The following is a 230686-nucleotide window of genomic DNA, read 5'->3' as shown; positions in this document are numbered from 1 at the left end:
CGGAACGGTATGGAGGTCAAGCAGGATCTTCAGCCCATAACGGTTAGCCCAGGCAAAAGCTTTATCCACATAGCTGGTACACCCGATATAGGGAGGGCAGCCGCCGAAAAGGAAAAAGGGCACGGGAAGCCTCACTGTGTCTATACCTTCTGCAGCGAGACAGGCAAAATCTTCTTCCGTAATATACGTATCCCTGTGAGCCTCCAGCCGGCGCGCAAGTTCATCATACGCAAGGTTCCGGGAAAGGGAATACTCATCTTCTGCCCCGCCTGCATCAGCAAAGACAGAAGGGGACATCCATTTTTCAAGGACAAGCCAGTTGCCCAGATTGACGCCGCTGATACCTGCCGCAATCCTGTGTTTCCTGTTATCCATACTAACAGGGTATGCGCAGGCACCGATCATAATAAAAACGGATCCTGATGCCTGGGATACCACACGGTATCATCACAGCTGCCGCCCAATGCCGCGCCTTCCTGCAACCTTTCCCCAGGCTCAGGCTTCAATGCACCGGGGCCCAAAAATCGATTTAAGCTCACCAAAAAGCGATGTGTCGCGTGTAACGCGGTACTTGTCCCCAAAGCGGATAATCTCGGTCTTCCTATCCGGCTGCATAACCGCCAGACTGACTTCACAGTATCCCGGGTGATGCGCCAGCACTGCCGACAGCCGCTGGAGCCTCCCCTGCTCAAGCGCCCTCGCAGGAAGGCTGATCTGCACCGGCTGTACATCAACAGAATCTACATTGGGGATCTCGACTTCACGGCCGTAAATGCTGACGCCGTCATCGCGCACAGATACACTGCCCTTGACCTGGACAATACTGTCGATGATGAGCTTATCCTGGTTCTCTGTATACGACTTGCTGAAGAACAGGCACTGGATGCTGCTTTCCAGATCCTCTATGGTCACCAGCGCCCACGGCTTGCCGGCTTTAGACACGCGGCGGTCAACACCGGTTACCAGCCCTGCGATGGTTATCTGGGAACGCTCCGGCATATCAGAAGCACGGTTCAGCAGCTGCGGGATGGACATGTCGCTCAGGCTGGACAGTACTGCGGCAAGGCCGCTCAGGGGATGGTCGGATACATACAGCCCAAGCATCTCACGCTCAAAATTGAGTTTGGTCTTTTTATCCCATTCGTCAATAGGAGGAACGCTGATATTGGCATCGCCCAGGGCCGCAGAAGCTGCTGATCCCGAGCCGCCAGCATCGGCGAACAGGTCGAACTGCCCCTCAGCCTCCTTGCGCTTCAAAGGTATCACCTGGTCGATCGCCGATTCATGGACAGTGAACAAAGCCCGCCGGTTAGGGTCAATACTGTCGAACGCACCGCTTTTTATAAGGGATTCCACAGTACGCTTATTAAGCGTGGATACAGGCATCCGGTCCACCCAGTCAAGGAAGCCGGAAAATTTCCCTTTCCCGTCTGCGCGTTCACGTTCTTCGACTATTGATTCAACGATTTTTGTGCCGACGTTGCGGACTGCCCCCAGGCCAAAACGGATATCATCCCCCACAGCGGAATAATGGTCAACTGATTCATTGACATCCGGCGGCAGGACCCTGATATTCATACGCCTGCATTCGCCCAGGTACAGTGCCGTTTTATCCTTATTTGAATGCTCGCCCTGCAGCAGCGCAGCCATAAACTCCACCGGATAGTGGGCCTTCAGGTACGCTGTCCAGTACGATATCAGCCCGTACGCCGCGGAGTGGGCTTTATTGAAAGCATATCCCGCAAAAGGCACCAGGACATCCCATACAGCCTGCGCTGCCTCCTGGGAATACCCGTGTTCCTCCATGCCCTCGAAGAAAGGCACTTTCTCCTTTGCCAGCACCTCAGGCTTCTTTTTGCCCATAGCGCGCCGCAGGACATCTGCGCGCCCCAGGGAATAGCCTGCAAGGATACGCGCAGCAGACTGGACCTGCTCCTGATATACGATCAGGCCGTATGTCTCGTCAAGCACCGACGCAAGAGGCTTCTCCAGTTCAGGGTGGATCGGCTTGATCTCTTGCAGGCCGTTCTTGCGCTTCGCGTAATTATTATGTGAATCCACATCCATGGGGCCGGGCCGGTACAGTGCGATAAGGGCTGAAATATCGTTGAAATTATCGGGCCGCAGCTGTTTGAGCAGGCTTTGCATACCGTCGGAATCCAGCTGGAAGACGCCCAGGGTATGCCCCGAAGACAGGAGTTCATATGTAGCCTTATCATCAATGGGGATCTGGGCAATATCAACATGGCCTTTGCCGTTTGCCTCAATATTGTTGAGGGCCTCCTTGATCACTGTCAGGTTGGCCAGCCCCAGGAAATCCATTTTTACAAGCCCGAGGGTCTCGCATGTATGGTATTCGAAAGTCGTTGTGATAGTACCGTCAGTACGCCTGAGCAGCGGCGAGGTATTTGTGATAGGCTGCGATGCCATAATGGTAGCGCATGCGTGCACGCCTGTCTGGCGGATCAGCCCTTCAATACCTTTTGCTTTCTCTGTAATTTTCTGCACGTCAGGATTCCCGTTGTACAGGTCGCGGAATTCCTGGGCTTCTGCATAGCGTTTGGCTTTAGGGTCGAAAATATCATGAAGGCCGATATCCTTGCCGCCCACAGCCCCGGGCAGCGCTTTTGTAATCGTTTCACCCATCTGGAATTCATAATCAAGGATGCGGGCGGAATCTTTAAGCGCCTGCTTGGTTTTGATAGTCCCGTATGTTACGCACTGGGCAACTTTATCAGCGCCGTATTTCCGGGTGACATACTGCAGGACTTCATCGCGGCCTGCAGGGTCGAAATCCACATCGATATCAGGGAGGGATACACGCTCCGGGTTCAGGAAGCGCTCAAAAATAAGGCCATGCTCAAGCGGGTCCAGCTCTGTGATGCCCATCGCATAGGAGACCATGCTCCCTGCAGCAGAGCCTCTCCCCGGCCCTACCATAACACCGTGGGTTTTAGCCCAGTTGATATAATCGGCCACAACAAGGAAGTAGCCGCAGAACTGCATCTGGCAGATCACGCCGCATTCATAATCAGCCTGTTTCGCCACTTCTTCAGGGACGCCGTCAGGATAGCGCTTCTCCAGGCCCTTCTCAACATCACGCAAAAACAGCGATGTAGCGTCCCATCCTTCAGGACAGTCAAATTCGGGCATATAAGCGCCGTCTTCATGGTCGTCGAACATGACGTTGCACCGCTCTGCGATCTCGATAGTGTTATCGCATGCACCGGGAAAATCCTTGAAAAGCCTGCGCATCTCTTCAGCAGGTTTAATGTAGTACCCGCTGCCGTCAAAATGGAACCTGTTGGGGTCATTCAGCCGTGACCCCGAGTTGATGCACAAAAGGGCATCCTGCGCCTGGGCATCTTCTTCCAGGCCATAATGCGAGTCATTCGTCGCCACCAGCGGGGCGCCGATCTCATCCGCGATCCTCAGCAGGTCCTCAGCCACACGCTTCTCAATAGGCAGCCCATGGTCCATAACTTCAACATAGAAATTGTCCCTGCCAAAAATATCCTGGAGCTCACCCGCTTCCCGCAGCGCCTCCCTGTACTGCCCCAAACGGAGCCTTGTCTGCACAGCACCTGACGGGCAGCCCGTAGTAGCAATGACCCCGGAGTGGTATGTGCTCAGGATATCCCTGTCCATACGGGGATTCTTGCCCATGAGGCCTTCAAGGTTCGCCAGGGAAGACGCCTTGAGCAGGTTGACCAGGCCTTCATCATTCTCAGCCCACATGGTCATATGCGTATAGGAGCCGTTGGCTGAAACATCGTCAGAATGCTGGTCCTGCGTCCCCCAGTGCACCCGGGTCTTATCCGACCGGGCCGTCCCCGGGGTCACATACGCTTCGATCCCGATAATCGGCTTGATCCCTTCATCAACTGCAGTACGCCACATTTCATACGCACCATGCATATTGCCATGGTCAGTGATGCCCACGGCTTTCTGGCCCAGGGATTTGACTACGCTGACCAGCTTCTTTACCGGTACCGCCCCGTCAAGGGTAGAGTAATCCGTGTGGTTATGGAGATGCACGAAATCCGCGGTAGTCGAAGAAGCCATATACACCAATCTAGCGTAATGTATAGTCCAGTTTACCGGCAGCTAAACGGCCTGCCTCTGCTTCCGGCTGCGGGCATGGAGCGTTTCCAGGGAACGCGACAGGTCCCCGGGAAGTTCAGATTCTACATGGACCACAAGCCGGGTATGGGGATGCTTGAATTCAAGCTTCATCGAGTGCAGCCACTGGCGGCCGATGCCGAGCCCCCTGGCCAAAACGGGGTTAGCCCCGTACATAGTATCGCCTACAAGGGGATGGCCTATAGATGACATATGCACGCGGATCTGATGTGTGCGCCCGGTCTCCAGATTGACCGAGATATATGTCGCCTCGCCGAAACGTTCCATAACATCCCAGTGGGTAATGGCAGGGCGCCCGTCAGGCATTATGGTAAACCTGAAATCGGCAACAGGGTCACGGCCGATCGGAGCGTCAACAGTAGCTTTATCCTGCTTAAGGCTGCCCTGGGCTACCGCATAATAGATCTTGGTTACTTCATGCTCGGAAAACTGCCGGCGCATTTCCTTATACGCCAGCTCGGACTTGCATACCAGCATCAGCCCGCTGGTGCCTGCATCCAATCGTGATACTATGCCCTGCCTTCCCTGCGGGCCGTATTCCGTGATATGCACGCCGCGCGCTTTCAGCGTCCCCAGGACGGTAGGGCCGGTCCATCCTACGGATGGGTGCGCAGCCATACCAACCGGCTTATCCACTATAACAAGGTCATCATCTTCATAAACAATACGCATACCGTAATCAACCGGTTCAGGCTTATCCCTGTCTTCCGCAATCGCAACTTCAATCGAATCGCCCTGTGCCAGTTTTTCTGATTTCTGTGCTGACCTCTGAGACCCGCGGCCGGCAATCGATACTTCCCCTCTGTCAATATAAGCCGCTGCCTGTGAACGCGAAACCCCCAGCATCCTTGATACCGCAATATCAAAACGCATACCTATCAGCGCTTCGGGGACAGGCATGACGCGGTCCATCACACTGCCCCCCGGGGAGGATCCTGTGCATTGCCTCCGGGGCCTTTTGCCGCTGCTTCCCTGCTTCGCAGCGGTACCCCCTTAAATATAAGGATAATAAACCCTGCAGCGGCAAAAGTAAGGAACACATCGGCCAGGTTCCCTACCGACCAGCCATAGTTGATAAAATCAACGACTTTGCCGTCCATGAAACCGCCGGCATAAACGATCCTGTCGATCGCATTGCCTCCTGCACCGGCAAGTGCCAGCCCCAGTACACAGGACCATGCAGCCGAATCAGACCGGATGCCCGCAATGATAAGCGCAGCACAGGCGCACAAAGCAGCAGCGGAAATCACTGCAGTCACCGAAGACCCGAATCCCAGGGACGCGCCGGCATTCCTGTAAAGCTCCAGGCTTATCACATTCGGGATAACGGTTATGGATCTGCCCCCGCTAAGCACCCGCAGTGCACAGGCCTTTGCCGCCTGGTCTGCGCACAGGCCGAAAACCGCCACAACTATAAAGACGGCTATACAGCGGATACTGCCGTACAGCCGTCCCGATACCTGCTTGCCCACAAGATAAGCCCTGGCTTTACTTGGCCTGGGAGCTGCCGGCATCCTGCTGGGCTCCCCCTGAATAATTATCGGTATTATTGATCTGGTCAGAAAGCTGGGAAAGGAAACTCGTCAAACGTCCGCGGTAATCCGACTCAAACTGTTTCAGGCTGTCAATATTGCCTTCGATAACCTTGGAATCTGCATACAGCTTATCCTTGACCTGGCGTGAATACATATCAGCATCGCCGCGGGTCTTGGTGTTATAAGCATCAGCATTCTGACGTACCTGTGCGGCATATGCTTCGCTGTCGGAACGCTGCTGTTTGCTGTATTCATCAGCTTCACTGCGTGTTACTGCAGAGTAGTTGTCTGCATCGTTACGGGTCTTTGTGGAGTAGGCATCAGCTGTTGCGCGGGTCTCCTTGGCATACTGGTCAGCCTCAGAAATGATCTGGTCATGCTGGGAATGCCCCTCGTTAACAAGCTGGTTTGCCTCATCCTTGCCACGGTTGACATACTTGTCATGCAGCTCCATAGCCATAGCGAGCATCTGGGCTGCCTTCTCCGATGTGCTCTTGCGCTCATCTGAAGCAGCCGCAGCGATCTTCTCCAGGCTGCCGGTCTCGGTGCTCGGCTCCGAGGCAGAAACCTGCTGCCGCAGCGTTTCCTCGCGCTGAGCGGATTCATTGAGCTCGTTCTGCATCGTTGCCAGCTGTGCCTGCATAGCCTCAACCTGTCTGCTGGCCTCCTCTGCCCGCTGGGCAGCTTCCTGGAGGCGATGCTCGGCGTCCTCAGCCTTACGGTTTGCTTCCTGTACGGCAAGCTGCGAATTCTGCAGCTCCTGAGTAAGCGTTTCCCCACGCTTCATATATTCGTCTCTCTCATTACGGAGCCCGGTAAGCTGCTGCTGCAAAGCCTCGGAAGCAGAGCTGCCCTGTGCAGCCTGGTCTGTCAGCTGGTTGATCTGGTCGTTCAGCTGATCGACCTGTGTTTTAAGCTGCTCATTCTGCTGGTTTAGAGTGTCCATCTGGACTTTTGCCTGGTCAACCTGGCCAGTTAGGGTCTCGACCCGGTCGTTGGCTGAATCAAGTTCACTCCGCAGTGACGACTCCGCCTCCGATGAAGAAGCTGAACTCTGCTGGAGCTTTTCCTGCGCAGCACTCAGCTCGCTGCGGAGCCTTGTATTCTCCCCCGTCAGCTGTGATACCTGAGTATTCAAAGCCGCAACATCAGGGCCCAGGGACTGGGTCTGCGTCGCATACTGTTTTCCAAGCTCATCAACCGTCTGGGCGCACTCCTCGAGGAAATCGTCAACTTCATCCAGGTTGTAGCCCTGCTGAAAACGACCCGCAAGAGGAATCTTCTTATTACGGATATCTCCTGGTGTTAAAAGTGCCATATCTGCTCCGGTATGCAATTGTCCAATATACTACCATTAATTATGGTATCACGATTGTTGTAAAACAGTATCCTGACCGTCCTGTTAGCTTTGGGTTAGCCTTATCTGGACAGCCCCTCAGTCTCCCTGCCCGCAAGGCTGAACAGCGGGACAGCACGGAAGGCTGCAGGCGCTGGCTTCAGGCCTACGGCAGGAAATATGTGACCATAGTTATGCCGAAATACAGGATCATAAACCCTACATCAAGGGCGACCGGCCCTATCCTGAGCGGAGGGATGATGCGCCGCATCAGGCGCAGGGGAGGCTCAGTCACTGTATAAACAGCATTCACAACGGGGTACGCGATCCGTCCCGGCTGCCATCTGCTGAGAAGGGCAACCCAGTCCAGGACAACCCGCACGGTAAGCACGAACAGGTACGCGCTGAGCAGGATGCGGATAATGCGCAGTACGAAGAATAAAGACATAAGGAACATTATATTCGCCTTGCGGTATGGTACCTGTGAATCTGCTGACCGCTAAGAAGAAAAGCAGTACAGGGTCAGCAAAACCGCTCAGAGGTGCAGAGGGCAGAACAGGGGCAGGAGCTCTCAGTCAAAAAGCCCGGCAGCAGTACTGTCCTGGGCCGCCTGCTCAACCTTGATGTTGACCTGGGCAGGGCTCAGGAGGAAAACACGCGGGGTGACACGTTCGATGGACCCGCGGACCCCGAAAACTACGCCTGCAGAAAAATCAACAATACGGTAGGCAACCGCCTCAGGGACACCGGTCAGATTAAGCACGACAGGGACGCCGTCGCGGATAGCCCTGCCCACCAGCTGTGCCTCTTCATATGTTTTAGGATGGATCGTTGTGATGCGGTTCATGCGCGACCTCGGGGTTGGGGTATGTGTGACGGAAGATGGCGGAGCGGACTCAGTCGCGTAAGAAGGGCGGGGGGCAACATCCTCGTCATCATCGAAAGTCGGATTCGACGGTTCGGCCGAGTATTCCTCTATATCCCGGTCTTCATCTTCGGTACTTGCCAGCCCGAAGAATGACATAGCGCCTTTAAAAGGGTTCGCCATCATACCTCCTTAAGGTAATTCCCTGCTTCAGCGCAGGAAGTCAGGGATAATAAGGCCATCGTCAGGTTCGGCTTCAGGTATTTCAGGGGTATCATCCTGTTTTGGCCGGGCCGGCTGCGCGGGCTGTGCCGGCTGCGTATCCTGGCTGTGCTGTTCCTGCGGATGCGGCTGGGAAGCCTCAGATACTGCAGGGCGTTCACCTGTATCATCAGCAGTACCGGCGGGCTCAGCATGCGGCGCAGCTTCCCTGTATGCAGAAGCATCAGCAGCGGTATCGCCGGCACCGGCCCTGCCAATAACAGGCTCTTCAGAAGTTTCATCTGCTATCAGCTGGCTTGGAATGCTGCGGCCAGGAGCACGGCTTTCATCCCGGGCGACCCCTTCAAAACCTGTTGCAATAACAGAGACGACTACCTCATCACCATAAGCATCATCATTGACCAGGCCGATAATAATATTTGCCCCTTTAGCAGCATACTTATTAACAAGCTCAGATGCCTGGGTGAACTCTTCAAAGCCCATATCAGTCGGACCCGCAATATTTACCAGGAGGCTGGTAGCACCATCAATAGGGGTATCAAGGAGCGGCGAGTTGACAGCGATCTCAGCCGCCTGGACAGCCCTGTCTTCACCGCGGGCATGCCCGATACCGAACATCGCCGTCCCTGCATTCTGCAGGACAGAACTGACATCCTGGAAGTCAACGTTGATCGTGGGGTTAGTACTGGAGATCAGGTCTGTGATGCAGCGCACTCCCGACATAAGGGAGGTATCAGCCATCTGGAATACTTCGCGGATATTCATGCCCTTGATATCCATATCCTGGAGGCGGTCATTCGGGATGACGATAAGGGCATCCACTTCCTTGCGGAGCTTCTCGATCCCGTCTTCAGCCGACGCCGCGCGGCGCCCGCCTTCAAAACTGAAAGGTTTCGTTACCACACCAATAGTCACGGCACCCTGCTGGCGTGCAGCCCGCGCTACAATCGGGCTGGCGCCGGTACCGGTGCCGCCGCCTTCCCCGGCAGTCACGAATACCATATCTGCGCCTTTAAGGACCTGCTCGATCTCACTCTGGTGGTCCTGCGCGGCCTTTGCACCACGCTCAGGATCTGCACCGGCCCCAAGGCCCCGGCTGGAAGAATCCGTCAGAGCGATGCGCACATCCGCATCGCTTTTGTTAAGATCCTTCATATCAGTATTAACAGCTACAAACTCAACGCCTGCAATGCCCTCGTCGATCATACGGTTGACAGCATTCCCGCCGCCACCGCCGACGCCTACAACCTTAATGACTGTCTTACTGTTCATCTCTTCATTTGGGTCAAGGTCGGTCATGCTGCTCCTGTCGTTATGCAATTTTCAACGCTATACACAACTTTAACGCAAAAAACTATTACATATAAATGTTCGCAAAAAATAAAGACATTTCGTAAAAAATGTGTGTTTTAAGTATAACTTTATGAAGGAATTGTGAATGTCTGCTGAAACATGGGATCAGGCATGCCACCGATATGCTGCCGGACGGGGATATGCCTGCGATGGGGGCTGAGGGGTCATTCCCCTCCCCCCCCCTTGCGGTCAGTATGACGCATCATCAACATCGCCCTCAAATATATTTGCACGTTCTGCATCGGTAAGGGAGTGTGATTCCAGCCATCCATACGGCAGATGGACCTTCCTGGCATAGCGCGTCCGCCCGCGCGGCTTACCGGCAAGCTCCCGGGGAAAGCGTGCGCCGGGGTCAAGCCTGTCCAGCTCGCGGCGCACGTCAGCCAGCGACTCGCAGCACATAAAAGCTGACCGGGTATGCCCTCCGACAGGGAAACCCTTAAGGTACCACGCAATATGTTTGCGCAGGTCGCGGACAGCCATCTGCTCATCGCCGTCACAATATTCAGTCAGCAGCTGCGCATGGCGCATAATCACCCGGGAGACCTGCCCGAGATCCGGGTCAGTACGGCTGCTGCTGCCGGCGAACGCATTCCTGATATCAGCAAAAAGCCACGGACGCCCCTGGCATCCCCGCCCAACAGCTACACCGTCGCACCCGGTCTGGCGGGACATGGCAAGGGCATCTTCTGCAGTCCAGATATCGCCGTTCCCTATAACAGGTATTGACACACACTCTTTCAGCCTGCTTATCTGCGACCAGTCAGAATGCCCTCCGTAATACTGGGCTGTTGTACGGGCATGGAGGGTAACATAAGCGCACCCCTCAGACTCTATGATATGCGCAGCTTCAACCATCGTTTCATGCGAATCATCAATACCCACGCGGATCTTTGCTGTAACCGGGATACCGGCAGGGCTGCACACACGCACCACCCTGCGGATAATATCCTTGAGGAGCCCCGTCTTCCAGGGCAGGGCAGACCCTCCTCCGCGGCGGGTGACTTTAGGGACCGGACAACCAAAATTAAGGTCAATATGGTCTGCCATATTGCCGTCAACGACCATCCGGGCTGCCTCTTCAACGATCGCAGGGTCAACCCCGTACAGCTGGAGGGAACGGAACTTTTCCGAAGGCGCAAAGCGGCACAGACGGAAAGCTTTAGGATTGCGCGCAGTTAAAGCACGCGCAGTCACCATCTCTGCAATATACAGCCCGTCAGGACCATATTCCTCGCATAAGACCCGGAACGGCCAGTTCGTCACCCCCGCCATCGGCGACAGGACAACGGGTACGCTTACTGTGTGGGTACCGAGCATGAAGCCGGGCAAAACCCCTTTCTGGCCCATCCCTGCCATAAAAACACCGGACCTATGCAGCGGCAGCCGCGCGGACAGCTTCAGGGGTGCGCGGATACGTATTGCGCTTATCTTTAATAAACGCCCCTACATAGCCTGCAACACGGTCCAGGGCTACACGCTCCTGCTTCATGGTATCGCGCTCACGGATGGTCACAGCCTGATCATCCAGCGTGTCAAAATCAACAGTAACGCACAGCGGGGTACCGATCTCGTCCTGGCGGCGGTACCGGCGTCCAATAGCGCCCGCCTCATCGTAATCGATATCCCAGCCATCCTCGCGGAGATCATCGGCAAGGTTATGGGCAATGCCCTGGAGTTCGGGTTTCCTCGACAGCGGGAAAACCGCCGCCTTCACCGGCGACAGCCGCGGATCAAGGCGCAGGACCGTACGGGTATCAACCCCTCCCTTAGTATTGGGGGCTTCATCCACATCATACGCATCAACAAGGAATGCCATAAGCGAACGGGTCAGCCCTGCGGCAGGCTCTATCACGTACGGTATGAAACGCTCGCCGGAAGCCTGGTCAAAATAGCTCAGGTCCTTGCCGGAATGCTGCGAATGTGCGTTCAGGTCATAGTCGGTGCGGTTTGCTATGCCTTCAAGCTCCCCCCAGTCAGAGCCCTGGAAACCGAACTTATACTCAATATCCACTGTACGCTTGGAATAATGGGACAGTTTCTCCTTCGGATGCTCATACAGGCGGAGGTTATCAGGGTTAATACCAAGATCGACATACCACTGGCGGCGTGCATCGATCCAGTACTGATGCCACTCTTCATCGGTCCCCGGGACAACGAAGAATTCCATTTCCATCTGCTCAAACTCGCGTGTACGGAAAATGAAATTCCCCGGAGTGATCTCATTGCGGAAGCTTTTGCCCATATTGGCAATGCCGAAAGGGGGCTTCTGACGGGAAGTCCCCAGGACTTCCGCAAAATCAACGAAAATACCCTGCGCCGTTTCCGGGCGGAGATAATGCAGCGAATTCTCATCTTCAACAGGCCCCAGATGGGTGCGGAGCATCATATTGAAATCGCGGGGCTGGGTCCATTTGCCTACAGTGCCGCACTCAGGGCACGGTATAACACCCATACCCTCAGGCGTATGGCCATGTTTAGCCTCATAATGCTCTTCAAGATGGTCTGCACGGAAGCGCTTGTGGCAGTTCAGGCATTCAACCAGCGGGTCATTAAAGACATTGACATGCCCGGAAGCGACCCATACTTCGCTGGGAAGGATGACTGACGTATCAACACCGACTACATCGCCGCGCGTGGTCACCATGGAACGCCACCACTCATGCTTGATATTGTCTTTGAGTGCAACGCCCAGAGGGCCGTAATCCCATGCGGAACGTGTGCCTCCGTAGATCTCCCCCGCGGGGAATACGAACCCCCGCCTTTTCGCCAGCTGGGTGGCTGCTTCAAGCTTTGACTCCATTAAGACCGCCTCCTCAAGCAGCTCACAAGTCCTATACAAACATTACAAAGATAGCTAACGCCCGCGATATGTCCCGTCCCTGTCAAGGCCCAGGAGCCTCTGCCAGAAATCAAGCGGACGCCCGTACGGCAGCGCAGCATCGCCATATACCTGGAGGCCGAGCTTGCACTCTTCGACATCGACTTCGCGGATCCCGCTGACATAGCTGCTGGCCTCCGTGAATGCTTCCCGGTCATAGAACACATGCGCAACACAGCGCAGCAGCTGTACGGCCCGCCCGATCGGAAGCGAATCCCAGTGCCGCAGCTCAATAAAGTTCTTCAGGCGCACATCATTAAAATGCGTAGAGATGATATGGGATATCTCATAATCATTGAGCGCGCGGTCAGGATACACATCGGCAGCATTATCAAAGGCCGCTATGCGGACAGGGTCACTTTCCTGCGCGTATTCAGGGGTATGCGTAACATCCGCAACCATAAGGGGCGATGCGAGGACATTATATGCAGCCTGCTCAAAGCCGAAATTGCCGTCAAAAAGCCCCGGCGCAACACCGGCGCGGCTATTTCCGATACGTGTCCAGAAATGCTGCCGCAGAAGGCGGTAAGGGCTGGCCTGCCCTTCAAAATAGGGGGAATTGCGGAAGAAGTAGGCAAGGACAGGACCCAGCGCTGTCCCGGTACGCATTTTAGCGACAGCATCTTCTTCACTGAAATAATCAATGCTGATCTGTACAGATGCTGATGCGCGCATCATATTGCGCCCGAAACCTGACATCCTGCCAAAGTAGGCGTCCATACACTGGTAGCGCTTCCTGGGGATGACATCGATATCTTCACTGAGGGAATGCGGCTGGTACCCCTGGGTTACCAGCTGTACGCCGTGCCGGCGCAGGGCCGGCCCGATATTCTGGAGGAAATCGGCATAAAGCCTTTCCAGCCCGCCGGCAGAATGTACCACACTGAATGAGCATTCTATCTGCCCGCCGGGCTCCAGCGAGATCCTAATACCCTCTTTCCCCAGGCCCAGCAGGGCATCCCCCTCGTACACCTCTTCAGCGGGATCATACAGCTCCCTGAGGTCTTCCAGTACACTGCGGATGCCGTGTGCCTCAGCATAGGTGACAGCCGTACCTTCCGGTGCAGAAACAGGGTTATCTGCCGTCCGGACAGGCAGATGTTCGATCTCAACGCCAAGCCCGCCCCCATGCCCCGAAGCGTCTTTGATCCCTGCCCTGTGGAAAGCTGCGACTGATTCCAGATGCTGCGGATTGACATGCCTGTCCTGATGCCAGTAATCAAATTCCTGTATAGACATATCTTTCAGCGTACTCATCGGGCAAAACCGCACACGTCCGGAAGCAGAATAGGCAGGCAGGATATTAGTATTAGAATGGAAAATATTGTTCTATCAGCACTCAGACAGCAGCAAACAGCACCAGGGGGATATATGGCCGATACCCATAACAGCCCTGCCCGCACAGCAGACGGACGGGATCCGCGGAAGGCTGCCGGACGCAATCCCTCACACGTAACCGTAGTCCCTGATCCCGGAACGCGCGCTGCCGGTACCGGGCAGGCTTTCCTGAGGGCACATGATATACGGACCCGCCAGCGCAAAGATATGGCCGAAAAACCGCGTTACCGGGCATTTAAATGGATCATCACCCTTACTGTTATTGCGATGATCGGCGTGCTGGGGATATGGACGACCCGGCAGTATTACCGTGCAAAAAACAGCCTTGCTGCCACTACTGTCCTTACAGACCGGATAAAGAAAATCTATACGCTTGACTATCAGGACCAGGCACAGCAGAAAATCGACAGTTACAAAAAATCACACCGCTATACGCCCGGCAACATGCTGGTCCTTGCCAATCCATACGGTACAAATACAACATCGCTGTACACGTACTTTGAGACCGATTCCCCTGCAAAAGTCAGCTATACTGTGTCAACACCGGAAGACAGGTCCTATCCCGCTTTCACCCGCAGCGCCTTCCAGGACCGGATATATCAGACATCCCATGAATTCAGCGTTATCGGGCTTATCCCTGCAGCAAAAAATACAGTGACCTATACTGTCACTTACGAAGACGGCCATACGGACATACATAAGTTCACTTATGTCACGGGCGACCTGTGGGGTTCTGCGCCTGTCAGGCTGAAAAAAACTGTTGCAGCACGGTTCAGGGAAACCGATAAGAGTATCCGCGCTGGGCTTGCCCAGGGGCTGTTCGCAGTTTTCGGGCTGGGGACGAATTCGCGCGACTACGTTTACCTGTATGACGCAGACGGGATACTGCGCGCTGAATTCCCCATGATGAACAACCATGGGAAAAATTTTTCCTTCCACGACGGCCTTATGTACTACGTCAGCGACTTCAACCAGATCAGTGCAATGGACAGCCGGGGCAAGCTGGTCAGCATTTTCAACATCCCCAGCATCTACCAGATAAACAGCACCCACACTTTTGACAGCCAGGGGAACCTCCTCCTTATCGCTTCGGATAAATCACAGCTTGATACGAACAACCTCATAGTGAAGGTCAGCAGCGTCACAGGCACTGCAACCGAATACATCAATTTCAGCACCTTGCTCAACGACTACCGCAAAACCACCAGGCGGCCGCTGTCCACAGACAATGACCTGCGCTGGAACTGGCTGATGCTGGATTCGATCCAGTATGTGCCCGGGGGCTCGGTCATTGTCAGCTCGCAGGAAACATCAACTGTTATGAAGATCCGGCTCCCCGACAGCGCTGCTTCACCTGCTTCATCAGCTTCAGGCGCCTCCTCCGGGGACAGCACTTCAGCAGATGCTGCAGGCACCGCTGCGTCGCAGCCTTCCATCACCTATTTCCTTGGCCCGCATCAGATATGGGATGCAACTGTCTACTCTGACTACCTCTACCGCAAAAGTGAAGATTTCAGTACCCATGCAGGGCAGCACAGCGTTGAGCAGCTTGATGACGGGGATGCGAATTCATGGATCAGCGAATATAACAGCCTACGCAGGAAAAAACATACGGCTGAGGCTTCAGACGGCACATCCCAGCCCTCCGGTACCGGAGAGGGTGCGGAGCTCCAGCCGCTGGGCGACGGGCAGCATCTCGTGTATATGTTCAACAACAACTACGGCTACAGCCCTACCAATACTGCCGTCAGCTGGCCCGGCATGGTTCCCGGCGTCAATACAGTTTCCCAAGGGGACCTTTCCCGGTATAAGTCACGTTTTTACATGTATCGCGTAGATGAAAACTCAGGCACCTATACCCTGGCCTCATCCTTCGACATCCCCTATTCCCCGCGGTACTCCAACGCCCAGATGATACCCGTGCCCCAAAGCAGCACTTCAGGCGATACCAGCCATACCATGCTGGTCCTTGCCAACACCGCGCAGCAGCATACGTGGGGGATATACAGCCCCCAGGGGGATGAACTCGTCCGGTTTACCGCATCAGGCATCAGCAGGACAGATTCCGTATACTGCTATACCTTCACCGGGTTCTATTTCAGCTAAGATCCGGCCGCATGGATCCGATGCCGGCACCTTTAAATATCAAAACCTAATATTTCTGCAGCTTCTGAGGGATCAGGGTCATAAGCCCAGTATTCGTCAAGATTATCATATGACGACATGCTTCGGATCTCGGCCCTGTCAATATACACTTCCCCGTTCAGATGGTCGGTCTCATGCTGGAAAATGCGGGCGTGCCAGTTATGCAGGTCAGCCTCATGCTCAACATTATTTTCGTCGAACCAATGGGCTTTGATATTCAGCCAGCGCTTCCGCACAGCCTGATACCCGTCAAAGGAAAGGCAGCCTTCGTAAAAGCTCGCAGTTTCGCTGCCCAGCGGTTCATACGACGGGTTGATGACCATATAAAACGGGACATCGGAAATACCGCGCGGGTCCCGGGCCTCATCCGAATACTCAGAACTGTTATCTGCCTGAGGCCGCGCATGGTCCTCAATCACAGCGAGGGAAAGCCCCAGCCCGATCTGCGGGCCTGCAAGCCCTACGCCCGGAGCATCAAGCATAGTTTTACGCATGCATTTTTTCAGCCGGTCAAGTGTGCTCTGCCGCAGCTGTCCGGTATACCGCACAGTCTTCAGCCGCAGCACCGGCTCCCCCATCTGTACGATAGGGAGCGTCCCGTTCCCATCCGCCGCAGAAAGGAGCTCACGCACCTCACGGTCTAGCTCTGTATCGATATGTGCCTTGTCCCAAGCCATATTCCTGCCTTTCTCTGCTGCATACCATGCTCATCCGGGCACCAGGCGGCCCGTATCCTGCGATCATATGCTGATGACGCTATAACGCTGCTACAGTGCCAGTTCAGATGCCACAACATCAGCCAGGCGCCTGCAAACTTCATCAGCCTGCTCTTGTGTTGCCGCCTCGACCATGACCCTTACCAGCGGTTCCGTGCCTGACGGCCGCAGCAGGACACGCCCGGTATCAGCAAGGAGCTTTTCCTCACGGCAGACCGCTTCCTGCACTTTCGCATTAGTGCCGGCAGACAGTTTATCAACATTGGGGACGTTGATAAGCTGCTGTGGGAGCTGGGGGAAATCGGCAGCAAGATCTTTAAGGCTCCTGCCTGAATCCATGACCTCATAGCATAAACGCAAAGCAGTAAGGGTACCGTCGCCTGTCGTAGCGAATTCGCGGTTAATCACATGGCCGGACTGTTCACCTCCAAGGGTGTAATCCCCACGGAGCATCTCTTCAAGCACATAGCGGTCGCCGACGTTAGTCTGCACTGTTTTGATCCCCATATCCTTAAGCGCCAGGATCAGGCCAAGATTGCTCATAACCGTAATAACGAGGGTGTCATGGCTGAGCTTGCCTTCGCGTTTATACGCCCGGGCGAGTATGCCCATGATCTGGTCGCCGTTCACCATGGTACCGTCTTCATCTACTGCAAGGCATCGGTCAGCATCACCATCAAACGCAACGCCCATCTGGGCGCCGGATGCCCTGACCATAGCCTGGAGCTGCTCGGGGTGGGTGGAACCGGCATGGTCGTTGATATTATAGCCGTCCGGCGAGGCGTTGATGACCACAACATCAGCACCCGTACGGCGCAAAGCTTCCGGAGCCACTACGGATGTAGCGCCATTGGCACAGTCGGCAACGATGCGCAGCCCGCGCAGAGGCTGGGGCCGGGTGCCGCCTTTATCTGCAGGAGCGATAGTATCCACAAGATGGTCGATATACATATTGGTAGCTGTCGTTATATCATGCGAGATCCTGCCTACACCCGCGCCGGTGGGCCGCTGCCAGTCAGAGCCCATAATGCTTTCGATCTCATCCTCCCTGGCATCAGGGAGCTTGAAGCCGCCGCGCGCAAAAAACTTGATGCCGTTGTCCGGCATAGGGTTATGGGACGCGGATATCACTGCACCCATTTCCACATTCAGCACTGATGTCAGATAAGCAACGCCGGGGGTCGGGATTATGCCTACATCAAGCACATCGAATCCGGCGGAGCTCATCCCCGCTGACAATGCAGCGGCGAGGAAATCCCCTGATACACGGGTATCGCGCCCCACGAGCGCGCGGCGGCGGCCGTGATGCGCATCATCGCTGTCTGCAGCAGTACTGCTGTTTCCCAGGACGCGGGCGGCGGCATCCCCCATATCAAGGGCGAGCCTGGGGGTCAAAAAACCGTTCGCTAAACCGCGTGCACCATCGGTCCCAAATAAACGTGGCATATATCCTCCTGGAATAGTGGAAACCAAACACCAGACCCTGTTTTACAGCTTAGCGTTATACTGCTGTACCTTGAGCACCCGTAAGGAAGAATCCATATTTTCCTCCACCATGCGGCGCAAAGCACGGTCAGCATCACTATGGGAATCCAGCCACGCTTTCCCCGCAGCGGCGAGGTCTGACGGATGCGCAAACTGCGGATACAGTCCGGCACCGCTGAGCGGGCAGATAAGGGTCTCGCTCATATGGAACGTCTTGTTTTCCCATATCCAGTCAATGCTGTCAAAAAACCGCGATACATATCCGGCATACAGCTCAGGGCGGTTATTGAGGCCGAACCCCTCGGCCACTGCTTCGATCTGCGAATTCGTCAGCTCCCCATTGTGCAGTGCCTGCTCGAATGCCCACTGCTTTGCTTCAGGGGTCGGGATGGAAGCTTTGGCCTTATACGCGAACTCGCGGTTTTCTGTTGTATCATGCCTGGACAGTTCAGCATCGATATCATCGTTGGTGATCACACCCGCACGTGCACGGCAGATGGTAATAAACCAGCGCAGGTTGTTGTCGATCTCAAGGCCTGGAAGCACAATAGTCCCGTCAAGCAGGCCCTGCGTACGGCGGTCGAATTCCGAACCCACACAGTAGTTCGCATATGCCGTGAGTAGCTGGAACTGTTCATCCGACCCTGCTGAAGCAGCCTGGGCCAGATGCCACAGCTCATCGGATACCTGTCCGATAGCCGCATCACGCCTGTTAGGCGCCACGTAAAAGCTTGCAGCAGTATTGACCTGCCCAAGCGCGTAACGGAAGGTTGTCGATTCCCTCTCTGTTACCAGGGCCTTCAGTGAAGTATCAATGAAGGACTGTGCCAGGAGCTCAGCGCTGCGGGCCATGTCCCACAGGCTCAGCCACGTGATCGCACGCGCAAGCGGGTCAGTGAAACGGTCCAGATGCCCCAAAGCAAACCGGAGTGATTCCGGATCAAGGCGGATCTTGGTATATGTCAGATCATCATCATTGATCAGAATAAAATCAGGGCGTTTGCGCCCCTGCGCATCAGATACAACAGTGCGCTCCCCATCAACATCAAGCTCAATACGGTCAGTACGGACAATATTGCCGTCATCATCAGCATTATAGAAGCCAACTGCAAGACGGTGCGGACGCAGCACGGGGTTATCAGCGGGGGCAGTCTGCACTAAAGCAAGCTCTTCGATCGTGCAGTCAGGGGCAACCCTGACTTCCGCAGAAATGGTATTGACTCCGGACTGTTCAAGCCACAGGCCCGACCACTTTTTCAGGTCGCGTCCGGATGTCGCTTCCAGCTCGGAAAGGAGGTCATCCAGCGTAGCATTACTGTATTTATGTTTTTCCAGGTAGTTATGGATCCCCTGGAAGAACTGGTTTCGGCCCGTATAGGCTACAAGCTGGCGAAGCACAGACGCACCTTTTGCATATGTGATGCCGTCAAAATTCACATACGTATCATTGAGGTCATTGATAGGGGCAACGATAGGGTGGGTTGTAGGCTTTTCATCTTCAGCCTGCCCCCAGCTTTTTTCACCAGAGCAGAATGTTGCCCACGCATCTTTCCACTCAGTTGCTTCGGCAGCCGCAAGTGTCGATGTAAATTCAGCGAAGGACTCATTCAGCCACAGGTCATTCCACCATTTCATGGTCACCAGGTCGCCGAACCACATGTGGGCCAGCTCATGGAGGACAGTGACTACGCGGCGTTCTTTGCTGGCATCGGTAGTTTTCGATTCATAGATATAGGAATCACGGATAGTCACACAGCCGATATTCTCCATAGCACCCGCGTTATATTCGGGCACGAATATCTGGTCATACTTTTCATAAGGGTACTCGACAGCCCATGTGCTGTTATAAAAATCCATGCCTTTGGCAGTGATATCAAAAAGATAGTCTACATCCCCGGATGCAGCATCTTTCAAAGCCTGACGGCAGTATATGCTCATCGGCACATTCCTGCCGCTGGCCAGGGTATGCGCAGTGCTCCACTTGGCATACGGGCCGGCGCATATAGCTGTAAGGTAGGGGGACATGACCGGGGTAGATTTGAATGTCCAGAAGCGGATGCTGTCATCATCCGGAGCAACTTCAGGCGTATACGCTGTGGGCTGGTTGGAAATGACTTCCCATTCAGACGGGGCTGCTACGGAGAAATCGAAAGTAGCTTTTATATCCGGCTGGTCAAATACAGCATAAACGCGGCGGGCATCCGGGACCTCAAACTGTGAATACAGGTAGACCTTGCCGTCGCTGGGATCTACGCTGCGATGCAGGCCTTCCCCCGTCCGTGAATACTGGCACTTGGCCACCACAGCCACCGAATTGTTCTCCTGCAGCCCGGTAAGGCTTATGCGGGAATCCTTGTAAACTTTGGCAGGGTCAAGCTCCTTGCCGTTGACTTTGACAGTCATGATCTCGTCAGCAACTATGTCAAGGAAAGTGCTGGAACCCGGCCTGGCGTCAAAATTGACCGTAGTAGTCGATATAAAATTAGCCTCATCCCCTGTTTCCGGCGAGGCATGGCCTGGGATATTCCCTGTGAGGTCAAGATGGACCCGGTAATTGGTTTCGCCAATAACAGTTTTACGCTCTGCTGCTTCTTCGCGTGTAAGGTTCGTACCCGGCATTTTTCTCCTTAGTTTTTCGCACGGCTGCCCGGATGCTTGGTTTGGGGCTGGTTTGCTGGTTTTCCTTTTTCTTTACTGTATATTGTATTAATCATGCTGAATAACATCCCGTGCAAGGTCTGCAACGACAGGGACGATCATAGGCCGGCGGCGGCGGAGCTTGCGCCCGATCCATCCGCCCAGCGTACGGCGCATCTTCTGCTGGAGCTGGTAAGTGTCTTTTGTCCCGGAAAGCATCGCATTCTCAAGGTCCAGCACGATCTGGGCGCGGACTTCATTAAACTCGCTTTCATCTTCAGCAACAGCATTCAGGTAGATCTTCGGCCCGCTGATGACCTCATTCCTGTCAGTGTCTACTACAACGAAACTGGAAACAAAGCCTTCCTCGCTCAGGATGCGGCGCTTTTCCAGCTCATCTTCTGTGATCTCGCCGACAGAAGTACCATCGACATAGACGTATCCGCAGGGGACACTGCCAACGATAGCAGCCTGTCCATGGTACAGGTCAACGACATCACCGTCCTCGGCAAGAACGACATTCTTGGGATCCACACCGGTCTTGACAGCTACCAGGCCATTGGCAATAAGATGCCTGTTCTCTCCGTGGATAGGCATTGCGCATTTAGGCTGGACGATATTGTAGAAATACAGGAGCTCGCCTTCATTGCAGTGCCCTGACACATGGATAGCCGCATTATCGCGGTTGACTACGCGCGCCCCGAGGCGGGCAAGCTTATTGATCACCTTGTAGACTTCATGTTCGTTGCCCGGGATCAGGGAGCTGGCCAGTATCACGGTATCAAATTCATTGATAGTGATGTCCTGATGGTTCCCGTCTGCTATACGCCCCAACGCTGCCATGGGCTCCCCCTGGGACCCGGTGCACATATACACCAGCTGGTCATCACGTATATCACGGGCTTCTTTAAGGTCTACAACAGTATTTTCAGGGAGATGCAGATAGCCCAGATCAGCTGCAATGCCCATATTGCGGACCATAGAGCGCCCTACAAAAACCACCTTGCGGTTATACTTATGCGCAGCATCAACGACCTGCTGGACCCGGTGCACATGGCTGGAGAAGCTGGCTACGATTATCTTGCGCTTAGCATCGCCAAATGCCTTGTCAAGTGCCGGGCCGATCGACGTTTCCGGTTTAACGAACCCGGGCACTTCAGCATTCGTGGAATCCGCCATAAGAAGGTCCACACCCTGCTCGCCCAGCCGCGAGAACTCACGCAGATCAGTGATCTTATGGTCCAGCGGCAGCTGGTCAAGCTTCATGTCCCCTGTGTCGATAATATGCCCTGCAGGTGTCCTGACAGATACCGCAAGCGCATCAGGGATAGAATGCGTCACCGTAATAAATTCAAGGTTGAAAGGCCCCGCCTTCATCTTGTCCCGGCCCTCAACAGGCTGCATAACAGGTTCAATATGATGTTCCTTGCATTTCGCCTCCACGAATGCCAAGGTGAGCTTTGAACCGATCAGAGGGATATCCGGACGTTCCCGCAGCAGATACGGGACAGCGCCGATGTGGTCCTCATGCCCATGCGTCAGCACAAGGGCTTCAACTTTATCAAGCCGTCCGCGGATATAAGAAAAATCAGGGAGGATAAGATCCACGCCCGGCTGTTCCTCTTCAGGGAAAAGGACACCGCAGTCAATAAGGAGGATATGCCCGTTATACTCGACCACATTCATATTGCGGCCTATCTCGCCTAACCCTCCAAGCGGGACGATGCGCATAGACCCTTTACGGTACTTAGGGGGTGCAACCATCCTGTTTCCGCGGGTATCAGCGCTGTTCCTCGATGCCGCAGCAGAGCGGGTCTGCGGCGCCTTCGCCTTTGATCCCGGGCGGGCCGTATTTTTCTTCCTGCCCCCGTTCCTGCTGTTGTTCTTTCCGGTATTTTTCGTAGTAGTGTTCTTATTGTTCATTCTTATCAGTTTTCTGTCTGTAATTTATCTGTCTTCCGGTACTGTCCGTGAGCTCCCGTTTACACGCACGGACCGCAGTACCGCTCATAACTTTCTTTCCATTCTACTCTCTACCCAGGTTTTACGTACGGCGCGTGTATCTCATATAGCCTGCAGCAAGGAAAATAAGGGAAACTGCAGTCAGTATCCATAAGGAAGACAGGCCTGCGACCGGGCCGAAGCTGTCGAGTATGCGGCCGCATACCGCTGAGCCCAGCGCAGCACCGACCGTACTGGCAGTTGACAGCCAGGACAGCCCCTCCGTCAGGGATGAGGCGGGGACTATCCCCTTGACCATAAGATTGCCGGAAGCGAAGATCGGAGCTACGCTTAATCCTGCTATGACTTCGATAATACCAATAACAGCTATATTCCGCGAGAATAATGCAATCCCTACAAAACCCAATGTCAGATAAGCCATAAGGATCACGAGCCGTCTCCATGGATTGCCGTGATGCGGCCGGGAGCCGAACAGGATCGCCCCTGCGCACGATCCAGCGGCAAACAAGGCCAGCTGAAGCCCGAGCAGGCGTTCCTGCCCCATGGATTTCATCAGGGCGGTCATTGCCACGTCAAAAGCGGAGAAAGTGGAGTTAAAAGATATGAAGGCACAGCACAGGATGAGCATGCCGGGATACATAAACGCCAGCCGTTTAGGATGCCGGTCTGCCAGCCCGGACGATGTAACTGTGCTGCTGGAATCATAATCGGCCCGGCCCGCCTCATCCTGCACAGCCGGCGGAACAGAAGGCGCCGGAGAGATATTCCCTCCCTCAGGGACACCCGACAGCGCCAATGTATCCACCGCATGAAAAGCTGCAGAAGGTAGGAGGAAGAAGACAAGTCCGCCGATCCCCTCTGCGGCTGCACATACATAGAACGGAAGCGTGGGGGTACCTCCAGAAGCAAGGAACGCCACAAGTATCGGACCAATTATAAAAACCGTTTCATCGACTGCAGATTCAAGGGAATATGCGGTATCCAGCAGGCTGCTGCCGTTCTGCTGTGCTGTTGCCCATGCCCAGCGGGTCCTCACAAGGGCTCCAATGGAGAATGAGGTAAGGCCCAGATACGCAGCCAGCACGAACAGAAGAGCCAGATGCACGCGGTTCTGCGCCGCGGCGGCAAAAAGGATAAAGCCCGCCGTCTGAAGGGCGGTCAGCAGCAGGCCTATGCTGCGCTGCCCGAACCGGTCGAAAAGCCTGGCATACACAGGGGTGACAACGGCCGCACACAGTACATACAAAGCGGTCATGAAACCCCCTGTAGCCCAGTCCTTATACAAATGGTTAAGGGCAAGGACTATGCCCAGGCTGACCATAGCCATAGGCATGCGGGCAACAGCCGCAGCAGCACAGAATGCCGCAGAGCCGGGCAGGGAAAATATCTGCAGGTACGGTGAACGCGGCTTCACCGGCCTGCGGTATTCATTGGCGCTGCCCGTCATCGCTCAGGCTTTCGGTCGGCGAACCAAGATATATGAACTTGTCAAGCGGCTCCCCCATCGGGCCTTTGGCATTTATTTTTTCAGCTACGCGCAGAAGGCCGCGGTATTCATAAAACATATAGTTGCATTCAGTATCCGTATACAGGAAATATCTTCTGACCCTGTGCCGGTCAAGAGTTTCAAGCATACTGAGCCACAGTGCCTTGCCCAGGCCCTGCCCCCGCATACTGCCGTCAACAATAAACAGGACGATCTCGGCCTCGGTATGGGGTTTTACAGGATCGGATAATTCGTGCGTCCTCGCATCATCCTGCCGGATAGCTTCCGCATATTTATTCCCGTCAGGGACAGCGGTACGGATCCATGTATCATAATCGGCAAAGATGGTATCCTGCCCTTTGAGCGCCTGTACCCCGGACTCGTGGGATGAATATATATCAGCAAGTACTATCCCCAGAGGTTTCCCGTCGGCTTCTGCCACCACAGAATGTGTGCATCTGCTGAGGTACCACAGGAAATCGTACTTTGCTGCGTAAAACTTTCTGCGGGCCTGGCTCTCATTCTGGGCCTGATCCGGAACAGGGGCGCGTCCATCTTTTTCCTCCCCATCAGGGCTGACGGGAACCGGGCTGTCCATGGCAGAAAACCATGTTTTCTGGACTATCCGGGCAATACTGTCAATATCGGACTCACGAAGCTCCCGCGGGGATACCTGGCTTTCGCTGCTGATACCATCCAGATTTATGCTTTCGCGGGGAGAAGCACCGCCCTCACCGGACTCATGGTATGCCATATGCAGATAATTCCGTCTTTCATACATAGTGTCCCAGTTTACATAAACGTGTCAATATAAACCCCGTACGCGCCGCCTATGCGCCGCTGATACTGTCTCCCGGTACGCGGCAGGCGCAGCCGGGTACAGGCTGTCATTCATCATCGCCGGCCGGTACGTCCATGCCTGATACAGGGTCAGTATCGCCATCCGCATCGTCAAGGGTGCCGCCGCGCAGCCGGGCTTCAAGGGCAGCTGCCAATGCATCCGCAATCGGTTTCCCCTGCAGCGGAAGGCTCGCGATGCTCCGGGCAGGCTCATTATCAATATCAACATAATAAAGTACAGCATCAATATGGCTGATATCAATGCCCATCATATGAGAGAACATCAGCCTGTAGATATCAAGCTGGGCAAGTTTCACCCTTTCCTGCCGGCTGCCGCATTCCGGCTTATGGCCTGTTTTCCAGTCAACGATAGTGTAATATCCCGGAGCCGGAGAAGCCGGATCATCCTCTGCGTGCCCCAGGAATACCGCATCAAGGGAGCCACGGATATGGTATGCTGTGCCGTCTGCACCCGTAATGGTATCAGTGATCGACTGTTCCACTGCATAGGCTCTGCGCCGCGACCAGGCTGAGGATGCCAGGTTCCGCTTCCATCTAGCCATATCAGGGGACCCCTCTTCCTGGAGATGTGGCGCCTCCCCCGGCAGCCCGCCGGACGCCGCAGCCTTATGCACCATCTCCTGATATGCCTTCTCAGCATTACGGGCTTTATCCTGCCGGATCTGCAGGACGGCTGCAAAATCATCCGGATCTGCATAGTCCGGGAGTATGAATTCCTGGGCCCACGCATGGAATTCCGTGCCGCGGCGCGCCTGGAGGGAATCGGCCTGCGGCATAGGGCGGTATACGGAATCATGGATCATGCCTGGCGTCCCGGCAGAAGAAGGTTCCTTCCCCGATACAGGTGCCTCACTGCCGGAGCCTGATCCGAGGCTGTCAGCAAACTGCTCCTGGATTTTCGTTACATTGACTATGCCCGTGCGGTCTGCCTGTGTAAAGCCAGGCGCATCACTGCGCCTGTCCTGCGGGGCTGTACCGCCCCCCTTCCGCCGTCTTTCCCTGATCAGCCTAACAGCTGCCCGGGCAAGCGGATGCCCTTCTTCATCATCTATTGGTACCCCTTTGCAGCTTTCTGCCCGGCCTTCTACAAGCCGCGCACTGCCGGACAGCACATCCTGCACAATGCTGCTGCTCTCCGCCGGCCACACGGCAGTACGTTCAACTACCTGTGCCTGTGCCGATTCCGCCAGGGCTTCAACAACAACAGCATCCCGGAAACGGCCGGCTTCTTCGCCGACGAACAGGCCGACAGGAAGCTCGCAATGCCTGCCGGTGATATCTGCGGCATCATCGATATCGTAAACCGGATAGTCCGGATTCCTATAATAATGGCTGAAAAGCTCAAGCCAGAAATTAGAAGCATGCGACCGCAAATCGACAGTACGGTTCCTGACCCATGCATCTATGTCGCCTGCGCCCGGCTGTCCGCCTATGGACTCTTCGGCAGTTACAAAATGGACACGGTCATACGCCTTCGGGTCCTTGGCATCCGTATTCGTCTCGCAGAAGCTGAGGAACAGGTCATATTCTGCGCGGGTAAAGGCTACATATGCCAGGCGGCGCTCATCATCCAGCCGCTGCCGGCCCGTTTCGCTGCGCAGGCTGAAATACCCGGTATCCTGCTCATGCTTCCCGTAAAGCCTGTTCAGGGCACTGTACACTTTTTCTTCAGCAGAGGCAAGGGATCCTGCCGGGAGCTTCCCGCGTTTCAGTTCAGCAGAAAGGATGCCGGCGACAGCCTCATCGTCGCCTGACCTTACTGCAGCAGCCAGCCTGTCAGCTGTCTCTTCATACCCCTTGCCGCCCCGGAGGGCCGACTCAGCAGCTTCCACCGCTGCCTCAATACTGCCCCCTACGATCCGCCTTTCGAGGTCTTCCACAGTTCCGAATTCAGACTGCAGGCCAGCAGTATCGGGGAAACCCGGGAGCAGCGCGCTGTCTGCGCGTACGGGGGAAGGCACGGCAGTAGGGATCATCACCCACGGCAATGCATATGTATAGTACTGAGGATCCTTAAAGAGCATGCGGCATCTGGTTTTTGTATCCTCACGCCTGCCTGCCCCGGCACTGTCTTCAGCAGTGCTTTTAAGCACAAACCCCTGGGGGGTGCGGTCAATAAGGCTATCAGCATATTTTTCATCTGCTGGTGCGCCCGTATCATCAATGCGGGGGAACAGGCGGATGCCCAGGTGCTCCCCCTGGCTGGAGGGGAATGCCGCCCGTGCCATACCCGCTACAGCTACAGCATCCCATTGCAGGCCTTTGGACTGGTGGATAGTCATCAGCACCACATCAGGATGTGCTGAAGGCAGCACAGGCGCACTGTCCTGCATATCCGGGTTCTCCTTATTCGCCGTCAGCCATGCAACAAAGCCCGAAATAGAAGGGAGCCGGCCCTGCGGAAGCTCATCCCGGTATGTCTGGGCAAGCGATATGAACGCCGGGGCACATGATGGGGAAAAATGCTCAGGTGCATGCTGGAGGGCAATTGACTGCCCTACTGCGCTGTCAATATCAAAGGTCAGGGCCCGGGCAGCGCAGGTGATGATATCGCTGATCGGCTGGCTGATATGTCCGGAGACGAAACAGATGATCTCTGAAACCTGCAGTATTCTCCGCAGGCCGTCGGCACTCAATGCCCCCGGGGCAGATTTACCAAGCTCTTTGCGCCATCTGCGGTAACAGTTTTCAAAGTCTCCGCTGGCGAGGAGATCTGTCAGATACACCCCCTGGGGCAGCCTGTCCTTCGCCTGCCTGAGCTCCCCCTCGCTGAGGTGATGTACCGCAGCGATCTGCGCAAGCGCCTGTCTTTTATAGCCGCTGTTCAACGATTCCGCCATGGCGGAAAGGCTCCGGAGGTCTTCTTTTGATATGCCGAACCGTGGTGTTGCGAGCAGCCTTAGTGCTGCAGCAGAATCCGTATGGTCCGTTATAACAGCGAGCAGGGCCAGCAGGTCCTGGGCATCCGGCCTGTCCCAGAGGGATTCGTTACCTACTATCTCATAGGTGAGCCCTGCCCTTTCAATAGCATCGGCATATTCCTGCATATGCGTTTTGGAACGGAACAGCACAGCGACATGGGTCTTCTCCATATTTTCAGCGGTTTCAGTGTAGCCCGCCTTTTTCCCGCTATACGCTTTGAGCACACGGTCACGCGCGCGATCCCTGGCATATACGGCAAAGCGGGCTATGGCATCCGCTTCCTGGGCCCGCGTCCTGTAGCCCGCAAGCCCAAGCACAGCATCGTTTTTCCTGCTAACATAGGAGAGTTTTTTTACTGCAACTTCCTGGGCCTCAGCGCGCAGGCGGCGCCCGAGGGGGTCTGAAGGCCCGGCAATGCTGCCTGCATTGCTGTTACGCCTCATTGATGCAGTGAGATGGTTGGCGGCATCAAGGATGATCCCCGGGTTGCGCCACGTATAGTTCATAGTGAAAATATCATCAGCATCCATGCCGTAGTCGTCAAGGAACATACGGAAAGCCCCCGGGCTGGCCCCGCGCCACGCATATATGGACTGGTAGGGGTCGCCGACCGCCGTTACATAGCTGCGCAGCGGGCTGTCCATACTGCACCCGGATACACTGTCCGCGCTGTGGAAAAGCATATGGAGCAGTTTTGCCTGGGTCGTAGACGTATCCTGGTACTCATCAAGGAACACATGGGAGAATTTCTTCCGGTATTCCTCACGGATCCATGGATACCGCATTACCAGCTGGAACGCAGCTATCATAAAATCGCTGAATTCTGCAAACCCCTGGCGCCTTTTTTCCTCATCGTAGGCAACGACCATATCAAGGAGCATGTCCCGCCTGCGGGTGGAGTACTGGAGGCTGCCGATAAGCGATTTATAGTAGCCTTCACGCTTCTCTTCCTCCATATCTTCCGGAGCGGATAGACCGGGGCCGAATTTCTGGGGGAATACGAGATTCGATGCGTCGGCAAGCGCGTCCTCGCCGTTATATGTGCGGACAACATCTTCTGCCAGACGCCCAAGCGTAAGGAGGAATTCCTGATCCCACGCACGCACTTTTTCTGCTGCTGCAGCAACCGTCTGGCATCCGGGGCTGATCATTGAGTTGGATATTTCAGCATTCAGCTGAAGCGTATCCTGTATCAGCCTGGTATAACTGCCTGTATCATCCTGCGGGGATCCCTGCCCGGAGGATGGCGTCCTTCCCCCGTCTGGGGTTTCAGCATCCGGAGCAGCAGCCAGCTCAGACATGTACGCGCCGACGGTGCGGCTTACCACATCACCGGCAAGCTGGTAGCTGCCTGCGGGGCTCAAAGGCACGGCAGCACTGTCAACACCTGCAAGAGCACCATACTGGCGCACTATCGACTGGAAAAATGCATCGTATGTATACACTTCAGGATGCATAAATAATGCGTTAGGGTCTTCCCTCCCCTGCGAGCCCCGGCGGCGCAGGTTTTCATGCACACCCTGGGAAACGCGGGAAAACAGTTCCCCCGCAGCTTTCCGGGTAAAAGTAAGGCCCAGTATTTTTTCGGGCATGATATGGTCTTCACTGATCAGTTTGATAATGCGGTCGGTCATCACACGGGTCTTGCCGGACCCTGCCCCTGCCACAACAAGGATATCCCTGTCAGCAGGTGCCTGCCGTATCCTCTCCTGCTGGTCCTGCGCAGCCTGCATATATCCGGCCTCTGAACCTGTATTTACTGTACTACTCATTGCCTGCCTCCCCGGTGTCAGTTTCGGAACGCGCCCGGACAGCATTATCCGCGGGCTGGATAACCGTACTGACATACCCCGAACACGCAGGGCACAGGTCCTGATGCCCTACTGAACTGTCTTTGTATGCGCAAAAACGCATATGGTCAGAAGTTGGCTGATGCTGCCCCATGTCGACCCTGTCAACAAGGCTGATACTCGCTACATAAAACACCCGGGATATCATTGACAGCGCCCATAATGTGGAGGGTCCATGCGACAGGGGGTGCTCCTTTCCGCGCTGGCCGGCGGCACTGCTGTCCGCTGCTGCATCCCAGCTCACCGGCGCATCGCCTGTTATCCGCTGCCACTGTTTTTCAGGTATGCTGTCAGGCTTTTTATCCGGCAAAGCTATCGGCTGTGCGGAATCAAGGAATGTCGTCCAGCCTTTATGGAACGGCCTGGGAGGGCCCCCGGTAATGGTGAAAACAGTAGTACCGGGATGCGCTTTTGTACCCGTCTGTTTTTCCTGCTCTCCTATACGGTAGGCAATACAGCCGTCGTCAAAAAGCGGCGGCTGATAGTATATTTCGGGGTAAAATTTGTTATTATTGCGTGTCGCAGCTATATCAATGGCACCGTCATCACGCATTACAGCATTGCCGTATGCGGCAGGCAATGCGGACAACACCACGGTAAACAGGTCGGCCTGTGATATCTGCGGGGCATTACGGAGGATTTCCTCACGGTCACTGTCCGTACGGCTGAAGGCTGACCTGGCGTAATCGCTCTCAGTCACGCGGCCCGCACCATGCCTGTCTTCAAAGATAAGCCCCAGCTGATAGCACACTAGCTGCAGGTCATTGAACGTTTTCTTTGCATGCAGCGAACGGCCTGTTTTATAATCAATGATCCGCTTATATACTTTTGTTTCCCCGCCTGCTGAGGCTTCGCGTGTTTCCAGGCGGTCTATACTCCCATGGAGTGAGATCACGCATCTGTAGAACATGTCCATGGTGACCCCTTTGGGGAACCCTCCTGCAAGCATCTGCATAAGGTCAAAGAAAACACGCTTGCTGACCGGCTCTGTGCCTGGGATACGGTTATAGGCATACCGGATATCTTCCATTGTAAAATGTGCGGAGAAAGCTTTTTCGCTTTCAGCCTCCGTAAGATGCCCTATCACCGGGCGGAAATCTGCGGATTTTTTACTTGAAGTTTCCCTTTGGCCGTAGCCCGGGACCTGCGATTCGAGGAGATAGAAAGCTGCATTCTGGAGTACAGCCTGCGCTGATGCATCATTACGCAAAGCACGGTATACATCTTGTGTAATATGCTCTGTATCAATATCTGTTTTCTCACGGCGATAGATTTCCATAAGGGCATCTGTAAGCCCGCTGAGCACATCCTGCTGGATTTCAGCATCGGCATCCCTGTAGCGCTCCCCGTATTCCATATCAAGCTTCTGCTCCGCAGCCGTCTGAAGGACTTTGTGGATAAGCGTGCCGTAATCTGCAGCAGGGGACGGGGCTGACGGCCCGGAAAGCCTGCGGTCGAACAGATAACAGATGGGGCATCCCCATGCCATATCCGCTGCCGAGGGGGACAGGGATACTGGGAGAGGGCCGGGACGGTCCCGGTCCTGTGCACGGAAGGATCCATCGCCCGGCACCGGGCCCGGCGCCGCGGTATCGGTATCGTCGGTATCATCAGCATTAGCGCCGTCTTTGATCCCGCCATAGAAAAACGCCCATCGCGAAGGGTCACTGCAGCCGGCGGCATCCCATCCTGACACACTGGAAGGGCCTGTTTTTGAGTTTTTATACAGAAGAGCCAAGGCATCAACAGCGTCACGGGCCTCCTGTGAAAGGCTGTCATAAGAAGCCTCCCACATAGGCCTTTCAGTTTCAGGGAGCGCATTCAGCTGGCGGGACAGTTCCCCCGAGATGATGCTGCGGGCGCGGGCAATGATTTCCGAAGCACTTACGGCCCCGCTCACGCCCTGCTGCTGCAGCTGGCCATTTTTATCCGTACTGCCGGCGGGCGCATGGCCGTCAGCCTGAGACACAATATCAGGCATATAGGCATCAAAGAAATCTGACGGTTCCTGCGTATCGCTGCGGACTGAGCTGACTGCTGCGCACCGTTCCGCACGGGTGAGCGCTATGAGGAAACTTTTCTTTTCGTTCTGCAGTATAGCAATGCTGCGGGCATTATGCCCCGAATCAGAACTGCGGATACGCCCTGTAAGCATGATATCTGTCAGGTCATCTGCAGCAAAGATCCTGTCGCGCAGGGCCATATTAGGCCATACCCCGTTAAGCACCTGCGGTATCCATACATACTTCCATGACTGCCCTGCTGCGGCTGCGGGCGTAGCAAGCGTAACAGCGTTTTCGACAGGGGCTTTCTTCGACAGCGAATCTGTAGCGATATCCTGGGTCCTGATATACCTCATAAACCCGCCGATATCTGAACTGCCATCAGCATACGACGATGCTTCTGTAAACAGCCTGATAACAGTATCAAGCTGGTCATTAGCCTGCGCTTTCACGCTTTCCGAGGGGCCATTGGTTGCCTGCTTTTCCCACAGTTCAGAAAGGCCAATGGCTGTCCATGCATCCATAAGGGTATCGGCTGGACTGGCATGCTTCTTTCCTGCATGCTTCCTGACCCGCCGTATGATATCAATGAATATCTGTACATCTTTGCGCGCAGTCAGGCTGGATGCCGACAGGATAAAACCTTCAAGCAAAGCGCTGTACCGGCTATCCCCCGTATGGCTGCAGGCCAGCAGATCCAGGACTATCAGCTGAGGGGTCACATCAGGCGAAGCCTCCTTTTCAGCATATGCTGCCGAAGAATAGCTGCCTTCACGGCGCCGCGAAAGGCGTTCAGGCATAGCCCTGTCAGACAGGGAAGCATAGGCCTGTGCGTGGGCAGCCAGCTGGCCCAGGATACCGCTGCCTGCTTCCGTAGAAGGCTGGCTGCGGATAAAGTTTGCCATTGTGCTGACAGCCTGGAGGGCAGCTGCAACAGAACCGGCATGCACATGCGTCCCGGTACTGTCCTGTCCATAAGGGCTGTCCATATAATCAGAGATGAGCCTGTACACTGCCCCGGAAACCTCCGATAAAGAGGATACCGCGAAAAAGTCCTGCATATCTGTGCACGATACTTGGGACAGTTCAATAAAGTCGAAAAGCCCATGGACTGCACGGCTTTCACCGAGAGGCGTGCCTATCTGCCGCATGCGGGCTGCGATGCCCTGCTCCCTGAGGGCGGCGGCATACGCAGCAAGCGTACTGCTGTCATGGGCAATAATGGCCATATCATCGTAGGGGATACGGGCATCGGAAAGATGTGCTCCCATAATGCTGCGTACAACTGCAGCGGTTTCTTCCTGCGGGCTGCCGTAGTACACAGCGGTTATTGAACCGTCATCCTGCCGCGGCTGCGTCCCCGCGCCTTGCCCGGCGCCCAGCTTCCACGGGCGGGCGCCGACAGCTTCCTCGAATTCAACCTGTGATGTGATCGACATGCTTATACGGCTGCATACCTCATCACGCGCATTCCGGCCGGCGCTTTCCGGCTGCGGAAGGACCAGCTGCCGCGCACCCAGCCGCCCGAGGGAAGCAGGGACCAGCCCCTGCCCGCCATGACTGCGGGGGTCTTCCTGCGCCCGCTGCGCGAGGTATTCCGGATAGGAACCGCGGAATGTCTGCGCTGCCTCATCGGGGCACATTACTACGATCAGCCCCGTACCGCACTCCTGCAGCTGCTGGAGGAATGCCGCGCCTGCCAGCGTCACTTCCTGGTAATCATCCACAATAACTATGCGCGGCAAATCATGCCGGATGGTCCCAGCAAGCCCGTCAGCCGCATAATCCGCCAGAGACCGCTGTGCCTGGATGAGAAGGTAGGAACTGTCAACATTGAATTTCCCGAGGGCCTGGTTCAGGCTGCTTACTGCAGCAGCGTACTCGCCACGCAGGGCGAATGCCGCAGACCATGCATACCTCAGGCGGAGGTACGGGCCGTTCCCTGCAAGGCTGAGGATGCGGCTTTCAAGCCCGTGACGCGCCCCAACTTCATTCATACGGGCAAACATGGAGCGCAGCTCATCAACGAACCTGTCACCCAGCTGACGGTCAAAAAGCGACTCCGTGGTCTCAGCTGCCGCTGCCATCCCATGCGCCTCATGTACCTTGTGTGCCGCTCCAGGCTCTTCATGCGCACTGTCCTCATACGTACTTTCCCTGAGGAAATCCACAAGCTTCATGCATGTTGCGCACTCAGCAGACTCACCGCTCCTGGCGTGCTGCTTATGCCTGTCAAGTATCCCGTGGAGCAGCGAATCCTGGTCTGCCGCATCCAGATAATCGGGCGGAGTCTCCCCACGTTTTGCGCGTACAGCTGCAAGCACCTGGAAAGCCAGTGCGTTGATTGTCTGCGCAATACGCGGTTTTGCCGTGACCTGTATTGCGTCCAGCAGGCGGTTGTTATATGCCTTTGCCTGCCTGGCAGTAGGGGCTACAAGGGCAACAGCATTAGCCAGCCCGGGGGTAACGGTTATCCCGCGGGTCCCTGTGCGCATTTCGCCCGCATTTCCGGCCCTCTCCCCGGATGCACCCCTGCTGCCGGCAGCAGATCCGGACGAAGCCCTGTCTGAGGCAGCGGCTGTCCCCAGAGCATGGACTGCGGCATCTATGGCAAGGGACGTTTTCCCTGAACGCGGAGGACTGAAAACCGAAAGTGCCGGCCCCCTGTGTGAAGCCTCATAATTTTTGAGGGCATCATCAATAAACTGGAAAGCCTGGGCCAGGGTATGCCCGTAAGGGCCCTGCGTATCTGCCGCCCGGCTGCCCTGCGTTCCCATAGCACATCCTTTCCTGCATCTGTATTCCTGATATCTGTATGCCTGCGGCCCCCCATCCATAAGACCTATTGTCCCCCACTCCCCCGATACTCTGCGGCCGGCCGTTTTGCTTCCGTCCTTTCCCGGCGTTTCTTGCTCCCGGTTACACGTAAATTTACGGTTGATATATTTTATCTAAGATCCCAGAATAAATCAGGAGTACTCAACTCCGAGCGATTAATTAACATACTGCAATAAATTATCCGGCTGAACGGCTATACACTTTCAATAAAGTGGCCTAATATATACGTATTCTATAAATTACACAAGAAAGAGCGTTTAAAGTGATTACTGCTAAGGACAACATGTATATTGAAAATCCAGTTAAAATTAAAGGATATCTTGATTTGATGATTTACGGAATTGCCATCAAATAAAACTTTTCAATATTATAATTAGGAGGAATGCTGAGTGAACTATAAAAATCCATATGAACATTTGTCTGGAAAATTAAATAATAGAAAACTGATTACCGCTGGTTTTTCAGAAAAAACTTATGATACAGGGACTGTTAAACTGAACTTTGTTGTCGGTCCTGATAATGGACCAAGCTTATTGTTGATTCCAGCTCAAATTGGTATATGGGAAAGTTATAAGAAAGTGCTTTTACCGCTATCAAAATTTTTTCAGGTATATGCCATAGATGTGAGAGGCCATGGAAAATCTTCTTGGACACCGGGATATTACTCATGGAAGATTATTGGTGAGGACATAAAACTATTTATAGAAAATGTAATAAAACAAAAGGTGATCATCAGCGGAAATTCATCGGGCGGCATTATCGCTCTTTGGTGCGCTGCTAATATTCCCGAATATGTTTCCGGAATTATTCTTGAGGACGCACCTATTTTTTCTGCTGAAATGCCGCGGTTTAAAGAACAGGATAAATTTGTATACAACGGGCTGAAACACCTTGTTGATCAAATCGGAAATATACCAGATAGAGATTTAGCAAATTATTTTAAAGATATGGAAGTACCAGCCTCTGATAAGAGAATCAAAAAAATTCCAAATTGGTTTGTCAGTTGGTTATCCCGAAAGATAAAGAAGTTTCAAAATAAATACCCTGATAGTCCAGTCGAAATTGGATTCCCGGATAGCATGCGTTTGCTAATTAAATCATTATCTATGTTTGACCCGGATTTTGCCAGAGCCTTTGTAGATGGCAGATTTTATGACGGTATCGACCATGCAGAAGCTTTCGAGAAAACGAAATGCCCCATATTGCTTATTCAGGCCGACTGGAAACGATACGAAAATTACGGACTTGTAGGAGCTTTTGATGATGATGACGCTCAGCATGCTATTTCCTTAGCTCCGCAAATAATATACAAAAAAGTTTCCGCTAATCATGTTATCCATGCTTTCAAACCAAAAGAGTACATCAAGCTGTTGTCGGAATTTAGGGAAACAGTATCTGACAATTCTATAGGTAATGGTGAGTGATGAAAATGATAATAATAGAATGGCTATCATGCCCCATATGCAAAAGCAAAACACGCTTAAAAATAAGGGAGGATACGGAAATAACCAATTCCCCACTCTACTGCCTTAAGTGTAAATCAGAATAAACGATAATTCTTTATATCCTATAGGCAGTTCGTGCATTAAAAAAATTTAATCGAAACGACTTGGACGATAAGGCTAACGTTCGAGAACAATTATTTGAATTGCTACATGCTGTGGAAAAGGGGCAATATTTAGAGTTAACTCCAAATTTTTTCCCGAAAACTATTGAAGTATTTATATGATATTGGTGCATTCCAGGCAACTTGGTGGAACGACAACACTATAAAGATTATCAGTTTATGCCCGATATGTTTAATAAGCGCACCCGGGCAACTGGACAGAATAAAAAGGTAACGGCTATACTTTTATATTCAATTAAACCCTTCTTACAGCAATACTTGGAAAATAAAGTTAGAAACTATACGCCAAGAAAGTAAAGCACCATCAGCAAAATAATAGGATCGAGAAATTCCCGGATAGAACCCTTATCCTTCCTGCTCCAGGAGCCGTACAAACTGTTTAGGTGTATAAACAGGGATCACTGATCTGGCATAATCTTTGGTATTCCGGGTAATAATACAATCCATACCCGAACGGACCGCCGTTTCTATCATAACTGCATCTTCAAAGTCAGATACCTCTGAGGGGATAGCGCGGAGTACATCATCCGCAGCACTGTCGAGCATCCCGACAACACTCAGCAGCTGCTCCAGTTTCGACCTAGATTCCTTATCGTTATGAGTACAACGATGGGTGAGATAGTAAATATCAGTTGCAGATTTCGCAGTGATGCAGCAAAGGCAAAGCTCGGCTGCCGCGGCACGTAAAACAGCACGGGCAGATTCAGCAAAAGGTTCCCGCGCCTGAAGGAAATCTACGATAATACAGGTATCTACCAAGGCCTTCATACCCTATTGAGCCTCTCTTCCTTTGACTCTTCCAGAGTCATATCTGCCGGGATACTGCCGAACAAAGAATCTACAGTATCCAGTTTGTTCTGGTACGGGGAAGTCAGCTTGGCGACTGTCCTGCCGTTGCGCGTAACATAAACATCCTCTGTCGCTGCCATCAGGAGGTATTTCCCGAGGTTTGCCTTCAGCTCTGTTGCAGTGATAGACATGGCTTTTATCCTCCTTTCCACGTAATTGGTACTTCTAGTATACTTAAATCGTACGAATTAATCAATAATATCGAACGGAATTGCTATGCCGTATGTAGCATCCACCGTTATGGGGGAATCAGCACTTTTAATCTTGTATTTTCCAGATAAAAAGCCGCAAACACTCTAAAATATCTTCAGCTGAAGTACAGGCACGTGTATCATATTAGAGTACATCAAACGATCCAAAGGAGGATTATGCGTACAGTCTTATGCTCACCAGGAAGCTATATCCAGCAGGAAGGCGCCATTTCCCAGCTTGCCGGGGAGTATGCCCATGCAGGCAGCACAGGTGCTTACATACTTGTCGATCCCACTATAGACAGTCTGTATCATGACAGCATCGTATCCAGTTTCGACAGCGGCCAGGTTCCCTATACCCTCGCAGTCTTTGGCGGCGAGTGCTCCGATGCGGAAATACAGAAGCACGTTGCGCTGCTCGCCGATACCGATGCAGTTATAGGCATAGGCGGCGGCAAAACGCTTGACTGCGCTAAAGCTGTAGGATATTACGGCAAGCGGCCTGCCATCATTGTGCCTACCGCTGCTTCAAGCGACGCCCCGTGCTCACGCCTGTCCGTTGTGTATACTGACGGCGGCCAGTTTGACCATTACCTTCCGCTTCCCGAAAACCCGCGTATGGTGCTGATGGACACGGAACTCATATCCAAAGCGCCTGTCCGCTTCCTGACAGCAGGTATTGGGGATGCCTTCGCCACATATTATGAGGCAGCCGCCTGCGTACAATCCAATGCCGTCACCATGACCGGAGGCCATGCCACAAACGCCGCTTTCGCACTGGCGACCCTGTGTCACGACAGCCTGCTCGCTGATGGTGTGAAGGCTGTATCTGCCGTGAGGCTGGGCCTTCGGACGAAAGCAGTAGAGAATATTATCGAAACGAATACCCTCCTCAGCGGGCTGGGGTTTGAGTCCTGCGGCCTGGCTGCAGCACACTCCATCCACGACGGGCTGACGGCTATCCCTGAGACCCACTCCTACCTTCATGGGGAAAAGGTTGCATACGGTACCCTTGCCCAGATGATCATGGAAGACCGTCCACTAAAAGAGCTTGCCGAAGTGTACCGTTTCTTCCGTGCAGTAGGTCTGCCGACGAATTTTGCCGGTATCGGCATCCACGATGTTACCGATGAGCAGCTCCTCCACGTCGGGGAACTTGCCTGCAGCCCGCAGGACACTATGGCTAATATGCCTTTTGAAGTCACACCGGCAGATGTTGCGAATGCCCTCCGCGCCGTAGACGCCCTGGATAAAGAATTTTCTGTTGATTCCCACTAATCTGCAGGGATCTTTTCAGATAAAGCTATACCTTCACCGAAGCAGGGGGATAACTAGTATTCCCCTGCTTCTCAATGTTTTTCCATACCCTTTTATAAGCTGTTCAATATCAGAGATACAGATACCTTAGGAATCGAGATTGTAATTCCCTACAAAATGGGGTGCTTATGAGAACAGGGCAAACAATGGCAGATACTACCGCTGCACACACCAGCAGCACTGACCGCGCCAGCCGCGCTAACCGAATTCCTCAGGTTCCCGGGGATGCCGCCAAGGCTGCCGAAACATCAAAACAGGCTATGCGGCTGTTCAACCTCAGCAAAAACAAGCTTGTCAAAATAGCCCAGTGGTACAGGGATCTCGGCGAACAGGAACGGGAATTCCTCAACCTCATTACAGTGACCGCAATCGAAGACTATCTGGAATGGGCCAACCTCCCGGAGCCTATCGATAAGCGCGGAAAAGTAAGTGCTGACCATCTCTTCTCCATCGCGCCTATTGAAACAGCACGCGCGATCAGCCTGTCGAATGTGCTTGAAGTGACCCGCACTGTCGTTGATATAATCACAGAGAATATCGGCATTATTGCCCCAAAAGGGAAGGAACGCGACTATTACGAGGCAGCCCTGTACTACTCGCGCGAAGTTTCCTTCTCGGCAGCCGAAGTATACGCTGAGGTAGCCGAAACGCGAAGCCGCTGGATGACGCGCGAAGAAGGCCTGGTGCTCAACTCCCTTCTGGAGAATAAGCTTGACCTCGCCCTCCAGTCCCGCATGGGCGTATACGGATGGGATGACTCCACTGTCTTTTTCGCTGCAGTTGGCAGCGCACGGGCACAGGAGAATTCCGAGATCACAACCGGATTCTTCCAGGCCCAGACACGCCTTGCGGTACAGGGCCTTGATGCGGAGATCCTTATGGGCACGCATACGAATACCCTTTTTATGGTCCTTGTGGGAGCCGGCAGCAGCGAAAATTTTGATAGCATACGCACCAAGATCGCAAACCTCTTCAGCGAAGACGACTGCCTGTGCATTGGGCCGTATGCCACAGGGTATGAAGGAGCGTCGCACAGCATCCGCGCAGCGTATAACGGTTACTATGCCAGCGCGATGGAACTTGATCCGCCGCATCCGCTTTTCGCTGATGACATCATTGCAGACCGTGTGCTTTTCGGCGATGCAACGGCAGCAGACCAGCTTTACAGTATCTACAGGTCCCTTGAAGATTCCGGCAAGCGCAGCGAAGTACTGCCGACAGTGGAATACTATCTCCTGAAAAACTGCTCGCTTGAACAGACCGCGGAACATATGGTCGTACATCCGAATACTGTAAGGTACCGGCTGCATAAAGCTATGGAGCTCACAGGGTGGGATCCGACGAACCCCAAGGAAGCGCACGCACTGCGGATCGCCATCAAAATAGGCCGGTACCGCGAGGCGCGCAGCAGGAGTTCTACTTATCCCCGGGCCGTCCCCCAGCTGGGCAGCCATGATCAATAATCTCCCATAGCTGCGACGCAGCTTTGCCTACTTCATCGTTGACGATAACCACATCAAATTCGCCCTCTTCAGCCATCTCCCGCCGTGCCGTATCAAGGCGGCGGGCCTGCTGCTCGGAGGTCTCGGTATGGCGCGACTGCAGACGGCGCTTCAGGTCGTCAAAACTTGGAGGCGCAACAAAAACATAAACCGGATCCAGGCCCAGCTCCTGTGCGCGCGCCCGCACACGGTGCACCCCCTGTACATCTATTTCCAGCATTGAGGGGATATTGGCCTTAAGATGCTCAAGCACAGGCTTCAGCGGCGTGCCGTAATGGTCTGTGCCGTGCACCACGGCCGATTCCAGAAGCTCACCGCGGGCATCCATCCGTTCAAATTCTTCAGCAGTTGTGAAATAATAATCTACACCGTCTTTTTCGCCGGGGCGCGGCCGGCGGGTAGTCGCGGAAACAGATATCCACAGTTCAGGATGTTCCGCCCGGACCGCTTTTTCTATCGTCCCTTTGCCCACAGCAGTAGGCCCGGCCAATACAACAAGCCGGCGTTTATATGCGGTTATATCAGGAGTCTTATCCGGCATCAGTCAGCGTCCTGCCCTTCCCGTATGCCGTGGGCAATCTGCTCAGCGGTTTCGCCATTTGCCATGCGCCTGTCCATATCATCAAAAGACTGCTGTATATCGGTTTTATATTCGTCTATCTTTTTCCGCAGGGAACTGATATCGGGCCCGTACGCAGCGATCGCGCGCGCAGCCGTAACAAGGACATTATGATACGTCCCGGCAAAAACCACTTCAAGGTCTTTGCCTTTTGCCCCCTGCCAGCCGTATCCGGGAGACAGGATTGGCCCGGTAAATTCAGCAGGGTTCATGCCGTTAAGATCCATCTGATGCCCTATGGTCGCCCCGATAACAAGGCCCACAGACCCCATGCCGGGATAGCCGTCATTGTAATTCTGCGCGCCGCGCGCGATCCCATAGGCAACTGTCCTGCCTTCATATTCCCCGCGCTGGCGGATAGATGTCTGGAGGTTTGCCGCTTCAGGGTTTGAGGTCAGCGATGCGATAAACACCCCATGCCCCTGGCTCAGGGCATCCTCAATCAGTCCGTTGAGCGAATGGAACCCGTAATAAGGGATAAGCGTGATCGCATCAGTGTATAAAGGCCCGTCTGATTTAAGATAGGCATCAGCGATAGATGACAATGTTGTAGGGAGCCCCCCGCGCATACAGTCAACTATAGTGATCATCCCAAGCTGCCGGGCAGCATACAGTGCGCGTTCCAGCGCTGCTATGCCTTTCGAACCGTAGCGCTCAAACATCGGCATCATGAACTTGACTGCAGCACACCGGCCTTCAGCAGCCTGGAGCATCCGCATAGCGAACAGCTCCGCGCCCTGCGGGTCTACAGAGTAGCCCCAGTCAATAAGGTTTTTACGGTGCGGGTCAATACCGACACACAGGGGGCCGTACTCCTTCATGGAGTCGCTTAGCCTCAGGCCGAATTCATACCGGATCGGATCCACAGAAGGGCCCGCGGAGGAGCCTGCTCCGCTCAACGCAGTTTCAGGGGAATCAGTCATACTTATATTGTACTTGCCTTAAGCGCTAAACACATCATATGCGTCATTTATTTTATTATCTTATCCTCAAATGCCACCGCCTTCCCCCGTTCTGCAGCATCAGCTTCGGGATGGCTTTTATCGGCAGGCTCATACGAAACGTTATTGCCGTTATCTTCGCTGTCCGGTCCGGCAGCCCTGTCAGATCCAGGATCCATATCAGATTCGCCGGCACCGCCAGGCTTCTCTGCGGCAAGCTGCGCACGATGCGCCTGCCATTCAGCTTCTTCCTGGCGGACAGCATCCGCATCCTTCTCTATAGCGCTGAGGAGCCCGTGCAGGAAGTTCGGGGCTTCGTCATCCGAATACGATTTCGCCAGGCTAAGGGCCTCATCGATAGCGACCTTTGCAGGCACGTCATCGTTATAGACGATCTCCCATACCGCTATACGCGCTATATTGCGGTCAAGGGCATGCATACGTTTCACATCCCATCCTGTGGAATGCTCGCCGATAGCCTTATCTATCGTCCGGCGATGCGAAGCGACCCCCCTCACCAGCTCCTGGGCATATTCAGGAAGCGGGGTCTGCGCACCGGGGAAAACCAGGCGCTCCTCAAGGAGGGGCATTATTTCCTGCCCCTTCTCATCAGCCTCATACAGCGTGTTAAGCGCACGTTTGCGCGCGGTTGATCGTGCCATGCTCAGCTCTGGTACTAGTTTTCACGGCCCAGATAAGAACCGTCGCGCGTATCGATCTTGACCTTTTCACCTTCAGAGATGAACAGCGGAACCTGTACCTCTGCCCCGGTCTCAACGGTCGCAGGCTTGGTGCCGGCACTGGAACGGTTCCCCTGGAGGCCCGGCTCCGTGTGGGACACAGTCAGGATAACAGAAGCAGGCAGTTCAACCGACAGGGGGTTCCCGTCATGGAACGAAACGATGCAGTCTGTGCCTTCAAGAAGGAATTTCTCCTGTTCGCCGACCAGCGATTCAGGGATGAATACCTGGTCGTAAGTCTGCATATCCATGAAAACAAAATTGTCACCGTCACGGTATGAGTACTGCAGTGTCCGGTTATCTACAGTCTCAAAATCAAGCTTGACACCTGCATTGAATGTTTTATCTACGATCTTGCCGCTCAGGACTTCCTGGATCGTCGTGCGGACAAAAGCAGGGCCCTTGCCTGGCTTCACATGCTGGAATTTGATTACTTTCCAGAGTTTCCCTTCAAGGTTAAGTACAGATCCGTTCTTGATATCGTTTGATGTTTGTGCCATCTTTATACCTTCATATTTTCGCGTTTATTACCTTAATAAAAGTCTCATTAATTATGCCATGGGGGATAAACGATTATGCGCGCCAAGCTCCTTAAGCACGCATTGTGCTGAGTTCACATAAAACTGCGCAGCAGTATCCAGACAGCTGTCAAGCGCTGTAAACCTGGGGCTGTGCCACGGGTAATGCCCCTTTTCACCATTCGACCCTATAAAAGCAAAAACCATAGGGGCTTTAGTACCGTACCGGGCAAAATCCTCCCCGACCATAGACGGCACTACAGGGACAAGCTTCGCATACCGCGGCACATCCCTGGCGACTGCATCAGACAGCCCCTTGTCACCAACCAGCGGCTCCGAGAGGTGTTCCCATTCCACATCAGCGCTTATGGAATAAGCAGCCGCAGTATTCTGTACTATGGAATTAAACCTCTTTATTGCCAGCTCCTCATCGGCACTGTAGAATGTCCTTACCGTCCCTATGAAATACGCTTCCGGAGGCACTACATTCCAGACGTTCCCGGCATGCACGCTGGTAACAGAAACAACGGCCGGATGGAAGGGGTCGATATTGCGGCTCACAACTGTCTGCAGGGACTGGACCATAGCCGCCATTGCCTCAATCGGCCCGGTGCCGGTATCCGGGCGGGCACCATGCGAACCCTGCGCATGGAGCGATACGCGGAACCTTAAGCATCCTGCCATGATAGGCTCACTGCCGACCGCTATCTCCCCCGGCTTCATATCAGGGTTATTATGGATCCCGATTATTGCATCGGCATCATCAACAGCCCCTGATGCAATCACAGCATCAGAGCCCTCGCCAAGCTCTTCAGCAGGCTGGAAAAGGATTATGATCCGCCCCGCAAACGTGTCTGTGTGGTGCGACAGGTAATATGCGGCACCCAGCAGGGCCGCCATATGGATATCATGCCCGCAGGCGTGCATCACCCCTTTATTGTGCGATGCATAACCGGGGGAAACCTCTTCCGTAACAGGGAGGGCATCAATATCAGCACGCAGTGCGACACAGGGATCCCCAGCATCCGCATTGCCTTCCTGGGTTCCGCAGATCACCCCGGCAAGCCCGGTCCTGAGGCCCGTGTCAGCAAGCCTTATACCCCATTGTGCCAGCAAAGAACGCAGGAACTGCGTGGTCCTGTATTCGTGGAATGATAGTTCAGGGTTCTCATGAAGATAATGGCGTATTGACGTAAGGTCAGCAGTCCCGTCATCTTTTATAAATCCTCTGGATGCTTCACCGTCCATAAGATCATATCCCCTGCCTGCGCAGCAGCCGCTTGGCTATGGCATTGGCTATCAGCTGGACTATCTGCACCAGGACAACCATAATGATCACACATATCCACGTGACATACGGGTTGAATTTCTGATACCCGAAAGCGATAGCAAAATTACCGATGCCGCCGCCGCCGATATATCCGGCCAGGGCCGACATATCAAGTACAGAAACGAAAAGGAACGCATAGGCGAGGATCAGGGGAGCAAGGGATTCCGGCACCAGGACAGTCCTGATGATCCCCATCCTTGATACCCCCATGGAACGGGCAGCTTCCACCACACCGGGGTCCGTTGAGACAAGGCTTTGTTCCACAAGCCTGGACGACGCCAGCGTACACATGATGACCATGGGGAAAGTGGCGGCAGTATTGCCGATGGATGTCCCTATAAGCTGGATGGAAATCGGCTGTATCGCCGCAAGGAATATGATAAACGGGATCGGGCGGATAACATTGATGATGATATCAAGCACCCTGTAAACAACGGTATTCTCAAACAGGCTCCCCGGCCGCGTCCCCCACAGGACCACGCCAAGGACCAGACCGAGCAGCCCGCCGATTATAAGGGTGACGCTTACTATCCCCATAGTCTCGCCAAACGCCTTCAGCAGGGTCCCGTCCTGTATGTATCCCTGAAGGTCGCCAAAGTTCGTTGTATTTGCAGCAATCACTGTGCTGCCTGCTGATATGTGGATATCCATTATCTGCCCCTGCCTTAAAAACTGCCTGAGCCTGAACCGGCAGCAGTATATTTATCGTAATCTATGTTCCAGCCTTCGCTCCTGGCCTTTTCAAGGCGCTTAGCCTCATAGCCATAATATGTCCGTACTGCTTCCGCATAATCAACGGGGTCCTGGGCAGTGCCAAAATCTACGATGCCGTTTGCCATGCGCAGCTGCTTGATATAGGTATCAAGATTGCCGTCTGCACCATAAAATTCATAGGTAAAGGCACCCAGCCCCCTGCCCGCCACTTCCTGGACACTGCCCATAAGTATGGAATTGGTGATATTCCTGTGAGTCAGCATTGCTGAAATGCGCTGGCCTGAAGGGGTAATATCGAACTCCGGGGCAGGCTCACGCATGATGACTGTCACCAGCCGGCCCTGGTTCATTGCCCGAAGCCGCTCTACATCCGCCTTGGACGGGATAGTGTTGATTGCGGTGGAAACAAACTCGCGGGTAATATCCTGCTGCGGCTGGGCAAATACCCGGTACAGGTCTCCGGATTCGACCGCTGCGCCCCCGCTCATGACCAGGACCCTGTCAGCAATGCGCGTAATAACATCCATCTGATGGGTAATAAGTACAATAGTGACGCCGAACCGGGCATTCGTGCGCTTCAGGAGTTCCAGCACTTCGGAAGTCGTCTGCGGGTCAAGCGCACTTGTAGCCTCATCAGCGAGCAGGATGTCCGGACGTGTGGCAAGCGCACGGGCTATGCCCACACGCTGCTTCTGGCCTCCTGAGAGCTGGGCGGGATATGCATGCGCATACTGTGAAAGCCCTACGAATTCAAGCAGCTCCTTGATCCGCGCCTTCCGGTAGTCTTCACGCCACCGGTCCTGCTTGAGCGGGTATTCAATATTACCCGCAACAGTTTTGGAGGCAAAAAGGTTGAACTGCTGGAAAACCATACCGATTTTCTGCCGTATAGGCCGCATTTTAGATTCAGAAAGTTTCGTGACATCCTGTCCCAGCACAGTTACCGTGCCCCCAGTAGGCCTTTCAAGCTCATTGATAAGCCTTACCAGAGTAGATTTCCCCGCACCTGAATAGCCTATGACGCCGAAGATCTCACCTCTTTTGACACTGAATGACACATCATCTACCGCCACCCGGGGTGCACCGTGAGGCTTTGCCGGCGGGAACTGTTTGGTGACGTGGTCAAAAGTGATAATGCTGTCGGCGTCCTGGGCCATTGTATTTACCTCCATCCTGTATATGTTTCTGCTAAGCGTATCCACTGCATAGGGATATATTCAGGCGCTATCTGATACCCCTTAATGCCCCATGCTTCCGGGTGTTTACGGGTACTGTTCCTGCGCCTACTTCGCAGAGCCGGTTTCCTGTTTCTGGACTTCCCTGAGTATCTTCTGGAGGGATTCGGGGGAATCATTATTGAGCACTGCCTGCCCGCCGAAATGGTCCTTAAGGGCCTTGGTGACTGCATCATTATGGAATATTTCTACCAGTTTCCGGTAAACAGCATTGTTGGCATCCGCCTTGCGCGAGACCCAGACATTGATGTACGGCTTCGCTGATTCCGATGAGGCGCTGTCATGATAAATCGCATCCTGAGGGCTCAGCCCTGCATCTTTGACATAATCATTGTTGACCACTCCGGCACTGACACTCGGGTCACCCAATGCATTTGCTACTTTTGCCGCCTCTACAGCTTTAACGGTAACTTTGGAAGCAGAAGCATCAATATCGTTAGGCGTTGTGAAGGCGGTCCATCTGCCTTTCAGCTTGATAAGCCCGGCGCCTTCAAGGACACCGATAGCGCGGGCCTGGTTCGTTTCATCATTAGGGATGGCCACAGTTGACCCCTGCGGGATACTGCCGACATTTTTATACCGTGAAGAGTACAGGCCGAGAGGGTATACAGCTACCCCTCCGATCGGCTGCAGGTCCTGGTTATTCTTGACATTATAGTTGGCCAGATACAGGATATGCTGGAATTCGTTAAGATCAAGGCTGCCCTGCGCCAAGGCAGGGTTCTCAGACGTATAGTCTGTGAAATTTTTCAGCTGGACGTAGATACCCTGTTTCTGCGCCTCTTCCTGGAATACTTTCCACTGAGGGTCATTCGCGCCTACAACCCCTATCACTACCGGGTTGTCTTTTGAACCCTTGGGGGCTGACGGCCTGCTTGAGCTGAAAGCCCTGAAAACAAAAAACGCTCCCACGGCCAGCAGCGCAACAACAACAAGAGCAATTATCGAATTGCGCACACGGTTATCAACACGTACCGGTTCAGCAGTCGAGATACCTCCTGCAGCCTGCTGATCCTTCGATCCGCTCTGCGAACTCCCGGATCCGTTGCCTGTACCGGTATTATCAGCTCCCTGCGGATCTGTCCCCTGGAGGTTTGTTGGAGAAGCCATACCTCACCTTTGCCTTTCTACCCTTAAGCATTAATAGTTTTCCAGCTTTATGCGGCAGGCGCAGCGATCCATACCAGACCGGGATATCCTTCGTCAGCCATGCCGTTAAGCACTGGTTTACAGATTAGAGCATGAAACGCTGCGATCATTGCAAAACGGATGATTTCCTTATATGTGTTATTTATGGCTCCTTCGAAATCCCCCTTTTTCTGCGGTCCAGCCCTGAGCCTGCCGAAACCTGAATTGTGATGAATTGTGATGGCTTTGTTCAGACATGTGGCTATCATGTATACAGTTATCTGAAGTCAACAGTAAGGATTGCGTTTTGCCTAAAGGTTTACACATACCAGAACAGTCCGGCTTCTTCCCTTCAATGAAGAAGCAAGTCACGGCTTTTGCCGGCAGCGTTCTTAAAGTGCCTACCAATTCAAAAGCATTTCGGCTCGGGGCGGTCGTACCAAGCGTAGCTGTCCTCGCAGCGCTGGCGGGCTCTACAGCACCGGCTATAGCTTCCAGCAACAATGGCATCCTGAGTGCAGATGCGGCAGCAGGGTCTTCAGTTTCCCGCTCTACACAGCGTGCAGACCTCCTGGACGAGTCGTCCAATGTGACTACTGAGGCTGCAGCATCGTGGTCTCTGAGCGATAACAGCTCGAATACGAGTGTCCCCTACTCCCCTACAAAGAATGAGCAGGAAGCGCGCACTAACCTTCAGAATCTGGTCAATACTGCCACTTCTGTATATAATTCTTCTTCTCGGGCCGAGGCTTCAAAACGTACCACGCTTAAGGGTGCGCTTGATAATGCTTCTTCGAAGCTGGCAGATACCCATACAGGCACTGATGACCTCAACTCGGCAGGGACTGCCCTCAGCAATGCCGCCAATGATGTCAAAGACAGCCAGTCAGCTGCTGTTGCCGCTGCCAATGCCGCAGCTGAACAGCGCACAGCATCACGGCGTGCTGCAGCAAATACAAACCGCGCCGCAGCAGCTGCACCGGTTTCTGCCCCTTCCGTACCCGTTGCCGTCACCGGGAACGGCTCCGGAGCGCAGGTAGCGCAGCTTGCATCAAGCTATGCAGGTAAAGCACCTTATCGTTGGGGAGGGACGACTCCTTCCGGCTGGGACTGTTCCGGTATGGTCATGTGGGTCTATGCACGTTTCGGCGTCAGCCTTCCGCATTCTTCAGGCGCACAGGCCCGTATGGGTACAGCGGTCCCTTCGCTCGCACAGGCCCAGCCTGGGGATATCCTGGCGAACGGGACTCACGCAGCAATCTATGTGGGCAACGGCATGATCATCAATGCCCTGAACCCCAGCCAGGGGACAAAGATAACCCCTGTTTCATGGGGTTTCCATAGTGGCTATTCTATCCGCAGGATATTTAATTAGTTTTTGCTTTTAATTAGTTTGTGAATGGCCTGGCTGCTCATAGAGCTGCCGGGCCATTAGTCACTGAGCAGTTTACCTGTTCCCTGGTATGGAACCGGTATTTTCTGTTTTTACAGTTCCCTATTTTCCATAACCGCCCAGCTGGAAGTTATGCCGTTTTTCTTCTGCCTGATATAATCGTTTTTGCACGTTGGGAGTCTTCCCCAAGCTGAGCAATAAGCTCCTGAAGGCTGCCGAAGCGGGCCTGCGGGCGCATGAATGCTGTAAATTCTATGGTGACGGTATGCCCGTACAGGTCCAGGCCTGTTTCATCGATAATATAAGCCTCAACTACACGTTCGGGGGCTGAATGCGCATCGGCAGCATCGCGGAAAGTCTCTTTCATCCCGGCAGAAACAGCAGCGGGCCATCTATGCCCTGCATCTGTTACGTACCCCGCGTAAACGCCATCAACAGGGATAAACCCTTCAATGTCCCCGCCCATGTTTGCTGTGGGGAAACCAAGCTGCCGGCCGCGGGCTTCACCATGGACTACCTCGCCCCTGATCTGCGGGCTGCGCCCAAGCACCTCGGCAGCCTCAGCAATGCGCCCTCCGGCAAGTGCATCACGCACGTGGGAAGAACTCCAGTCACGCACCCGCACCATATGATGCTTTTTTGTCCATGCGCGCCTGTCTGCCTTGCTCATGGAATTGAGAGGGTTAGCAGGCTCTCCAGCACTGTCTGGGACATGGTACTGCACATCCGGGAATACCCATGTGAAGCCCTGGCCCTGGTCTTCAACAGCATCAACTTCAAAAACCCCTGTAGAAGCAGCAACAGTGCGTGAAGTTTTGACATTGCCTTCAAGGCCGCGCCCGAACCGTGCATCTGCACCCAGCACCAGCGTGCGCATCCCCAGCTTTCCTACCAGCTGGCCCAGGAAATTGATATATGTCTGACGGGCAAATTCCGGCGTATACCGGACAATAATCAGATACTGTATGCCAAGATCCCTGATCCACTGTATCCGCTGGGCAGCACTCGAAACAGCCTCAGGATCGGGTTCATCCTTCCCTCCAAACTGAATGCTGCCGTCCTGAGGGGAACCGCCACCCTGCACAGGGCCGGATACGGCAGGGATATGGCTGCTGGGCCCTGTACTGTGCGAGTGTACGAAAGACGGGCGCGGATCGAACATGATGACTATAGAAAAGCTGCCGTATTTTTCTGCCAGCTCTGCTGTACGCCTGATAACTGCGGCATGCCCTTTATGCACGCCATCAAACGTCCCTATAGTAACGACAGACCGTTTCTCTTTATCAAGGACCGGCCAGGGGACTGTGCCGTCAGTATCCGGAACAAGACGAATAACTTTCACATCTGCCTCAAACAATATTTATTCCATACTCAGCGTATGGATTTGCCCTAACGTAAGAATTATATCCGCAGCCGTGTAACCTGGGGCGAGCCTGCAAAGTGCACGGTATTGCCTTTCTTACATGTCTTGCATGGGTGGTCCTGCAAGCCGTAAAACTATTGTCCCGGTGTATTGATCCCTATACTCTCATGAGAATATAGTGCCGGGTCTTCTACGATCTTCCTGACTGCATCAGCAATACTGCCCACCGACACATCATGGCCTCCGAACGGCTCACCCTTATGGGTTACTTCATAGTCCACCGGGCCTGAAGTAAACCATCCCGGACGGATCACTGTATAGTCAAGGCTGCTGGACTCAATAACATCAGCTGCCTCACGGTAAGGCCGCAAAACAGGGTTCTGGCTCACATTCCCTCCGCCCAGGGAATCCGGGATTTCATCATATATCCTCATTGAAGAAATGAATATAAGGCGGGCGACACCTGTTTTCTCCATTGCCGCAACAATGCTTCGGGCATAATCTGCCATGTCCCCGCTTAATGCGGCAAAAACGATATCCTGCCCGGCAATCGCCCCTTCCAGTGAAACCGGGTCCCTCACATCCCCTGTTACTGCATCCTCACGGCTATTGTCAGAAACTATACGATGCCGCGCAAACAGAGTAAGATGCGCATCAGTCTCGCGTATAAGGGTCTGGCGTACTGCTCCCCCTACAGTCCCTGTTGCACCAATAATAAGCACGCGTTCATAACAGGCCTCCCAAAAATACCTCAACGCCAGCTGTCCGCAGCACTTGCTGCGCACCTACAGATATTAGCTTGTTTGCGTGGTACTGGCCGGCAATTTTTCTTTTGACTGATTCCATGGTACCGGCAACACTGCCAGCTGCGGTAGTCCATATAATTGCATAAACTACTTAAGTCGCCTCATTTTGCGGCGGCTGTGGAGACATGCCTGAGTGGCCGAAAGGGGCACCCTGCTAAGGTGTTAACTGCGCAAGTGGTTCGAGGGTTCGAATCCCTCTGTCTCCGCCCCAGCCCTCACAACCTGTAAGCCGTGAGGGCTTATTTTATGCCAAATATCATGCTGTGAGAACTACGATAAGATAAGAACACGAACCAACCGGCTGCAGACGCTCAGAGCTGTGCCCCCTTGGCCCCAGCTTCCCCGGCTGCGCGTTCGTCTGATGAAAATGTAATAAATACTGCAACAATAATAAGGCCAATACCAACGATATCAACTACGGTAGGTACCTCCCCAAAGAACAGGCCGATAATCGTAGCAACCGCAGGGCTTATCGACTGCATTACGGAGAATTTGCTGGGAAGCGTGCGCCGCATAATAAACAGGTCAAAAATATATGGCAGGAATGACGCGCATAATGCCACACAAAACATGAGGGCTATCAGCGCAGGCGGCCCCCACGGCTGACGCAGCCACGTTGCCGAGGGCTGGGGATAGATAACGCTATTGATACCGGGGAGCATAAGGAATACCGACTGTGCTGCGAAACCGATAGTAAGGGCTATTGTCATACTGTCCAGAGGGCGCCCACCGAGTGCAATGCGCCTGCCGGAGATAATATAAGTCCCCCACAGAACCCCGCTGATCAGGATTGCCGCCAGCCCTGCCAGGGATGTCCTGTTCTGCGAGGCAAAAGAGCTCCAGCTGAGCGTAACGATCCCGCATACCGCAATAATTATCCCCACGTATTCGCGCCAGTGCCTGCCTGTCATCACTGCAACGGCGAGCGGCCCGATAAATTCTATAGCGACTGCCACACCTACATTGAGTGTGCCGATAGCCATGTAAAACGTGGTGTTCATGAACACAGATGAAATGCCCAGCGCTGCCAGCCACAGCCAGCCGCGTGCATGTGTGGGGAGTATCTCTGTAAATTTTTTCCATGGTTTACGCCATACCCATAAAAAGAGCAGCGCAAAACCGACACGCCACCATGCTGCGGGAAGAGGGGCAATCTGCGTGAAAGCAAGTTTCGCCACCATTGTTGCAGCAAAAATTATGATGGACTCAATAACCGTTAAAACAACGACCGGTACATCATTAAAAAACCTTATCGCGAGCTTTCTCACAAGAATACTCTACAGAAACCTCGGATATCCAGGGGTGTCCGACACGCCGCGGAAAGATCAGTTATTTTTATAATCCGTTATATCAGATATGCAGGTATGCCGGCTGCTGCAAGCTGCAGGCGTTGAGGCTGTACCGTCGTATGAGCAGATCAGCAGTTCCCGGCTGCAGAGGCTGCGCCGGCAGTATGGGCAGTACCGGCGGTACCGGTGATCTCCAGGATCATTGCTACCGCAGAAGCAACAGGCCCGTCATGGCTCAAAGATACATGGATATCAATATATGGTGATGCCCTACAGCCGGCTTTCCCGCAGCCGCTTTCTTCCCTGCCTTCGATACCCCCCTCTTTGTTCCCAGCACGCACGCCCAGGCTGCTGCTGAGATACTGCTCCATTTCTGCAGAAAGAGTGATATGCGGTACGCCCCTGTTGTCTGAAACGACTTCCACTTCCCTCCATGGGAAGTTATCCACAGTGTACGGATAAGTGTAAGACGTCCGGGTACCCGGTTCCCCAGCGCTGCTGTCAGTCCCTCCGCTGCAGCGCGACAGAGCCTCGCACCATGCCTTAAGGAATGCTTCTTTGCCCGCCCAGCGCGCAGCCAGATGGGCAGCTATTTTATCCCCTTTAGCAGCACTGCGCTGCTGGGACTGGCGTATTTCGCGCACCGAAAAGGCGCAGGCGAGAAACTCGGACTCCGGCGCAGCGCACTGTGCAGAAAATTCCTGCACACTGACCACGTCATGCCCAAGCCCTGCCACGATATACCGCGGCCCCTGCGGCTCCGACAGGCCTTGCGCCGGATAGGGGGATTCGTGCTGCGCAGGCGGAGGGGTAGCTTGCCCCCCAGCCTGCGCAGTATCGTGCATATTATTGTGCATTCCTGAATTCATAATACCCATTATCTGCCAGACGTGCCTGAGGGTCAAGCAGCATAGCCTTTTCCGCCTCGTGGGAATCATAATGGCGGGAATCCTCGTGGAAGCGGCGGTTATCGATCAGCTCAAACAAAGGTTTCCTGCCGATCATACCATCCCTGCGGTGGCGGCCGCCCTCAGCAAGGCGCTTATTGGCCCTTCCTTTCCATGTACGGAGGGCATCCTGCCCATAAGCATGCTCTACCGCTGCTTCAAAAGCACCAGGATGGACAAGCGCTATGAAGCCCGACACATGACCAAACCCTAGGGAAGTGACCAGGCCGGCCTTGATAGTGTGATGCGCCTTGCCCAGATCCAGAGGCCTGCGCAGCCAAACCATAAGGTCATCGCCCGCAAGCTCCGGGTCTACGCAGTCCAGGGATGCATTAGCCGGGATAATACCCGATGCGAACACCTGGACCAGGCCGTTTATCTGGAAGATAGCCGCCCCTCCCTTGGCATGGCCGGTAAGGGTCTTCTGAGAAATAACATACAGAGGGTTGCCTTCGGACCTGCCGATAGCATGCGCCAGCGTGTTATGAAGTTCAGACTCGTTAGGGTCATTAGCATTCGTTGACGTGTCATGCTTGGAGACCACAGCTATATCATCCGGGGCGATACCCAGTGCAGCAAGCTGACGGACAAGCGCCGAATCACGGCCGCCGCGGGCCGCTGCAAGCGCCCCAAGCCCAGGGGCGGGGATCGATGTGTGGGCGCCGTCTGCGAACGAGTTAGCGTACCCGACGACGGCTGCAACCGGAAGGCCGAGTTTCATGGCCAGGTCACCGCGCGTGATGAGTATGGTCCCCCCGCCCTGGGCTTCGAGGAATCCTCCTCGGCGGCGGTCGTTCGCCCTGGAGAAGAACCTGCTGTCAATACCTTTGCCGTACATCTCCTCAGAGTTGGCCGTGGCATTCATATCGCCGAAACCGTTTACAGACTCGACGCCAATATCATCGATCGCACCGGTAACAACAAAATCTGCCTTGCCGAGCTTAATCTTATCGACGCCCTCTTCAAGCGATACGGCTGCAGTTGCACAGGCGGATACTGGCTGTATCATGTTGCCGTAACCGCCAACGTAGGACTGCATTACATGTGCCGCAACAACATTGGGCAATGCTTCCTGAAGGATATCCGTCGGGTACGCCTGGCTCAGGTAACGGTTTACATACAGCTGCCGCATGGAATTCATGCCGCCGAAACCGGTGCCCTGCGTTGAAGCGAGCATTGACGGATGTATGGACTGGAGTATTTCTGAAGGCGAGAAACCTGCGGAAATAAAGGCATCGACCGTGGTCACAATGTTCCATAGGGCGATTGGGTCCACGGAATCGACCATAGATGCCGGTATACCCCACTTGCGCGGATCAAAGCCCTTCGGGAACTGCCCGCCCACAGTCCGCGTCATGACTGCACGCCGCGGCACGAAAGCGGAAGCGCCCTGCGTACGTGTAACGAGCCATTCATCCGACCCGTCATCATGACGGATAACAGTATGCTCACTGTCAGCATCCATATATTCACGCGCCGCAGCCTCATTCGCCACACTGAACGTGACGTCGTGGTCGAGGAAAACTTCCGCAGACTTGCTGTCAGTCCCATGAAGGTAATCTGACCCCATGCCGTCATCGAACGGGCGGATGCCGCTCCGCGCTACAACATCGTCATGGAATTTTTCGTAAATATCCTCTTCCGCGACGAGGTTGCCGTCAGTATCGATCCAACCGGGTTCGGGCGAATCCTGCCATGAGATGAGGCCCATATTCCATGCCAGTTCCAGCACACCTTCAGCACTCAGGTCAACGGTACCGTCCGCTGCAATGCCCAGTTCGGCATCACGGCGGGTACGCCCGGAACCCCATGTACCCAGTTCGCCAATGGAAACAATAACTACCTCATCTTCAGGGCGGGCAGTCACGGAATCCCATTCACCCATCCTGACCTCAGGCTGCTGCGGTGTATGGAGGGTGGGAAGGGCCTTGACTTCAGAAGTATCTTTACGGGTGTTTTCTGAAGCCGCCTCTGCAGAAGCACCAGCCTTTGCAGAAGGATCCGGGGCAATCCCTGCGGGAGAACCCGGAGTGTCCCCGGCCTCTAAGGAGGCTCCGGACACATTTTCCGGAACAGTGCCGGCATCGCTATGCTCTCCGCTGCTGTCAGTTTCGGGTCCGGTACCTGATCCGGCCAGGGCTTCCTCGCGCAGCTGGGACATATCGATATCCAGAGACCCCATTCCGCCTGTAAGGTCAGCCTCGACAGGATCCTGTTCAGCCTGCTCGCGGGCTTCTGCCGAAGACAGCTTAAGGAGCTCGGCTGCTATCTCTTCAGTACTGTAGGTCCGAACCCCCCGGCGTTCAATAGCCTCGACAAGCGGATCGTTCCCGCCCATCAGGCCGGTACCGCGTACCCAGCCGATCCGCGGATGGGCAAAGGTAACGGTGCCGGACCAGTCTTTTTCGACCCGGGACCGGTTGACTATGGCATCAAAAGCACTCTTGACTTCGCCGTATGCGCCGTCACCGCCAAGGGTGCCGCGGTTAGGCGATCCCGGAAGCACCACATGCAGGCGATGGTCCACATCGGTGTCCGCCCCAAGAACGCCCAGCCGGGAGATAAGCCTCTCGACCCCCCAGAGCATAAGCCTGGCTTGGGATTCAAAAAGCTCGCCGGAATCAGACAGCGTGCCGTGGACGCCCGGCGCGGCGAATGGGAACAGCAGCGTCGGGGCGTATGCCGGTTTGACCACAGTGGTTGTTGCGCCATGGGTCTCTTTCTGCTCATTGCCTACCCACGCAGCAAGCGCATCCACATCGCGGTAACTGGACAGGTTTGCCGGGACTATCCACAGGCGTGCTTCCCCTGCGGCATGCGTACGGTATATCTCTTTAGCCCACTGGATGAAACCGGTGTCAAAAGAATAGCTTGTTGCAATAACGGTTGCGCCGCCTGCAAGCAGCTGGGCAGCCACCTGTCCTGCGATCGACTTTTCAGATGCGCCGGTAACTACAGCAATATCACGGGCGAATGGGAGCGTGCCGGCATCTTCCTGTGCAGAAGGTACTGTGCGCAAAGCCTCCCGGGATATACGGCCGAATGTTTCCGCATGGCGCGCAGCCTCTCCCCCGTGCAGCCTGGCCTGCTGTGCATACCATGCTGCCTGGCGGGCCACAGCCTCCCCTGCACCCGTATAGCTTTCCGCAGCGCATTGTTCATCATCGCCGTAATAGATATGCGCAAGGTCCTCGCGTGCACTGGCCCAGCGGTCGTCCAGAAGGACAGCTTTGCGCGCATCGAACCGCGGGGAAACGAGTTTCGGCCACTGCGGGCCAAGCTCGGCGTTGACCATATCAACGATCCCACTGTTATCCTCCGTTTCCTCAGCAGATCCTGAAGCTTTTATGCCAAGCTTGTCCAGGATGAAACGCGCTGCGGATGCGAGGATGCCCGATTCCCCTGTGATCTGCTCGGAGAATTCTTTCAGGGCCGCAGAATCCACCATCGCCCCAGCCCCGGCAGACTGTGCCGACTGCGGGGCTACCGTAACGCCATGAGCCGCAGCTACTGCCTGGACTGCTTTATCAATAAGCGCGTCAGCACCGGAAGTATTGGATACTGCGCCGACAGGAAGTGTGGCCAGATCGCCGCCGCGCGTGCTGACACCCTCACGGGTCCCCAGAAGCAGTTCTGCAGTAACGAATGCTGCCCAGCCATCACCCAGGCCCCAGGCATCATGCACATGCTGCGCAATATGGGACTGTTTCACGCCTGCCGAACCGAACAGCTGGTGGATACGCTCCCGCACAGCGTCGGAAAGCACATGGCCGAAAGCCTTATACCGGGGAGCTGCCTTGGTTATAGTCGGCTCAAGCGCGCTGACAGCTGCTTCAGCAGCACCTTCAATGCTGGGGACACCCAGCTCTGCACTCATATCCATAAGCAGCTGGTTGCGCCGTGAAGATACGCCATTGGTCAGGGTATCAGTAGTGTCCTGTACCCCGATCTGGTCTGGACGGATCTTTGCGCTGTATGCTATCAGCGTCCTGATGCCGTCCCACGCTGTGAACGGGATATCTTCAGCAGGCGCGGCGCCGGAAGCGGGAACAGTACCGGCGGAACCGGCAACACCGGAAGCTCCGGCAGACGCAGCAAGTGCAGTATTAGTATCTGCTGCCTTTGCCGGCTCTGCTGCACCCTGCCCAGCGGCAGGCGCGGTTGCCGGGCTGGCAGCCTCCCCAGCAGAAGCAGCCTCGGAAACACCCGGCTCGGTATCAGCCTCAGGTTCCGTCTGCTCAACAAGCGAATCCGGGTCATCGTCTGTCATATAGACACGCTTCTCATCGCGGCCTGCATTGAATACATCCACAGTTACGCCTGCAAACTCGGGGAGCAGCAGGGTGCGGGACCCGAGGTTCGCCAGCGTTGGGGAATTGCCAAGACCGACTTCAACATAATTTTCAACTCCAAGGCCGCCCCTCCCTTCAGGGGTGAACAGCAGGCTCTGGGTTTCGATCCACCGTACGGGGGATGCAAACTGCCAGCATAGGAGTTCGATAAGAAGGAGCCGCGCGAGTTTGCCTTCGTCAGCGGCATACTCATTCCACCGATCATCATTGTCTGCAATCGCGCGCAGCTGTTCTGAAGGTACCACATCAAGGATAGCCCGGGCGAAATCGCGGGTCAGCTCAAACGGGCGTGCTACCAGGTTGGGGATATAACGCCCTACAAGCCGGCGGTACTTAATATCTTCAGGAAGCAGGGAATCCAGTTTTGCGCGGAACTCCGGAACACCTTTGCGCAGCAGGGTGGAATGGAACGGGACGTCAATGCCAGGGACCAGCATAAACGGCTTCTTGCCGCCCGCTTCACGCGCACGGCGGGAAGAATCCTTCTCAAGCGCTTTCAGTCCGGCAATAGTCCCTGCTATTGCATACTGGGAGCCTGCAAGGTTATAGTTAACGATCTGCAGGAATTCACCTGACTGGCGTGATATATCATCAATGTAACCGTTAACATGGGCATCATCCACACCGAACTGGTTCGGGCGCAGAGCCCCCATACGGTAATTCGACCGGCCCTGTGCATCGCGTTCAATAAGATGGTGCATGGTGGAGCCGCGGTGGAAGACCAGCTCAAGCTCTGTTTCCAGTGGGATTATCTGGGCAAAAGCACTCAGTGCGTTATATTCCCCCAGGGAATGCCCGGCAAAATATGCGGGCTCGAAAACCATTCCCGCTTCACGCAAACGGGCGGTCTGCGCCTGGGCCACGGTTGCCAGCGCGACCTGGGTAAACTGTGTCAGGTTGAGCAACCCTTCAGGATGCCGGTATGTCACGCCGCGCGCTGTAAGTTCCTTAGGGTTATCGCGCACAACAGCAAGTATGGAGAACCCGAGCCTGCTGCGGGTAAGCCTGTCTGCGCGCTCCCACACCTGGCGGGCTGCCGGCGACTGCGCGCGCTCATCAAGCGTCATGCCCTGCTTCTGGATCCCCTGCCCCGGGAACACATAAGCTGAAGTATAAGGCCGGCACACGGCAGTGGCACGGGATACGATCTCTTCACCGATGCGGCATGTCACTTCAATAACGATCCCGCCGTCATTGACCTTGCCTACGCGCTCGACGCTGATCTCAACGCGGTCATTCAGCTGGACCATGCCGTACATGGCATACGTCCATCCTGCGATCTCATAGTGTGCACCCTTGGTATCTGCCGCCTGCACAACATGCTGCGCAGCCGCAGACAGCCACATCCCGTGGACCAGCGGGGCCTGGAGCCCTGATACACGCGCTGCACGGGCTGACGTATGGATCGGGTTGAAATCCCCTGATACACGCGCGAAGGCAGTCATATTATCCGGCGCCTGCACTGTAACGCGGCGCAGCAGACGGCGCGCAGCCGGGCGGATGTCCGCCTTTATGCCGCCGTAATCAGGGGCATCTGCAGGCAGCTGTGAAGAATAGACACGTCCGCGTATTGCGAAACGCTCCGTCTCACGGGCCAGTACGGTACCGTCCTGACCGGCGTGCTCCACATGTATAGTGACTACACGCCCGGCTGAAGATTCCTGGAAATCATCGGCCCAGCTCTTCAGATCTATACGCTGGCCATAATACCCCTGCAGCTGTGCATCGCTGACAAGCAGCTCAACGGAATGGTCCAGATGGACAGCATTAAGCAGGCCTTCAATGATTGGGGTCTCCCCTACGTAAACAGAGCCGAGCGCAGTATATATCGCAGGCCATGCCGGTCCCGTAAGCGCATCAGGAACAATACCTGAGGGGATGAGAGACTGCGGCAGATGGCCTGCGGTAGCACTCTCATGGTCATACCCCAGATTTGCGCTGAGCGTATAATGGGCAGCCGCTATACCGAACGGATGGGCTGCATCTTTTGTTTCAGGGGATATCTCAGGCATACGGTCAAGTACATCGCCTGTGACAGCAGTATTGCCGATACCGGCGGTCCCTGCAAGGAGTGCATAGATATGCCCCTTCAGACGGTCACGGTCTACGACCGGCATGCGGAATGGATGGCCGTGGTCCACAATAAGCGGGATAACAATATGCCGCACAGCGTAAGGCTCCTGTTCACCGGTCCCATGCCGCCTTTCACCATCCCAGAATGTATCAAGATGGATATCAAGGTCATAAAACTCCTGCATCCCCTGTGTCTGGACATGTGTCAGCGTATAGTTCGGGTCATCCCTGCGGGTATTGTACGCGGGGTTGTCCATAACATGCCCGACCCATGAAATCGTTGGGGATTGGCGGATAAAGGCCTCGTCATCATCGCATCCTTCCTGGGCGGAAAGGCTGGCAGGGGTCCGGTACCCTTCTTTACTGTCCGCAGCGCGGACACGGTCAGCAACGGTTTTATCAAAACGGGAGAGGATATCTACTACGGGTTCGTTCATTGTTGTAATGCCCGCAACGGAAAGCGGCCCGGGGATTATCCGTACAGAATCGGCGCTGTACCGGCTATCTTCAGCCTGCCACAGCTGGTCGCGCCCCCACCAGCGCAGAAGGTCCCCGTCGATCACAGGGACGAACGGCAGCGGTTTCGGATATTCCTGGGACAGCTGCGGGAACCATGCGGCATCTGTGGCAGCCACATGGGCGGTACGGGACTCTGGGTATTCCCTGAGCAATATTTCCAAGGCCTGCTGCGGGTCTTCCACAGCCTGCGCATCAGAAAATACTGAAGTGAATGTGCCTTTATCCTGCTCATTGATACGCGCTTCAATACGGTGGAGGAGGTGGAGGAACCGCAGCCCGAAAGTCCTGTCTGCCCACGGATAGGTCAGTTCCACAAAACGCTGGGCCCACTCATAGTAGGTCATATCTTCCACATCGCCGAAATACGGCTTGGCAGTGTTGTCAAGCGCCTTGATGATCTCATCCCTGCGGCTTTCCAGCTCTTCAGGATGCTTCTCCAGATGCACGATCAGGCGCCCCGCGCGCGCAGAAGCATTTTCGATCTCATAAATATCAGCATGAAGATGGCTCAGCCCTGAAGACATACCGCCGGCAACCCCTCCACTGGGTACCCAGCTTTCCCCCAGCGGCGCAAAAGGGTCCCCGTTCTTTTCAGTATCTGTGATCCCGGGCGTTTCCACAAGGAATTTTTTGACCTGCGGGCTTGTATGGGCTTCTTTCGCCGTCATCAGTGCGGTCCCCACAAGCACACCGTCAACAGGCATCGCAGGCAGGCCGTACTGCTCAGACCACTGGCCGGAAATATAATCTGCCGCACGCTCAGGTGTCCCGATACCGCCGCCGGCAACCAGGACGACATTATGCCGGGCACGGATATCCGCATATGTGTTTACCAGCAGGTCATCAAGGCTTTCCCATGAATGATGCCCGCCTGCAGCACCGCCTTCAACTTCCATGATCACGGTAACCGGATCAGCTTCCTTCGCGATATCCAGTACCTGCCTGATTTGTGCAACAGTACCGGGTTTGAAAACAACATAGGTGAACCCGTCATCATGGAGCTGCGTTATCAGCTCCATAGCTTCGTCGGCCTCAGGGATACCTGCTGAAATCACTACCCCGTCAACAGGGGCACCTGAGATACGCGCCTTGGATACTATCCGCTTCCCCCCAAACTGGAGGTTCCACAGATACCTGTCCATAAACATGGCGTTGAATTCTACGGATGTGCCTTCGTCAAGCAGGCTTTTAAGCCGCGCAATATTATTGTCGAACACTTCCTCAGTGACCTGCCCGCCGCCGGCAAGCTCGGCCCAGTACCCGGCGTTGGCCGCAGCCGCAGGCAGATCCGGCTCTACCGTTGTAGGGGTCATACCTGCTACCATGATGGGCGAACGGCCTGTCAGGCGGGTAAAGGCAGTACTGACTTTGTCACCGGCCTCAGTGCTGACAATATGTGGCGCAAACTGCGACCAGTCTTCAGCTGGTTTATATGTACGGCCGGGCGTAGCAAGGTCAAGGCGCTTGCCGGCACTTGCAGCGCTGACGACGCCGGCACCGGTGCCTTCAATAAGGGCTGCAGTAAGCTTTTCTGCAACGACGCCCGGGCCGTAATCGATAAACCAGAGCGTCTGCCCGTCACGCTGGCTGCTTTCACTGCCGGCGCCGGGCTCATCTGTGCTTCCGGAATCCGTGCCTTCGCCGTTGGCGGAGGCTTCCTTCCATGCACGGTAATCGCTGAGTATCCCCTCAATCTGGGCCGCCCAGTCAACAGTGTCAACGAGTACGGCCCGGGCCAGGCGCCGCGCATATCCGCTGTCGATGCCGCACTCGTCAGCCCAGCGGCCGACAAGCTCCACCGCGTCTGCGAGTACCGGCGAATGGAAGGGGATCGATACCTCCAGATACTCCACTGACGGATCGAATACGCTGCCTCCCCGCACTTTCTGTTCACGCAGCTTCTGCTGATGCTTATGCTCATTGTTTATGCAGGTTTCAAGCTTGCGCAGGTCCTCAGGATAACCCGATACCACATAATTATCGCGTGAATTTTTCACACCGATAACGATTTCGCCCTGACGCTCAGGGACCCGTGAAATAAGTACTTCGATCTGTTCGCGGGTGGCCCCTTTAACAGACAGCATGGGTGATGCACCCTTCACCGGGACGATCCCCCGTGCACCGGCGATACGGCTTCCCGCAGCGCCAATCAGGCGCGAAACAGCCAGTATGGATGTAATCTGCGCATCAGCCCCGGCCTGGGATATTTCGCCGCGGGCAAGGCGGCTGAGCACATCTACGATATCAGTTGACAGAAGCCCCTGTGAATGTCCGGCTGCCCTGACAAATGAACCGGGAGCAAAAGGCATCCCCAGCTCTTTCGAGTCTAGAAGGGCTGCCAGCTGTGCCAGTACAACTCCGGGCACACTGACCTCAGCATACCTGGCATCCCCCAGGATAAGGCTCTGCGATGCATAGGAGAAAAGGTCCAGGCGCCTCCCATAGACCGTCAGAAGCTCAGTTGCCGCAGGCTGCAGCAGCGCCTCAGCAGCAGCATCGTAGGCACGCAGCTGTTCGAGGAGCCGGCTGTTCTGTGCAGCTTCATCCACAGTGCTGGTCCATGGCGTTGACTGCCCGGCGAAAAGGAAAGCATGCGGCTGGGTATCCATAGAGGAAAAGAACGAGTTGTCCATTGTATTACCTTTTTCTGTATTATTTTTTTGCATTATCGGTTTCTTCTGTGCTTTTATTATTTATTTGCTGTAGATATTTCTTCTGTTACAATCTGCATCCCGCGTTTCTGCGCGTTTACAGAGGCTGGTTACCGTGCCTCCTCGCATACCGTGGCTGGGCTTTTTTATCTTTGAGCAGTTCAAGCGCCTGCGAAACAGCAGAACGGGTATCCTCGGGATCGATCATGCTGTCTATCTCTCCTATCTCCAGGGAAAGGTTGGCATTCACCGTGGTCTGCTCATATTCTTCAACGAGTTTCTGCCTCAGCCCGTCTACATCGCCGCCATCATCTGCAGTACGGCGGAGTTCCTTGCGGTGAAGGATATTCACGGCACCCTGCGCGCCGAGGACGGCTATCTGCGAATTGGGCCAGGCGAGGTTGATGTCGGCGCCCATCGATTTCGACCCCATAACAATATATGCGCCGCCAAAAGCCTTGCGCAGGATCACAGTAACCAGGGGCACCTGCGCGTTGGCGTATGCATAGATCACTTTGGCACCGCGGCGGATAATGCCGGCATGCTCCTGGTCGCTGCCAGGCTTATATCCCGGGACATCCACAAGCGTAACGACAGGGACGTTGAAGGCATCGCAGAGCCGGACAAAGCGGGCAACTTTTTCAGACGATTCAACGTCAAGGCTGCCGGCACGCACACAAGGCTGGTTGGCAACTATCCCCACACTGCGTCCGTTGATGCAGGCGAACCCTGTTACCACGCTTTGCGCAAAAAGCTCATGGACCTCAATGAATTCACCGTAATCTGCAATGCAGCGGATCACGTCAAGCACGTCATAAGGCTGACGATCATTCTCAGGGACAATATGGCTTATACGTTCTGCTGCAAGGTCCTCCGCACGCCCTTCGGCATAAGCATAGGAAGGAGGGGCGCTTTCGCAGCTGGAAGGCAGATAGGCCAGGAGCGTACGGGCATAATCAATGGCATCGGCCTCGTTTTCACCCAGATAGTGTGCTACGCCCGATGTGGCATTATGCACATGCCCGCCGCCAAGGTCTTCCATGGAGATATGCTCGCCGGTAGCAGCTTTCACAACCTCCGGCCCTGTAACAAACATATAGGAATTCTCTTTGGTCATGATCACAATATCGGTGAGTGCTGGGCAATATACCGCACCGCCCGCGCAGGGGCCGAGGATCAGCGATATCTGAGGTATGTATCCTGATGCCTGGCATGTTTTTCTGAATATCCGGCCGTACTGCGTCAGGGCCTCTACACCTTCCTGGATACGGGCACCGCCGGAATCTATGACTGCTATGACAGGCACTTTCAATTCCATTGCCATATCAAGCAGATGGCATATCTTTTTGCCCTCTGCCCGGCCCATAGTCCCCCCGCGGACGGAAAAATCCTGGGCATATACTCCGGCTGTCCGGCCCATGATCTGTCCGAAGCCGGTCACAACAGCTGAACCCGGGATATCTTTATTGATATTGCCGCCGCTGAAACGCCCTATTTCATGGAAGGTCTTGTCATCAAAAAGGAGGTCAAGGCGTTCACGCGCCGTATATTTCCCTTTTGGATGCTGGCGCTCCCGGGCGTTTTCCTCTGCATCAGCCGCAAGCTTTGCCGCGTGGACGATCTCCGCGCGGATTGGCTGCCGCCCTGCCGTAGTAATGACTGATGACGAGGCTGCCGGCGGCACTGGTATCTGTAAAGATACTTCCTGCTCATCCAGTGTATGTACTGCTGCCATTATTTATCCCCTTCTTTCCGGTCTCTGTCAACCGCCCCATCATTGTCCGCCCTGCTGACGGTACCATCGGCGCCGCTGGTGCTGCCTGCCCTATCCGCGGCAGTACTGCCGGCATCTTCCGGATCGGCAGAAGCCTCCCCGGGACCGTCCTGAGAGATAGTTACCAGAGGGTCGCCTGCATCGACACTGTCAGAAGGCCCAACCATGATCTCAGCCACACGCCCTGACAGGGGGGCATAAACATAATTTTCCATTTTCATAGATTCGAGGACCACGAGAAGATCGCCTTTGGAAACCTTCTGATTCGTAGCAACATTGACCCGCGTGACCACAGCCTGCATAGGGGCGCTGATCTGCCCATTGGAATCGGACGATGCCCGTGACCCGCTGTCAGCATGCGCCGTGCTGAGCCCGTTCCCTCTCAGGGGCTGGGCCGGGCGGCGCTGCGAACGCAGCCGTCCCTGGGTAAGCAGCCCCACAAAATCTGTGGGGACGTTGAGCCGCACACGCTTGCCGTTGATCTCCATAATAAAGGACTGCGGCGCAACGCTGCCTATTATCTCCTGCGGGGACTGCATCTGGACAAGGCTCTGCGGCATGCCTGCCCGCGCAGAAGCAGCGCTCTGCGAAAGGTAGTTCTTCTCCAGCCAACGTGTAGTAACAGCAAAGCTGCCGTTTTCGGCGGTGAAATCAGGATTGTGGAATATATCGCGGTACAGTTCGCAAGGTGTTGTGATCCCTGTGATCTCAAATTCATCAAGTGCCCTCAGCACGCGGGGTATAGCCTCTTCACGGGTACGGGCAGTAATGATGATCTTTCCCATCATGGAATCGAATTTGGGTGAAACAGTGTTGCCTTCAGCCACGCCGAAATCGATCCGTATGCCCGGGCCTGAGGGGAAATGGAGGTGCTCTATGGTGCCGGAGCCCGGGGTAAGGTTTTTCTGCGGGTCTTCGCTGGTGATACGCAGCTCGAAACTGTGTCCGCGCGGCTCCCCTGCCCGGGTAAGCTCTTTGCCGTCTGCAATATTGAGCTGCTCCCGTACAAGGTCGATCCCGCATACTTCCTCGCTTACCGTATGCTCTACCTGCAGGCGGGGGTTGACTTCCAGGAAATACACGTCGCTTGTTGGGGTCACCATGAATTCGCAGGTCCCCAGGCCTTCATATCCGACTGAATCAAAAAGCCTGCGGGAGTACGTCATCAGGCGTGCCTGCACTTTGTCGCTGAGGAAAGGCGCAGGGGCCTCTTCAATGAGTTTCTGGTTCCTGCGCTGTACAGAGCAGTCGCGGGTGGAATACACGGTAAAATTCCCCAGCGAATCACGCCCGCACTGCGTTTCCACATGCCGCGCGTGGGCTACGAATTTCTCAATGAAGTATTTGCCCAGATCACTGCCCTGGAGGGAATCGTGGGCAGAGTAGAAAGACCTGAGCCCGTCTTCGTCCTTCACTACAGTAATGCCGCGCCCGCCGCCGCCATCGGTACGCTTCATCATTACCGGATACCCATAGCTTGCCCCGAATTCCACCAGTGTGTGCACATCATCGACGGGTTCGCTGATGCCCGGCACCGGCGGAACCTGCGCTACATGGGCCACACGCCGGGCGCTGATCTTATCCCCAAGGTCTTCAAGCACCTGCGGTCTGGGGCCGACCCATATAAGCCCGCGTTCCAGCACATGCGCAGCAAAATCTGCAGATTCCGAGAGGAACCCGTATCCCGGGTGTATGGCATCTGCCCCGCTGCGGCGGGCAATATCAAGGATTGCATCCTGATTAAGATATGTTTCGTTATATGTATCCCCGGGAAGATAATACGCTTCTGTCGCCTGGTCAACATAAGGGGCGCGGCGGTCCGGCTCGGAGTATACGGCTACCGTTTCAATACCCATTTCCTTTGCCGTGCGGATAACACGCAGGGCGATCTCGGACCTGTTGGCAACGAGCAATTTTTTCATATCAGACTCCCTTATATACCCTTATCTGCCCTTGTTTACTGTGCTGTTTACAGTTACTGTGTGTATTGTGTGCTGCGCAGGCTGCGGAACGCCGGCAGAAACATCCCCGACGGTTATACGCCGCCGGGAACCGTCTTCAAGCCCGACAGTCAGCGAAGCATCAGCAGATATCCCTTTCGCCGTGCCCGTAAATGTTTCGCCTGAGGGGAGTGAGACAGTTACAGGCTGGGCCCTGAGAAAATCAAGCTTTTCAGCCCTGTTTCTGAGGTACCGGCATGTTTCTGACGGCGAGGACTTAAAATCAGACAGCATCTGCGACAGGCGCACAGCGATACTTTCAGCGAGCCCGTCCCGGAAAGCTGCAAATGAAGGCCCTGCAGCCGGGACATCCATAACAGAGCTGAGCGATGTCGCATCAAACCCGTTAAATTTCTCAGCGGGGACTGCGCAATTGATCCCTATCCCAATCACAGCAAGAACCATAGGCTCTCCCCTGCCGGCAGCCGCAGTACCTTCACGTGAAGTATCCCTGTCGGAACCGCCATCAAGGCTATCTGTCCCCAGACGGATCAATATGCCGCCGAGCTTCCTGCCGTCCATGTAAATATCATTAGGCCATTTAAGCTTCAAACTGGCAGGTACAGGGATAGCAGCACCGCTATTATTACGTCTATCAGATCCCCCCGGCAGGGCAGATGCCGTATCCTCAGGCTGGCTGGCGCCGGAGCACGAAACAAACATATCTTCCAACGAATCTGCTGCGGCCACGCCGGCGAGCACCGTCAGCCAGTTTGAATACCCTTTAGTGACAGCCTCCTGAGGGATGGCTGCAGCAAAAGAGGCAGTCAACGACCCTCCCGGATAGGAGACCCACTCGCGCCCAAGCCGCCCATGCCCGCCTGTCTGGTTATCGGCGATAACGGCTATACAATTTTTTGTAGATTCTAACAAGAACCGGGTATCGCTGCCGGACCCGCCGGCAGTATGTTCGAATGCATAGTCATTCGTAGAGTTAACAGTGTCCAGATGAACTAGCCTTATATGCCCCGAACGATCCCGATCCCATCTTTTCCCATAAAACACAACTTCCAAAGTACTACAATCATGCGGATAGCGCTTTATATAAACCTATAAAAATTGTACCTGTTTTTTATCGATCCCAACAATAAACAGGGCATGTGCGTACAGCTATCATAGTGTATGAAATTTACCTGAAATATGTGGAAAACTGTAGGGAAAATACAAAATCAGCAGTAAAATTTTGTTGTTTTATACAAATTTTCCAGGAAAACGGCTGTATATGGCCGGTTACGTAACCGATTTTCAGGAAAACACTAAAGGAGCATTTATGGAAACTCTGTCAGGCCTTATCCCGCGGCTGCGCGCCGCAGCTGCACACCACCGGCTGCTCTCCTCAGCACTGCGGTCCACCATCGCCCTGATCTCCCTGGTCATCGCCAATGCCCTGGGACGCATCCCCATTCCAGGTACACCGGTAGGGATCACCCTGCAGACAGGGACCCTTATGTGCATGGCGCTGGCGCTTTCGCTAAGCGAAATCACCGCAGCGGTAGGCGCATATATTGCATTAGGCGCTATGGGGGCACCCGTATTTTCAGGAGGGATGTCCGCCGCCGCACTTATAGGGCCCAGCGCAGGTTTTATCTGGGGGTTCCTCGCAGCTACACTTATCTCCGCACTGCTGGCCGGCGCAACATGGTCCCATTCCGCAGCAGCGGATAGCGGGCATACACACAAAGCGCTGCTCGCACTGCGCTATGCCGCTTCCTGTGCAGCAGGGCTTATGGCCGCCCTTTACGGCATTGGCATTGGGGTGCAAAGCATTATTACGCATATCCCTTTTATGTCTCTGCTTTATGCATCCGCGCCGTTCCTCATCCTTGATTCCATAAAAGTGGTGATCGCCGTCATGTTCGGCCTGTCGCTGGCAGCAGCACGGCAGCCAAATAATGAAGCTCAGTAAAAGCATTTGAGGGCATTTGAGGCGGGGCGCGCACTCGCTCGCGATCGCCGCACTTCCTTTGCGTCCGCAGGCAGCTCCAAAAGCAGGCAGCTGCCTAAAGCCGGCTCCCTGCTACTTGCCCTGCTTAAAATTCCGGCTGGCAGCCTGGTCACCTTCGCTTAAGGCAGCAGCGGCCTCCATGATACCCTGCTTATCGGATTCAGCCAGCAGCTCCCATGAGCCGAGGGCATCAGACACCGCTTCCACTACTGCACCATCATGCTGCTGGTTTCCCGGCACCTGCCCCTGCACAGCAATAAGCTCCATAGGGCAGTTCTGATAATCCGCCATCCCCGTAACAAGGTCAGAACCAGCTTTAGATGCTGTATCAGACTTAGAAACAATAGATCCTTCTCCAAACGATACAGTGCTTTTTGTTATATCCGCCATAGTATTTGCCTCCCTGCTGCTGTTTTCTGCTGTATATTCCTTTTTCTTTTCCAGTTTGTCTATATTGTCTATGCATAATTGTCTATGCATATCTGCCGGCTCAGGCCGGTCACGTGCCCTGTGAGTAGCCGCCCTTTCCGAGGCCTTCATCCAGGCGGCGGATATCCCTGGCATACTCGATATCCAGCTTCTCCATGGTGCCACGGATTTTATCCAGTTCAAGCCGAAGCCGGTCCTGTTCCTCGTCAAGCTCCAGGAGCTGCTCTTCGCGGAGAAGGCGGATACCATACAGGTCGTTATCAAAATGCCGGGGCAACGATCCTGCTGCAACCTGTTCGCTAATCAGCCGCTCAACCTGCATGCTGCATACATCGAATTCAGAACCCAGCTCTTCAAGCCCTTTCCTCAAGCCTTTAAGCTGTTCTTCACGGTCCGACATCTCATCCATTGATGCCGTATATTCCCTGCGCAGATCGTCATATCTGCGCGGCCTTTTGCGCTCAGGCAATAAACCCATAAAACTGTCTCCATTAATGGTGTTAAATTGTTAAATACTGGCCACACTCAAAAAATAAAAATTAGTGCCTAATAATAGTCAGTATCAATGTCATCCCAACTACTCCAGAACGTATAATCCTTATACTTCCCGCTGGTATCATTGACGTAATCAAAATTTGTAGGAGGGTATTCAACACGCTCATTCTTATGATGGAGCTCATCCTGCATTACCACAGGATGCCTGTATACCAGATCGGCATCATTCCTGCACCATACTACAAACTGCTTTTCCTTCCTGCCCAGCTGCCACCTGTGCCGTATATTATACGCAAGGTTCCTGCCGTATGCCCGTTTTACACTTTCATAAGTGACGGTCCAATCTGGATATAATTTACGGATTCTGGAGTTATACACACTGATTGCTTTCTTGACAGCAGGCACTTTTTCAGCGGGGATAGGATCAGCGGGCCACCACTCTGGGAGCGAGAGCCCAGGTATGAAATTTGCGGGTTTTTCCCCAAAAGGCGGATGGTCTGTGTCAAGCAGGCCTTGGAACTCATCCACCATTGACACCGAAGTCGCCCGCTTGTCCTGGATGTATCTCAGTATATTGGTACTTCCGGCCATAATAACTGGAGAAAATACCAGAACTGTGATAACCGTTATAATGCCGATCCGTACCCGGCTATCATATTGACGGTCTGATAACATCGCATACACTCCTATATCCTTATACTGTTAAGCTCCATACTTAATTCCCGACTTATAATCCCCATACCAATAAGCAAAATACATCTCCCTCGTATATATCCGCCATCCGGTTGAAATATTGCGCGCAAGATCCCTGCCATACGCCCTCTTCACACTCTCAAAAGAAACTGCCCTTTTAGGGTATAAGAAGTTATATTTACCGATTGCTTTTTTGATATCCTGTATCTGTTCGGAAGAAAATGGGTTGTCAGGCCAGTCGTCCGGGGTATGCCCGTATCTGGGTGAACACTGAGCAGGGGCATTCCCAAAATGACTGCTAAATTCCAGAATCATACTCTCGCACAATTTCTGCTGCTGTGGGACTTCCACCTCGTTGTGGTACTGTGCCCGGATTGTTATTGCGATAATTCCGAGCAGGAAAACAAGGATGCATATCAGTACTGTGCGTAATGACGGTGTGCGCAGGAGGCGGCGATGGATATGGGCAGATGGCATCATTTGTCTTCCTCACTCCCCCTGATCCGGAGCAAACATATAATCCTGAAACGCATGCGAATCACTATGAGTAATAAAATAATAATTAGTTATACCATCAACATCTATAGCCTTATCACCCTTCCTATGAATTAAACGACCATCAGAAAAAATATCATTCTTATACACCAGGTTCGCGTATCGCCGGCTCCAGTATACGAAGGCGTGTTCCTTCTTATCCAGCTTCCAGCCCTGCTCAACATTACGCTTCAAATCCCTACCATACGCCCTCTTCACACTCTCAAAAGAAACAGCCCTCTTAGGATATAACGAATCATACACGCCTATCGCCTTCCTGATACCAGATACCCTATTGGAAGGAATAGGGTCAACAGGCCACACATCAGGATCCGAAACACCAGAAACAAAAGACCCGGGAGCCTCCCCCAAAGGAACAGCCCCAGGACGATCCCCCTCAAACTCCTGAACCATCACCGACGATAACGCCGCACGAGCCTGACGCAAATCCCGAACACGCACAACCACCACACCAGCACCAACAACAAGAACCAAAACAATAACAACCAACACAACAACCAACCGTACCCGGCGCGAATACTCACAATCAGACAACATTTCTATCACTCCCCCTGACCCGAAGCAAACATATAATCCTTATATTCCATATCTGCCCCCTTTATATACCCAAAATTACTAGGAGGATTCCCCAGCACCACTTTGTCTCCTTTATGGTGGACAACCCCGTCACTATCCACCACATCTCTCCTATACACCAGATTCGCGTATCGCCGGCTCCAGTATACGAAGGCGTGTTCCTTCTTATCCAGCTTCCAGCCCTGCTCAACATTACGCTTCAAATCCCTACCATACGCCCTCTTCACACTCTCAAAAGAAACAGCCCTCTTAGGATATAACGAATCATACACGCCTATCGCCTTCCTGATACCAGATACCCTATTGGAAGGAATAGGGTCAACAGGCCACACATCAGGATCCGAAACACCAGAAACAAAAGACCCGGGAGCCTCCCCCAAAGGAACAGCCCCAGGACGATCCCCCTCAAACTCCTGAACCATCACCGACGATAACGCCGCACGAGCCTGACGCAAATCCCGAACACGCACAACCACCACACCAGCACCAACAACAAGAACCAAAACAATAACAACCAACACAACAACCAACCGTACCCGGCGCGAATACTCACAATCAGACAACATTTCTATCACTCCCCCTGACCCGAAGCAAACATATAATCCTTATATTCCATATCTGCCCCCTTTATATACCCAAAATTACTAGGAGGATTCCCCAGCACCACTTTGTCTCCTTTATGGTGGACAACCCCGTCACTATCCACCACATCTCTCCTATACACCAGATTCGCGTATCTCCCTGTCCAATCAATGAAATCCTTCGTCCTCACAAGTTTGCTTTTATCGGATGCCTCGGGTATATCTAAAAGATTCTTTTTAATATCTTGAGTGAATTCCGAAAAACGATACCTTTTCCCGGGATGTAACCGGTTATACATTTCTATAGCGTGCTTGATTTTAGTTTGTACCTCAGGTTTGGAAAGCATCTGAGCTATTGGATCTACATAGTTTTCATCATGCTCCCCATGGATACCCTTGTATCGGAAAATAACTCCCATATCATTGAATATCTCCTTGCGGTCATAAAAAAGCTGGGCATCATTAAGCTTATTCACTTTATCCGCACGCTTCCTGTTCTGTTCTTCATCCATTACGTCACTGGCAAAATCCTGCAGGATCGTAAATGCTTCTACAGTTTTACCGACAAGCTTAGGCAGCTGTTTAGCAATAAAACTCTTCACCTCTCCAAAGCCCTTATTAAATGCTGCGTGCCCTGAAGCTCCCACTACATCCCAACCCGCAAGTCCTTTAATATTTTGTAGATTATGCGCAAAATTGATAAGGTCTCCCATACCTCCTGACATTGCTACATACATATGCGATAAGCTTGCGGTTGTCCCATCCGGTTTGCTTTCAGCAGTTATCACGTGTGAGAGATGCGGTTCTACTCCTATGATGACCATACGTGCCGAGCTTGTACTCTTCTGAGGAGGCAACATAATACTTAGATTTATACCCAAACCGACAGGGGTGATGCCCCAGATAGATTTAGTGATCTCACCAGTATCAAGCCTAACCCAAACAGGCTTAATGTTCTTTATCAAATTCAGGATATTATTAACCATAGCCCGTCCCACCCAAGGAGCGTGAGGATCCCCCTTATCTGTTGAAACCATGAGTGTATTACGAGTAAAGGAGTTAGATGCGCCTGTCACCCAGTCTAACAGCGCACTTTTTTTATACCCATACAGGCGAACATTAGCAAAAGAAGATCTCTTTGAGCCATCCCTTGCAAAAAGGAATCTCACTGCCTCCTGTAAGGATTTGACATCCGGGTTGAACTTCGTATATTTGCCGTTAGCCATGTTTTCCATGGCTTTCACAGCAGCAGATGCCATCCCGGATGTGAGCAGCCACGATGGAAGTTTCGCCAGGCCCTTCCATAATGCCTTATTATTCTTCGCGGGATCCTTCTCCCCTTTTCCAGCTCTATAGAAATCAGAAGCCTGCCAGCCGTCAGCAACCGCCTTCTTATATGCCTCCCACTCCTCTCCGGTCATATATTTCTTCATTTCAGACTGTACGGCAACACCCCACTGGTTATCTACAGCCTCTGCCCATGCCATATCAGCATCCCGGCCTTCCGCTATCGCACGGGCGGCAGCGGACGCCTGTGAGATAACAGGGATAAGGTTCTGGACATCTGCATAAAACGTTGATGATATATTTATGTAACGGTGCACCCGCTCAAGGGCATCCCTGTATCCCCGGGCAGCAGCCTCACACACCGCATTAAGATGTTCAGTCGCCTCCGCCAGGCTGTCAGCCGCGGCATTGCCCTCTGCTGAATTCAAAAGGGATCGCGCCCTGCCGCACATATCCTCCAGATGCGAAGTACGGCTCTGCATATCGCTGATCAGCTGTTCCAGATGGCCTGTATCCACAGAGCCGTCAGGTTCGGTCGGACGCAACTCACCCAGCGCAGCAAGGTTTTTCCTGTCACCTTTTTTAACAGCATCAAAAAGCAGCGACTGGGAACGCAGGAACTCAGAATGCGAATGGATCCTGGATGTCAGCGCCGTATAAGCCTCCCCCTGCAGCTCATACGACTGCAGATCAAATACAGAAAACCGCGATAGCCATTGGCGGCACTCACTGGACTTCCTGTCCATCAATTGGATCTCGGTGTTAAGCTGCTGCTTTAACTCCCGGATTTTGATCCTCATTACAAATCATCCCCGCATCTTATATATGATCTCAAACTCATAACTCACTATGTCTACGGTATAAAAACCCAAGGCACTATATCCTCAGCATACAAATGGCGGCAGACAGGGCAGCCGCCGGTATCCCTCCCCTGCACCCCCTCCTGACAGTTCCATACACCCGGTCTAAAATTGGCAGCATGAGTACTGCGCCGCGCCTTGAATCCGCCAAGCATGACTGGGGCGATGATATCAGCGGATGTACTGTGCTGCATATCGATATGGATGCGTTCTATGCCTCATGCGAGATAGTGCGTCATCCTGAGCTCAGAGGGAAACCTGTGATCATAGGGACAGGCCGCCGGGCGGTAGTATCTGCAGCCAGCTATGAAGCCCGGAAATTCGGCGTCAACTCAGCCATGCCGGCTGCTACCGCACACAGGCTTTGCCCTCAGGGCATATTCCTCCCTGTAGATATGCAGTACTACCGCAGCATGAGCAGTCAGGTTTTCGGAATATTCGCCCGGATCACCGACAGAATCGAAAAAGTATCTGTAGATGAATGCTATATGGACGTTTCAGGTGCGTTACTGCAGTGGAAAGACCCGCGCGAAATAGCGGCGTGGATACGCCGGACGGTGAGGGGGTGCATTGGAGTGACCTGTTCCGTAGGTATCGCATCAAATAAGCTTATTGCCAAACTTGCTTCAACAAATGCGAAACCGGACGGCATGCTCATGATCCCCCAGTCCCGGCAGGCCGAATTTATCCAGATGATGCCCATACGGGCAATCCCCGGGATCGGCCCTTCCACCGAACGGGCCCTATCAGCCTGGGGGATATCCACTGTGAAGCAGCTGGCGGATATGAGCATATCCAGCCTCACAAGCGCACTCCGGTCCGCAGCGCATGCCCGGTACCTTCACCAGGCAGCACGCGGGCTGGGGTCAAGTGAAGTAGTCGTATCTGCGGCCGAAAAATCTATTGGCGCAGAACGCACATTCGCGGAAGATACCAACAGCTGGCTGAAAATTTCGGGGCTTCTGCGATGGTGCTGCGACGATGTGGCTTCGACCCTGCGCCGCAAAAAGCTCTACGCCCGTACCGTCACGGTAAAATTACGCTTATCAGACCTGTCTCATATATCAAAATCAGTGACCGTAACGCAGCCGATGAATTCTGCCGCCCAGATATACCCTATTTCCCGTCAGCTCCTGGCCCGGCTCCTTAAAATGCAGCAGCCGGAAAAAGGGAAGGACGCTGAAGTGCCCCGGCTTATCCGGCTGGCTGGCGTCAGTACCTCCCATTTTTCCCCTGCATCTTCGACTATGTACCAGCCTTCCATAGATGATTTAGATGAGGGGGATGTGACGGTACCTGCCGGGGAAAACAAGGATGCCTGCAACGCCTCTCTCGGCTCCGGACACGATACTGATGCGGCAGAAGCAAGCAAAAACGCTCAAAGCCTTCTGCAGCAGGGGCCGTATCAGAAAAGTAAAAATAAAAGTAAAAACCCTGTGCCAAATACTGCGAAAATTGAATCTGCGCTTGACAGGATCCGCGAAAAATTCGGGAAGGGCTCAGCAAGCCTGGGTATCTGAGCCAATCGGGCGATCACTGGCTATGGCTGTTGAGATATTCCGCGTTAACATCCGCGGGGAGCTCAGCAATACGCGGATCATCATGGTCAATAATGCCAAAAGCCTGCGCACCGCCCGGATCCCCTACTTCATCAAAAAGGGTGGCCGCGGCATCTTTATACCAGACCCAGTCATCAGGAAGGTCATCCTCATAAAATATGGCTTCCGTAGGGCAGACGGGCTCGCAGGCGCCGCAGTCCACGCATTCGTTCGGATCAATGTACAGCGTCCGCTGGCCCTCATAAATACAGTCAACAGGGCACTCATCAACGCATGCACGGTCTTTCACATCTACGCAAGGTTCCGCAATAACGTACGCCATAATGCCTCCTGCTTCGGCTGCCGTTTCAAAACTTCTATCTACAGTGTAGCGTTACCGGTGAAAATGAAACACCCGCATGCAGACAGCGATGATACATTACAGCCCTATAAACACCGGCTCGGGGACGAGATCAATATTGAACGCCTGCTGTACGCCTTCACGAATTGTCCGGGCAAGCCGGACAATATCATCCGAACGCGCGCCACCCCTGTTAGTCAAAGCAAGCGTATGGCGCGATGACAGCGCAGCACGGCCGTTAACGGTAAACCCTTTATGGAACCCCGCACGGTCTATAAGCCATGCAGCCGAGGCTTTAATGCCTTCGCTGCCATCCGGAAGCGCGGATTCAAAGCGGGGGGCGTCAACTGGGAGAACGGCATCAGCCTGGGCAGGGGTGATAACAGGATTGACAAAAAAGCTGCCGCAGCTCCAGCGGTCATAGTCAGGCTGTATCCCATCAGCCTGATGCGCATTATGGACTTCTGCCGTATCCTTTGTCCCCTTCATCCACGGATTCCCATACCGCGAAGGGTCTTCCACCATGCCCTTCCCGGTACGTATCTGCAGTACTGCGGTACGGATATCGCTCGCAGCAATACGTTCCCCAACCCTGGCCTGCAGGGCCTCCGCCAGCTGTGCCATGCCAACCACACCTGTTGCACTATGCCTCAGCTCAAAAACCACTGAAAGGACTATATAGCGCGGGCTGGGGAAATACTGCGAGGGGGTGCGTCCGCTCGTCCTCTCATCCATACCTTCATACATTGTCTTTTTAAGCAGCGACGTCCGGTACCCGAAGCACATTTCCTCTTTTTTAAGGTTTATGACCTTCTGGGCCTTCCGGTCCCATACCTGTACCGAGCTGACCGCTGATGCCGCCTCCTGCCCGTAAGCGCCGATATTCTGTACTACGCTCGCACCAACGGTCCCGGGGATGCCGGACAGTCCTTCAATGCCTTCCATTCCCATGCGGACAGTATACTCCACGAAATCATCCCAATTTGTACCTGCTTCTGCCTCAACGTGCACCAGCTTCGGCTCCCCAGGCCCTGCCGGGACTGCTTCATCCAGTATGGAAACCTTACGGCGTGCGTCACGCACAACGACCCCATTGAAATCATCATCACTGACGAGCATGTTGGAACCGCCGCCAATAACGCATAAAGGCAGGTGTTCGCTGTCAGCATCAACAAGGGACAGGATAAATTCAGCGCGCGATGTGGGCTGGATGAATTTCCCTATGCGCCCTCCGATACGCATAGTTGTAATATCTGCAAAAGAAGCGGGCTTGCTGCCCACAGTATCAGGATGGCCTGCCGTCATAAATACGCTCCAAATTCCACAACTATTCCTGTTACTATCCTATCTTTCCGCAGTGATTTATCCTCTGTCAGATGCTGCTGGCGTCGCAGCACCATGCCGCGATACTGCTGCAGCACCTGATGCCAGCCCAGCCCATACGTTTCCCCTGCTATACTTGGCAGCGTATGTTAAAAATGCTATGGATGCTATACGGCGGATACAACAGGCCGTACAAAACAAGATCGAAGGACCAACGATGCACAAGATGCCTAAAATAATTTTCCGCGGGATAACCGCATTCGTTGCTTCTGCGGCGCTGCTGGGCATGGCAGCGTGCGGGTCACAGCAAAAGCCTGCTTCGCAGCCAAAAGGTACACCATCCTTATCCGCATCATCTTCGCCTTCTGCGGGAGCTTCCCGGCAGGCCTCTTCCGATGCCAAAAAACTGGCTGATTATATAGCGTCCCCTGCTATCACAAAGCAGGTTGAAACTGCCAATACCCAGATGGGCAAAGACGGCAAGGTTTCGCTGGCTTCCGAGGGCAAAACTGTTGTTATGACAGTCACCCTCAATAACTCGCTCTTCGGTTCACAGCCTCTCGATACAGTCAAACAGAACCTCAGGAGCAAGAAAGACCTTTTTGCCGACCAGTATGCAACCATCGGAGGGCAGATTGTCAAACAGATCCAGCAGCAGACAAAGCTGGAGGATCTGCATCTTAAGCTCAATATCTGCACTGAAGATGGGGAGGCTATCATCACAAAAACATATGATGAGAAGTCTTCAAGTTCTGCTTTGAAAAACTCGCAGTCAGGATCATCATCGCCCTCATCATCTTCATCACATTAAGCGGGGCTGCCGCGGCTGAGGCTGCCGGTCAGGAGCAACGCGCCTCTGCCCAGCCAGACTGCCGGCCAGCCAGGCCATCTTTTTAATAATTTATCTGTATAATCTGTTATCTGTATAACCTGCAGTTTTCCGGCTGTCAGACAACCTGGGACCTTCCCAACCTGTCTGATGCAGCCTGAATCGTCCGCAATAATTATTTATATCGGCCTATATTATTGGCAGTTTCACTATTCAGCTTCGAATGCCTGTACGAATAGCCGAAATAGACAGCCAAGCCTATGGCAAGCCATACAAGGAAACGCAGCCAAGTTAGAACGGACAGGTTGATCATCATGAACAGGCACAGCAGTGCCACGATCCCCGGGACCCACGGGCTTCCCGGGACCTTAAAAGTGCGGTGCAGGTCAGGGCGTTTCCTGCGCATGATCGGCACAGCAGCAGCTACCAGCATAAACGCTGACAGTGTACCGATGTTGACCATATCGGACAGGATCGAGACATCAAAGAACGAGGCGATAACTGCAATTATTACTCCGCAGCCTATCTGAAGCAGTACCGGAGTCCCGCGCTTCCCGGTTTTTGACAGCCCCCTTGGCAGAAGGCCGTCGCGGCTCATGGCGAATACGACCCTCGAAAGGCCGAGGAGCAGCACCATAACCACAGTCGTCAGGCCCACAACGATACCAAAGGAAATAATTTTCGCTGCCCACTGTGCGCCCGCAAGTTCAAAAGCAGTTGCCAGCGACGGGTCTTTGGCAGCAGCCAGCTGTTTATACGACACCATGCCGGTCGTAACGAATGCGACGAGTATATACATAACTACAACGATGCTGACGCCGAGGATAATGCCGCGCGGCACTGTCCTGCCGGGGTCCTTCGCCTCTTCCGAAGCGGTAGCAACAATATCAAAGCCGATAAAGGCGAAAAAGACCAGGGCAGCACCTGAAAGTATCCCTGGCACCCCATATATGGAAGGCGTCATGTGAGTAGCCCACTGCCACAGCGGCTGCTCAACTGCTGACCCTGGTACTGCGCCGGATGCGCCCGCCGCAAGATGTTCCTGCGTCGGTATAAAAGGAATAAAATTACTCCAGCGGATGTAGAAGAATCCGGCAATAACAATAAAAAGTACGATTGCTATTTTGAGTACTGTCAATGCCCCATCAATGCGTGATGACAGATGGGTCCCCAGCACCAGCAGAAGGGTAAAAAAAGTAACGATCACAGCGGGCGCCCAGTCGAAGGTAACGGCACCGAAATGGATGCGGGTCGAAATGCCCCATCCCATGAGTTTGGTGAAATCGGTCAGATATATACCCCAGTACTTGGCAATCACAGCCCCGGCCATCATCATTTCAAGGATCATATCCCAGCCGATTATCCATGCAATGAACTCGCCTATTGTGGTATAGGTGAAGGAATACGCTGATCCTGCAACAGGGACCATTGACGCAAATTCCGCATAGCATAATGCGGCTGCAGCACACACTACCCCGGCAATAATAAAACTGATGATCACAGCAGGCCCCGCATGGAAAGCTGCAGCCTGCGCACCTACAGAGAATATCCCCGCACCCACAGCGACCGCAACACCCATCATTGCAAGATCCCATGCGTTCAAAGTACGCTTAAGGCTCCTGCCTTTTTCCGCAGTCTCTTCAAGCGAATGTTCAACTGACTTTGTGCGCAGTATATCCATACTAGCCTCCGTCCCGGTTTCTGCTGCTGTCCATATGCGGTGGAATTTAAGTTATATTCCGCTAATGTACACAAGAACCCCGATAAAGCACGGCATATTGGGGATATTCCGTTCATATTCCGGGATCCCGGTTCGTATCCGAATAACTGCCCGCGGTAAAAGAAGCAGGAAAAATAAAACCCGGCATAAAACCGGGCAAAGTCACAATTCAGATCATCGCAGTGCAGACCTGTTTACAGCCTTTCCAGTGTCTGGCAATAAAAGCAGGACTGATGCGGCATGGCACTGCCGCCGCCTCTGAAAGACCGGGGAATCAGCGGGTCTCGCGATGCAGCGTCTGCTTACCGCAACGGGAGCAGAATTTTTTCAGTTCAAGGCGGTCCGGGGTATTACGGCGGTTTTTAGTTGTAATATAGTTGCGTTCCTTGCATACGGTGCACGCCAGCGTAATGCCAGGACGAATATCGGCACTCTTCTTTGCCATTGTTCACCTTTCATTAATGTATTAAGTGTTCCAAGCACACTAAACTATAGTGTGCTATGGACTACACTTACACAATTTGCCTCGTAGCGAGAGGGAGACTCGAACTCCCGACCTTACGATTATGAGTCGTACGCTCTAGCCAGCTGAGCTATCCCGCTATGGAGCCCCGAGCGAGAATTGGACTCGCGACCTCTTCCTTACCAAGGAAGTGCTCTACCACTGAGCTATCGGGGCGTGGCGGATAGTGGATTCGAACCACTGAAGCTAATAGCGGCTGATTTACAGTCAGCTCCCTTTGACCGCTTGGGAAATCCGCCTTTGCCGATGCTCATGGCATGGGCAACTTTGTTAGTCTGCCACTTTTTATGCAATTATGCAAGTCCAACATGCCGGATTCAGGAAAATTTTTCTATTTACCGCACAAAACCATCGGCGCTCAGTCCTGCACAGACCTCAATAACTGCATCATTAGCCTCAGGGACACCAATGGAGACCCTGATACCCTCACCGTCAAATGCCCGCACTGCAAGGCTTTGCGCACGGAACCTCGCGGCAGCCTCTGCAGTCCTGCTGCCCAGCGGAAGCCAGAAATAATTCGCCTGCGATTCCGGGACAGACAGCCAGCCCTGGCCCCGAAGCGCCCCCATAACACGCTTACGTTCAGCCACAATGGCATCCACCCTGTTCTGCAGCTCATCAAGGGCATCCAGGCTTGCCAAAGCTGCCTTCTGGGCCAGATCTGATACACCGAAAGGCAGCGCAACTTTGAGCATAGCGCTGACGATTTCAGGCTGTGCAATACCATAGCCTATGCGAAGCCCCGCCAGCCCATACGCTTTGGAAAATGTCTGGGCAATCACCACGTTAGGGTATTCATCAAAGATATCACGGGCAATACTGCGCTCAGGATCGGTATTGAACTGGAAATAAGCCTCATCAAACAGTACAAGCACATCTTCGGGCACTGCATCCATAAGCCTGGATACTTCGCCGCGGGTTACAGGAGCCCCTGTAGGGTTGTTAGGGTTATTCACGACGACCAGGCGGGTACGGCTGTTTATAGCGGCAATCATGGCATCAATATCATGCCGCCCGTCAGAGGCCAGAGGCACCGGCACACCTGTAGCACCTGAAGCCGCAATGATGATCGGATAAGCTTCGAAGCTGCGCCACGGATAGATGATCTCATCGCCCGCTCCTGCAACTACGCTGACCAGCTGGACGATCACCTCTGTGGAGCCGGAGCCTGCAACGACATTATCCAGCGAAACATTATTCAGCTCTGCGATACGCCTGCATATATCAGTGCAGCGCATTTCAGGGTACCTGTTGATCTGCGGTATGGCATTTTCCTCAAGTACTTTTTTTACGCTTTCCAAAGGTTCGTAAGGATTCTCATTGCTGGAAAGCTTATAGGGGATCACGCCCGGGATACGGGGCACAACGCTGCCCTGCTGGTAGCCGGTAATAGTATCGATTATTGCGCGGTGCTTAAAATCGTATGCCACACAACTATTTTAAGGGGTGCCGGGGAATTGGGGGGGGGAGCTGGGGACCCCATGCGTTTCAGAATCTGATATAGGAAGCGGCACAGAATCTGACAGGGAGCACCACACAGCTTTGCATATAAAAATCCCCCCTGCTGATATGCAGAGGGGATCCGAAAATCAACGGCCATCCCCTGTCAGCTTACTGCGCTTCCCGGCACATGGCCGTGTATCCGGCCGCGTATCCTGCTACTGGAGGATAGCCAGGACGTCGCGCGCAGATACGATCAGGTAATCTTCGCCTTTATATGTTACTTCAGTACCGCCGTACTTGGAATACAGGACGCGGTCGCCTTCCTTGACATCCATCGGCACGCGCTCACCCTTGTCATCACGGCGGCCGGGGCCTACAGCAAGGACTTCGCCCTGCTGGGGCTTTTCCTTAGCAGTGTCAGGGATCACAAGGCCGGATGCAGTAGTAGTCTCTGCAGGGGCCTGCTTAATGATGATCTTATCTTCTAATGGCTTAAGTGTTATTGCCACTGTTACCATCCTTTCCGAAAAGTGTTCTTTCTTTTCAGCGTACGGGCAAGTGAGCAGCTGACGAACACCCATCCGCACTGAACGCTAAAACCTATAATAGCGTGAGGCTGGCACTCAATCAGCACGAGTGCTAAAAGCTATGCTGAAAGCGTTACAATATATAGGAAACGCCAGAGCCGCCGCCATCACGCATAACACCTGCGTCAGCCTATTCTTTGCTGCCGGCAAACTGGCGACGCTCAATTACTGCATCAATATCAGTGCCAAGCGAGTCTGATGTCTGTATGGGGGCCTGAACGCCCGCAGCCATATCAGAGGAAGGGATCGCAGGAGGGTCAGCAGGCGGGACAGCCCGGGCCACCTGACGGCGGGATATGATCTCACGGCTGCTGACGGCAGCGGCAGTACTGCTGAGGAAAGTATCAGATGCTGATACCTCAAAGGATGAAGCAGTATCTTCAGTACCGCCAGCCTCCGGGATAGAAGTATCGGTGCTGGCAGCATTAACACTGGCGTTGGTACCAGTTATGCCGTCATCATAGGGATATACAGCAGGCGTATGGGAAGATCCTGCTTCTTTAAGGGAACGGCGGCGGATTGCAGTGCCCTGCTCGCGGATCGCAAGGGTCAGGGCTTCCTGGATCTCCATCTGGCTCATAGCATCTGTCTCAGTTTCAAACTCCTCTGAAGGACCTCCGAAATCCCGCGCCCCTGCAGACACCATATGGATATTATGGTTGAGGGTATGCCGCCTGGTGCTCTCCCATGCAGGCCTGTTTTTTACAGCGTGTACTGTGTCCTCCCATTTGCGTGCCTGCGAAGCAGCATGGGCTCCGAGAAAAAGTACTGCCGCTAACACAGCAGCCGGTATAAGGGCGCATAGTAAGAATACCCTGTGCATAACGCCAACTGCCGCGAACACCACAGCAAGCACGGCCAGGATACCCGCTACGGCTCTGCGGCGCCTGATCGCTTTACGCCTTTTTTCCCTTACGCTGTCAATATAGTCCTGCGTAATCCGTCGGGCAGCTCCATCCATATGAGAACCTCCATCATGTTGATGCGCATCCCTGTTGATCTCTGTTATTTCAGACTCCACGACGCCCGAATCCTCAATACTGCGGAAGCCGTCTCCTTCACAAGCGGCCTCAGCAGGACGGAGCGAAACCGGCTCGCCGTCATCTTCATCCTGCTGCACAGCATTCATCATCCCTTTCTTAGTGGCAAGAGGGATAATGCCAAAAAGCGTCACGAGAACGATAAGCATGAATACAATTCCACTCATCGATCCAATGTCCATATATCTAACCTTAAATCACACGCTTGTCATTTACTGCGGTTTTTATCGGCGTGTCGCACAATTATTTATAAGGTTTTAATGATACGCGGGGAAACTCGTCGGAAAGCAGCGAAAATATCCGATGGTCCTGCCATCGCCCGTTAACATACATATACCGTTTTCTGACCCCTTCATCAGTAAAGCCGAGTTTCTGTGCCACACGCACCGATCGCGTATTTTCAGGGATCATATCTATCTCAAGGCGGTGAAGCCTGGGACCCGCCGGATCAAAAAAAGCCCAGTCGCTCAGAACCGCTGCGGCGCGCGGGATGTACCCATGTCCGGCCTGCGCCTGATCGATCCAGTACCCAATAATGCCGGAACGGATAGCCCCATATGTAACAGCGCCCAGCGAGATCTGCCCGATCAGGCTTCCCCTGTGGAATACGGCAAAAGTGCTGCCCCTGCCCTGCTTCTCTGACCTGCGGATACCCAGTACCCAGCTGCTGAACGTGAGCCCGGGATGATCCCGCCCTTCAGCAGCAGCCAGGGGGTTCCCCGATTCCCACGGGTCAAGCCATCCGGTATTACGCCATCTGACTGCATTCCACTGATCCTCAAAGCTGCTCTGCATGGGGCGCAGGGAAATGGCATCAGAAGGGTCATAATCATTGCGGATACCCTCAGGATAGGCCATTTTATAATATCGGCTCAGGACCCCTCCCTGCATTTCTCCGATCTGTTCAGGGAGATAAAAATGGGTATCGTCAGGATGCCTGGGATCAGGACGGACATGATGGTCCGCACTAAACAGTTCACGAAAAAACGACGGCATATATGTATAGTATTCTCGGTTCATGACGGTTTACGCTGCGGAAGCAGCTGCCGGAAGGGGATGCACGCTATAAGCCCCTCCTTCCGCCAGGACTCGGGAAATCCCTCAGTCCATGGGTTTACTAGGATAGTTTAGGGACATGTTTGCTCATGCAAAAGCCCGATAATGGCCGGAGCCTGTCAAAGCTGTGTTTAAGGGGAAAAATGCCAACATATCATTACTGCTGCAGGAATTGCGGATATGATTTTACCGAAGTCCGCTCTTTTAATGACGATCCTTTGACTCGATGCCCCAGATGCGGACAGGACCAGGTGCACCAGATATATTCTGCTGTGCCGATCAGTTTCAGGGGACATGGGTTCTATCGTACTGACAGAAGCTCCGGATCATCAGACACAGCATCCCATAAAGGGTAAGGCCTCTGTCCCGGCTTGTGCCCGCATAGGCCTGCACAGGCACTATTAACTTATCCACATAGCAACACGCCGGAAATATCAGGCATGTCTGTCATCCGACCACATTAGCGCCGAAAGGCTGCATGCACTACGGGATTGCTGTATACCTGTGTGTATGACTTCACTACAGCGGTTCCCCGACAGCCATCCCAGCTGCAGCAGCCTGCCCGCAGCCGGCAACAGGCCGGTGCTGTCCGGGCAATACAGCAACTGGGATATAAGGGGCCTGCGGGAGGGCAGCCTCGATAGGACAACGCTGGCGCATGTGTATCATAAAACCGGCAGTTCCCGTAAAAATTCTCGCAGAAAGCGGGATATGAACAAAAGGAAAGCGCTTCACAGCGAGGCACTGCATTATAGAGGGTCCTCCCGGCCGGGAGTATCCTCCAGGCCTGAAGGATATCCCCGGTCCCGTAAGGCCGGCAAGGCCTTTTCAGTTTTATTCTCGCGATTATCCTGTTCTCTGGACCCCCGGCGCAGGAACGGATCAAGATACAAAGCCCCGACAAATCTGGAAACCCGCAGGGCCCGCTATATCATACGCAGGATATCCATGTCTGTTTTGACCGGGCTTCTTGTATGGGGGATTTTGCAGTGCATACTGGCATTCCACGCACACGACACTGTTATTATTGCAAAGCATGATATTGCGCAGGGCACTGTGCTCCGGCCATCTGATATTACAGCTTCACGGATACCGGCAAACCCTCTTACAGCAAAAACAGCCCATACCCAGAGCGAGGCAGCCGGACGCATATCAAAAATACCTTTGAAAGCGGGGGATCCCGTACTCCTGGCTAGTATCACCGACGCGCCGCTGTACCCCAAGGAATACACCGTAATATCCGTCACCCCTGCAAGCGCAGTGCAGCCTCTCTCCCCCGGGCAGAAGGCAGACCTTGTGAGTACAGGACCATGCAGTCCGCAGGATCACCAAAAAGCCGATGCCGCAGATACCCCCGGCAGCCAGGATAAAACCGGCGGTGATAATAACAAGGGCGATAATAACGGGGGCGGTGCAGGCGATGAGAATGGCAATACTGATACTGGCGCGGATGACAGCGGGAACAGCAATATTCCGGCCAGCTACGATAACAGCGGCGGCGATACGGAAACCGCCGGCACATGCCTGATAGCAAAAGACGCAATAGTGGTAAAAACGCAGCAGGGCCAGAACCGCGGATTCGCGCTGACGGCCCAAAGCGACCCTAAAGCAGCGGTTTCCTTTGCCATGCCGGTAAAAAATGCTCTGGCTATAATGCGTTCAGAAACTCCGCCGCCTATCGTCATCACTAATATCCGTGACTGAGGCAGCAGCCGGTCTGGGACAGCGCGCAAAAGTGCAGAAAAAAATAAAAATAAAATAAACGGCACCCCGGCCTCCGCCTCACCGTTTTTCCGCGTCAAAAATCCCCCAGTGGGGAGGGAGCTCATTGAGGATCCGTTCCTCTTCATCGGCTTCACGCCAGCCTGCACCGCTGCTGTATACCGTATCCCCATCGGCAGCACGCATTCCGGATACTGATGCGCCTGATAAGCCGTCCATGCTGTCAGCATCAAACAGCTCAGCCCCTTTACGGACAACACGTTTATGCCTGCGACGCACAGGCGCACGGCCGGTCCCGCCGCTGCCGGCAGCTTCACTGTCCCTGGCCTTACCGCTGCCGGAGTTGACGCCGGCAGGGCTTTCGGACTCTGTATCCATCATATTCACGATTCAGGAAGCCTTTCCATGAGCAGCTGTACTGGAACCGCTCCCGGGCCTCTGCTGCTTTCCGGAACTCCTGCCGGAATGCCTGCTGCTTTCATCCCCGCTGGAATCCCTGCCGGAAACTTCGGGCTCCTTCTCAGGATTGCCATCAGAGCCGGTATCGGAACCGCTTCCGGGGCCTTTGCCGGAGCCGGAAGCCCTGTTGCCCTTATGGTTCCCTTTATTTTTATCATTGTACTTCCCGTCATAAGCATTGGCGAGGTACGCAACTATCCGGTCCACTTCTTTATCGGGGTCAACGAACATGCCGACGCTCCACACGTACATAACCGACCATCCGAGCATTTCCAGCTTTTCAATGTTAAAACGGTGCCGTACCCGCGCAGATGCGGTATCCATAAACCGCGCATCATCCGTGCATACAGCAAGCGTATAAGGCTTGTCCGGCAGACCGACAACAAGCGGTATGCGATCCCCGCGGTTATACCCATAATTCATGCTGACGTTCAAGCCGCGCTGTCTGATACGCCGTGCGAGATCAGACAGAAGCGCTTCAGAATCATCGCTATGTTCGCATGGTAAAGCATAATCAGCAATATCCTCTGCGGAGCCGGACAGCTCCTGCGCCCAGGCAAGGAGCCGCTTAAGCAGCAGCGGGCCATCCCTGCGGATACGCTCATCCCTCATATCTGAAGCCTTGAACGTAGTGACAATATCCAGGTCATGCTCGGCCAGGGCCAGCGCGTCAAGAAGCATAGCATCCGCATGCGGGCGCTCAAGAGCGCCAAACTGCTGCAGCAGCACACCCTGGCTGTTTTTGCCGAAGCTCACAGAAAGGATCACATCTGCAGCACGCATGCCTGCAATCTGATCAATAGTGATGATCTGTATATGCCTGACGAAATTCAGCAGATCACTGTGCCCTGCAGTACGGGACTTCAATTCCGCTCCAAGGCGGATCCTCTGGGTATCCGTAAGGCAGACGATGCACAGCCTGTATGACGCAGGGATATGGCCAAGTTCTCTGGACTTCTTCTCAACAATATCCGCAACAGCTTCTACTTCCCTTCCCGTACTTTCTACAGCACCGGTAGACGTTGACGCCATCCCGTTCGCGGCCACAAAGTGGTATGCAACACGGCCTCTGGCAAAATCAGTTGCCAGCGACGGGGTCTCGTTGTTATACCCGTTATTGCGCAGGAAAGCACTCAACCGTATATCACGGGCATCCCGTGAGCTCCCGCGGGTACGGGATTCTACTGAGGGGAGCAGGTGTATAAGTTCCCTGACAGATTCAGAGGAAACCGTATTCTCATGCGCAATAACTATAACACTTTTCGCCCGGGCAAGGATACTGAGTATCTCCAAAGGATGGGTATGTGCAGAAGTATCGATCACAGCAACATCCGCAAGCTGTTTTAACGGTGTCGATGAAGCGAGCGCTGCTGCAGTCGCCACCATGATCGGCTTGGCAGCATTGATGATATCGCCATATTCATTATGGAGCCGCTCAAAGCCAACAGAATTCCTGCTTGCCAGCAGTGTATGCAGCTGGTTCGCCTCCTGGGTCCTTGAATAAAGGATCTCCGAAAGGCGGCGGGTGAGTTCCTGGCTGACCATACCGCCGATACTGCGCACATGCTCAGTATCGATCTGTATAAACCGTTCCGTAACGGACGACAGTGTTGCACCATCCTGATTGGAAATAATTGGGGAAGACTTTACTATATCCTCAAAAACCGTAGTCCACCAGGACAGGAGAAGTTCGGCGGGGGCATTCTGAGGCTCCAGCTGGCGGCTGCGGAAATCTTCGACCAGTTCTGCAAGGCCAAGGCTGCTGCACTCATCCATCAGCCGGGTACGCTCAGGAAGGGTATCCAATGCACGGTGGTCATCAAAAAGCCTGCGCAGCCTGCTTTCAAGGTCAACGAACTCCATACTTTCGAGCCCCGCCCCTTCCGGCGTACCTGACAGCACGGCATCAAGGGCAGTGATATCACGTTCAAGGTTTTCCTGGGCCTCAACAATATCATCAAGTTTATTGGGAAGGACCGGCCAGCCTCCGCGCGGCACAAAATTACGCCACTGCTGGGCCTGTTCAGCAACCACTGCAAGCGCATCATACAGGCTGTCCACACGGGCACCGGGACGGAGCAGGCTTTTGGCCTCTTTCGTGAGCCTCCTGCGATCCCAGAAACTGAGGTCAGTACCGTCAGCCTTCCGCCCTTCCTTAGGCCGTACCGCCTCAAGCATAGAATCTATATCCCGCTCGAAAACAGCTGGCTGGAACACATCAAGCACCCTGCGCAGATTAGACAGGACAGCCACCTGGCGTGACCATTCCTGTACATTATGGGCAATAGGGAAACCGCATGTTTCTACAGTCCTCTGTATCTGCTCCCGGATACGGGGAAGAAGGGTATCCAGCAATTCGACTACACGCTGGTACGCTTTGATGGCATCATCTTCGCTGCGCAGGGATGCCCCGTACCACGCGGTATCATCAGGGCCAATGATATATCCGCCTAACTGCCCCAGGCGGACAAGCTTTTTGCCCCACTCCTCTTCCCTGCCTATCATTTCATGCGCAGCGGAAGGTTTTAAGCGCACATGCGTTGAAGGGTGCATAGGCAAAGCGGATATCCTGGCGAGGTTTTCCAAAGTCTCAAAGGCAGATACCCCCCACACTGCATTTGTGCTGTGGAGATCACCCAGATAACGGCTGAGGCGCGCCCTTATCCCCACAAGCTCATCCGAGACCTGCTCAAAATGGCTGCCTGCGGTACCCTGCTGAAAGCCTACAGCGCTGATAAGCTGACGGTCTATAGAAGCGTTGAAACCTTTATCCGATATATCGGCAACAAGGTTATCAACCCCATGCACTGCAGCCTGATGGATAAACTGCTGCTTCTGGTACGATACCCCCGGAGCGTACAGAACCGTTTTCCCGCCCATAGCAATACGGGTCGTTATAGCAAGGGCATTCTCGGCAGCATCCATGTTGGCGCTCATCAGCAGCGCCATTGACTGGCCGTTATTCGCCGCCTGCGCTGCATACCGCGTTTCATTATCCACATCGCCTGCGCCCACCTCATCATGCGGATCACCATCAAAAGGGCTGAACCCGGGCATATCCGGCTGGCGGAGGGATTCCCTGGCAGCTTCAATGCCCGCCAGCGCGTCCAGTACCGTGTTGCCGGTTTCCCCGCTTATCTCATCATTGATGATCGACCGGGCATCATTAAGCACAAGTGTGGAGGTCTGGATAAAATTGCCGATTATGATATCGCGCTCAACGGCGAAATCCGGCAACTTATCGCCCACCTGCTGTGTGATCGCTTCGTATAGCCGTGCAGATTCTTCCAGTACGCTGGAATATTCAAAACTGTCGAGTATATCATCGACTTCAAGCCTCACGCCGGCATTCTTCATAGCAGCAGCGAATACTTCATTGAGCTCGGCATTACCGCTGATAGATATTTTTGCGCGGAACAGCGAACTGCTGTTTTCATCTGGGATCACTTCAATGGGATACAGGACTATAGGCATACGGCGGCTGCCGGCCCATGTAGCAATGCCCATACTCATTGACAGGAAAGCTGCGCCGTTATTTTTCTGGTTTTCGTCCCTTTCGGCAAGCACACGTCCCAGCCGGCGCCCGCCGGCAGTTAAAGATGCCGTATCGCGGAAAAGGCTGTCAAGCCGGACGCTTTTATTGACAAGGAACTGCGACATGCCCGCAGGATGGGCGCCGCCCATGTCAAGACGGCTGCGCAGGCGCAGGATATCTTCAACAGGCGTCGTGCCGTGGATCGCATGGTAATCCCTGTACCACGAACGCATAGCATCAAGTGCGGCTTCACGTACTGAGGCCCTCTCCTCTGTGGCAGTACCGGCAGAGGTTTCCTTATCAGCAGTGTTTTCGTTTCCGGTCATGAGTCCTGTTCTTCCTGCTTTTGCCATGCCTTATAACCAATATTATTTCTTAAAGCCTTATCAATATCCGCATCCCCCAGCGCCTCAAGCCAGGCATAAAGGTCACCGTACAATGTTGTATTGAGTGCGAGGAACCGCAGAAGCTTAGGCTGACGGGCTATTTCAAACTGTTTTTCAAAATCCCCGGTATGCTTCGCGTCGTCAGAGGTGAATCCGCCAGCTTCAACAGTTTCTTCTTTGCGGCTGAACTCTCCGCGCGACAGGCGGTCGAATACAGAGCCCGGCTCAAATACCGGCTTATATTCCGGTGCCCCTGAGCCGGCCGTCCCGGTCTCAGAAGGGTCAGCTTCCTGCGGATGCGGGCGGTATTTGAGGTCAGGGTCCTGCGGCGCAGCATCATGATGCTCTGCCTGCTGCCCGCCCTGCTGTGCTTTGCCATCCTGCTCACGCCGTCCGGCATCATCTGTTTCAGCAGGCTGGCCAGTTTCAGCGGACTGGCCAGTTTCCATGCCATGCTCTCCATCAGTGCTGACCCCTGCATTCCGGGCACGGCCACCGCTAACGGCAGTGTCATGTATGCGGCTGAAAGGGCTGGGATCCTGCTTCATAGCATGGAACATCTGTGTCGGTTCGCCCTGGCGCACATCAAGGATGTCATCTACTGACATCCTCACACCTCCATGGGCATCATCCTGACGGACCGATGATGCATATGAAAACAGGCTGGATACTGCCGCCATAGGCTGGGAAACAGGTTCAGGCTCTTCATATGCAACAACGGGGACGGCATCCACCGGGACATCCCCCAGCTGCAGATGCACAGTTTCTGCAGGCAGGTCAAAAGGGATATCCGCGACTATCCGCCACAGATCGTCATTGGCAGTAACGACATATGTGCCGTTAGTGGAATCAAGGTCTTCCACGGTTGCGTTGCCTGCCTCATCAGCAGTGAAAAGCGCATGGCGCTTTGAAACCGATTTCGTATCATCGATAATATCCAGGCGGGTGCGGCCTTCCTCTTCGGGCAGAGGGCGTATCGGTTTCCTCCCGATGACAAGGGACTGGCCGGGCCGGACCCGTGCAACATTTTTATTGCCTACCCGTATATCCCATTCAGCCGGTCCAGCTGAGTTATCTGCCATGCCACGCCTTCCGCTTAGAAATACTTACAAGTCTCCACTACAATTGTGGCATACCCTCCAGAACAGCACTGCAAAACGCTGAATAAGTGCAAAGTCTGCAAAACTGGCATGGCTGTATACATAGGAACAGGCAAAAGCTATTTACAGTGCAGGCTATGGATCTGCGTCCCATACCGCCCCATACTCCTCCCGGCAGAAAGAAAAAACACCTGTAAAAATAAAACCCCGATATCCGTACAAGATACCGGGGAATGTAAACCTGTTAAAGAAGAAACTACTTGAGTTCGACGGTTGCGCCTGCTTCTTCGAGTGAAGCCTTCGCTTTGTCTGCGTCTTCCTTGTTTGCGTTCTCAAGAACGTTTGCCGGAGCGCCGTCAACAAGGGCCTTAGCCTCAGCAAGGCCGAGGTTGGTCAGAGCACGGACAGCCTTGATTACCGGGATCTTCTTGTCGCCTACAGAAGAAAGGACTACAGTAAACTCGGTCTTTTCTTCTTCAGCAGCGGCAGCGCCGGCAGCTGGGGCAGCAGCAACAGCGGCTACAGGGGCAGCAGCCTCAACATCGAATTCTTCTTCAAACTTCTTTACGAACTCAGAGAGTTCTACAAGTGTCATTTCCTTGAAAGCATCAAGGAGCTCATCGCTAGAGAGCTTAGCCATAATCGGCTTCCTTTCTTTTGGGGCACCCGTTACGGGATGCCTGCATCTTTTATATACAGCTGTATGTGCGTGCGTATATTTTCACATGGAAATACCGCACTGCAGTCAGGCAGCCTTCTCCTGCTTCTCACGCAAAGCATCAACTGTGCGGACTGCCTTGGTAGGCAGAGCGACAAATGCGTATGCAGCCTTAGACATGGTACCCTTCAGGGCGCCAGCCATCTTAGCAAGAAGAGTCTCGCGGGATTCGAGATCTGCGAGTTTGTCAACACCTTCAGCGTCATACACGGTCCCGTCTGCGAAACCGCCTTTGACGATGAGCTGCTTGTTATCTTTGGCAAAGTCACGCAGGACCTTAGCGGCTTCAACGTAATCGCCTTTTACGAAAGTTATAGCAGACGGGCCTTTGAGCATATCGTCAAAGCCTTCAATGCCTGCTTCTTTCGCAGCAATACGTGCCAGCGTGTTCTTTGCGACGTTATAGGTGGTATCGTTGCCAAGCTTTTCGCGCAAATCAGAGATCTGCGGAACGCTCAGGCCGCGATACTCGGTGAGGTAGATCGCATCAGCATCACGGAACTTATCCGTAAGCTTGGAGATCACCTCTCCCTTTTCGGGCCTTCTCATTGGCATTTCCTTCCTATTATCACGTTGCTGTCCGCAGAAAACCAGACCAGGGCAATAAAAAAGCCCTGCACACAGGCAGAGCATACAAACCGCGGGTCAGCACCCGCTTATTCCTATTCTCAACCTGCGCTGGCCGCATCTGCGATTGTTGGGGATACCCAACCAACGGTCTGTGGTTTACAAGTAGGAATTGTACACAACGGTACGGATAAACTACGGGCGCGCGCCGCGGCAGGGTGCCCGTAACTTACCATTCTCTGCTGTCTTCAGTGCTTTTTGAAGGCTCCCGATCCTTTCGGTATATGATTCCCTCGCAGCCTTGCTGAATTTACCCTCAAGATAGCCCTCCATAAGGCTAACCTCCGAGTTAAAATCATCAATTGCCCCGCTGAGGACATCTGACATTCCTCCAGGGAATATCATCCTGAGCCTCATCAATCTTTGCTCAATAAGTGCAGAACCGCTCTGCCCCACAAAAGTATACTCATTACGTTTGGTGTAATCCTGAATATCTACATCCGAAACCAATGCTTTATTAATATTCATAATATATCTTTCTGTTTTAACTGTTTAACACAATATTATTATTTATTCTGTTTTACTGTTTACCCTTCTTTTCCATAGACTGCTCTTCCATCCTTCTGATCTCAATGATTATTTCATCACGCTGCTGCTCTGCAAGCGATACCTCTCTCATATTATTGTCCCGCAGCCACTGCAGATAGGGGGCTGCAAATGCCATAATACCGGATGCAGCATCGGGGAAACGCTCGCACAGCTTCGCTGAAGCTTCCTCCCATCCATCGATAAGCCTGCTTTTCTGCTGCGCAAGTTCTTCTGCCTGCTCAAAACTGCGCTGGACATCATACATAGTATGTTCCAGGTGCTCCTCACTGGAAGAACACTCCGGGCAATCCTTGTGATCCAGGATATCGCAGATAGGGAGGGTCATATAATTATCCATCTTTACCTTCCCCCAAAGGTAGGGCCGCGCTGAGGAAGAATGCCAATATTATAATTCTCGATATTCCTCCCAAGACTGCTATCTTTCTCAACCAGTTTGGCAATGCCCGCTTTTACCTGTTCGCCTGTATCACGCATTTTCCTACACTCCTGTTTCACTGCCCTTTCTAACTTATCTATGCTTTCTTTCACTTTGCCCATAAATGCCTCTTTGCTCCACCCCACAGCCTCCAAAGCTGAGATGATTTCTTCGTCGGACAAGTGGGATGCATAGCACACGTGTAGATTGTTTACTATACCTGCCCAATCAGATTCGGCTTCCCCCAATGCTTTATCCTTCAAAGCCTGCATGTGGAATTCCAACGAATCTATCTGGGAATCAATAGCTTTTACAACCGCACAGGCCTGTATCGCATCTATAAATATCCTCTCACTCGATGGAAGCCGGTACATCCCAATAGCACTGGGATAATACCCTTTTAAGGTATTTATAGAAATACGCTCCATATCTTTGATAGAATCGGATTCCAGTACAATTTTCCCGTCTTTGGTGAACTGGTAGCCTCCCCAATTATGCTGCCTGCCGATATAATCCCCAATATCTTTCCCGCCAGCAAAAGCGCTGTCAACATAAAAAGTATTGCCAATAACATGATCCGGATCTACATAGCCGAAAGGGACAATATCCCTGTGATCAAGATAATTATTGATCTTATTCCTGTACTTGTCCACCCGTCTCCGTTTTTCATCGTCCAAAACATTATAAACATTCGGCCCTTCATACAGCCACGCGCCTTTAAGACGGGATGCCTCCTGTGTACTCAAAGATGCAATGGCATACTGCCCATCCATTGACCCCAAAGAATGGCCATAAACCTCAAAAGAGTACCCCTTATTCTCAGCCAGTACCTTCTTCGTAAACGCTGCTGCCCTCTCCAGCTGGGGAGTAGCACCCTTGCCGTCAACGATATGCTTGCCCCACATCGGCCAATCATTGCCGCTCCAATCTTTGCTGTTAAACATACTTCCCTGTGAGCCCTGGAAGATTATGCGGATAGTCTTCGTTTTCTCATCTTTAATAGCAACGGCATCCAGGCCGGTAGGGTCGTCACCCTCAACATTGTCACGTCCGCGGACAACCTTAACGACCGTACCCAAAGAGGTTTTGCCTTTATCAATACTAGTCTCAGTCCCTAAGATATAATTTTCATCATTATATGCTTCCTGAGTTATCTTTTTACGCTGAAGATCGGTAAACTCCTGAGCTGCCATAAGCCAACCCTTCTACTTTTGAAATATATATAATGGACTATCTTTATTTTTTGTCTAAATAATCTTTGCCATACCGCGCCTCTAGCAGAGCAACAAGCCCGCCGCTAGTAGTACCCCCATCGTCAGTAAGCTGCCCGTCAGGATGGTCATGGTCAAATGTGTAAGAAGGCTTATCAATAACAAAGCTTACAACTAAAGTAACATCATCATTAATAATGATACTAAAAGAAAAGCCTGCCATCGGATTGTTCTTAATAGATGAATCATTGATCCTATACGATTTAATAACCCCCGTATCAGTAAAAGCACTGGGATCAATATATTTAAGGCGCTCTTCGATAAGCTTCCTGCACTCCTCGGAATGGGCAATCTTACGGTACTCCTGAAGATGCTCTTCTTCCTTCTGGATCCGGGCCTGTTCCTGATGATGAAATACCTGATTCACTACTGTATAACCTCCAATACCAAGCAGAGCCAAAACAGCTATCACGATAATGGCCGCATGCCACCCTTTCAAATGCGGACGCCGCACATCAGCTCCGGCCGCCAGGGGGCCGGCAGGCGCCCAGGGACTGTCCGCTTCCCCGGGAGAGGGGTTTATATTATCCGTACCGTTGATATCAGTCATATACCCTGCTTCTTTAGTGCTAAACCACTGCTTATACGTATAAGTATAACACCATTCCAGGCGCCAAAGCCCGGCTGAACAGAATATATGAATCAAATCACAAAACCCTTATCCCCAATCCTGTTGCTTCCCGCCGATACAGCACCGGTCTTCCCAACACCTAAGCCAGCCGGGGATCTGCATATCTATGCACTGTCAGGACAGCGCCTTGATGATCCCTACAACTACCCTTGCAGCAGTATGGGCATATTCGCTGATATCAAAATCCCTGAACTTTTCGTATTCCGTATCCGCGTTATCGCTCAGCGCTCGGATCACGAGTGCAGGGGTATCATTCCTGGCTGCAACATGGCATACTGCAGCCCCCTCCATCTCGGCCACATCAGCCCGGGTCTGGGACCTGACATCAGCAATCCTATCTGCGCCTTCAATAAAACGGTTGCCGGAAGCAATAATGCCTTCCCTATGATGTATCCCCATACTGCTGAGCACATCGGAAGCGATCCCCATAAGGCGGGGATCGGAATGGTATTCGCTCAGCCCGGGATAGGCCTGGCCGATAAGCGCCATGTCAGAATCAAGGTATCTCAGCGTTTTGCCGAGCACAACATCATTGATATGGAGATCCGGGCTGAGATTCCCGCCTATACCGGAAAAAATAACAGCTTCAGGTGCAAAAGCGTCAATCATATATTGCGCTGCAGATGCGGCATTGACAAGGCCCATCCCGGCAACAGCCGCAGCAACACCAATCGGGCCCGATGCAGAAGCAATATCCCCCAGGGCTATATCCAGGCCCGCCGCATGCATATGCGTCAGGTCCTGCAGCGACTGGGAGATAAGCTCAACCTCCTCATCAAGGGCGCCGATAACAGCAACCATCCTGCGCTGCTGCATACACCGGGGCGGGCCTTTCTTGTTCACGTCCGTTTCCAGCCTTATGCGAGCGCCCCCATCGGATCCCACGCAGGGAGCATCAGCGGCGGCTTCGTGAGGGCTTCCTGATATTCTGCGGGCAGCATGGACTTAGGCACAGCCACTTCATAAACATATTCGTCGAACCACGGATCATCCATAGTGAAATAGCCTTTATCGGCGATCTCCGTGCCCCATGAATTCTCAACGCGCCAGCGCCGTGTAGCACCGGAATCGTCTACATCTACGCCGTCGAACGCCATCGCATGGTTCATAGCGGATTCGCCGAACCGTACCCGTTCCTCCTTGCTGAGGTTGAAATCGAAATCATACACATGGTTATATTCAAAAAGGTCAGTCGCCCATGCACCGCTGTCGCGGTCCATCATCGGATGACAGTCAGCGCCAAACCATACAGGGATACCCTGCTCTGTCAGGATCTTTTTGACGCAGCCTTTCATGAATTGAGTATCTACATTCAGATAAGCCGTTGGCGTACCGCCAACAACATTCCCCAGATGCTCGATCCCGATCATCTGCCCTTTCGGATGCTCCCTGCGGGGATCATCAACAAGGCACACGTAGTCTTCCAGGCCTGCGGTCACATACTTCTTCCAGAACCCTACAGGCGTAAGGGTCCCGTCGCGGTGGAATGTACCGTCTTCGTCCGTCCACTCCCAGTCAAATTCAGTTGGAGGGGTGCCCAGATGTATTGTCAGGATACGGTGGCATGCTGCCAGGGCATTCTGCACAATATCAGCTGAACGGGAAGGCTCCTCGAACATGTGCGCTACCGCCTGATGCAGAACGCTGCGCAGCTGATGGTTCATCTCCCCGGTATTTCCGGATGACTCGGTTTCCGGATAGAGGTCACGCGGGACAGCGCCATACTTGGTATAGATATTCATAGCCATTGTCCACTGGCCGCCGTCGCCCATAACATCGCCAAGCATAAACTGGATAAGCCGGGAATCACTTTTCTCACCCTGTTCTACAAGCCCTCTGACATCCTGAAGGAAGTAGTTGACACGTTCCAGCTTGTCGTAATACATCGCATAGTTTTGGGAAAACTCAAATTCTTTAAGGCCCAGATTCTTTTTCGCCACAAACCGCGCTACGTTCAGCGAGCTGAACAGCCAGCAGCGCCCGGATCTCTTCTGGTTCGTTGCAGGACCGTTATCAACTATCGTTGAGAACCTCCGCTGGAGCAGGCGGGCCCGGTTATAATTCTTCGCCGCCTTATTGATTCCCGAAGATGTAACAGCATTCATTGCAAGACGGTTCTCAGAACGGGCGTTGAAACTGTCCTGCAGCCCGGAAAGCTTTTGGCTGTCTAATGGTTTGAACTCAGTCATGTTTACCTTTCATTACTTTTTACCGCATATTTTGCGCAGCCAGTTGCATGGCCAATTTTAACGTAACGTTATGCTTACTGCCAGTGTACTAGGCAGCAGCCACCAGCAGGTATCCTATTTTCCGCTGCCGGCCTTTTCCCCGTCGGCGCCGGAACCTTTAGTGCCTTCCCCCTCCGGCTGTGCAAAGGGCCCGAACTGCCCGAAGGCCTGCGAGAAGATGGAACGCAGCTCATCAACACGCGAAGTGATTGCCGCCTCACGCTCCTGCAGGGAAGATATCTGCTCCTGCAGACCGCTGATTTCCTTCTGGGCTGCATCACGCCGCTCACTGATAAGTTCACTGGCCTTTTTATCAGCATCCTCCAAAGCGGACTTTAATGCTTCATCGGCCTCTGCGCGCTTCTGGTCAGCATATTCGTCGGCCTGGGCGCGTGTATTCCTGGCCTCTTCCAGAAGCTTATTGGTCTCATTCTCAACCTGGTCACGCTGCTGGGCAAGCTGCTCAAGCAGCTGGTTCACCTGGCGGGAAGCATCGTCCTGCTGCTTCTGGATAGCCTCCCGGGCGGCTTTTGCCTCCTCTGCTACAGCACTTTCCGACTTGGCTTTGTCAATAGTAGACTGGTCAGCGATCTGCTGGGCCTGTGCCTTTGCCGTATCAGTGATCTCAGTTGCCTGCCTCTGGGCGTCAGAGAGCATTTTACTGACACGTTCCTGCGCCTGTGCCAGCTTCCTGTTAGCAGAATCCAGCGCCTCTTCGATCTGGTCGTTAGCTTCGCCCCTTTTCGCAGTGATATCTTCGTTCGCATCACGCCTGATCTGTGCTATCTCCTCAGCAGCCTGCCGGCGCATATCTGCAATCTCTTTTTCCTGCTCAGCCCTTTCATATTCCATTGTTTTGTCATGCTCGCTCCTGCTGTTGGCAAGTTCCACCTCCAACGCATGGAGCTGGCTGTCGCTCTGCTGCCTGGCGGTGGACCGCAGCTGCTGCGCCTCTTCCTGAGCATTCTGCCTGAGGGCCTCAGCCTTGCTTTTTGCCTTTCCGAGTATAGATTCGGCATTCTTCCGGGCTTCTTCAGTCATGCGCTGGGCATCAAGCTTGGCGTTGTTGACAAGGGTATCTGCCTGCGACTGGGCATTCGCGCGCACGGATGCAGCGTCCTGCTGCGCACGCTGGATAAGCTCCTTGCTCGTCTGCTCGGCAGATGCCAGAAGCTGCTGCGCATTAGCACCAAGCGAAGCAAACGACGTGCTCCCCTTCCCCTCAGATTTGCGTTTCTCTTCCTGCAGCTGGGCATCAAGCTGAAGGATACGGGCATCATACGCCTTGATCTGCTCACGCAACCGGGAAATATTCTCCTCCTGCCTGGCAAAAACCTCATCTACTCGTTCCTTATCATAACCGCGAAGGGCAGTAGGAAAATTCTCTGGCATCTTATCTCCATTGCATATTTATTATTTGTATTTATAGTTATTGTTATAGTTGTCGGAAACTTGTGAAACACAATTCACGAGTATTATACGATACTACGCGCGAAGAATCTCGGGGGGAAGCGGTTTTCTGTAATAATCTACACTCATCTTCACAACATCCTGCGCAGCAGTGATCATCTGATCCAGCGACATGCCCGGGGTATAGCCGTGTTCCTTGCCTACAAGGGGAAGGCTCACGAAACCGGCCAGGGTATTATTGTGTTTATTACTCCAATTCAGGAGCTGGTAGAAAAGCGAGTTGCATACAAAAGTCCCGGCATCAGAACTCAGGGATGCGGGGATGCTGTTCTTCGCAAAACACTGCAGGATGCCGTGCAGCGGCAGATGCGTCCAATATGCCTGGGGTGCGCCGGGTATTATAGGCATGCGGCGGGGCTGGGCATCGTCCGCATCCGGCTTCTGCGCATCAATAAAATTCGTCGCACAGCATTCAAGGATCACTGACTGGGCATGTGTTTTCAGCCCAGTGGCAATAACTATATCCGGATGGGCTGCGTCAAGCGTTTTCAGCAGTACAGGCCATGCATTCTGGAAACTCAGCGGCATCAGGACTGATGCAACGTTAATATGCACATCAGTTTTTTCATCTGCCACACCGTCGCGGGCAAGCGCTTCGCATACCTCTCTGGACGGGTTGACATCAACATTGTCATAATGTTCAAAGCCGCATACAACAACGTTCACTGTATCCATAACACCACCAGCATTCCCTGTTATCCTTTGCTGCCCTGCTAATCCAGGACAGATGCAGTCCCTTCTTCGATTATATTTTCTGCCCCTGCCTCCGCAATATCCTCAGCTGCAAGCTGCGCCCGGAGGGCGGCCTGTTCCTTTTCCAGCCTGGCCGGATCTGTCCGCGTAATAATGCTTAAGGCCCGTCCGCTGTCAGCTTTTCCTGATCTGACAGCCCTGCGATGGGAATACCACAGCGGGTTTTCAAGCGTACACAGAGGATGCTCCATCTTATCAAGCCGCTTACTGAGAGGGCCGCCCTCAGCATCGGCCCTGCACAGCGCCTGGAATTCAGGATCAGGTTCAAGGTAATATGTTGCAGCCCGTACACGCGGTCCGGAATCTGCTATCCTGCTGCCGGAAATACCCTCATGCGCAAGTATCTGGAGTGCTGCCAGCGCAATATCAATACCTCTCCCGCCGAAACGGGTCACCGTAGCAGTCCCGGGGAACTGCCTGTCAAACTCATCTGCAATATCACTGCCGACTTCATAGCAGCTGCCGCAGATACACGGACCCAGAGCTGCTGCCATATGGGATGACCGGGCACCCCGGCTCTGCATCGCATGTATCAGGTTCTGCAGGACACCGCGCTGCAGGCCTTTCCGTCCGCAATGCGCCGCACCGATGATCCCGGCATGGGGATCGGCAAGCAGTACGGGAAGGCAGTCTGCAGTAAAAACCCCAATAGCCCTGTCCTGCTGCAGCGTATACTGCGCATCGGCTTCAATCCCGTAAAGCCTGTCGGCACAGGCCTCTGCAAATGATTCTCCACCGGCTTCTCCCCCAGGGCCGGGAACGCTGCCGTCAGAAGCCTGGGCGCCAATGACGCTGCGGATCCGTTCCAGCTCATCATCCGTGCTGACGGCCCGTGCAGAGTGGATCTGGGATACTGTATACACGCGTGACCCCACAACACCGTCTACAGCAAACCTGTTTGCGTACACATGGCTGGGATCATCTCCGACTTTCGACCCGAGATTGCAGAATGCCCAGTCCCCCTGGGAATGCCCGCCGAGGCGCGTCGTGTAGTGCACAGTGATGCCCGGAGCCAGAGCGATGGGGATAAGCGCGGGGGTACGGGCAGTTGAGATGCTGGCCCCATCGGGAAGCTGAATCATACCGGATGTATTATATGTATTATCGTTTTCCATAATGCTAGCCAAGATATTCCAGCTCCTGCGCCGACAGCTCCACACAATCTGCGTGCAGTGAATCAATAACAGTTTCAGCACGATGGGTCCCGGGGAGCACGAACATGTGGTCCCCGCGCGCGAGTTCCCACGCAAGGACTATCTGCTGATAGCTCACACCATGCACAGCAGCAACCCTGCGGAAGGGGTCGAACTTGGATCCATCATACGGCTTGCGGAAACCGCCCAGAGGGCTCCAGCAAACGAAAGCCAGCCCAAGCTCGGCAGTGCAGTCAATAGTATCCTGGGTATCGCGGTGAACCGGCGAAAACTGGTTCTGCACCGCTACCAGGGCATCGCCCAGTATCCTATGCGCAATACCGATCTGTTCAACGCTTGCATTGGATATCCCTATCGTTCTGGCAACCCCCTGGTCATAAAGGGACTTCATAGCCTCAATAGATTCAGCATAGGGCACCTTAGGGTCAGGGCGATGGAAATACAGCAGGTCGATAGCTTCTACGCTGAGCACCGCAGCAGACTGTTTGGCATATCTGATCAGGGATTCCGGACGGCCATCGGTCCCCCATGTGGGCCTGCCGTCTGTAAAATTCCGGAAATGGCCTGCCTTTGTTGCCACTGTCACTTCCCCGCGCGGACCGTCCCATGTCTCCAGGGCAGCCTTCACAAGCTTTTCTGCCGCCTGCTCTTCCCCTCCGGATTCATAATATGCCCACGCAGTATCTATATGGCGGCAGCCTGCATCCAAAGCGGTATGGATGATATCTATTGATTCCTGCCGGCCGGGCTTTTTCTCAATTGCAAGGCCCATAGTCCCCAGCCCAATGGCAGTTGTGCGGATACTGCCCATACGCCTCATCAGCCGATGTCCCCCGCCGCGGCTTCCTGTATTTTCCATATTATGCTTCCTGACTGCCGTCACTGCTCCATAGTGTTACAATGCCTTATTTACTATACTTCCTTATTTACTATACTTTACAGCATAGGTGCTGTATGTACTGCATACCGCATGTTTCTGCGGGCAAGCCCCGTTTTCCGGCTGCATCCCGCTGCCGGGAACTATGTTTCCCCCGCTTTCTGCTTCCATGCAAGAACTGCCAAAATCGAACGGATGTGCTAAACTCGTTACCACTCAAAATTAAGGGCCAGTGCAGGCTGGCCTTTATACAGATATTCTCACGAGCCGAAAATAAACAACGGAAAGGGGGAGAATATGATTGAGTTCAGAAACGTTTGCAAACAGTTCGATGATACCGCAGTCATCAATAATGAATCATTCACTATCAATACCGGGGAGTTTTTTGTCCTTGTCGGCCCCAGCGGCGGAGGGAAAACAACAACGCTGAAAATGATCAACCGGCTTGTTGAGCCTACTTCGGGAAGCATCCTTATAGACGGGGAAGATATTACCAGCCTGCCCCTGCGTGACCTCCGCCTTGAAACGGGTTATGTACTCCAGCAAATCGCGCTTTTCCCCAATATGACCGTTGGGCAGAATATCGGGCTTATCCCTGAAATGAAAGGCTGGTCAAAGGCAGACCGTGCCGAAAAAGCCAGGAGCCTTCTTAAAAGGGTTGACCTTGACCCGGAAACATATTACGGGCGTTACCCTGATGAACTGTCAGGCGGCGAGCAGCAGCGGATCGGCATACTGCGGGCACTGATTGCCAGCCCTAAGGTAATACTGATGGATGAGCCTTTCAGTGCGCTTGACCCCATTACCCGCGTCCAGCTGCAGGATCTTACGCTTGACCTCCATGACGACCTCGGCACCACAATAGTTTTCGTGACCCACGATATCAACGAAGCCCAGTATCTTGCAGACCGGATATGTGTTATCAATGACGGTCGCGTCACCCAGACCGGCACCCCTGACGAGATCAGGGAGAATCCGGCCGACGATTTCGTCAGAGACCTTTTCCACCACACCCGAAGGAGGAAGCACTGATGAACGACCTGGTCACAACATTTCAAAACCGCTTCGGCGACTGGGCAGAAGCCCTTCTCCAGCATTTGCAGATATCCCTGCTGTCGCTGCTGATAGCGATCCTTATTTCGGTCCCCCTGGCGGTCTGGCTTTTCAACAAGAAAAAAGCATCAGAAGCCATCCTCCAGATAACAGGGATATTCCAGACTATCCCCTCCCTCGCACTGCTGGGCCTGCTTATCCCTGTTATGGGGATCGGTACAGTACCCGCAGTGACGGCACTTGTCGTTTATGCACTCTTCCCCATCGTCCAGAATACTATTACCGGCTTGCAGGGGATAGACCCTAATCTTGTTGAAGCGGGCACCGCGTTTGGTATGACCCGTTGGGAACGCTTACGCAAATACGAGCTTCCTCTCGCTATGCCGGTGATAGTTTCCGGCGTACGGACTTCAGCTGTGATGATCATCGGCACCGCTACCCTGGCTGCCCTGATCGGTGCGGGCGGCCTGGGGTCTTTTATCCTTCTGGGTATTGACCGTAATAATAATTCACTGATCCTTATCGGCGCCATATCATCTGCACTGCTCGCCATCCTTTTCAGCCTGGTGATCCGCTGGCTGGTGAAGCGCTCGCTGAAGCAGATCCTTGCAGCATTCCTTGTGCTCATCGTAGGGCTGGCCGGTTCCTATGCCCCGAATTTCGTTTCGGCAGTGCAGAAACAGGATACTGTTGTTATTGCAGGCAAGCTCGGCCCTGAACCCGAGATCCTCATCAATATGTATAAGCAGCTTATTGAGGCAGACAGCAATATCAAAGTGGCGCTCAAGCCGGATTTCGGGAAAACTACTTTCCTCTACAAGGCTCTGAAGCGCGGCGATATTGATATTTACCCGGAGTTCACCGGGACTATTACGGAAAGCCTGCTGACGGATAAGCCGAAGGCATCGAATGACCCCGGCGCCGTCTATAGTGCCGCGCGCGATGGGATCATCAGGCAGGACAGGCTTGTCCTCCTTAAACCCATGAGATTCCAGGACACGTATGCCGTAGCAGTGAAGAAGTCGTATGCGGACCAGTACAGCCTGAAAAATATCTCGGACCTGGCAAATGTCGGCGGCTCTGTGCAGGCAGGGTTTACGGCTGAATTCAATGACCGCGATGATGGGAACCGAGGTCTGAAGAAGGTGTACGGGCTTGACCTCAATGTCAGGACGATGGATCCTGCGCTGCGCTATACAGCTATCAATGATGGCCAGGTGCAGATAGTGGATGCATATTCTACCGATGCCGAGATAACACAGTACAATCTGATAGCCCTTAAGGACAATAAGCATCTGTTCCCGCCGTATCAGGGTGCCCCGCTTATGAAGTCTTCCCTGCTGAAAAAGCATCCTGAGCTGCAGCGGATCCTGAATAAGCTCAGCGGAAAGATCACTGATGCTGAAATGAGCAGGATGAATTACGAAGTCAAAGTCCGCAACCGTGCGGCTGCTGATGTTGCCCGCGAATATCTGCTGAAGGAAGGCCTTTTGAGGAAATAGCCCTGATTCTTACAAACTTCCCAGTAAACCACGCAGGTTTTATTCAGGGTTATGGTCTTTAATGTAATTACTGATGCAGGAAGCCGGTAGTCGCGAGTTAACGGCTGGAGCGTCAGCCAAGGTGGGTTGTCTATCTTGAGAACTGAATTCTTATAACTGAAAACCTTTCTTCTCTCTCCTTCTCTGAAGAGCCCGGTTCTCCGCCGGGCTCTTACTCATATTCCCCTCTCCATCCTCTGCACCTTTCATGCTCTGCTCCCCACATGCTGGTGGTAAAACACGCAGATACAAAACCATTATGGCGGTTTCCCGCAATTTTTGATTTTGTATCTGCGTGTTTTACCACCAGCTAACCGGATAAACGGAGCCTGGCCTCCCAAAAACAACCGGGATATACCCTTCAAGTATCACTGCAAAAACGGGGTTTAGAGCCTTTTCTCCCGGTTTTCCTGCTGTCCCGGAAAATATAAAAGAATAAAGTATAAAGAAATATAAAATTAGACTTGAAGTATAAAGAAATATAAAATATCCTGGAGTATATAAAGAAATATAAAGTATTATTACGCCCGTGCGCAGGAGGCATCATGAACCCGTTCAACCCCGGTTTCGGCAAAAAGCCCGAAATATTCCTTGACAGGCAGCTCCTGATACAAAAAGTGACAGACGAACTGGAAAACCCGAACAGCCCTTACCGGACATCACTGATATATGGGCTCCGCGGATCAGGGAAAACAGCATTCCTTACCGACGCCAGCACAGCAGTCGCAGCGAAAAAAGGATGGATAGTCCTCAACCTTGCTATGAGCGACAGCATACTCCCCAATCTTATCGTCGAACTCTACCGGAAGGCGAACAGCCCCCTGCAAAAGCTGTTCTCCCAGATTAAGGGGGTCAATATTTCAGCATTCGGGGTCGATTTTTCTATCGGGTCATCGCAGCCGTCGCTGACAAGCTATCAGACGCTTTTTGCAGATATGCTTGATAAGCTCAGATCCCGCGGACTGGACCTCTTCATCACCATAGACGAAATTGACAATACGCCCGCCATCAAGGAATTCGCGTCACTGTATCAGCTGATGCTGCGTGAAAATTACAGCCTTGCGCTGATGATGACGGGCCTGCCTCACAAGATTTCTGAGCTGCAGAACGATAAGATCCTGACATTCCTCCTGCGAAGTTCACGGATAAATCTGGAGCCTATTGCGCTGACATCCATCAAATACAGCTATCAGAAAAGCTTCCGCGACGCAGGGTTCACGGTTGAAGACGCAGCCCTCACAACAATGGCGAGGATGACCGCAGGATATGCATATGCCTTCCAGCTTCTGGGCTATCAGATATGGAACAGGGCTGCGCAGGGCGCGCCTGTAACTCCGGGCCTCCTTGAACAGGAAGTGCCCGAATTCAAAATGCAGCTGTTCCATAATGTGTATACGAAAGTTTTCCAGGAGCTGTCCCCTAAAGACCGGGAGTTCCTGCTCGCCATGGCGCAGTGTGTCAGCGGCGCATCAGCCGTACCGACGGTACCCACGAATACGGGCATTGCGAATGTCAGGATAAGCGATATCAGCGGACGCATGGGAAAAGGGCCGAATTATATTTCAATGTACCGCAGGCGGCTGCTTGACAGCCAGATCATACAGGCCACAGGCCATGGGACAGTCAGTTTCACCCTTCCCTTCATGAACGATTTCATCATTGAAAACCATGAATTATATGCGGGAGATTAACAGCAGAAAGGCAGGGGCGGCAGGCTTTTACACCTGCCGCCCCTGTCCGTGAGCCGGTTTCGAAACCAGCTGGGATGCACTTACCTCAGGGAATCATCCCCTTTGCCATGCAGCCCTGTGCTCGACGATCCGTCAGCCTCCTGCTGCCTACGGACTATGAGCACTATTACCGCAAGGGCAACAAGCACTATGAGCACAGTAACTGTCGTCCCAATGCCCACACCTGTCTGGGACAGCTTTGACGGATGGTGGGACCGGTCAGACTGGCCGCGCTTGTGCCGGCCGGCGGTGCCGCCCTTATGCGAAGGCGCCGCCTGGCTGCCGGGTCTCGCAGGAGTGCCTGGCTTCCCGTTATTGCCTGGCTGTTTGCCCGGCTTGCTCGGATCCGCAGGCTTATCCGGAGCCTCCGGACTGCTCGGGTCTGCAGGATCGGCAGGTTTGCTCGGATCTGCGGGATTATCCGGAGTCACAGGAGGATTCTGCTTCTGAGTAACATCCAGCTTTTCGCTGGCAAGCACATGCGAGCTGTCGGCATCCTTATCCGTAACTGCAACAGTATGCTCACCTGCCGCAGTGCCGGCGGGGATAGTGACATCCGCCTCTGCGCGCCCCTGCGCATCCGTAGTTACCACAGCCAGTTCAGCCGGGACGGATTTCAGCCACAATTTATACTGGGTGTTGGGCTTCAAGCCCTCAACAGTTGCGTGTACTGTGCCGCCGGCTTCTACGGTATGCTTATCAAGCTTCAGTGCAGGCGTCGGTTTCGGCTCAGGTTCCGGCTCTTCAAGAAGCTGCCCCTCCCTGAGCACTACCGCACTCAGAGCCGGCACCGTATAAGTACCGTCAGACTGCACTTCAGTAAACTTCGGCGAGCTGCCTGTGCGGACATTCTTAGCCCCGTTCCTGACAATCGAAGCTATCTCATTGACGGCAGCCTCATCAACCTTGCCTTCAGAAGCCACCACAGTATACTTGGCATTCTTCAGGCCGCTGATCTTACGCCCTTCCGTATTGGCATTGAACGCAACAACATAGGTACCTGTCGGATCTGACAGCTCAAATGCCAGGGTACCGTCCGCCTGGGCAAGCACCCTGCTGTGTGCATTGAGATCTGCGAAACTCTTCTGGAGCAGGGCAGGGACAGCTTTACGCAAGGCAATAAGCCCGCGTACATAATCTGCCGATGCCTTGTATTCGCTCAGACGGTCCCAATCAACAGCATTAACGCTGTCAGGCTTATTGTAGCTGTTATCATCACCGCCTTTGGTGCGCATGAAGGCCTGCCCGATCTGGATCTCCGGTATGCCCTGCGACAGCAGGACCATTGAGTTTGCAAGCTCATCACGCTTTGTGATATTCTGCTCGCTTTCCCCAGGCATACTGGCTTTCAGCTTATCATACAGGGTGAGGTTGTCGTGGACTTCCACATACTGCACTACCTGCGACGGACCGCTGTAATTCGTATTGGCATTGCCGTTCGTGCATGGCGCGAAGCCGCTGCGGTTCTGGCAGCCCAGGAAATTATTGGCAAGCAGGTTTTCCTGCCCCTTGTTCCCCTGGACGAACCCCTTCGCTTTCGAATCGAATACGCTGCCCTTAACGGCGTCACGGTACGAATCATTGAAGAAGCCGATCGTAGATTTATCTGTTGTCAGTTCACGCGCATTCGGCTGTATGGACATTTCGCTCTTGGGCATCGTGGAATTCATATCCCAGCCTTCGCCGACGATCATGATCGACGGATCGATCTTATCAAGGGCGGCACGGACTTCCTTCATAGTTTCCTTGTCGATAAGGCCCATAAGGTCGAACCGGAAACCGTCGATATTGTAGTTCTTCGCCCAGTAGGTGACAGAATCCACAATATACTTGCGCATCATGGCACGCTCAGAGGCGGTATCATTGCCGCACCCTGAATTGCTCACGAGATTCCCGCTGCTGTCATAACGGAAGTAATATCCCGGGACTACCTGGTTGAAAACATGCTTATTGGCGTCATACACATGGTTGTAGACCACATCCATGATCGTGCGGATACCGGAATCGTGCAGCCCCTGGATCATCTGCTTCATCTCCGTGATGCGGGTGGCAGGGTTAGCAGGGTCGCTTGAATAGGATCCTTCGGGGACGTTGTAGTTCATAGGGTCATAGCCCCAGTTGTACGCCACGTTATTCCCGATCTCGCCATTGGCATTGTTGAAATCATACATCGGCATGATCTGTACATGCGTAGTGCCCGACTTCTTCAGATAGTCCAGGCCTGTGGATTCGCCTTTGGAATTCTTAGTACCTTTTTCGATAACGCCAAGATACTTGCCCTGCTTATCTTTGGATACGCCGGAAGTATCAGACTTGGAGAAATCACGGATAGACATTTCAGTGATCACTGCATCAGTCGGGCTGCTGAATGCAGGCATACGGCTTCCCCAATGTGCCGGCTTCATCTGCTCAGGGCTGAGGACTACTGAACGCCCGCCATTGGCTGTAGAGGCACGGCCATACGGGTCAGCCGACTCATTCTTCCTGCCGTCAGCAAAACCGACAGTAAAATCATATGCGAGATTCCTGCAGTCGCCAGGTACCGTGACGGTCCATACGCCTTTCTCGCCCCGCTGCATATCATATACCTTGCCAATTTCAGCATCAGGCTTAGTGCCTTTATAGGTATTAAGCTTGACTGATGTTGCTGTAGGCGCCCATATCTTAAAGGTTGTGCCTTCAGGCGTATAAGAAGCGCCAAGGTCATCCCCGCTGTAGGCATATTTCTTATCGAATGCCTCCGTGCGTACTACAGAACCTGCAATAGCTGTCGCTTCGTTGTAGCCGGCTATCTTCACCTTAACAGCTGAGTCCGGTGCGATCTCAGACTCTGTAGTGATAACCACCTTTGAACCGTCAACTACCTTGAACGACTTGATTTTTGCCGTATCCAGGGAGATCTTCCCCGCAAGGTCGCTTTCGCTTACGGGGCGGTTGAGCTTAAGGGTGATCTCATTAAGCCCGCTGATCTCAGCGTTCGTGATCTTGTTGGAGGTATCGACATTATTGGGGGATGTATACACAGTCGTATCGCCCGAGACTATCCAGATCTCTGCCTTGGCAGTATCTGTGCCTGTCATCGTGATGGCAGACCACGGGATCTCACGGTCGCCGTTAGCATCCTTGCCGTTGCCTTCACGGCCTTTCCATGCACTGCCGCCGTAGCGGATAATGAATTTCGGATGCTTGACTGAATCACCCTGCAGGGAGTACTGTGCGATCTTGCCGAACGAATCGTGGCTCCTGAAAGTAGCCGGAAGGTTATCAGCTATACCGTCAGCCCACTTCCATACGTCCCAGCCGGCATAATTATTATCTGCACGGCGGTAATGGATAGTTACATCCAGCTTCCTGATAGTTTTGCCTGCATCAGCCGGAGGATCAGTGTAGGTAGTTTCATCACCGCCCTGCACCCACACTTCAGCCGAGCCGCCGGAAGTGTCGATTATACGGTCCTTCTGGCCGTCCTTATTCCAGCCTTCAGTGGTAACGATGGCTCCCAGATGATCGAAAGCCCCGTCGAATTCCATGGTGAATACTTTGCCGAAAGCATCATCAGCCTGGTTGAACTTGTAATACTTGCCGTCAAGCTGGGTACCGTCTTTCTGCGTACCCCACACATAGACACCGCGCTTATCCGCAGCAGCATCACCGGCTTTCGGCTTGTAATGCACTGTCAGCTTCGTTTTGGGCTGGTACTTGACAGGGCACGGATTGGCGGCCGTTATTGTGCCGTCAGCAACAGTGATATCTTTCTTTTCCGTGACGGTGAAGTTCCCGTTAGGGTTACCGGCAGGATGGTCCCAATTATTGTTGCCGTCGTTGAAAACGAATTCCAGTTTCCCGTTGACCAGAGGCACCGAAGCGGAATAGTAGCCGTCGCAGGCTTTGGTCATTTTGTCCCCGGGGACTTTCGTCCATCCGTCAGCAGTCCCCGCCGCCTGATGGTGGATATGAGGATTGCTCCAGCCAGTCCTGTAATAAACAGTAATACTGTTATCAGTGTCTTCCTGTTCCGGCTTAGGCTGGTCTTCAGCCGGATCCAAGGGATTGGACTTCTGTCCGCCCTGCCAGGTGCTTTTGAGTGCTTTTGTATAGATCGCTACAGCAGAATGTGCGGGGACCGTTGTTTCAAACGAGCCGTCTGCACCGACAGTAACAGTGGATGAGCAGTCGCCTGCTGCGTACACGTTGCAGTATTCCCCTGCCGGGAGCGATGATGTGAATGTGCGCCTGATCTCTTTGTCGGAATTGTTGATAGCCAGATAACCGGTCTTATCCCGTTCGAAACCGATAGCATCGGATCCGTTCGACCACCAGTTCGTTACTTTCCCGGTGACATTATTATGGAACCCGACCATGCCCCGGATAGCGGTCCAGCGCTGTACGCAGAGCCAGCCTGAATCCGTGGAGCACACGGTATCGGGGACTGTGGTGTCGGTGGCACCCGGCGCGCCGGAATCATGCCCGTCCTGGGAATCCTCGAATTTATAACCGGAATTAATGCTTGGCGTGCCGTATCCGTAAGCAAGCATAAACGCATTGGCCAGAAGGTAGCGTGAGCCGTCCTTATAGCTCAGGGTGCTGCCGTTGCGCTCAGTATCCCAGTTAGAAACGAACACCCCGGCCTGCTGGGAAGGCAGAAGCTTGTTCTCAATATTTTTGAGTCCGGCGACACCGCCAAAATTGCCGTTGAACGCGTTCTTCAGCGAATACGCAAAGTCCATTTCGTGGACTTCACCGGTACCGGTGTAATTCTTCGGCTGGATCTCAGCTGCCTCGCTGGCATTGCCGAGAGTCTCCTGGTTCCAGTAGATCTTATCTTCTGCAATACCTGACTTTTGGGCAAGCTTAGCCTTAATGGCACTGACATCTTTAGGATCAATATGCTTGACCGCATCTATGCGGAATCCTGCGACCCCCATTTTCAGGAGTTTTGCCATATACCCCGCTATGATGTCCTGAACATGTTCCCTGCTGGTATCAAGATCCTGCAGCCCGGACAGGCGGCAGTTCCATACCTCCTGGGCATCATGGTAATTGCCGATATTATGATCGCACGTATGGAAATCATCCTTCGTGTACCCGATCGCGGGGAAATTCCCTTCGATATCAAATGTGCTGCCCGCAGTCCCTACGCCTTCCTTACGGTCTACACCGGTAGTGTGGTTGATAACAGCGTCAGCAATGACGCCTACGCCCGCAGCACGGCACGTAGAGACCATCTGTTTGAATTCAGCTTCAGTCCCCAGCTTGGAATTCAGATTATAACTGGCGACCTGGTATGACGTCCACCACTGCTTGCCCCTGACTGTTTCCTGCGGAGGCGACACCTGGACGTACCCTACGCCTTCAGGGCCGTAGGTTTCCGTACATTCCTTCGCAATAGAATTCCAGTTCTGCTGGAAAGCAGTAACGGTTACGTTCCGGTTCGTAGAAGACGCTGCCCCCTGCGCCGTAGCCGTATTGGCCGGCATCGTTGCATATGCTTTAGGGGTCAGGCCTGTGAAACCGATGAGAATCATGGCGGCTGCCGGCACAATTGCCAGTATCGCCTTTGCAATTCTTAACTTTTTCATCCCTAACCTTACTGTCTGCGCACCCTTCGGTGGATACGCACTGTTGATTTCCTGCTAATATGCACGCCGGCGGCTCCGTCTGCGTGCAAAATTAGACCGTTCAAATAGTGACTCTCTAATTTTACAAAATTTCCTCATCTGCGTCCACCGAACCCGGCTATAGCGTGTCCCCTGAAAACAAAATCTTCAGGGAAGCTCACTGTATTTTATGCAGAAGGCTGATGAACATCTGATCCGTATTATGCAGGTGTTCAAACAGCTGTACGTCGCCGGCACGGGAAGGGAGCGGGATCCCGGGATCGGAAGAAATACCGTGGATAACTGCGGCTGTATCCATGCGCCGCATATCGGGATGGGAATTAAGGAAGGGGTCCACTATACGTGCCGTTTCCGCAACAACCGGGGAACATGTTACATAAGCCATAGTCCCGCCCGGCTTCAGCGCCTCATATGCGGAAGACAGAAGCCCCTGCTGGAGAGCCGCAAGCGCAGCAACATCCTGGGGCTTTTTCCTCCATCGGGATTCCGGCCGGCGGCGAAGGGCTCCAAGCCCGGAACACGGCGCGTCTACAAGTATGCGGTCGAATGAGTGCGGATACAGTTTCCCCAGTTCGCGGCCATCATGTTCAGTAACACCTTCTGCCCCTGCGCCTAAGCGCCTGAGGCTGCTGCGTACGAGATCCGCCCGATGGTGCGCAGGCTCATTGGCAAGGATCGCAGCTCCATGCTGCGCAGCACACGCAGCCAGGAGGGCCGCTTTGCCTCCGGGGCCGGCACACATATCAAGCCAGCGCTCGCCCCGGCTGACCGGCACCGAAAAGGCAAGCGCCAGTGCTGCCAGCTGGCTGCCCTCATCCTCGACGCCGCACAGCCCCTGCCTGACCGATGGCAGTGTTTGGGGATCGACGCCTCTAACATGTACGGAATACGGCGAAAAACGCCCATGCCCGCATGTCCCCCGGGTCCCCGCGATGCCGTGCACTTCCGCCATAACATCTTCAACACTGATAAGCCCGGGGCGGGCGCACAAAACAACGTCCGGCGGTTCATTATCGGCTGCAAGCATCGCCTCAAGCTGGCCCTCAGCACCGGCCCCTCCCTCAGCAGCCTGGTACTGGCTGTATCCGGCCCCTTCCCACGCTTCACGCAGCAGGCTGACGGTCCACTCAGGATGGGAATACCTCACCGACAGCCGCTTATCCTTATCTTCTTTAGGGATACGCGATACAACCAGGGACTCCCATTCCTGGCGGGGGCGCTGCGTGACTGTGCGGAGCACTGCATTCACAAATCCGGGCAAAGGGCCCGGCGCATACTTACGCATGATGTCCACATTCTGCGAGACAGCAGCATAACCGGCTGTCCCCATGAAAAGTATCTGGTAAACCCCGCTTCGAAGGATATCAATGGCCTGGGCACTTATCCCGGCAACAGGGCGACGGGCAACAGCGCTGATAACGGTATCAAGTAGCCCCTGCCAGCGCAGGGAGCCGTATACGGCTTCAGTAACAAACGCTTTATCCCGCGCATCCAGGGCAGAGCGGGAAAGCTCGCGCGGTACCAGAAGGTTTGAAAAGGCGTCAGTACTGTGTATGCGCGCAAGCAGAAGATACGCCAGCTCACGCGGGTTGCCGGCCTTACCGGCCCCCGCGCCTTTACGGGCCGGCCGTGCTGCTTTCTGTTTGTTATTCTTACTATGCCGCCGCCGACGGCTGTAATGCTCAGTCACAATAAGCACCTTCAGGCAGCCTTGCCCCCCGGGCCCAGTCCGCTGCAGCCATCTGTTTTTTCCCCTGCTGCTTCACCTGGTCAAGCTCCAGCGGATCAGTAAGCGTCCCTATCCATACATGTTTTTTCGACACGGCAATCATGCCCGGCCGGAGCCCTGCAGGCTTCTGCGGATCATCAGACATATCCGGATGGGCACGGGCAACAGTGAGTTTGATGCCCCCCTCTGCTCCCTGTGCATCCGTCTCCGTACGGTTATGGAGCAGGCACCATGCACCGGGCTCCGGCGTGCAGGCACGGATCTGCCTGTCAGCAGCAAAAGCAGGCACATCAAACCGGATCCTGGCATCATCAGGATGTATCTTGGGGGCAGGTTCAAACACCCCTTCAGGCTGTTCAACCAGAGCCAGATGGCCGTCTGCTATGCCCTTCAAAGCTGCACACAGAAGGTTCGAGCCGTCTTCGGACAGCCGGCCAAGCAGTTCGCCGGATGTTTCATGGGCCCCTATCTCAACCGTTGACTGTGCGGCTACAGGGCCGTTATCAAGGCCGGGACCGATCTTAAACACTGTAGCGCCCGTAACCGTTTCACCCGCCCAGATAGCCCTCTGCACAGGGGCTGCTCCGCGGTACTGAGGCAGCAGGGAAAAATGGAGGTTGAACCATCCGAGGGGGACAGCATCCAGCGCAGGCTGGCGCAGGATACTGCCGTATGCCACCACAGCGGCAATATCAGGCTTGAAACGTGCTACTGCTTCAAAAAAACCGTCTGACGTGGGTTTGTCCTCGATCACCGGCAGGCCGAGCTCCATAGCTGCAGCCTTCACAGGGCTTGGCGCCAGCCTGCGCCCGCGGCCCTGCGGGGCATCAGGCCGGGTAAGGACAGCAACGACTTCCATACCCCCGCCCGCGGAAGCGAGAGCCTGCAAGGGCTTAACTGCCGCTTCAGGGGTACCGGTAAAAAGTATTCTCATACCTGCCTACTTTAGCGAAAGGGCTGACTACCGCAGCCGGCTGCAGCACCTTCCGCATCCGAACGGCAGCTATGGCCCGGCAGCGGGAAACGCCTTGAATATTTATTCCCCTCGTATGAAAATCCTGGCCGCTATTGCGTGCACAGGGGAAGCGTACACTGTAATGCAGGAAGAACAGCATGCGCCATACTTCAGGAGGAACGGTAATGCAGCGCGGATCATTATGGACAATACGCAACTACCGCTGGTGGTTCCTTGCCGATACTACAGATGTCCTGGCTGTTACCGTGCGGAGCTTCGCCGTATCCCTGCTCGCATGGAAGGTATCCCATTCTGAAGCCGTAACGGGGGCTATCGTCGCACTCGAAAATATAATCAACCTTGTTATGATGCCGATTGGCGGTGCTATAGCTGACCGCTGCAACAGGCGCCGACTCATGATAATCGAGAATACCGCCGGCATAATACTTTCCGTTATTTTTACAGTCCTGGTTGCTGCTAACCTGCTCAATACCCCCCTGCTTATTGCCGTCACTGCTGCCTATGGCCTTCTCGTAGGCCTGTGCGGTACTGCAAATGATGCTATCCTGAAATCCCTTGTCCCTACAGAAAAATTTGCCAGCGCACAGGCAATCCGGGAAACCCGCGAATCAGTGGTAGGCCTGCTTGGCGGCACTGCAGCGGGATTCCTGTACAGGGTTTTCCCCTGGCTCCCCATAGCCTTTGCAGCGGTTTTCTATGCTGCCGGGCAGACAGCTACGCTTCAGCTTCCCTCTCAGGGAAGGAAAGCGGCCCTCAAGGGCGGCAGCAGCGGCCCGGGTACCGGTGGAAAGCCGAAAAATGGTACAGCCGAAGTAATCCCTGCCCAGGAAATACCTCAAGGGCAGGACCCCCTTCACAGCTTTATCCGCACCCTCCGCGAAGGGCTGGCCTGGGCCATGTCAAAAAAGAAGTTCATGGCAGCACTCGCCGTCGGGGCTACGGTCAATATTGCATTTACTGCAATCGTTGCCGGAGCCCAGATATACCTCATAGCTCAGGGGACGGATTCCATACTGATAGGTTTGCTTGATTCAGGCATGGGGACACTGACCCTTATCGGCTCGCTTCTGGCGAACTGGGTATCCAGCCGTATACCTACCGGAAAACTTATTATCCTTTCTCTCGCCTTTGACACCCTCTGTTTTATCCCCCTGATCTTTTTCCATTCCTACACGGCTGTCCTGATATCCCTTTCACTTATGGGGCTTCCGCTGCCATCGCTCAACACAGGCCTGTACGGATTCATATTCGGGAAAACGCCGGATACCATGCAGGGGCGCGCCACAGCAGTATTTGAAACAGCAGTAGGCATTTTCGGCGCAGTGACGCCTGCAGCTATAGGGCCGGTGCTCCAGCTGCAGTATGGGTTCACTATAACTGCTGTGATTGCAGCAGTTTTTGCCGCTATAAGCCTGGTTATTTCTATTGCAACATCACTGCGCACAGTCCCCCGGCCTGAGAAATGGGAAGATGCGGACCTGTGAACCGGCTCATCTGAGCCGTTCAAAAAAACGGAATATATCAGCTCAAATTTTTAGGGTCGATCTGGATATGCAGCTCCCCTTTGACGCGGGAAGCTGCATGCTTCGCCGCTGCAGAACGCAGCCGCCGGGACAGCGTCCCGGTCCGGTCCAGGCTGGCCCGGACTACAGCACGCACACGGTCATTGCTTCCCTCAAGCTGACGGTCAGAAATATTAGACGGCTCCGGTATGGGGACAGGGCCCAGTACTGACGGGATGCCCGAGGGCAGCAGGGCAAGATCAGATTCTACATCGGCTGCACCTATATCCGCACCGATATCTTTAAGCACCCATTCCACAACTTCACGCCGCCCCCATATATTCGCCGCAGTAACAGAAGGAGGCATGCCGGCCTCCTTACGCTCCTCGACCTCTTTTCGGGCCAGATACGAGGGATCCCAAGCAATCAGGGACTGCGCTATCGCAGGCTCGCATTCCCCCAGGAGGAGCACCTGCCCACCGTCCTCATGGGATGCGCACAGTGCAGCCGCGCGCATCCACGCAGTGAGGATATCAATACGCGAATCCATGTGCGAAGCATACAGGCTTGTCCATGTATCAACAATGGCAACAGCCCTGTAGCTTGGATGATAGGCGCCGTCAATATTCTGGTAGGCAGTATCAGACTTTTCCACGCCGATGCCTTCACGGTGCTCCATGCGCGTCAGCCCTGTACTGACTATCTGCGGTTCGGCCCCGGGGGATGCTATGACTACCTGAGGCCTGTCCTCAATATGTTCTATAACGCCGCGCGGCTGGTTTGGAGTGGAAGTAACGATCCGTGTACGGGGGAAAAGCCCGCGGAGCTCCTGGGCCGTGCCCAGCGCCCCCACACGGATAACGCGCATCGCGCTGCCCCCGCAATGGAGGCAGGACCACTGCGACGCTGCAGCACCGCACCATGCGCAGCGCGGGGATCCATCCCTGCGCGAGCCCTGCTGCAAAGGCCCGGAACATCGGAGGCAGCGCGCCTGACGGCGGCACCGGGAACAGATAAATACCATGGACTGCCCGTCATGCGGGACACACAGGAGGACAGGGCCGGACCGCAGCGCATTTTTAAGTATGGAGACTGCGGTATGTGGGATACGGGCACCGATTGCGGGGTCGGCAAGGCGCTCAAGCTCCTCACGGTTGAACAGCCTGACCCACGGCATTGCTTTCTTCAACGGTGCCGGCAAAGGGCTCACTTCAATAGCCTGCCCCACCTCTATGGCAGCATCCCCCGGCTGCCTTCCTGACACTTCCCACTGGCTCTGCGGGCTGCGGCTATGGCCCAATGCGACAAAAATGCCTTTGTGCCCGCGGGCGCGCAGGCGCATAACATCACGCACATTGGCATAGGGGGTAAAACCGTCTGCATTCTGGTAAGCGATATCATCCACCGCAACAAATACAGCATTGCCCTGCACAGGGGCGTACATTGCTGCACGGGTGCCGATCACACACTGTACAGACCCCTGCGCAACCGCCATATACGAACGGTAGCGTTCCTCAGGGGTCATAGCGCCGACAAGGATGCAGTAGTCCCCATTCCACACGCCCCGCCCTGAGCGCAGCGCGAAAGGGAGGAACCCCGCAGCCTGCAGCTGCTGGTGGACAAGCCTGATATGCGCGATATCCGGAAGCTCAACTATTATCGGCCTCTGCGAAAGGAAACTCCTGCTGACCAGCCATACGATATCATCAGCCCATGCAGTTACTCCCGGCATGGCATTCCAGACAATACCAGCCGGAGAAGATCCTGACCATGCCCGCTCCACGTCGTCGATATGCCCGTAAGATGCCTCCACACGCCGGGTCTGCGCCTCATACACCTTCCGGGCACTGTCCGGCAGCTTTCCCTGTACGGGCCGCGCTACCGCCGGCTGCGGCTCTTTGTCTACCTTTGCCACGCGGGAGGGGATGGCAAGACGGATGATATTAGCCCGCGTACCCGCAAAATAATCTGCTATCTCTTCAATATCACGCCTCATCTGCCTGGGGGCAACGGGCGAACTGCCTATAACACGCTCAATGAATTTCAATGAGCTGCGGGGCGTGCTGCTGGATTCCACGCGGTCCCAGATAATGCCGTTGACAAGGCGGCCGCCGAAACGCACGCGCACGCTCATCCCCGGTACAGCGCTGTCGGAATGTTTGTCTTCAACAAGATAATCAAAAGCCTGGCCCAGATTTGCAGCCTGTACGTCAATAACCACCTGGGCAACAGGGAGGCGGGCCGCCGGCACCTTAACATGCGCAGAGCTTTTCCTCCTGCGCGGCGCCAGGCCATCCAGGGCCATCTGCTCGCCTATTATTACCATAGTTTCAGATTACTACAGCCATATCATTATGTCATTGTATGTCATTGCTGCCGGGCAGCAGACAGCGCAGCTTCCCTGAGCTCGCCGGCTTTATCTGTCTGTTCCCACGTAAAGCTTTCATCTGCCCTGCCGAAATGCCCGTATGCCGCAGTTTTACTGTATATCGGCCTCAGAAGGTCCAGTTCATCAATAATAGCCGCAGGGCGCAGGTCGAACACCTGCCGGACCGCCTGCGCAAGCACAGGATCAGTTATCCCAGGGCCTGTCCCCGTCCCCATCGTATCGACAGTAACAGATACCGGTTCAGCCACCCCTATTGCATACGCCAGCTGGACCTCAGCTTTACGCGCAAGCCCTGCTGCAACAATATTTTTGGCGACCCACCGGGAAGCATATGCTGCAGAACGGTCAACCTTGCTGGGGTCTTTCCCCGAGAAAGCGCCGCCGCCATGATGGCCCACACCGCCATAAGTATCAACGATGATTTTCCTGCCCGTCAGACCGGCATCAGCAGCAGGGCCGCCAAGCACAAAGGAGCCCGTAGGGTTCACCAGGAGCCTGTAATCATCATGCCTGACTGTGCCGCCCCTGCACGAGGCCAGCGTACTGTCAAGTACCGGCTTGATAACATTCCGGATAAGCTCGCCGCGCAGCCATTCCTGGGAGGCCTCCGGATCATGCTGGGCAGAAATCACTATGGTATCGACCCTCTGCGGCACACCGCTTCCATCATATTCCACCGTTACCTGCGTTTTACCGTCAGGCCTCAGATGCGCAACGATCCCCTTTTTGCGCACATATGCCAGCTTTTCCGCCAGCCGGTGCGCAAGTTCGATCGGCAGAGGCATAAAAGCGTCAGTCTCATCACAGGCATACCCGAACATGATCCCCTGGTCGCCGGCCCCCTGCACGGCATAGCGTTCCTCCTGCGTTGCGGCCTGCCGGGATACGCCTGCATTGATCTCAGGGCTCTGCTCGTTGATAGATACAAGGACCCCTGCAGAACCCGCATCCAGCCCGATGTCCGAACTGGTATACCCTATACGCTCCAATGTCTCGCGCACTATCTGATTGATATTGACATACCCTTCTGACGTGATCTCGCCAAAAACAAGGAACTGCCCTGTCGTTGCACACGTTTCTACTGCTACATGCGAAGAAGGGTCCTTCTTAAGGAGCTCATCAAGGATAGCATCAGATATCTGGTCGCATACTTTATCGGGATGCCCTTCCGTAACAGATTCAGACGTAATGAGCCGAATGTCCTGTGCAGCTGCCATATCAAACCTGCTTTGTACCTGTCGCCATAAAACCGTTATAAACTGCTAAAACTTGCCCTGAAACAAAATCCCCGCACCGTAGGGGCGGTACGGGGATCCCTATAACCATAAGATAATTTAAAGCTGAAATCAGCTCAGCACGCCTTCAGACAGATCATCTTCACCAAGCGTCTCCTCAAGGAGGCCGTCATTGATCTCACGGAAAGCAATAGTCAGAGGCTTTTCCTGGTTCTTGTATTCTACCAGGGGCCCGACGTTCTGGAGGAGGCCCTCATTCAGCTGCGTGAAATATGAATTGATCTGACGGGCGCGCCGTGCAGCAAACATAGCAAGCGCATACCGCGACTGGGCATGCTGGTCGAGCTCATCGATCGGCGGGTTTGCCAAGCCTTCAGGCTGCGGGACTGTACCTAATGCCATTTTTCTCCAATACCTGTATACGGAATCTAACTGTGTTAATACTTTCTAACACTATACTCCGGCACGGCGAAAACTGGAAGGGGCCGGGATCCGGCTTTCCACGCCGGCAGTGGCGCAGGGCTGCAGCAGTCCGATACCTCCCCGATACGGCATCCCCTAATACTTTTTCTTAGCGGTAAAAAGACCGAAACGCTGCATGCTGGAAAACATCCTGGCGTAGCCAAAAAGTGATTTGCCGGTATCCAGCGCATCTATCTGGTTCATATCGGAATCGGAAAGCTCAAAATCCCAGATATCGATATTTTCTTCGATCCGTTCCCTATGCACCGATTTTGGGATAACTACGATATCGCGCTGTACAAGGGACCTGAGCGCTACCTGCGCGGCAGTCTTGCCGTACTGTTCGCCAATCTCAGTAAGGACAGGATGGGTGAACAGCCCATTCTTGCCTTCTGCAAACGGCGCCCATGATTCAGGCTGGATCCCATACTCACGCATAATGCCCAGCGCCTCGCGCTGCTGCCAGAACACATGGTTTTCTATCTGGTTCACAGCAGGGATGACATGTGCACGCTTTGCCAGATCGACAAAACGGTCGGGCTCCATATTGGATATGCCTATCGCACGGATAACACCGTCATGGCAGAGGTCTTCCAGCGCCCGGTATGCCCACAGGTAATTGCCCACACCCTGATGGAGCAGGACCAGGTCTGCATAATCTGTCCTCAGCTGGGCCAGGGAATGCCTGATGCTCTCTATCGTTTTATCATATCCGTAATGGGTGATCCATACTTTTGTTGTCAAGAAAATATCTTCGCGCGGAACGCCGCTTTCTGCTATGGCCTCGCCGACAGAACCTTCATTGCGGTAAAACTGCGCAGTATCAATAAGGCGATACCCGCATTCCAGCGCATCCATAACGGCTTTTTTGCATTTGGATCGCCCGGATATCTGGAATACGCCGAAACCTTCCTGCGGCATGGCAACGCCATTATTAAGCGTAACGTACGGGACCCCATGCGGGAGCGGTTTGCTCAACGGTTCGCGGGCTTCCCCGCCCTCCTGTGTCCCCTCAGAATCTGTGCTGGCAGTACCGACCATATATGGCCTCCCGGTTACATATTTACTTACGTATATTGTAATCTTTCCAAAGGCCCGGCGCAAACGTAAAAGGCCCGTTATACGCTGTCTGCGGACATGCAGAAGCCCGGCGCGGTGCGATGCCGGCCGGGCTTAATGCTTGCCTAAATACTTATAACCTTGTGCACTGCCTCGGTGCGCCGGCCTACTCCTGATCCGGCTTCACATCCGGAAGCCCGGTAATATCCGGGAGCGGCGAGCCGGCAGCCGGATCGGTACCGTCCAGCCCCAGGCCTCCGCCAAGGTCATTAAGGAAATCGTCAGGATTGAAATCATCGCTGATATTGAGCTGGTTGAAATCGATACTGTTGAAATCGATACCATCCAGGCTCTCATTGCTGTTGACTTCAAGCTCCTTAGGCTCCTCGCCCAGGCCAAAGCTCGGGTAGATCGTGTCGCGGATCGCCTTATCAGGCTCTACCTGGGCATTGCGGTACCGCGCAAGGCCGGTACCTGCCGGGATAAGCTTACCGATAATGACATTCTCCTTGAGCCCCTTAAGGTCATCGACTTTCTGCTGGATCGCCGCTTCAGTAAGGACACGGGTAGTTTCCTGGAAGGAAGCCGCGGACAGCCATGATTCAGTCGCCAGGGATGCCTTGGTGATACCCATCAGTTCAGGGCGTCCGTCAGCAGGGCGGCCGCCTTCAGCGGCAACCTTGCGGTTAGTTTCGCGCAGGATCTGGCGGTCAACAAGCTCGCCCTCAAGATACCTGGTATCACCCGGAGAGGTGATAACTGCGCGGCGGAGCATCTGGTGCACGATCACTTCAATATGCTTATCGTGGATATCCACGCCCTGGGAACGGTACACATCATGGACGCCCTCAACGATAGAAACCTGGGCTGCGCGCGGGCCGAGCACTTCAAGGATACGCTTAGGATCCACAGAACCCTCAATCAGCGCAGTACCTGCACTGATATGCTCGCCATCCTTAACAAGGAGCGGCACACGGCGTGTCACCTTATACTCGAAGTTCTCATCGCCTTCATCCGGGACGACCGTAATAGTACGGCCGCGCTCATTATCTTCGACATGTACAGTACCGTCCACATCGCTGATAGGTGCCTCGCCCTTCGGCGTGCGGGCTTCAAAAAGCTCAGCAACACGCGGAAGGCCCTGGGTGATATCAGATGCTGATGCAACACCGCCGGAGTGGAAGGACCGCAGCGTCAGCTGGGTACCAGGCTCACCGATAGACTGCGCAGCCACGATACCTACAGCTTCGCCGACATCGACAAGGCGGTTCGTTGCCAGGGACCATCCATAGCACTTTGCGCAGACCCCACGCTTAGATTCGCAGGTCAGCACGGAACGTGCGCGCACGCTTGACACCCCGTGGGCAACAAGGTCTTTGAGCACATCCATGGACAGGGCTTCATCCCGGCGGTACAGGACCGTCTTCCCGTCGGAAGGGTCAACAACATCTGCAGACAGCAGGCGTGAATACGGACCGCCGTCAGCATTCCTGACAAGCTGGAGGTTGCCGTCCTCATCAGGCTCAGCCACAGTAACAGCAAGCCCGTGCTTAGTCCCGCAGTCTTCTTCGCGGACAATAACATCCTGCGATACATCCACCAGACGGCGGGTCAGATATCCCGACTCTGCCGTACGGAGTGCCGTATCAGCCAGGCCCTTACGGGCACCATGCTGTGAAATGAAGTACTCAAGCACTGACAGCCCGTCACGGTAATTGGATTTGACCGGGCGGGGGATGATCTCGCCCCGAGGGTTCGCCACCAGGCCGCGCATACCGGCGATCTGGCGGATCTGCATCCAGTTGCCGCGGGCGCCTGACTGGACCATGATATTCACATTATTATCCTGGTAGAAGTTATTCTGCATGGCGTCAGCAACCTTATCGGTGCATTCCGTCCACAGGTTGATAAGCTCCTGCCGGCGCTCTTCTTCAGTAAGAAGGCCCATAGCATACTGGTCATTGACCTTATCAGCCTGGGCTTCATACTCGTCAACGATCTGCTTATGCTCCGAAGGGGCAACGATATCAGAGAATGCGATAGTCACGCCTGCCCACTGGGCACGGGTGAACCCAAGGTCCTTCAAAGCATCCAGCGTTGCAGCAACCTGCTCGGTGGAATACCTGGAAGCGATATCGTCAACTATGGACGACAGCCTGCCCTTAGGGACCTGCTCGTTGATATACGGATAATCCTCAGGGAGCGTCCCGTTGAACAGAATACGCCCGTAGGTCGTGGCAAAAAGCACGCTGCCGTCTGCAAAACGCTCTTCCCTGGCAACATCGCTTTCACCGTCACGGGGGTCCCTGACCTTGACTTCGCCCGGCTCCCAGTTATCGGGGAGGACAAAATCTGAGCCGACGCGAAGGAGTATCTTAGCCTGCATATCGATCTCATGCAGGTCAAGCGCCATGCGCGCCTCTTCTATTGACCCGAAAATACGGCCCTGGCCCTGGGCGTCTTCCTTTTCAGTGCTCAGATAATACAGCCCGAGGATCATATCCTGGGAAGGCATAGTTACAGCGTGGCCGTCCGCAGGCTTAAGGATATTATCCGACCCGAGCATCAGGGTGCGGGCTTCAGCCTGGGCTTCAGCACCCAGCGGAAGGTGGACAGCCATCTGGTCGCCGTCGAAATCTGCGTTGAATGCTGCGCAGGCCAGAGGGGGCAGATGGATAGCCTTGCCCTCAACAAGCACGGGTTCAAACGCCTGGATACCCAGACGGTGCAGCGTAGGTGCACGGTTGAGCAGTACAGGATGGTTGGAGATGACTTCCTCAAGGACATCCCAGACCACGGAATCGCCGCGGTCCACCATACGCTTCGCGCTCTTCATATTCTGTGCATACTGCTGTTCCACAAGGCGCTTGATGACAAACGGCTTGAAAAGCTCCAAAGCCATAGACTTCGGCAGGCCGCACTGATGCATGCGCAGGCTCGGCCCCACAACGATCACGGAACGCCCGGAATAATCCACACGCTTGCCCAGAAGGTTCTGACGGAAACGCCCCTGCTTGCCCTTGAGCATATCAGAAAGCGATTTGAGCGGACGGTTCGATGCGCCTGTAACGGCACGCCCGCGGCGTCCGTTGTCAAAGAGGGAATCAACAGCTTCCTGGAGCATGCGCTTTTCATTATTAAGCATGATCTCCGGCGCATGAAGCTCGATAAGGCGCTTCAGACGGTTATTGCGGTTGATCACGCGGCGGTACAGGTCGTTAAGGTCAGATGTTGCGAAACGGCCGCCGTCAAGCTGGACCATTGGCCTCAGATCCGGCGGGATGACCGGGATAACATCCAGGACCATATTTGCCGGGCTCTTGCCTGTGTTGATGAAAGCCATAATGACTTTCAGCCGCTTCAGGGCACGGGCTTTGCGCTGCCCGTTGCCGTTTTCCACATCTTCACGCAGCTGGGCTGCTGCACCTTCGAGATCGAAATCCTGAAGGCGCTTCTTTATAGCTTCTGCACCCATGCTGCCGTCGAAATAGTCGCCGTAACGGTCTTTCATTTCGCGCCACAGGTCTACATCGCCTTCCATATCGCCCGGCTTCAAAGCCGTGAAACGGTCCCATACCGCGCCGATACGGGTGATCTCGTCATCATAACGCTGGCGGATCGCCTTCAGATCACGCTCTGCACTGGTATGGAGCTTTGTTTTTGCCTTTGGGTCGGCATCTTCCGCCTCAAGCGCTGCGAGATCCTCTTCAAGCTTCCTGGAACGCTTGTCAAGCTCGCTGTCACGGCGGTTGCTCAGGCGCTCAACTTCCGAGTCAAGCTCAGCCTGAAGGTCCGGAAGATCCTGCTGGCGCTGCTCCTCATTGACCGCTGTCACCATATAAGCGGCGAAATAAATCACTTTCTCCAAGTCTTTAGGGGAAATATCCAGCAGATACCCGAGCCGGCTTGGCACACCCTTAAAGAACCAGATATGCGTTACCGGGGCGGCCAGCTCGATATGGCCCATACGCTCGCGGCGCACACGGGAACGGGTCACTTCAACACCGCAGCGTTCGCACACGATGCCCTTGAACCGCACCCGCTTATATTTGCCGCAGGCGCATTCCCAGTCACGGGTCGGCCCGAATATCTGTTCGCCGAACAGGCCGTCTTTCTCAGGCTTAAGGGTCCGGTAATTGATGGTCTCCGGCTTCTTGACCTCTCCGTAGCTCCAGCTGCGGATATCATCGGCACTCGCAAGGCCTATGCGTACTGTATCAAATGCATTAACGTCCAGCACTGTTTATCCTGTCTGCTTAGTTTTCCAAATTCTTTTCTTACAAATTGCCGGGCAGGCTCAGAAGCCTGCACCTGCGGGTTCACCGGCTTCAACAGTGTCATTCGCTGCCATGGAGGCATCCGGACGGGCACCGATATTGAAACCGAGGTCGTCAGTTTCAGATTGAGGATCGTCATCTTCCTCCTTCATGTCGATTACCTGCCCTTCGGCATTCAGTACTTCAACATTCAGGGACAGGGACTGCATTTCCTTAAGCAAAACTTTGAAGGATTCAGGTATCCCGGCCGGAGGGAGGTTATCCCCCTTGACAATAGAACCATATGCGCGTACGCGGCCATCAACATCATCGGACTTGGTGGTCATCATCTCATGCAGGGTATATGCCGCACCGTATGCCTCAAGCGCCCACACTTCCATTTCGCCGAAACGCTGGCCGCCGAACTGGGCTTTACCGCCCAGCGGCTGCTGAGTGATCATGGAGTACGGGCCTGTGGACCGTGCATGAATCTTGTCATCAACAAGGTGATGCAGTTTGAGCATATACATATAGCCCACCGAAATAGGCTTCGGGAAAGGTTCGCCTGTACGGCCGTCAAACAGCTGTGCCTTGCCGTCATCGCCAACAAGATAGTTGCCGTCACGGTCCGGGAGCGTCGTGTGGAGAAGGCCGTGCATGGCATCTGTACGCACACCGTCGAAAACAGGTGTTGCCACATGGCTGTTAGGCCCGCCCTTTTCAGCGCCGGCGGGTATATGCTTCTTCCATTCAGCTTCCAGATCCGGATCAATACTAATATCCCAGCCGGAATGCGCGATCCATCCAAGATGGAGTTCAAGCACCTGGCCCAGGTTCATTCGGCTCGGCACACCAAGCGGATTGAGCATAATGTCAATAGGGGTGCCGTCCGCCAGGAACGGCATATCTTCTTCAGGGAGTATGCGGGAGATAACACCTTTATTCCCGTGCCGCCCGGAGAGTTTATCGCCCTGGGTGATCTTACGGTGCTGCGCAACATAAACGCGGATCATCTGGTTGACGCCGGTCGGCAGCTCATCGCCTTCCTCCTCGGCTTCTTCCTTGGTAATCTCTTTAATGGAGATCACAGTACCGCGTTCACCATGAGGCACCCTCAGGGAGGTATCGCGAACTTCGCGGCTCTTCTCGCCAAAGATTGCACGCAGCAGGCGCTCTTCAGGGGTAAGCTCGGTCTCGCCCTTAGGCGTTACTTTGCCTACGAGAATATCGCCGGCCTCGACTTCAGCGCCGATCCTGATGATCCCGCGCTCGTCAAGGTTAGCAACCGCATCCTCAGAAACGTTGGGAAGGTCGCGGGTGATCTCTTCAGCACCAAGCTTGGTTTCGCGGGCATCGATCTCGAACTCTTCAATATGGATCGAGCTCAGCGTATCATCGCGTACCAGACGCTGCGAGATGATCACAGCATCTTCGTAGTTATAACCGTTCCACGGCATAAAAGCAACGAGGAGGTTCTTGCCCAGCGCCATCTCACCCTGGTCAGTAGCAGGGCCGTCAGCAAGCACAGAGCCTTTCTCCACGCGCTCACCCTTAGCAACCAGCGGTACCTGGTTGTAGCAGGTCATCTGGTTTGAACGCTGGAACTTGGTCAGCTTGTAGCTTGATGTGGTACCGTCATCATTCATAGTGCGGACAAGGTCAGCTGCTACATAGGTAACTACGCCGTCCTTATCAGCGATAACAACATCGCCTGAATCTACCGCTGCGCTCCATTCGCCGCCTGTACCGACAAGCGGGCGCTCGGATTTCACCAGCGGGACGGCCTGGCGCTGCATGTTGGCACCCATCAGGGCGCGGTGCCCTTCATCATGCTCAAGGAACGGGATCAGCGAAGACCCTACGGATACCATCTGGCGCGGCGAGACGTCCATATAATCGACCTGGTTTACAGGCACATCTTCTGCTTCAGCGTCATCGTCGCGGACAAGCGCATTCTTGGTAAGGAAATCGCCGTTGGCGTCAAGTTCCTGGTTAGCCTGGGCAATAACATGCCCATGCTCCTGGTCAGCAGTCATATAGACGACATCATTCGTGACATGCCCGTTTTCGACCTTACGGTACGGGGTCTCAATGAAACCGAACGGATTGATGCGCGCAAATGTAGACAGGCATCCGATAAGGCCGATATTCGGGCCTTCAGGGGATTCGATAGGGCACATACGCCCGAAATGGGAAGGATGGACATCGCGCACTTCCATAGACGCGCGGTCACGCGACAAACCGCCGGGGCCGAGGGCGGACAGGCGGCGCTTGTTGGTCACGCTCGCCAGCGGGTTGTTCTGGTCAAGGAACTGCGACAGCTGGGATGTTCCGAAGAACTCTTTGATAGTTGCAGCTACCGGGCGGATATTCAGAAGGGACTGGGGGGTTATCGCCTCAGGGTCCTGGGTCGTCATACGCTCGCGGGCTACACGTTCCATACGGGACAGGCCCGTACGCAGCTGTGTCTGGATCAGCTCGCCCACCTGGCGGATACGGCGGTTGCCGAAATTATCAATATCATCCGTATCTACAGCAAGCTCGATATCCTTGCCGTCACGCCGCCCGGGGAAAGTATCCTTCCCGTCATGCAGGGTCACGAGATATTTCATCGTTGCAAGGATATCTTCGCGGGTAAGGCTGCGGTTCTGATAATCAGTGTCAAGTCCAAGCTTGCGGTTGATCTTGTACCGCCCAACGCGGGCCAGATCATAACGCTTGTTGTTGAAATAGAAGGACTCCAGAAGATTACGCCCGGCTTCAGGGGTAGCTGTGTCCCCCGGGCGGATACGGCGGTAAAGCTCAGTCAGGGCCTGGTCCTGTGTGATCTCAGGCTCCTTGGACAGTGCCTCCATGACCAGCGGATAATCTTTGAAAGCCTCGGCGATCTCACTGCGGGTCATGCCTATAGCCTGAAGGAAGACTACAGCAGACTGCTTGCGCTTGCGGTCAATACGGACGCCGAGCACATCACGCTTGTCTATCTCGAACTCGAGCCATGCGCCGCGGCTCGGGATAATCTTCGCATCGAAAACTTCCTTATCCGATGTCCTGTCAGGGGTACGGCCAAAGTAAACACCCGGGGAACGTACCAGCTGGGATACGATAACGCGCTCGGTCCCACCGATAATAAAGGTGCCGTGCTTGGTCATCAGCGGGAAATCACCCATAAAAACGGTCTGTGACTTGATCTCGCCAGTATCATAATTCGTGAATTCCGCATTCACATACAGCGGGGCGGAATACGTCTGATCTTTTTCGCGGCATTCCTGGACAGTGTGGCGCGGCTCTTCAAAATAGGGGTCAGAGAAAGTCAAGGACATAGTCTGGGCAAAGTTTTCGACCGGGGAAATCTCATCGAAAACTTCCTGCAGGCCGGAGATATGCCCAACGGTATACGTACCGTTTTTCTCATCTTCTTCAACACATTTCTTCCAGCGCTCATTGCCTACCAGCCAGTCGAAACTGTTCGTCTGCACCCCCAGGAGGTCGGGGACAGAGATAGGTTCGCGGATAGATCCAAAATTAATGCGATCAGTTGCTTTACGGAGCTCAATATCATGCTCATCGGCATGGGCAAAAGGAGCCGCAGCACTTTGTTTCTTCTTCGCAGCCAAGGATATTCCTTCGTTTACTGTATTTCTGATTACCTATTTGCAAACGCAGGCGACGAGCCGCTATATACTTCATCGCGGGCGTAAGCGAGAGTGCCCGCAATATGACACTTCTCAAAACATAACAATACTAGCAGAGCATGCAGACCAGTCAAGCTCCCGCGGTATTTTATGCTCCGGGGAAAAGAGGGCAGCATAACCCTGGCTATATATAAACACTGCTGTGGACCCCGGCTGATGCCGCGGCCCACAGCGTACGTGCGGATGATGAGAGATTCGAACTCTCGGAGGTATTGAGCCTCACACGATTTCGAGTCGTGCTCCTTCGACCGCTCGGACAATCATCCATATACTGCCGCAGCCCCAACGGCTGCACGGCACGACATACTATTATGCCACACCCTCACAACTTCACTGGTCCCCGGAATGTCAGTACCGCATATTGATCCCTGTTTTTCTGCCGTGCCGGATAATAACGGTAAACAGGGCATATCCGATAAGTATATAGGCAGCACTCTGAGCGGCAGCAGCCAGCCACTGTGCAGCAGATATGCCGGATGAGAATGATTCCTGCACAAGCTGGTAGCCATACTGGAGCGGCAGTACGCGCCCTATCCAAATTACCGGTGCAGGCAGGGCATCCAGCGGCACCACTATCCCCGACAGGAACATCAGCACATACGTAAACAGGTCCGAATACGCCTGCGTCCTCGTATAGACCACAGTGAGGGCCGCAGCAATAAGGGTGAAACCGAACAGACCGCATAAAATAATGATTATCAGCCCGGCACTGCTCCAGTTCAGGCCCATGGGGATATGCAGCAGCGCGAATTTACGCATTATCTTCCGTCCTCCCCTTCCATGTCATTGATATTGCCATCATTGTCAAAAATATCCAGGAGTATCTGTTCAAGCGTCCGTCCCCCGGCTCCCCCGCTGCCGCCGGATACCCCAGAAGGGCTGTGGGTACGGATAAATTCCTGATAGTCCCCCGACCATCTTACTGTGCCTTGTGAAATCAGGACAATATCATCAGCGAGGTCTTCTATCACCTCAGACTGGTGCGAAGCAATAATGATCCCCACACCATGCTGGGCCAGCTGCCTGACAGCCCTCAGGAAATCGCGCTTGGCGACTACGTCCAGCCCAAGTGTAGGTTCATCAAGGATAAGCACCTCAGGCTGCGGGATCATGGCAGTGACCAGCGCCAGTTTCTGCTGGGTCCCGCGCGACCAGTCGCCTACAGGCTTATCCATATGCTCTGTCAGTTTCAGGGAATCCATAAGGCTGACGGACCGCCCTTTCACTTCCTTATGCGAGAAACCGTACAAAGCGCCCTGGTAGTACAGGTTATCCCAGCCGCTGAGGAACATATATGTCAAAGATGAATCTTCAAGTACGCATGACAGATGTGAATACAGGCTGCTCCCCCATTTGTCAAGGGGTTTCCCTTTGAATGCTACCGTCCCCGAGGTGGGGGCTATCAGTCCGCACATCATGCGCAAGGTTGTGCTTTTACCAGCCCCATTAGGGCCAAGAAGCCCAAGGATGCGCCCCGGGACGATATCCAGATCCATCCCGGAAACTGCATAATGTGCGTTGAACTCTTTAGATATAGTGCGCGCACTGAGAACACTGCTGCTGTTCATATAACCTGCCCTGTCCTGAATGGACCGCCTGTACTGCATCTATAGCGCATGAGCTGTTATGCCGGCACTATTGCCCTATACTTTCCTCCCGCATATCATAAAACGTGCTGTGTACTGCCTCCGGCATCATTCAGGCCAGCGTGCGCCTGGCCCGGACCGCATCAGCCCTTGCCTTCAGCAGGTTTTCCGCCGGATAGTTCACCCGTTCAAGGGTGAGGCCGCAAGCGGGGGCAGGGCCGGTCGCCCCTTCACGCACAGGATGGGCAAGTTTCTGCCTGAACCATGCCGTATCCTTTTTGCCCATCCCTATCTGGATGCTGGCATTGACCAGCGAACGGACCATATTCCGCGCAAAAGCATCGGCAATAACGGTAAATTCAAGCAAACCGGATTCCACCGCCGTAACGGCATACGCGCTGGCCGCCTCCTCTGTGCCTTCTGCGCCCTTGCCCTCCGGCTCTGAGCCGACAGCCCGTGTCAGGCCCGGCCGGGCCTCTCCATGGTATACGGAATCCGCCAGGACGGCAGGTTTTATACGCTGCCACACGGCAAATTTGACTTCCCGGATAGTTGTGCCGCCCGGGTTCGGTGAAGCGAAAGAGCCGAAATCATGCAGGCCGACAGCATATCCCATTGCTTTATTCATTTTCTTGCTGTCAAGCCTGCAGCGGATCGGCAGGACGAACTTCCGCATCCGGGGGTCATACCGGGACGCGCTGTCTGCCACACGGTATACATATACGCGGTCGGAGGCAGAAAACCGCGCATCAAAGCCTTCGGGGGCGGGAGATATTTTCCTGACCGCGATATCAGGCGGAAGTATCCCCTGCAGACGGTATGCGAGTGCATCCCACGGTGCGTACAGGCTGCGGTCCAGATGCCCAACAGCACGGCCAAGGATATCATCATCAATATCACAGTGGCATACCTGCCCGGATGCATGCACCCCGGCATCTGTCCGCCCTGCAACGGTAAGCCCGATACCCGGCTGCCCCGCCCTGTCCAGATGGAGCACTGTATTGACAGCTGTTTCCAGTTCCCCCTGCACAGTGCGCTGGCCCCGCTGTTTCGCCCACCCATGAAAATCGGTACCGTCATATGCACAATCTATCCGCAGTCTCATACCCCATATCTTTCCATATGCGTCCGAGAATCCCGGGAATACAGCGCAGCCTGGCTCCCGGGTATATATAACAAAAACCCGGGGTATTGATCCCGGGCTTTTGTTCTAAACCGGTTTTATGGCATCCGGCCAGAGAAGGGATTTATTTATTGTCCTTCTTATCAGCCTCGCTGCCAGCATCAGATTTTTCCGTATCCTTTTTAGCCGCAGGTTTTGCAGCAGGCTTCTTCGCGGAAGCTGCCTTTTTGGCCGCAGGTTTCGCGGCAGACGGTTTTTCGGCAGAAGTTTCCTTCTTAGCTGCATCGTCAGCTTTATCAGCCTTTTTAGCAGCGGGCTTCTTAGCCGCCGGCTTTGTGCCTGCAGCCTCGGCGGTTTTATCGGACACCTTGGCATCTGCCTTTTCTGCTGCAGAAGTTTCAGCTCCGGCCTCAGGCCCTTCCTTGGCTTTGTCAGCTTCCCCAGTGTCCTCAGGGAGCTTCGCAGCAGACTTTGCAGCCGCTTCAGCTTCCTTCACCGCAGCTTTCCTGGCGGATACCGACTCTGTAACAAGCTCAATAACAGCCATCGGGGCTGAGTCTCCCTGGCGCGGAGCAATCTTAATGATGCGGGTGTAACCGCCTTCACGCTGCTCCATCTGCTGGGCGATCTCAGTGAACAGCTTGTGGACCACTGATTTATTGCGGACAATGCGAAGCACACGGCGGCGCGAATTCAGATCACCACGCTTGGCGAAGGTGATAAGGCGTTCCGCAAGCGGACGCAAACGCTTTGCCTTCGGCAGGGTAGTTTTAATCTGGCCGTGTTCATACAGGCTTGTAGCCATGTTTGCCAGCATCAGGCGTTCATGTGCCGGGCTTGAAGCCAGGCGCGGCCCTTTCTTTGGTTGTGGCATAATTCTCCTTTCCGAGGCAGGTGGGCATCAGCCCGAACATCTGCTCGGTTCTTACATTAATGATCTTACGGGTTCAGATATCTTCAGGGCTGAAGAAATTGCCGTCGTTAAGATCTATCTGGTCAAGCCCCAACGGCGACTGCTTCAAAGAAAGCCCCATACTGGTAAGCTTGTCTTTGACCTCGTCAATAGACTTCTGACCGAAATTGCGGATGTCAAGCAGATCCTGTTCGGAACGTTTGACCAGTTCGCCAATGGTGTGGATGCCTTCACGCTTCAGGCAGTTATAAGAGCGCTGAGTGAGGTTAAGGTCCTCAATAGGGACCTCCATCTGAGGATCAGCCTCTTCAACCACCGGTGCCGCACCGATTTCAACACCCTCAGCCTGGTTATTAAGCTCATGGAACAGCCCGAACAGCTCAACGAGCGTAGAACCGGCAGAAGCGACAGCATCACGGGGTGTGATGGCCGGCTTCGTCTCTACATCCACGATGAGCCTGTCAAAATCGGTACGCTGCTCCACACGGGTAGCCTCTACCTTATAGCTCACCTTAAGCACGGGGGAATAAATGGAATCAACCGGGATACGGCCAATCTCATCGTTTTCCTGCTTATTCATCTGAGCGGGCACGTATCCGCGGCCACGCTCCACTGTGAACTCAACCTCAAGTTCGCCGTCTTCAGCAAGGGTTGCAATGTGAAGGTCAGGGTTTGCAATCACTACGCCTGCAGGAGGCGTAATATCTGCCGCTGTCGCTTCGCCCTCGCCGCTTTTGCGGAGATACATAACGACTGGTTCGTCGTATTCAGAGGTGAGTACCAGTTCTTTAATATTCAAAAGAATTTCAGTAACGTCTTCTTTGACACCCGGCAGAGTTGTAAACTCGTGGAGTGCCCCGGTAAGACGGACTGATGTCACTGCTGCCCCAGGGATAGAGCTCAAAAGGGTACGGCGCAATGAGTTACCCAGTGTGTACCCAAAGCCCGGCTCCAGCGGCTCAATCGTAAAGCGTGAACGCTGCGGGGTAATTTGTTCCTCAGTAAGTGACGGACGCTGTGCAATAAGCACGTTATATCCTTTCAGCTAGATTGGCTGTGCACGTACCAATCAATGCGGGTTGGATGGTATTTCTACGTCTTAGTGCTTCAGACGCGGCGACGCTTCGGAGGGCGAACGCCATTGAATGCCTGAGGTGTACGGTCAGTAATGGAACCGACCTCCAGACCTGCAGACTGCAGGGAACGGATCGCGGTTTCACGGCCTGAACCCGGTCCCTTAACGAAAACGTCAACCTTCTTGACGCCATGTTCCTGTGCCTTACGGGCTGCCGCTTCTGCAGCCATACCCGCTGCGTAAGGCGTAGACTTACGCGAGCCCTTGAAACCTACATCACCGCCGGATGCCCAGGATACAACTGCACCGGACGGATCGGTGATAGAGATGATCGTATTGTTAAATGTTGATTTAATATGCGCCTGGCCAACAGGTACCGACTTGCGGTCCTTGCGGCGGGGTTTGCGCGAGGCTTGCTTTGTAGCTGCCATTAACCCTCGTTTCCTTTAGCGATTACGTCAGTTATAGTTTTCTATAAACTGCCGGCTCTTAAGCTCCTGCTTAAGCAGCCTTCTTCTTACCTGCAACTGTGCGCTTTGGACCTTTACGGGTACGCGCATTTGTTTTTGTACGCTGGCCGCGTACAGGCAGATGCCTGCGGTGGCGGATACCTTGATAGCAGTTGATCTGTATCTTACGACGAATATCTGCATCGATTTCACGACGCAGGTCACCCTCAATCTTGTAATTGCCTTCAAGGTAATCACGAAGCTGAATGAGCTGCTCGTCAGTCAGATCTTTGACGCGGATATCTGGTGAAACACCAGTCGCCTCGAGTGTCTCTTTTGCACGAGTACGCCCTACACCGAAAATATAGGTGAGTGCCACTTCGATGCGCTTCTCATTGGGGATGTCGACTCCGGCAAGACGTGCCATTGCGATTCCTTCTGTTCCTACGGAGATCGTGCACCTAACCGTCCGCATATGCGGCCTAAGTCTCCGTACTTAGGGTTCAGCTTCTGCTGTGGCCAGGTGCCTTACTGTGCCGCTGTGTCTGCTAGCCCTGACGCTGCTTATGACGCGGGTTTTCACAGATCACCATGACGCGGCCGTGGCGGCGGATAACGCGGCATTTCTCGCAGATCCGCTTTACACTTGGACTAACCTTCATGGCTTTCCTTTTTCTTGTATTACCTGTGTACTGCGTACATGCGTAATAAATTACTTGTATCGGTACGTAATACGTCCACGAGTCAGGTCGTAAGGGCTCATTTCCAGCACCACACGATCCTGCGGAAGGATGCGGATATAATTCTTGCGCATCTTTCCGGAAATAGTAGCCAGTACGATGTGCTTGTTCTCAAGTTCCACACGGAACATAGCATTCGGCAGAGCCTCAATGACCCGGCCTTCAACCTCAATCACATCATTTTTCGCCATATATCTCGTTTTCCTCGTTATGAATTACTATGCGTTCCCTATATGAAAACACACCAAACAAGTATAATAACATAATAAAGCGACGAACTGCATGTTACTGCGATTCGCCGCTGTGCCCAAGCCGGGGATGCCAGGCTCCGATTATCTGCTATTACTGCGCCGAGGGCGAGGGGGCGGCAGGAGCTGAGGGAGTACCATCCGGAGCTGCAGCTGCAGGGGGATCCCCTGCGCCAGGGGTATCGGAGGCATCCGGTGTGCTGCCGGTATTGAAGCTGACCTGCGGCACTTCACGGTCCCTGGCCTCAGTAACGGAGAAGCTGTCGGCCTTCTCAAAATGGAACATCCCGGCAATAATATTGGACGGGAAAACTTCCAGCCGTGTATTGTACTTCATAACAACATCATTATAGAACTGGCGGGCATAAGCAATCTTCTGCTCAAGCTCGGAAAGCTTGTTCTGCAGGTCAAGGAAATTCTGATTCGCCTTAAGCTCCGGATAATTTTCAGCAGTTGCGAGGACATTGACAATAGCACGGCCAAGCGCAGTCTCTGCAGCTGCGCGCTGGTTGACATTGCCGCTGGCCACGGCATCGCGCACGCCCGCCCGCGCCCTGGTCACCTCTTCAAAAACTGAAGATTCATGTGAAGCATATCCCTGGACAGTTGCAACAAGATTAGGGATCAGATCCGCCCGCTGCTTAAGCTGGACGTCAATCTGGGCCCAGCCATTCTTTACACGGTTGCGCAGGGCAACAAGGTTATTGTAGCCGCTTATTGCCCACAGGATAATGGCGACCACAATAACCACCACTACAATCCCAATAATTAAGCCTGTACTCATTATCACACCTATTACCTTTCAATGAGTCGGATTATATTTACCTATAGTACAGCACACCTGCTATCCGGTCAGCGGCCGCCGAAGGAACCGCCGCCTCCGCCGCCTCCGCCGCCTCCGAATCCGCCTCCGCCGGAGAACCCTCCTGAGGACCAGCCGCCTGACCCGAATCCGGAAGACCCTGATCCTGATGTGCTGTCAATAGTCTGGATAGCATCCGAGATCGTATCCCCTACGCTGCCGAGGCTGTCGCCGAACGCAGAAGCAAAATCGCCGAGGCCGCCGAAACCTGCTGACCCCAGATCATTAGCGAACCCTGACATATCGGGCGCGCCCTGGCCCCCAAACATTGTGCCGGAAGATCCGCCGCCGTAGTATCCGTACCATGCATACCCCGGCATCCAGAGCCACCGGGTAGATATCGCGTCCATAGCCGCAGCGTCAGAAAGCTGCCCGGAAGAGGTGAAAGCGCTGATCTCATCGCGCAGCTGCCTGAGCACTGCCTCAGTCATGCCGAAAGCAGCAGCATAGACGAGATACCTGTCCCACAGGACCATATCTTCAACCGAACGGTCCTTGAAATTGCTGAAATCGCGCAGATAATTCCGCAGCCCTTCGATCTGCCTGAGATATCCCTCCCCTTTCTGGGTGGGTTTCCTGATATTCCCGTACTGATATGCGAAAACAGCGAAAAACAGCGAGACCATCCCTGCGACAACATAGTAAGCAAATGGAGCGAAAAGCTGTGACAGGACGAATATCTCAATGAACCCGGCCAGGCCGAGTATTATGCACAGCGCAGCAAGGCCAGCCGTGCCTCCTGTACTTTTGATCCGTGCGGATGCATACTCCGAAGTCAGCGAAGAATTGAACCGCCTGAGCGTACCGTTATCAACATCATGGGCACTGATGGCAGCCTTCAGCTCGCCGCTGGAAAAAGTATCAGTGCGCAGCTTTTTAGATGCCTTATACAGTATTTTCAAAAGGGCATTTTCTGTTTTGCTCAGGTTAAGGCTTGCCCACGCTGTGCTGTCCGGATCCGTTGCAGCCGGCAGCAGATGGAAAGTAAATGTTCCTTTGGCCGCCGACTTTTCATTCCCTGCGAATGCCTGCGCAATATCTGCATTCGATGCCGTGCCCAGATCCAGGTTTGCGTACGCTGAAGGAGCCCCGGGGTATACCGCAATAGCCTTCTTCGATACCAGGGACAGCATCAGGGCTGAGACCTGGCGGCTACGGGTCTTGCCTTTGGCCGATTCTCCCGTATAGTCTGCAAGGTCATCATAAATACGGGCTGCCAGGGACGGGCTTACAGGGGGCAGATCACGGTAATAATCCCCTGTCGGCGTATACCTGTTTTTGCGGAACGTAATGAAAGCTGCAATAACACAGGCGAGTGAGAGGAAAACTGCCAGCACAGCCGCAGCCCCAAGCATAACAAGCGTCAGGACAGCTTCACGCCGCCTGTTCTCGTTATATCTGTTCTCAGAATTAGTTTCCCTGGAGATAGTCTGCCGGACGGTGCTGCTGTCAGATACGCGCCGGCATTCAGTATGAGGGTTCTGGTACATAGCCACGATATCCAGGTACTGGTATGGATGTACATTCTCTGCAGTAAAGACCAGGGAATTGTCTTCACCCCGATGTTTTGCCGATTTGCCTTCAAAATGGTACCACGCCCATGACTTCGCCGTCCCCTCCGGGAAATAGAAATGCCCCTGCACATGCTTCACGGGAAGGGAGTTCTTATCATCGATAACTGACCACTGGAATTTTGCCGCATCCTTGTACTGGGAAACTGCGTTTTTGAACGTCATCTCCAGCTTATATGTGTATTCCCCGCTTGTGGTGACCGGTATATTCCAACCCAGTTCTACTTCCGTGGTCAGCGGGGTGGAGCCCGGTGCGCTTACAGCAGGAGCATCTTCAGACGAATGGTAATCACCGTAGGGGGTCCCGCCGGAGGTAGTTTTTGCGATATACCACGAGTTTGCAGCCTCACTGTCCCACGTTACGGTGCTGATCCGGTTCGTATCAGTATCTGAATAGGATTTCTCACTGTATACCTTGTTATCGGTAACGCTGCTTACCGATATATCAGTAATATCATTAGCCTGGGTGCTGTCTAATGTGAAGTGCTGGAACAGCTGCCGCCAGGTCCTCCCGCGGTCCTTGAGTTTGACGGTCACATACTCGGTGACTTTCAGATCGCCGTTCGACTGTATATGCGCCGTATAATCCATATTGGTATAGGTCATATCGCTGTTTGAGGCGCTGGCGCTTCTTGCGCGCACAAAAAGGAAGATACACCCGACCAGTGTGACTATTACAGATGCGGCCAGTGCAACAAGTGCTGCTTTCCCTAACCGCCTGCGGCTGACAGCTCCCATCTTAGCTCCAATCCTGGTTTACTGTTACTGTAAAATATCCGGTTCCAATATATCACGGACCGTACAGAAGGGGCAGGAAGGATGGCCGCTATTTATCAAGCTCGGTTATGATATCCCTGCTGATGCCGCTGATCTCGCCCACGCCGTCAACTGTGAGCAGGAGCCCGCGCTGGCGGTAGATATCCAGCAGCGGTTCTGTTTCCCTGGCATATATATCAAGCCTTTTTGCGATAACCTCAGGGGTATCATCTGCACGGCCTTCGATCTCGGCGCGCTTCAGCATACGCCCCATAAGGGCATCATGATCGGCGTTAAGGGCAATGACCCTGTCAAGGGTGATCCCCAGCTCGGAAAGGATAGAATCAAGGGCTTCCACCTGGGCAGCATTACGCGGATATCCGTCGAGGATCCACCCATGGGAAGCATCATCCTGGGCCAGCCGGTCTTTGATAATGGAATTGGTCACCTCATCGGGGACAAGTTCACCCTTGTCGATATAAAGCTGTGCCTGCCTGCCCAGCTCAGTCTGGTTTTTAAGATTATAGCGGAAAATATCCCCCGTTGAAACAGCCGGGATATTGTAGTGTTCCGAGAGCAAAGCCGCCTGGGTGCCTTTCCCGACGCCCTGGGGGCCCATGATAAGAAGACGCATATTTTTCCTTTCATTCCTGTGCGGTACTGGTATGGCACTGCTGTGCACTGCGGACTTCCGCCGCGCCCATCTGTTATGCCCAGCACGGCATATTGACAAAAGCGGTTTCAGCATGCAGCCAAAACCACTTTCCTGTTCCATCTTAATCGTTCAGTTCAGCTTTTGCACTTTCTTCATCCGCTTTAAGCAGGAACCCTTCATACTGGAACTGCTCTGTCTGGGCAGCCGCCTGGCGGAGTGTATCAAGGCCGACACCGGCGATAATCAGGATGGTTGTACCTCCGAACGGAAGCCTGGAATTCAGCTGGAGTGCCATGATCAGCACTGTCGGGACCAGGCAGACGAACAGCAGATAGAATGCGCCTACCGTGTTCAATCTGTCTACCACATACTTCAGATACTGGGATGTGGCCCTGCCTGCGCGGATACCGGGGATGAACCCGCCGTATTCCTTCATATTGTCAGCAGTCTCATCCGTATTGAAAATAATGCCGGTATAGAAGAAAGTAAAGAATATGATCATCAGCGAGTAAAGGGCAATATACCAGGTACTCGTGGTGTTGGCGAAATTGGAATTGATCCACATGACCCACTTTGACTTCGGGTCAAAGAACTGGGCTACCAGCGTCGGGAGAGCCAAAATCGAGGAAGCGAAAATCGGCGGGATAACACCTGCCATATTCACTTTGATAGGCAGATAGGTGGACGTGCCGCCGTACATTTTCCGCCCGATCATACGCCGCGTGTACTGTACCGGGATACGGCGCTGCATAAGTTCAACGTAATCTACAAAAATAAGGATAAAGATGATAACGGCTACAACAATGCCGAACTGTACCCACTGCCCCTTGATGCCGACGTTCCACAGCTGCGGCAGGAAGCTGGAGCAGATAGACGTAAAGATCAGGATGGACATGCCGTTGCCGATCCCTTTATCGGTAATAAGCTCCGCCATCCACATAATAAGGCCTGTTGCACCGGTCATAATAAGGACCATCATGCTGAGGTTGCCGATAGACCCGTCCGGGATCACCTGGCGGCTGCAGCGGCCGGCGAACAGCTGCCCGGAGCGTGCTGTGACCAGGATAGTCGTGGACTGCAGTACAGCAAGCCCGATAGTCAGGTACCGCGTATATTCAGTAAGCTTTGCCTCCCCTGACTGCCCCTCCTTATGAAGCTCTTCAAAACGCGGTATAACTACGCGCAGCAGCTGGATAACTATTGACGCCGTAATATACGGCATAATGCCCAGCGCAAAAATAGACAGCTGGAGCAGGGCGCCGCCCGAGAAAAGGTTGACGAGCCCTACAAAATTCTCGGTCGGGTTAGCCTGCTGCAGGGTGGTGCAGGCCCTTACTGCTGTATAGTCAACGCCTGGGGTAGGTATGGAGGAGCCTATACGGAATATGATGATCAGGAAGATCACGAAAAGGATCTTATTGCGTAATTCCCTAGTTTTTAATGCCCGAATGAGAGTTCTCACTTGGCCTCCTCTTAGCTACTGCTTTCTACAGCTTTTCACAAACACACTAGTTGCACATTATACAAAAAACATAAGACCCTCTCAACAACATAGGCATTGAGAGGGCCAATACTCCTGCTTATATGATATACAGCAAGAATTCCGGCATATTTCTGCGAAATATCTTATTCAGCTTCAACAGAACCGCCGGCTGCTTCGATTTTCTTCACAGCGGATGAGGAAGCTCTGACACCCTTGAATGTATAGGCAGCGCTGATATCGCCGGTTCCGAGAACCTTCACCGGACGGTTCCTGCGCACTGCGCCTTTTTCAACAAGTGCCTCGACAGTAACTTCGCCGCCCTTGGGGAAAAGCTCAGCAACTTTATCAAGATTAACGACCTGGAACTCTACCTTGAAAGGGTTCCTGAAGCCGCGCAGCTTGGGAAGGCGCATGTACAGCGGAAGCTGGCCGCCTTCAAAACCTGGGCGCACCTGATAACGCGCCTTTGTACCCTTGGTACCGCGCCCGGAGGTCTTGCCCTTTGAGCCTTCGCCGCGGCCGACACGTGTGCGGGCTTTTTTCGCACCCGGTGCCGGACGCAGGTCATGCATCTGGAGGATATCTACTTCTTGTTCTTTAGCCATGGTTACGCCTCCTCAACAGTTACCAGGTGGGCTACCTTGCTAATAACACCGCGGACATTAGGATTGTCTTCGCGTACGGTGCTCTGCCCGATCTTATGGAGGCCGAGCGTACGGACACAGTCCTTCTGATACTGCTGAGAACCAGCAAGACCCTTTTTCAAAGTAATCTTAATCTGTTTCTTCTTGGTAGGCATTACTCACCGTCCTTCGCTGCTTTGGCCGCCTGGGCTTCCTCACGGGCTTTGCGCTCTTCGTCGATCCCTGCAGCCTGGTCACGAAGCAGGCGGTCAGGGGCGACTTCCTGAAGGGTCATGTTGCGGCGTGCAGCAACTTCCTGCGGCTCTTCGAGGTTCTTCAATGCAGAAACCGTTGCACGGACTGTATTGATAGAATTGCCGGAGCCCATAGTCTTGCTCAGGATATCGGTGATACCTGCGCATTCAAGGACAGCACGCACTGCACCGCCTGCAATAACACCAGTACCTGGTGCCGCGGGGCGGAGGAGCACAGTACCTGCAGATTCATGCCCGATAATCGGGTGCGGGATAGTGCCGCGCAGCCGCGGGACCGTGAACATATGCTTTTTAGCCTCAAGCTGGCCCTTAGCAATAGCTGAGGGGACCTCGCGGGACTTTCCGTAGCCTACGCCAACAGTACCCTTGCCGTCGCCGACAACAACAAGCGCAGCGAAGCTCATAGTCCGGCCGCCCTTATTAGTCTTTGACACACGGCGGATAGTAACTACGCGGTCCATAAGTTCATCACGGTTGTCATCGCGGTCACGGCGCGAGCGGCGTTCGCCGCGGCCACGCCCGCCGCGGCGGGATGACCTGCGCTCGCCTGAAGCCTCTGCGGCCCCTTCAGAGGCTGCCGATGAAGCCTCACCGGTATTGTGTGCGTCCACAACCTCTTCGGTTTCTTTTACAGTCTGATCATCGCTCACAGCTGCAAACCTCCTTCACGGGCGCCGTCCGCAACAGCTGCGACGCGGCCGTGGTATTTATTTCCGCCACGATCGAAGACTACTGCAGTGATACCTGCATCCTTCGCCTTCTTAGCCAGCAATTCGCCAACTTTCTTAGCAGCTTCAGTCTTAGTACCTTTGAATTCGCCGAAATCGTTAGCCAGTGTAGACTCGCTTACCAGGGTGACCCCTTTGGTATCGTCAACGATCTGTGCGATCATATTGCGGTTCGTACGGGTAACTACAAGACGTGGGCGCTCAGGTGTGCCCGTGATCTTCTTGCGAAGCCGGGCATGGCGACGCAGGCGGGATATCTTTTTACCTTTACCGATAATAGTGACTGCCATTACTTACCAGCCTTTCCTGCCTTGCGGATGATGCGTTCATCATCATACTTGATGCCCTTGCCCTTGTACGGTTCAGGGGCACGAAGCTTGCGGATATTCGCAGCAACCTGTCCAACTGCCTGTTTATCAGTACCCTTAACGATAACCTCATTAGGGTTCGGGAGCTCAAACTCTATCCCCTCGGGCGGGTTCACAGTAATAGTATGCGAATAGCCGAGAGAGAACTCGATGCCTTTGCCTTTGGCGGCAGCACGGTAACCGGTTCCGACGATCATCAGGCGCTTGCTGAATCCTTCATGGACGCCTTTAACGATAGAAGCGAGGATGGAACGGCTCAGGCCGTGCCGTGCACGGGTCGGGCGCTGGTCATCAGCTGCTTCTACAGTGATCTCGCTGCCGTCAATTTTCAGGGTAATGCCTTCGGGAAGAGTATAGCTGTCTGTCCCCTTAGGGCCTTTGGCAGTAACTACAGTCCCGTCAACCTTTACTTCTACCCCAGCCGGGATGGTGATGGGGAGCTTACCAATATGTGATGCCATCTATGCTCCTCCTTACCACACGTAGGCAACGATTTCGCCGCCAATGCCCCTGTCGAGGCATTCCTTCTGGGTCATCAGGCCGGCGCTTGTAGATATGATAGCAATACCAAGGCCTCCGAGAGGCATAGGCAAAGCGTCGGATTTTGCGTAACGGCGCAGGCCGGGCTTGGAAACCCGCTTGATGCCGTTGATGCTCTGCTCGCCGCGGGAACCATACTTGAGAGTGATCTCAAGTGTCTGTCCTACGCGCGCTTCCTTAGCTTCGAAGCCTGAAATGTAGCCTTCGCGCTTAAGGATCTCAGCAATATGTGCCTTGAATTTCGAGTATGGCATGTCCACAGTCTCATGTTTTGCCGCACTCGCATTACGCAGACGTGTAAGCATATCTGCGATTGGATCTGTCATTGTCATTTGGGCTTATGCCCTTCCTCGCCGTGGTTTCCGCCGCCCGGCACAAACAATGCCTGGCCGCGGACCTTCAGCGTCGATATTTACCAACTGGACTTCGTAACGCCTGGGAGCTCGCCGCGGTGTGCCTTTTCACGCAGGCATACACGGCAGAGGCCGAATTTACGATAAACGGAATGGGGGCGTCCGCACACCTGGCAGCGCGTGTATCCACGCACAGCGAACTTAGGCTTACGGGCCGCCTTATTTTTCAGAGCGGTTTTTGCCATTTTAGTTCTCCTTGAACGGGAATCCGAGGTGCTTCAGAAGCGACCTGGCTTCCTCATCTTCCTTGGTGTTCGTAACGACTGTAATATCCATACCACGGCGGTGGTCGATGGAATCCGGATCGATCTCATGGAACATGGACTGCTCAGTCAACCCGAAATTATAATTCCCGTTGCCGTCAAACTGCTCGCTGCTGATACCGCGGAAATCACGGATACGGGGAAGAGCAAGTGTCAGAAGGCGGTCGAGGAATTCCCACATACGGTCGCCGCGCAAAGTCACGAATGCGCCGATAGCCTGGCCTTCGCGCAAATGGAACTGTGCGACAGACTTCTTTGCATGCGTTACCTTCGGTTTCTGCCCTGTGATAAGGGTAAGATCACGGATCGCGCCTTCGATGAGTTTGGAATCGCGGGCTGCAGCCCCAACCCCCATGGAAACTACGATCTTCTCAAGGCCTGCCACCTGCATGGGGTTGGAGTAATTGAACTCTTTCTCCAGTTCAGGCACAATTTCCTTGAGATAGCGCTCCTTAAGGCGTGGAACTGCTGGTGCTTCTACTGTAGTGCTCATGCCAGCTCCTTACCTGACTTTTTGGCAATGCGCACACGTACGCGCTTTACCTTACCGTCACGTGCTTCTTCAGTTACCTTGACACCAACGCGGGTAGGCTTGCCGCTTTCAGGGTCAATAACCATCACGTTGGAGCGGTGGATAGGAGCCTCAACGGAAATGATCCCGGACTCCTGACCCTGCTGCGTAGCACGGACATGCTTCTTTACGATTTGAACGCCCTCGACAATAAGCCTGTTATCCGGCAGTACACGGAGGACTTTGCCTTCAGCGCCGCGATCTTTGCCGCGGATGACCTTCACCTGATCGTTCTTCTTGATCTTGGCTACCATCAGATCACCTCCGGAGCAAGAGACACGATCTTCATGAAACGCCTGTCGCGCAATTCACGTCCGACCGGTCCGAAGATACGGGTCCCACGAGGTTCGCGGCCGTTGCCAAGAATAACAGCGGCATTCTCATCGAACTTGATATATGAGCCGTCTTTACGACGGTGTTCCTTTACTGTGCGGACGACGACAGCTTTCACCACATCGCCCTTCTTGACCGACCCGCCAGGGATTGCATCCTTGACGGAAGCGACAATGATGTCGCCGATGCCGGCATAGCGTCGCTTCGATCCGCCGAGCACGCGGATAGCCAGGATCTCCTTGGCACCCGTGTTGTCGGCAATATGAAGCCGTGATTCTGGTTGAATCATTGATTCTCCTTAGCCGAGCTGGTCCTCCTGGTACACCGCTAAGAGGTGTACCAGGAGCCTTGCCGAACTTATTTACTTAGCACGCTCAACAATAGCGCTGAGACGCCAGCGCTTTGTTTTGCTCAAAGGCCTGGTCTCCATAATTGTAACAAGGTCGCCAACATGCGCCTCATTATTCTCATCATGGGCCTTAACACTACGGTTGCTACGCACGACCTTACCATAAAGGGGGTGGGTAGAACGCTGTTCCAGCGACACGGTTATGGTCTTGTCCATTGCATCGGACACGACATATCCGCGGCGAACTTTGCGCTCATTACGCTCAAGCTTTTCAGCCATATTTATTTCTCAGCCTTTCCGCTTGTTTCTTCCGGAGCCTGGGTAATACCAAGCTCACGCTCACGCAAAACCGTATACATACGAGCAATGTCGGTTTTTACAGCCCTGATACGTGAGCTGTTCTCGAGCTGACTCGTTGCCTTCTGGAAGCGCAGGTTGAAAAGCTCTTCCTTGGACTTGCTGATGGATTCTTTGATCTCAGCATCAGTCTTCTCGTTCAGATTCTTAATACTATAATCAGGAGTACCGATAGCCATTAGTTATTACCGCCTTCACGTGCGATTATCCTGCACTTCATAGGCAGCTTATCGACTGCCCTGCGAAGCGCTTCGCGTGCTACCTCTTCCGAGACACCCGAAATTTCAAACATAACGCGTCCGGGATGCACATTGGCGATCCAGAATTCAGGGGCACCCTTACCGGACCCCATTCGGGACCCCAGAGGATGCTTGGTGAGCGGACGGTCAGGGAAGATAGTGATCCATACACGCCCGCCGCGCTTGATATAACGTGTCATTGCAATACGCGCAGCTTCGATCTGACGGTTGGTCACATATGCAGGAGCAAGAGCCTGGATACCGAAATCACCGAAGTTGATCTCGTTACCGCCCTTAGACATGCCACGGCGGCCAGGCCGCTGCTGCTTACGGTACTTTACTCTTTTTGGAATAAGCATTCGTTTACTCCTTTACTTCTGCTTCTTGGGCGGCAGGAGCCTGCTCGGCAGGCTGTCCGGCCTGCTGTGCCTGAGGCGCTGCGCCCTGGGCATTCTGCTGCTGCGGCCTGCCGGCGCCACGGCCGGAGCGGCGCGGGCGGCCATTGCCGCCGCGGCGGGAACGGTTATTCTGCTGAGCCTGCTGCTCTTCGAATTCACGCTCGGTCATATCGCCCTTGTATATCCATACCTTGACGCCAATACGCCCATATGTTGTATGCGCTTCAAAGAAGCCATAATCAATAAGCGCACGCAGGGTCTGCAGAGGGACACGGCCTTCACGGTAGAACTCGGAACGGCTCATTTCAGCGCCGCCAAGGCGGCCTGACAGCTTGATGCGGATACCGCGGGCACCCGCACGCATAGCATCCTGCTGGGCCTTGCGCATAGCACGGCGGAATGTTACTCGGTTGGTAAGCTGCTCAGCGATGCTCTGTGCAACAAGCTGGGCATCGATAGCAGCATTCTTGACTTCGAAGATATTGAGCTGGACCTGCTTGCCGGTGATCTTCTCCAGCTTGGCGCGGACGCGGTCTGCTTCAGCGCCGCGGCGGCCAATAACGATGCCCGGCCGTGCTGTATGGATATCCACACGGACGCGGTCACGGGTGCGCTCAATGACCACGCGGGATACGCCTGCGCGCTCAAGATCCTTTTCCATCTCCTTGCGGATCTTGTCATCCTCAAGAACGAAATCGCGGTAACGCTCCCCCTTCTTGGTGGAATCGGAGAACCACTTGCTGCGATGTGATTCAGTTACGCCGAGGCGGTAGCCAAACGGGTTAACTTTTTGTCCCATTACCGGGCTCCTTCCTTGTCGGCGACTACAACCGTGATGTGGCTGGTGCGCTTGTTGATGCGGCCTGCGCGCCCCTGTGCACGGGCACGGAAACGCTTCAGGGTTACACCCTCATCAACATATGTTTCTTTAACGATCAGTTCATTCTCGCGTAATGGGGTGTTATTCTTATCCGCAAGCACGCGGGCATTGGCAACTGCGCTCTCCAGTACCTTGCGTACTGGGACAGATGCATCCTGCGGAGCAAACTTGAGGATAGTAATAGCTTCGGCCGCCTTCTTGCCTCGGATGAGGTCGACCATGCGGCGAGCCTTGCGCGGTGTCACACGAACATGACGAGCAATTGCTTTAGCTTCCATGTGTCTTTACTCTTCCTCGCCTTAACGGCGTGCCTTTTTATCATCTTTCACATGCCCGCGGAATGTGCGTGTAGGCGCGAACTCCCCAAGCTTGTGACCGACCATTGCTTCTGTTACAAATACTGGGACATGAGTACGCCCATTGTGCACAGCAAAAGTGTGCCCAATGAAATCCGGCGTGATCATGGAACGGCGGGACCATGTTTTGATAACATCATGGCTGCCGCTGGCATTCTGTGCGTCGACCTTTTTCTGCAAGTGGGCGTCGACGAATGGCCCCTTCTTGATGCTTCGAGTCATCTGTACGACACTTCCTTACTTGCGATGCTTACCAGCTGGACGGCGACGGACAATCATCCTGTTCGAAGCCTTCTTCGGATGACGGGTACGGACTTCGCCCTTACCCCATGGCGATACTGGCGGTTTGCCGCCACGTGTACGGCCGCCATGCGGATGGTCAACAGGGTTCATGGACTCACCGCGGGTTATTGGGCGCTTGCCCATCCACCGGGCGCGGCCTGCCTTGCCAAGCTCAATATTGGCATGGTCGGAATTACCGACTTCGCCAACAGTTGCACGGCACCGGGCATCAACATTGCGGATTTCGCCTGAAGGCATGCGCAGCTGGGCCAGAGCGCCATCTTTTGCAACGAGCTGGACAGCGGTACCTGCAGAGCGTGCAATCTTAGCACCGCCAAGAGGGCGGAGCTCAATAGCATGGATAACAGTACCTGTGGGGATGTTACGCAGAGGCAGGTTGTTGCCGGGCTTGATATCTGCCTGTGCACCTGTCTCAATAACATCTCCCTGCCTCACACCCTGCGGGGCAATGATATAGCGCTTCTCGCCATCTGCATAATGCAGGAGCGCGATGCGGGCCGACCTGTTCGGATCATATTCGATCTCAGCAACTTTTGCTGGTACGCCATCTTTATCCCACCTCTTGAAATCAATAAGGCGGTACTGGCGCTTGTGTCCGCCGCCACGGTGGCGGCTTGTCATACGGCCGTAACTGTTACGGCCGCCGGTCTTGCTGAGTTTACGCAGCAGAGACTTCTCCGGGGTGGAACGCGTGATCTCTGAAAAATCAGATACAGAAGCGTTGCGGCGCCCTGGGGTTGTTGGCTTATATTGACGGATAGCCATAATTTAGTACCTAACTTTCTCGGCTAACCTTTAGTTACCGAAGATATCGATCGTCTGGCCCTCAGCAACAGTAACGATCGCGCGCTTCTGCGAAGCCCTGCGTCCGAAACCTGTGCGGGTGCGCCTGGTTTTGCCTTGGCGGTTAAGGGTGTTGACGTTGGTTACCTTTACTTTGAATATCTCTTCGATGGCCTGCTTGATTTCTACCTTATTGGCATTATCAGCGACTACGAAAGTGTACTGGCCACGGTCAGAGTTAGCATAGCTCTTTTCGGAAACTACAGGCCTGAGGATAACATCATGGGCTGCCCTACGTGTTACTGCCATGGTTAAGCCTCCTTACCAGACTTCGTGCCACCGGTGAATGATTCAAGGCCTTCCTTAGTGAAGACCACATCTTCAGCTGTGACAACATCGTATGTATTCAGCTGGTCGGCGAAAAGCACATGTACTGTAGGCAGATTGCGTACAGACATCCACTCATTGATATTCTCGCGGCCAAGGACAACTGTAGTGAAACGCTGCGCTACCAGAGGCTCAAGCACAGACAGTGCCGCTTTTGTAGACGGCCTGTCGGCTATCCCAAAATCGACTACATGCACGCGGCCTGCATTGCAGCGGTCAGACAGTACATAGCGCAAAGCTGCTGCCTTCATCTTCTTGGGGGTACGCTGCGAATAATCGCGCGGTACCGGCCCATGGACTACCGCACCGCCTGCAAACTGGGGGGCGCGGATGGAACCCTGGCGGGCACGGCCTGTACCCTTCTGTTTCCATGGCTTCCTGCCGCCGCCTGATATGCGGGCACGGTTCTTGACAGCGTGCGTCCCCTGGCGCGCTGCAGCAAGCTGTGCGATAACAACCTGATGTACCAGCGGGACATGGCTGCGGACTTCGTCCTGCCCAATGCCGAAGAGTTCTGCAGGGACTTTTACGTCGCCTGCGGCCTTACCTTTGGCGCCTGTAACATTCAATGAAACATCTGCCATGGTTACGCTCCCTTCACTGCTGAACGAAGAAGGACAATAGCGCCTTTAGGCCCTGGGATAGCACCCTTGATTGCTACTACGCCATTCTCTGCATCTGAAGAAACAACTGTGAGGCCCTGGGTCGTATGGGTCACATGCCCCATATGCCCGGCCATGCGCTTGCCCTTAAGGACGCGGCTTGGAGTTGCGCAGGCACCAATAGAACCGGGACGGCGCTCATTCTTATGGGAGCCGTGGGTACGGCGGTAGGACTTGAAGCCCCAGCGCTTAATGGTTCCGGCGAAACCCTTCCCCTTTGTGGTACCGGTGACATCGACACGATCACCATCTTTGAAAGTATCTGCTGCTAATTCCTGCCCCGGTTCGTAGCTGTCAGCATCCTCTGTGCGGACTTCTACGAGATGGCGTCGAGGGGTAACGCCTGCCTTGGCGAAATGGCCGGCAAGCGGCTTTGTCACCTTAGTAGGGTCTATAGCACCGTAGCCGAGCTGGACAGCTTTATAGCCATCGGTGTCTTCGCTCTTAACAGCTGTAACAACATTTGTGGCAACATCCACAAGGGTTACCGGGACGAAGAAGCCATTCTCATCCCACACCTGCGACATCCCGAGCTTTTTGCCTATGAGCGCAGTACGATTCTGATTTGACGACATTTCTTCCTCCTCCCTACAGCTTTATCTCGATATTAACGTCTGCCGGCAGATCAAGACGCATAAGTGAATCAACAGCCTTGGGCGTTGGATCCACTATATCAATAAGACGTTTATGCGTACGCATCTCGAAATGCTCGCGAGAATCCTTGTACTTATGAGGGGAACGAATTACAACAAAGACGTTCTTCTCGGTAGGAAGAGGCACAGGCCCAACTACTGTTGCGCCAGCGTTCGTAACCGTCTCGACAATTTTCTTTGCCGACTGGTCAATGACCTCATGGTCATAGGACTTTAGCCTGATGCGGATTTTCTGTCCCGCCATTGCTGTTCGCCCTTTCTGCGATTTGATACATTACCAACCTGTTCCAAAGGGCACCGAGCAAGCTCCCCATACACGTACGGGCGAGACCACATCAGTGCGCAGTATACAGCCTTGGGCTGCAGCCGCGCTCGCTTTTCATAATTCAAATATAAACGAGCCTTCAACAGGCAACTTGACTATTTAAGCACACCCTATGGCCAAAATGCCGCTGCGTGTTGCCAGATATTATTTACCCTGTTCCTGGGTGCCGTCTGCCTTCCCCGCATCATGCTCAAGACGGAGCTTATGCCCCTCCTCCCGGGACACACCGTAGTAGGCTGCAATAGAGATATCTTTCATATCTTCGATCAGCGGGATCCTCGGGTTTGCAGGGGTGCACTGGTCCTCATACGCGCGCATGCCGATACGGTCAAGCTCAGACCAGAAGAAATCCTCATCTACCCCGCATGACCTGAAGTCATGGTCCATGCCAAGCCTGTTGTCACGGTAGTCTTCAAGGGCTACCGCAAGGTTTTCAACGCCTTCCTCAGGCGTATCAGCCTTGAGGCCAAGATATCGGGCAACCTGCTGGTACCGCTCGGGGGCAACGTACTTATTGTATTTCGGCCAGCTGGTGGGCTCATCCGGGATGGTGCCGTTGTACCTCACCACATACGGCAGCAGGATAGAGTTAGTGCGGCCATGGGCGATATGGCACACAGCGCCGATCGTATGGGCCATGGAATGGCACATGCCCAGGAACGCAGAACCGAATGCCATGCCTGCCATCGTCGCCGCATTATGCACGTGCTCCTGGGCATCAGGGGCCGAGGTGCCTTCGTTGACCGCCATGGAAAGGTTATCCCACAACAGTTTCATACCGTGCAAAGCCATGGCATCGGTGAAATCATTTGCATAGCACGACACGAAAGCTTCCAGGCAGTGTGTCATGGCGTCAAAGCCGGAATCGGAAGCTACCCGCCGCGGCTGGGTACGGGCAAGTACAGGATCGACTACAGCCACCGACGGTGTTAATGCATAATCAGTGATCGGATACTTGAAACCTGTTTCCTGGTCAGTGATCACTGCGTACGGGGTAACTTCTGACCCCGTCCCCGAGGTTGTCGGGATGCACACGAGCTTGGCTTTATGCCCAAGTTCAGGCAGGCGGAATGCACGTTTACGGATATCGAAGAATTTTTCACGGATATCGCGGAACTCGATTTCCGGATGCTCATACAGAAGCCACATAATCTTGGCTGCATCCATCGGGGAGCCGCCGCCGATAGCGATAATCGTATCCGGATGGAAATCTTCACGCATCATTTGTGCGCCGCGTTCAACGGTCTGTACCGAAGGCTCAGGCTCCACATAATCAATGATCCGCCATTCGACTTTGTTCAGCCGCAGCTGCAGCTGATGGATCGCTTTGTCGATGATCCCCAGCTGAAGGATCGTTTTATCGCACACAAAGCATACGCGGTTCACACCCACCATGTCGCGCAGGTAGCGGATAGCGTTTGGCTCGAAATAGGTTTTCGGCGGGACTTTGAACCACTGCATATTATTGTTCCTTCGTGCAATACGCTTGACATTGATCAGATTGACAGCCTGGACATTCCCTGACACGGAATTGCGCCCGTACGACCCGCAGCCCAGCGTCAGCGACGGCGCGATAGCATTATAAATATCGCCGATACCGCCCAGCGAAGCCGGGGAATTCCAGATAATCCGGCAGGCATGCATCCGCAGCCCGTACTCATCGACCAGCTCCTCATTATTTGTATGGATGGCTGCCGTATGCCCGGTACCGTAAACAAGCATCTGCTCGCACATGTCGAACGCCTGGTTTTTATCCTTTGCCTTCAGCAGCGCATGCACAGGGCAGAGCTTCTCAAGGGTCAGAGGCTCGTTGGGGCCAACCTCCCTGCACTCTGCCACAAGGATAGCTGCATCATCGGGGATAGAGAACCCCGCCTGCTGCGCGATCCACTGGGGGGATTTTCCGGGGACAGCAGAGTTCAGCTGCGGCTTGGGCGCATCCTTGCCTGCATATGCTGTAACGCCGAACATGTACTGTTCAAGTTTTGCCTTTTCTTCTGCATTGACGAAATAAGCTTTACGGCGCTTCATCTCTTTGACCAGAGAAGGATAGATATCTTTATGCGCAATAATAGCCTGTTCAGTTGCGCAGATCATACCGTAATCAAAATGCTTGGAAAGGACCAGATCGTTGACGGCACGCTCCACATCAACATCATTATCCACATAAGCCGGGGCATTGCCTGCACCCACGCCAAGAGCCGGTTTGCCGGAAGTATATGCAGCATGGACCATTCCGGGGCCGCCTGTAGCAAGGATCGTGGCCACACCGGGATGCTTCATCAGGGCGCCGGTAGCTTCAATGGAGGGGTGTTCGATCCACTGGATACAGTTTTCGGGGGCACCTGCAGCAACTGCCGCATCACGGACTATCCGGGCAGCTTCCGCCGAGCATTTCTGAGCGTAAGGATGGAACCCGAATACGATCGGACAGCGCGTTTTCAAAGCGATCAGCGACTTAAAGATCACTGTTGACGTCGGGTTCGTCACGGGGGTCACGCCGGCAACTACGCCAACAGGCTCTGCAACTTCCGTAATGCCGTCAACATCATTTTCACTGATCACGCCTACTGTGCGCTGGTTCATCATATGATGGGTCACATGCTCGCAGGCGAAAATATTCTTCGTTGCCTTGTCTTCAATAAGCCCTCGCCCTGTTTCCTCAACCGCCATCTGCGCAAGGGCAAGATGGGCGCTGAGGGCCTTAATAGAAGCCTTGCCGACAATGTAATCAATCTTTTCCTGATCATAGCTGCTGTATTCATCCAAAGCCGTGAGCGCTTTAGCTACAAGGGTATCGACCTCTTTTTCAGCGTCGCTTGCTGCAGTGCTTTCTGCTGTTGCCACTAGAGTTCCTTCCGTCAGGCCGTATATGCTGCGCAAGTTCTTCAGCAAACCTGCTGCATCCTGGCCACACCTCAATAAAAATGTGTCTTATGTGAATTACATCACATAAGCTAGATAAATTCCCGGCACCGTGTTGTGCGTTCCGGCGCTGCACCGCACCCTCCATAACCGGACGGCAGGCCTTCCCCCGGCAGCAGCCCAAAACCTCACTGTGCATGCATAATGCCCAGTACCACCCCATGGGGACCGGGCCGCATGCATCAAGCGTATTATGACCGCATACCGCAGCCTCAAGGCATAAAGCTGTTCTCAGGCTCCGACATGCCGGTCAGTACGGAGGATCAGTGCTTGAGATCAATGACCATACGGCCGCGGATCTTGCCCTCAAGCATTTCATCGAAAATATCATTGATATCTTCCATACTGCGAGGGGTGCACTGTGGGACGACCTTCCCTTCGGCCCCGAACTGGAAAGCTTCTTCCAGGTCTTTACGGGTGCCGACAAGGGATCCGACCACGCGGATCCCGTCAAGCACGAGGCGCGGGATGCTCAGATCCATTGATTCGCTCGGCAGCCCTACAGCTGCGACCGTGCCCCCTGCGCGTACAGCGCCAACAGCAGCATTGAAAGCAGCCTTACTCACCGCAGTAACAACCGCAGCATGGGCGCCGCCAACCTTCTCCTGGACGAATGCAGCAACATCTGTATCAAGCGGATTCACGCACAGGTCTGCGCCATATTCACGGGCAAAATCAAGCTGGCCTTCATTAACATCTACTGCAATAACATGGGCCTCAAATACATTCTTGGCATACTGCAGGGCAAGGTTCCCAAGCCCGCCCAGGCCGGAGATCAGGAGCCATTCGCCCGGATGGACGCCGGATTCCTTGATAGCCTTATACGTAGTCACGCCTGCGCAGGTAATTGAGCTGGCAGGCATAGGGTCAAGCCCTTCAGGGACTTTTACAGCGTAATCTGCAGTGACGATGCACTGCTGAGCCATGCCGCCGTCAGCGGTGTACCCGGCGTTCTTTACTTCACGGCACAGCGTTTCCCGGCCCGTCGTGCAGTATTCACAGTGCCCGCAGCCTTCGAAGAACCATGCAACCGACGCACGGTCGCCGGGCTTCAGGGTAGTCACCCCTTCGGCAACCTCACGGACGATTCCAATGCCTTCATGCCCCAGTACAACGCCGGTCTTATCGCCGAAATCCTGATTCTTAACGTGAAGGTCCGTATGGCACACACCGCAGCATTCCATGTCAAGAAGCGCTTCACCATACCTCAGCGGGCGCAGTTCCTTTTCTACAACCTTTGCCTTTTTATCTTCAGTAGCAACTATTGCTTTCATATGGAAACCCCTTTGTTCTTGGGCAGCCGACCCCATATTGTCCAGCTGCCGGTATTCGGCGTCTTTCCTTTTAGTTGAAAGACTTTTTAATTATATAACTTTACAGTGAAGAGTGTGATGATATGCCGTGTTGTATATGGGCGGCACGCCGCGGTGCAGATATACCGGCATGCGGGCTGCCTGCAGCAGCTGCAGTACAGCAAAAGGCCCCGGAGAACAAAACCTCCGGGGCCTTCCGTACCCTTTCGCCGGCAGCATGCAACAGGCCGGTGGGAAGGGCAGGCTTAACGCTTCGAGTACTGTGAAGCCTTACGGGCCTTATGCAGGCCAGCCTTCTTGCGCTCAACGATGCGGGCATCGCGGGTCAGGAACCCTGCTTTCTTCAAAGCAGCGCGGTTCGCATCCCTGTCAATAGCATTGAGCGCACGGGCCACACCCAGGCGGACTGCACCGGCCTGGCCTGTGACACCGCCGCCGTCAACACGTACCTTAACATCGAACTTGCCTTCCAGCTTGAGAAGTACGATAGGCGAGTTGACCTCACGCTGCTGCAGGCGGCTTGGGAAATACTCTTCAAGGGTACGCCCATTGATAGTCCACTTGCCTGTGCCCGGAAGGAGGCGCACACGCGCAACAGCTTCCTTGCGCCGCCCTGTGCCGTAGCCCGGAGCAACAGCAGAAGTACCTGTTCCTGCACCCTGATTTGTTTCAGAAGTAAATACTGTGGTTTCCCCGGTTTCGGTAACCGTGGAGTTTTCGTTATCAGCCATAAGTTGATTCTCCTTTCGGTTACTACTTAGCCTGCTGTGAGATCTGTTCGATCTCGTAGGCTGCTGGCTTGTTGGATGTATGAGGATGTTCAGCACCGCGGTAAACACGAAGGCGGGCGAGCTGGGCACGGCTGAGCTTGTTCTTCGGCATCATTCCCTTAACGGCAGCTGTAACAATGCGCGCAGGGTTGCTTTTCAGAAGTTCCGCGTATGAATCTGCACGGAGCCCTGACGGGAAGCCTGAATGATGGTACAGGTTCTTATCAAGTTTGCCTCCGCTCAGGGATATCTTCTCAGCGTTAATAACAATAACAAAATTGCCTGAATCCGCATGTGGTGCGAAAGACGGCTTGTTCTTGCCGCGCAGCAAATTGGCAACTGCCACGGAAAGACGACCGAGGACCACGTCGGTAGCGTCTACGACGTACCACTCATGGCTCAGATCGGCTGGTTTAGGTGAAAATGTTTTCACGGTACGACCTTTTCTTTTTATTGTGTTCCAAGCGCAGCGCACACAGCATACCCATATACCGCTATTGCGATGCACCATTTACTGTGGGCTCCCTGAAAGTCCTTATGCGAGTGGGAAGCGCTTTGAAGGACCCCGAAGGGAACACAACAATCGTCTATGATAACGCGGCAGGCAGACTAACGCAAACCGGGGTATGTGTGTGCCCCGGTTCTGCGCACACGGCCTGCTTCACTTATTTTCTGCCGTTCATAACATCCGCAAGCGAACGGGTCCGCTGCAGATCGAACAGGTCGTTGAGATACACGGCATGCCCGCTGCTGTCTGCCAGAGGCACACGCCAGTTGGGATACTCATTATCCGTGCCTGGCTGGTTCTGCGCGCGTCTCTCCCCTACTGCATCCACGAGGGCTGCCGCTTTCAGCTTTGACGGCGAATCCAGCAGGGCACGGTGCAATGCCTCTACGACCTGCTGCTCGTATACCTTTATATCCTGCGCATATGCTCTGTCAAGATATCCGTTCTCAACAAGCATGCTGATCACCTGCTTCTGCTCATATTTAGCACTGGCAAGGAAGTGCTCAGGAGGCACTGCGAGAAGCCCCAGCCGCTCCCGGATCCTGGCATGCTCGAAAGCAAGATACCCGGCAGTCGGAGGCATATCATGGGTTGTTACGCTGGCAAGCGCCATTTCACGCCACTGCTGGGGAGGCACGAATTCACCGTCATACTGCTGGTACCATTCGATAACGCATCCCATAAGGCCATGGCTTTTCAGGGAATCCGCCACATAATCCGGCACGACCCCCAGATCTTCGCCCACAACTGTACCGTTCACCCGGCTGGCTTCAAGCGCCAGGATGCCCAGCATAACAGAGGAATCATACTGCACGTATGTGCCTTTATCCGCTGTGTTCCCCTCAGGGATCCACCACAGGCGGAAAAGCCCAAGGATATGGTCTATGCGGACGGCGCCGGCTTTGGCAAACATCCCCGCAACCATATTGCGGTATGTGGAGTAACCGGTCTCCTCAAGATGCACCGGATTGAATGGCGGCTGGCTCCAGTTTTGTCCCTGCTGGTTGAACATATCCGGCGGCGCACCGACAGTAGCGCCCCTGGCAAAACGCTCCGGGTTCCACCATACTTCAGCCCCCTGGGAATGCACACCTACAGCCATGTCACTCATAATGCCGATCTTCATCCCGGCCCTGTGCGATGCCTTCTGGGCTTCTGCCAACTGCTGCGTAGCTATCCATTCCAGCCACATGTAGAATTCAAGCGTATCTGCATATTTTTCGCACAGTTCCCTGATCTCAGGGGAATCTTTGCTGTATTTTTTCTCCCAGCAGCCGGGGTCATCCTCGACAGCGCCCCACTTGTCGTAGGCCAGGCACCATATTGCATATGCCCTGAGGTCCTCGCCTTCATTGGTGCAGTACTGCGTGAACTGTTCCTGGCGGGCCCTGGAACGCGGCGCTTCAAATATTTTCCATAATGCCGGGCGCTTCAGCCTCCACATCGCATCACGGTCGACCCGGTTGGGGTCTTCGTTGAGTTTACGGGCCTGCATATGCAGCTTTTCCACCTCATCAGCATCAGGGGCGGGCAGTGCTGCATACTCTTCGATATTTTCAGGACGTATATATGTAAAGTTGATATACCGCCGGGAAACAGGCAGATACGGGGAAGGTGTAAGCGGAGCAACAGGCTCGGCAGCATGGACAGGGTTGATAAGGATAAAATCAGCACCGGTCTTGCTTTTTGCAGCTGCGAGCATATCGCGCAGATCAGCGAAATCACCAACCCCCCATGAATCCCTGGAGCGCACTGAATACAGCTGCGCCATCCAACCCCACAGGCTTCCGTCTTTCAGAGGGCCAATAAGGTCGATCTTTTCCGGGACACTGATCAGATGGGAATCGATAGTTTTCCTGCCCACAGTTATATGGAGCGTATGATATCCCAGGGGGAGCACGGCAGGGACTACGGCATATGATGTATCAATGAGTTCGCCATCGATCATCCTAGGCTCATCTTCAGGGCTGTATCCCTCTTCGAGAGCAAGCGGTTTGCCGCCGTTGAACTGCGTACCGTCTTCCAGCGTGACCGTAGCCTTAGGGAGCCTTGTGCTGCCATGGTGCAGTTTGACTTTGCTGTCCACACCCTGCACATGCAGGACCGTTGGCCTGACAAGCTGGAGATGTTTGGTACGCCGCTTCTTTTCAAGGGCTTTCAGTGCCTTTGCATCGTCTGACGCATCTACATTGAGCGCCTTGAGTACGGCAATAAGCACCTCATCGCCTATTTCATAGAATTCGCCGTCCTGGCCGGTGTACGCCGTTGCAACACCGTATTCGTGGGCGAGCTGGATAAGCGTACGGCCACTTCGCTCGTCACTTTCCTTCATGAGTTTTGTATTTTTTTTAGTCGCCATATCTTAAGAATAACCCACTTCACCACAGCGACATGCGCACGTTCTAATAATGTTCAATAAGTTTTGCCACAATTAGAGCCCGTACAAACTATCAGGACAGCCTTTTCTGTGCTGCATGGCTGACATCATCGTTCCCGTCATGCGCAAGCGCCCGGACCAGCGTATCCGGGGCATTCGGGTTCAGCGCAACAGCCCTGCGCACCATAGCGGAAAGGATAGCATTATCTTCCGAGCCCTCTTCCGCCCCTAAAGTGCCCAGATACTCAAGCACTTCAGGGTCAGTACGCGGATCCTGCGCACCTTCAAGCCTCATTTTCCATGATGTCTGGGGATTCAGCAATGCCGCCCTGCGGACACTGGCATCGTCATCTTTTGTCAGCCGCCCTGCAAGCCAGTCTTTGACATTGCGGTTGGCCGCAACAGCTGCGCGGACCTGCGGTTCCGGATCACCGGACAGTTTGACCAGGATATTCGGGAATGGCATGGCCTCAGCCAGGAAAGCCCGGTCTTCAACAGGCGTATGGAGGTTGCCGGCCACGGCCTCCAGCAACGCAGTGGCCCTGGAAAAGGCAGCCCCATCGTCCCTGCCGGGCAGCGGCATACGTGCCCGCCTGCTCAGCTCCTGCGAATCATCAGAATGCCGCAGCCGTTCATATGTTACCGTTAAAGTTTCCTGCTCCATATGGCCTCCATCTAATACTGCCCCATTATAACGTTACGCAGGTAGTGTTATGCCGGCAGTGCCTGCGCCGGCCGTTCCTGGCTCTGCCTTGCCGGGAACTTTAATGGGGACTGTGATATAGCTTTCCTCAAGGGTATCAATCGTTACAGCATGGCGGAACGCAGAATCAATACGCCTGCTGAATTCTTCCGTCCGGTCAGATGCAACAGCAAAAACCATGCGCACCTTCTCAGTGAACCTTTCTTCCCGCACGATCCCGCCGGACTGCGTGATACAGTGCTTAAGCTGGCTATAGGAGGGATAATCTATAACTGTTCCATAAACGGCTGCAGGTACCAGCTTCGCAAGCTCGGCCCCTGCCACAGCAGCGGATGCGGCAGAAGAATATGCCCTGATAAGCCCGCCGGAACCGAGAAGGATCCCTCCGAAATACCGGGTGACAGCAATAACGCACCTCGTAAGGCCTGACTGCCGGAGTACATTGAGCACAGGCCTGCCCGCAGTACCGGCAGGCTCGCCGTCGTCGCTCATCCGCTCGTGCGCCTGGCTGCTGTCCCCAACGACCGCAGCATATGCAACATGACGTGCTTTAGGGTTCCGGGACCGGACTGTCTGCACAAAATCAAGCGCCTCTTCCAGCGAACCGGCATGGCATGCCTCACCGATAAACTCCGACTTTTTCTCGGAGTATGTGCCTCTTGCGGGGTTTTCAGGAGCGTTCAGGACTGTCTGCATTCTTATCAGAACCTGATTTGCCGGATCCGTTGTCTGCCCCGTTCCTGCCTCGGAGGGAAGCCAGCGCAGAAGGCACAGCCGGAGGGATAAGAGGCGACATCAGCGAACCGATCATTGACGGGACAAGCAGCCCCATCAGATCCCTTACTATCGCAAAAATCACCGATCTGTCCCGCGGATCGGTATTCCTTACTGCAGTGTATATTTTGGGCCACGCATGCGAAAAATCGCTGCTCAGCTCATTAAGGTCTTCGTACCCGCCGGCACGGATTGCCTCATAAACGCTGCCTACCACCAGCTTGCGGCGGTCCAGCGGGATCTTTTCCAGCCATTGGCTGATGGAAGAATTGATCGATACGGCTGCAGGGTCTGTACTCTCCGCATACTCAAAATCGCCGTCAACAACATTCCAGCTCATACAGTAATGCTGCCGGATCCCGCTGACGCTGCACTTCACAACGGAGTAAGGGGCTTCGGGATTAAGGAGCTGGCCTACCACAGTAAATTCCGGACAGCTTTTATCCTCTTTCCCCTTGATTTCAGCCCACCCTGGATTCCTGAAAAAACTGTCCTGGAACCCCGGGCCATCATGGGAATACACTGCCACTATCCTCTGCCTGATCCCGGGATCTGCGAGGGTACTTGAGTATACCGCCAGATTCCCTCCTTTGGAATGCCCGCCGACGCGCAGAGGCCGCCCTGACTGTGCGGCAACAGCTTCAAGATACTCATATGCTTCAGTCTGGGAGGGGATAACGGCATGATACGTCATCTCGAAGTCTTCCTTCCACCCCAGGATATTTGCCTCTGTACCGCGGAATGCAATATATTCCGTACCGTCGGGGAGGAGGAAGGTCACAGCGCCGAACTGCTGTTCTTCGCCGTTGACAGAATTCTGGTTCTGGATATACTGCCCTACCTGGATGCCGCGATACCGCGGGGATTCACATACTGCGCGCAGAAGCTGGAGGTCCTCATTATCAGGGCCGGCATCATCAAACATTTCAGCATAATCTTCAGCCCGCAGGACATCAGCGAGGGGTATAAAACGCTCGGCATCTCCGGGATATGAAGGCCCGGCCAGTCCATCGCCGCGCCCATCTGTACCGGATCTGCTGCCGTGCACTAGAGCCTTCAGCCATGCAGCAGCCTTCTTTCCCTGACGGACGAACCAGTTGCCGCGGGTCTCGATACGGGCTTCGGCATCAGCAGATGGGCGGCCTGACGGGCCCGCATGGGGCGGCGTCATATTATCCGTATCATCTGAGAGGGCAGCTTCACCTTTCCCGGGATTTGCATATGCTGCGCCGCTGAACCGGGAAAAGTACAGGCGCGGGACATCCCCCTTCATATGCACATAAGCCAAGCATGACAGGACAAGGGAATCTACCCTTGAGAAGGGGCGCACATCGAAAGTATCGAACATCGTCTGCGCATAAGTAAGGATATTTGGCATGCTGCCTCCATAGCCCTGCTGTCTTCTGCCGTCAGCTTTCTTTTATCTGTCCGCACGGCCATCCGCTAATCTTCCAGCGTTTACTTAAGTTTTTCAGTAATATTATCGATAACAGAATCAGCCTGGTCGGGCAAAATATCTTTTGCCTTCCGGGCAAGCCCCCCAACATCGGCATTTTTCACAGCCTCTCTGGCTTTATCGGCCAGTTCGCCTGCATTGACATTGCCAAGATCAATACCGGCAAGCTTCTCAGCCTGTTCTTTCATTGAACCCAAAATATCGTCCATCATTTCCTCACTGTTTTCTGTTATAAAGGTGTTTCTGTTATAGATATGCTTTCTGCGCGGAATGGTGCCCAGCCTCAAGAGGCATGGCATAAGCCTTCCCCTGCGCAAAAAGCTGACTCAGATATTGTATCAGCTGCACGCCACGGGTGCTATGCAATAAAAACGGCAGCAGGTTTGGCAGTACGATGTTTCCACGGTTCCACAAGCGCAATAAGTTCGTGCGAATCGGTGTTCACAGCCGCTGTGAGAGACGTGATATGCGCAGGAATCATCCCTCCGTGGCGGAGTATTTCGGTATCGGCATCAGATATTGCCAGTACGGGCATCGCCAGTGCAGCCGCTTCAGCGGGGGAATACAGGCAGTGCTGAAGCCTGCGCTGCACATTGTCAGGGAAAGCTGCCCTGTTCCGGACCGCCGTGCCCCCGTCGCGTGCCGTAAAAACCTGTTTTTCAGCCACAGCAGGGATGGCAGGCCTCACAGGCTGGTATGCCTGCGCGGCATCCAGCGCAAATTTCCCGACCCGTATGCGCCTCAGCATAGTCAGATGGGCGCCGTTACTGAGGATCGCGCCCAGATCGCGGGCGACAGCACGGATATATGTCCCCGAAGAGCATGTGATATGAGCGTGGATATCTATTACAGCCCTAGCAGCGTATTCGGCAGGGCTGCGGGAGCCATCAGGACTGCTGCTGCCATCCTGCCGGATCTTCCGGCGGACAATACTGTCAACTGTAAAATCAGATATAGTGACTGTGCGTGCAGCCAGCTCGGCCGGCCTGCCTTCACGGGCTAGATCATAAGCACGCCTTCCGTTGACTTTCACCGCAGAAAATGCGCTGGGGACCTGCCTGATAGTCCCTGTCAGGCTGCGGGCAGCAGCGTATATCTGCCCGTCCGAAACAGCTGACGTATCATATTCCCGGGTAATACTGCCTTCAGCATCGTCAGTCGCTGTGGACTGCCCCAGCCGGATCACTGTTTCATACGTTTTATCAGCACCAGTGATCACATTGAGCAGGCGGGTTGCCTTACCGAAACCAATAACAAGGGCACCGGTAGCCATGGGGTCAAGAGTGCCCGCATGCCCCACCTTTTTCATATGGAGCAGCTTACGGGCAGCCGCAACAACATCATGGCTGGTGACACCCTGCGGTTTGTCAACAACGAAAACACCGGAAGAAGGGATGCTGTCCGCAGGATCCGCTGCAGCATCAGTGGTCAAAACCGCTGCCATCCTGCACTGTTTCATCCCCGTTCGGCCCGTTATCAGTACTGCCGTGCCTGTAGGGGTCTTCCTCGCCTGCATAGCGGGCATTTTCACGCAGCCTGGCAAGCTGCTCGTCACGATGGCGGGCAACAACCATAATATCTTCAACGGCGGTTGCATGGGCAGGGACTTCATCATACACGAATTCCAGCTGGGGGGTCAGGCGCAGCCCTGTTGAACGCCCGACCAGCGTCCGCAGATGGCCTGTTGCCTGCCGGAGGGCCTGCGCCGCACGTTTGCGTTCGCCCTGGGCATGCCCCGGGTCTCCAAGCTGCGTCCAGAAAATACGTGCAATCTGCATATCGTTCGTTACACGGACTTCTGTAACAGTAACGCTTTTCAGGCGCGGGTCATGCAGGCCGGTAGACAGTGCTGTAGCAATAACACGCTGGATAACGGCTGCAATACGCGCTGAACGGGGATTGGTTTTTGCCATTACTGCCGCTCAACTTCCCGCATCTCGAAGGTCTCAATAATATCGCCGATCTCGATATCGTTGAACGACCCGAGATTGATACCGGCCTCATACCCTTCAGAGACTTCCTGCACATCATCCTTGAAACGGCGCAGGCCGGCGATCTCAAGGTCATTGACTGTGACGATCCCGCTGCGCATAATGCGTGCCTTCGTGCCGCGCCTGACTGTCCCGTCTTCCACCATAACGCCGGCAATATTGCCAAACTTGGACGAACGGAATATTTCGCGGATCTCGCTGTGCGAAGTGACTGCCTCTTCATACTCAGGCTTGAGCATGCCTTTAAGGGATGCTTCGATCTCTTCAATAGCCTGGTAGATCACAGAGTAGTACCGGATGTCAACACCCTCATGCTCAGCAAGGTCAGCGACCTGCCTGCTCGGGCGCACATTGAAACCGATGATAACAGCCTTATCGACAGTCGCCAGATTGACATCATTCTGAGTGATGGCGCCGACCCCGCGGTGTATGACTTGGATGCCCACTTCATCAGAGACTTCAATCTTCATCAGGGAGTCTTCCAGTGCTTCCACGGAACCTGAGGAATCGCCCTTGATAATAACGTTGAGCATATCGATTTCAGATTTGGCAAACTGCTCTTTGAGGTTCTCAAGGGATACGCGCTTATGGCGCCGGGCCAGCTGTGCCGCACGCTCCGCAGCTTCACGCTTTTCAGCGATCTGACGGGCAGAACGGTCATCCGGGGCGACCAGGAATACATCGCCGGCTGACGGTACGGAAGTAAGGCCGAGCACCGCTACAGGCGTCGACGGCTCTGCATTCTTCACATTACCGCCATTCTCATCAAGCATCGCGCGCACGCGGCCGTATGAAGTGCCTGCAACAATAGCATCGCCGACATGAAGTGTACCCTGCTGGACCAGGACGGTAGCAACTGCGCCGCGCCCCTTGTCAAGCCTTGCTTCCACTGTTGCACCGCGCGCATCGGTATCCGGGTTGGCCCGCAGGTCAAGGGTTGCGTCGGCCGTAAGGAGCACAGCCTCAAGCAGCTTATCGATATTGGTGCCCTGCTTCGCGGATATATCAACGAACATGGTATCGCCGCCGTACTCTTCAGGTACGAGTCCGTACTCAGTGAGCTGCCCGCGGACTTTATCAGGATTGGCGCCCTCAATATCAATCTTATTGACTGCTACCACAATAGGCACATGTGCTGCCTGCGCATGGTTGATAGCTTCCACTGTCTGGGGCATCACACCGTCATCGGCTGCTACCACAAGGATTGCAACATCTGTGAGTTCCGCACCGCGGGCACGCATGGCGGTAAACGCTTCATGGCCCGGGGTATCAAGGAAAGTGATGCGGCGGTCTATATCATTGAGCTCAACATGTATCTGATATGCGCCAATGCGCTGCGTGATGCCGCCAGCCTCATGGCTTGACACATTCGTCTGCCGGATCGTATCCAGAAGCCGCGTTTTACCATGGTCAACATGCCCCATAACAGTTACGACCGGAGGCCGCGGGACAAGGTCTTCCTCGTCCTCTTCCTGGTCAAGGTCAATATCGAACTGCTGCAGGAGGGCCTTATCCTCTTCTTCGGCAGACACTATCTGGATATCCCAGCCGATCTCCTCCCCAAGGATCTTGAAGGTAGATTCGTCAAGGGACTGCGTAGCTGTAGCCATTTCCCCCAGATGGAACAGGACGGTGACCAGTGATGCCGTAGCTACATTGATCTTGTCTGCCAGATCAGACAGCGTAGCGCCCTGCTGGAGGCGGACTGCCTGCCCGTTGCCGGAGGGGATGCGTACGCCGCCGATAACAGGTGCCTGCATCTCCTCGTATTCCTGGCGCTGACGCTGGCGCGCCGCCTTGCGGGCTTTTGAAGATTTCCCGCCCTGGCGCCCGAAAGCACCGGCAGCACCGCCACGCCCGCGGCCGCGGCCGGCCGGTCCGCGTGAAGGCATGACTGCGCCTGGCCCGTTCTGCGGCCTCTGGCCATTCATGCCTGGGGCGCCGAAACGGCCTGGCCGTGAAGAACTGCCGGTGCTGTACCCTGCACCCTGTGACGGGCGCCCGCCGCGGGAATTCCGCGGCTGCCCGGACCGTGCGCCGGAACGCCCCTGCTGCGAGCCATTGCGGCCGGGCTGCTGGCCGGTACGCCCGCCGCGCCCGCGCCCTCCGCGGCCTTCTGCCCCGGAGGCCCCTGGGCGGTTCATCGGATGCGGCCGCGGGATATCCCCCGGAGTGGGGGCACCCATATGCTGCCTGCTCATAAACGGATTATTCCCGGGGCGGGGGGCTCCCGGTTTACGCTGATGCGGCGTCGGGACAGGGACGCCTGCTGCAGCCGGGGCACCCTTCGCATCGCCCGGGCTCTTCCCCTGGGCGTTCTGTTTCTTTCCTGGAGTACCCGGCTTACGGGACGAAGGTGCCGGGCTGCCGCTGGCTGCCGCCTGCGTCCTGCCGGTACCCTTCTCCGGGCTGACATCACCTTGCGCACTGCCGGCAGGCCCTGGCGCAGCCTTCCCGGCTGCAGCAGAAGTGTCCCCTGAGGCTCCGGGCTTTGTAGCGCCTGGCTGGGCCGCCGACGGGCTGCTGCTGTCCTTCGCAACCTTTCCAGCATCTCTGCCTGCACTGTTGCCTGGCTTCCCCGCCTGCTGCCTGTCAGCCTGCGAAGGGATACCTTCAGATTCGGTGTCCTGCCCTGCCGCTGCAAACGCATTGCGTATCTTGCGGGCGACTGGAGGCTCAACTGTTGATGAAGCTGATTTGACGAACTCGCCCATTTCCTTGAGCTTGTTCAAAACGTCTTTGCTACCTATGCCAAGTTCCTTGGCTAAATCGTACACGCGTGCTTTAGGCACTCATATCTCCTATCTATGGCCGCGCGCACGTTGGCACGGCTTATATGATACGGGTTGTCGATTTCCGTCTCATCGTGCGACCATATCTTTTTACCTTAACTTTCTGGCGCTTTAGCCTTACCAGAGTTTAACTCTACAGTATCCCATAGATGAAAGCTATGGTAAACCATGCGTACTGTACCCTATGATGCCGCCAGGGGGATACCTGTCTGTCGCTGCACCGGTCCGCAGAGCCGCAAGCCATGGAGGAGTACAGGATGCGCAGGGCCATCGGCCGCACAGAACGGTGCAAAGCATCCTGGATGAAACCCAACGTCAACGGGGGATCCGGCGATATCTCCGCCTATCTACTCCGCAGGCGCCTCCTCAGCGGTCGAAGCTGCAGTTGCCTTATTGCCTGGAGTCTCGCCAGCAGGAGGGTTACCAGTTTCCTCCTGAGCAGCTTCAGATACGGGGCTGCCCCCATTCCCTGAGACAGAAGCAGAAGCATCGGCCTCTCCGTTTTCTGCGGCGGCAGGGGTGGCCTCACCAGCCTCTGTGTTCTCACCGCTTTCACTGCTTTTCTGGGCTGCAGCCTCATACGATTCCACACCGATCTTCCATCCCGTCAGTTTTGCTGCCAGGCGGGCATTCTGTCCTTCTTTGCCGATGGCGAGCGAAAGCTGGTCATTGTGGATAAGGGCAACGGCTGTTTTAGTCTTCTCACTGACCACAGTGATCCGTACCGCGTGGGCCGGAGAAAGTGCAGCCCCAACGAATTTTGCGGGGTCTTCGGACCAGTCAACGATATCTATCTTTTCCTCGCCGAGATTTTCCATAACAGCACGCACCCTTTGCCCGGCAGGCCCGATCAGCGAGCCTTTCGGATTCACGCCCTGTGCATTCGCCCGGACAGCAATCTTAGTACGCTCCCCCGCTTCGCGGGCAATAGACATGATCTGCACTGCACCCGTAACAAGTTCAGGCACTTCACGCTCAAAAAGCCGGCGGACCAGCTCCGGATGCGAGCGGGATACAATGATCTCCGGCCCCTTAAGCCCGCGGTTCACACTGACGACATAGACGCGGACACGCTCCCCGTGCCGGAACCTTTCTCCTGGAACCTGCTCACGGCGGGGAAGGATAGCTTCCACGTCACCTACTGCAATATGCAGATTACCGCGGTCACTGCTGTCCTGCTGGACTACCCCTGTAATCAGTTTGCCCTTCTGCCCGGCAAAGGCGCCAAAAATCTTATCATCCGCAGCTTTACGGAAAAGCGCTGTGATCACCTGGCGGGCAATATAAGCTGCCTGCCTGCCGAAATCGCTTGGGGTATCATCATACTCATCGCTGAGTTTCGGGACCGGATGAGGGTCAGCTTCGGTAGGCTCCTGAGGGATCTCGTTCTGCGCCCAAATCGTGAATGATCCGCCGCGTTCATCAAGTTCTACGCGGGCGTGCTTTGCTGCATGGGGCGTTTTTAAGTATGCAAGCCTCAGCGCTTCTGCCAGCGAAGCATCAAGACGCTCTGCGTCGATGCCCTGCTCTGCAGCGACACGGTGCATACCTGCGATATCAAGGTTCATAATCGATCCCTCTTTCACTTTCATTACACGTATTTAGTTGTTCTTAAGTTTTCTGCCCTCAGCCCCGGACACCTCACATCTGACGATGTGCAGGCGGCCCGGAACGCCTAGTGCTGTTGAAATTGTAGCAATTCAAGCAGACAGCCTTTGCCGGAAATAGCCTTACAGGAACCTGAAAAGGCAGGAGGAAATGTCCTGCAGCTGCGGCGCCTCCGGGGAACAGGAAGGCCCGTACCTCAAAGGTACGGGCCTTCTTTTACCTGTTAAAGTGTAAATAATCCTACTCAAGGATCTTGGTTACACGGCCGGAACCAACAGTACGGCCGCCTTCACGAACTGCGAAGGTAAGGCCCTCTTCCATAGCGATTGGCTGGAGGAGCTGTACAGTGAAGGTTGCGTGATCACCAGGCTGGACCATCTCAACGCCGTCAGGCAGGGAGATGATACCGGTCACGTCAGTTGTACGGAAGTAGAACTGAGGACGGTAGTTGGAGAAGAATGGCGTATGACGGCCGCCTTCATCCTTGGTCAGAACGTAAACTTCACCCTCGAACTTGGTATGGGGGGTTACGCTGCCCGGAGCTGCAACAACCTGGCCACGCTCGACATCTTCACGGCCGAGCCCACGGAGGAGAAGGCCGGTGTTATCGCCGGCTTCAGCTTCGTCCATCTGCTTGTGGAAGGTCTCGATAGAAGTTACAGTCGTGGTCTGGGTGTCGCGAAGGCCAACGATCTCGACAGGGGTGTTGACCGCCAGACGGCCACGCTCTACACGGCCGGTAACAACAGTACCGCGGCCGGAGATGGTGAATACATCTTCGATAGGCATAAGGAATGGCTTATCAAGATCGTGGACCGGCGTCGGGATGTACTCGTCAACGGTGTCCATGAGCTCTTTAACAGTCTTGGCCCACTTGTCATGGTCCGGAGCATCATCATGGAGTGCACCGTATGCAGAAGTACGGATGATCGGGGCATCGCGGTCGAAGCCGTTCTCATCAAGGAGATCACGGACTTCTTCTTCAACGAGCTCAATAAGCTCATCATCTTCTACCATATCGCACTTGTTGAGCGCAACGAGGATCTTCGGCACGCCGACCTGCTTGGCGAGCAGTACATGCTCGCGGGTCTGTGCCATAGGGCCGTCGGTTGCAGCCACAACGAGGATAGCGCCGTCCATCTGGGCAGCACCGGTGATCATGTTCTTCACATAATCAGCGTGCCCTGGAGCGTCAACGTGTGCATAGTGGCGCTTCTCAGTCTGATACTCGATGTGAGCAATGTTAATAGTGATACCGCGCTCTTTTTCTTCAGGGGCGGCGTCGATCTGATCAAAGTCATACTTAGGGTTCAGATCTGGGTACTCTTCATGAAGTACCTTGGAAATAGCCGCCGTAAGGGTCGTCTTACCGTGATCAACGTGACCAATGGTACCGATGTTGACGTGCGGCTTAGTGCGTTCGTACTTGGCCTTTGCCATAAATTGTCCTCCTGGACGTCTCGTAGTTTATCCTGCTGCCTTTTCAAGCATTGCTGCCTCTCAGGCTCGCAGGCCACTCGCTACATATTACCTGTTTTTGGGTTAGTTGTCACTTCGTGTCCCCGACCCGAGCAAACATAACTATCTTAATGTTTGCATAAGACCAAGCGGGTGCGAAGCGTTTCACATTTCTTGGATGTGCTGCTGTCCCTATTGGCGCCGGTCCTGTGCAGCAGAGCCCACCCTGCTGCACATCCCCGGCAGGCTGCAGCTGAGAGAGGCTACTCGCCCCTCTGCGCCTTGATGATCTCTTCGGAGACCGACTTCGGGACCTCAGCATAAGAATCCATCTGCATGCTGTATACTGCACGGCCCTGTGTCCGTGAGCGGAGATCGCCGATATACCCGAACATCTCAGACAGCGGGACCTTGGCATCCACGACCTTGACACCTGTGGCGTCGGTCATGGACAGGATGTTCCCGCGCCGGGAATTCAGATCGCCGATCACATCGCCCATATACTCTTCAGGGGTACGCACCTCAACAGCCATAATGGGCTCAAGGATAACAGGGCTTGCCTTAGGGGCACCTTCCTTGAAAGCCATGGAACCGGCAATCTTGAAGGCCATTTCGGAAGAATCGACCTCGTGCATCTGGCCGTCAATGAGCTCGGCACGCACGCCAACTACAGGATAGCCGGCAAGGATACCGGATTCCATAGCTTCCTGGATGCCGGCATCTACAGAAGGTATGAACTCCTTGCTGATATGGCCGCCAGTGACCTGGTTGTCGAACTCGTAATTGCTGCCTTCAGCCGTATCCAGAGGAAGAAGGTTGATAAGCACCTTGGCGAACTGGCCGGAACCGCCGGTCTGCTTCTTATGGGTGTATTCAACATTCATCACAGGCTTGCGGATCGTCTCGCGGTAGGAGACCTGCGGGTTGCCGACGTTGCACTCAACATGGAACTCGCGGCGCATGCGGTCAATAAGGATGTCGAGCTGGAGCTCGCCCATGCCCGCAATAAGCGTCTGGCCTGATTCTTCGTCAGTTGTCACCTGGAAGGTAGGGTCTTCATCAGACAGGCGCTGCAGGGCAATGCCCATCTTCTCCTGATCGGCCTTGGTCTTAGGCTCGACTGCCACCTGGATAACAGGCTCCGGGAAGCTCATGGATTCAAGGACCACAGGGTTCTTTTCATCGCAGAGCGTATCACCGGTAGTGATGTTCTTCAGGCCGATAAATGCGTAAATGTTACCGGCGGAAGCCACATCTACAGGCTCTTCCTTGTTGGAATGCATCTGGAACAGCTTGCCTACGCGCTCACGCTTGTCTTTGGTGGCGTTAAGGATGCTGTCGCCGGGATGGATCTCACCGGAATATACGCGCACATAGACAAGCTTGCCGTAGAACGGATGCGCGGCTATCTTGAAGGCAAGTGCGGCAAACGGCTCACCTGCGCTGGGCTTGCGGTCGATCTCAATAGCCTCATCGTGGATATCATACCCCTTGATTGCGGGGACATCTTCAGGGCTCGGCAGGAAGTCCACAACGCCGTCAAGCATTGGCTGGACACCCTTATCCTTGAATGCCGAGCCGCAATATACCGGATAGGCTTCTGAGCGGACCGTGAGTTCGCGGATACCGGAACGGATCTCTTCCTCGGTAAGCTCACCGGCTTCGAGATACTTTTCCATCAGGGCATCATTGGCTTCAGCCGCCGATTCCATGAGTTCTGTACGGTACTCTTCGGCACGGTCCCTGAGCTCTTCAGGGATATCTACAGTGTCGTAGTGCGCGCCCAGGTCAGAGGTATCGTTCCACACATAAGCGACCATACGGACCAGATCGACAACACCGGTAAAGGTATTCTCTGCGCCGATAGGCAGCTGCATGACGAGCGGCTTGGCTTTAAGCTTTTCCTTGATGGTATCTACCGAATAATAGAAATCTGCACCGAGCTTATCCATCTTATTGATGAAGCAGATACGTGGAACGTTGTATTTATCAGCCTGGCGCCACACAGTTTCAGACTGCGGCTCCACGCCTTCCTTACCATCGAAGACTGCTACTGCACCATCAAGGACGCGCAGCGAACGCTCCACCTCAGCGGTGAAGTCCACGTGCCCCGGAGTATCAATGATGTTGATCTGATAGCTGTCCTTCGTGTCATGTGACTGGCGGTTCCAGAAACAGGTGATAGCAGCGGAAGTAATAGTGATGCCGCGCTCCTTTTCCTGATCCATCCAGTCCATAGTCGAGGCGCCATCATGGGTTTCACCGATCTTGTAATTCACACCGGTGTAATACAGTATTCGCTCAGTTGTCGTCGTTTTACCGGCATCAATGTGAGCCATGATACCGATATTGCGCACATGGGCGAGATCTTTAAGCACTCCTTGTGCTTCTGCCATATTTACCTAACTTTCGTAAAACTTTTAGCTGGGATCTGCTGCAGGCCTGTATCCCAGGCCCGCAGGCACAACTACCAGCGGTAGTGGGCGAAGGCCTTGTTGGCCTCAGCCATCTTGTGGGTATCTTCGCGGCGCTTCACCGATGCGCCAAGCCCGTTGGACGCATCCATGATCTCATTAGCCAGACGCTCGGCCATGGTCTTTTCGCGGCGTGCGCGGGAGAAATCCGTGAGCCAGCGGAGGGCAAGCGTATTAGCACGTGCAGGCTTGACTTCCACAGGCACCTGGTACGTTGCGCCGCCAACGCGGCGGGAACGGACTTCAAGGCTTGGGCGGATGTTGTCAAGCGCGCGCTTGAGCACGGCAACAGGTTCCTGGTCAGTTTTTTCCTTTACCTGTTCCAGGGCTGTATACACAATGTTTTCAGCGATGGATTTCTTGCCGTCAAGAAGAATTTTATTGATAAGCTGAGCTACTACTGTCGAACCGTAGATAGGATCTGGCAGGAGCTGGCGCTTTTTTGCGGGTCCTTTACGTGACATATTTACTTAGCCCTCTTTGCTCCGTACAGGGAACGCCCCTGCTTGCGGTCTTTTACACCCTGGGTATCAAGGGCGCCACGCACAATGTGGTAGCGCACACCAGGAAGGTCCTTTACACGGCCGCCGCGCACAAGCACGATGGAGTGCTCCTGCAGGTTGTGGCCTTCGCCTGGGATATACGCGGTAACTTCCACGCCAGAGCTCAGGCGCACACGGGCGACCTTACGCAAAGCCGAATTCGGCTTCTTTGGGGTCGTGGTATACACACGGGTGCACACGCCGCGGCGCAGCGGGCTGCCCTTTAACGCCAAAACCTTTGACTTTTTCGGTTTCGGCTTGCGTCCTTTGCGGACCAGCTGTTCTATAGTAGGCAACTGTTTTCTCCGATTTCTAAATTCATTCTTTCGCGTGGCCGCCACACTGCAGCACACACACATAATAAAACCGCACTCCTGGACTGGATCAGCCCAGACATATGCGGCCTTCAGGATCATACGTGAAAGCCACAGTCCACCGGCCCGATGGCCCCGCCCTCAGCACACACCTGTTGCGAGGCTGCTTCATCAGGCCAGGGGATGCCCCGCTGCCGCATACCTTAACATAGGCATGCCAGCGGCACACACAAAAAGTAACTATATGACAGTCCTGAGACAAGCTGTAAACCAGCAGCCGGCCTTTACCTCTCAATCATCCAGCCGCGTGCAGGCCCCTGCACACTGCCGGCACCCTGCAGCCCCTGCGCTATGCAGCGGCGCTTTCGTCGTCTGTGCTGTGTTCCACAGCAACAGTGAGGCGGTTATCATCGAAAGACACGAAGCCGTCCCGGACTGTAAAACGGTGGCTTTTCCCGTCAGTATCAGTGACCGTGATCGGACCGTCGCTCAGGATCGACAGGATAGGCTCATGGTTAGGGAGTATGCCCATACCTCCGCTTGTGGCGGGCAGCGACACATACGTAGCGTCCCCCGACCATACAGGATGGTCGGAAGCCGCTATATTCACCCTGATCACAGGTTCAGTGCTGCTGGCCATTATTTGCCCAGCTCTTTCTGAAGGTCATGCCACTTGCGCTCGAGGTCCTCAATACCGCCGATACCGGAGAACGCCTGCTCGGGGACATTGTCATAGACGCCGTCGCAGATGCGGGTAAATGCTTCGATCGTTTCATCAGCTGGGACATATGAACCTGGGCGCCCGGTGAACTTTTCTGCCACATAGAAGTTCTGCCCGAGGAACTGCTCAATGCGGCGGGCACGGGCAACTGTGGTCTTGTCTTCTTCGCCAAGCTCATCAATACCAATCAGGGCGATGATGTCCTGAAGCTCCTTATTGCGCTGGAGGATAGCTTTCACGCGGTTGGCGCATTCGTAATGCGTCTGCCCAACATAGCGCGGGTCAAGGATGCGGGATGTAGAGGACAGCGGGTCCACAGCCGGATAGATACCTTTGGATGCGATATCGCGCGAAAGCTCGGTGGTGGCATCCAGATGCGCGAATGTTGTTGCAGGGGCCGGATCGGTATAATCGTCCGCAGGCACATATATAGCTTGGAGCGATGTGATCGAATGCCCCCGCGTAGATGTGATGCGTTCCTGCAGGGCCCCCATTTCATCAGCCAGGTTCGGCTGGTATCCCACGGCTGAAGGCATGCGCCCGAGAAGCGTGGATACTTCAGATCCCGCCTGCGTGAAACGGAAGATATTGTCGATGAACAGCAGCACATCCTGGTTCTGGACATCGCGGAAGTACTCAGCCATGGTCAGGGCTGTCAGAGGGACACGCAGACGGGTCCCCGGAGGTTCGTCCATCTGCCCGAACACAAGCGCAGTCTTCTCCAGGACGCCTGCATCCTCCATCTCGCCAATCAGGTCGTTGCCTTCACGGGTACGCTCGCCGACACCGGCGAATACTGATACGCCGCCATGGTTCTGCGCTACCCGCTGGATCATTTCCTGGATAAGCACGGTCTTGCCCACGCCGGCGCCGCCGAACAGGCCGATCTTTCCGCCCTGTACATAAGGGGTGAGCAGGTCGATCACCTTGATGCCGGTCTCGAACATTTCTGTTTTTGATTCGAGCTGGTCGAAAGGCGGGGCTGAACGATGGATAGGCCAGCGCTCCTTTACAGTAAGCGCTTCGCCTTCCTTACCGTTAAGGATATGTCCCGATACATCAAAAACGTGGCCAAGGGTAATATTGCCTACCGGCACTTCGATCGGCCCGCCGGTATCGGTCACTACAGCGCCGCGCACCAGGCCGTCCGTAGGCTTCAGCGCTACAGCGCGTACAATGGAGTCCCCGAGATGCTGCTCAACTTCCAGCGTGATAGTCGCACTGTTCTCGCCCTCAACTGTCCCTACTGCCGGGATCTCAACAGTAAGCGCATTGTATATATCAGGCATATGCCCGATGGGGAACTCAATATCGATCACTGAGCCCTGTACACGGGTTACACGGCCTTTAACGGCCTCAGATTCATCGATCTTTTCGGCCTCGTTAACCGCAGAAGCATTATTTTGTGGCATTGTGCTCCTATCCTTATTATTTTGTTTCGTTCTTCAGCGCATCCGCGCTGCCGACTATTTCAGTAAGTTCCTGCGTGATCGAAGCCTGGCGTGATGCGTTAAGCTTGCGTGTCAGTTCATCGACCAGTTTTCCGGCGTTATCTGTTGCCGTATGCATCGCATTCTGGCGGCTTGCAGTTTCTGAAGCAGCAGCAGTGAGCAGGCATTCATGGACACGCGACTGCACATATTTCGGCATGATACTGTCCAGTACTTCTTCGGTGCTGGGTTCAAATGAATACAAAGGCGGGGTCGCCAGTACATCATCATCCCCCCGCAGGGCTTTCCCAGGGCTGCCCGTACGGCCCGGCTGACCCTCAGCGGAAGCGCTGTCAGCACTATCATCCCCGCTGTCATCCAATACTTTGACTTCAACAGGGAGCATCCGGAGTATCCGGACTTTCTGCACGACCATATTGATGAATTCAGTGAATACAATATAGAATTCGCTCACGCCGCCGGCAGAAGCGGGGGCCATATATGTGTCGAAAAGCGCTTTGGATATGCGTGCTGCCATTGCTACAGAAGGCGCATCGGATTCGCCTTCCCATGTAGCCGCCACTTCACGGTTGCGGTACTTGTAGTAGTTCACACCCCGGCGCCCATAAACAAACAGCTCAGGTTTCCTGCCGTCAGCCTCAAGGCGGTTCAGCAGCTCCTCCGTTTCCCGGATGATAGAAGATGTATACGCCCCCGCCATGCCGCGGTCTGAGGTAAGCGCCAGCACAGCTACACGCGGATTATCCTCTTTTTTGCCCAGGATGGGGTGCTCAATATTTGTATGGGCTGCCAGTGACCGGACTGCATCATAGATAGCATCAGAAAAAGGCTTCGCAGCAAGCGCCACATCGCGGGTTTTTGCGATGCGCGACGACGCGATCATCTCCTGGGCGTTGAAAATCTTTTTCAGCGACTCAGTAGATGCAATGCGTGATTTAAATGCGAGCTGTGATGCCATACTTATTCAGCTTTCCTGCCGGGCTTGCCTTCCCTGCCTCTGCGCCGTGAATTACGGCTATCGCCGCCATCAGCAGAGTCAGTCCTGTCGGAAGTACGGCGGGCAGAAATCACTTCCTGCTCGACTTCGGTCGGCTCAGCAGCCGCAGTTTTCATATTGACCAGCGGTGTTCCGTCACGCCTGACATAAGTCTTGCGGAAAGCCTCAACCGCATCATCAAGCTTCTTTTCTGTCTCATCAGTAAAGTCGCCAGTCTCGCGGATAACTTTCAGGATATCGGTATTGTGGTCAACATAATCAAGCAGCCCGCGTTCAAACGGGAGGACATCAGAAAGGTCAAGGTCATCAAGCTTCCCATGTGTGCCGGTCCAGATGGAGACTACTTCCTGCTCGGAGGAGAACGGCGAGAACTGAGGCTGCTTCAGCAGCTCCATAAGCCGGGCGCCTCGTGTCAGCTGGGCTTTCGAAGCAGCATCCAGGTCAGACGCAAACATTGCGAATGATTCCAGCGAACGGTACTGCGCAAGCGATATCTTCAGGGTACCGGAGACTTTCTTCAAAGCTTTGGTCTGCGCCGCGCCGCCTACACGCGAGACAGAAATGCCTACATCCACTGCAGGGCGCTGGTTAGCGTTGAACAGATCAGACTGGAGGAATATCTGCCCATCCGTAATGGAAATAACGTTCGTCGGGATATAGGCAGATACATCATTAGCCTTGGTCTCTATGATTGGAAGCCCTGTCATGGAGCCGCCGCCCAGATCGTCAGACAGCCGCGCGCAGCGTTCCAGAAGGCGCGAATGCAGGTAGAACACATCGCCGGGGTATGCTTCACGCCCCGGCGGACGGCGCAGGAGCAGGGAGATCGAACGGTATGCTTCAGCCTGCTTGCTCAGGTCATCGAATACGATAAGCACGTGTTTGCCGTTATACATCCAGTGCTGGCCGATAGCCGAGCCGGTATATGGCGCAATGTATTTGAAGCCTGCCGAATCAGAAGCGGGGGAAGCCACGATAGTCGTATATTCCATGGCGCCGGCATCTTCCAGCGAAGCACGCACAGCAGCGATCGTAGAGCCTTTCTGGCCGATAGCCACATAAATGCAGCGCACCTGTTTCGACGGGTCGCCTGACTCCCAGTTCTTCTTCTGGTTGATGATGGTATCGATCGCTATAGCAGTCTTGCCGGTCTGGCGGTCCCCGATAATGAGCTGGCGCTGGCCGCGCCCTACAGGCGTCATGGCATCAATAGCCTTGATGCCCGTTTCCATAGGCTGGTCAACAGGGTGGCGGTGCATTACATCAGGCGCCTGCGCTTCAAGGATCCTGCGGCCTTCGGATTTGATTTCGCCAAGCCCGTCGATAGGATGCCCGAGCGGATCAACAACGCGGCCAAGGTACCCGTCGCCAACAGGGACGGAAAGCACTTCCCCTGTCCTGCGCACCTCCTGGCCTTCCTCAATACCTGCAAATTCGCCCAGGATCACTACGCCGATCTCGCGTGCGTCAAGGTTGAATGCCAGACCGAGAGTGCCGTCTTCAAAAGTGAGAAGCTCATTTGCCATACATCCCGGCAAGCCTTCTACCTGGGCAATACCATCGCCGGCAGTTTTGACATAGCCGACCTCCTGGGTTGGAGCTGCCGAAGGCGTGTATGATTCGACAAAATCGTCAAGCGCCTGGCGTATCGCAGCGGGATCGATGGTTAATTCTGCCATTGATCACTCCTTTTCTTACAGCACCTGCTGCAAATGATGCAGCTGTGCCACAACTGTTGTATCTGTCACTTCTGCCCCAACTTGGATGCGCAGGCCGCCGATAACGGTTTCGTCTACTACCGAATTGATATGGACAGGGTGATCAAGTTTGAGTGTATAGAGGTTCGTAATACGTTCTGTCTGTTCTGCGGACAGCGGCACTGCGGAGGTCACTGTAACGACTTCTTCGCCGCTGTGCTCGGATATCTTGTTGATCAGCCAGGACAGGGTTGACAGGAAACGGCGGTTCCTCAGGTCGCGGGTGGAGTGCTCAGCGAGTTTCATGGTGATCGGGTCAAGGCTGTTTCCGCGCAGGAGTGTCCGAAGGCATTCCACACGTTTCCCCGCAGATGTATAGGTATCAGACAGGTAGGAACGGACGGCTGTAAGGTTCAGCACAGCCGAATGGATCTTCGCCAGTTCCATCGCAACTGTGCTTGTTTTGCCTTCCGCATCGGCCTGGTACAGGATAGCGTCAATCGCCAGGTCCTCAACACCGTTGGAGATGTCGTAAACACGGCTCCACTGGCATGCTACAAGCGCATCCAGGATCTCCAGCGTTACCGGCTGCATTTTGCCGGCCACAATCGCCCGCAGAAGCTTCTGCTTATCAGAAGCGGGACGGGACGGATCGGTCAGCGCACGCTCAAGCTTGCCGTTCGCGTCAAGCACCGAAGAGAAACCGAAAAGCTCGTCAGAAACCTTCCCGGCACTGGCCCCTGCAGCTTTGAGCACCGGTGCAAACCGTTCCCGCACCTCATGGTCAGCTGCTAATGACATTTCTCCGTGCATGCGTCACCTCCTTGCCTTTATCCGCAATACTCACTTGCGCTTCCTTGAGTCCAATCCTGTGCCTGATCCGTCTTACCCAGCGTGATCTGCCTTATCTGTTTTTTCCATTGAAGAGATCATGCTGTCGATCATGGAATCCTGCACATCACCCTTCTGCAGCTTAGTGTCAAGTATCTTTCCGGCGAGAGCCGTAGCAATAGCGCCGACCTCGCTTTTCAGGCTGACCAGCGCCTGCTGCTGCTGGGATTCAATAGATTTCTGAGCATTATCAGCTATCTGCTGTGCCTCAGATTCAGCACGCGAACGCGCATCGGCAATGATATTCGTTGCCTCAGCGCGCGCATTATCGCGGATCTTGGAAGCTTCTACCCTGGCGTTCTTCAACTGGCCTTCATATTTTTCCTTAGCTGCCTGGGCGTCTTTATTCGCCTGTTCAGCCTTGGCAATATTGCCTTCGATCCTGGATGCACGCTCGTCAAAGATTTTCTTGAACCGCGGCATGAAAAATATGAAGAAGAAAACACCAAGGATAATGAGGACTACAAGTGACCAAAACATGTCATACGTTTTCGGCAGGAATAGTTCGATGCCGTCAGCAGCCATAGTAATCACTGTTTACCTCCTTTACCTTTACTGTAGATCTTCGTTCCTATGCTTGCTATTGCCTGTTCCCCGTGGTTGGGGGAACGAGGGCTACCTGGCCATCATGAAGGCCACGAACCCCAGCAGGCCAAGGACTTCGACCACAGCGAAGCCGATGAAAACAAGCATATTGATCTTGCCGCTGGCCTCAGGCTGGCGGGCGATGGATTCCATAGCCTTGCCGAAAATCATACCCAGACCGATACTCGGGCCAAGTACTGCCATACCATAGCCGAATACGCTGAAGTTACCGGCAATTGCTGCGAGTGTCACGAGATTCATTTTTTCCTCCTTATTGCGACTGTCGCTTTAAGTTTCCAATCGGATACCCTGTGAGTCCGCTGCTATGGCCAGCAGCTTTCCTGCGGGTATTCCGATCTTAAGTTTCCTTAAGTCTGCTGTTTCTGCTTTCTGCTGTTATCTGTACTTGTTTACTTATTTTCTGTTTTCTGCTGCGCGATTTCTCGCTGTTCCCTATTTTAGTACCCGTTTAGTACCTGGGCACCTTCCGGGTACCGTATCCCTGACAGTACCGCCGGTATCGTACCAACCGCGCCCATCAGGATCACTCAGTTTCCGGGAAGCTTGAATTGATATACACCGTGGTAAGTATCGCAAAGACGAATGCCTGCAGCAGCGCCACGAATATTTCAAACGCTGTCAGAGCGAATCCGCCGAGGAACCATGCCGCGCCGACGAGTTTGATTGGGCCTGCTGACGTTACCAGATAGAACTGTGTAAGCGCAAAACATATAGCCACAACCAGATGCCCGGAAACCATATTGGCGAAAAGCCGCAGGGTCAGGGACAACGGACGGAACACCAGGAGTTCAAGCAGCTGGATCGGCGCAAGGATGATGTATACCGGCCAAGGTACGCCCGGGGGGAACATCTCATTGCGCAGGAACTTAAGTATCCCCTGCTCCTTATGGGCCGTCCAGAAATAGTTGACAAGAGTAGCGATCGAGAACATCAGCGGCATAGCTATTGTTGCCGTGGCTGCAATATTAGCCCCCGGTATGACCCCGCACAGATTGAAGCATGCGATAGTAAGGAAGAGCGATGCTACAAACGGCGTATACTGTTTGCCGCGCAGCTCGCCCATCACCTGATATGTGATATTGTTCTGTACGAATTCAAGGACCCCTTCAACTGCCGACTGCCACCTACCGGGGATGAGCTTTGCCCTGGCAGCCGTTATGCCAAGCACGATCACGATAAGCGCGGTCATCATAAGGCGGACCATGATGATCCGGTTCATGGCAAAAATAGTGCCGGGGAAAAGGTTAACTTCAGGAAGGAAATCTTCCAGGCCCGGTATTTCAGGCTGAGCAGCAGCTAAAGTGACGGATGACTGGGCCGCCGCATAAGTGCCGAAGATCCCTATCCCCAGAGAACCAGCCATATATCGCCTCCTTATTGCAAACTTGACTAACTATAGCCCAAAATCCCTAAAAAGGTAATTCAGGTGTTTGCCCAGCGTTTCGCACGCAGGTGCAGAACTGCCGATGCGGAGGCAAAGACGCAGCGTATCAGTACAAGGTGCACACAGCACAGCATTTTCGCTGAGTTTTGTACCAGGCTGCCGTCAGATGCGATGCAGGGCATGCTGCAGAAGGTATTCCGCGCTTTTAATGCTTATTATAGCTCGCACCTTGGCCGAATGCAGCCCCGCAGACACGACACGCGGCTTGACAAATCCCCATATCCCACTAAGGTGGTAGAAGCTGTTTTAAAACAGCCGACGCGGGGTGGAGCAGCTCGGTAGCTCGCTGGGCTCATAACCCAGAGGTCCAAGGTTCAAATCCTTGCCCCGCTACCAGTGCCGCTGCATCCACACGGAAAAACGCAGCGGCCTTTTCTATATCAATCTATACCACCCATCCGTTTATACCATTCAATATCCAGCACCGGCTGTATCTTGCCCGTCGTCTTCCTGGCATAGCTGGTCTTTGCGTATCGCCCGCTATCCAACGGTACAAACTATTAGTCTCTTCATAATCACAGCCGGTGCGGCAGGTCTTCCTGTTAACCGAATACGGCAAAACAGAATTCATGGATCCCATTCCGGCAAGGTACAGGACATATCAGCGAAGTCCTTCAGCAGCCTGTTTCAGATCTGAATAAATGCCTGGAAATCAGATTGCCGGAAAGGCCATAAACGGAGTAATCTCCCGGCAGAATCACACTCATGTAGTACACTTGCAGGCAGACGGGCCCCACTGTATGCAGCACAACATCTGCACGTGTCCGCAAAACCATAATGCCGATATCAGCTTTTGATATTGCGTTGAAAACAGGAATAGAAACAGAACTGACTAAGAGGAAGGCGTCATATGACTGACAGCTCACAGCAGAACACACCTATACAGCCTGAACAGCAGGCCGGGCAGCAGTACAACGGAGACAACGGCCAATTCCAGCCCGCATATGCTGTGCCGCATCCGGAGCAGGGCTCTCCTTCCCCCGCGCAGCCTTATGTAAACCAGCCTTCCCCAAGCCAGCCCTACCCTAATCAGCCATATTCCGGCCAGCAATCCCAGCCCGCTCAGGCGCAGCCTTATGTTGCCCAGCCGGCAGGCCCTTATTCCGGTGCGGCAGCCGGCCCCGCGGGAGCAGATATGGTCTACTGGGAGGCAAAAGGGTATTATTATGCCAACAATAAATTCCCCGCATCGCCGGCAGCATTCGCCGTTATCGGCTCCACCCTCCTGGTCACCAGGGCAAACTATTTCCTTATCGCTATGGGCCAGACGTTCGGCCTTCTCGGCGCTTTATTTCATCATGCCGCAGCGGGAGCTGTAAAAACTGCTGCGGATCCGGAGAAAATTATCCTCTCCGCTCCGGCCCAGAATATCCGTAGCATTACCGTGCAGTCAAGCTTCACCAAGTCACCCGGCCTGCTGGTCACTCTGACGGATGGCTTCACTTTCCATATTGGCTCGAATTACCTGCTTTTCGGCGGCGCAAAAAGGGCACTTGCGGCCGTCCGCGGCCCGCTCAGCGCAGCCAATCCTAACATCATTTTCAGTGATGGGAAGAATTAAACATAGATTAAGCACAGACACCCTATTAAAAGGGAATAGCGAGAATTACAGAGGCTGTACTGGATATCCGATATATGTTCCTGGTATAGCCTCTGCGCTCTGTCGGCTAGTATATGTGCTCTGCCGGCTAATATAAATATAGCAGGATACGTTACCGCTTAAAATCATTGCCTGCCTGATGTGAATATTGCTGATAATCACCATCGCCCTGCGCGCCGGCATCCGCATCTTGCCCGTCTATATCCGGCATATCCGGCAGACCCTCCGCAGAATCGCTGCCTTCAAAAAACTGAGCCGCCGTCCTGCCGGATCCATCTGTTGTTTCGGTCCGCGTCCAGCTGGATGTGTGCCCGTCCGCATCAACGGAATAATGTGTCGTAGTAGTACGGCTGACCGTCCCGTCGCCGCAGGGGATTCCATAACTTCCGTCTGTACCGGCATCTGTAGTATCCGTATGGAACACATCCTCATCATCGTCCTCATCGTCAGCACTGCTGCCGGCATCATCGCCCATACTTGCGGGATCCCCATACTCATATCTGTTTTTCCTGAAAAATGCGATCCACAGAAGGATAGCGATAATAACTACCCCTGTAAGCAGGAAGGAAAAGTCCTAGGAGCGCCTGATACCCCCTATAATCAGCCCGGCTCTTCCATACCTTACAGACAGAAAACGGGACAGCGCATAAACCATACCGCCCGCAATAATAACTGCGCCCGCCAGTGCCACCCAGCTCTGGACTATGCGCTTGCCCGGCCTGGTATACGGCTCATTCTGCCGGCGCAGGAGGATGTGCTTAGTGAGTTCCGAGTTGAACTGGCAGGCCCCCTCAAAAAGGCACAGTAAAACAACGAAAAATATAAACATCCCTCCTTCCATGTTTTTGACTGAATCATACAGTGCCTTCATGGGGAAGAAGCCGAGAAGGCAAAGGACGGCGGGAAAAGCAGTGCAGTATCTGCGTATACGGATAAGGGAATCAAGGTCCTCCTGCCGGTCCGACACTATTGCTGCAATCTTCTGCGGGATCCAGCCGAAAAAGGCTATCAGGGCCATGATCACTGCTATCCAGAAGAAATTAAGCCCTCCACCAAATACACGGTGAAAAAGGGAAGAAAGTCCGCTCCCCTGGCCTGCTGAGGCAATACTGAAACTCATATCATATTCCCTTCTTTCGTGTGCTGCCGGTAAAATCCGAAGCCGACGCCCGCAATCTGCCTGCAGCCTGCCCGTATCGCCGCGGAGCACCACCGTACAGCAAGAGCAGCACACCCAGCAGGGCAGTGCCAGCCGCGGCCTGTACTTACAGCGTTATTTTAACACCGCGGTCAGCCAGCTTTTTGAAATTCACATCGTTACCGGGGATAGATACTACCTGCCCGATAAGCCGCGCTTTCTTCTGTTCATCCGAGCTGACTTCATCCGGGGTGAAGCTTTCGAGGATAGAGAGCAACTCAGGATAGTATACTGAATCTTCCGCATATTTCCAGAAATAATCTGCGTTCGCAGCATGGCGGTAATGCCATGGCTTATGGAACAGGTTGTAATGGATGATCTTCGGATGGTCTGACCCCGCAGTGCCATCGGTCATCATAGTATTCCATTCGCGTGCAAGCAGAAGGATCCTGCCCCGGCAGATCACGTTGAGGTAATCCTGATCTACCGCAGCACATTCTACGTGGTATTTTCTGAGCAGCGTTACAAAATGTTCGGTAAAATGCTCTTCCCGCATCGCCTTAAGGTTCATCAGGAGCATCCCTGAATTAATATAATCCCTGACCGGCATTCCAAGCGCATTTTCAACATAATCTGTTGTTTCTTTATTTGCCGACATGAATACATCATGCACGCCTGCCACCAGGTTATCCCCCAGATCATATGAATACAGTTCCGCCACATCAGTATTTATTACAGTATCAGAGTCAAGATAAATGGCTTTATCGATATCGGGAAACATCTCCGGGATAAACAGGCGGAAATAGATAGTCATCGTTATGTAGTCCGCGCGGAGCATGTTCTTGTCATCGCTTACAGAGTCAATATAATCAGCATCCATAGGGTACAGTTCAATACTCACGTTGCCGGTAGCCATATTGGTGAGGTTGGTTTTCGATTCTTCACTCAGGCCTTTGCCGACAATAATAATGCGATACTGTGTATTGCCTGAAGTATCTGTATGACTGATAAGCGAAGTTAAGGCCACTGACAGGAATGGGACGTAGCCTTCGTCGGCAGTGAAAAATACCGGGACTGTTTTTTGCATAGAAGTACCTCATACGTTGAATTATCGTCCTGCGAGGAGGCGCCAGGCCTCCTTCTCCAGGCATTACCAACACACCAGCATAGAGCACGCCGCCAACAAAACAGGAGACAGCAGGGCGGGAGAAAAGGCCGGCCCAGGCATTAACACTGCCGGCGGTAAAACACGCAGATATAAAAATAAGAATGGCGAAAACTAGCAAGGCCGATTTTTGTATCTGCGTGTTTTACCACCAGGAATACGTGATTGATACACCTCTATATGGCCCTGCAACCTACACAGTGCTCCAAAACCAGGGTACACCCTTCCCTGACAGGCTTATAAAATAGCTGGATACAGGCCCCTGCACGGCCCCGTATCCAGCTGCCAGTCCCTCTTCTATTCCAGTCAGAAGAATGTATGCTGCTATATGCAGCTGCGCTTCATTCCCCTGATGCTGTTATTACTCTTATTAATTCCTGAGGCCAGTAATGCCACTGCGGGGCCGCATGCGAACTGCCCCTATCAGGACCAGACCAGCCAGAAGAAGCACTGCGCCGCCTGCCGCAACAGACCATACACCAGTACCGGTATGGGCAAGATGCTTCTTCGGATCAGACACAGGCTTTATCGGCAATGATGGATCCGGAGCTGGAGCAGGGGCAGGCGGTTGTGGGGCGGGAGCCGGAGTTGGAGGAATTACTGGAGGATGCGGATTTTCGTCGGTTTTTCTATTAATGACTGTCTTAACAACAGTTTTTGATGCGCCATTAAGCTCATCAGCAGTTACCTTAACAGGGGTCCTATCCAGCTGATACCCGGCCGGAGCTGCAGTCTCCGTAATCGAATAGTTGTCGCGCAAAAGCTTAGGCACCAAGGCGCTCCCGGAAGCATCAGTAGTTACCGTAGCAACAACCTCACCGGAGCTGTCCCGGGTAACTGCAAATACAGCACCGGCAAGCGGCTGCCCACTCTCATCAACTTTCCTGATCTGGATAGAATGCTGGTATCCATTAGCTTCACCGGACGCAAACTGCCAGACGAACCGGCTGGTTTCGGTAGTGCCCATCTCCTTGCCATCAGCTTCAGCCCGCGCCTGATTCACGAAAAGCTCACTGTTAAGCGGCTTATGGTTGAGCTTCACCGTATACGTGAGCATGGCGCCAAAACCATTAAGATCGCCCACTGTGGCTGTGAATGATTTCCGGTCGGCGGATACGCTGATCACCGAATCTGCCGTCATATCCGAGTTATTAGTCTGTATCCAGCTGCCGTTCTCATCCTGGACAAATTTAGTTCTCGTCACACTGAAACTGGATGGGTCGATCTCCATACCGAAAGAAGATACTTTATCTGTTACCGATACGTTCTTAAGGTTATCTCCACGCGCATTCAGACGAATATAGTAAGTAATCTCATTCCTGGAAGAGTCATACACCCTTCCCCACTTAGCAAATTGTTCATCGGAACTGTCAGCAGTGAAACCTTTGAAATGAATGGTCCCTTTATTGATGGAGGTTCCCCCGATATCTACTGTAGCAGGGATAGTCTTCTCCTGCTTGATTACCCCGGTATCCACTTCAAACGGTATAGCGATTTTCCCTGTAATATCTGCATGATCGTCAACATAATCCGTATAGGTAAAGATCAGTTTCTTTGATGTTGGGTCGATTGCTGCTTTTGCAACCACAGCACCATTGGCAGCTATGATATCGAATGCCCTCGGCTGAAGGAATTTCAGCTCGTTCGGCAGTGTAACAGTACTCGTATCCCCTGAACGCGCATTATTCGGTATCTTAAAATCCACATTGATCTGATACTTACCGTGAGTATCCATATCCGTTATCGTTCTACCTGTAGCCGTATTGATGAACTCAATACGTGTAGCTATATTATCAGACAGCTCAGCTGCTAATGCTGATGGCTGCAGAGCCATAGAGGCTATCATGAAGATAGATACGGCAGCTACCAAGAACAGGGCAAATCTGCGCAGAAGGTGCCCCCCCTGCCTTTCTTGTCTTCTTGACCCCATATTCAGTTATCCTTACTTTGATTCTATTGTTCCTATTAAGTTATGCGATTAACGCTGATTATTGCGGCAGCGGATAGCATGCTTCATTTTCTTCAAAATTCCTGCTCTGAAAGGTTTCAGGTGAAAGCCCTCAGATTTATCCCAATCGTTGACACAATAATACTCTTAGTATATATTTACCATACAACAATTTCGGCATATAAACCGTAGGAATATGTATACTGCTGTGAGAGCCTGCATACCGTACAGACCCTTCAGCAGGGGAAGCCTTCAGGTGTCGCAAGCTGCGAAGACAGCCACTATAATGTTTTGAGCCCAGCTTTCACTTCAGCTGGGCTCAAAAATAGTTACAGGGAGGTACTGCTGATCCTACATACCGCTATTCTGCGTATGCTCCCTGCTCACCCTTGCGGCGTAATGCAAGTACGATCCCCGCAAGTAGAAGCGCAAAACCTCCCGCGGCATACACCATAATGCCTGCACCGGTCTGAGCCAGATGCTTACGGGGCTTTGGCGCCGGTTTCTTCGGTTCGGCCGGCTTCTCCGGTACGTTCGGAGTTGGAGGTGTTACCGGAGGCGTGGGCGGATTAGGTGTAGGGGTCGGAGGATTCGGGGTCGGTGTTGGCGGGGTCACCGGTTTATACGTATTCGTAATGTTATATCCGTCGACCTTAGCCGTATATCCTTCAACAGCTTCCTCAGTAACAGTGTAGACGATTTTTCTGCCATCTTTGGATTCAGGCAGCTGCGGGAAAGTATACTTCCAGCCAGTTGCAGCTGTTACGGTCAGGCTTTCGATCTTCACACCATCAGCCAGAAGGTTCACAGTAATAGATGCAGGGCGCTTGTTGTCAGCATTATTATTGTCATCCCAGGTCTTCGTGCCTGAAATGGTGATTTCACCTTTTTTGTTATTGACTATAGTCTTGGTAACGCTCTTTGACCCGTTCTTCAGCTCATCAGCTGTTACCTTCACAGGCGTAGTATCCAGCGTATATCCGTCAGGTGCCGTAACTTCAGTGATCGTATAATCGTCGCGAAGTATCCTGCTCACAGAGGCACTGCCGGAAGCATCAGTAGTAACAGTCGCTACTTCAGAACCGGACCTGTCGCGGACGATCTTGAAAACAGCACCGGCAAGCGGCGCACCGGTTGGATCGGTCTTCTTGATACTTATAGAATACTCATATCCGTTAGCTTCGCCCGAGCCGGACTGCCATATGGTATTCGCTATTTCTTCACTGCCGATCCTTTTACCGTCAGCTGTACCGTTAGCCTTGTTTGTAAATATTTCGCCATTAACAGGTTTGAAGTTGAGCTTAACAGTATACGTTATTATTGCCCCGACACCATCAAGATCGCCAATCGCAGCCGTGAATGACTTGCCGTCCGGCGCTACGGTAATCGTAGAACTGGATGTGATATCAGTGATAGGGGCTTTGGACAGCCAGTTATGGTAGTCGTCCAGATACTGCTTAGCCCTGACGACTTTGAAACTTCCCGGGACAATACTCATACCGTCCGAAGCGACCTTATCCGTCGCAACAACATTCTTCAGGCTGTCTCCCCGGGCATTGACACGGATCGTATACGTGACCTCATTCTTGCTCGGATCCGTCACCTTGCCCCATTTGGTAAAGATTTCATCATCCTTATCGCCAACAGGCCCCGGATACTTAACCGTACCTTTTTTAACGGTTTCTTTGCCGACCTGGATATTGACAGGGATATCCTTCGACGTTGTCGCTTTAGTTACATCAATAGCAAACGGGACAGTGAGCTTACCTGATATATCAGAATGGCTCTTAACGTAATCAGTGTACGTCAGGATCATTTTCTTTGCTGACCGGTCAATAGTCGCTTTAGCAACCACATTCCCCTGGCTGTCTTTCACATCAAATGACGATGTTTCCTGCGTATACTTGAATTCATCAGGCAGAGTGATGGTACTCGTATCGCCTGAATTAACGCCATTCGGTACTTTAAAGTCAATATTCAGCTGATACTTGCCGCGGGCCTGGACCTCACTGACTTCATTACCGGTCGCCGGATCAGTAAGCGTAATATTCGTAGCAATGTTATCCGGCACTTCAGCAGCCGAAGCTGCAGACAACGGAAGTAATGAGAGCATCACAGCAAGGGCAATGATGACCCCTCCCACAGTAATAAGCCTCTGCGTAAGTTTGCCGGACAGCAGTCCTTTCTCAATGAATCTCATCCGTCAGTTTCCTTACTCTATAAATTATCTTATTTTCAATTTTCCTTGCAAACATCTGCCTTATATGTGAATTCTGTGCACTATAGGAGGCAGGCCTGCAGAATTTCAGGATATCGAGAGGCGGTTCGCCCGTACACTATGTATACGTCCGGAAACCTTTCCCGCTGTCCAAAACTCTGTTCCAACAATTATGCCCCTCCCCGTGGACTTTTATCACACTGCTAAGAGTATTCATGTATTCTGCCAAGTTTTTACAAAGGCTTGCCATTACAGCTGTTCCCGCTTGCCTCTGTCTGTGCGGCATAATAGAATGGTTCTATCTATAAATTCACAGGACAGTTCTGTTCTTATACGAATTGAGGTACGCTATGGCGCAACCTATCCAGCCGCAGCCTCAGATACCGGGACAGGCACAGGGAGCAGCCTCCCCCTACGATCTAGAAGCCGCTATGTCCATACGGGGGCTGCTGAAAATATTCGATAAAAAAGTTGCTGTCAACAATATTGATCTTGATATCCCTACCGGTTCCTTCTACGCTTTAGTAGGGCCGAACGGCGCCGGCAAGACAACGACGCTGAGGATGGCAACGGGGCTGCTGAGGCCAACATCCGGCGGCATTGCTATCCACGGTACCGATTTATGGGGGAATCTCAACGACTGCAAGCATATGCTCGGCATAATGCCCGATGCAGACGAGCTTTTCACACGTTTAACAGGCCTGCAGACACTGGTCTATGCAGCTATGCTGCGCGGTGTAGACCGTGCAACAGCCAAGGCACGCGCCAACGACCTGCTCACTGCCATGGACCTCACCGAATCAGCAAACATCCTCGTGCAGGATTACTCAGCAGGCATGACAAAAAAGATTGCTCTGGGTACGGCGCTCATCCACTCACCGAAGATCCTCATCCTTGATGAGCCGTTCGAGGCTGTAGACCCCGTATCTGCAGCGAATATCCGCCAGATACTGCGCGGGTACGCGCAATCGGGCGGGACAGTGATCATTTCTTCGCATGTGATGGCACTCGTTGAACAGCTATGCGACCATGTGGCCATTATCTCCGACGGAAGCATCCTGGCTGCCGGAACCACGGCGGAAGTAAGCGGCGGCATGTCGCTGGAAGACCGCTTCCTCAGCCTTGTTGGCGGGCTGCATGAATCAGATAACCTCGGATGGCTTTCCCAGAACAATCCCGCCGCGACGGCAGCAGCACAGCACCCTCAGGGAGGGCAGCCAATGCAGCCGATACAACCAATACAGCCCACGCTGCCGGCGAAGGATGAACAGCCGCCATACGCCCAGCCGCTGGACCCTCAGGCATAGGAGGCTGCACATGGAATGGCTTATCGTCCGGATGCGGTATGCGATGACCCTTGCCGGCTTCAAAAAAAGCAAATGGCAGGCTGTTGCTTTTATCCTGGGGGCACTCCTCGCTCTAGCCGTTATCGTTATAACTGCTGCAGGTTCGGTTATGGCGGGCCGGCAGCTCCGGCAGCCGCTGCTGTCCCCTGTTGCTTCAATGGTTGCTGTCTCCATTTTTACCGGCATCGGTTTCTGGTGGCTTGTTATGACACTTTTTATCAGCGGCCAGGGAGGGTCCCTTGATGTCAGGAAATTTGCCCGGTACGGGATCCCTGACGGGAAAGTCACACGGGGGATACTCCTGTCCGGGATGATGGGGATCCCCTTCATAACAACACTTATCTGTATGGTCCTTACCAGTTTCCTGTGGAGCAGCGCCGGCATTGGGGTCATGGCCGGGGCAGCAGCCGGAGGCATCCTCAGTGCAGTGACGGTCATTATGGTCTCACGCGCCCTGGCACAGCTCGCAGACACCATAGTCACCACTAAGAAAGGCCGCATGATCCTTAACGGCATTGAAGTGGCCGTGATTATTGCCCTGTGCTATGTCCCTTCCTTCGGAGGCAGCTTTATATCAATGCAGCTTTCGGGAAAGACACCGGAAGATATTATGCAGATTTTTTCCAGCATACCGGCCCCCATCAGCATACTCGGATGGCTGCCGTTCGGGGCAGGGGCAATGATCCCCAATGATATCGCTGCCGGCAATGTAGCCTTATGCGTGCTGCGCATCCTCATAATGGCTGCAGTTATTGCTGTGTGCTACTGGGTATACCGGTTCTGCCTGAAATACCAGGCAATAACTCCCCCAACTGCCGGAGTCTCCCATGCCAGGGGGCTTGGGGCTTTCAACCATACAGCAGACAGCCCCAGCGGTGCTGTTGTCGGGCGCCTTATTACATCATGGATGCGGGATGCGCGGTACCTTTCCCAGCTTATGTCAGTGATGTTTATCATTGTTGCTTACAGCGTTATGAGCATCGCCATGGGCCCTAAAGCAAATCTGACGTCCCTTTTTACCGCCCCGGTAGTCGGGTTTGTTTTCGGTACGGTTGAATTCAATAACCTTGCCTATGACGGCAGGGCCTTCAGCCTGTTTGTCACTTCAGGCGTGCCCGGACGAAACGAGCGCATAGCACGGCTCAGCATCAGCTCTGTGATCGGGGCAGCCCTTATGTTTCTCAGCTTTGCTATTACGCTTATGATCAACCCTCTGAAAAGGTTCACCTTTATCAACCCGGTCTCAGCATATACAGTACTGTTTGGAATATCTGTCTGCCTGCTCCTGACGGGGCTGGGGATGAGCGCAGTCCTCTCCACCTACATTATTGCCCCTGTGCCGTCAGCTGACCAGCCGTTCAAAAGCCCCCAGGGGCGTGGGGGGCTGAGAGCCCTTGTACCGCTGATCTTCATCCTTGTTGAACTGATACCGTGCATACTGCCGGGGGTACTGGGCTTCTTTGCCCTGCGCGACGGCAACCTGCTGTTCGCCTTGGCAAGCGGCATCCTGGCACTTGCTATTGGCGGCGGGATCTTTATGCTGGGGATAGCCCTGGGAGGAAGGTCTATTGACAGGCGTTCACCTGAAATACTGGTCTCCCTGGAGAATGTTGCCGCAGCAGCCGGCAGCTGAGGAAACGCCCCTCTTTGCCCTAAAAATATCTGATATCCAAATTTTCACAGGGACAGCCGTATCCGGGGCCCGTAAGCAGCAGGCTTACTGTTTTACTGTCCGGCTCCGGATACGGCTGCCTATATATCGTGTATCCGTACTGTTTGCATTACCTGCTGCTGCGGCTGTCAAACGCAGCCCTCAATGCCCACAGGATGCTGGACGCATCGATCAGTTCCTGGATAAGGGCGCCGATAATAGTCGGTATAACCCCGAAAGATGAGACGACCATAAAAACCAGGGCCGCCGCCAGCCCGCCGACAACTGCCTGCAGCATGATGCGCACAGTCCTGCGTGAAATAGTGATTGCCTTATTGATACCTGACAGGTCATCGTTCATGATCACGATCTGGGCAGTCTGGGAAGCAGCAGTGTTGCTCCCGTCTGTCATAGCGACACTGACGTCGGCTGCCGCAAGGACAGGGGCATCATTGACACCGTCGCCTACCATCATTGTAGTAACGTTTTTATCCTTGTCTGCCTTTTTGGCATATCGGACAGCATTATATTTGTCTTCCGGAAGCAGGGCCGCACGGACATCTGTTATCCCCACATCTTCAGCTACCACAGCAGTGGACTCCGGCCGGTCACCCGTAAGCATAGTCACGTGTTTCACGCCCTGCCTGCGGAACTGGCTGATCACTTCCCTGGCATTGGACCGCGGCACATCACGCAAAGTGAGGCGTGCGGCAAGCTCGCCGTTGACCGATATATAAGTGGCCATCTCATCAGCTCTCAGGGGCGAAAAATCCCCAGCAGTATGTGCACCCATAATATCTACAAAATCAAGGCGCCCAACACGCACCTGATATCCTTCGATCTGAGCGCTGAGCCCCTGGCCCGGAAGTTCGCTCACATCGCGGGCGATCATGCGTTCCGTCCCGAAAAAGGCATCTTCGCGGCGTCCGGCAGCACTGATCCCCTTAGCCAGGATATGCATGGAGTATGCCTCTATCGACCCTGCTGCACGTATGATCCATGACCCGTTGATACGCCGGTCAGGCGCAGCCCATGACGGGAGGAGCTCCACTTGCGTCACCTGCGGCTGAGTGGTGGTAAGAGTACCCGTTTTATCAAAGAATACATGCGTCACATGCGTCAGGCTCTCAATAACTAACTGGTTCTTAATAATGATATGCGCCCTGGCAAGCCTGTTGGTGCCGCCCATGAATGCCACCGGAGCAGAGATAAGGAGCGGGCACGGAGTGGCAAGGACCATAACCTGGGTGAACCGTATGGGATCGCGCGTGATGATCCATGCAATAATACCGATGAGGAGCGCTGCTATAGTGAACGGGACCGCGATACGGTCAGCAAAACGGACGACCGGCGCTTTGGTCGTCTCGGCAGAGGCGACAAGGTCGATGATCTTCTGATACTGTGAATCCGCGGATACTGCAGTGACTTTCATAACGAGCGAAGTCTGCCCGTTGACGGACCCTGACATAAGCCTGTCGCCCACGAGGGCCCGCTGGGGCAAAGGTTCCCCGTTGATCATGGAAACATTCAGCTCAGCAAACTCTGTAAGGAGCTCACCATCCACAGGCACTGTTTCGCCGGGACGGACAAGCAGCGTATCGCCCAGGCGCACATCGGCCACATCCCGCGTCTGCCATTGGCTGCTCAAAGCCTCTTTAGGGTCTTTGAATTTTCCTGTGATAACATTTGCTGTCACCGGTGCTGCTTCTGCAAGTGCAGAAATGCTGTTTTTCGCACGGTGTTCGGCGAATGTCTCAATAACATCCCCTGTGCATACCATAACGCATAAGATCCATGCTGCTGCGATCTGCCCGGTTGCCAGCGTGGAGATCAGGGCAATGATAACCAGCATATCGGTACCGACGTTGCCGGATTTGAGGCTTTGCATGATATTGCGCATGACGATGCCCGCAATATATACAGACAGGATGCCGACAATAACTGATGCTGCTGTGATGAGGGCGCGGCTATGCCCGGCCGACCCTGCCGCCCACAGTATGATGCATACCGCGCCTACCGCTATAGTGATGACCATGTCCCGGTACAGGGTCCACATATGCATGAACTTCCCGCGGCCGGAGGGGTTCCGCGCTCCCGGCTCCGGTTTCCCCGCCGCAGGAGAAGGCTCTGTATCCTGCGTTTTTCCCGTGCCCTGCATATCTTCTGTATCCCGGGTATCCTGCCCGCTGTGCATATCCCGGATACCGCCGCCGGTGCTGCCAGATTCCATATTTCCTCCACTGTGCCCTGCCAATCTTAGTTTCTTCATCTTACCCCCTTTCCTGTATCGCGCTATGCGCATGCGCCGCGTCTGCGGGGGGGGGGGACTTCTGACACACGGGGCTACCGGATACGTGATGCTCCTCACACTTTGCCGGTCAAGCGCAAAGCCAATAAAACCAACGAAAATCAATAAAAAGCTGCGCTAAAGGATTTCTCCAACAATCCTACACATTTTCCGTGACCACAAGATATGCATATGCAGGGCCGCAGGATACCACATTTTTAGATCGATAAAATTTGGAAAGAAGATTGCAATCCTGCAAATTACACGCAGGTAAGTAAATTCCCAAAACCACTATATCTAGTAATTTTCAATTAAGACACGTCTACATTTTGTGTCAAACACGTGTATCATCATATAAGTACCTCAAATTACATGAATGTGAGTAAGTAGTGTACAGACCACATCAGGTAAGGGAAATAACGGAAAGTAAGGAAAGATTGATATGGACCAGCTTGTAGCCGAAGAGACCGTAGTCAGGGAACCGGCAGTAACAGAATCCGTAAAGGTGGAAAAGCGCGACGGCCGCGTTGTGCCGTTTGATTCCGTCAATATTATCCACGCCATCAAGTCTGCTTTCAGCGCAGTCAATGCTGAAGTCGGCCCGGAAGAAGAGCGCGAGATCGAGCAGATGGCACAGCGCGTGGAATCTGCTATTACCGGCCGTTACAACGGGCCTGTACGTATCGACGATATCCAGAGCCTTGTAGAGCGCGAACTGGTGAACGACCATCTCTATGATATCGCCAAAGCATACACGTCTTACCGCCTTGACAAGGATATCAGGCGCGCGAAGGCATCTGACGTCAATGAAGCAATAAAGAAGCTCGTCAACAAAGATGAGAGCCTTGTCCGCGAGAATGCGAACAAAGACAGCAATGTCTACGCAACCCAGCGCGATCTGCTTGCAGGGACGGTCAGCAAGGCGTCAGCCATGAATATGCTGCCGGCCGATGTTGCCAACGCACACCTTAAAGGCGATATCCATTTCCATGACGCGGATTATTCACCGTTCACCCCTATGACGAACTGCTCGCTGCCTAATTTCGGCGATATGCTCAAAAACGGTTTTGAGCTTGGCAACGCCATGATGGATTCACCGAAATCGATAGGTACTGCAGCAACCCAGATCACCCAGATCATCAAGGATATTGCGGGCAGCCAGTACGGCGGCCAGACCGTGAACCGCGCTGATGAGATGCTTGCCGAATATGCAAAGCTTGACTACGCCAAGAACCTCGACACCGCACGCGCTATCTTCCCTGACGGGGAGGATATCAGCCTGGCACGCACTATCGTTGAAGGCTTCAAGAAGCGCGAGCCGAAATGGCTGCACTTCGAGAACCGCGAGCCGCTGCCGATGGACGAGCCTTTCACTAGGGACGCTGATGAGCTTGAACAGATACGGGAGATCTACGCAAAGATCATGACCCGCAAGAACATCTATGACGCCATGCAGACTATGGAGTACCAGATCAATTCCAACCGCGTGAGCAACGGGCAGACGCCGTTCGTTACTGTCGGGTTCGGCCTGGGCACCGACTGGTTCGCCCGCGAGATCCAGCGCGCGATTTTCCTGATCCGTATCCGCGGGCTGGGCAAAGACCGCCATACTGCGATTTTCCCGAAGCTTGTCTACACCGTAAAGCATGGGCTGAATGATAAAGAAGGCACACCGAACTACGATATGAAGCAGCTCGCCCTTGAATGCTCGACCAAGCGCATGTATCCGGATATCGTTTTCTACGAGAATATCGTTAAGATCACAGGGTCTTTCAAAGCCCCGATGGGATGCCGTTCTTTCCTTAACGGATGGACTGACCCTGACACCGGCGAGGATGTTGAAGATTCACGCCTTAACCTCGGTGTGGTAACAGTCAACATCCCTCGTATCGCCCTGGAATCGCACGGTGATAAAGACCGCTTCTGGAAGCTTTTCAGCCAGCGCATGGAAGTTGCCCATGAAGCCCTGCAGTTCCGCATCAAGCGCTGCAAAGAGGCAACCCCCATCAACGCTCCGACCCTGTTTGAACATGGTGCATTCGGGCGCCTGAAGCCGACCGACAACGTAGATGTGCTCTACAACCGCAGCCGTGCTACTGTTTCACTCGGCTATATCGGCCTGTATGAAGCAACAGCAATGTTCTACGGTAAAGACTGGATGACCGACCACTCATGGGATCCTGAAGGCAAAGAGTTCGCCCTTGAGATCGTCCGCCGTATGCATGACCTCTGCGTTGACTGGGATAATGCCGAAGGATACCACTATTCCGTGTATTCCACTCCTGCAGAAAGCCTGACCGACCGTTTTGCACGTATGGACAGGGAGAAATTCGGGGATATAGACGGCGTTACAGATCACGACTTCTATACGAATTCCTTCCACTATCCGGTATGGCTGCGCCCTACCCCTATGGAGAAGCTTTCCTATGAACGCGACTTCCCCTACCTGGCGAACGGAGGGTTCATCAATTACTGCGAGTTCCCCTCGCTGCAGCAGAACCCTAAGGCGCTGGAAGCTGTGTGGGATTACGCCCATAACATCGGCATCGGCTATCTCGGGACCAACACTCCGATCGACCACTGCTTCGAGTGCGGTTTCGAAGGCGACTTTGAGCCAACGGAACTCGGTTTTAAGTGCCCCGAATGCGGCAATGCGGATCCCGAAAAATGCAACGTCACCAAGCGCACGTGCGGCTACCTCGGCAATCCGGTGCAGCGTCCTATGGTGCATGGCCGCCATGAGGAGATTGCCCATCGTGTAAAGCATATGGCAGGCGAAACCGGCCATGTTACCCTAAGCAACGGCACTGTTAAAGAATGGTGGGATGAAGCCAAGTAGGCTTTAGCAGGCGGCCCATAGTGCGCAGCAGGAAAACGCTGCTGCAGGATCCGGCGGGCAGCGCAATGTCCTGTACTGCTGCCCTCTGTCCATCTGCTGAGGCCTATCCTGCTGAAACGTATGAGTAAGGCGGCCCTGGGAATGGGGCCGCCTTACTCATTAGGCGCCAGGCGCCCGGCATACCTAAAATACTTAAATATTTTGTGCCGGGGTACAGTACCCGGCACAGGCTGAAGCAGAGCCGAAGCGGAACGGACAGGGCATGATCAACGGAAGGCATACTATGAGCAGCGGATTCAGAAAGACAAAAGCGGATACATCGCTGCACAGCGGACGGGTAGCGGGATCTTCGGGATCCGGCAAGCAAGCAGCCGAGGAGAGCCCGTCAGACAGAAACCCATCCCCTGCGCAGCCGCAACCTCACGGCTCCCATAACTCTCTTACATCCCGCAAAGAGCACAAGCAGAGTTCCCATCGCGATTTTGCGGCAGGCGAGGAAGGGAGGGGGCCCTCAATACCAAGCCCGCTGACGAATAACCCGAAAGCCGGGCAGTGGGACGGGCGTAAGCTCAGCCGCAATATGGTTGCCGATTATAAACGTTTTGTTGTTACCGACGGGGAAGGGATAAGATGCTCGTTATACGTCAGCGGATGCCCTTTCCATTGTGATGAATGCTACAACGCTTCGATCTGGGACTTCCTTGCCGGGCATGAATACACGCCTGCGCTGGAAGACCGGATCATTGCGGATATGTCATTGGACTACGTCCAGGGCCTGACCCTTCTTGGCGGGGAACCTCTGCTCAACACACCTATGCTCCTCCAGCTGACGAACCGCATACGCAGGGAATTCGGCCACACAAAAGATATCTGGTGCTGGACCGGCTACACATGGGAAGAACTTATGCGCCCGGGCGAGACGGAGGATAAACTGGCTCTGCTGCGGAATGTTGATGTCCTTGTAGACGGCCGCTATATCAAGACCCTTCATGATTCACTGCTGCAGTTCCGCGGGTCAAGCAACCAGCGCATTATTGACGTTCCCCGATCCTTAGCTTCCGGGGACCTTGCCCTTTGGAATAAGGTCCATGACCAGGAGCGCTTCATCCCCGAAATATACGGTAAAGACCGCGGCGCAGCCGAAAACACAGAAAATAAATAATCCGCATACCGCCCATCAGGCCTGCACAATGCTGACAGGCAGCGGTGTGGTGAGATGCGGCGGAGGCTCACTACACTTACCGCCGCATCTCACCTGTTATCTGTATTGTTGCACTGCCGGCTGTCAGGCCGTTTTCAGTGGATCACTTCCTGCTGTCTTTATACAGTATCCGCCCAATAATAATTGCCATAACTGCAAATGCAGCCAGAAGGATGCCGATAGCCGCGGCTGCAGATACTCCTGTGCCTGTTGACGCCAGTTTATGCGGAACCTTAGGCCCAGGCCTGTCAACTGTTACCTGTTCGTGTTGGGCACCAAGCTCATGCGATGCCAGTATCTCGCCCCTGCCGTTCCTCACAGTCGCCTTCCAGTACGAGACCCCTGCTGTTGCAGTACGTGCCTGGGGGCTCTGTACTACGCAGGTACGTTCGCCGCTTTTCCCCTCTGCACCGGCAGCCTGCCTGCAGCCTTTGGGATCAATCGGTACCCGCACTTCATCAAGAAGCTTGCGGGCGCTGCTGTCCGGGCTGCTTCCGGGGACCGCATCATAAACCGTAAAAGTGACGTAAGCACTGTCATCAAAATCCCCTGTTACTTTCGCGTTGTCATAGAACGCTTCATTAGCTGAAACTGTGCCGGCGCTGGCCCATGTAGTGATGGATGCATGCTTATATGTCCCCTTAGGGCTGTTATACACCCGGACCATTTCCCACTCATCGTTATAGGCAGATGAAGCCGGAGCTACACGGCTGTCGCCCGTAAACGTATAAACGAATACATAGTAGCCATGCTTTTTCGCATATATCCTTACAGGATTCCCATATGCGTCAGGGGCTCCGCCGCCAACCTTGATGCTGCCATTCTTAGCCGCGTACGTCCATGTCCCTACGAGTTCATGGTTCTCGTCAGCCTGCGGGGTATCTGCGCCGGAAGGTTTGAAAGCCTCATCATATTTCTGGTCCCGGGTACTGCCCGACCAGTACACGCTTACCCGGGCAAACTTATTATCAGCCTCAAAACCGAAGGCCTTGTCTCCCTTAAAGTCGCCATGGTCCTCAGGATAGCCGGAAACAGTAATATGGTCAGTCAGCTGAGCACCCGCGGCCGCAGTATGCTCGGAAACCGTAGAATCGACACTGACAATATTCCTGTGGGCAACAGTTTCATTAGCTTCAAGGAAATCTGACAGGGCATCCCCTTTCAGCCACTGCTGCACATCCTTATCCTGAGCACTCTTCCTGATAGCCCATACCCACGTCCCGAAACCCGAATTACGTTTCACTGTATACGGCTGTGCAGCTGCAGGATCAGGGCCTGCCATAGCGGTAACGGCATGGGTCTGCCCGGAGCCGGTGAACGACGTATGCCCATATGCCGACGGTTTATATCCGCGGGCAGCGATCTGCCGCATAAACCCGTCAGCAGACATCCCCGCTGACGGCCGGATGCCGTTTTTCAGGTCATCCTGCGTCAAGCCTGCAAAGTAATAGCCGTCAGCTTTGAGTTCTGCACCTGAGGGCCACTGCCCGGCACTCACGCCCGATGTAACGTTATCAATAATATGCCCTCCCTCGTTAACGGTACGTGACTCGGCAACAGTATGTACAGAAGGCTGGAAAGTTTTCTGCACCTCAAACGTGATGCCTCGGAAAACAGCTTCCACTCCTGCACCGGTCCTGAGATAATCCTGCCGGCTGTCCAGCCTGTCGAGGCTCCCCACGCGGGAACGCGCCTCAACAGATACTTCGCCATCACCGGTAGCGGTCCATGCTATATCAACAGGTTCATCCCTGCTGGTAACGGTTATGGTGCGGGAATGCACGGAGTCAAATTCGCCCGGCCCGTTCAGCGTAATATCCATGCGCACGCCTGCCACAGCTTTGCCATGCGCATCCAGTACCTGCGCGTGGAACACACCGCGCCTGCGCGCTTCAGTGTATGAATTTTTAACGCTGAATGTTGATATATCTGCCGCTTCAGCCTCCGCCCATAACTGCTCCATACGCACAGGGATCTCAGGATGCTCTTTAAGGAAATGCCCCCGCCTGTACGTCCACAGCCCTTTATCGCGCGCTTCAAAACGGTCCTTGATCAGGGCTGCGATCGCCGCATGGGTTATGCGGTCCGGCTCGTTGCGGTATTTCTCCGCAAGGTACGCGATCCGGCGCGTATCCGGCGTATCTGACAGAGGCGTGCTTGACGTGTACGAATACTGTTCATGGACGCCGGTCTCTATACAGTAAGTGTTGCGCCCCTGGCTGTCGCGGGCAATGGCTCCAAGATAATACGGCAGCCCGTCAATCGTCTGAGTGATGTAATAACTGTCTGCCGGCTTGTCCAGCTTGTGTGTGTCCGCATACGCGAAATCAGCTTTGGCCCCTAAATAAGGGAAAACAGTACCGGCAGCCAGCGCGGCACAGCACAGGGCAGCAAATACCGCAGCCAGAAAGCGCTGCCTGCGCATGGCTTTCTTCCGCGCTGCCGCCCTGTCCCGGAACGCATCCGGCTTCCCCCTGTGTGAATATGTTCTGCGCATATTTCTCCTTCACATTTTGATTGGCTGCCTGACGGCAGCGTTGATGTATCCCTGCGGCTCCGCATGAAACACCGGTCCGGACGACAGTATGCATACTTCACGGCATGCGTACTGCGCTTCATGCAGCACCAGCAGGTTTACTATGCCAGGAATACGGCTCCCGGATAAATAAATATGAGCAATGTGGCCGAATGCGGATAACACGCTTCATTTCCAACTTGCAAACACGTACAATAAATAGTAAGAAGTAAATAGTGACCGATCTCAAGCTGCATCTCTGACGGCCCCGGACTCTGACATATGCAGAGCGGGCAGGCATCATCTGTCTGCCCACGGCAGGCGTATCAGCGCGGGACTGGGGACACAGTCATGCGGCTGTTATGGGATCCCTGCAGGACGTACACAAATAGTGCATGGGACAGTGCATATACCAGTGAAAGGCAGATCATGGCACGTACAGGATCATCTAAAACCGCACATAAAACAGGAAAAGGGAAAGCAGAAATATCTGCAGTAAAGGCTGCATCCGCTTCGCAGAAGAAGGCTGCGTCACGATCCTCAAAAACTGTGCAGACTGCAAAAACCGCAGCCAGGAAAACTGCGGGCCGCCCGTCCGCCCTCCATAAAAGCCCATTTTCGCGTACCTTCAGAGAAGAATTCGGCCGCGTAAATATTACCAACGTATCGCCTGCCCCTCAGAACGGTTTTGCCCCCAAGGCAGAAATCGGGGAGCTGATCACTGTGCGGGCGAATGTTTTTATTGACGGCCGCACAAAAGTTGGAGCAAGCGCGGTCATCTATACAAAAACCGGGACCGTATCCAGCCGTGTCCCGCTTACACTGGCTGTTGCAGGCCTGGATCTGTGGGAGGGGGCGGTCTGCATGGGCAAGGCCCAGTCCGCACTCCCCTGGCAGCCGGGTTTCGATGCGGTGTCGCGGAAGCTTGGTACATGGAAACTCGTTGTTGAGGGCTGGAAAGACCCTTATGCTACGTGGCTGCACGATGCGCGCATCAAAATCGCCGCACATGACGACCAGGACAACACCCTTGAGGAAGGCCTCCGCCTTTTTGAACGGTGGTATGGAAGCGATGATGCGCATCTTATAAAATCCGAGCGCGCCATTCTCAATACTGCGATCAGGGCTCTGTCCGATGCAGGGCTGCCGTATGATAAACGCCTGGCTGCAGCTGATAATGCGAAGATCCGCGCCCTGCATGCTTCCAAGCCGCTTCGGGAGGATATCACAGAATCCAACCCCGTGGAGATCAGCGTCCAACGTCCGCACTCGAGTTTTGCGGCATGGTACCAGTTCTTCCCGCGTTCTGAAGGCGCTTATGTTGATACGGATACAGGCGCAATAGTCCAGGGTAATTTCAGGACTGCGACCAGCGGGCTGGACAGGGCTAAAAGCGAAGGGTTCACTATTGTTTACCTGCCTCCGATCTTCCCTATCGGAATCACGAACCGCAAAGGGAAGAATAATGCCCTGACAGCGGCTGATGATGACCCCGGCTCCCCCTTCGGCATCGGCAGCAGCTTTGGCGGGCATGATACCCTTGACCCCCTGCTGGGGACGATGGAAGATTTTGAACAGTTCGTGGCCCATGCGCATGATCTCGGCATTGAAGTCGCGCTTGATTTTGCGCTCCAATGCTCACCTGACCACCCATGGGTAAAGCAGCACCCTGACTGGTTCCGCATCAAGCCTGACGGGTCTATTGCCTTTGCCGAGAATCCGCCGAAGAAATATCAGGATATCTATCCTATTGATTTCGAAAAAGATATGCTGGGAATCGAAAAGGAAGTTATCCGGATACTCGAACTGTGGATCAGCAAAGGTGTAAGTATTTTCCGCGTCGATAATCCGCACACCAAACCGGTGCGCTTCTGGCAGGATGTTATCGCTGCAGTCACCGGCAAGCACCCTGAGATCCTTTTCCTTGCCGAGGCGTTTACCCGCCCGCCAATGATGCGTGCGCTCGCCTATGCCGGGTTCACCCAGTCCCACTGCTATTTCCCCTGGCGCAATACAGGCGAAGAGCTTAACGAGTATCTGGCGGAGACGAACGGTGACGACGCATTCTTCCAGCACAACTCTTTCTGGCCGACAACACCGGATATCCTCACTGCCTACCTGCGTGATAACGGCATCGCCGGCCACGCTGTGCGCGCGGTGCTGGCGGCTATGGGAAGCCCAAGCTGGGGCATCTACAACGGCTATGAGCTTATTGAGAATGTCCAGCGAGGGCAGGTGGAAGAGCCTAATGACAACGAAAAGTACGAGATCAAGGTCCGTGACTGGAGCAAAGCTGAAGAATACGGGATATCTACACTGCTGGCACGCCTTAATGAGATCCGCAATACCCATCCGGCCGCGCGCTCATACCATGACCTGCATGTACTGAGTACTGCGAACCCCAATATCGTTGCGTTCTACCGCCATCTTCCCGCTGAGCTTGCAGACGACGGCAAGGCGGATACGGTGATCGTTGTCGTTAATCTTGACGGGCATAATGCGCAGCAGGGCAGCGTCCATATTGAGCTTGCCGATATCGGCATCGCCGGAGGTGAACTCCATCTCCGGGACGAGCTGACAGGCCGCAGTTTCACATGGGGCTACGATAATTACGTATCCCTGGCCCCGTGGGCTGATGTTGCGCATGTGCTGACGGTCAGCAACAGCGCTGACTGAACCATGTGAAGGCCGGCGGCCAACACCGGGAGCTAGCCTGACCAGCCGACCGGCAGAAATGCCCTGCCCTGTGACGGCAGTGCCCTATAATAGGAAACACTACGAAGCGTTACGCATATGCATGACTGCTGAGCTGGGATGAACTACACTATGGATAAGTTCAACACACTGGTGAAAACCAAAGGAGTCCTTATGGCAGAAACATTTGATGTCCTTGTTGAGATCCCGCAGGGTTCCCACAACAAGTATGAAGTCGATCACGAAACAGGCCGCATCAAGCTGGACCGCATCCTGTTCACTTCTATGGTGTACCCGGATAATTACGGTTATATCGAAGGTACCCTCGGCGAAGACGGCGATCCGCTGGACGCCCTTGTTATGCTCCCGGAACCTGTATTCCCGGGATGTACAGTAAAGTGCCGCGCAGTAGGCCTGTACCATATGGTCGACGAGGCCGGCGGCGACGATAAGGTCCTCTGCGTCCCTGCTGACGTCCGTTTTAATACTGTTAAAGATATTGACGATGTCTCCGATTTCCACAAGAATGAGATCGACCATTTCTTCAGCCAGTACAAGGCACTTGAGCCGGGCAAGGAAGTACAGCCGGGCTCTTACTGGACCAGTGCAGCCAAGGCTGAAGAAGAGATAGCCGCTGCACGCCAGCGTCTCGCTGATTCCGAAAGGTAAACCGGCACATATACGTACCGTACCAGTCAGATACTGTATCAGAACGAATACGTGCACTGTAACAGTAAGGCAGCTTTACGGCTGCCTTTTTTGCACCCTGCGCTAGAATTGCTTAGCAGACAGTAAAGGCCGGCAGTCCATGGCGGGGGCTGCGGCAGCCAGTGATTAAGGATTGCGATAGACATGTCATCGGTATGGCTTGACATCATCTTCATTATTATATTTATGCTTATCGGCTCTGTTTTCTCAGGGACAGAAATGGCTCTTATCTCGCTGCGCACATCCCAGATAGAACAGCTGGAACAGCAGGATGCGCGGGGGGCGCGCGTGGCAAAGGTTGCCAAAGACCCTAACCGTTTCCTGTCTACAGTGCAGCTCGGCGTGACCCTGGCGGGTTTCCTGTCTGCGTCTTTTGGCGCAAGCGCTGTTGCACCGTATCTCGCCCCTGTTTTCGTCAGATGGGGAGTCCCTGCCGGTTTCGCCGACGGCCTGTCAACGGTTGTCCTGACTATTATTATTTCCTATTTTTCCATTGTCATCTCAGAACTGACACCTAAACGGATAGCGCTGCAGCGGCCTGTGGAGATCGCCCGGGCTGTTGTCCCGGCTGTAGATGCTATTGCAACGGTATGCGCGCCGCTTATCTGGCTTATCAGCAAAAACATCAATGCACTCGTGCGCATCCTCGGGTTTGATCCCGATGAAACGGAAAATGCGGTGAGCGACGACGAACTGCGGGTCCTGGTGTCGTCGAATGACCAGCTCGGCAAGGATGAGCGCGTTATCCTCGATGACGTTTTTGACGCCTCGGAAACGATCGTCGCCGAAGTCATGCGGCCGCGCGCTGATGTGACGTTTATTGACGGCGATATGCCGCTCAGTGAGGCCGCCCGGTTCGTCCGCGACCTGCCTTATTCGAGGTACCCGGTAACGGGCAAAGATTTTGACGACGTCCTGGGGTTCGTCCACGTCCGTGACCTTCTTGATATCCGCGATCTCCATGCCCGCACTGTTGCCGATGTAACACGGGAAGGGATCAGCCTGCCGGGGACGTCAAAAATACTCCCCAGCATCAGCCTGCTCCGCAAACGCGGCATCCATCTGGCCATAGTTATTGATGAGTACGGCGGAACTGACGGTATCGTTACCCTTGAGGATATGACCGAAGAGCTTGTGGGCGATATCCGCGACGAATATGATCTTCCGGAGGCCGGAAGCAATACGGCTGCAACCGCTTTCCATGACGGGAAACTCACTGTGGACGGCGGGATCACCCTGGAAGATTTTGCCGATATCTCAGGTATTGAGCTGGAGGACGGGCCGTATGAGACCCTTGCCGGGTACATGCAGGCCCACACAGGCGAGCTGGGGTTTGTCGGGCAGGAACTGTTTGTCGCCGATCCGGAGGCCGGGAATATCAGCCACAGTACGCAGGAAGACGAAGCTGACGGAGCGGATCCAGGCGGAGCCGGACGCGCAGCAGGGTTCACCATGGCCGTTACTGCCGTAGACGGAAGGCGTATCCAGGCCATAGAAGTACGCCTGGGCCCATCCCGGGATCCCGCGCAGCACGCGGTCTCACCGGACGCGCAGCAGGGGAATTAATCCTGCGTCCATGCTGTTGATCCATATGCGGGCAGGATACCTGTCTATATGTGGAATCTGGATGCCTCCCCGCAGAAGGAACAGAAACACCGTTCAGTACTATATCGATAGGATCCGGATACGGACCTTTGGAGGTATTATGGAACTTGTATATACCAATCCCGGCCTTGATGGACAGGCCTCGCAAAAGATCATTGCTATCCTTCAGGATAGGCTCAGCCAGGAGCAGGAAGCGGCCCTTCTGCTGAAGCACGCCCACTGGAATATGAAAGGTGCAAATTTTATTGCAGTCCATGAGATGCTTGACCCGGAAGTCGATTCCTGCCTTGAGCAGGCCGACGAGACCGCGGAACGCATAGCCCAGCTGGGCGGATGGTCAGACGGGCGGGCAGACGCCATCGTGGGCAACCGGTCATGGGAACGTTTTGATGTTGAAGGCTCACAGGACACTTCTGTATATCTGAAAGCCCTGATCACATATTATGAGGGGTTCATCAAGAACGACCGCAAAGCTATCGCTGAGCTTGACAGCCTTGACGTCATCAGCTCGAATATTATCCAGGACCATGTCCAGAGCCTTGAGAAGTTCCTCTGGTTCATGCGCGCACACCTCGCATAGACTCATCTGAGATATGCCGGCTCGTCCGGATGCCGGCACACGCACAAAAATATACAGCAGCACAGTATATGCAGCATGCTGTCTGTACCGCGCCGGAGCCTGAGGCAGCAGGGCAGGTTATCCGTCCTGCTGCCTTTGCCGTACCTGCACTGTATCTCTATCTTCCCCGGTATGATAGGAACAGTGCTGAGGGCGCTGGATAAAAAACGCGGACCTCAGATGAATGACGTAAACTTACCCAGATAAAGTATCAAAGGAGCAAAAATGGGTGGCTTTATAACTTTAGGAATAATCCTTGTTATCTTTCTGTGGATATTCCTTTCCGGGCTGTACGTTGTGCCGCAGCAGCGCGCCTATATCATTGAGCGTTTCGGAAAATTCCTGAAAGTTTCAGGGGCAGGCATCCATGTCAAGATCCCGCTGGTAGACCGCATTGCAACGAGGACAAGCCTCCGGGTCAACCAGCTTATGGTCAAGGTAGAAACTAAAACTTTAGATAACGTGTTCGTGACCGTTGTGGTGTCAACCCAGTTCCGTGTTGAAGCTGCAAATGTGGCTAAGGCTTACTATGAGCTGCAGGATCCCGCCGGGCAGCTGCGGTCCTACATGGAAGACGCCCTGCGGAGCGCCATCCCCATGCTGACCCTTGACGATGCTTTTGCCCGCAAGGACGATGTGGCTTCCGACGTACAGGCTACCGTGGGCGCTGAGATGGCACGCTTCGGTTTCACTGTCGTCAAGACCCTGATTACTTCTATTGACCCTTCCAGCCAGGTGAAAGCCGCGATGGATTCCATCAACGCTGCCCAGCGCGAGAAGGAAGCTACGCGCGAACGTGCTGAGGCAAACCGCATTGCCATTGAAACACAGGCCGCAGCTGAGGCTGAACGCACGCGCCTCCAGGGTGAGGGCCAGGCAAATTACCGCCGTGAGATCGCCAACGGTATCGTTGACCAGATCAAGAGCCTGCAGGCTGTCGGCATGGATATTGACGAAGTGAATAACGTTGTGCTGTTCAACCAGTATCTGGATGTTATGCGTTCCCTGTCTGAGTCTGACAACGCGAAGACTGTTGTCCTGCCTGCTTCGACCCCTGGCGGATACGGCGAGCTGTTCAGCCAGATGACCAGCGCAATGGTCACTGCCGAAGATTCCAAGGGCACAGCTACCCTTTCACAGGCTGCCCGGAAACACACCGGCTCCGGAACCCGCAGCGCTGCTGATAAGAGTGCGGGCAAGTAAAGGCCCTGCCGGCAGATAAAACTTTGGTCGGCACAGAACAGCAGACCCGTGAACCATGCGGACAGCCGGGTCAACCGGGTCAGTAAATAGTGTACTGGTTGATCGCATGCCTGCGTGAACGCCAGTCGGGCAGATACATATCCATACGGTCACGGAAACCCTTTCCGTGACCTTTTTCGTATAAATGCACCATTTCATGGACCAGTACATATTCGAGAAGCTCCTCAGGCATATACGCAAGTGCCAGGTTAAGGCGGATCCGCCGTGTAGCCGGTGTGCAGGACCCCCATCGTGATGTCATGGTACGCAGCGTGATATGGGACGGAGCCCTGCCTGTTACCTTTGCGTAGCGGGCAAGGAGGGTATCAACTTTGGGCCGGAGTATGCCGGCTGCTTCTTTTTTATGGGCATCGTCCCATTGCGATACACAAAAACTGCGGAGTATACTACCGTCCACCAGCCTGCTGCCTGCAGCCTCTTTGCGGCTGCTGCCCTGTGCCATCTCAGCAGCGATGATACTGTCCTGCTGCCTGCGGATCCAATCCCTGTGCGAACAAATGAGCTTCTCGATATCAGCTGCAGATGCATGCACAGGCGCACTGACCTCAATACGCCCATGCGGCGGTTTGACCCTCAGATACAGGTTTTTATTAGCCGGCCTGCGCGTCACAAATACTTCGAGACAGTCAACGACCAGACGCTCCCGGACATTTCCGGAGCGGCGCGGCACCCTGTTTCCCCATCGCATGCTTTTATTGTGACACACCACGGATACTAACCTGCTTATGTGTTCCATGGGTGGTTGTAACATAACTCTTTGTGCGGTCTGATTGGCTTCGGATTGCAGGTACGGGCCCATAGCTCAGCTGGTTAGAGCGCGTCCCTGATAAGGACGAGGTCGGAGGTTCAAGTCCTCCTGGGCCCACGCGGATTCTCGCAATACGCAGTGTAAGGTGCTGCTTTTGGGGGTATGGCGCAGCTGGTAGCGCATCTGCTTTGCAAGCAGAGGGTCAGGGGTTCGAGTCCCCTTACCTCCACCGACTCGGAACCACTTAACCCATGTAACGGTTCCGAGTTTTCTTTTAATATATCCTTATCCCCCGCCTCTCCTTTTTCTGCTCGTCAGAGAAAACCTCAATGCATAAAGTGCGCCGTTCCCAATAGATGCGCGCAGAGTGCGGGAGCAGCGCTGCTAGCCGCGGGCTTCAATCATGATGCGCGAAACGTCAGCAAGGGTGAAGCCTGCAAAATCAGGGATCGACGTGGAATGGGGCGCGCGTTCGGAAGCCGGTGTGCTCGTTTCCCCAGCGACCCGTACAACCACTGCCCCGGCGGCCGACGCTGCATGAAGACCGGAAACAGAGTCCTCAAAAACCAGGCACTCGCCCATTGCCTGCCTGTCATGCGGATCAAGCCCGGCTATTTCTGCAGCCATATAGTAGGGATCCGGCTGCGGCTTCTTCTTATCGTCAGGCAGGGATTCGTCACACACATAACCGGCGAATATCCCGTCAGGGACATGATCAATAAGGTTCTGGACCAATACACGCGGCGATCCGGTGACCAGCACAGCCGGGATATGCGCATCATGGACCTGCTGCAGGAAATCCCTTGTCCCGGAGTTCCATGGCAGCTGGGCGGATTCTTTATCATGCATATAATCAACCAGCGTATGCGCAACTTCTTCGCGCCCCATAGGGACGCCCAGCCGGATAAGCTCGTCAGCCACATGGGCCAGGGATGTCCCCTGCAGCCCTGCCATCAGTTCCGGTGTCCACTCTACCCCGTTCTCAGTTGCAAGGGTGCGTTCTACCTGCGCCCAGTACACTTCCGAATTGATAAGCGTGCCATCCATATCAAAAAACACCGCACGCGGAAGATACTGGGCCTCCCCTGAAGCATGGGGGCTGCCGCCTGCATTATCCGATGCACTGCCGGAATTGCCATCACCACTGTTATGTATCGCCTGTTCACTCACAACCCTATTCTCCCACAGGCGAAGGATAGGGGGGACAGGGTTCCGTATGCACAACAGGAAGGGATGGGCAAGGCGCAGAAGGGCAAGGCATAAAACCGCCGGCATGGACAGGGTATCTGTGCGCACAGCAGCACACACGCGGCACTGTGATATATGCCATATATGAAAGTGGAATTATATCCGTCCCAGCCATGTTGACCATTTACGTAAACATTTGACCTGCAAAACTTAAAGGAGCAGCTTATGTCCAAGATCCTTATGATCGTCGGTTCCGACCGCAAACGGTCCTTCAATGCGCAGCTTGCGCGTGAGATCGTTAAAGAGATTGGGGACCGCGCAGAAACAGAGTTCCTGGATTTCAGCAATATCCCGTTCATCAACCAGGATGAAGAATTCCCGGCACCTGAAAGCGTCGAAGAAGCCCGCAAGGCTTTCAAGGAGGCTGACGGCGTATGGCTTGTTACCCCTCAGTATAATGCCTCGTATCCTGGCCGTGTCAAAAACCTTCTTGACTGGATTTCCCGTGGAACCGAAAAGGGCGTAAGGGAAAGCGCCATATCATACGGCGTGAAATTCACTGTAAGCTCAGCGGCCGGCGGGGCGCGTGAAGGTGTCCTTCCTAAAGCTGTGGAACTGGGGAAGTTCACGGGTATGGATGTTATGGATGAGCCGATCGCCGCAGTGCCCCTTTCAGCAGAATCATGGCAGACTGACACGCTTATCCTCAGCGATGACGATAGGGAAGCTATTGCAGGCCAGGTTTCCGCATTCCTTGATTTCATCAGGTAGGAGCCAGCCGTAAAAAGTAAAGGCAGCTGCAAACAGCATGCAGCAGGATGGACAGCCCGGACAAAAACAGGGGCAGGAAAGAAAAGTACAGCTTAGGGGACCGCGTGCCCAGCCGGAGGCAATCTCAGCCGGATTTGCCTTTACGCTTGAGCTCGCGGTTCTTGCGCATAATATCAAAGACGATCCATGCAGACAGGATGAATGCCACTACGTATCCCATGAACCCGATAATCGGTATGCCAAAGACCACAGGCTGGATACGCGCAAAATACACGATCGACGATCCGACATAGAGCCCGACGACTATCAGGGCCATAGTCAGGCGGTCAACCATAAATGACAGCTGGCGTATAGGCTCTTCAGACCCGACCAGTTCCATATTCGTTTTCAGCTGCCCGCGCGTAAGCATCCTCATAGCAGTACCAGCCTCGCCCAAAGCCCCAAGGGCCCCGTGGAGCGCCCCCTGGGATTCAAGCCCCAGTTTCCGTGCTTCATCTTTGATATACTCTTCAGGCTTTTGCGAAGAAAGCACATGTCGCGTGATGATATCCATCATATTCGTTTTAGGCATGAGCTTGTTGACAAGCCCTTCAAGCGTTACCATACTCCGCGCAACAGTTGTGATGGATCCCGGAAGTTTCAGGTTATTGCGCGATGCCAGCTGGACCATGGACATAATGAATTTAGCGATATCAAGGTCATTCAGGTCTACAGTCCCGAAATCGGCAATAAGCAGGTCTATATCTGATAAAAGCGCAGCGCAGTCAATACGGAGGGCGCCTGGGGATACTTCCGCCAGCCGCAGGAGCCCATCTTCAAGGGTCACCGAATCTTTGCGGGGCACAGCGAATATCATCTGCCTGAGGATGGAGCGCATCTCGCCATTGATGCGGCCGACCATGCCTAAATCAATAAGGACTATCTGGCCGCCGCGGATAATAATATTGCCGGAATGCGGGTCAGCGTGGAAAAACCCTTTGTCAAGGACCTGCGTCGCATAGTTATCAACGAGTTTTGTGCCGATCTCATCCGGGTCATAGCCTTCATATTTCAGCAGGCCAAGATGCGATACAGGCGTCCCCTCGATATAATCCATGACCACAATATGCTGCGTGCACAGCCGCATATACGGCCTCGGACAGTCCATATAAGCATAACTTTCAGTAAAACCCCTGAACTCCTGCAAGTTTTTAGCCTCAACCATAAAATCAGTCTCAGACTGGAAAGTATCCCACAGCTCATCAACTACGCCCATAAAATCAACAATCTGGGTATTCTGCGATGCAACTTTCGTAGCCGTGCGCGCTACGGAACGGATTATTTCGATATCCTGTGCCATCGTTTCACGCACACCTGGGCGCTGCACTTTAACAGCAACATCTTCACCCGTTATCAGCGTTGCACGGTGGACCTGCGCCAGGGATGCAGACCCCAGAGGCTGGGGGTCAACATAGCTGAACACCTTCCCAACCGGGCAGTTATACTCATGCTCAAGGGTTTTGCGGACGATCTGGAAGGGCATGGGGTCCGCGTCAGATTTAAGTTTAGCCAGTTCTGCGCAGTACTCTTCGGGAAGGATCTCCGAGCGCATGGAAAGGATCTGCCCGACTTTAACGAATGTGGGCCCCAGCTCCTCCATGGCCATCCGCAGCTTTTCAGGCGTCACATTATAGGGGACCCCGTATTTCTGCGTGATTCGTACTATCTGGGCAAGGCGATGGAGACGCCCCCGCGGCTGCTTCCTGCCTGGCATGCCTTCCTGGCCCCTGTACTGGAGCCGATGCCTTCGGCCTTTATACATACTGGATGTATCCACGTGTCTGGGCACATGGCGCTTCCCCGCCGGCACACCGCTGCGGCGGGGCAACGGGTATTCCCCGGCAGAACGGTCAGCCATTCTTTTCGGATGGGTCCGGGCTGCCTTCCTGCGCAGTGTCGCCGGGCGCATGGAGGCCGCTGGCATCACCGGTATCGCCGGTATCTTCCGTGCTGCCGCCATTCAGCTTCTCAGCGATCCTGGATACACGCGCTACATATTCTTTACGTTCATCGTCATTCATGGCTGCCAGGCGCATCCGCAGCAAACGGTCCTGTGCATCGGAGATCGTGCTGTCTGCCTTATTTTTAGCCTTCCGGGACAGCTCGCTGTTCAGTTCGCGCCCCTGCTCCACAGTCAGCTTGCCTTTTTCCACCAGGTCATCAATGACCTCTTTGCTCTTATCAACACCTGTTGCAGCAAGCCCTACACCGGCCATAAAAATATCGCGCACAGCGTGAGACAAAGAGTCAAAACCCGATTCTGCCATAATATGCCTCCTTCGGCGTTTCCACCATTTTTCCTGTCCGGCAGCTGCAGGGTATCCCACGGGGATCCGCACAGCTGCTCTTCTAATTCTAGCCTATTGCACCGATGGCGCAGAAATCCGGCATCATGCCGTTATCCGATACGATGAAATATGCTGCATATACAACGTTTATGCTATGCTTGGTGGAGCCTTAAAGATCCACTGATCCGCATAAAGTGAAATACCAATACGCTACAGAAGACAGGAAGTGCAGCCCCATATGCTTGTAGACACCACAGACACCGCAGGCCTCGATACCGGCCATGATGGCGGCAGCTCCGGATTACCGCCGCTGATCTTCGCCTTCAATGTTATGGGCCATATCACCGAACAGGCCCTGGGCAAGGCGATCCCTGACATTTCAGGGGCTAATGCGCGGATCATCATGCTTATTGCGCATAACGATTCCCGAGGCGTGCCGACATACCAGTCCGATATAAGGGACTGCTTCTCCACCACCCGCTCAACAAGCAGCAGGGTTATTAAGCTCATGGAGCAGAAGGGCTGGATCACGTGCAGCGCTTCCACCCGCGATGCCCGCAAGATCCGGCTGCATTTGACGAAAAAAGCCGTTATCATCGCAAACAAAATAGACGCTGCGAGCGCCCTGGTCCAAAGCCAGATGCTGGAAGGGATTGACCCGGGCACTGTTTCGCAGGTCACTTCCGCCATCCTCCGGATGCGCGCCAACCTGGGGAAACATGGCGTTGGGCAAAGGCCGGCTCCAGCACGGCACAGGCCTGGGGACGGGCGGGAAGGGCTGCACAGGAATCACCGAAAGCAGAAATATCAGCAGTAATCCGCTAAACTGTAACAATCACAATTGTAATGGAGGAAAAATGACACAGCGTTCCAGCGCTACAGCCCGCAGGGACAGCAATACGCATTCCAGCCTGAATACGGATATGCGCGAGGACCAGGACGGCCAGACTGAAGACGACATCGCTGCCGGAGATTACGGCAGCGGAAACAGCGCAACACTAAAAGACTTTTCAACAGTATACGGGACCGTACGCAACTACAAAAAATTTGCCTGGGCAACATCTTTCCTGGTTGCCGGCGAAGTCGCAATGGAACTGCTCATCCCCTTCCTTATGGCCATACTTATTGACCGTGGCGTAAGCGCAAGGAACATGTCCGAAGTGTGGAAGTGGGGGATCATCCTTGTTATTGTAGCATTCATCTCACTTGCTTTCGGCATAGGGGCAGGAAAAACATCAGCGGTCGCATCAGCAGGACTGGCTAAAAACCTGCGGCACGACCTGTTCAGGAAAGTACAGGGATTCTCCTTCACCAATATTGACCGCTTCTCTACAGGGAGCCTGGTTACCAGGCTTACCACAGATGTGACCAATGTGCAGAATGCATATCAGATGCTTATCCGCATTGCTTTCAGGGCACCTCTGATGATTATTTTTGCGTGGCTGTTCACTTTCCGCATCAGCCCGGATATCTCTTTCATCTTCCTTGTAGTTGCACCGCTTCTCGCATTAGTCCTTGTTGCCCTGGGGATGAGCGTCCATCCTATTTTCGTGCGGGTATTCCGCCGGTATGACCGCCTCAATAACAGAGTTGAAGAAAACCTTGCGGGCGTGCGCGTGGTAAAGTCCTTTACCCGGGAAGGCTACGAAGATAATAGGTTTATGCAGGTCTCGCAGCGCATTTATGACTCTTTCGTTAAGGCAGAACTGCGCCTGTCGTGGATCATGCCTGCCATGTACACCGCGATTTACACTACTATCCTGCTGCTCAGCTGGATAGCTGCCCATCAGATCGTGGATTCAGGGAATAATGAGGCCCTGGGGATGACCACAGGGAACCTGACAAGCCTGTTCTCCTACACCCTTCAGATCCTGATGGCCCTGATGATGGTGGCGATGATCTTCATTATGGTTATCATCTCACGCGCATCCACAGGCCGCATTGCTGCCGTACTGCGCGAGGAGAGCACAGTTACCACCCCCGCAAAACCCGTATCGGAAGTAAAGGACGGATCCATATATTTCAGCCATGTAACCTTCCGGTATAACGAAAATTCAGAAAAACCCGTGCTCTCCGATATCAGCCTTGACATCCCCTCCGGAACAACGCTGGGGATCGTCGGCGGCACCGGTTCGGCGAAGTCTTCCCTTGTGCAGCTTATCCCCCGCCTCTACGATGCATCTGAGGGGGCCGTCCAGGTGGGCGGCACCGATGTGCGCGGATATGAGCTGGATATCCTGCGTCAGAGTATCGGGATGGTCCTGCAGAAGAACGTCCTGTTCAGCGGGACAGTTGCTGAAAACCTCAGGTGGGGCAATCCTGACGCTACGGATGAAGAAGTAATGCGGGCGGCAAAACTCGCCCAGGCAGACGAATTTATCCAGGGCTTCCCTGATAAGTACGACACCTACCTTGAACAGGGCGGGGCCAACGTTTCCGGCGGGCAGAAGCAGCGTTTATGCATAGCCCGTGCATTGCTTAAAAAGCCGAAGATCCTTATCCTTGATGATTCCACCTCTGCAGTAGATACAAAAACCGATGCCCTTATACGCCAGGCTTTTGCTACAGAGATACCGGATACCACCATTATCATCATTGCCCAGCGGCTGTCCTCAGTCGAGAACGCAGACAATATCATCATGATGGATAACGGGCATATAGCCGCCCAGGGGAACCATAACGAACTCCTGCGGACATCCGATGAATACCGCAGTATCTACGAATCACAGAATAATTCAGGGGTGATCAGCGATGGCGAATAATCCCGCGGAAACCCCGAACACAGCACACGCGGGCAGCGAAACAGGCAGCCCGGTACATGAGGATAAAAAAGTGACTGGCAATAATCAGAATAATACCGGTATCAAAAAAAACCGAAATGAGGCCGGCAGCTATGGCCGGCCCGGCAGCCGCGGACCGCGGAGAAGCAGGATCAGGAAAGGTACCCTCAGCCGTCTTATGCGGTATATTTTCGCTTACAGATGGCAGATGAGCGTTGTTGTAGTATGCATTATCCTCTCTGCTGTGGCTAATGCAGCTATGGGGCTGTTCCTCCAGCGGCTGATAGACAGCTATATCCTCCCACTTGTAGGGAAGGCAAACCCTAACTTTATCCCGCTGGTGCAGGCGCTTGGCGTGATGGCTATCATCTTCACCGCAGGGATACTGTCTACCCTGCTGTATAACCGCATCCTCGTGCGCGTGGAACAGGGCGTACTCAAAACTATCCGCGACGATATGTTCGTCCACCAGCAGGCATTGCCCATCAAGTATTTTGATACCCACCTGCACGGTGACGTGATGAGTTTTTATACGAATGATACAGATGCCCTGCGGCAGGCTATTTCCCAAAGCTTCCCGCAGATGTTCTCCTCAATCATGAGCATGCTGGCCGCATTTTTTGCAATGCTTGCCATCAGCGCACCTCTGACAGGGTTCCTGATCGTCTTTACCGTTATCCTGCTTATTGCGATCAGCAAGATCGCGGCAGCCAGCGGACGGTATTTCGTCAGCCAGCAGCGCAGGCTGGGCGATGTGAACGGCTATATTGAGGAAGCCATCAACGGGCAGAAGGTCATCAAGGTCTTCACCCATGAAGAGGCCACGCAGGAAACTTTTGACGGGAAGAATTCCGATCTGTACGAAGCTTCCTCACAGGCAAACTATTACGGGAATATCACCATGCCGGCGGTCAATAACATGAGCTACCTCCTGTACGTGCTCCTTGCTGTTGTCGGTGCAGCATCAGCACTGGGCGGTTTCCCTAATTTCTCGCTTACCGGGTCCCATGCACTCACTATCGGGGGCATCATCTCCTTCCTCACGCTTTCCCGCAGCTTCACGAATCCGATCGGGCTGATATCCAACCAGTTCTCTTTCGTCCTCATGGCGCTGGCCGGCGCATCACGTATATTCGGCCTCCTGGATGAGCAGCCGGAAACCAATACCGGCGATGTAACGCTTATCAAGGCGCATGTTGCTGAAGACGGCACGATCACACAGGCAGCGCATCATACCGAGAACTGGGCGTGGCGCGTGCCTGAAGGCGTGGAAGTTGACGGTAATGTGGCAAATGTGACAGTAGCGAATACGGGTGTAAGCATGCTCCCCAGGGACAGGGCGAGCAGTGTGGCATCCCTCGCCGGTACGCCAAAGAAAAAGGCTGCCAGCGCCTATACCCTGCTGCGCGGCGATATCCGGTTCAACGATGTCAATTTCTCTTACGAACCGGGGCATGAGATCCTCCACAATATCTCGCTGTATGCGAAGCCGGGCCAGAAAGTCGCTTTGGTGGGGGCAACAGGCGCGGGGAAGACGACTATAACGAACCTGATCAACCGTTTCTACGACATTGACAGCGGGACTATCCTGTACGACGGCATCAATATCAAAGATATCAACAAAAAAGACCTGCGCCAGTCGCTCGGCATCGTACTGCAGGATGTTAACCTGTTCACCGGTACAGTGATGGATAATATCCGGTACGGCAAGCTGGATGCTACTGACGATGAATGCATCGCCGCAGCCAGGCTGGCGAATGCGGACGGCTTTATCCGCATGCTCCCCCACGGTTATGAGACCATCCTCAAAGGCGATGGGAGCGGCCTGTCCCAGGGCCAGCGCCAGCTGGTGTCCATTGCCCGGGCAGCCGTAGCTGACCCTCCGGTCATGATCCTTGACGAGGCAACCAGCTCCATTGATACCCGTACTGAGCAGATAGTCCAGGCTGGTATGGATGCGCTGATGGAAGGCCGTACAGTGTTCGTTATCGCGCATCGCCTATCCACTATCCGCAATGCGGATGTGATCATGGTGATGGATCACGGGCGGATCATTGAGCGCGGCACACATGAGCAGCTGCTTGAGCAGCGCGGCGAATACTACCAGCTGTATACCGGTGCATTTGAGCTGGAGTAGCCGGCAGGCATTATAGCTGATAAACGCATACACAGGGTTCCTGTTTCTCCCCAACGGCTTCGCCCTTACGGGCTGCAGATTGTTGGGAGGGGGACAGGAACCCTCTTTTTATACCCTTGAATAATTTTTGCCGTAATGGATTTATGGGCATTACCGGGCCAGTGCCGGTGGTAAAACACGCAGATACAAAAATAGAAATTGCGGGAAACCAGCAAAACCGGTTTTGTATCTGCGTGTTTTACCACCAGGGTTAATTTTTTCGGGGACAAGGAAAGAGGGGAAAATACAGATAAATGATGGGGGGAAAAGACTGGGGCATCCCCCAATCCGGTATTGCTATATACTTGAAGTAGCATTTCGCAGATTAGGAGAATCATGGCTAATACGAGTTCCTCAATGCGGCCGGGAGATATGCCGGGCGCAGCAGCGGGAGGCTCCCGCAGCGACATACCGGGCAGCTTTTCGGGTGACTACGCGGACTATAACGATGAGGACGATGCAACGGTTGCCGGCAGGCAGCTACATACCGTTTCCGGAATAAACGCCGGCACAGCGAACCGGGACACCGCCGGCACAGGTAGCCAGAATCCGCCGGCACCTTCACAGCCATCCGGCTTTTTTGCAGGTATGCGTTCCGTGTTCGGGCTGCCTACATGGATGTACTATTTCTTCTGGGCATTTACATGGCTCCTCGGTTTCGGTCTGCTTGCTTTCGCCACAGACAGCTTCGGGCGCACAGCTTTATGGGGGTACATCCTGTACATAATCTGCATTACGGTCTCGGTCGTTTTCGCAGTGATAATCGGTTACGGGGCCAGCCAGAGGCGTAACGATACTGCCAGTGATGCCCTTTCCCGGCATATCCTGCATGGTTCACGCATCTGGGCACTCACCTGGGGTGTGGCTTTCTTTGTCTGTGAGCTCGCTTTCAATACAGTAGCTGCACAGTATAATTTTAATGCTTCAGGCATGGGTATTATAAACTGCATCCTTGCCAGTGCGCTCGTAGGGATCATGTATTTGAGCGGAAGTGCGATTTTTGGCGATACGCCGATGTTCGTCGTAGGTATCGTGCTTCTGGTGGAGTCCCTCGTTATCCCGGCATTCCGCGTGCCCCGCGGGTATTGGATCACCGCTGTTATAAGCGGAGCAGCGCTCCTTATTGCAGGCATAACAGATTATCTCGGGCAGTCACGCAGGATCAAAAAAAGCGGGTCTGCTACAAGGGATAACGGATCATCACGCAGCAGGCAGCCTTCTGCGGGGCGCGGAGGCCTTTTCAGCAGATTATCGCGTAAAAGCCGCAAAGACGGGGAGGGCCGGGATGCCAGAAATGACATGCAGTACAGCGCAAATAGCAAAGGTCCTTCCAGCCCGTCAGCCGCCCCATCTTCCCGAGCTTCTTCACGCACGAGCAGCTGGGATTAATAAAGCCTTCAGCATGCCTCTTTTCAGCGCGGCCTTGCCATTGCTGTTTTACGTGCAGCATCGGCAAGGCTGTTGAGCTTTTCCAGCTGTGCCTTCTCATCGCTGCCGCCCAGGTCTTCAAAATTCCCATAACGGTTAGCAGCCGCTGTCCTAATAAGATGGTCGGCAACAGCCGGGTTCTTGGGGAGAAGGGATCCGTGCAGGTATGTCCCGATAACATTCCTGTATACAGCCCCCTCAGTATGGTCTTCACCGTTATTCCCCATACCGCCGCCGTCTACTGTCCCCCATGCATGCGAAGGGTCATCAAGGAATGTCTGCCCTGAATGGTTCTCATACCCTATAACGTCGCCGAACCTGGCAGTATGCTCGGTAATATTCCCAATCATGCGCACTTTCTGGCCAACCGTATGCACGCCGAGGATACCGATCCCGGAAAGCCGTGCCCCATCAACAGTCTCGAAATAATGCCCGAAGAGCTGATACAGCCCGCAGATGACAAGGATGGGGACACTGTCATCGGCAAGCGTGTGCAGGGTATCGCTGACCGTAAAAAGGTCCTTGCTCACACTGACCTGCCCATGGTCCTGCCCGCCGCCCCCAACAATGAGGTCAGCGCGCGCAGGCCATGCATCCCCAACGTTATACATGTGGATCCGCGGTTCATACCCATACAACCGTGTACGCTGTTCGATCACCTTGAGGTTGCCGAAATCCCCATAAATATTCATGTCTTTGGGATAGAGGCTTACGATATCAAGCTGTTTCCTGCCGGTACTCATAATCCCACATCCTCAACTCTGGTGATCTGCGACAGCACTTTACGCGCGGCAAGCATGGCAGTATAGGTACAGTATATGTGGTGCGGCTTTTCAGGATCGGTTTTCACAAAATTGCGGACAGCACGGCTGATGGAACTGTCTGCCGGTGCGCTTGGCACCGAATCGTATGCCAGCCTCAGAGCCATATCATCGGCACGGACTCCGGAAACTGCTGCAACACCGGTTTCCGCAAGGCTCGTAAAATCAACATCCCACAGCCAGCTCATATCACGCCCGTCCGCATACTCATCATTGATAATGATCATCGTCGCACTGCCTTCAGCAGGGAATGACTTAAGCGCAAGCCTGAAGCCCATAGGGTTCTTTACCAGGATCATTTCAACAGGCGTACTGCCGATATATACCGTTTCACCGCGGCCAAAAGCAGGGGTGACTGCAGCGAGTGCGTCCAGCATCTGCCCGCTGCCTGTATGGCTGCCGCGCAGCCGGTCAACATCAGACATCACAGCACGGACCACTCCCAGCGCAGCGGCAGCATTATACAGGTTATACACACCTTCCAGCCGCAGCGTCCGTGTATACGAAACGTCCCCAATGGTATACGAGGCAGTATGGCCGTCTACTCCGGTGAGCACGACATCAGCCGGCAGGCTATGCGCTGCGGGAGAATGCTGCTGTACAGGATGTGCAGGCTCCGTATCCCCTGTATCGCCGGCACTGCGGCTGTCGCTGTCATGCATATCATCATCGCTGGGGAAAAAACCGGTAAGCGTATCAGACAGGCCAAAATAACTGACGCGAGTGCCGGAGGGGGTCTTTTCAGCAAGCGCAGAGATACGCGAATCTTCACGGTTCAGCACCAGGACCCTGCCTGTAGCACCGGCAGCATGGGCGAGCAGCCGTGCCGTAGTATCGATCTCCCCGAACCTGTCGAGCTGGTCCCGCATAACGTTCAGCAAAAGCGTATACTGCGGTTTTACCTGCTCAACGAAATGCACCGCATACGCTTCGTCCAGTTCAAGCACGGCAATATCGGCATTGACCTTTCCGCGCAGATCCACCCGGTCTATAAGGGCGGAAGCCACCCCCCGGGTAAAATTCGATCCTGTAGGGTTGGTGAAAACCTTAAGGCCCAGATCCTTCAACATAGAAGAGATAATACGGGTCGTTGTGGTTTTGCCGTTTGTCCCTGAAACAAGGACGACCCCGAAAGGCAGCTGTCCAAGCGTCCTATGGAGGAAATCGCGGTCTATCGACTCAATGACCTTGCCGGGGAATGCAGTACCGCCGCCGCGGAGACGGGTCAGTGCCCGTACTGCTTTGCCGATAAGGGGGGTCAGGATCGTAACAGCCATCGTATTATACCCCCTGCTGGTAGTCCTTCGGCATATCATTGAACTTTGCATTCGCCCCCAGGAAAGCCAGCTGGAAAGTCCCGGTAGGGCCATTACGGTGCTTCGCCATAATAATATCTGCTTCGCCCGGGCGGTCTTCCTTATTATAGAAATCCGGACGGTGGACGAGGAAAACCACATCGGCATCCTGTTCAATAGAGCCGGATTCACGCAGGTCAGCCAGCTGGGGGATCTTGTCCTGCCGCATTTCAGACCCGCGGTTGAGCTGGGAGAGGGCAACAACAGGCACACCCAGCTCTTTGGCCAGGAGCTTCAGCGCACGGGAGAACTCAGACACTTCCTGCTGCCTTGATTCGACCTTTTTCCCGGAACTCATAAGCTGGAGGTAATCGATAACAACAAGCTTGAGGTCTTCTGTCTGCTTGAGGCGCCGGCATTTAGCGCGGATCTCCATAAGGGACATATTAGGAGAGTCATCAATGAACAGCGGCGCATCATGGAGTTTATCAAAAGTACTGTTGAGGACCCCCCACCGTTCCGGCGTGATCTCGTCCGGCTTGCGCAAAGCGCTCAGGGGAATATTGGTTTCCGCTGAAAGGATACGCTGTGCGAGTTCGATCGAATTCATTTCCAGGGAGAATATTATAGTTGTCAGCCCTTGGCGCAGGGCGGCCGACCTGGCGAAATCAACCCCAAGCGTGGACTTGCCCATTGCAGGGCGGCCGGCGACTACTATCATCTGCCCCGGCTGAAGCCCCTGGGTCAGATCGTCGATATCCCTGAACCCTGTTTTGACGCCCAGCGGGATATTCCCCTGCTGGATATCATCAAGCTGCTTGAGCGTTTCATCTGCAACACTGATAAATGACCTATAATCCTGCCGGACATTGCCGTTGCCAAGCTCATATGCCTGGGCCTGGGCCAGGTTGACGATGTCTTCCGCCTGGGACCCGTCAGCAGAATATCCCAGCTGGGTGATCCTGGTGCCGGCCTGGATAACTTCCCTCAGGATCGCCTGTTCGTGGATGATATTTGCGTAGAATGATGCGTTCGCAGCAGTAGGGACAGATTCAACCAGCTGGTGCACATATTCCGAGCCGCCGACCTTCTCTATCTCCCCATTGCGCGTAAGCTCATTGACTGTCGTAATGACATCAGCCGGCTGAGAGGAGCTGTACAGCTTGATGACAGTATCAAAAATCATCTGGTTCTTAGGATCATAAAAATCCGAAGATACGATAAGCTCGCTGACTTCGCCGACCGCCTCCTTGCTCATCAGCATGCCGCCGAGCACCGCCATCTCTGCTGCAGGATCATGCGGAGGGACACGGTCAAAAAGGGAACTGCCGCTATCCCCTGGCGCATTAAAGCCGCCAGCCTGCGAGGCCTGCGCTGTGCGCGAAGCTGGGTAACTGGCATAATCCGGATTCTGATGCATATCTTGATTGTAATCGGAACATAGTAATTATAGAGGCCCTAGATATCCACATGTCCTTTTTGCCTGTGGAAACACACGTGGAATACATTCTTACTTATCCACATTCCGTGCGTTTCCCGGTGAATGAAACTAAGAGTTTTCCACATTTCGTGGATAACCAGGTGGAAAACCTGTTAACGACACGAAATTATTTCGGCGTGGAACCCGGTACAGCTATTTTCCTGTCCAGAGGTACATTAAACACCTATATGCATTATTTACGAGCTATGGGATACAAGTGGGATCCTCAGGGGATATTAAGGGATCACAGGGACGCATACTGAGACAGCGCCCAGGAAACGTAAGCCTCACCTCCTACAATAAGACCTAGCTATTCAGATCTAACAGTCGCTTTTACGGGCTTTGGGCCTGGGACGGCCGGCATAGTCCATGGCCATGGCACAGGAGCGCCGCAGCCCGCACATATGAGTGTGCACGCTGGCAGACAGGCAACCCGGAAAAGACGCGAAAGGGGCCATTATGGCAGGATCAGATATCAGCACGAACGGGACAGATACAGGCGCAGATGCGCTGCGCAATGCAGATGGGCAGAGCCCTACCCGCCAGTTCGTTGCCGTTAATGCGCAGCTCGCGAGCGAGGAAGAGCCGCTCCCCCCCGGGCTCCGCGAAGATATGGATCTCGTCCTCGATATGCTGCGGACTATTTTAGGCGAATACAACCCGCATATCCTTAAGATGTTTGATGCCCTGAGGGAAGATGTTATAGTGGCGAACGAGGAGCGCTTCCACAATGCTGCAGATTCCCCTGACTTCCATGATGCAGCGGTGCGGGGTATGAAAGAAGCTGTCTCCCTGATCGACAGCAGTTCTATGGAAGAGGCTCAGGCACTGGCACGGGCTTTCACCACATACTTCCACCTGGCGAACCTGTGCGAAGAGAACTACCGCGTCTCCGTACTGCTTACGCGCGAAAACACTGTTGAAACAGGGTCCCCCACCGACCCCATGAATGCCCTGTCGGTTGCATATAAACAGCTTATTGACGAAGTGGGCCCCGCCGGGGCAGGTGAGCTCCTGGAAAAGCTGGAATTCCATCCAGTCTTCACCGCCCACCCGACCGAGGCACGCCGCAAGGCCGTAGAGGGGAAGATCCGCCGCATATCGAACCTTCTGGCGGTCCGCAGGCATACAGGCGGCTCCCTTCGCACAGAAAACGACCGTGAAATATACAGTGAAATCGATTCACTGTTCCGCACTTCCCCGATAGCTGCAAAAAAGCCGACCCCCGTAGAAGAAGCCGATACCATCCTTGATATTTTCGATAACACTTTGTTTGCTATGATCCCCAGAGTCTACCGCCGGTTTGACAACTGGATGCTCGGCAAAAAAGCAGGCACAGTCGCCTCCGTATGCCCTGCTTTCTTCCACCCCGGAAGCTGGATAGGCTCAGACCGCGACGGCAACCCTAATGTAACAGCAAAAGTCAGCCGGAAAGTTGCCGACAAATTCTACGGCCACATGGTGGAAACCCTTGCCGAGGCAACGTACACAGTGGGCCGGAACCTGACGCTCGAATCCCGGACCACACCGGCAAACGCACAGCTCCTTGCACTATGGAGCAGGCAAAAGGAGCTGAGTGAAAAACTGACCAGCCACGCAGAGCTTATCTCAAGCCGCGAGCCGCACCGAGCCTGCCTTTTTGTTATGGCCGACCGTCTGCGGGCAACCAAAGACCGCAATGCCGACCTTATGTACACAGGTTATGAGGAGTTCCTTGACGACCTGAAAACCGTGCAGAAATCCCTCGCCGAAGCCGGGGCAGTACGCAGCGCCTACGGACCGGTCCAAACACTTATCTGGCAGGTCGAAACCTTCGGATTCCATATGGTCGAAATGGAATTCCGCCAGCATTCCATTGTGCATACACGGGCCCTGGAGGATATCCGCGAGCACGGGCTGCACGGCGAGCGGGGGACGCTTGAGCCTATGACCCAGGAAGTGCTGAGCACATTCCGCGCACTGGGGGCGATCCAGAAACATAACGGCAGGAAAGCTGCCGGACGGTACATCATATCTTTCTGCAAAACTGCGCAGCATGTCAAAGATGTCTACGAGCTCAACCGCCTGGCTTTCGCCGACCCCAAGAATGCGCCGACCCTTGATGTTATCCCCCTGTTCGAGCAGCTGGAAGACCTGGAGAATTCCGTAGATGTACTCGAAGAGATCATCAGGATACCTGAAGTCAAAGCACGGCTGAAGGCGACAGACAACCGTATGGAAGTCATGCTCGGGTACTCGGATTCGTCAAAAGACGCCGGACCTACTTCAGCGACCCTTGCGCTCCACCGCGCGCAGGGGCGGATAGCCGAATGGGCAAAGGGCCACGGCATTGATATAACGCTTTTCCACGGGCGCGGCGGCGCTGTAGGGCGCGGCGGCGGTCCCGCGAACCGCGCAGTCCTTGCGCAGCCGTCAGGCTCCGTAAACTGCCGGTTCAAAGTCACAGAACAGGGCGAAGTCATTTTTGCACGCTACGGGAACCCGATACTGGCAGCCCGGCACGTTGAGGCCATTGCATCAGCAACGCTTCTGCAGTCAGCCCCCAGCACCGAAAAGACCAATACTGACATGACCGGGAAATACGCCGGGATGGCGGACACCTTGGACCGTGCATCGCGTGAAAAATACGTAGGGCTGCTGAACTCGCAGGATTTCACACCATGGTTCTCCACTGTGACACCGCTGACCGAAATCGGCCTTCTCCCCATAGGCTCACGCCCTGCAAAACGCGGTCTCGGGGCCAAATCGCTTGACGACCTGCGCACGATCCCATGGGTGTTCTCATGGGCACAGGCACGCATCAACCTTGCCGCATGGTATGGGCTGGGGACGGCATGCGAGCGTTTCGGCAACCTCAGCGAGCTCCGCGAAGCCTACCGGCAGTGGCCGCTGTTCAGCACATTCATCGACAACATCGAAATGTCCCTTGCCAAGACAGACAGCCATATTGCGCATATGTATCTTGACCTGGGCGAACGCGAAGACCTGAAAAAAGAAGTCCTGGACGAAATGAGGCTGACACGGGAATGGGTGCTGCGCATTACGGGCGACGACTGGCCGCTGGAGCACCGGCATATCCTCGGGCAGGCCATCCGCATCCGTTCGCCGTATGTAGACGCCCTGTCCCTTGCACAGGTACGGGCCCTAAGGTCCCTGCGCCGTCAGGACAGTAAATCTGAGCTTAACGAATCCCAGACAGCAGATTATATATACCTGATCCTGTGCACAGTATCAGGCGTGGCGGCAGGGCTGCAGAACACGGGGTGATAACTCCCGCAGCAGCGGGCGGCTCCCCGGCTTTGTCCCCGATTTTATCCAAAGCACCATGCTCCTCCATATTTTCCATATTCAGGGCATGCTCTGATCCTGCTTTACCTTTGTCCCATCTTCCCGTAGAGCGCAGAGAATTTACCTCCTGAATCCCTCAGCTTCTCAGGAGGCCCCTGCTCAACGATACAGCAGTGGTCCATGACTATCACCCTGTCGCAGCCCATCGCCGTGTGCAGCCGGTGGGCGATAATGATCACAGTTTTCCCTTTAAGGACCTCTTCAAATAACTGTTCGCTGTGTTTAGCCTCAGCAAGGGAAAACATCGACATCGCTTCATCAAGAACCACAAAATCCGGATCAGCCAAAGATACCCGTGCCAGCGCGATTTTTTGTCGGGCAACAGGGTCAAGCTCAAGGCTGTCCGCATCATCATCCAGGCGGTCATAAAGCCCTGAAGCATCTGCATAAGCAAGGGCTCTGCGTATAGCGCTATCATCTGCACCCGGGGCGGCAAGCAGCAGATTGAAGCGCAGTGTGCCCGTAAATATCTGCGGCTCCTGTGCTACAAACATTATGCGGGGCTTTTTGCCCTGCAGCCCAGATGAAGGGTAAAACACTTCAGCACTGCCTCCGGATGGGGATATAAGCCCGCACAATGCCAAAGCGAGCGTGGTCTTCCCCGCCCCCGATGAGCCGACCAGAGCCACATGCTCACCTTCCGATATTTTTAGGCTGGCCCCCTGTATCACGGGATTTCCTTTTTCATATTCGACGCACAGATTATCGGCCTTAACTACGCATCCTCCTGATGAGCCGCTATCCCGGTATCTTCCATCTGCGCAACTGGCCTCCCGCAGCACAGAGACACCGGACATACGCCTCAGCGCAGCCCATGCCAGCTGCAGCTGGTCGGCCCAATACAGAAGGTCATCCAACGGGTCTACCACCAGCTGAGTATTCATAGTTATTGCAACAACGGTACCGATACTAGCCTGTCCGTTGAGCGACATAATACCCCCGACAGCAGCTACAAGTGCAAAAGGCAGATAGTATCCGAGCTGCACCATAGGGAACCACCATTGCTGGAGGGAAAGCGTATACCGTTCAGCCTTAGAAACACTTTGCGCTCCGTGTCTAAGGCCGGCAGAGACCCTCTCCGAGTCATTGAGCAGATCAATCGTACGGGCAGCTTCAATCGCCTCGCTGGAAATAGAATCAAATTCCCCATGGCTGCGCAGCTCCCTCTCATACGCATGCTGCGACCGGTTGGTATACCACCGTGTAGCAAAAAACAGGAAAGGCAACCCTGCTACTGAGACAAGCGCAATACGCCAATCCAGCATAAAAGACGAAGCTGAGGCGAACAGCACATAAAGGGCTGCCACCAGGCTTTCAGGAAGGCCTACCCTGACTGCTTCAGAAACAGCATCAATATCATTCGTTGTCCGGGCTATGATATCCCCTCGCCCTGCCCGCTCAACAGTTATTAGAGGAAGCTGCGTCACACCGTCAATAACATCATTGCGCAGACGCATAAAAATATTTTCGCCAAAGCGCCATGATGCACGCTGGGCACACCATGTCAGGAATGCCTGCAATGCCAAAGCCATACACAGCAGGGAAAACAGTATCCATATATTTATTTTCAGAGGGACAGGCGCTCCGGTAACCGTGTCGATCAGCCAGCCAAACAACAGTGGAGAAAGTATCCCCATACCTATAGCACAAACATGCAGGACAACAAGCGCAGCCAGTTCGCGCCTGTTCCCTTTTACTATTTCCAGCACGCGCCGTCTGGTCGCAGCAGAATCAGCTACAGGCAAATGGAAACTGGAGGTATTATCAGCTACTGTCATATCTCCTCCAGTCCCATAAACATTTCCCGATACTCACGATTTTTCATCAATTCCCTGTGCGCCCCGTTCAGGAATACTGCGCCATCCCGTATCCAGAACACGGTATCGGCCTGCAGCATATGGGCCGGGCTCCGCGTAACTGCGACAGTAACAGCACCCCTGCGGTCCTGGTACAGCTGCTTTATAACATCATCCTCGGTAACCGTGTCAAGTGCACTTGTAGGTTCCACCAGAACTAAGACCTGAGGGTCCGGGATCAGCGACCTGGCCAGTACCAGACGCTGGCGCTGGCCGCCGGAAAGGTTACGCCCGCCATCAGCAATATACTGGTCCAGCCTATTCTCTGAGCGGTCAGCCAGCTCCCCAAGGGAAGCCTCCCGCAAAGCATGTATCTTGTCTTCCTCCGAATACCTGCTGCCGCCCAGTATCTGCGATAACGTACCGCTTACCAGCATCGCATCAGTATCTGCTAAAATCGCCGTCCTGCGGATAGCAGTTTCAGAATACGTATTATAAGGGATACCGTTTACCCGGCCCTCACCTCTACTGTCAGCGCCCGCCAGCCGTTCAGCAATATTACGCATCTCTGACAGAGTATCCGCAAATACTACCGAATACCCTGCGGATATCCGAAGCCCGGTCTGGGGATCAGAAACTTCTCTCACTGCCGGTATGGCATCCGTCCCGCTGCGCGGTTCCCGGCCTGATGAAAGCACATTCTGCTCCCTCTCCAGGCCTACAGCTGCCGGGACAAGACGCTGCAAAGCCGAGATCACAGATGTTACAGGCTGAAGCAGATAGGTAGCCAGCCCATAAAAGGACACCAGCTGACCGGCATCCATCCAGCCTGCCTGCCATTGCAGCAAAGCCATTCCAAGGACAGCCAGCAGTACCAGCGCAGGGATAAGTTCGCGCAAACCGTCGATCAGCGCCCGCATATTTGCAACGTCAAGGCCTTTACGCTTCATCTCCAGAGACGTTTTGCGATAGCTTTCAAGGAAGGCACCGCGCCCCTGTATACCTGAAAGGACCCTGTGCCCGGTGGCTGCATCTTCGGCCATTGACGTTACAGTCCCCGCCGTTTTTCGGTAATCGGACAGATAGCCCCGCAGCTTGCCCAATACCCTGGGCAAAAGGAGGCACAGCACGGGAACTGCTATAAGGATAGATACCCCCACACGCCATGATTGAGTGAGCAAATAAATCCCTGCAGCAATATAAGTCCCAATCCCCACAACAGTAAATTCAATTGCAGAGAATCCGTCAGCGATCGCACCGATATCATCTTCCGCCACCTCAATAATATCCCCTGCAGACAGCCCTGCGCCTGCTACCTCCCTATGAGAGATCACATGCCCGGCAAGTGTTTCCTTATGCCGGACCCTGATATCTATGCCTGTTTTTGTACCAATGATATGGGCAGATACTGAAGCTGTGATACGTATAAGTACGGCCAGCACAAGGAATATGCTTATTGCTGCAAAGCCGCTTATATTATGCCTGCCAACAGCGTTGACCAGTATCCCGAGCCCTACCGGCAGCGAAGCCTCGGCCAGCGACTGTATCAGCGACAGTACGATCAGGGTGCATAAAACAGCCCTATATCCTTTAGTGATCCCTGCCAGCTGTTTTACCGTCTGCGAAAATGAAAGCTGACCTGTCATCTGGTCCCGGCTTTTTGCTGCCTGCCGCTTTTATCAAAAATCAGCCCCGCGAATGCAGGCAGCACGAAATAGAGCGGAACGGGGTACCAGTACAGGGCAGCGGGCGATGCGATAAGCTGGAGCACAAACATAAGCAGGAACACCCATGCCGCCAGCGCCAGCCAGCGCCTGCGCGTCAGCAGGTACAACCCTGCTGCCAGCGGGATCAGCGTTACATACAGCCCCATAGAACTGAAGAAAATATCGATCTGCTGCAGCACCCTGTCAGACAGCGCTTCGGGCTGTTTCTCAAGCGGCACAGCGCACCGGCTCCCCTGGGCCTGGCATTCCAGAAGCCTTGCTCTGGCTTCATCGGAACTTTCAGCACGATTTTTGAAATACTTCGCCGCGCAAAGCTGCCATTCGCGTTTTGCATCTGAAGCTCCCCGGTCACCGTCCCTCAGCGGCGCAAGCGCACGCTCGGCGAGCCGGGGATCATGCACTTCCCTCCCCCACTGGGCCATGTATGCTTCATCGAACAGATATGCAGATGATGAAGGGTATACGAACGGTTTCTGGGTAGAGAACCAAGGCTGCCACACAAATGCGTATGCTTTGGCGTATTCCTTGAAATTCCGCTTATCCTTAAGCCCGATCCTGAGCCACAGTTTGATGAAATCCGCCCTGTGCTGCGAAACAATTTTGTATTTTATTGTGTACATCGTTTCGTCTTCACGGGAAGGGTTATAAAACTCCACCGCATCAGACAGCTTCATATACGTATTGATCTCCCGGCGGTCGGAATCCGCCAGGCCGGCCGGATTATACCTCCCTACCCTGGCGATCGGCTGGGAGAAAAAGCCGTACAGTTCCAGCGGCGGCCACTGGGCTGCCCCCGCCAGTTTCACTGAGACCGGATCCCAGATGCCAAGCACTGCTGCCATTGGGATAACAAGCGCGCACAGGACCTGTATGATAGCACGGCGGGGGCGGCGCGGACGCAGTGCGCCTGCTGCGGCAGCGGTATATCCGGGTTTGGCCTGCGCGGAGTCCGGGGCTGTGCTGATGGCTCCTGCCTGTTTTCCGCTGCCTGCCGCTTTTACCCTGCAGCCGGGGGCCAGCACTGCAGCAATCAGAAAGATACCGGAAACTGCAAGTATTTCGATCCCCGTACGCTTGATTGCCAGGAAGGAAGCGGCGAGGATCATAAAAGATACCAGTACCGGCCAGCGCCTGAGCACCTGCCCGCGCGTCAGGCATGCTTCGATAAATATCAGCGCCAGCGGAGCCATAACGATCGCCCACAACGAATCTTTGCTCATAGTCGGTACGACCCCGGCAACGACATATCCTGTGGTGAAAAATACCATAGTGAGCCACAGTACGGCAGCAGGGACACCGCGCTTGCGCATGTAGCACAGTACAAGAGCGCATGCCAGGGAAAGGAAGGCTGTCTGGATTATGGTATACACCATCAGCCCATAAAAGACATTCCCCATCGCCTGGCCTATCCGCCAGAACAGGCCGAAGATAAAGGTCCCCATAAGAGGGTGGCGGGTATAATAGCCGTGGTACCCCTGCGACTGGAAA

182 protein-coding genes, 8 tRNA genes and 1 pseudogene (2 of these 191 only partly in view) are annotated in these 230686 nt (G+C 54.1%); 35 read left to right on the top strand and 156 right to left on the bottom strand.

Annotated elements, in window-relative coordinates; all coding sequences use genetic code 11:
• The 11 genes from ABKA16_RS01375 to ABKA16_RS01325 all read right to left on the bottom strand — a co-directional run.
• On the bottom strand, positions 1-375 hold the 5' end (the start) of the coding sequence (locus ABKA16_RS01375) for a glycoside hydrolase family 5 protein (protein WP_380999540.1). The gene continues 741 nt to the left of window position 1, outside the view; only the first 375 of its 1116 coding nucleotides appear in the window; its start codon is at positions 373-375; its stop codon lies off the left edge, out of view.
• Positions 376-495: 120 nt separating this feature from the next.
• Positions 496-4065: a DNA polymerase III subunit alpha gene (gene dnaE / locus ABKA16_RS01370; protein ID WP_380999542.1), complete on the bottom strand. Its 3570-nt coding sequence runs from the start codon at positions 4063-4065 to the stop codon at positions 496-498.
• Between the two features lie 42 nt (positions 4066-4107).
• The gene (locus tag ABKA16_RS01365; RefSeq protein ID WP_380999544.1) at positions 4108-5055 is read right to left on the bottom strand and encodes an RluA family pseudouridine synthase; all 948 of its coding nucleotides are present in this window, start codon (positions 5053-5055) and stop codon (positions 4108-4110) included.
• Entirely contained in the window at positions 5055-5657 is a 603-nt protein-coding gene (locus ABKA16_RS01360) for a signal peptidase II (protein ID WP_007147592.1), read from the bottom strand. The genes ABKA16_RS01365 and ABKA16_RS01360 overlap by 1 nt, the downstream gene beginning before the upstream one ends.
• A complete protein-coding gene (locus ABKA16_RS01355) occupies positions 5632-6996 on the bottom strand; it encodes a DivIVA domain-containing protein (RefSeq protein ID WP_380999546.1) in 1365 nt (454 codons plus the stop codon). The genes ABKA16_RS01360 and ABKA16_RS01355 overlap by 26 nt, the downstream gene beginning before the upstream one ends.
• A gap of 184 nt (positions 6997-7180) precedes the next feature.
• Positions 7181-7462 (bottom strand): YggT family protein, encoded by a 282-nt coding sequence (locus ABKA16_RS01350; RefSeq protein WP_380999548.1) that lies wholly within the window; start codon positions 7460-7462, stop codon positions 7181-7183.
• A 123-nt stretch (positions 7463-7585) separates the two neighbouring features.
• On the bottom strand, positions 7586-8062 hold the full coding sequence (locus tag ABKA16_RS01345; RefSeq protein ID WP_380999550.1) for a cell division protein SepF: 477 nt from the start codon (positions 8060-8062) through the stop codon (positions 7586-7588).
• Positions 8063-8089: 27 nt separating this feature from the next.
• Positions 8090-9400: a cell division protein FtsZ gene (ftsZ, locus tag ABKA16_RS01340; protein WP_380999552.1), complete on the bottom strand. Its 1311-nt coding sequence runs from the start codon at positions 9398-9400 to the stop codon at positions 8090-8092.
• Between the two features lie 243 nt (positions 9401-9643).
• Positions 9644-10813, bottom strand: coding sequence for a tRNA dihydrouridine synthase DusB (gene dusB, locus ABKA16_RS01335; protein WP_380999554.1), 1170 nt, complete (start codon positions 10811-10813; stop codon positions 9644-9646).
• Between the two features lie 13 nt (positions 10814-10826).
• Entirely contained in the window at positions 10827-12257 is a 1431-nt protein-coding gene (locus ABKA16_RS01330) for a glycine--tRNA ligase (RefSeq protein WP_380999555.1), read from the bottom strand.
• Positions 12258-12311: 54 nt separating this feature from the next.
• Positions 12312-13574 carry a glutamate-cysteine ligase family protein gene (locus ABKA16_RS01325; RefSeq protein WP_380999557.1) on the bottom strand — a complete coding sequence of 421 codons (1263 nt, stop codon included), beginning with the start codon at positions 13572-13574 and terminating at the stop codon, positions 12312-12314.
• A 132-nt stretch (positions 13575-13706) separates the two neighbouring features.
• On the opposite strand from ABKA16_RS01325, the gene ABKA16_RS01320 reads away from it, so the two are divergent.
• A complete protein-coding gene (locus tag ABKA16_RS01320) occupies positions 13707-15779 on the top strand; it encodes an aryl-sulfate sulfotransferase (protein WP_380999558.1) in 2073 nt (690 codons plus the stop codon).
• Positions 15780-15811: 32 nt separating this feature from the next.
• Here ABKA16_RS01320 and ABKA16_RS01315 read toward each other — a convergent pair whose 3' ends face one another.
• The 8 genes from ABKA16_RS01315 to ABKA16_RS01280 all read right to left on the bottom strand — a co-directional run bounded on the left by ABKA16_RS01315 (position 15812) and on the right by ABKA16_RS01280 (position 34517).
• Positions 15812-16495, bottom strand: a complete 684-nt coding sequence (locus ABKA16_RS01315) for a peptide deformylase (protein ID WP_007147601.1) — start codon at positions 16493-16495, stop codon at positions 15812-15814.
• A gap of 90 nt (positions 16496-16585) precedes the next feature.
• Positions 16586-17980 carry a phosphoglucosamine mutase gene (glmM, locus tag ABKA16_RS01310; RefSeq protein WP_380999560.1) on the bottom strand — a complete coding sequence of 465 codons (1395 nt, stop codon included), beginning with the start codon at positions 17978-17980 and terminating at the stop codon, positions 16586-16588.
• A gap of 42 nt (positions 17981-18022) precedes the next feature.
• Positions 18023-20638: an aminopeptidase N gene (pepN, locus tag ABKA16_RS01305; protein WP_380999562.1), complete on the bottom strand. Its 2616-nt coding sequence runs from the start codon at positions 20636-20638 to the stop codon at positions 18023-18025.
• 87 nt (positions 20639-20725) lie between these two features.
• Positions 20726-22579, bottom strand: coding sequence for a ribonuclease J (locus tag ABKA16_RS01300; RefSeq protein ID WP_380999563.1), 1854 nt, complete (start codon positions 22577-22579; stop codon positions 20726-20728).
• A gap of 121 nt (positions 22580-22700) precedes the next feature.
• The gene (locus tag ABKA16_RS01295) at positions 22701-24065 is read right to left on the bottom strand and encodes an MFS transporter (RefSeq protein WP_380999565.1); all 1365 of its coding nucleotides are present in this window, start codon (positions 24063-24065) and stop codon (positions 22701-22703) included.
• Positions 24046-24858 carry a GNAT family N-acetyltransferase gene (locus ABKA16_RS01290; protein WP_380999567.1) on the bottom strand — a complete coding sequence of 271 codons (813 nt, stop codon included), beginning with the start codon at positions 24856-24858 and terminating at the stop codon, positions 24046-24048. The genes ABKA16_RS01295 and ABKA16_RS01290 overlap by 20 nt, the downstream gene beginning before the upstream one ends.
• Positions 24859-24991: 133 nt before the next feature.
• Complete coding sequence (locus tag ABKA16_RS01285) at positions 24992-29659, bottom strand: ATP-dependent helicase (protein ID WP_380999569.1); 4668 nt, start codon at positions 29657-29659, stop codon at positions 24992-24994.
• Complete coding sequence (locus ABKA16_RS01280) at positions 29652-34517, bottom strand: PD-(D/E)XK nuclease family protein (protein WP_380999571.1); 4866 nt, start codon at positions 34515-34517, stop codon at positions 29652-29654. The genes ABKA16_RS01285 and ABKA16_RS01280 overlap by 8 nt, the downstream gene beginning before the upstream one ends.
• Positions 34518-34967: 450 nt before the next feature.
• Between ABKA16_RS01280 and ABKA16_RS01275 the strand changes: the two genes are divergently transcribed.
• On the top strand, positions 34968-36002 hold the full coding sequence (locus ABKA16_RS01275) for an alpha/beta fold hydrolase (protein ID WP_380999573.1): 1035 nt from the start codon (positions 34968-34970) through the stop codon (positions 36000-36002).
• Positions 36002-36127, top strand: a complete 126-nt coding sequence (locus tag ABKA16_RS01270; protein ID WP_421669927.1) for a cysteine-rich KTR domain-containing protein — start codon at positions 36002-36004, stop codon at positions 36125-36127. The genes ABKA16_RS01275 and ABKA16_RS01270 overlap by 1 nt, the downstream gene beginning before the upstream one ends.
• A 423-nt stretch (positions 36128-36550) precedes the next feature.
• Here the strand turns inward: ABKA16_RS01270 and ABKA16_RS01265 are convergent, their stop codons facing one another.
• Both ABKA16_RS01265 and ABKA16_RS01260 read right to left on the bottom strand, forming a co-directional pair.
• Complete coding sequence (locus ABKA16_RS01265) at positions 36551-36973, bottom strand: PIN domain-containing protein (protein WP_380999574.1); 423 nt, start codon at positions 36971-36973, stop codon at positions 36551-36553.
• Complete coding sequence (locus ABKA16_RS01260; protein WP_380999576.1) at positions 36970-37185, bottom strand: type II toxin-antitoxin system Phd/YefM family antitoxin; 216 nt, start codon at positions 37183-37185, stop codon at positions 36970-36972. Before ABKA16_RS01260 ends, ABKA16_RS01265 begins: the two co-directional genes overlap by 4 nt.
• 237 nt (positions 37186-37422) lie before the next feature.
• On the opposite strand from ABKA16_RS01260, the gene ABKA16_RS01255 reads away from it, so the two are divergent.
• Positions 37423-38523: a glycerol dehydrogenase gene (locus ABKA16_RS01255; protein WP_380999578.1), complete on the top strand. Its 1101-nt coding sequence runs from the start codon at positions 37423-37425 to the stop codon at positions 38521-38523.
• Between the two features lie 185 nt (positions 38524-38708).
• A complete protein-coding gene (locus tag ABKA16_RS01250; RefSeq protein ID WP_380999580.1) occupies positions 38709-40025 on the top strand; it encodes a PucR family transcriptional regulator in 1317 nt (438 codons plus the stop codon).
• Here ABKA16_RS01250 and gmk read toward each other — a convergent pair.
• From gmk to ABKA16_RS01210, 8 genes are all read right to left on the bottom strand, one after another.
• Positions 39979-40605, bottom strand: coding sequence for a guanylate kinase (gene gmk / locus ABKA16_RS01245; RefSeq protein ID WP_380999582.1), 627 nt, complete (start codon positions 40603-40605; stop codon positions 39979-39981). The two genes, ABKA16_RS01250 and gmk, sit on opposite strands and share 47 nt — an antisense overlap.
• The gene (gene pyrF, locus ABKA16_RS01240) at positions 40605-41606 is read right to left on the bottom strand and encodes an orotidine-5'-phosphate decarboxylase (protein ID WP_007147615.1); all 1002 of its coding nucleotides are present in this window, start codon (positions 41604-41606) and stop codon (positions 40605-40607) included. Before pyrF ends, gmk begins: the two co-directional genes overlap by 1 nt.
• Before the next feature lie 47 nt (positions 41607-41653).
• On the bottom strand, positions 41654-42286 hold the full coding sequence (nusB, locus tag ABKA16_RS01235) for a transcription antitermination factor NusB (protein WP_380999584.1): 633 nt from the start codon (positions 42284-42286) through the stop codon (positions 41654-41656).
• A gap of 14 nt (positions 42287-42300) precedes the next feature.
• Complete coding sequence (efp, locus tag ABKA16_RS01230; RefSeq protein WP_007147617.1) at positions 42301-42864, bottom strand: elongation factor P; 564 nt, start codon at positions 42862-42864, stop codon at positions 42301-42303.
• A gap of 51 nt (positions 42865-42915) precedes the next feature.
• A complete protein-coding gene (locus ABKA16_RS01225) occupies positions 42916-44130 on the bottom strand; it encodes an amidohydrolase (protein WP_380999586.1) in 1215 nt (404 codons plus the stop codon).
• A 4-nt stretch (positions 44131-44134) separates the two neighbouring features.
• Positions 44135-44749, bottom strand: a complete 615-nt coding sequence (locus tag ABKA16_RS01220; protein WP_231198093.1) for a methionine ABC transporter permease — start codon at positions 44747-44749, stop codon at positions 44135-44137.
• Positions 44750-44877: 128 nt separating this feature from the next.
• Positions 44878-46098, bottom strand: coding sequence for a methionine ABC transporter ATP-binding protein (locus tag ABKA16_RS01215; RefSeq protein WP_409349289.1), 1221 nt, complete (start codon positions 46096-46098; stop codon positions 44878-44880).
• Between the two features lie 111 nt (positions 46099-46209).
• Positions 46210-47271, bottom strand: a complete 1062-nt coding sequence (locus tag ABKA16_RS01210; RefSeq protein WP_380999587.1) for a MetQ/NlpA family ABC transporter substrate-binding protein — start codon at positions 47269-47271, stop codon at positions 46210-46212.
• Positions 47272-47644: 373 nt separating this feature from the next.
• Here ABKA16_RS01210 and ABKA16_RS01205 point away from each other — a divergent pair, with 373 nt between their 5' ends.
• On the top strand, positions 47645-48664 hold the full coding sequence (locus ABKA16_RS01205; RefSeq protein ID WP_380999589.1) for a C40 family peptidase: 1020 nt from the start codon (positions 47645-47647) through the stop codon (positions 48662-48664).
• A 148-nt stretch (positions 48665-48812) separates the two neighbouring features.
• On the opposite strand, the gene ribF is transcribed toward ABKA16_RS01205, so the two are convergent.
• Together ribF and ABKA16_RS01195 are read right to left on the bottom strand one after the other, a co-directional pair.
• Positions 48813-50024, bottom strand: coding sequence for a bifunctional riboflavin kinase/FMN adenylyltransferase (gene ribF, locus ABKA16_RS01200; protein WP_380999591.1), 1212 nt, complete (start codon positions 50022-50024; stop codon positions 48813-48815).
• Positions 50025-50179: 155 nt separating this feature from the next.
• Positions 50180-50767 (bottom strand): NAD(P)H-binding protein, encoded by a 588-nt coding sequence (locus ABKA16_RS01195; protein ID WP_380999592.1) that lies wholly within the window; start codon positions 50765-50767, stop codon positions 50180-50182.
• 203 nt (positions 50768-50970) lie between these two features.
• Here ABKA16_RS01195 and ABKA16_RS01190 point away from each other — a divergent pair.
• Positions 50971-51057 (top strand) — tRNA-Ser (locus ABKA16_RS01190).
• Between the two features lie 105 nt (positions 51058-51162).
• Here ABKA16_RS01190 and ABKA16_RS01185 read toward each other — a convergent pair.
• From ABKA16_RS01185 to ABKA16_RS01160, 6 genes are all read right to left on the bottom strand, one after another.
• Entirely contained in the window at positions 51163-52119 is a 957-nt protein-coding gene (locus ABKA16_RS01185) for an EamA family transporter (protein WP_380999593.1), read from the bottom strand.
• Positions 52120-52268: 149 nt separating this feature from the next.
• A complete protein-coding gene (locus tag ABKA16_RS01180) occupies positions 52269-53009 on the bottom strand; it encodes a holo-ACP synthase (RefSeq protein WP_380999595.1) in 741 nt (246 codons plus the stop codon).
• Positions 52987-62664, bottom strand: a complete 9678-nt coding sequence (locus tag ABKA16_RS01175) for a fatty acid synthase subunit beta domain-containing protein (protein ID WP_380999597.1) — start codon at positions 62662-62664, stop codon at positions 52987-52989. The genes ABKA16_RS01180 and ABKA16_RS01175 overlap by 23 nt, the downstream gene beginning before the upstream one ends.
• Positions 62665-62779: 115 nt before the next feature.
• Positions 62780-64417, bottom strand: coding sequence for an acyl-CoA carboxylase subunit beta (locus ABKA16_RS01170; protein WP_380999599.1), 1638 nt, complete (start codon positions 64415-64417; stop codon positions 62780-62782).
• A complete protein-coding gene (locus ABKA16_RS01165) occupies positions 64417-66378 on the bottom strand; it encodes a biotin carboxylase N-terminal domain-containing protein (protein ID WP_380999600.1) in 1962 nt (653 codons plus the stop codon). Before ABKA16_RS01165 ends, ABKA16_RS01170 begins: the two co-directional genes overlap by 1 nt.
• A gap of 21 nt (positions 66379-66399) precedes the next feature.
• Positions 66400-67461 (bottom strand): biotin--[acetyl-CoA-carboxylase] ligase, encoded by a 1062-nt coding sequence (locus tag ABKA16_RS01160; protein ID WP_007147632.1) that lies wholly within the window; start codon positions 67459-67461, stop codon positions 66400-66402.
• A gap of 265 nt (positions 67462-67726) precedes the next feature.
• Between ABKA16_RS01160 and ABKA16_RS01155 the strand changes: the two genes are divergently transcribed.
• Positions 67727-68362 (top strand): biotin transporter BioY, encoded by a 636-nt coding sequence (locus tag ABKA16_RS01155; protein ID WP_380999601.1) that lies wholly within the window; start codon positions 67727-67729, stop codon positions 68360-68362.
• Positions 68363-68473: 111 nt separating this feature from the next.
• Here ABKA16_RS01155 and ABKA16_RS01150 read toward each other — a convergent pair whose 3' ends face one another.
• The 6 genes from ABKA16_RS01150 to ABKA16_RS01125 all read right to left on the bottom strand — a co-directional run bounded on the left by ABKA16_RS01150 (position 68474) and on the right by ABKA16_RS01125 (position 73817).
• Entirely contained in the window at positions 68474-68791 is a 318-nt protein-coding gene (locus ABKA16_RS01150) for a hypothetical protein (protein ID WP_380999603.1), read from the bottom strand.
• Between the two features lie 109 nt (positions 68792-68900).
• On the bottom strand, positions 68901-69308 hold the full coding sequence (locus tag ABKA16_RS01145; protein WP_380999605.1) for a hypothetical protein: 408 nt from the start codon (positions 69306-69308) through the stop codon (positions 68901-68903).
• Between the two features lie 68 nt (positions 69309-69376).
• Positions 69377-70000 carry a hypothetical protein gene (locus ABKA16_RS01140; RefSeq protein ID WP_434156687.1) on the bottom strand — a complete coding sequence of 208 codons (624 nt, stop codon included), beginning with the start codon at positions 69998-70000 and terminating at the stop codon, positions 69377-69379.
• Between the two features lie 507 nt (positions 70001-70507).
• The gene (locus ABKA16_RS01135) at positions 70508-71110 is read right to left on the bottom strand and encodes a hypothetical protein (RefSeq protein ID WP_381000150.1); all 603 of its coding nucleotides are present in this window, start codon (positions 71108-71110) and stop codon (positions 70508-70510) included.
• Positions 71111-71115: 5 nt separating this feature from the next.
• A complete protein-coding gene (locus ABKA16_RS01130) occupies positions 71116-71571 on the bottom strand; it encodes a hypothetical protein (protein ID WP_434156686.1) in 456 nt (151 codons plus the stop codon).
• Between the two features lie 149 nt (positions 71572-71720).
• On the bottom strand, positions 71721-73817 hold the full coding sequence (locus ABKA16_RS01125) for a hypothetical protein (protein ID WP_380999609.1): 2097 nt from the start codon (positions 73815-73817) through the stop codon (positions 71721-71723).
• A gap of 179 nt (positions 73818-73996) precedes the next feature.
• On the opposite strand from ABKA16_RS01125, the gene dinB reads away from it, so the two are divergent.
• Positions 73997-75397, top strand: coding sequence for a DNA polymerase IV (gene dinB / locus ABKA16_RS01120; RefSeq protein WP_380999611.1), 1401 nt, complete (start codon positions 73997-73999; stop codon positions 75395-75397).
• A 13-nt stretch (positions 75398-75410) separates the two neighbouring features.
• Here the strand turns inward: dinB and fdxA are convergent, their stop codons facing one another.
• Both fdxA and ABKA16_RS01110 read right to left on the bottom strand, forming a co-directional pair.
• Positions 75411-75758: a ferredoxin gene (gene fdxA / locus ABKA16_RS01115; RefSeq protein ID WP_380999612.1), complete on the bottom strand. Its 348-nt coding sequence runs from the start codon at positions 75756-75758 to the stop codon at positions 75411-75413.
• A 96-nt stretch (positions 75759-75854) separates the two neighbouring features.
• Positions 75855-77081 carry a UDP-N-acetylmuramate dehydrogenase gene (locus tag ABKA16_RS01110; protein WP_380999613.1) on the bottom strand — a complete coding sequence of 409 codons (1227 nt, stop codon included), beginning with the start codon at positions 77079-77081 and terminating at the stop codon, positions 75855-75857.
• A 244-nt stretch (positions 77082-77325) separates the two neighbouring features.
• Here ABKA16_RS01110 and ABKA16_RS01105 point away from each other — a divergent pair, with 244 nt between their 5' ends.
• Complete coding sequence (locus ABKA16_RS01105; RefSeq protein ID WP_421672054.1) at positions 77326-77910, top strand: DUF4854 domain-containing protein; 585 nt, start codon at positions 77326-77328, stop codon at positions 77908-77910.
• A gap of 193 nt (positions 77911-78103) precedes the next feature.
• On the opposite strand, the gene ABKA16_RS01100 is transcribed toward ABKA16_RS01105, so the two are convergent.
• The 9 genes from ABKA16_RS01100 to ABKA16_RS01060 all read right to left on the bottom strand — a co-directional run bounded on the left by ABKA16_RS01100 (position 78104) and on the right by ABKA16_RS01060 (position 84237).
• Positions 78104-79609: an amino acid permease gene (locus tag ABKA16_RS01100; protein WP_380999616.1), complete on the bottom strand. Its 1506-nt coding sequence runs from the start codon at positions 79607-79609 to the stop codon at positions 78104-78106.
• A 313-nt stretch (positions 79610-79922) separates the two neighbouring features.
• The gene (gene rpmG / locus ABKA16_RS01095; protein WP_007147645.1) at positions 79923-80093 is read right to left on the bottom strand and encodes a 50S ribosomal protein L33; all 171 of its coding nucleotides are present in this window, start codon (positions 80091-80093) and stop codon (positions 79923-79925) included.
• Between the two features lie 84 nt (positions 80094-80177).
• Positions 80178-80251: transfer RNA gene (locus tag ABKA16_RS01090), tRNA-Met, on the bottom strand.
• Between the two features lies 1 nt (position 80252).
• Positions 80253-80327, bottom strand: a tRNA-Thr gene (locus ABKA16_RS01085).
• A gap of 1 nt (position 80328) precedes the next feature.
• Positions 80329-80410 (bottom strand) — tRNA-Tyr (locus ABKA16_RS01080).
• A 96-nt stretch (positions 80411-80506) separates the two neighbouring features.
• On the bottom strand, positions 80507-81601 hold the full coding sequence (locus ABKA16_RS01075; RefSeq protein ID WP_380999617.1) for a histidinol-phosphate transaminase: 1095 nt from the start codon (positions 81599-81601) through the stop codon (positions 80507-80509).
• 228 nt (positions 81602-81829) lie between these two features.
• The gene (gene groES, locus ABKA16_RS01070) at positions 81830-82123 is read right to left on the bottom strand and encodes a co-chaperone GroES (RefSeq protein WP_007147647.1); all 294 of its coding nucleotides are present in this window, start codon (positions 82121-82123) and stop codon (positions 81830-81832) included.
• A gap of 208 nt (positions 82124-82331) precedes the next feature.
• Positions 82332-83408: a hypothetical protein gene (locus tag ABKA16_RS01065; RefSeq protein ID WP_380999618.1), complete on the bottom strand. Its 1077-nt coding sequence runs from the start codon at positions 83406-83408 to the stop codon at positions 82332-82334.
• 76 nt (positions 83409-83484) lie between these two features.
• Positions 83485-84237: a GNAT family N-acetyltransferase gene (locus ABKA16_RS01060; protein WP_380999620.1), complete on the bottom strand. Its 753-nt coding sequence runs from the start codon at positions 84235-84237 to the stop codon at positions 83485-83487.
• Between the two features lie 203 nt (positions 84238-84440).
• Here ABKA16_RS01060 and ABKA16_RS01055 point away from each other — a divergent pair, with 203 nt between their 5' ends.
• Complete coding sequence (locus ABKA16_RS01055; RefSeq protein WP_081482457.1) at positions 84441-84653, top strand: FmdB family zinc ribbon protein; 213 nt, start codon at positions 84441-84443, stop codon at positions 84651-84653.
• A gap of 163 nt (positions 84654-84816) precedes the next feature.
• On the opposite strand, the gene ABKA16_RS01050 is transcribed toward ABKA16_RS01055, so the two are convergent.
• On the bottom strand, positions 84817-84957 hold the full coding sequence (locus tag ABKA16_RS01050) for a hypothetical protein (RefSeq protein WP_380999622.1): 141 nt from the start codon (positions 84955-84957) through the stop codon (positions 84817-84819).
• 288 nt (positions 84958-85245) lie between these two features.
• On the opposite strand from ABKA16_RS01050, the gene ABKA16_RS01045 reads away from it, so the two are divergent.
• Entirely contained in the window at positions 85246-86001 is a 756-nt protein-coding gene (locus ABKA16_RS01045; protein WP_380999624.1) for an SAF domain-containing protein, read from the top strand.
• 78 nt (positions 86002-86079) lie between these two features.
• Here ABKA16_RS01045 and ABKA16_RS01040 read toward each other — a convergent pair whose 3' ends face one another.
• From ABKA16_RS01040 to ABKA16_RS00970, 15 genes are all read right to left on the bottom strand, one after another.
• The gene (locus tag ABKA16_RS01040) at positions 86080-86400 is read right to left on the bottom strand and encodes a hypothetical protein (protein ID WP_007147652.1); all 321 of its coding nucleotides are present in this window, start codon (positions 86398-86400) and stop codon (positions 86080-86082) included.
• A gap of 9 nt (positions 86401-86409) precedes the next feature.
• The gene (locus ABKA16_RS01035; protein ID WP_380999626.1) at positions 86410-90339 is read right to left on the bottom strand and encodes a helicase; all 3930 of its coding nucleotides are present in this window, start codon (positions 90337-90339) and stop codon (positions 86410-86412) included.
• Positions 90336-91481 (bottom strand): FHA domain-containing protein, encoded by a 1146-nt coding sequence (locus ABKA16_RS01030; RefSeq protein ID WP_380999627.1) that lies wholly within the window; start codon positions 91479-91481, stop codon positions 90336-90338. Before ABKA16_RS01030 ends, ABKA16_RS01035 begins: the two co-directional genes overlap by 4 nt.
• Positions 91482-91755: 274 nt before the next feature.
• Positions 91756-92139, bottom strand: a complete 384-nt coding sequence (gene rplL, locus ABKA16_RS01025; RefSeq protein ID WP_007147655.1) for a 50S ribosomal protein L7/L12 — start codon at positions 92137-92139, stop codon at positions 91756-91758.
• Between the two features lie 105 nt (positions 92140-92244).
• Positions 92245-92766: a 50S ribosomal protein L10 gene (gene rplJ, locus ABKA16_RS01020; protein ID WP_380999629.1), complete on the bottom strand. Its 522-nt coding sequence runs from the start codon at positions 92764-92766 to the stop codon at positions 92245-92247.
• A 213-nt stretch (positions 92767-92979) separates the two neighbouring features.
• Positions 92980-93312 carry a hypothetical protein gene (locus tag ABKA16_RS01015; protein ID WP_380999631.1) on the bottom strand — a complete coding sequence of 111 codons (333 nt, stop codon included), beginning with the start codon at positions 93310-93312 and terminating at the stop codon, positions 92980-92982.
• A 52-nt stretch (positions 93313-93364) separates the two neighbouring features.
• The gene (locus ABKA16_RS01010) at positions 93365-93730 is read right to left on the bottom strand and encodes a hypothetical protein (RefSeq protein WP_380999633.1); all 366 of its coding nucleotides are present in this window, start codon (positions 93728-93730) and stop codon (positions 93365-93367) included.
• A gap of 2 nt (positions 93731-93732) precedes the next feature.
• Positions 93733-95001, bottom strand: coding sequence for a DUF2974 domain-containing protein (locus ABKA16_RS01005; protein WP_380999635.1), 1269 nt, complete (start codon positions 94999-95001; stop codon positions 93733-93735).
• A gap of 43 nt (positions 95002-95044) precedes the next feature.
• The gene (locus tag ABKA16_RS01000) at positions 95045-95629 is read right to left on the bottom strand and encodes a DUF1310 family protein (RefSeq protein WP_380999637.1); all 585 of its coding nucleotides are present in this window, start codon (positions 95627-95629) and stop codon (positions 95045-95047) included.
• A gap of 195 nt (positions 95630-95824) precedes the next feature.
• Positions 95825-96526 carry a 5'-methylthioadenosine/S-adenosylhomocysteine nucleosidase gene (mtnN, locus tag ABKA16_RS00995; protein ID WP_380999638.1) on the bottom strand — a complete coding sequence of 234 codons (702 nt, stop codon included), beginning with the start codon at positions 96524-96526 and terminating at the stop codon, positions 95825-95827.
• Positions 96527-96567: 41 nt separating this feature from the next.
• Complete coding sequence (locus ABKA16_RS00990) at positions 96568-97899, bottom strand: C1 family peptidase (RefSeq protein ID WP_380999640.1); 1332 nt, start codon at positions 97897-97899, stop codon at positions 96568-96570.
• 114 nt (positions 97900-98013) lie between these two features.
• Positions 98014-99330 (bottom strand): cell division protein, encoded by a 1317-nt coding sequence (locus ABKA16_RS00985; protein WP_380999642.1) that lies wholly within the window; start codon positions 99328-99330, stop codon positions 98014-98016.
• 93 nt (positions 99331-99423) lie between these two features.
• Positions 99424-100083 carry a pyroglutamyl-peptidase I gene (locus ABKA16_RS00980; protein WP_380999644.1) on the bottom strand — a complete coding sequence of 220 codons (660 nt, stop codon included), beginning with the start codon at positions 100081-100083 and terminating at the stop codon, positions 99424-99426.
• Between the two features lie 38 nt (positions 100084-100121).
• Positions 100122-101276, bottom strand: a complete 1155-nt coding sequence (locus ABKA16_RS00975) for a polyphenol oxidase family protein (protein WP_380999646.1) — start codon at positions 101274-101276, stop codon at positions 100122-100124.
• Between the two features lie 4 nt (positions 101277-101280).
• On the bottom strand, positions 101281-102174 hold the full coding sequence (locus ABKA16_RS00970; protein WP_380999648.1) for an aldo/keto reductase: 894 nt from the start codon (positions 102172-102174) through the stop codon (positions 101281-101283).
• Between the two features lie 315 nt (positions 102175-102489).
• On the opposite strand from ABKA16_RS00970, the gene ABKA16_RS00965 reads away from it, so the two are divergent.
• From ABKA16_RS00965 to ABKA16_RS00955, 3 genes are all read left to right on the top strand, one after another.
• Entirely contained in the window at positions 102490-103224 is a 735-nt protein-coding gene (locus ABKA16_RS00965) for an ABC transporter ATP-binding protein (RefSeq protein ID WP_380999649.1), read from the top strand.
• The gene (locus ABKA16_RS00960; RefSeq protein ID WP_380999650.1) at positions 103224-104747 is read left to right on the top strand and encodes an ABC transporter permease/substrate-binding protein; all 1524 of its coding nucleotides are present in this window, start codon (positions 103224-103226) and stop codon (positions 104745-104747) included. The genes ABKA16_RS00965 and ABKA16_RS00960 overlap by 1 nt, the downstream gene beginning before the upstream one ends.
• Before the next feature lie 584 nt (positions 104748-105331).
• Positions 105332-106477: an ATP-binding protein gene (locus ABKA16_RS00955; protein ID WP_380999652.1), complete on the top strand. Its 1146-nt coding sequence runs from the start codon at positions 105332-105334 to the stop codon at positions 106475-106477.
• A gap of 80 nt (positions 106478-106557) precedes the next feature.
• Here ABKA16_RS00955 and pulA read toward each other — a convergent pair whose 3' ends face one another.
• The 3 genes from pulA to fmt form a co-directional block, all read right to left on the bottom strand.
• A complete protein-coding gene (gene pulA, locus ABKA16_RS00950; protein ID WP_380999653.1) occupies positions 106558-112095 on the bottom strand; it encodes a type I pullulanase in 5538 nt (1845 codons plus the stop codon).
• Positions 112096-112291: 196 nt separating this feature from the next.
• Positions 112292-113824 carry an RsmB/NOP family class I SAM-dependent RNA methyltransferase gene (locus tag ABKA16_RS00945; protein ID WP_380999655.1) on the bottom strand — a complete coding sequence of 511 codons (1533 nt, stop codon included), beginning with the start codon at positions 113822-113824 and terminating at the stop codon, positions 112292-112294.
• Complete coding sequence (fmt, locus tag ABKA16_RS00940; protein ID WP_380999657.1) at positions 113817-114797, bottom strand: methionyl-tRNA formyltransferase; 981 nt, start codon at positions 114795-114797, stop codon at positions 113817-113819. The genes ABKA16_RS00945 and fmt overlap by 8 nt, the downstream gene beginning before the upstream one ends.
• Before the next feature lie 179 nt (positions 114798-114976).
• On the opposite strand from fmt, the gene ABKA16_RS00935 reads away from it, so the two are divergent.
• Complete coding sequence (locus ABKA16_RS00935; RefSeq protein WP_380999659.1) at positions 114977-116323, top strand: MFS transporter; 1347 nt, start codon at positions 114977-114979, stop codon at positions 116321-116323.
• 37 nt (positions 116324-116360) lie between these two features.
• On the opposite strand, the gene ABKA16_RS00930 is transcribed toward ABKA16_RS00935, so the two are convergent.
• The 66 genes and pseudogenes from ABKA16_RS00930 to atpB form a co-directional block, all read right to left on the bottom strand.
• Positions 116361-118667, bottom strand: a complete 2307-nt coding sequence (locus ABKA16_RS00930) for a PriA (RefSeq protein WP_380999660.1) — start codon at positions 118665-118667, stop codon at positions 116361-116363.
• 41 nt (positions 118668-118708) lie between these two features.
• The gene (gene metK, locus ABKA16_RS00925; protein ID WP_380999661.1) at positions 118709-119947 is read right to left on the bottom strand and encodes a methionine adenosyltransferase; all 1239 of its coding nucleotides are present in this window, start codon (positions 119945-119947) and stop codon (positions 118709-118711) included.
• A 129-nt stretch (positions 119948-120076) separates the two neighbouring features.
• Entirely contained in the window at positions 120077-120367 is a 291-nt protein-coding gene (rpoZ, locus tag ABKA16_RS00920) for a DNA-directed RNA polymerase subunit omega (RefSeq protein WP_380999662.1), read from the bottom strand.
• 156 nt (positions 120368-120523) lie between these two features.
• Positions 120524-121468, bottom strand: coding sequence for an aldo/keto reductase (locus ABKA16_RS00915; RefSeq protein ID WP_380999664.1), 945 nt, complete (start codon positions 121466-121468; stop codon positions 120524-120526).
• Between the two features lie 184 nt (positions 121469-121652).
• Positions 121653-125726: a DNA-directed RNA polymerase subunit beta' gene (locus ABKA16_RS00910; RefSeq protein ID WP_380999665.1), complete on the bottom strand. Its 4074-nt coding sequence runs from the start codon at positions 125724-125726 to the stop codon at positions 121653-121655.
• A gap of 57 nt (positions 125727-125783) precedes the next feature.
• Positions 125784-129359: a DNA-directed RNA polymerase subunit beta gene (rpoB, locus tag ABKA16_RS00905; protein ID WP_380999667.1), complete on the bottom strand. Its 3576-nt coding sequence runs from the start codon at positions 129357-129359 to the stop codon at positions 125784-125786.
• A gap of 258 nt (positions 129360-129617) precedes the next feature.
• A tRNA-Ser gene (locus ABKA16_RS00900) sits at positions 129618-129703 on the bottom strand.
• Between the two features lie 82 nt (positions 129704-129785).
• A complete protein-coding gene (locus ABKA16_RS00895; protein WP_380999668.1) occupies positions 129786-130196 on the bottom strand; it encodes an ABC transporter permease in 411 nt (136 codons plus the stop codon).
• Positions 130196-131005, bottom strand: coding sequence for an ABC transporter ATP-binding protein (locus ABKA16_RS00890; RefSeq protein ID WP_007147682.1), 810 nt, complete (start codon positions 131003-131005; stop codon positions 130196-130198). Before ABKA16_RS00890 ends, ABKA16_RS00895 begins: the two co-directional genes overlap by 1 nt.
• Before the next feature lie 130 nt (positions 131006-131135).
• Positions 131136-132128: a tRNA pseudouridine synthase A gene (locus tag ABKA16_RS00885; protein ID WP_007147683.1), complete on the bottom strand. Its 993-nt coding sequence runs from the start codon at positions 132126-132128 to the stop codon at positions 131136-131138.
• Positions 132129-132576: 448 nt separating this feature from the next.
• Positions 132577-133020: pseudogene (gene rplQ, locus ABKA16_RS00880) on the bottom strand (50S ribosomal protein L17); the annotation flags it as partial.
• A 73-nt stretch (positions 133021-133093) separates the two neighbouring features.
• Positions 133094-134089 carry a DNA-directed RNA polymerase subunit alpha gene (locus tag ABKA16_RS00875; RefSeq protein ID WP_007147685.1) on the bottom strand — a complete coding sequence of 332 codons (996 nt, stop codon included), beginning with the start codon at positions 134087-134089 and terminating at the stop codon, positions 133094-133096.
• Positions 134090-134166: 77 nt separating this feature from the next.
• Positions 134167-134565: a 30S ribosomal protein S11 gene (gene rpsK, locus ABKA16_RS00870; RefSeq protein WP_007147686.1), complete on the bottom strand. Its 399-nt coding sequence runs from the start codon at positions 134563-134565 to the stop codon at positions 134167-134169.
• Between the two features lie 70 nt (positions 134566-134635).
• Positions 134636-135010, bottom strand: coding sequence for a 30S ribosomal protein S13 (gene rpsM / locus ABKA16_RS00865; protein WP_007147687.1), 375 nt, complete (start codon positions 135008-135010; stop codon positions 134636-134638).
• 121 nt (positions 135011-135131) lie between these two features.
• Entirely contained in the window at positions 135132-135245 is a 114-nt protein-coding gene (gene rpmJ / locus ABKA16_RS00860; protein ID WP_006291230.1) for a 50S ribosomal protein L36, read from the bottom strand.
• A gap of 50 nt (positions 135246-135295) precedes the next feature.
• Positions 135296-135514, bottom strand: coding sequence for a translation initiation factor IF-1 (gene infA / locus ABKA16_RS00855; protein WP_007147688.1), 219 nt, complete (start codon positions 135512-135514; stop codon positions 135296-135298).
• A 151-nt stretch (positions 135515-135665) separates the two neighbouring features.
• A complete protein-coding gene (locus ABKA16_RS00850) occupies positions 135666-136355 on the bottom strand; it encodes a LemA family protein (protein ID WP_007147689.1) in 690 nt (229 codons plus the stop codon).
• A 68-nt stretch (positions 136356-136423) separates the two neighbouring features.
• Positions 136424-138742: a DUF2207 family protein gene (locus tag ABKA16_RS00845; RefSeq protein ID WP_380999671.1), complete on the bottom strand. Its 2319-nt coding sequence runs from the start codon at positions 138740-138742 to the stop codon at positions 136424-136426.
• 88 nt (positions 138743-138830) lie between these two features.
• Positions 138831-139394: an adenylate kinase gene (locus ABKA16_RS00840; RefSeq protein ID WP_380999672.1), complete on the bottom strand. Its 564-nt coding sequence runs from the start codon at positions 139392-139394 to the stop codon at positions 138831-138833.
• Between the two features lie 142 nt (positions 139395-139536).
• A complete protein-coding gene (secY, locus tag ABKA16_RS00835) occupies positions 139537-140877 on the bottom strand; it encodes a preprotein translocase subunit SecY (RefSeq protein WP_380999674.1) in 1341 nt (446 codons plus the stop codon).
• A 164-nt stretch (positions 140878-141041) separates the two neighbouring features.
• The gene (gene rplO / locus ABKA16_RS00830; RefSeq protein WP_380999676.1) at positions 141042-141503 is read right to left on the bottom strand and encodes a 50S ribosomal protein L15; all 462 of its coding nucleotides are present in this window, start codon (positions 141501-141503) and stop codon (positions 141042-141044) included.
• Between the two features lie 2 nt (positions 141504-141505).
• A complete protein-coding gene (gene rpmD / locus ABKA16_RS00825; RefSeq protein ID WP_007147694.1) occupies positions 141506-141697 on the bottom strand; it encodes a 50S ribosomal protein L30 in 192 nt (63 codons plus the stop codon).
• The gene (gene rpsE / locus ABKA16_RS00820) at positions 141697-142446 is read right to left on the bottom strand and encodes a 30S ribosomal protein S5 (RefSeq protein WP_380999678.1); all 750 of its coding nucleotides are present in this window, start codon (positions 142444-142446) and stop codon (positions 141697-141699) included. Before rpsE ends, rpmD begins: the two co-directional genes overlap by 1 nt.
• On the bottom strand, positions 142443-142814 hold the full coding sequence (gene rplR, locus ABKA16_RS00815) for a 50S ribosomal protein L18 (protein ID WP_007147696.1): 372 nt from the start codon (positions 142812-142814) through the stop codon (positions 142443-142445). The genes rpsE and rplR overlap by 4 nt, the downstream gene beginning before the upstream one ends.
• The gene (gene rplF / locus ABKA16_RS00810) at positions 142814-143353 is read right to left on the bottom strand and encodes a 50S ribosomal protein L6 (protein WP_007147697.1); all 540 of its coding nucleotides are present in this window, start codon (positions 143351-143353) and stop codon (positions 142814-142816) included. Before rplF ends, rplR begins: the two co-directional genes overlap by 1 nt.
• Positions 143354-143365: 12 nt before the next feature.
• Positions 143366-143764: a 30S ribosomal protein S8 gene (gene rpsH / locus ABKA16_RS00805; protein ID WP_007147698.1), complete on the bottom strand. Its 399-nt coding sequence runs from the start codon at positions 143762-143764 to the stop codon at positions 143366-143368.
• A gap of 80 nt (positions 143765-143844) precedes the next feature.
• Positions 143845-144030: a type Z 30S ribosomal protein S14 gene (locus ABKA16_RS00800; RefSeq protein WP_007147699.1), complete on the bottom strand. Its 186-nt coding sequence runs from the start codon at positions 144028-144030 to the stop codon at positions 143845-143847.
• Between the two features lies 1 nt (position 144031).
• Complete coding sequence (rplE, locus tag ABKA16_RS00795; protein ID WP_007147700.1) at positions 144032-144601, bottom strand: 50S ribosomal protein L5; 570 nt, start codon at positions 144599-144601, stop codon at positions 144032-144034.
• Entirely contained in the window at positions 144598-144933 is a 336-nt protein-coding gene (gene rplX, locus ABKA16_RS00790; RefSeq protein WP_007147701.1) for a 50S ribosomal protein L24, read from the bottom strand. The genes rplE and rplX overlap by 4 nt, the downstream gene beginning before the upstream one ends.
• The gene (gene rplN, locus ABKA16_RS00785) at positions 144933-145301 is read right to left on the bottom strand and encodes a 50S ribosomal protein L14 (RefSeq protein ID WP_007147702.1); all 369 of its coding nucleotides are present in this window, start codon (positions 145299-145301) and stop codon (positions 144933-144935) included. The genes rplX and rplN overlap by 1 nt, the downstream gene beginning before the upstream one ends.
• A gap of 72 nt (positions 145302-145373) precedes the next feature.
• The gene (gene rpsQ / locus ABKA16_RS00780) at positions 145374-145640 is read right to left on the bottom strand and encodes a 30S ribosomal protein S17 (protein WP_007147703.1); all 267 of its coding nucleotides are present in this window, start codon (positions 145638-145640) and stop codon (positions 145374-145376) included.
• Between the two features lie 2 nt (positions 145641-145642).
• On the bottom strand, positions 145643-145897 hold the full coding sequence (gene rpmC, locus ABKA16_RS00775; RefSeq protein WP_007147704.1) for a 50S ribosomal protein L29: 255 nt from the start codon (positions 145895-145897) through the stop codon (positions 145643-145645).
• Positions 145897-146316 (bottom strand): 50S ribosomal protein L16, encoded by a 420-nt coding sequence (rplP, locus tag ABKA16_RS00770; protein WP_007147705.1) that lies wholly within the window; start codon positions 146314-146316, stop codon positions 145897-145899. Before rplP ends, rpmC begins: the two co-directional genes overlap by 1 nt.
• A gap of 4 nt (positions 146317-146320) precedes the next feature.
• The gene (rpsC, locus tag ABKA16_RS00765; RefSeq protein ID WP_007147706.1) at positions 146321-147154 is read right to left on the bottom strand and encodes a 30S ribosomal protein S3; all 834 of its coding nucleotides are present in this window, start codon (positions 147152-147154) and stop codon (positions 146321-146323) included.
• Positions 147154-147513, bottom strand: coding sequence for a 50S ribosomal protein L22 (gene rplV, locus ABKA16_RS00760; RefSeq protein WP_007147707.1), 360 nt, complete (start codon positions 147511-147513; stop codon positions 147154-147156). The genes rpsC and rplV overlap by 1 nt, the downstream gene beginning before the upstream one ends.
• Before the next feature lie 21 nt (positions 147514-147534).
• Positions 147535-147813 carry a 30S ribosomal protein S19 gene (gene rpsS / locus ABKA16_RS00755; RefSeq protein ID WP_007147708.1) on the bottom strand — a complete coding sequence of 93 codons (279 nt, stop codon included), beginning with the start codon at positions 147811-147813 and terminating at the stop codon, positions 147535-147537.
• Positions 147814-147828: 15 nt separating this feature from the next.
• Positions 147829-148659 (bottom strand): 50S ribosomal protein L2, encoded by an 831-nt coding sequence (gene rplB, locus ABKA16_RS00750; protein WP_007147709.1) that lies wholly within the window; start codon positions 148657-148659, stop codon positions 147829-147831.
• Positions 148660-148689: 30 nt separating this feature from the next.
• Positions 148690-148986 (bottom strand): 50S ribosomal protein L23, encoded by a 297-nt coding sequence (rplW, locus tag ABKA16_RS00745; RefSeq protein ID WP_007147710.1) that lies wholly within the window; start codon positions 148984-148986, stop codon positions 148690-148692.
• A 2-nt stretch (positions 148987-148988) separates the two neighbouring features.
• Positions 148989-149648, bottom strand: coding sequence for a 50S ribosomal protein L4 (gene rplD / locus ABKA16_RS00740; protein ID WP_007147711.1), 660 nt, complete (start codon positions 149646-149648; stop codon positions 148989-148991).
• Positions 149649-149650: 2 nt separating this feature from the next.
• Positions 149651-150301 carry a 50S ribosomal protein L3 gene (gene rplC, locus ABKA16_RS00735; protein ID WP_380999684.1) on the bottom strand — a complete coding sequence of 217 codons (651 nt, stop codon included), beginning with the start codon at positions 150299-150301 and terminating at the stop codon, positions 149651-149653.
• Positions 150302-150314: 13 nt separating this feature from the next.
• A complete protein-coding gene (gene rpsJ, locus ABKA16_RS00730) occupies positions 150315-150623 on the bottom strand; it encodes a 30S ribosomal protein S10 (protein WP_006288664.1) in 309 nt (102 codons plus the stop codon).
• Between the two features lie 225 nt (positions 150624-150848).
• Positions 150849-153569 (bottom strand): bifunctional acetaldehyde-CoA/alcohol dehydrogenase, encoded by a 2721-nt coding sequence (gene adhE, locus ABKA16_RS00725; protein ID WP_381000152.1) that lies wholly within the window; start codon positions 153567-153569, stop codon positions 150849-150851.
• A 323-nt stretch (positions 153570-153892) separates the two neighbouring features.
• Positions 153893-154903 (bottom strand): alcohol dehydrogenase AdhP, encoded by a 1011-nt coding sequence (adhP, locus tag ABKA16_RS00720; protein WP_007147714.1) that lies wholly within the window; start codon positions 154901-154903, stop codon positions 153893-153895.
• A 284-nt stretch (positions 154904-155187) separates the two neighbouring features.
• Entirely contained in the window at positions 155188-155673 is a 486-nt protein-coding gene (gene rpsI, locus ABKA16_RS00715; protein ID WP_007147715.1) for a 30S ribosomal protein S9, read from the bottom strand.
• Positions 155674-155695: 22 nt separating this feature from the next.
• On the bottom strand, positions 155696-156145 hold the full coding sequence (rplM, locus tag ABKA16_RS00710; protein WP_380999687.1) for a 50S ribosomal protein L13: 450 nt from the start codon (positions 156143-156145) through the stop codon (positions 155696-155698).
• A 232-nt stretch (positions 156146-156377) separates the two neighbouring features.
• Positions 156378-158579: a 4-alpha-glucanotransferase gene (malQ, locus tag ABKA16_RS00705; RefSeq protein WP_380999689.1), complete on the bottom strand. Its 2202-nt coding sequence runs from the start codon at positions 158577-158579 to the stop codon at positions 156378-156380.
• Between the two features lie 91 nt (positions 158580-158670).
• The gene (locus ABKA16_RS00700) at positions 158671-159261 is read right to left on the bottom strand and encodes a hypothetical protein (RefSeq protein WP_007147718.1); all 591 of its coding nucleotides are present in this window, start codon (positions 159259-159261) and stop codon (positions 158671-158673) included.
• Positions 159262-159294: 33 nt separating this feature from the next.
• On the bottom strand, positions 159295-159996 hold the full coding sequence (locus tag ABKA16_RS00695; RefSeq protein WP_380999691.1) for an IMPACT family protein: 702 nt from the start codon (positions 159994-159996) through the stop codon (positions 159295-159297).
• The gene (locus tag ABKA16_RS00690; protein WP_380999692.1) at positions 159971-161452 is read right to left on the bottom strand and encodes an Mbeg1-like protein; all 1482 of its coding nucleotides are present in this window, start codon (positions 161450-161452) and stop codon (positions 159971-159973) included. Before ABKA16_RS00690 ends, ABKA16_RS00695 begins: the two co-directional genes overlap by 26 nt.
• 80 nt (positions 161453-161532) lie before the next feature.
• Positions 161533-161742 (bottom strand): hypothetical protein, encoded by a 210-nt coding sequence (locus ABKA16_RS00685; protein ID WP_421672049.1) that lies wholly within the window; start codon positions 161740-161742, stop codon positions 161533-161535.
• 146 nt (positions 161743-161888) lie between these two features.
• A complete protein-coding gene (truB, locus tag ABKA16_RS00680) occupies positions 161889-162974 on the bottom strand; it encodes a tRNA pseudouridine(55) synthase TruB (protein ID WP_380999694.1) in 1086 nt (361 codons plus the stop codon).
• A complete protein-coding gene (gene rbfA, locus ABKA16_RS00675) occupies positions 162952-163443 on the bottom strand; it encodes a 30S ribosome-binding factor RbfA (protein WP_380999695.1) in 492 nt (163 codons plus the stop codon). Before rbfA ends, truB begins: the two co-directional genes overlap by 23 nt.
• Positions 163443-166313, bottom strand: a complete 2871-nt coding sequence (infB, locus tag ABKA16_RS00670) for a translation initiation factor IF-2 (protein ID WP_380999697.1) — start codon at positions 166311-166313, stop codon at positions 163443-163445. Before infB ends, rbfA begins: the two co-directional genes overlap by 1 nt.
• A gap of 347 nt (positions 166314-166660) precedes the next feature.
• Positions 166661-167881 (bottom strand): transcription termination factor NusA, encoded by a 1221-nt coding sequence (gene nusA / locus ABKA16_RS00665; protein WP_380999699.1) that lies wholly within the window; start codon positions 167879-167881, stop codon positions 166661-166663.
• Between the two features lie 280 nt (positions 167882-168161).
• A complete protein-coding gene (gene tuf / locus ABKA16_RS00660) occupies positions 168162-169361 on the bottom strand; it encodes an elongation factor Tu (protein WP_007147726.1) in 1200 nt (399 codons plus the stop codon).
• A 281-nt stretch (positions 169362-169642) separates the two neighbouring features.
• Positions 169643-171775 (bottom strand): elongation factor G, encoded by a 2133-nt coding sequence (gene fusA / locus ABKA16_RS00655; RefSeq protein WP_380999701.1) that lies wholly within the window; start codon positions 171773-171775, stop codon positions 169643-169645.
• A 71-nt stretch (positions 171776-171846) separates the two neighbouring features.
• Positions 171847-172317 (bottom strand): 30S ribosomal protein S7, encoded by a 471-nt coding sequence (rpsG, locus tag ABKA16_RS00650; RefSeq protein WP_006292609.1) that lies wholly within the window; start codon positions 172315-172317, stop codon positions 171847-171849.
• A gap of 2 nt (positions 172318-172319) precedes the next feature.
• Positions 172320-172691: a 30S ribosomal protein S12 gene (gene rpsL / locus ABKA16_RS00645; RefSeq protein WP_007147728.1), complete on the bottom strand. Its 372-nt coding sequence runs from the start codon at positions 172689-172691 to the stop codon at positions 172320-172322.
• Positions 172692-173058: 367 nt separating this feature from the next.
• The gene (locus ABKA16_RS00640) at positions 173059-173349 is read right to left on the bottom strand and encodes a F0F1 ATP synthase subunit epsilon (protein WP_007147729.1); all 291 of its coding nucleotides are present in this window, start codon (positions 173347-173349) and stop codon (positions 173059-173061) included.
• Positions 173349-174842, bottom strand: coding sequence for a F0F1 ATP synthase subunit beta (gene atpD, locus ABKA16_RS00635; RefSeq protein WP_380999703.1), 1494 nt, complete (start codon positions 174840-174842; stop codon positions 173349-173351). The genes ABKA16_RS00640 and atpD overlap by 1 nt, the downstream gene beginning before the upstream one ends.
• Before the next feature lie 16 nt (positions 174843-174858).
• The gene (locus tag ABKA16_RS00630) at positions 174859-175839 is read right to left on the bottom strand and encodes a F0F1 ATP synthase subunit gamma (protein ID WP_380999705.1); all 981 of its coding nucleotides are present in this window, start codon (positions 175837-175839) and stop codon (positions 174859-174861) included.
• Between the two features lie 2 nt (positions 175840-175841).
• Entirely contained in the window at positions 175842-177557 is a 1716-nt protein-coding gene (gene atpA / locus ABKA16_RS00625; protein ID WP_380999706.1) for a F0F1 ATP synthase subunit alpha, read from the bottom strand.
• 15 nt (positions 177558-177572) lie between these two features.
• Complete coding sequence (locus ABKA16_RS00620) at positions 177573-178388, bottom strand: F0F1 ATP synthase subunit delta (RefSeq protein WP_380999708.1); 816 nt, start codon at positions 178386-178388, stop codon at positions 177573-177575.
• Positions 178389-178460: 72 nt separating this feature from the next.
• Positions 178461-178997: a F0F1 ATP synthase subunit B gene (locus tag ABKA16_RS00615; protein WP_434156721.1), complete on the bottom strand. Its 537-nt coding sequence runs from the start codon at positions 178995-178997 to the stop codon at positions 178461-178463.
• Between the two features lie 84 nt (positions 178998-179081).
• Positions 179082-179312 carry an ATP synthase F0 subunit C gene (gene atpE, locus ABKA16_RS00610; protein ID WP_007147735.1) on the bottom strand — a complete coding sequence of 77 codons (231 nt, stop codon included), beginning with the start codon at positions 179310-179312 and terminating at the stop codon, positions 179082-179084.
• Between the two features lie 283 nt (positions 179313-179595).
• Positions 179596-180435 (bottom strand): F0F1 ATP synthase subunit A, encoded by an 840-nt coding sequence (atpB, locus tag ABKA16_RS00605; RefSeq protein ID WP_380999711.1) that lies wholly within the window; start codon positions 180433-180435, stop codon positions 179596-179598.
• A gap of 340 nt (positions 180436-180775) precedes the next feature.
• On the opposite strand from atpB, the gene ABKA16_RS00600 reads away from it, so the two are divergent.
• Both ABKA16_RS00600 and ABKA16_RS00595 read left to right on the top strand, forming a co-directional pair.
• Positions 180776-180852 (top strand) — tRNA-Met (locus tag ABKA16_RS00600).
• A gap of 514 nt (positions 180853-181366) precedes the next feature.
• A complete protein-coding gene (locus tag ABKA16_RS00595; RefSeq protein WP_380999712.1) occupies positions 181367-182077 on the top strand; it encodes a hypothetical protein in 711 nt (236 codons plus the stop codon).
• Between the two features lie 151 nt (positions 182078-182228).
• Here the strand turns inward: ABKA16_RS00595 and ABKA16_RS00590 are convergent, their stop codons facing one another.
• From ABKA16_RS00590 to ABKA16_RS00570, 5 genes are all read right to left on the bottom strand, one after another.
• The gene (locus ABKA16_RS00590; protein ID WP_380999714.1) at positions 182229-182591 is read right to left on the bottom strand and encodes a hypothetical protein; all 363 of its coding nucleotides are present in this window, start codon (positions 182589-182591) and stop codon (positions 182229-182231) included.
• A gap of 99 nt (positions 182592-182690) precedes the next feature.
• Complete coding sequence (locus tag ABKA16_RS00585) at positions 182691-183236, bottom strand: hypothetical protein (protein ID WP_380999716.1); 546 nt, start codon at positions 183234-183236, stop codon at positions 182691-182693.
• Positions 183237-183381: 145 nt separating this feature from the next.
• Positions 183382-184341: a glycosyltransferase family 8 protein gene (locus ABKA16_RS00580; RefSeq protein ID WP_380999718.1), complete on the bottom strand. Its 960-nt coding sequence runs from the start codon at positions 184339-184341 to the stop codon at positions 183382-183384.
• A gap of 448 nt (positions 184342-184789) precedes the next feature.
• On the bottom strand, positions 184790-186253 hold the full coding sequence (locus ABKA16_RS00575) for an Ig-like domain-containing protein (protein ID WP_380999720.1): 1464 nt from the start codon (positions 186251-186253) through the stop codon (positions 184790-184792).
• Positions 186254-186728: 475 nt separating this feature from the next.
• On the bottom strand, positions 186729-188567 hold the full coding sequence (locus ABKA16_RS00570; RefSeq protein WP_380999722.1) for a Cna B-type domain-containing protein: 1839 nt from the start codon (positions 188565-188567) through the stop codon (positions 186729-186731).
• Between the two features lie 368 nt (positions 188568-188935).
• Between ABKA16_RS00570 and ABKA16_RS00565 the strand changes: the two genes are divergently transcribed.
• Together ABKA16_RS00565 and ABKA16_RS00560 are read left to right on the top strand one after the other, a co-directional pair.
• Positions 188936-189892 (top strand): ATP-binding cassette domain-containing protein, encoded by a 957-nt coding sequence (locus ABKA16_RS00565; RefSeq protein WP_380999724.1) that lies wholly within the window; start codon positions 188936-188938, stop codon positions 189890-189892.
• Between the two features lie 10 nt (positions 189893-189902).
• On the top strand, positions 189903-191564 hold the full coding sequence (locus ABKA16_RS00560) for a hypothetical protein (protein ID WP_380999725.1): 1662 nt from the start codon (positions 189903-189905) through the stop codon (positions 191562-191564).
• A gap of 148 nt (positions 191565-191712) precedes the next feature.
• On the opposite strand, the gene ABKA16_RS00555 is transcribed toward ABKA16_RS00560, so the two are convergent.
• On the bottom strand, positions 191713-193812 hold the full coding sequence (locus ABKA16_RS00555) for a heavy metal translocating P-type ATPase (RefSeq protein ID WP_380999727.1): 2100 nt from the start codon (positions 193810-193812) through the stop codon (positions 191713-191715).
• Positions 193813-194311: 499 nt separating this feature from the next.
• Between ABKA16_RS00555 and nrdD the strand changes: the two genes are divergently transcribed.
• Positions 194312-196708, top strand: coding sequence for an anaerobic ribonucleoside-triphosphate reductase (gene nrdD / locus ABKA16_RS00550; protein WP_380999729.1), 2397 nt, complete (start codon positions 194312-194314; stop codon positions 196706-196708).
• 283 nt (positions 196709-196991) lie between these two features.
• Entirely contained in the window at positions 196992-197870 is an 879-nt protein-coding gene (gene nrdG / locus ABKA16_RS00545) for an anaerobic ribonucleoside-triphosphate reductase activating protein (protein WP_380999731.1), read from the top strand.
• Positions 197871-198012: 142 nt separating this feature from the next.
• On the opposite strand, the gene ABKA16_RS00540 is transcribed toward nrdG, so the two are convergent.
• Entirely contained in the window at positions 198013-200406 is a 2394-nt protein-coding gene (locus ABKA16_RS00540) for a cell wall anchor protein (RefSeq protein ID WP_380999733.1), read from the bottom strand.
• Positions 200407-200853: 447 nt separating this feature from the next.
• Here ABKA16_RS00540 and ABKA16_RS00535 point away from each other — a divergent pair, with 447 nt between their 5' ends.
• The 5 genes from ABKA16_RS00535 to ABKA16_RS00515 all read left to right on the top strand — a co-directional run bounded on the left by ABKA16_RS00535 (position 200854) and on the right by ABKA16_RS00515 (position 207253).
• A complete protein-coding gene (locus tag ABKA16_RS00535; RefSeq protein ID WP_380999735.1) occupies positions 200854-203100 on the top strand; it encodes a maltotransferase domain-containing protein in 2247 nt (748 codons plus the stop codon).
• 192 nt (positions 203101-203292) lie between these two features.
• A complete protein-coding gene (locus ABKA16_RS00530; protein ID WP_380999736.1) occupies positions 203293-203787 on the top strand; it encodes an inorganic diphosphatase in 495 nt (164 codons plus the stop codon).
• A 183-nt stretch (positions 203788-203970) separates the two neighbouring features.
• Positions 203971-205392 (top strand): hemolysin family protein, encoded by a 1422-nt coding sequence (locus ABKA16_RS00525; protein WP_380999738.1) that lies wholly within the window; start codon positions 203971-203973, stop codon positions 205390-205392.
• Between the two features lie 139 nt (positions 205393-205531).
• Positions 205532-206011: a Dps family protein gene (locus ABKA16_RS00520; protein WP_380999740.1), complete on the top strand. Its 480-nt coding sequence runs from the start codon at positions 205532-205534 to the stop codon at positions 206009-206011.
• Positions 206012-206275: 264 nt separating this feature from the next.
• Positions 206276-207253, top strand: coding sequence for an SPFH domain-containing protein (locus ABKA16_RS00515; protein ID WP_380999742.1), 978 nt, complete (start codon positions 206276-206278; stop codon positions 207251-207253).
• A gap of 79 nt (positions 207254-207332) precedes the next feature.
• Here the strand turns inward: ABKA16_RS00515 and ABKA16_RS00510 are convergent, their stop codons facing one another.
• Positions 207333-208001, bottom strand: coding sequence for a M48 family metallopeptidase (locus ABKA16_RS00510; protein ID WP_380999744.1), 669 nt, complete (start codon positions 207999-208001; stop codon positions 207333-207335).
• 103 nt (positions 208002-208104) lie between these two features.
• On the opposite strand from ABKA16_RS00510, the gene ABKA16_RS00505 reads away from it, so the two are divergent.
• Together ABKA16_RS00505 and ABKA16_RS00500 are read left to right on the top strand one after the other, a co-directional pair.
• Positions 208105-208178, top strand: a tRNA-Ile gene (locus ABKA16_RS00505).
• A gap of 39 nt (positions 208179-208217) precedes the next feature.
• Positions 208218-208290, top strand: a tRNA-Ala gene (locus ABKA16_RS00500).
• Positions 208291-208445: 155 nt separating this feature from the next.
• Here ABKA16_RS00500 and ABKA16_RS00495 read toward each other — a convergent pair.
• Positions 208446-209357, bottom strand: coding sequence for an HAD family hydrolase (locus ABKA16_RS00495; RefSeq protein ID WP_380999746.1), 912 nt, complete (start codon positions 209355-209357; stop codon positions 208446-208448).
• A 117-nt stretch (positions 209358-209474) separates the two neighbouring features.
• On the opposite strand from ABKA16_RS00495, the gene ABKA16_RS00490 reads away from it, so the two are divergent.
• The gene (locus ABKA16_RS00490; RefSeq protein ID WP_380999748.1) at positions 209475-210020 is read left to right on the top strand and encodes an NADPH-dependent FMN reductase; all 546 of its coding nucleotides are present in this window, start codon (positions 209475-209477) and stop codon (positions 210018-210020) included.
• Between the two features lie 124 nt (positions 210021-210144).
• Here the strand turns inward: ABKA16_RS00490 and ABKA16_RS00485 are convergent, their stop codons facing one another.
• Positions 210145-211773: an ABC1 kinase family protein gene (locus tag ABKA16_RS00485; RefSeq protein WP_381000155.1), complete on the bottom strand. Its 1629-nt coding sequence runs from the start codon at positions 211771-211773 to the stop codon at positions 210145-210147.
• Positions 211774-211909: 136 nt separating this feature from the next.
• Positions 211910-212326, bottom strand: a complete 417-nt coding sequence (locus ABKA16_RS00480; RefSeq protein ID WP_380999750.1) for a phasin family protein — start codon at positions 212324-212326, stop codon at positions 211910-211912.
• Positions 212327-212585: 259 nt separating this feature from the next.
• Here ABKA16_RS00480 and ABKA16_RS00475 point away from each other — a divergent pair, with 259 nt between their 5' ends.
• From ABKA16_RS00475 to ABKA16_RS00460, 4 genes are all read left to right on the top strand, one after another.
• The gene (locus tag ABKA16_RS00475; RefSeq protein ID WP_380999752.1) at positions 212586-213164 is read left to right on the top strand and encodes a MarR family winged helix-turn-helix transcriptional regulator; all 579 of its coding nucleotides are present in this window, start codon (positions 212586-212588) and stop codon (positions 213162-213164) included.
• 40 nt (positions 213165-213204) lie between these two features.
• Positions 213205-215109: an ABC transporter ATP-binding protein gene (locus ABKA16_RS00470; RefSeq protein ID WP_380999753.1), complete on the top strand. Its 1905-nt coding sequence runs from the start codon at positions 213205-213207 to the stop codon at positions 215107-215109.
• Positions 215099-217264: an ABC transporter ATP-binding protein gene (locus tag ABKA16_RS00465; protein WP_380999755.1), complete on the top strand. Its 2166-nt coding sequence runs from the start codon at positions 215099-215101 to the stop codon at positions 217262-217264. The genes ABKA16_RS00470 and ABKA16_RS00465 overlap by 11 nt, the downstream gene beginning before the upstream one ends.
• A 375-nt stretch (positions 217265-217639) precedes the next feature.
• Positions 217640-218692: a protein TPRXL gene (locus tag ABKA16_RS00460; protein WP_380999757.1), complete on the top strand. Its 1053-nt coding sequence runs from the start codon at positions 217640-217642 to the stop codon at positions 218690-218692.
• Between the two features lie 23 nt (positions 218693-218715).
• Here ABKA16_RS00460 and ABKA16_RS00455 read toward each other — a convergent pair whose 3' ends face one another.
• Genes ABKA16_RS00455 through dnaB form a run of 3 tightly spaced genes read right to left on the bottom strand, consistent with a single transcriptional unit; the run spans position 218716 to position 222267 of the window.
• A complete protein-coding gene (locus tag ABKA16_RS00455; RefSeq protein WP_380999758.1) occupies positions 218716-219474 on the bottom strand; it encodes a type 1 glutamine amidotransferase in 759 nt (252 codons plus the stop codon).
• Positions 219471-220829, bottom strand: coding sequence for a MurT ligase domain-containing protein (locus ABKA16_RS00450; RefSeq protein WP_380999759.1), 1359 nt, complete (start codon positions 220827-220829; stop codon positions 219471-219473). The genes ABKA16_RS00455 and ABKA16_RS00450 overlap by 4 nt, the downstream gene beginning before the upstream one ends.
• 4 nt (positions 220830-220833) lie before the next feature.
• Positions 220834-222267, bottom strand: coding sequence for a replicative DNA helicase (dnaB, locus tag ABKA16_RS00445; RefSeq protein ID WP_380999761.1), 1434 nt, complete (start codon positions 222265-222267; stop codon positions 220834-220836).
• 519 nt (positions 222268-222786) lie between these two features.
• On the opposite strand from dnaB, the gene ABKA16_RS00440 reads away from it, so the two are divergent.
• Entirely contained in the window at positions 222787-225594 is a 2808-nt protein-coding gene (locus tag ABKA16_RS00440; RefSeq protein WP_380999763.1) for a phosphoenolpyruvate carboxylase, read from the top strand.
• Positions 225595-225698: 104 nt separating this feature from the next.
• Here the strand turns inward: ABKA16_RS00440 and ABKA16_RS00435 are convergent, their stop codons facing one another.
• The 3 genes in view from ABKA16_RS00435 to ABKA16_RS00425 are tightly spaced (each overlapping or abutting the next) and all read right to left on the bottom strand, a layout consistent with a single transcriptional unit that may run on beyond the window.
• Positions 225699-227453, bottom strand: a complete 1755-nt coding sequence (locus tag ABKA16_RS00435; protein WP_380999765.1) for an ABC transporter ATP-binding protein — start codon at positions 227451-227453, stop codon at positions 225699-225701.
• Positions 227450-229117, bottom strand: a complete 1668-nt coding sequence (locus ABKA16_RS00430) for an ABC transporter transmembrane domain-containing protein (protein ID WP_380999766.1) — start codon at positions 229115-229117, stop codon at positions 227450-227452. The genes ABKA16_RS00435 and ABKA16_RS00430 overlap by 4 nt, the downstream gene beginning before the upstream one ends.
• Positions 229114-230686, bottom strand: partial view of a sortase B protein-sorting domain-containing protein gene (locus ABKA16_RS00425; protein WP_380999768.1) — the 3' portion only. It continues 677 nt past the right edge of the window; 1573 of the gene's 2250 nt are visible here — the last part of the coding sequence; the start codon falls outside the window, past its right edge; the stop codon is at positions 229114-229116. The genes ABKA16_RS00430 and ABKA16_RS00425 overlap by 4 nt, the downstream gene beginning before the upstream one ends.

It is taken from the genome of Scardovia wiggsiae (genome assembly GCF_051045985.1).
In the GTDB taxonomy this organism is placed as follows: Bacteria; Actinomycetota; Actinomycetes; order Actinomycetales; family Bifidobacteriaceae; genus Scardovia; species Scardovia wiggsiae.
Note: the sequence above shows the minus strand (reverse complement) of the source record. Positions and strands in the feature narration are given on the sequence as shown.

Bases quoted from the DNA above. Each gene is read 5' to 3' on its own strand.
- dnaE (WP_380999542.1), bottom strand. From the start codon at position 4,065: ATGGCTTCTTCGACTACCGCGGATTTCGTGCATCTCCATAACCACACG.
- ABKA16_RS01365 (WP_380999544.1), bottom strand. From the start codon at position 5,055: ATGGACCGCGTCATGCCTGTCCCCGAAGCGCTGATAGGTATGCGTTTT.
- ABKA16_RS01360 (WP_007147592.1), bottom strand. From the start codon at position 5,657: ATGCCGGCAGCTCCCAGGCCAAGTAAAGCCAGGGCTTATCTTGTGGGC.
- ABKA16_RS01355 (WP_380999546.1), bottom strand. From the start codon at position 6,996: ATGGCACTTTTAACACCAGGAGATATCCGTAATAAGAAGATTCCTCTT.
- ABKA16_RS01350 (WP_380999548.1), bottom strand. From the start codon at position 7,462: ATGTCTTTATTCTTCGTACTGCGCATTATCCGCATCCTGCTCAGCGCG.
- ABKA16_RS01345 (WP_380999550.1), bottom strand. From the start codon at position 8,062: ATGGCGAACCCTTTTAAAGGCGCTATGTCATTCTTCGGGCTGGCAAGT.
- ftsZ (WP_380999552.1), bottom strand. From the start codon at position 9,400: ATGACCGACCTTGACCCAAATGAAGAGATGAACAGTAAGACAGTCATT.
- dusB (WP_380999554.1), bottom strand. From the start codon at position 10,813: ATGGCAGGGATGGGCCAGAAAGGGGTTTTGCCCGGCTTCATGCTCGGT.
- ABKA16_RS01330 (WP_380999555.1), bottom strand. From the start codon at position 12,257: ATGGAGTCAAAGCTTGAAGCAGCCACCCAGCTGGCGAAAAGGCGGGGG.
- ABKA16_RS01325 (WP_380999557.1), bottom strand. From the start codon at position 13,574: ATGTCTATACAGGAATTTGATTACTGGCATCAGGACAGGCATGTCAAT.
- ABKA16_RS01320 (WP_380999558.1), top strand. From the start codon at position 13,707: ATGGCCGATACCCATAACAGCCCTGCCCGCACAGCAGACGGACGGGAT.
- ABKA16_RS01315 (WP_007147601.1), bottom strand. From the start codon at position 16,495: ATGGCTTGGGACAAGGCACATATCGATACAGAGCTAGACCGTGAGGTG.
- glmM (WP_380999560.1), bottom strand. From the start codon at position 17,980: ATGCCACGTTTATTTGGGACCGATGGTGCACGCGGTTTAGCGAACGGT.
- pepN (WP_380999562.1), bottom strand. From the start codon at position 20,638: ATGCCGGGTACGAACCTTACACGCGAAGAAGCAGCAGAGCGTAAAACT.
- ABKA16_RS01300 (WP_380999563.1), bottom strand. From the start codon at position 22,579: ATGAACAATAAGAACACTACTACGAAAAATACCGGAAAGAACAACAGC.
- ABKA16_RS01295 (WP_380999565.1), bottom strand. From the start codon at position 24,065: ATGACGGGCAGCGCCAATGAATACCGCAGGCCGGTGAAGCCGCGTTCA.
- ABKA16_RS01290 (WP_380999567.1), bottom strand. From the start codon at position 24,858: ATGGCATACCATGAGTCCGGTGAGGGCGGTGCTTCTCCCCGCGAAAGC.
- ABKA16_RS01285 (WP_380999569.1), bottom strand. From the start codon at position 29,659: ATGAGTAGTACAGTAAATACAGGTTCAGAGGCCGGATATATGCAGGCT.
- ABKA16_RS01280 (WP_380999571.1), bottom strand. From the start codon at position 34,517: ATGGGAACGCAGGGCAGCCGGGCGGCAGATACGCAGGGCCCTTACGGG.
- ABKA16_RS01270 (WP_421669927.1), top strand. From the start codon at position 36,002: ATGAAAATGATAATAATAGAATGGCTATCATGCCCCATATGCAAAAGC.
- ABKA16_RS01265 (WP_380999574.1), bottom strand. From the start codon at position 36,973: ATGAAGGCCTTGGTAGATACCTGTATTATCGTAGATTTCCTTCAGGCG.
- ABKA16_RS01260 (WP_380999576.1), bottom strand. From the start codon at position 37,185: ATGTCTATCACTGCAACAGAGCTGAAGGCAAACCTCGGGAAATACCTC.
- ABKA16_RS01255 (WP_380999578.1), top strand. From the start codon at position 37,423: ATGCGTACAGTCTTATGCTCACCAGGAAGCTATATCCAGCAGGAAGGC.
- ABKA16_RS01250 (WP_380999580.1), top strand. From the start codon at position 38,709: ATGGCAGATACTACCGCTGCACACACCAGCAGCACTGACCGCGCCAGC.
- gmk (WP_380999582.1), bottom strand. From the start codon at position 40,605: ATGCCGGATAAGACTCCTGATATAACCGCATATAAACGCCGGCTTGTT.
- pyrF (WP_007147615.1), bottom strand. From the start codon at position 41,606: ATGACTGATTCCCCTGAAACTGCGTTGAGCGGAGCAGGCTCCTCCGCG.
- nusB (WP_380999584.1), bottom strand. From the start codon at position 42,286: ATGGCACGATCAACCGCGCGCAAACGTGCGCTTAACACGCTGTATGAG.
- efp (WP_007147617.1), bottom strand. From the start codon at position 42,864: ATGGCACAAACATCAAACGATATCAAGAACGGATCTGTACTTAACCTT.
- ABKA16_RS01225 (WP_380999586.1), bottom strand. From the start codon at position 44,130: ATGGACGGTGAAGCATCCAGAGGATTTATAAAAGATGACGGGACTGCT.
- ABKA16_RS01220 (WP_231198093.1), bottom strand. From the start codon at position 44,749: ATGGGGATAGTAAGCGTCACCCTTATAATCGGCGGGCTGCTCGGTCTG.
- ABKA16_RS01215 (WP_409349289.1), bottom strand. From the start codon at position 46,098: ATGGAGGTAAATACAATGGCCCAGGACGCCGACAGCATTATCACTTTT.
- ABKA16_RS01210 (WP_380999587.1), bottom strand. From the start codon at position 47,271: ATGGCTTCTCCAACAAACCTCCAGGGGACAGATCCGCAGGGAGCTGAT.
- ABKA16_RS01205 (WP_380999589.1), top strand. From the start codon at position 47,645: ATGAAGAAGCAAGTCACGGCTTTTGCCGGCAGCGTTCTTAAAGTGCCT.
- ABKA16_RS01180 (WP_380999595.1), bottom strand. From the start codon at position 53,009: ATGAATTCAGGAATGCACAATAATATGCACGATACTGCGCAGGCTGGG.
- ABKA16_RS01175 (WP_380999597.1), bottom strand. From the start codon at position 62,664: ATGGACAACTCGTTCTTTTCCTCTATGGATACCCAGCCGCATGCTTTC.
- ABKA16_RS01170 (WP_380999599.1), bottom strand. From the start codon at position 64,417: ATGGCAGCAGTACATACACTGGATGAGCAGGAAGTATCTTTACAGATA.
- ABKA16_RS01165 (WP_380999600.1), bottom strand. From the start codon at position 66,378: ATGAAAAAATTGCTCGTTGCCAACAGGTCCGAGATCGCCCTGCGTGTT.
- ABKA16_RS01155 (WP_380999601.1), top strand. From the start codon at position 67,727: ATGGAAACTCTGTCAGGCCTTATCCCGCGGCTGCGCGCCGCAGCTGCA.
- ABKA16_RS01150 (WP_380999603.1), bottom strand. From the start codon at position 68,791: ATGGCGGATATAACAAAAAGCACTGTATCGTTTGGAGAAGGATCTATT.
- ABKA16_RS01145 (WP_380999605.1), bottom strand. From the start codon at position 69,308: ATGGGTTTATTGCCTGAGCGCAAAAGGCCGCGCAGATATGACGATCTG.
- ABKA16_RS01140 (WP_434156687.1), bottom strand. From the start codon at position 70,000: ATGTTATCAGACCGTCAATATGATAGCCGGGTACGGATCGGCATTATA.
- ABKA16_RS01135 (WP_381000150.1), bottom strand. From the start codon at position 71,110: ATGTTGTCTGATTGTGAGTATTCGCGCCGGGTACGGTTGGTTGTTGTG.
- ABKA16_RS01130 (WP_434156686.1), bottom strand. From the start codon at position 71,571: ATGGTTCAGGAGTTTGAGGGGGATCGTCCTGGGGCTGTTCCTTTGGGG.
- ABKA16_RS01125 (WP_380999609.1), bottom strand. From the start codon at position 73,817: ATGAGGATCAAAATCCGGGAGTTAAAGCAGCAGCTTAACACCGAGATC.
- dinB (WP_380999611.1), top strand. From the start codon at position 73,997: ATGAGTACTGCGCCGCGCCTTGAATCCGCCAAGCATGACTGGGGCGAT.
- fdxA (WP_380999612.1), bottom strand. From the start codon at position 75,758: ATGGCGTACGTTATTGCGGAACCTTGCGTAGATGTGAAAGACCGTGCA.
- ABKA16_RS01110 (WP_380999613.1), bottom strand. From the start codon at position 77,081: ATGACGGCAGGCCATCCTGATACTGTGGGCAGCAAGCCCGCTTCTTTT.
- ABKA16_RS01105 (WP_421672054.1), top strand. From the start codon at position 77,326: ATGCCTAAAATAATTTTCCGCGGGATAACCGCATTCGTTGCTTCTGCG.
- ABKA16_RS01100 (WP_380999616.1), bottom strand. From the start codon at position 79,609: ATGGATATACTGCGCACAAAGTCAGTTGAACATTCGCTTGAAGAGACT.
- rpmG (WP_007147645.1), bottom strand. From the start codon at position 80,093: ATGGCAAAGAAGAGTGCCGATATTCGTCCTGGCATTACGCTGGCGTGC.
- ABKA16_RS01065 (WP_380999618.1), bottom strand. From the start codon at position 83,408: ATGAGTGGAATTGTATTCATGCTTATCGTTCTCGTGACGCTTTTTGGC.
- ABKA16_RS01060 (WP_380999620.1), bottom strand. From the start codon at position 84,237: ATGCCGTCGTTTTTTCGTGAACTGTTTAGTGCGGACCATCATGTCCGT.
- ABKA16_RS01055 (WP_081482457.1), top strand. From the start codon at position 84,441: ATGCCAACATATCATTACTGCTGCAGGAATTGCGGATATGATTTTACC.
- ABKA16_RS01050 (WP_380999622.1), bottom strand. From the start codon at position 84,957: ATGCGCCAGCGTTGTCCTATCGAGGCTGCCCTCCCGCAGGCCCCTTAT.
- ABKA16_RS01045 (WP_380999624.1), top strand. From the start codon at position 85,246: ATGTCTGTTTTGACCGGGCTTCTTGTATGGGGGATTTTGCAGTGCATA.
- ABKA16_RS01040 (WP_007147652.1), bottom strand. From the start codon at position 86,400: ATGATGGATACAGAGTCCGAAAGCCCTGCCGGCGTCAACTCCGGCAGC.
- ABKA16_RS01035 (WP_380999626.1), bottom strand. From the start codon at position 90,339: ATGACCGGAAACGAAAACACTGCTGATAAGGAAACCTCTGCCGGTACT.
- ABKA16_RS01030 (WP_380999627.1), bottom strand. From the start codon at position 91,481: ATGGCAGATAACTCAGCTGGACCGGCTGAATGGGATATACGGGTAGGC.
- rplL (WP_007147655.1), bottom strand. From the start codon at position 92,139: ATGGCTAAGCTCTCTAGCGATGAGCTCCTTGATGCTTTCAAGGAAATG.
- rplJ (WP_380999629.1), bottom strand. From the start codon at position 92,766: ATGAGAAGGCCCGAAAAGGGAGAGGTGATCTCCAAGCTTACGGATAAG.
- ABKA16_RS01015 (WP_380999631.1), bottom strand. From the start codon at position 93,312: ATGAATATTAATAAAGCATTGGTTTCGGATGTAGATATTCAGGATTAC.
- ABKA16_RS01010 (WP_380999633.1), bottom strand. From the start codon at position 93,730: ATGGATAATTATATGACCCTCCCTATCTGCGATATCCTGGATCACAAG.
- ABKA16_RS01005 (WP_380999635.1), bottom strand. From the start codon at position 95,001: ATGGCAGCTCAGGAGTTTACCGATCTTCAGCGTAAAAAGATAACTCAG.
- ABKA16_RS01000 (WP_380999637.1), bottom strand. From the start codon at position 95,629: ATGACTGATATCAACGGTACGGATAATATAAACCCCTCTCCCGGGGAA.
- mtnN (WP_380999638.1), bottom strand. From the start codon at position 96,526: ATGCAGCAGCGCAGGATGGTTGCTGTTATCGGCGCCCTTGATGAGGAG.
- ABKA16_RS00990 (WP_380999640.1), bottom strand. From the start codon at position 97,899: ATGACTGAGTTCAAACCATTAGACAGCCAAAAGCTTTCCGGGCTGCAG.
- ABKA16_RS00985 (WP_380999642.1), bottom strand. From the start codon at position 99,330: ATGCCAGAGAATTTTCCTACTGCCCTTCGCGGTTATGATAAGGAACGA.
- ABKA16_RS00980 (WP_380999644.1), bottom strand. From the start codon at position 100,083: ATGGATACAGTGAACGTTGTTGTATGCGGCTTTGAACATTATGACAAT.
- ABKA16_RS00975 (WP_380999646.1), bottom strand. From the start codon at position 101,276: ATGGAAAACGATAATACATATAATACATCCGGTATGATTCAGCTTCCC.
- ABKA16_RS00970 (WP_380999648.1), bottom strand. From the start codon at position 102,174: ATGGAAAATACAGGAAGCCGCGGCGGGGGACATCGGCTGATGAGGCGT.
- ABKA16_RS00965 (WP_380999649.1), top strand. From the start codon at position 102,490: ATGATTGAGTTCAGAAACGTTTGCAAACAGTTCGATGATACCGCAGTC.
- ABKA16_RS00960 (WP_380999650.1), top strand. From the start codon at position 103,224: ATGAACGACCTGGTCACAACATTTCAAAACCGCTTCGGCGACTGGGCA.
- ABKA16_RS00955 (WP_380999652.1), top strand. From the start codon at position 105,332: ATGAACCCGTTCAACCCCGGTTTCGGCAAAAAGCCCGAAATATTCCTT.
- pulA (WP_380999653.1), bottom strand. From the start codon at position 112,095: ATGAAAAAGTTAAGAATTGCAAAGGCGATACTGGCAATTGTGCCGGCA.
- fmt (WP_380999657.1), bottom strand. From the start codon at position 114,797: ATGAGAATACTTTTTACCGGTACCCCTGAAGCGGCAGTTAAGCCCTTG.
- ABKA16_RS00935 (WP_380999659.1), top strand. From the start codon at position 114,977: ATGCGCCATACTTCAGGAGGAACGGTAATGCAGCGCGGATCATTATGG.
- ABKA16_RS00930 (WP_380999660.1), bottom strand. From the start codon at position 118,667: ATGGTAATAATAGGCGAGCAGATGGCCCTGGATGGCCTGGCGCCGCGC.
- metK (WP_380999661.1), bottom strand. From the start codon at position 119,947: ATGGCAGCTGCACAGGACATTCGGCTCATTACGTCTGAATCTGTTACG.
- rpoZ (WP_380999662.1), bottom strand. From the start codon at position 120,367: ATGGCATTAGGTACAGTCCCGCAGCCTGAAGGCTTGGCAAACCCGCCG.
- ABKA16_RS00915 (WP_380999664.1), bottom strand. From the start codon at position 121,468: ATGGTCGGTACTGCCAGCACAGATTCTGAGGGGACACAGGAGGGCGGG.
- ABKA16_RS00895 (WP_380999668.1), bottom strand. From the start codon at position 130,196: ATGCGTAAATTCGCGCTGCTGCATATCCCCATGGGCCTGAACTGGAGC.
- ABKA16_RS00890 (WP_007147682.1), bottom strand. From the start codon at position 131,005: ATGAACAGCAGCAGTGTTCTCAGTGCGCGCACTATATCTAAAGAGTTC.
- ABKA16_RS00885 (WP_007147683.1), bottom strand. From the start codon at position 132,128: ATGAGACTGCGGATAGATTGTGCATATGACGGTACCGATTTTCATGGG.
- rpsK (WP_007147686.1), bottom strand. From the start codon at position 134,565: ATGGCAGCTACAAAGCAAGCCTCGCGCAAACCCCGCCGCAAGGACCGC.
- rpsM (WP_007147687.1), bottom strand. From the start codon at position 135,010: ATGGCACGTCTTGCCGGAGTCGACATCCCCAATGAGAAGCGCATCGAA.
- rpmJ (WP_006291230.1), bottom strand. From the start codon at position 135,245: ATGAAGGTTAGTCCAAGTGTAAAGCGGATCTGCGAGAAATGCCGCGTT.
- infA (WP_007147688.1), bottom strand. From the start codon at position 135,514: ATGGCGAAAAATGATGTGATTGAGGTTGAAGGCCGGGTCATTGAGGCT.
- ABKA16_RS00850 (WP_007147689.1), bottom strand. From the start codon at position 136,355: ATGAGTACAGGCTTAATTATTGGGATTGTAGTGGTGGTTATTGTGGTC.
- ABKA16_RS00845 (WP_380999671.1), bottom strand. From the start codon at position 138,742: ATGGGAGCTGTCAGCCGCAGGCGGTTAGGGAAAGCAGCACTTGTTGCA.
- ABKA16_RS00840 (WP_380999672.1), bottom strand. From the start codon at position 139,394: ATGCGTCTTCTTATCATGGGCCCCCAGGGCGTCGGGAAAGGCACCCAG.
- rplO (WP_380999676.1), bottom strand. From the start codon at position 141,503: ATGGCTAAAGAACAAGAAGTAGATATCCTCCAGATGCATGACCTGCGT.
- rpmD (WP_007147694.1), bottom strand. From the start codon at position 141,697: ATGCCTACCAAGAAGAAACAGATTAAGATTACTTTGAAAAAGGGTCTT.
- rplR (WP_007147696.1), bottom strand. From the start codon at position 142,814: ATGGCAGTCACTATTATCGGTAAAGGTAAAAAGATATCCCGCCTGCGT.
- rplF (WP_007147697.1), bottom strand. From the start codon at position 143,353: ATGGCATCACATATTGGTAAGCTCCCCATCACCATCCCGGCTGGGGTA.
- rpsH (WP_007147698.1), bottom strand. From the start codon at position 143,764: ATGACAATGACAGATCCAATCGCAGATATGCTTACACGTCTGCGTAAT.
- ABKA16_RS00800 (WP_007147699.1), bottom strand. From the start codon at position 144,030: ATGGCAAAAACCGCTCTGAAAAATAAGGCGGCCCGTAAGCCTAAGTTC.
- rplE (WP_007147700.1), bottom strand. From the start codon at position 144,601: ATGAGCACTACAGTAGAAGCACCAGCAGTTCCACGCCTTAAGGAGCGC.
- rplX (WP_007147701.1), bottom strand. From the start codon at position 144,933: ATGGTAGCCAAGATCAAGAAGAACGATCAGGTGAAGGTCATCCGCGGC.
- rplN (WP_007147702.1), bottom strand. From the start codon at position 145,301: ATGATTCAACCAGAATCACGGCTTCATATTGCCGACAACACGGGTGCC.
- rpsQ (WP_007147703.1), bottom strand. From the start codon at position 145,640: ATGGCTGAAAAGCTTGAGCGTAATGAGCGCAAAGTTCGCCGCGGATAT.
- rpmC (WP_007147704.1), bottom strand. From the start codon at position 145,897: ATGGCTATCGGTACTCCTGATTATAGTATTAAGAATCTGAACGAGAAG.
- rplP (WP_007147705.1), bottom strand. From the start codon at position 146,316: ATGCTTATTCCAAAAAGAGTAAAGTACCGTAAGCAGCAGCGGCCTGGC.
- rpsC (WP_007147706.1), bottom strand. From the start codon at position 147,154: ATGGGACAAAAAGTTAACCCGTTTGGCTACCGCCTCGGCGTAACTGAA.
- rplV (WP_007147707.1), bottom strand. From the start codon at position 147,513: ATGGAAGCTAAAGCAATTGCTCGTCATGTTCGTGTGACACCGCGCAAG.
- rpsS (WP_007147708.1), bottom strand. From the start codon at position 147,813: ATGACTCGAAGCATCAAGAAGGGGCCATTCGTCGACGCCCACTTGCAG.
- rplB (WP_007147709.1), bottom strand. From the start codon at position 148,659: ATGGCTATCCGTCAATATAAGCCAACAACCCCAGGGCGCCGCAACGCT.
- rplW (WP_007147710.1), bottom strand. From the start codon at position 148,986: ATGGCAGTAACACGTAGGGCAGCCCATGATGTTATCCTCAGGCCTGTA.
- rplD (WP_007147711.1), bottom strand. From the start codon at position 149,648: ATGGCAGATGTTTCATTGAATGTTACAGGCGCCAAAGGTAAGGCCGCA.
- rplC (WP_380999684.1), bottom strand. From the start codon at position 150,301: ATGTCGTCAAATCAGAATCGTACTGCGCTCATAGGCAAAAAGCTCGGG.
- rpsJ (WP_006288664.1), bottom strand. From the start codon at position 150,623: ATGGCGGGACAGAAAATCCGCATCAGGCTAAAGTCCTATGACCATGAG.
- adhP (WP_007147714.1), bottom strand. From the start codon at position 154,903: ATGAAAGCAATAGTTGCTACTGAAGATAAAAAGGCAAAGGTTGTAGAA.
- rpsI (WP_007147715.1), bottom strand. From the start codon at position 155,673: ATGGCTGATAACGAAAACTCCACGGTTACCGAAACCGGGGAAACCACA.
- malQ (WP_380999689.1), bottom strand. From the start codon at position 158,579: ATGGCGACTAAAAAAAATACAAAACTCATGAAGGAAAGTGACGAGCGA.
- ABKA16_RS00700 (WP_007147718.1), bottom strand. From the start codon at position 159,261: ATGGAGCAGGAAACTTTAACGGTAACATATGAACGGCTGCGGCATTCT.
- ABKA16_RS00695 (WP_380999691.1), bottom strand. From the start codon at position 159,996: ATGCAGACAGTCCTGAACGCTCCTGAAAACCCCGCAAGAGGCACATAC.
- ABKA16_RS00690 (WP_380999692.1), bottom strand. From the start codon at position 161,452: ATGCCAAATATCCTTACTTATGCGCAGACGATGTTCGATACTTTCGAT.
- ABKA16_RS00685 (WP_421672049.1), bottom strand. From the start codon at position 161,742: ATGATGGACGATATTTTGGGTTCAATGAAAGAACAGGCTGAGAAGCTT.
- truB (WP_380999694.1), bottom strand. From the start codon at position 162,974: ATGGCAGCGGTTTTGACCACTGATGCTGCAGCGGATCCTGCGGACAGC.
- rbfA (WP_380999695.1), bottom strand. From the start codon at position 163,443: ATGGCAAAAACCAATCCCCGTTCAGCGCGTATTGCAGCCGTTATCCAG.
- nusA (WP_380999699.1), bottom strand. From the start codon at position 167,881: ATGAACCTTGATATCGCAGGTATGCACCGTGTCGCTGCAGAGCAGGGC.
- tuf (WP_007147726.1), bottom strand. From the start codon at position 169,361: ATGGCAAAGGCCAAGTACGAACGCACTAAGCCGCACGTCAACATCGGT.
- fusA (WP_380999701.1), bottom strand. From the start codon at position 171,775: ATGGCAGAAGCACAAGGAGTGCTTAAAGATCTCGCCCATGTGCGCAAT.
- rpsG (WP_006292609.1), bottom strand. From the start codon at position 172,317: ATGTCACGTAAAGGACCCGCAAAAAAGCGCCAGCTCCTGCCAGATCCT.
- ABKA16_RS00640 (WP_007147729.1), bottom strand. From the start codon at position 173,349: ATGGCCAGCAGCACTGAACCTGTGATCAGGGTGAATATAGCGGCTTCC.
- atpD (WP_380999703.1), bottom strand. From the start codon at position 174,842: ATGCCACAAAATAATGCTTCTGCGGTTAACGAGGCCGAAAAGATCGAT.
- ABKA16_RS00630 (WP_380999705.1), bottom strand. From the start codon at position 175,839: ATGGCATCACAGCTCGCATTTAAATCACGCATTGCATCTACTGAGTCG.
- atpA (WP_380999706.1), bottom strand. From the start codon at position 177,557: ATGGCAGAATTAACCATCGATCCCGCTGCGATACGCCAGGCGCTTGAC.
- ABKA16_RS00620 (WP_380999708.1), bottom strand. From the start codon at position 178,388: ATGCACGGAGAAATGTCATTAGCAGCTGACCATGAGGTGCGGGAACGG.
- atpE (WP_007147735.1), bottom strand. From the start codon at position 179,312: ATGAATCTCGTGACACTCGCAGCAATTGCCGGTAACTTCAGCGTATTC.
- atpB (WP_380999711.1), bottom strand. From the start codon at position 180,435: ATGGCTGGTTCTCTGGGGATAGGGATCTTCGGCACTTATGCGGCGGCC.
- ABKA16_RS00595 (WP_380999712.1), top strand. From the start codon at position 181,367: ATGACTGACAGCTCACAGCAGAACACACCTATACAGCCTGAACAGCAG.
- ABKA16_RS00590 (WP_380999714.1), bottom strand. From the start codon at position 182,591: ATGGGCGATGATGCCGGCAGCAGTGCTGACGATGAGGACGATGATGAG.
- ABKA16_RS00585 (WP_380999716.1), bottom strand. From the start codon at position 183,236: ATGAGTTTCAGTATTGCCTCAGCAGGCCAGGGGAGCGGACTTTCTTCC.
- ABKA16_RS00580 (WP_380999718.1), bottom strand. From the start codon at position 184,341: ATGCAAAAAACAGTCCCGGTATTTTTCACTGCCGACGAAGGCTACGTC.
- ABKA16_RS00575 (WP_380999720.1), bottom strand. From the start codon at position 186,253: ATGGCTCTGCAGCCATCAGCATTAGCAGCTGAGCTGTCTGATAATATA.
- ABKA16_RS00570 (WP_380999722.1), bottom strand. From the start codon at position 188,567: ATGAGATTCATTGAGAAAGGACTGCTGTCCGGCAAACTTACGCAGAGG.
- ABKA16_RS00565 (WP_380999724.1), top strand. From the start codon at position 188,936: ATGGCGCAACCTATCCAGCCGCAGCCTCAGATACCGGGACAGGCACAG.
- ABKA16_RS00560 (WP_380999725.1), top strand. From the start codon at position 189,903: ATGGAATGGCTTATCGTCCGGATGCGGTATGCGATGACCCTTGCCGGC.
- ABKA16_RS00555 (WP_380999727.1), bottom strand. From the start codon at position 193,812: ATGGAATCTGGCAGCACCGGCGGCGGTATCCGGGATATGCACAGCGGG.
- nrdD (WP_380999729.1), top strand. From the start codon at position 194,312: ATGGACCAGCTTGTAGCCGAAGAGACCGTAGTCAGGGAACCGGCAGTA.
- nrdG (WP_380999731.1), top strand. From the start codon at position 196,992: ATGAGCAGCGGATTCAGAAAGACAAAAGCGGATACATCGCTGCACAGC.
- ABKA16_RS00540 (WP_380999733.1), bottom strand. From the start codon at position 200,406: ATGCGCAGAACATATTCACACAGGGGGAAGCCGGATGCGTTCCGGGAC.
- ABKA16_RS00535 (WP_380999735.1), top strand. From the start codon at position 200,854: ATGGCACGTACAGGATCATCTAAAACCGCACATAAAACAGGAAAAGGG.
- ABKA16_RS00530 (WP_380999736.1), top strand. From the start codon at position 203,293: ATGGCAGAAACATTTGATGTCCTTGTTGAGATCCCGCAGGGTTCCCAC.
- ABKA16_RS00525 (WP_380999738.1), top strand. From the start codon at position 203,971: ATGTCATCGGTATGGCTTGACATCATCTTCATTATTATATTTATGCTT.
- ABKA16_RS00520 (WP_380999740.1), top strand. From the start codon at position 205,532: ATGGAACTTGTATATACCAATCCCGGCCTTGATGGACAGGCCTCGCAA.
- ABKA16_RS00515 (WP_380999742.1), top strand. From the start codon at position 206,276: ATGGGTGGCTTTATAACTTTAGGAATAATCCTTGTTATCTTTCTGTGG.
- ABKA16_RS00510 (WP_380999744.1), bottom strand. From the start codon at position 208,001: ATGCGATGGGGAAACAGGGTGCCGCGCCGCTCCGGAAATGTCCGGGAG.
- ABKA16_RS00490 (WP_380999748.1), top strand. From the start codon at position 209,475: ATGTCCAAGATCCTTATGATCGTCGGTTCCGACCGCAAACGGTCCTTC.
- ABKA16_RS00485 (WP_381000155.1), bottom strand. From the start codon at position 211,773: ATGCCAGGCAGGAAGCAGCCGCGGGGGCGTCTCCATCGCCTTGCCCAG.
- ABKA16_RS00480 (WP_380999750.1), bottom strand. From the start codon at position 212,326: ATGGCAGAATCGGGTTTTGACTCTTTGTCTCACGCTGTGCGCGATATT.
- ABKA16_RS00475 (WP_380999752.1), top strand. From the start codon at position 212,586: ATGCTTGTAGACACCACAGACACCGCAGGCCTCGATACCGGCCATGAT.
- ABKA16_RS00470 (WP_380999753.1), top strand. From the start codon at position 213,205: ATGACACAGCGTTCCAGCGCTACAGCCCGCAGGGACAGCAATACGCAT.
- ABKA16_RS00465 (WP_380999755.1), top strand. From the start codon at position 215,099: ATGGCGAATAATCCCGCGGAAACCCCGAACACAGCACACGCGGGCAGC.
- ABKA16_RS00460 (WP_380999757.1), top strand. From the start codon at position 217,640: ATGGCTAATACGAGTTCCTCAATGCGGCCGGGAGATATGCCGGGCGCA.
- ABKA16_RS00455 (WP_380999758.1), bottom strand. From the start codon at position 219,474: ATGAGTACCGGCAGGAAACAGCTTGATATCGTAAGCCTCTATCCCAAA.
- ABKA16_RS00450 (WP_380999759.1), bottom strand. From the start codon at position 220,829: ATGGCTGTTACGATCCTGACCCCCCTTATCGGCAAAGCAGTACGGGCA.
- dnaB (WP_380999761.1), bottom strand. From the start codon at position 222,267: ATGCATCAGAATCCGGATTATGCCAGTTACCCAGCTTCGCGCACAGCG.
- ABKA16_RS00440 (WP_380999763.1), top strand. From the start codon at position 222,787: ATGGCAGGATCAGATATCAGCACGAACGGGACAGATACAGGCGCAGAT.
- ABKA16_RS00435 (WP_380999765.1), bottom strand. From the start codon at position 227,453: ATGACAGTAGCTGATAATACCTCCAGTTTCCATTTGCCTGTAGCTGAT.
- ABKA16_RS00430 (WP_380999766.1), bottom strand. From the start codon at position 229,117: ATGACAGGTCAGCTTTCATTTTCGCAGACGGTAAAACAGCTGGCAGGG.